The 196,562-nt window shown below is 47.3% G+C and carries 177 protein-coding genes, 4 tRNA genes, 2 rRNA genes, 2 pseudogenes and 1 riboswitch (1 of these 186 only partly in view); of the genes and pseudogenes, 82 read left to right on the top strand and 103 right to left on the bottom strand.

Annotation, left to right across the window (positions count from 1 at the left end; translation table 11 throughout):
• Nucleotides 1-272: the end of an IclR family transcriptional regulator gene (locus AKN87_RS07815; protein ID WP_053103057.1), read on the top strand. It extends 529 nt beyond the left edge of the window; only the last 272 of its 801 coding nucleotides appear in the window; its start codon lies beyond the left edge, outside the window; it ends in the stop codon at nt 270-272.
• 105 nt (nt 273-377) lie between these two features.
• Here the strand turns inward: AKN87_RS07815 and AKN87_RS07820 are convergent, their stop codons facing one another.
• A complete protein-coding gene (locus AKN87_RS07820) occupies nt 378-965 on the bottom strand; it encodes a class I SAM-dependent methyltransferase (protein ID WP_053103058.1) in 588 nt (195 codons plus the stop codon).
• A gap of 170 nt (nt 966-1,135) precedes the next feature.
• On the opposite strand from AKN87_RS07820, the gene AKN87_RS07825 reads away from it, so the two are divergent.
• Nucleotides 1,136-3,118: a ligand-gated channel protein gene (locus AKN87_RS07825; protein WP_053103059.1), complete on the top strand. Its 1,983-nt coding sequence runs from the start codon at nt 1,136-1,138 to the stop codon at nt 3,116-3,118.
• A 68-nt stretch (nt 3,119-3,186) separates the two neighbouring features.
• Here the strand turns inward: AKN87_RS07825 and AKN87_RS07830 are convergent, their stop codons facing one another.
• Nucleotides 3,187-4,095, bottom strand: a complete 909-nt coding sequence (locus AKN87_RS07830) for a LysR family transcriptional regulator (protein WP_053103060.1) — start codon at nt 4,093-4,095, stop codon at nt 3,187-3,189.
• Nucleotides 4,096-4,360: 265 nt separating this feature from the next.
• Between AKN87_RS07830 and AKN87_RS07835 the strand changes: the two genes are divergently transcribed.
• The 5 genes from AKN87_RS07835 to AKN87_RS07855 all read left to right on the top strand — a co-directional run bounded on the left by AKN87_RS07835 (nt 4,361) and on the right by AKN87_RS07855 (nt 10,304).
• A complete protein-coding gene (locus AKN87_RS07835; protein WP_053103061.1) occupies nt 4,361-5,620 on the top strand; it encodes a D-amino acid dehydrogenase in 1,260 nt (419 codons plus the stop codon).
• Between the two features lie 26 nt (nt 5,621-5,646).
• Nucleotides 5,647-6,033 carry a Rid family detoxifying hydrolase gene (locus tag AKN87_RS07840; RefSeq protein ID WP_053103062.1) on the top strand — a complete coding sequence of 129 codons (387 nt, stop codon included), beginning with the start codon at nt 5,647-5,649 and terminating at the stop codon, nt 6,031-6,033.
• A gap of 9 nt (nt 6,034-6,042) precedes the next feature.
• Nucleotides 6,043-7,128 (top strand): alanine racemase, encoded by a 1,086-nt coding sequence (gene alr, locus AKN87_RS07845; RefSeq protein WP_053103063.1) that lies wholly within the window; start codon nt 6,043-6,045, stop codon nt 7,126-7,128.
• 299 nt (nt 7,129-7,427) lie between these two features.
• Complete coding sequence (locus AKN87_RS07850) at nt 7,428-8,771, top strand: aspartate aminotransferase family protein (RefSeq protein ID WP_053103653.1); 1,344 nt, start codon at nt 7,428-7,430, stop codon at nt 8,769-8,771.
• Between the two features lie 42 nt (nt 8,772-8,813).
• On the top strand, nt 8,814-10,304 hold the full coding sequence (locus AKN87_RS07855; protein WP_053103064.1) for a CoA-acylating methylmalonate-semialdehyde dehydrogenase: 1,491 nt from the start codon (nt 8,814-8,816) through the stop codon (nt 10,302-10,304).
• A 911-nt stretch (nt 10,305-11,215) separates the two neighbouring features.
• Here the strand turns inward: AKN87_RS07855 and AKN87_RS07860 are convergent.
• The 3 genes from AKN87_RS07860 to dctP form a co-directional block, all read right to left on the bottom strand.
• Nucleotides 11,216-12,523 (bottom strand): TRAP transporter large permease, encoded by a 1,308-nt coding sequence (locus AKN87_RS07860; RefSeq protein ID WP_053103065.1) that lies wholly within the window; start codon nt 12,521-12,523, stop codon nt 11,216-11,218.
• Nucleotides 12,520-13,224: a TRAP transporter small permease gene (locus tag AKN87_RS07865; protein WP_080995536.1), complete on the bottom strand. Its 705-nt coding sequence runs from the start codon at nt 13,222-13,224 to the stop codon at nt 12,520-12,522. Before AKN87_RS07865 ends, AKN87_RS07860 begins: the two co-directional genes overlap by 4 nt.
• Nucleotides 13,225-13,311: 87 nt before the next feature.
• Nucleotides 13,312-14,331: a TRAP transporter substrate-binding protein DctP gene (gene dctP, locus AKN87_RS07870; protein WP_053103066.1), complete on the bottom strand. Its 1,020-nt coding sequence runs from the start codon at nt 14,329-14,331 to the stop codon at nt 13,312-13,314.
• Between the two features lie 449 nt (nt 14,332-14,780).
• Between dctP and AKN87_RS07875 the strand changes: the two genes are divergently transcribed.
• Nucleotides 14,781-15,443, top strand: a complete 663-nt coding sequence (locus AKN87_RS07875; RefSeq protein WP_053103067.1) for a YdcF family protein — start codon at nt 14,781-14,783, stop codon at nt 15,441-15,443.
• A gap of 1 nt (nt 15,444) precedes the next feature.
• On the opposite strand, the gene AKN87_RS07880 is transcribed toward AKN87_RS07875, so the two are convergent.
• The 3 genes from AKN87_RS07880 to AKN87_RS07890 are packed head-to-tail and all read right to left on the bottom strand — an operon-like array spanning nt 15,445 to nt 19,675.
• The gene (locus AKN87_RS07880; RefSeq protein WP_053103068.1) at nt 15,445-16,605 is read right to left on the bottom strand and encodes an iron-containing alcohol dehydrogenase; all 1,161 of its coding nucleotides are present in this window, start codon (nt 16,603-16,605) and stop codon (nt 15,445-15,447) included.
• Between the two features lie 43 nt (nt 16,606-16,648).
• Nucleotides 16,649-18,721, bottom strand: coding sequence for an ATP-dependent DNA helicase RecG (recG, locus tag AKN87_RS07885; protein ID WP_408033280.1), 2,073 nt, complete (start codon nt 18,719-18,721; stop codon nt 16,649-16,651).
• 30 nt (nt 18,722-18,751) lie between these two features.
• A complete protein-coding gene (locus tag AKN87_RS07890) occupies nt 18,752-19,675 on the bottom strand; it encodes a hydrogen peroxide-inducible genes activator (RefSeq protein WP_053103070.1) in 924 nt (307 codons plus the stop codon).
• A gap of 73 nt (nt 19,676-19,748) precedes the next feature.
• Here AKN87_RS07890 and AKN87_RS07895 point away from each other — a divergent pair, with 73 nt between their 5' ends.
• Nucleotides 19,749-20,606: an NAD-dependent epimerase/dehydratase family protein gene (locus AKN87_RS07895; protein ID WP_053103071.1), complete on the top strand. Its 858-nt coding sequence runs from the start codon at nt 19,749-19,751 to the stop codon at nt 20,604-20,606.
• Nucleotides 20,607-21,145: 539 nt separating this feature from the next.
• On the opposite strand, the gene AKN87_RS07900 is transcribed toward AKN87_RS07895, so the two are convergent.
• Complete coding sequence (locus tag AKN87_RS07900; RefSeq protein WP_053100607.1) at nt 21,146-21,688, bottom strand: rhodanese-like domain-containing protein; 543 nt, start codon at nt 21,686-21,688, stop codon at nt 21,146-21,148.
• Between the two features lie 70 nt (nt 21,689-21,758).
• On the bottom strand, nt 21,759-23,033 hold the full coding sequence (locus tag AKN87_RS07905) for an aromatic amino acid transporter (RefSeq protein ID WP_053103072.1): 1,275 nt from the start codon (nt 23,031-23,033) through the stop codon (nt 21,759-21,761).
• A gap of 216 nt (nt 23,034-23,249) precedes the next feature.
• On the opposite strand from AKN87_RS07905, the gene AKN87_RS07910 reads away from it, so the two are divergent.
• From AKN87_RS07910 to AKN87_RS07930, 5 genes are all read left to right on the top strand, one after another.
• Nucleotides 23,250-25,277, top strand: a complete 2,028-nt coding sequence (locus AKN87_RS07910) for an LTA synthase family protein (protein ID WP_053103073.1) — start codon at nt 23,250-23,252, stop codon at nt 25,275-25,277.
• Between the two features lie 76 nt (nt 25,278-25,353).
• On the top strand, nt 25,354-26,346 hold the full coding sequence (gene moaA / locus AKN87_RS07915; protein WP_053103074.1) for a GTP 3',8-cyclase MoaA: 993 nt from the start codon (nt 25,354-25,356) through the stop codon (nt 26,344-26,346).
• 167 nt (nt 26,347-26,513) lie between these two features.
• Complete coding sequence (gene modA / locus AKN87_RS07920; protein ID WP_053103075.1) at nt 26,514-27,272, top strand: molybdate ABC transporter substrate-binding protein; 759 nt, start codon at nt 26,514-26,516, stop codon at nt 27,270-27,272.
• Between the two features lie 2 nt (nt 27,273-27,274).
• A complete protein-coding gene (modB, locus tag AKN87_RS07925) occupies nt 27,275-27,946 on the top strand; it encodes a molybdate ABC transporter permease subunit (protein ID WP_053103076.1) in 672 nt (223 codons plus the stop codon).
• 1 nt (nt 27,947) lies between these two features.
• On the top strand, nt 27,948-28,649 hold the full coding sequence (locus AKN87_RS07930; RefSeq protein ID WP_053103077.1) for an ABC transporter ATP-binding protein: 702 nt from the start codon (nt 27,948-27,950) through the stop codon (nt 28,647-28,649).
• Between the two features lie 34 nt (nt 28,650-28,683).
• Here AKN87_RS07930 and AKN87_RS07935 read toward each other — a convergent pair whose 3' ends face one another.
• The 7 genes from AKN87_RS07935 to AKN87_RS07965 all read right to left on the bottom strand — a co-directional run bounded on the left by AKN87_RS07935 (nt 28,684) and on the right by AKN87_RS07965 (nt 34,793).
• Nucleotides 28,684-28,875 (bottom strand): YgaP family membrane protein, encoded by a 192-nt coding sequence (locus AKN87_RS07935; protein ID WP_053103078.1) that lies wholly within the window; start codon nt 28,873-28,875, stop codon nt 28,684-28,686.
• Between the two features lie 142 nt (nt 28,876-29,017).
• Nucleotides 29,018-29,320 carry a hypothetical protein gene (locus AKN87_RS07940; protein ID WP_053103079.1) on the bottom strand — a complete coding sequence of 101 codons (303 nt, stop codon included), beginning with the start codon at nt 29,318-29,320 and terminating at the stop codon, nt 29,018-29,020.
• A gap of 217 nt (nt 29,321-29,537) precedes the next feature.
• Nucleotides 29,538-30,371: an ABC transporter permease subunit gene (locus AKN87_RS07945; protein ID WP_053103080.1), complete on the bottom strand. Its 834-nt coding sequence runs from the start codon at nt 30,369-30,371 to the stop codon at nt 29,538-29,540.
• Nucleotides 30,368-31,279, bottom strand: coding sequence for an ABC transporter permease subunit (locus tag AKN87_RS07950; protein ID WP_373332115.1), 912 nt, complete (start codon nt 31,277-31,279; stop codon nt 30,368-30,370). The genes AKN87_RS07945 and AKN87_RS07950 overlap by 4 nt, the downstream gene beginning before the upstream one ends.
• Nucleotides 31,276-32,430, bottom strand: coding sequence for an ABC transporter ATP-binding protein (locus AKN87_RS07955; protein ID WP_053100613.1), 1,155 nt, complete (start codon nt 32,428-32,430; stop codon nt 31,276-31,278). The genes AKN87_RS07950 and AKN87_RS07955 overlap by 4 nt, the downstream gene beginning before the upstream one ends.
• A gap of 53 nt (nt 32,431-32,483) precedes the next feature.
• Nucleotides 32,484-33,569, bottom strand: a complete 1,086-nt coding sequence (locus tag AKN87_RS07960; protein WP_053103654.1) for a polyamine ABC transporter substrate-binding protein — start codon at nt 33,567-33,569, stop codon at nt 32,484-32,486.
• A gap of 108 nt (nt 33,570-33,677) precedes the next feature.
• The gene (locus AKN87_RS07965) at nt 33,678-34,793 is read right to left on the bottom strand and encodes a polyamine ABC transporter substrate-binding protein (RefSeq protein ID WP_053103081.1); all 1,116 of its coding nucleotides are present in this window, start codon (nt 34,791-34,793) and stop codon (nt 33,678-33,680) included.
• 412 nt (nt 34,794-35,205) lie between these two features.
• On the opposite strand from AKN87_RS07965, the gene AKN87_RS07970 reads away from it, so the two are divergent.
• Nucleotides 35,206-35,670 (top strand): c-type cytochrome, encoded by a 465-nt coding sequence (locus tag AKN87_RS07970; protein WP_053103082.1) that lies wholly within the window; start codon nt 35,206-35,208, stop codon nt 35,668-35,670.
• Between the two features lie 68 nt (nt 35,671-35,738).
• Here the strand turns inward: AKN87_RS07970 and lysM are convergent, their stop codons facing one another.
• The 4 genes from lysM to AKN87_RS07990 form a co-directional block, all read right to left on the bottom strand.
• Nucleotides 35,739-36,188 (bottom strand): peptidoglycan-binding protein LysM, encoded by a 450-nt coding sequence (gene lysM / locus AKN87_RS07975; protein ID WP_053100616.1) that lies wholly within the window; start codon nt 36,186-36,188, stop codon nt 35,739-35,741.
• A gap of 133 nt (nt 36,189-36,321) precedes the next feature.
• On the bottom strand, nt 36,322-37,914 hold the full coding sequence (locus AKN87_RS07980) for a GMC family oxidoreductase (protein WP_053103083.1): 1,593 nt from the start codon (nt 37,912-37,914) through the stop codon (nt 36,322-36,324).
• Nucleotides 37,915-37,917: 3 nt separating this feature from the next.
• Nucleotides 37,918-38,460 (bottom strand): twin-arginine translocation signal domain-containing protein, encoded by a 543-nt coding sequence (locus AKN87_RS07985; RefSeq protein ID WP_053103084.1) that lies wholly within the window; start codon nt 38,458-38,460, stop codon nt 37,918-37,920.
• Nucleotides 38,461-38,468: 8 nt separating this feature from the next.
• On the bottom strand, nt 38,469-39,902 hold the full coding sequence (locus AKN87_RS07990; protein WP_053103085.1) for a coniferyl aldehyde dehydrogenase: 1,434 nt from the start codon (nt 39,900-39,902) through the stop codon (nt 38,469-38,471).
• Nucleotides 39,903-40,050: 148 nt separating this feature from the next.
• Here AKN87_RS07990 and AKN87_RS07995 point away from each other — a divergent pair, with 148 nt between their 5' ends.
• The 3 genes from AKN87_RS07995 to AKN87_RS08005 all read left to right on the top strand — a co-directional run bounded on the left by AKN87_RS07995 (nt 40,051) and on the right by AKN87_RS08005 (nt 42,688).
• On the top strand, nt 40,051-41,031 hold the full coding sequence (locus AKN87_RS07995; protein WP_053103086.1) for an ArsR/SmtB family transcription factor: 981 nt from the start codon (nt 40,051-40,053) through the stop codon (nt 41,029-41,031).
• Nucleotides 41,032-41,068: 37 nt separating this feature from the next.
• Nucleotides 41,069-42,259, top strand: a complete 1,191-nt coding sequence (gene metK, locus AKN87_RS08000) for a methionine adenosyltransferase (RefSeq protein WP_053100621.1) — start codon at nt 41,069-41,071, stop codon at nt 42,257-42,259.
• 234 nt (nt 42,260-42,493) lie between these two features.
• The gene (locus AKN87_RS08005; RefSeq protein ID WP_053103087.1) at nt 42,494-42,688 is read left to right on the top strand and encodes a hypothetical protein; all 195 of its coding nucleotides are present in this window, start codon (nt 42,494-42,496) and stop codon (nt 42,686-42,688) included.
• Between the two features lie 12 nt (nt 42,689-42,700).
• Here AKN87_RS08005 and hslR read toward each other — a convergent pair whose 3' ends face one another.
• The 4 genes from hslR to AKN87_RS08025 form a co-directional block, all read right to left on the bottom strand.
• Complete coding sequence (gene hslR, locus AKN87_RS08010) at nt 42,701-43,087, bottom strand: ribosome-associated heat shock protein Hsp15 (protein ID WP_053100623.1); 387 nt, start codon at nt 43,085-43,087, stop codon at nt 42,701-42,703.
• A gap of 206 nt (nt 43,088-43,293) precedes the next feature.
• Nucleotides 43,294-43,776, bottom strand: coding sequence for a protein-export chaperone SecB (secB, locus tag AKN87_RS08015; protein ID WP_053100624.1), 483 nt, complete (start codon nt 43,774-43,776; stop codon nt 43,294-43,296).
• A gap of 52 nt (nt 43,777-43,828) precedes the next feature.
• Nucleotides 43,829-44,083 carry a glutaredoxin 3 gene (gene grxC / locus AKN87_RS08020; protein WP_053103088.1) on the bottom strand — a complete coding sequence of 85 codons (255 nt, stop codon included), beginning with the start codon at nt 44,081-44,083 and terminating at the stop codon, nt 43,829-43,831.
• Nucleotide 44,084: 1 nt separating this feature from the next.
• Nucleotides 44,085-44,498 (bottom strand): rhodanese-like domain-containing protein, encoded by a 414-nt coding sequence (locus AKN87_RS08025; protein WP_053101922.1) that lies wholly within the window; start codon nt 44,496-44,498, stop codon nt 44,085-44,087.
• 144 nt (nt 44,499-44,642) lie between these two features.
• Between AKN87_RS08025 and gpmI the strand changes: the two genes are divergently transcribed.
• The 4 genes from gpmI (at nt 44,643) to AKN87_RS08045 (ending at nt 49,676) form a co-directional block, all read left to right on the top strand.
• A complete protein-coding gene (gpmI, locus tag AKN87_RS08030; protein WP_053103089.1) occupies nt 44,643-46,178 on the top strand; it encodes a 2,3-bisphosphoglycerate-independent phosphoglycerate mutase in 1,536 nt (511 codons plus the stop codon).
• An 82-nt stretch (nt 46,179-46,260) separates the two neighbouring features.
• Nucleotides 46,261-47,679, top strand: a complete 1,419-nt coding sequence (locus tag AKN87_RS08035; protein WP_080995585.1) for a murein hydrolase activator EnvC family protein — start codon at nt 46,261-46,263, stop codon at nt 47,677-47,679.
• 29 nt (nt 47,680-47,708) lie between these two features.
• Nucleotides 47,709-49,055, top strand: a complete 1,347-nt coding sequence (locus tag AKN87_RS08040) for a S41 family peptidase (protein ID WP_053103091.1) — start codon at nt 47,709-47,711, stop codon at nt 49,053-49,055.
• Nucleotides 49,056-49,220: 165 nt separating this feature from the next.
• Nucleotides 49,221-49,676: a hypothetical protein gene (locus AKN87_RS08045; RefSeq protein ID WP_053103092.1), complete on the top strand. Its 456-nt coding sequence runs from the start codon at nt 49,221-49,223 to the stop codon at nt 49,674-49,676.
• A 92-nt stretch (nt 49,677-49,768) separates the two neighbouring features.
• On the opposite strand, the gene hisF is transcribed toward AKN87_RS08045, so the two are convergent.
• The 4 genes from hisF to hisB form a co-directional block, all read right to left on the bottom strand.
• Nucleotides 49,769-50,548, bottom strand: coding sequence for an imidazole glycerol phosphate synthase subunit HisF (gene hisF, locus AKN87_RS08050; RefSeq protein WP_053103093.1), 780 nt, complete (start codon nt 50,546-50,548; stop codon nt 49,769-49,771).
• Nucleotides 50,549-50,612: 64 nt separating this feature from the next.
• Nucleotides 50,613-51,347 (bottom strand): 1-(5-phosphoribosyl)-5-[(5-phosphoribosylamino)methylideneamino]imidazole-4-carboxamide isomerase, encoded by a 735-nt coding sequence (hisA, locus tag AKN87_RS08055; protein ID WP_053100631.1) that lies wholly within the window; start codon nt 51,345-51,347, stop codon nt 50,613-50,615.
• A gap of 22 nt (nt 51,348-51,369) precedes the next feature.
• On the bottom strand, nt 51,370-52,005 hold the full coding sequence (hisH, locus tag AKN87_RS08060; RefSeq protein ID WP_053103094.1) for an imidazole glycerol phosphate synthase subunit HisH: 636 nt from the start codon (nt 52,003-52,005) through the stop codon (nt 51,370-51,372).
• Nucleotides 52,005-52,598 carry an imidazoleglycerol-phosphate dehydratase HisB gene (gene hisB, locus AKN87_RS08065; protein ID WP_053100633.1) on the bottom strand — a complete coding sequence of 198 codons (594 nt, stop codon included), beginning with the start codon at nt 52,596-52,598 and terminating at the stop codon, nt 52,005-52,007. Before hisB ends, hisH begins: the two co-directional genes overlap by 1 nt.
• Nucleotides 52,599-52,788: 190 nt before the next feature.
• On the opposite strand from hisB, the gene AKN87_RS08070 reads away from it, so the two are divergent.
• The 6 genes from AKN87_RS08070 (at nt 52,789) to AKN87_RS08095 (ending at nt 57,097) form a co-directional block, all read left to right on the top strand.
• On the top strand, nt 52,789-53,190 hold the full coding sequence (locus AKN87_RS08070; RefSeq protein WP_053100634.1) for an acetyl-CoA sensor PanZ family protein: 402 nt from the start codon (nt 52,789-52,791) through the stop codon (nt 53,188-53,190).
• Between the two features lie 25 nt (nt 53,191-53,215).
• Nucleotides 53,216-55,480, top strand: coding sequence for an AsmA family protein (locus AKN87_RS08075; protein WP_053103095.1), 2,265 nt, complete (start codon nt 53,216-53,218; stop codon nt 55,478-55,480).
• Entirely contained in the window at nt 55,477-56,541 is a 1,065-nt protein-coding gene (gene mutY / locus AKN87_RS08080; protein ID WP_053103096.1) for an A/G-specific adenine glycosylase, read from the top strand. Before AKN87_RS08075 ends, mutY begins: the two co-directional genes overlap by 4 nt.
• Complete coding sequence (locus AKN87_RS08085) at nt 56,538-56,810, top strand: oxidative damage protection protein (protein ID WP_053100637.1); 273 nt, start codon at nt 56,538-56,540, stop codon at nt 56,808-56,810. Before mutY ends, AKN87_RS08085 begins: the two co-directional genes overlap by 4 nt.
• A gap of 91 nt (nt 56,811-56,901) precedes the next feature.
• Nucleotides 56,902-56,977, top strand: a tRNA-Phe gene (locus AKN87_RS08090).
• 45 nt (nt 56,978-57,022) lie between these two features.
• Nucleotides 57,023-57,097: transfer RNA gene (locus tag AKN87_RS08095), tRNA-Gln, on the top strand.
• A gap of 161 nt (nt 57,098-57,258) precedes the next feature.
• On the opposite strand, the gene AKN87_RS08100 is transcribed toward AKN87_RS08095, so the two are convergent.
• The 12 genes from AKN87_RS08100 to AKN87_RS08155 all read right to left on the bottom strand — a co-directional run bounded on the left by AKN87_RS08100 (nt 57,259) and on the right by AKN87_RS08155 (nt 69,458).
• Nucleotides 57,259-58,254: a cytochrome-c peroxidase gene (locus AKN87_RS08100; protein ID WP_053103097.1), complete on the bottom strand. Its 996-nt coding sequence runs from the start codon at nt 58,252-58,254 to the stop codon at nt 57,259-57,261.
• 101 nt (nt 58,255-58,355) lie between these two features.
• A complete protein-coding gene (locus AKN87_RS08105; RefSeq protein ID WP_053103098.1) occupies nt 58,356-59,534 on the bottom strand; it encodes a YbfB/YjiJ family MFS transporter in 1,179 nt (392 codons plus the stop codon).
• Between the two features lie 91 nt (nt 59,535-59,625).
• On the bottom strand, nt 59,626-60,684 hold the full coding sequence (locus tag AKN87_RS08110) for an NAD(P)H-dependent flavin oxidoreductase (protein ID WP_053103099.1): 1,059 nt from the start codon (nt 60,682-60,684) through the stop codon (nt 59,626-59,628).
• 42 nt (nt 60,685-60,726) lie between these two features.
• The gene (locus tag AKN87_RS08115; RefSeq protein ID WP_053103100.1) at nt 60,727-61,305 is read right to left on the bottom strand and encodes a YceI family protein; all 579 of its coding nucleotides are present in this window, start codon (nt 61,303-61,305) and stop codon (nt 60,727-60,729) included.
• An 11-nt stretch (nt 61,306-61,316) separates the two neighbouring features.
• Nucleotides 61,317-61,868, bottom strand: coding sequence for a cytochrome b (locus AKN87_RS08120; RefSeq protein ID WP_053100642.1), 552 nt, complete (start codon nt 61,866-61,868; stop codon nt 61,317-61,319).
• A 143-nt stretch (nt 61,869-62,011) separates the two neighbouring features.
• Nucleotides 62,012-62,461: an azurin gene (gene azu / locus AKN87_RS08125; protein WP_053103101.1), complete on the bottom strand. Its 450-nt coding sequence runs from the start codon at nt 62,459-62,461 to the stop codon at nt 62,012-62,014.
• 120 nt (nt 62,462-62,581) lie between these two features.
• Nucleotides 62,582-63,046, bottom strand: a complete 465-nt coding sequence (gene bfr / locus AKN87_RS08130; RefSeq protein WP_053100644.1) for a bacterioferritin — start codon at nt 63,044-63,046, stop codon at nt 62,582-62,584.
• A 117-nt stretch (nt 63,047-63,163) separates the two neighbouring features.
• Entirely contained in the window at nt 63,164-64,228 is a 1,065-nt protein-coding gene (gene fba, locus AKN87_RS08135) for a class II fructose-bisphosphate aldolase (protein WP_053100645.1), read from the bottom strand.
• A gap of 67 nt (nt 64,229-64,295) precedes the next feature.
• Nucleotides 64,296-65,459: a phosphoglycerate kinase gene (locus tag AKN87_RS08140; protein WP_053100646.1), complete on the bottom strand. Its 1,164-nt coding sequence runs from the start codon at nt 65,457-65,459 to the stop codon at nt 64,296-64,298.
• 2 nt (nt 65,460-65,461) lie between these two features.
• Nucleotides 65,462-66,523, bottom strand: a complete 1,062-nt coding sequence (gene epd / locus AKN87_RS08145; protein ID WP_053103102.1) for an erythrose-4-phosphate dehydrogenase — start codon at nt 66,521-66,523, stop codon at nt 65,462-65,464.
• A 55-nt stretch (nt 66,524-66,578) separates the two neighbouring features.
• Nucleotides 66,579-68,576, bottom strand: coding sequence for a transketolase (tkt, locus tag AKN87_RS08150; RefSeq protein WP_053103103.1), 1,998 nt, complete (start codon nt 68,574-68,576; stop codon nt 66,579-66,581).
• A gap of 132 nt (nt 68,577-68,708) precedes the next feature.
• Nucleotides 68,709-69,458, bottom strand: a complete 750-nt coding sequence (locus AKN87_RS08155) for a ComF family protein (RefSeq protein WP_053103104.1) — start codon at nt 69,456-69,458, stop codon at nt 68,709-68,711.
• 182 nt (nt 69,459-69,640) lie between these two features.
• Here AKN87_RS08155 and bioB point away from each other — a divergent pair, with 182 nt between their 5' ends.
• The 6 genes from bioB to AKN87_RS08185 all read left to right on the top strand — a co-directional run bounded on the left by bioB (nt 69,641) and on the right by AKN87_RS08185 (nt 74,710).
• Nucleotides 69,641-70,702: a biotin synthase BioB gene (bioB, locus tag AKN87_RS08160; RefSeq protein ID WP_053103105.1), complete on the top strand. Its 1,062-nt coding sequence runs from the start codon at nt 69,641-69,643 to the stop codon at nt 70,700-70,702.
• 108 nt (nt 70,703-70,810) lie between these two features.
• Entirely contained in the window at nt 70,811-71,977 is a 1,167-nt protein-coding gene (bioF, locus tag AKN87_RS08165) for an 8-amino-7-oxononanoate synthase (RefSeq protein ID WP_053103106.1), read from the top strand.
• Nucleotides 71,970-72,686 carry an alpha/beta fold hydrolase gene (locus AKN87_RS08170; protein ID WP_053103107.1) on the top strand — a complete coding sequence of 239 codons (717 nt, stop codon included), beginning with the start codon at nt 71,970-71,972 and terminating at the stop codon, nt 72,684-72,686. The genes bioF and AKN87_RS08170 overlap by 8 nt, the downstream gene beginning before the upstream one ends.
• Entirely contained in the window at nt 72,673-73,494 is an 822-nt protein-coding gene (bioC, locus tag AKN87_RS08175; RefSeq protein ID WP_231692598.1) for a malonyl-ACP O-methyltransferase BioC, read from the top strand. Before AKN87_RS08170 ends, bioC begins: the two co-directional genes overlap by 14 nt.
• 2 nt (nt 73,495-73,496) lie before the next feature.
• Nucleotides 73,497-74,174 (top strand): dethiobiotin synthase, encoded by a 678-nt coding sequence (gene bioD / locus AKN87_RS08180; protein WP_053103109.1) that lies wholly within the window; start codon nt 73,497-73,499, stop codon nt 74,172-74,174.
• 104 nt (nt 74,175-74,278) lie between these two features.
• Complete coding sequence (locus AKN87_RS08185) at nt 74,279-74,710, top strand: ATP-binding protein (RefSeq protein ID WP_053103110.1); 432 nt, start codon at nt 74,279-74,281, stop codon at nt 74,708-74,710.
• Here the strand turns inward: AKN87_RS08185 and AKN87_RS08190 are convergent.
• Both AKN87_RS08190 and moaB read right to left on the bottom strand, forming a co-directional pair.
• Entirely contained in the window at nt 74,707-75,903 is a 1,197-nt protein-coding gene (locus tag AKN87_RS08190) for a molybdopterin molybdotransferase MoeA (RefSeq protein WP_053103111.1), read from the bottom strand. The two genes, AKN87_RS08185 and AKN87_RS08190, sit on opposite strands and share 4 nt — an antisense overlap.
• A 2-nt stretch (nt 75,904-75,905) precedes the next feature.
• A complete protein-coding gene (gene moaB / locus AKN87_RS08195) occupies nt 75,906-76,445 on the bottom strand; it encodes a molybdenum cofactor biosynthesis protein B (RefSeq protein ID WP_053103112.1) in 540 nt (179 codons plus the stop codon).
• 72 nt (nt 76,446-76,517) lie between these two features.
• Here moaB and mobA point away from each other — a divergent pair, with 72 nt between their 5' ends.
• Together mobA and moaC are read left to right on the top strand one after the other, a co-directional pair.
• Complete coding sequence (gene mobA, locus AKN87_RS08200) at nt 76,518-77,093, top strand: molybdenum cofactor guanylyltransferase MobA (RefSeq protein ID WP_053103113.1); 576 nt, start codon at nt 76,518-76,520, stop codon at nt 77,091-77,093.
• A 45-nt stretch (nt 77,094-77,138) separates the two neighbouring features.
• On the top strand, nt 77,139-77,615 hold the full coding sequence (gene moaC / locus AKN87_RS08205; protein WP_053103114.1) for a cyclic pyranopterin monophosphate synthase MoaC: 477 nt from the start codon (nt 77,139-77,141) through the stop codon (nt 77,613-77,615).
• A 119-nt stretch (nt 77,616-77,734) separates the two neighbouring features.
• Here the strand turns inward: moaC and AKN87_RS08210 are convergent, their stop codons facing one another.
• A complete protein-coding gene (locus AKN87_RS08210) occupies nt 77,735-78,514 on the bottom strand; it encodes an exodeoxyribonuclease III (protein WP_053103115.1) in 780 nt (259 codons plus the stop codon).
• A gap of 82 nt (nt 78,515-78,596) precedes the next feature.
• Between AKN87_RS08210 and pyrE the strand changes: the two genes are divergently transcribed.
• Nucleotides 78,597-79,238 (top strand): orotate phosphoribosyltransferase, encoded by a 642-nt coding sequence (gene pyrE / locus AKN87_RS08215; protein WP_053103116.1) that lies wholly within the window; start codon nt 78,597-78,599, stop codon nt 79,236-79,238.
• A gap of 75 nt (nt 79,239-79,313) precedes the next feature.
• On the opposite strand, the gene AKN87_RS08220 is transcribed toward pyrE, so the two are convergent.
• From AKN87_RS08220 to AKN87_RS08230, 3 genes are all read right to left on the bottom strand, one after another.
• Nucleotides 79,314-79,511, bottom strand: a complete 198-nt coding sequence (locus AKN87_RS08220) for a heavy-metal-associated domain-containing protein (protein WP_053103117.1) — start codon at nt 79,509-79,511, stop codon at nt 79,314-79,316.
• 499 nt (nt 79,512-80,010) lie between these two features.
• The gene (locus tag AKN87_RS08225; RefSeq protein WP_053103118.1) at nt 80,011-80,874 is read right to left on the bottom strand and encodes a YicC/YloC family endoribonuclease; all 864 of its coding nucleotides are present in this window, start codon (nt 80,872-80,874) and stop codon (nt 80,011-80,013) included.
• A gap of 93 nt (nt 80,875-80,967) precedes the next feature.
• Complete coding sequence (locus AKN87_RS08230; protein ID WP_053100677.1) at nt 80,968-81,183, bottom strand: VF530 family protein; 216 nt, start codon at nt 81,181-81,183, stop codon at nt 80,968-80,970.
• Nucleotides 81,184-81,342: 159 nt separating this feature from the next.
• Here AKN87_RS08230 and rph point away from each other — a divergent pair, with 159 nt between their 5' ends.
• The gene (gene rph, locus AKN87_RS08235) at nt 81,343-82,065 is read left to right on the top strand and encodes a ribonuclease PH (RefSeq protein WP_053100678.1); all 723 of its coding nucleotides are present in this window, start codon (nt 81,343-81,345) and stop codon (nt 82,063-82,065) included.
• Between the two features lie 55 nt (nt 82,066-82,120).
• Here the strand turns inward: rph and AKN87_RS08240 are convergent, their stop codons facing one another.
• The 4 genes from AKN87_RS08240 to AKN87_RS08255 are packed head-to-tail and all read right to left on the bottom strand — an operon-like array spanning nt 82,121 to nt 85,216.
• Nucleotides 82,121-82,543: a hypothetical protein gene (locus tag AKN87_RS08240; protein WP_053103119.1), complete on the bottom strand. Its 423-nt coding sequence runs from the start codon at nt 82,541-82,543 to the stop codon at nt 82,121-82,123.
• A gap of 28 nt (nt 82,544-82,571) precedes the next feature.
• The gene (locus tag AKN87_RS08245) at nt 82,572-83,117 is read right to left on the bottom strand and encodes a GDYXXLXY domain-containing protein (RefSeq protein ID WP_053103120.1); all 546 of its coding nucleotides are present in this window, start codon (nt 83,115-83,117) and stop codon (nt 82,572-82,574) included.
• On the bottom strand, nt 83,110-84,216 hold the full coding sequence (locus tag AKN87_RS08250) for a DUF4401 domain-containing protein (RefSeq protein ID WP_053103121.1): 1,107 nt from the start codon (nt 84,214-84,216) through the stop codon (nt 83,110-83,112). Before AKN87_RS08250 ends, AKN87_RS08245 begins: the two co-directional genes overlap by 8 nt.
• Entirely contained in the window at nt 84,209-85,216 is a 1,008-nt protein-coding gene (locus AKN87_RS08255) for a DUF2157 domain-containing protein (protein WP_053103122.1), read from the bottom strand. Before AKN87_RS08255 ends, AKN87_RS08250 begins: the two co-directional genes overlap by 8 nt.
• Nucleotides 85,217-85,474: 258 nt before the next feature.
• On the opposite strand from AKN87_RS08255, the gene AKN87_RS08265 reads away from it, so the two are divergent.
• Nucleotides 85,475-86,566 (top strand): TRAP transporter substrate-binding protein, encoded by a 1,092-nt coding sequence (locus AKN87_RS08265; protein ID WP_053103123.1) that lies wholly within the window; start codon nt 85,475-85,477, stop codon nt 86,564-86,566.
• An 82-nt stretch (nt 86,567-86,648) separates the two neighbouring features.
• Here AKN87_RS08265 and uvrD read toward each other — a convergent pair whose 3' ends face one another.
• Both uvrD and trhP read right to left on the bottom strand, forming a co-directional pair.
• Nucleotides 86,649-88,940: a DNA helicase II gene (gene uvrD / locus AKN87_RS08270; protein WP_053103655.1), complete on the bottom strand. Its 2,292-nt coding sequence runs from the start codon at nt 88,938-88,940 to the stop codon at nt 86,649-86,651.
• 72 nt (nt 88,941-89,012) lie between these two features.
• Nucleotides 89,013-90,374, bottom strand: a complete 1,362-nt coding sequence (gene trhP / locus AKN87_RS08275; protein WP_053103124.1) for a prephenate-dependent tRNA uridine(34) hydroxylase TrhP — start codon at nt 90,372-90,374, stop codon at nt 89,013-89,015.
• A gap of 220 nt (nt 90,375-90,594) precedes the next feature.
• Here trhP and AKN87_RS08280 point away from each other — a divergent pair, with 220 nt between their 5' ends.
• The 3 genes from AKN87_RS08280 to AKN87_RS12125 all read left to right on the top strand — a co-directional run bounded on the left by AKN87_RS08280 (nt 90,595) and on the right by AKN87_RS12125 (nt 93,262).
• Nucleotides 90,595-91,287, top strand: a complete 693-nt coding sequence (locus tag AKN87_RS08280; protein ID WP_053103125.1) for a lysoplasmalogenase — start codon at nt 90,595-90,597, stop codon at nt 91,285-91,287.
• A gap of 112 nt (nt 91,288-91,399) precedes the next feature.
• Complete coding sequence (locus AKN87_RS08285) at nt 91,400-93,037, top strand: fatty acid--CoA ligase (protein WP_053103656.1); 1,638 nt, start codon at nt 91,400-91,402, stop codon at nt 93,035-93,037.
• A gap of 75 nt (nt 93,038-93,112) precedes the next feature.
• On the top strand, nt 93,113-93,262 hold the full coding sequence (locus AKN87_RS12125) for an oxidoreductase-like domain-containing protein (protein ID WP_080995537.1): 150 nt from the start codon (nt 93,113-93,115) through the stop codon (nt 93,260-93,262).
• A 328-nt stretch (nt 93,263-93,590) separates the two neighbouring features.
• On the opposite strand, the gene AKN87_RS08290 is transcribed toward AKN87_RS12125, so the two are convergent.
• The 8 genes from AKN87_RS08290 to def all read right to left on the bottom strand — a co-directional run bounded on the left by AKN87_RS08290 (nt 93,591) and on the right by def (nt 104,489).
• Nucleotides 93,591-96,680: a molybdopterin dinucleotide binding domain-containing protein gene (locus AKN87_RS08290; protein ID WP_053103126.1), complete on the bottom strand. Its 3,090-nt coding sequence runs from the start codon at nt 96,678-96,680 to the stop codon at nt 93,591-93,593.
• A complete protein-coding gene (nrfD, locus tag AKN87_RS08295; protein ID WP_053103127.1) occupies nt 96,673-97,818 on the bottom strand; it encodes an NrfD/PsrC family molybdoenzyme membrane anchor subunit in 1,146 nt (381 codons plus the stop codon). Before nrfD ends, AKN87_RS08290 begins: the two co-directional genes overlap by 8 nt.
• Nucleotides 97,799-98,578 carry a sulfate reduction electron transfer complex DsrMKJOP subunit DsrO gene (gene dsrO, locus AKN87_RS08300; RefSeq protein ID WP_053103128.1) on the bottom strand — a complete coding sequence of 260 codons (780 nt, stop codon included), beginning with the start codon at nt 98,576-98,578 and terminating at the stop codon, nt 97,799-97,801. The genes nrfD and dsrO overlap by 20 nt, the downstream gene beginning before the upstream one ends.
• Before the next feature lie 161 nt (nt 98,579-98,739).
• The gene (locus AKN87_RS08305) at nt 98,740-100,191 is read right to left on the bottom strand and encodes a TrkH family potassium uptake protein (RefSeq protein ID WP_053100686.1); all 1,452 of its coding nucleotides are present in this window, start codon (nt 100,189-100,191) and stop codon (nt 98,740-98,742) included.
• A 43-nt stretch (nt 100,192-100,234) separates the two neighbouring features.
• A complete protein-coding gene (gene trkA, locus AKN87_RS08310) occupies nt 100,235-101,608 on the bottom strand; it encodes a Trk system potassium transporter TrkA (protein ID WP_053103129.1) in 1,374 nt (457 codons plus the stop codon).
• 12 nt (nt 101,609-101,620) lie between these two features.
• Nucleotides 101,621-102,922 carry a 16S rRNA (cytosine(967)-C(5))-methyltransferase RsmB gene (gene rsmB / locus AKN87_RS08315; RefSeq protein ID WP_053103130.1) on the bottom strand — a complete coding sequence of 434 codons (1,302 nt, stop codon included), beginning with the start codon at nt 102,920-102,922 and terminating at the stop codon, nt 101,621-101,623.
• Entirely contained in the window at nt 102,919-103,875 is a 957-nt protein-coding gene (gene fmt / locus AKN87_RS08320) for a methionyl-tRNA formyltransferase (protein WP_053103131.1), read from the bottom strand. The genes rsmB and fmt overlap by 4 nt, the downstream gene beginning before the upstream one ends.
• A 104-nt stretch (nt 103,876-103,979) precedes the next feature.
• Nucleotides 103,980-104,489: a peptide deformylase gene (gene def, locus AKN87_RS08325; protein ID WP_053100690.1), complete on the bottom strand. Its 510-nt coding sequence runs from the start codon at nt 104,487-104,489 to the stop codon at nt 103,980-103,982.
• A 407-nt stretch (nt 104,490-104,896) separates the two neighbouring features.
• Between def and dprA the strand changes: the two genes are divergently transcribed.
• The 6 genes from dprA (at nt 104,897) to AKN87_RS08360 (ending at nt 111,046) form a co-directional block, all read left to right on the top strand.
• Entirely contained in the window at nt 104,897-106,018 is a 1,122-nt protein-coding gene (gene dprA / locus AKN87_RS08335) for a DNA-processing protein DprA (protein ID WP_053103132.1), read from the top strand.
• A 26-nt stretch (nt 106,019-106,044) separates the two neighbouring features.
• Nucleotides 106,045-106,602: an L-threonylcarbamoyladenylate synthase gene (locus AKN87_RS08340; RefSeq protein ID WP_053103133.1), complete on the top strand. Its 558-nt coding sequence runs from the start codon at nt 106,045-106,047 to the stop codon at nt 106,600-106,602.
• A 91-nt stretch (nt 106,603-106,693) separates the two neighbouring features.
• Complete coding sequence (hemF, locus tag AKN87_RS08345; RefSeq protein WP_053103134.1) at nt 106,694-107,614, top strand: oxygen-dependent coproporphyrinogen oxidase; 921 nt, start codon at nt 106,694-106,696, stop codon at nt 107,612-107,614.
• Nucleotides 107,614-108,429 carry a shikimate dehydrogenase gene (gene aroE / locus AKN87_RS08350; RefSeq protein ID WP_053100695.1) on the top strand — a complete coding sequence of 272 codons (816 nt, stop codon included), beginning with the start codon at nt 107,614-107,616 and terminating at the stop codon, nt 108,427-108,429. Before hemF ends, aroE begins: the two co-directional genes overlap by 1 nt.
• 424 nt (nt 108,430-108,853) lie before the next feature.
• Nucleotides 108,854-110,200, top strand: a complete 1,347-nt coding sequence (gene mgtE, locus AKN87_RS08355; RefSeq protein ID WP_053103135.1) for a magnesium transporter — start codon at nt 108,854-108,856, stop codon at nt 110,198-110,200.
• Between the two features lie 138 nt (nt 110,201-110,338).
• Nucleotides 110,339-111,046, top strand: a complete 708-nt coding sequence (locus AKN87_RS08360; RefSeq protein WP_053103136.1) for an MgtC family protein — start codon at nt 110,339-110,341, stop codon at nt 111,044-111,046.
• 27 nt (nt 111,047-111,073) lie between these two features.
• Here the strand turns inward: AKN87_RS08360 and AKN87_RS08365 are convergent, their stop codons facing one another.
• The 5 genes from AKN87_RS08365 to AKN87_RS08385 all read right to left on the bottom strand — a co-directional run bounded on the left by AKN87_RS08365 (nt 111,074) and on the right by AKN87_RS08385 (nt 117,173).
• Nucleotides 111,074-112,081: an ArsA family ATPase gene (locus AKN87_RS08365; RefSeq protein ID WP_053103137.1), complete on the bottom strand. Its 1,008-nt coding sequence runs from the start codon at nt 112,079-112,081 to the stop codon at nt 111,074-111,076.
• Between the two features lie 10 nt (nt 112,082-112,091).
• Nucleotides 112,092-112,370, bottom strand: coding sequence for a cory-CC-star protein (locus AKN87_RS08370; RefSeq protein ID WP_173568165.1), 279 nt, complete (start codon nt 112,368-112,370; stop codon nt 112,092-112,094).
• Between the two features lie 14 nt (nt 112,371-112,384).
• Nucleotides 112,385-114,055 carry a carbon starvation CstA family protein gene (locus AKN87_RS08375; protein ID WP_053103138.1) on the bottom strand — a complete coding sequence of 557 codons (1,671 nt, stop codon included), beginning with the start codon at nt 114,053-114,055 and terminating at the stop codon, nt 112,385-112,387.
• Between the two features lie 147 nt (nt 114,056-114,202).
• Nucleotides 114,203-115,255 (bottom strand): Lnb N-terminal periplasmic domain-containing protein, encoded by a 1,053-nt coding sequence (locus AKN87_RS08380; protein WP_080995538.1) that lies wholly within the window; start codon nt 115,253-115,255, stop codon nt 114,203-114,205.
• The gene (locus AKN87_RS08385; RefSeq protein ID WP_053103139.1) at nt 115,239-117,173 is read right to left on the bottom strand and encodes an esterase/lipase family protein; all 1,935 of its coding nucleotides are present in this window, start codon (nt 117,171-117,173) and stop codon (nt 115,239-115,241) included. Before AKN87_RS08385 ends, AKN87_RS08380 begins: the two co-directional genes overlap by 17 nt.
• A gap of 174 nt (nt 117,174-117,347) precedes the next feature.
• Between AKN87_RS08385 and AKN87_RS08390 the strand changes: the two genes are divergently transcribed.
• Entirely contained in the window at nt 117,348-118,886 is a 1,539-nt protein-coding gene (locus AKN87_RS08390) for a YdgA family protein (RefSeq protein WP_053103140.1), read from the top strand.
• A gap of 59 nt (nt 118,887-118,945) precedes the next feature.
• Here the strand turns inward: AKN87_RS08390 and AKN87_RS08395 are convergent, their stop codons facing one another.
• The gene (locus AKN87_RS08395; RefSeq protein WP_080995539.1) at nt 118,946-120,298 is read right to left on the bottom strand and encodes an adenosylmethionine--8-amino-7-oxononanoate transaminase; all 1,353 of its coding nucleotides are present in this window, start codon (nt 120,296-120,298) and stop codon (nt 118,946-118,948) included.
• Between the two features lie 148 nt (nt 120,299-120,446).
• Here AKN87_RS08395 and mutM point away from each other — a divergent pair, with 148 nt between their 5' ends.
• The 4 genes from mutM to AKN87_RS08415 are packed head-to-tail and all read left to right on the top strand — an operon-like array spanning nt 120,447 to nt 123,693.
• The gene (gene mutM, locus AKN87_RS08400; RefSeq protein WP_053103141.1) at nt 120,447-121,259 is read left to right on the top strand and encodes a bifunctional DNA-formamidopyrimidine glycosylase/DNA-(apurinic or apyrimidinic site) lyase; all 813 of its coding nucleotides are present in this window, start codon (nt 120,447-120,449) and stop codon (nt 121,257-121,259) included.
• A gap of 15 nt (nt 121,260-121,274) precedes the next feature.
• Nucleotides 121,275-122,060, top strand: a complete 786-nt coding sequence (locus AKN87_RS08405) for a sulfite exporter TauE/SafE family protein (protein ID WP_053103142.1) — start codon at nt 121,275-121,277, stop codon at nt 122,058-122,060.
• A 14-nt stretch (nt 122,061-122,074) separates the two neighbouring features.
• Nucleotides 122,075-122,893, top strand: a complete 819-nt coding sequence (gene lgt / locus AKN87_RS08410) for a prolipoprotein diacylglyceryl transferase (protein WP_053103658.1) — start codon at nt 122,075-122,077, stop codon at nt 122,891-122,893.
• Between the two features lie 5 nt (nt 122,894-122,898).
• Nucleotides 122,899-123,693, top strand: a complete 795-nt coding sequence (locus AKN87_RS08415; protein ID WP_053103143.1) for a thymidylate synthase — start codon at nt 122,899-122,901, stop codon at nt 123,691-123,693.
• Nucleotides 123,694-123,766: 73 nt separating this feature from the next.
• Here AKN87_RS08415 and AKN87_RS08420 read toward each other — a convergent pair whose 3' ends face one another.
• A complete protein-coding gene (locus AKN87_RS08420) occupies nt 123,767-124,051 on the bottom strand; it encodes a DUF4282 domain-containing protein (protein ID WP_053103144.1) in 285 nt (94 codons plus the stop codon).
• A 316-nt stretch (nt 124,052-124,367) separates the two neighbouring features.
• On the opposite strand from AKN87_RS08420, the pseudogene AKN87_RS08425 reads away from it, so the two are divergent.
• The 3 genes and pseudogenes from AKN87_RS08425 to AKN87_RS08430 form a co-directional block, all read left to right on the top strand.
• A pseudogene (locus tag AKN87_RS08425) lies at nt 124,368-126,107 on the top strand (ribonucleoside triphosphate reductase); the annotation flags it as partial.
• Complete coding sequence (gene nrdD / locus AKN87_RS12515; RefSeq protein WP_080995540.1) at nt 126,100-126,261, top strand: anaerobic ribonucleoside-triphosphate reductase; 162 nt, start codon at nt 126,100-126,102, stop codon at nt 126,259-126,261. The pseudogene AKN87_RS08425 and the gene nrdD, both read left to right, overlap by 8 nt.
• Nucleotides 126,254-126,940, top strand: coding sequence for an anaerobic ribonucleoside-triphosphate reductase activating protein (locus AKN87_RS08430; protein WP_053103659.1), 687 nt, complete (start codon nt 126,254-126,256; stop codon nt 126,938-126,940). The genes nrdD and AKN87_RS08430 overlap by 8 nt, the downstream gene beginning before the upstream one ends.
• A 55-nt stretch (nt 126,941-126,995) precedes the next feature.
• On the opposite strand, the gene ubiT is transcribed toward AKN87_RS08430, so the two are convergent.
• The 3 genes from ubiT to ubiU are packed head-to-tail and all read right to left on the bottom strand — an operon-like array spanning nt 126,996 to nt 129,395.
• Nucleotides 126,996-127,505, bottom strand: coding sequence for a ubiquinone anaerobic biosynthesis accessory factor UbiT (gene ubiT, locus AKN87_RS08435; RefSeq protein WP_080995541.1), 510 nt, complete (start codon nt 127,503-127,505; stop codon nt 126,996-126,998).
• Nucleotides 127,499-128,389 carry a U32 family peptidase gene (locus tag AKN87_RS08440; RefSeq protein WP_053100707.1) on the bottom strand — a complete coding sequence of 297 codons (891 nt, stop codon included), beginning with the start codon at nt 128,387-128,389 and terminating at the stop codon, nt 127,499-127,501. Before AKN87_RS08440 ends, ubiT begins: the two co-directional genes overlap by 7 nt.
• Nucleotides 128,390-128,399: 10 nt before the next feature.
• Entirely contained in the window at nt 128,400-129,395 is a 996-nt protein-coding gene (gene ubiU / locus AKN87_RS08445; RefSeq protein ID WP_053103145.1) for a ubiquinone anaerobic biosynthesis protein UbiU, read from the bottom strand.
• A gap of 307 nt (nt 129,396-129,702) precedes the next feature.
• Between ubiU and AKN87_RS08450 the strand changes: the two genes are divergently transcribed.
• Nucleotides 129,703-130,653, top strand: coding sequence for an adenosine deaminase (locus AKN87_RS08450; protein WP_053103146.1), 951 nt, complete (start codon nt 129,703-129,705; stop codon nt 130,651-130,653).
• 7 nt (nt 130,654-130,660) lie between these two features.
• Here the strand turns inward: AKN87_RS08450 and AKN87_RS08455 are convergent, their stop codons facing one another.
• The gene (locus AKN87_RS08455) at nt 130,661-131,668 is read right to left on the bottom strand and encodes an alpha/beta hydrolase (RefSeq protein WP_064503185.1); all 1,008 of its coding nucleotides are present in this window, start codon (nt 131,666-131,668) and stop codon (nt 130,661-130,663) included.
• Between the two features lie 77 nt (nt 131,669-131,745).
• Here AKN87_RS08455 and AKN87_RS08460 point away from each other — a divergent pair, with 77 nt between their 5' ends.
• The 3 genes from AKN87_RS08460 (at nt 131,746) to AKN87_RS08470 (ending at nt 135,778) form a co-directional block, all read left to right on the top strand.
• On the top strand, nt 131,746-132,321 hold the full coding sequence (locus tag AKN87_RS08460; RefSeq protein ID WP_053103661.1) for a DUF6436 domain-containing protein: 576 nt from the start codon (nt 131,746-131,748) through the stop codon (nt 132,319-132,321).
• An 82-nt stretch (nt 132,322-132,403) separates the two neighbouring features.
• Nucleotides 132,404-134,083 carry an NAD-dependent DNA ligase LigB gene (ligB, locus tag AKN87_RS08465; protein ID WP_053103147.1) on the top strand — a complete coding sequence of 560 codons (1,680 nt, stop codon included), beginning with the start codon at nt 132,404-132,406 and terminating at the stop codon, nt 134,081-134,083.
• A 219-nt stretch (nt 134,084-134,302) separates the two neighbouring features.
• Complete coding sequence (locus AKN87_RS08470; protein ID WP_080995543.1) at nt 134,303-135,778, top strand: DUF3360 family protein; 1,476 nt, start codon at nt 134,303-134,305, stop codon at nt 135,776-135,778.
• 74 nt (nt 135,779-135,852) lie between these two features.
• On the opposite strand, the gene AKN87_RS08475 is transcribed toward AKN87_RS08470, so the two are convergent.
• Nucleotides 135,853-136,329: a hypothetical protein gene (locus AKN87_RS08475; RefSeq protein WP_053100711.1), complete on the bottom strand. Its 477-nt coding sequence runs from the start codon at nt 136,327-136,329 to the stop codon at nt 135,853-135,855.
• A gap of 15 nt (nt 136,330-136,344) precedes the next feature.
• A complete protein-coding gene (gene ilvA / locus AKN87_RS08480; RefSeq protein ID WP_053103148.1) occupies nt 136,345-137,865 on the bottom strand; it encodes a threonine ammonia-lyase, biosynthetic in 1,521 nt (506 codons plus the stop codon).
• Nucleotides 137,866-138,000: 135 nt separating this feature from the next.
• On the opposite strand from ilvA, the gene rpiA reads away from it, so the two are divergent.
• Together rpiA and AKN87_RS08490 are read left to right on the top strand one after the other, a co-directional pair.
• Complete coding sequence (rpiA, locus tag AKN87_RS08485) at nt 138,001-138,675, top strand: ribose-5-phosphate isomerase RpiA (protein WP_053100713.1); 675 nt, start codon at nt 138,001-138,003, stop codon at nt 138,673-138,675.
• A 69-nt stretch (nt 138,676-138,744) separates the two neighbouring features.
• The gene (locus AKN87_RS08490; protein ID WP_053103149.1) at nt 138,745-139,755 is read left to right on the top strand and encodes an asparaginase; all 1,011 of its coding nucleotides are present in this window, start codon (nt 138,745-138,747) and stop codon (nt 139,753-139,755) included.
• Here the strand turns inward: AKN87_RS08490 and AKN87_RS08495 are convergent.
• Nucleotides 139,700-140,584 (bottom strand): EamA family transporter, encoded by an 885-nt coding sequence (locus AKN87_RS08495; RefSeq protein ID WP_053100715.1) that lies wholly within the window; start codon nt 140,582-140,584, stop codon nt 139,700-139,702. The genes AKN87_RS08490 and AKN87_RS08495 overlap by 56 nt on opposite strands.
• A gap of 89 nt (nt 140,585-140,673) precedes the next feature.
• Here AKN87_RS08495 and AKN87_RS08500 point away from each other — a divergent pair, with 89 nt between their 5' ends.
• The 3 genes from AKN87_RS08500 to AKN87_RS08510 all read left to right on the top strand — a co-directional run bounded on the left by AKN87_RS08500 (nt 140,674) and on the right by AKN87_RS08510 (nt 142,241).
• Complete coding sequence (locus AKN87_RS08500; protein WP_053100716.1) at nt 140,674-141,090, top strand: hypothetical protein; 417 nt, start codon at nt 140,674-140,676, stop codon at nt 141,088-141,090.
• A 76-nt stretch (nt 141,091-141,166) separates the two neighbouring features.
• Nucleotides 141,167-141,562 (top strand): DUF4878 domain-containing protein, encoded by a 396-nt coding sequence (locus AKN87_RS08505; protein ID WP_053103150.1) that lies wholly within the window; start codon nt 141,167-141,169, stop codon nt 141,560-141,562.
• Between the two features lie 40 nt (nt 141,563-141,602).
• Nucleotides 141,603-142,241: a YiiX/YebB-like N1pC/P60 family cysteine hydrolase gene (locus AKN87_RS08510; RefSeq protein WP_053103151.1), complete on the top strand. Its 639-nt coding sequence runs from the start codon at nt 141,603-141,605 to the stop codon at nt 142,239-142,241.
• Here AKN87_RS08510 and AKN87_RS08515 read toward each other — a convergent pair.
• Together AKN87_RS08515 and AKN87_RS08520 are read right to left on the bottom strand one after the other, a co-directional pair.
• On the bottom strand, nt 142,211-142,840 hold the full coding sequence (locus AKN87_RS08515) for a LysE family translocator (protein ID WP_053103152.1): 630 nt from the start codon (nt 142,838-142,840) through the stop codon (nt 142,211-142,213). The two genes, AKN87_RS08510 and AKN87_RS08515, sit on opposite strands and share 31 nt — an antisense overlap.
• Before the next feature lie 83 nt (nt 142,841-142,923).
• Entirely contained in the window at nt 142,924-144,762 is a 1,839-nt protein-coding gene (locus AKN87_RS08520; RefSeq protein WP_053103153.1) for an ABC transporter ATP-binding protein, read from the bottom strand.
• A gap of 205 nt (nt 144,763-144,967) precedes the next feature.
• Here AKN87_RS08520 and AKN87_RS08525 point away from each other — a divergent pair, with 205 nt between their 5' ends.
• Entirely contained in the window at nt 144,968-146,098 is a 1,131-nt protein-coding gene (locus AKN87_RS08525) for an HPP family protein (RefSeq protein WP_053103154.1), read from the top strand.
• Here the strand turns inward: AKN87_RS08525 and AKN87_RS08530 are convergent.
• Together AKN87_RS08530 and AKN87_RS08535 are read right to left on the bottom strand one after the other, a co-directional pair.
• Entirely contained in the window at nt 146,095-147,285 is a 1,191-nt protein-coding gene (locus tag AKN87_RS08530) for an NnrS family protein (RefSeq protein ID WP_053103155.1), read from the bottom strand. The genes AKN87_RS08525 and AKN87_RS08530 overlap by 4 nt on opposite strands.
• Before the next feature lie 19 nt (nt 147,286-147,304).
• On the bottom strand, nt 147,305-147,670 hold the full coding sequence (locus AKN87_RS08535) for a MerR family transcriptional regulator (RefSeq protein WP_053100723.1): 366 nt from the start codon (nt 147,668-147,670) through the stop codon (nt 147,305-147,307).
• Between the two features lie 94 nt (nt 147,671-147,764).
• Between AKN87_RS08535 and AKN87_RS08540 the strand changes: the two genes are divergently transcribed.
• On the top strand, nt 147,765-148,625 hold the full coding sequence (locus AKN87_RS08540; protein WP_053103156.1) for an alpha/beta hydrolase family protein: 861 nt from the start codon (nt 147,765-147,767) through the stop codon (nt 148,623-148,625).
• On the opposite strand, the gene AKN87_RS08545 is transcribed toward AKN87_RS08540, so the two are convergent.
• Together AKN87_RS08545 and AKN87_RS08550 are read right to left on the bottom strand one after the other, a co-directional pair.
• Nucleotides 148,622-149,071, bottom strand: a complete 450-nt coding sequence (locus tag AKN87_RS08545) for a PACE efflux transporter (RefSeq protein ID WP_231692535.1) — start codon at nt 149,069-149,071, stop codon at nt 148,622-148,624. The genes AKN87_RS08540 and AKN87_RS08545 overlap by 4 nt on opposite strands.
• A gap of 349 nt (nt 149,072-149,420) precedes the next feature.
• Nucleotides 149,421-150,263 (bottom strand): LysR family transcriptional regulator, encoded by an 843-nt coding sequence (locus AKN87_RS08550; RefSeq protein ID WP_053103157.1) that lies wholly within the window; start codon nt 150,261-150,263, stop codon nt 149,421-149,423.
• 107 nt (nt 150,264-150,370) lie between these two features.
• Between AKN87_RS08550 and AKN87_RS08555 the strand changes: the two genes are divergently transcribed.
• A complete protein-coding gene (locus AKN87_RS08555) occupies nt 150,371-151,441 on the top strand; it encodes an NAD(P)H-dependent flavin oxidoreductase (RefSeq protein WP_053103158.1) in 1,071 nt (356 codons plus the stop codon).
• Nucleotides 151,442-151,490: 49 nt separating this feature from the next.
• Nucleotides 151,491-152,690, top strand: a complete 1,200-nt coding sequence (locus tag AKN87_RS08560; protein ID WP_173568166.1) for a YbfB/YjiJ family MFS transporter — start codon at nt 151,491-151,493, stop codon at nt 152,688-152,690.
• A gap of 406 nt (nt 152,691-153,096) precedes the next feature.
• Here the strand turns inward: AKN87_RS08560 and AKN87_RS08565 are convergent, their stop codons facing one another.
• Both AKN87_RS08565 and glmS read right to left on the bottom strand, forming a co-directional pair.
• A complete protein-coding gene (locus AKN87_RS08565) occupies nt 153,097-153,420 on the bottom strand; it encodes a PDDEXK family nuclease (protein WP_199533064.1) in 324 nt (107 codons plus the stop codon).
• Nucleotides 153,421-153,513: 93 nt separating this feature from the next.
• Entirely contained in the window at nt 153,514-155,358 is a 1,845-nt protein-coding gene (glmS, locus tag AKN87_RS08570; protein WP_053103160.1) for a glutamine--fructose-6-phosphate transaminase (isomerizing), read from the bottom strand.
• A 290-nt stretch (nt 155,359-155,648) separates the two neighbouring features.
• Here glmS and ilvD point away from each other — a divergent pair, with 290 nt between their 5' ends.
• The 7 genes from ilvD (at nt 155,649) to gcvH (ending at nt 165,931) form a co-directional block, all read left to right on the top strand.
• Nucleotides 155,649-157,493 carry a dihydroxy-acid dehydratase gene (gene ilvD, locus AKN87_RS08575; protein WP_053103161.1) on the top strand — a complete coding sequence of 615 codons (1,845 nt, stop codon included), beginning with the start codon at nt 155,649-155,651 and terminating at the stop codon, nt 157,491-157,493.
• 135 nt (nt 157,494-157,628) lie between these two features.
• Nucleotides 157,629-160,166 carry a TonB-dependent receptor plug domain-containing protein gene (locus AKN87_RS08580; protein WP_053103162.1) on the top strand — a complete coding sequence of 846 codons (2,538 nt, stop codon included), beginning with the start codon at nt 157,629-157,631 and terminating at the stop codon, nt 160,164-160,166.
• A 2-nt stretch (nt 160,167-160,168) separates the two neighbouring features.
• Nucleotides 160,169-161,242, top strand: a complete 1,074-nt coding sequence (locus AKN87_RS08585) for a cytochrome-c peroxidase (protein ID WP_053100733.1) — start codon at nt 160,169-160,171, stop codon at nt 161,240-161,242.
• A 53-nt stretch (nt 161,243-161,295) separates the two neighbouring features.
• Nucleotides 161,296-162,471 carry a benzoate/H(+) symporter BenE family transporter gene (locus AKN87_RS08590; protein WP_053103163.1) on the top strand — a complete coding sequence of 392 codons (1,176 nt, stop codon included), beginning with the start codon at nt 161,296-161,298 and terminating at the stop codon, nt 162,469-162,471.
• Nucleotides 162,472-162,578: 107 nt separating this feature from the next.
• Entirely contained in the window at nt 162,579-164,195 is a 1,617-nt protein-coding gene (locus AKN87_RS08595; RefSeq protein WP_053103664.1) for an ABC transporter permease, read from the top strand.
• 187 nt (nt 164,196-164,382) lie between these two features.
• Nucleotides 164,383-165,465 (top strand): glycine cleavage system aminomethyltransferase GcvT, encoded by a 1,083-nt coding sequence (gene gcvT, locus AKN87_RS08600; protein WP_053100735.1) that lies wholly within the window; start codon nt 164,383-164,385, stop codon nt 165,463-165,465.
• Between the two features lie 88 nt (nt 165,466-165,553).
• Nucleotides 165,554-165,931: a glycine cleavage system protein GcvH gene (gene gcvH, locus AKN87_RS08605; RefSeq protein ID WP_053100736.1), complete on the top strand. Its 378-nt coding sequence runs from the start codon at nt 165,554-165,556 to the stop codon at nt 165,929-165,931.
• Between the two features lie 110 nt (nt 165,932-166,041).
• On the opposite strand, the gene AKN87_RS08610 is transcribed toward gcvH, so the two are convergent.
• The 8 genes from AKN87_RS08610 to AKN87_RS08645 all read right to left on the bottom strand — a co-directional run bounded on the left by AKN87_RS08610 (nt 166,042) and on the right by AKN87_RS08645 (nt 174,136).
• Nucleotides 166,042-167,346 carry a TRAP transporter large permease gene (locus tag AKN87_RS08610; RefSeq protein ID WP_053103164.1) on the bottom strand — a complete coding sequence of 435 codons (1,305 nt, stop codon included), beginning with the start codon at nt 167,344-167,346 and terminating at the stop codon, nt 166,042-166,044.
• Nucleotides 167,343-167,843, bottom strand: a complete 501-nt coding sequence (locus AKN87_RS08615; RefSeq protein ID WP_053103165.1) for a TRAP transporter small permease — start codon at nt 167,841-167,843, stop codon at nt 167,343-167,345. Before AKN87_RS08615 ends, AKN87_RS08610 begins: the two co-directional genes overlap by 4 nt.
• A gap of 52 nt (nt 167,844-167,895) precedes the next feature.
• Nucleotides 167,896-168,897 (bottom strand): DctP family TRAP transporter solute-binding subunit, encoded by a 1,002-nt coding sequence (locus tag AKN87_RS08620; protein WP_053103166.1) that lies wholly within the window; start codon nt 168,895-168,897, stop codon nt 167,896-167,898.
• Between the two features lie 252 nt (nt 168,898-169,149).
• Nucleotides 169,150-170,181 carry an amidohydrolase family protein gene (locus AKN87_RS08625; RefSeq protein WP_053103167.1) on the bottom strand — a complete coding sequence of 344 codons (1,032 nt, stop codon included), beginning with the start codon at nt 170,179-170,181 and terminating at the stop codon, nt 169,150-169,152.
• A 70-nt stretch (nt 170,182-170,251) separates the two neighbouring features.
• Nucleotides 170,252-170,701, bottom strand: a complete 450-nt coding sequence (locus AKN87_RS08630) for a c-type cytochrome (protein WP_053103168.1) — start codon at nt 170,699-170,701, stop codon at nt 170,252-170,254.
• Nucleotides 170,698-171,324 (bottom strand): 16S rRNA (guanine(966)-N(2))-methyltransferase RsmD, encoded by a 627-nt coding sequence (gene rsmD / locus AKN87_RS08635; RefSeq protein WP_053103169.1) that lies wholly within the window; start codon nt 171,322-171,324, stop codon nt 170,698-170,700. The genes AKN87_RS08630 and rsmD overlap by 4 nt, the downstream gene beginning before the upstream one ends.
• On the bottom strand, nt 171,324-172,769 hold the full coding sequence (locus tag AKN87_RS08640; protein WP_053103170.1) for a M16 family metallopeptidase: 1,446 nt from the start codon (nt 172,767-172,769) through the stop codon (nt 171,324-171,326). The genes rsmD and AKN87_RS08640 overlap by 1 nt, the downstream gene beginning before the upstream one ends.
• A gap of 8 nt (nt 172,770-172,777) precedes the next feature.
• Entirely contained in the window at nt 172,778-174,136 is a 1,359-nt protein-coding gene (locus tag AKN87_RS08645; protein WP_053103171.1) for a M16 family metallopeptidase, read from the bottom strand.
• Between the two features lie 207 nt (nt 174,137-174,343).
• On the opposite strand from AKN87_RS08645, the pseudogene ftsY reads away from it, so the two are divergent.
• From ftsY to rpoH, 4 genes and pseudogenes are all read left to right on the top strand, one after another.
• A pseudogene (gene ftsY, locus AKN87_RS12135) lies at nt 174,344-175,722 on the top strand (signal recognition particle-docking protein FtsY).
• Nucleotides 175,719-176,384, top strand: coding sequence for a cell division ATP-binding protein FtsE (ftsE, locus tag AKN87_RS08660; RefSeq protein WP_053103174.1), 666 nt, complete (start codon nt 175,719-175,721; stop codon nt 176,382-176,384). Before ftsY ends, ftsE begins: the two are co-directional and overlap by 4 nt.
• The gene (gene ftsX, locus AKN87_RS08665) at nt 176,381-177,400 is read left to right on the top strand and encodes a permease-like cell division protein FtsX (RefSeq protein ID WP_053103175.1); all 1,020 of its coding nucleotides are present in this window, start codon (nt 176,381-176,383) and stop codon (nt 177,398-177,400) included. The genes ftsE and ftsX overlap by 4 nt, the downstream gene beginning before the upstream one ends.
• Nucleotides 177,401-177,556: 156 nt before the next feature.
• Entirely contained in the window at nt 177,557-178,420 is an 864-nt protein-coding gene (gene rpoH / locus AKN87_RS08670) for an RNA polymerase sigma factor RpoH (RefSeq protein WP_053100747.1), read from the top strand.
• Nucleotides 178,421-178,513: 93 nt separating this feature from the next.
• On the opposite strand, the gene AKN87_RS08675 is transcribed toward rpoH, so the two are convergent.
• The 7 genes from AKN87_RS08675 to ahcY all read right to left on the bottom strand — a co-directional run bounded on the left by AKN87_RS08675 (nt 178,514) and on the right by ahcY (nt 189,735).
• A complete protein-coding gene (locus AKN87_RS08675; protein WP_053103176.1) occupies nt 178,514-179,440 on the bottom strand; it encodes a lysine exporter LysO family protein in 927 nt (308 codons plus the stop codon).
• Nucleotides 179,441-179,520: 80 nt separating this feature from the next.
• A complete protein-coding gene (locus tag AKN87_RS08680) occupies nt 179,521-181,020 on the bottom strand; it encodes an amino acid permease (protein WP_053103177.1) in 1,500 nt (499 codons plus the stop codon).
• A gap of 14 nt (nt 181,021-181,034) precedes the next feature.
• The gene (gene rep, locus AKN87_RS08685) at nt 181,035-183,044 is read right to left on the bottom strand and encodes a DNA helicase Rep (RefSeq protein WP_053103178.1); all 2,010 of its coding nucleotides are present in this window, start codon (nt 183,042-183,044) and stop codon (nt 181,035-181,037) included.
• A gap of 87 nt (nt 183,045-183,131) precedes the next feature.
• Nucleotides 183,132-185,096 (bottom strand): BCCT family transporter, encoded by a 1,965-nt coding sequence (locus AKN87_RS08690; protein ID WP_053103179.1) that lies wholly within the window; start codon nt 185,094-185,096, stop codon nt 183,132-183,134.
• 155 nt (nt 185,097-185,251) lie between these two features.
• Nucleotides 185,252-187,234: a DEAD/DEAH box helicase gene (locus AKN87_RS08695; protein WP_053103180.1), complete on the bottom strand. Its 1,983-nt coding sequence runs from the start codon at nt 187,232-187,234 to the stop codon at nt 185,252-185,254.
• Nucleotides 187,235-187,373: 139 nt separating this feature from the next.
• Nucleotides 187,374-188,225: a methylenetetrahydrofolate reductase [NAD(P)H] gene (gene metF, locus AKN87_RS08700; protein WP_053103181.1), complete on the bottom strand. Its 852-nt coding sequence runs from the start codon at nt 188,223-188,225 to the stop codon at nt 187,374-187,376.
• Between the two features lie 103 nt (nt 188,226-188,328).
• Nucleotides 188,329-189,735: an adenosylhomocysteinase gene (gene ahcY, locus AKN87_RS08705; protein ID WP_053103182.1), complete on the bottom strand. Its 1,407-nt coding sequence runs from the start codon at nt 189,733-189,735 to the stop codon at nt 188,329-188,331.
• 33 nt (nt 189,736-189,768) lie between these two features.
• Nucleotides 189,769-189,859: riboswitch (S-adenosyl-L-homocysteine riboswitch) on the bottom strand.
• Nucleotides 189,860-189,971: 112 nt separating this feature from the next.
• Here ahcY and AKN87_RS08710 point away from each other — a divergent pair.
• Nucleotides 189,972-190,355 carry an MAPEG family protein gene (locus AKN87_RS08710; protein ID WP_053103183.1) on the top strand — a complete coding sequence of 128 codons (384 nt, stop codon included), beginning with the start codon at nt 189,972-189,974 and terminating at the stop codon, nt 190,353-190,355.
• 46 nt (nt 190,356-190,401) lie between these two features.
• On the opposite strand, the gene AKN87_RS08715 is transcribed toward AKN87_RS08710, so the two are convergent.
• Nucleotides 190,402-191,220, bottom strand: a complete 819-nt coding sequence (locus AKN87_RS08715) for a hypothetical protein (protein ID WP_199533065.1) — start codon at nt 191,218-191,220, stop codon at nt 190,402-190,404.
• Between the two features lie 75 nt (nt 191,221-191,295).
• Here AKN87_RS08715 and AKN87_RS08725 point away from each other — a divergent pair.
• Nucleotides 191,296-192,458, top strand: a protein-coding gene (locus tag AKN87_RS08725; protein WP_096334862.1) for an IS3 family transposase whose coding sequence is annotated in 2 segments (ribosomal slippage) — nt 191,296-191,551 and nt 191,551-192,458 — 1,164 coding nt in all. Because the reading frame shifts where the segments join, the coding sequence is not laid out codon by codon here.
• A gap of 342 nt (nt 192,459-192,800) precedes the next feature.
• On the opposite strand, the gene rrf is transcribed toward AKN87_RS08725, so the two are convergent.
• The 4 genes from rrf to AKN87_RS08745 all read right to left on the bottom strand — a co-directional run bounded on the left by rrf (nt 192,801) and on the right by AKN87_RS08745 (nt 196,522).
• Nucleotides 192,801-192,916 (bottom strand): 5S ribosomal RNA (gene rrf, locus AKN87_RS08730).
• A 156-nt stretch (nt 192,917-193,072) separates the two neighbouring features.
• A 23S ribosomal RNA gene (locus AKN87_RS08735) occupies nt 193,073-195,964 on the bottom strand.
• A 265-nt stretch (nt 195,965-196,229) separates the two neighbouring features.
• A tRNA-Ala gene (locus AKN87_RS08740) sits at nt 196,230-196,305 on the bottom strand.
• A 140-nt stretch (nt 196,306-196,445) separates the two neighbouring features.
• Nucleotides 196,446-196,522: transfer RNA gene (locus tag AKN87_RS08745), tRNA-Ile, on the bottom strand.
• Between the last annotated feature and the right edge of the window lie 40 nt (nt 196,523-196,562).

Below are 196,562 nucleotides of genomic sequence, written 5' to 3' on the forward strand. Positions count from 1 at the left end.
ATACCTTGACTGACCATCAGGCATTAGAGCAAGAAATCGAAACAGTTAAACAACAAGGCTATGCTTTTGATGATGAGGAATTTTTGCCAGGCCTGCTCTGCATTGCTGTGCTAGCAACTAACCCCAATGGCGTCTCTAATATTGGCGTTGCGATGCAAGCACCCATTATGCGTGTAAACCGCGAACAAGCACTGAGTTTCTTACCTGCACTCCAACGGGCAGCCGATGCTATCGCAGCCATCTGCCAAGAAGGCATGCCCAGCGATAAATAATGGCAACTCGATCGATACTCATAACGCTGCATAGTATCGATCGAAAATGATTGTTTAGAGGGTAAGGCGAGGTTAAACATTGTGTTAAAACGCCAAACCTACGGCCTACTTGGGCTTTTGTAAAATGAGCTGTACCACCTCTGCCAAGCCAGTATGCCCAGTACCTTCAATCACCTCACGCTGTATTTCTTGCCCTAAAATCACTTTAAAGCCTGGGAAGTCTTGTAATAACTCATCCAAACTAAACAGCATATCTAAGTTATTAGGACCACCAGTGCCACGCCCTAGCTGCTGCTTACTGTAGCCCTCTAGTAACAACACGCCACCAGGGCGCAAAGCCTTAGCTAATCGATGATGCAAGGTACGTCGCAACTGACTGGGTAAATGAGCAAAAATAGATACCACACTGGCAAAGTAATTAACCGCAGGCTGATACTCTGCTAAATCGGCCTGTACTGTAGTAATGATCACCTTTTTGCTCTTGGCTAAACGCTGCGCTTTAGCTAAACCTACCGCCGAACTATCAATACCCACTACCTCTAAGCCGTGCTGAGCTAAAAAAACTGCATTACGCCCTTCACCCTCTGCCACGCTTAATACCGGTCCAGTTAAATCAGTAATGTGCTGCTGCAAAAAAGTATTAGCCGTTTGCCCATATACATAAGCCTCGCCAGCATAGCGTTGATCCCACATAGCGCACCCCTATTGAGAATAAAAACTATTGACTAGGTTAATTGGAAAATTTTATAGCTGCAAAAAATAGCCCCTGAACAAAAAAAGAGTGTAAAAAACCTTTACATGGAAACGATAACGATTATCATTACCAGGGATTTTCTCCCACTTTTCGTGTAAAAAGGTTAGCTATGCACCCGCCCTATGTTCGCTTTTCGTTACTTACCCTCGCAATTACCGCCAACAGCTATGCCCTCGCGGCAAGCTCAGAACCTGAAACTTTGCAACTCAAAGAAACCGTAGTTACCGCTGCGGGATTTGAGCAACAAGTCAAAAATGCACCGGCCTCCATCAGTGTGATTAGTCAGCAAGACTTAGCTAAAAAATCTTATAAAGACGTTACTGATGCACTGAAGGATGTACCAGGCGTAGTGGTAACTGGCGGTGGCAGTAGCAGTGATATCAGTGTCCGTGGCATGGGAGCAAAGTACACCTTAATTTTAGTCGATGGACGTCGTCAGGATTCACGTTCAACCCGTCCCAACAGTGATGGCCCAGGAATTGAGCAAGGCTGGATTCCACCGATTGAAGCCATTGAGCGTATTGAAGTGGTACGCGGCCCCATGTCATCCCTGTATGGCTCAGATGCAATGGGTGGGGTTGTTAATATCATCACCAAGAAAACCAACCAAGAGTGGCGTGGCTCGCTACGCTCTGAATACACCGCCCAAGATACTTCGCGCTCTGGCAACTATCACCAAACCAACGCCTACCTGTCTGGCCCACTGGTTGATGGGGTACTGGGACTACAAGCCTATGCGCAAACTTCGCGCCGAGCAGAAGACAAGTTTAGCAACGGCTACAATCAGCAAAAAAACGATAGTTTAACCACCAAACTATCTTTTACCCCTAACGAGGCCCATCAGTTTGCCCTAGAAGTGGGCAAATCAGAGCAAGAACGTAATGCTCGCCTAGGCCGCAGCGCCACCCGCTCTAACTCACAAAATGACTATGATCGAAAACACCTAGCCATTACCCACCAAGGCAACTGGGAGGGCGGAGTCGCCAATACCTATTTGCAACAAGAAAAAATTGAAAACCCCAGTCGGGATATGGAAGTAAAAAATACCTTATTAGATAACCAAACCACGTTATTTTTTGATCAAAACATCACCACACTCGGTGCGCAATACAAGTACGAAGATCTACACGACGACGGCAATCAACTGGAAATGGCCCTAGATAAAAATCGTTTAACCCGCTGGTCTTGGGCACTCTTCGCCGAAAATGAATGGCAACTCCATGAGGATTTTGCTCTGACCACTGGCCTGCGTTTAGATCGCGACCAAAATTACGGCTCACACTGGTCTCCCCGAGTCTACGGCGTCTGGAACCCTGCTTCTCTTGAACAGTGGACCTTTAAAGGTGGGGTCTCTACCGGCTACCGCTCGCCAGATTTACGCTCGGCAGTTGATAACTGGGGACAAATTACCGGCGGCGGCGGTGATCCAGCCATTATTGTGGGTAACTCCAACTTAAAACCTGAAAAATCAGTAAGCACCGAGTTTGGTGCAGTGTGGGATAATTTAGACAATCTGAGTATTGGTGCGACGATTTTCCAAACTGACTTTAAAGACAAAATCACTGAAGAGCGACGCTGTACCGATGGTGATGGCTCAAAAGCCACTGGCGCCTGCAAAATAGGCAACACGTCTTATAAGTTTATTAGCGATCGAATGAACGTTGATAAAGCGCAAATGCGCGGCTTAGAAGCAACCCTTGATTGGTCAATCACCTCAGACTTAGCCTTAAGCTCAAGCTATACCTTTACCCACTCGAAACAAAAAAGTGGCAAATTTAAAGGTAAACCCTTAAACAAAATGCCCAAGCATATGATTAACTCCACCCTCGACTGGACTATGTCTGACCAACTCAATAGTTGGGCTAGAGTTAATTACCGCGGCAAAAGCTCTGAATATCAAGGCCGTACCACAATGAGTAAAGGCTCTCCTTCCTACACTTTTGTTGATTTTGGCGGCAACTATAAAATCAATAAAAATCTCACCTTAATGGCAGGTGTCTACAACGTCTTTAATAAGGTGGTGGACTATGAACGCTACGATGCCGTGTTAGATGGCCGCCGTTATACCGTTGGAGCTACTCTTTCGTTCTAAGCCTTGAATAAAAACCTTAAAACTGGCCCTGTTAACTCAGGGCCATTACACAGGAGACAACTTGCAGCTTAATGCTCATACTCAATAAAGCTTAAAAAGCGTTCCAATACTGAATTTGCTCGCCTACCTTGACGAGTAACTACCGCTAATGGCGTACTAAAATGCTTAGAACCTACATCTAATGCAGTTAAATCACCCCGCGCCACCCATTGCGAGGCGTAGTGGTCTGGCAAAAAACCAATATAAGTGCCAGTTAAGATTAAAAAAGCAATACCTTCACGATCAGTTGCAGTCGCAGTACAGGTAAGCATTTTATGCATAGCAATCGCATGCTCAGTCATTGGGTAACGTGGTACGACTGCATCAGCTTCTAGCAAATCCTTTTTAGTAATCTGTTTTTTGTGCGCCAGAGGGTGGTCTTTACTGCAGTACAGACTGGACTTTTCCTCATACAACTCATTGTATTCTAGCCCAGACAAAGTCGTGGTCCATGGAATCACTCCCACATGTAAGCGCCCATCAAACAGGCCTTTAGCAATTGCGCCGGGTGTACTCATGCTGACATTAATTTTAACTCCATCACTTTGCTCCTGCAGCTGGCTCAATGCTTTACTGATGATCATTTGAGGCTGAGTGACTAAGTTATTCACCATTCCAATATTCAGCTCACCTTTCAATTTTTTATTCAGCTGATTAATTTCAGAGCGAAAATCCTCAATTGAAGACAATAATGAACGCGTAGCTAATAACACCTCTGCCCCCTCATCCGTAAGGGCAAAACCGCTTCTCCCTCTTTGGCACAGCCGCAAGCCTAAACGCTTTTCTAAATCACTCATGTGTTGACTAATAGCTGACTTAGTAATGCCTAACGCACTTTCAGCAGCAGAAAATCCACCACTTTCTACAACCACCTTAAAGACACGCAGTAATCGCAGCTCAAAATCCGATACCTGATTAAGTACTTTTATTGTTTTCATTGTTTAGCCTTAACAAAACTATTGGTTAGTAAATCAGTATTTAACTCAACATTGATTCTGGGGCAACCTATCCTTTATACGGCTTTATGCACGCCTCCTACTGTGGAGGGATAGCTGATAACAATAAATCAACCGTTCAGAGCAACCATTTTTAACTCTACAGCCCATGGTTCTGCTTAAGCTACCTGAACTAAGTAACTAATATTCACGGTAACTGCCGTCTCAACAGCTGAGTTACGCTTAACACTATCTGGAGATCAAGCAAATGAAAATTCTGGTTCTTGGGGGAGGTGTCGCAGGTGTTTCAACTGCTTGGTATCTAGCCAAAACAGGGCATGAAGTCACTGTCATCGAACGTAATTCCTCAGTTGCCGATGAAGCAAGCTTTGGCAATGCTGGCATGCTGTCTTATGGCTATACCAACCCTTGGGCAGCACCTGGCATTCCACTTAAAGCCGTGAAATGGATGATGCAGGATTTAGCACCTATCTTAGTGAGCAGCAGCGCATTTAATCTGCGCACTGCCGCTTGGTTTTATCAAATGCTAGGCCAATGCACAGAGGCAGCCTATAGTCTTAATAAACGCCGCATGTTGAGAATTTCCGAATATAGCCGCCTCTGCTTAAATCAACTTACTGCCGACTTACAGCTAGATTTCGACCACCGTAATCAAGGCACTATCGAATTATTTCGCAGCCAAGAAAAGATGGATTCCATCGCCCCAGATTTGCGCTCATTAGAGGAGTGCGGTGTCGAGCATGAAGTAATTAGTCACGCTGAGTGCATTCAGCATGAACCTGCTCTAGCCAATGTCAGTGAAAAGTTTATTGGCGGCTTACGTTTCCCGATGGATGCCACCGGTGATTGCAAAAAGTTCACTGAAGCGCTTGCCCGGCACTGTACGGAAGCGGGGGTTGTGTTTGAACTAAATACTGACATTTTGTCTCTTGAGACTTCAGGACACAAAATCACAGGCGTACACACTTCAAAAGGTCTGTTTACCGCAGATAACTATGTGGTTTGTCTTGGCAGTTATTCACCACTCCTAGTGAATGCTTTGGGCTTTAAACTACCGGTTTATCCAATTAAGGGTTACTCACTGACCTTGCCGATATTAGATGAAACTAAAGCACCGCAATCCACTGTAATGGATGAAGACTACAAAGTAGCTGTTACCCGGTTTGATGATCGGATTCGCGTGGGAGGCACTGCAGAAATTGCCGATTTTGATCTCACATTACAGGAGAAGCGCCGTAAACCAGCTGAATTTGTGGTGAATGATTTGTTCCCTGGCGCAGGCGATTTAGCAAATGCCACTTTCTGGTGCGGTTTGCGCCCCATGACTCCTGATAGCGTGCCTGTAATCGGTGAAACTCCAATTAATAATCTGTTTATGAACACTGGCCATGGCACCTTAGGTTGGACGATGTCCCAAGGTTCTGCACGTTTAGTAGCCGACCTGATAAACCAACAAGCGCCCGAAATTGATAACGAAGGATTATCGATTTATCGCTATATAAAATAACTCTAATAATTTTTAAGGCTTCGCGTATGTCACTTAATATCATCCATTCAGATCAAGCACCTACAGCTATTGGCCCTTACTCACAAGCTATAAAAGTAGGGCAGTTGGTCTATTTGTCAGGGCAAACTCCACTCAACCCTATCACTATGCAAATGGTGACCGATTCATTTACTGCCCAAGCTATTCAAGTGTTTGAAAACGTCAAAGCAGTAACAGAAGCTGCAGGCGGCACACTCAGTCAAATCGCAAACTTAACGGTTTTACTCAGTGACACTGCACATATGTCATCCCTAAACCAAGTGATGGATGAGTATTTTACAGCACCATTTCCAACTCGTGCAGCCTACGCAGTTAAAGCCCTACCAATGAATGCCGACATCGAAGTAATTGCTGTATTGGCACTGGATAAGTGAGTACAATTTATGGCACGCCCTGCTATTGCTGAAATTAATTTAAACCATATTCAAGCCAATTTTGCACTGGCCTCCTCACTGGCTCCACAAGATCAAACGGTAGCTGTTATCAAAGCTGATGCCTATGGCCATGGGGCGATTGCAGTCGCTAAAGCGCTAGCTGATCAAGCGCCTATGTTTGCCGTGGCATGCATTGAAGAAGCATTAGAACTAAGAGCGGGGGGAATTACTCACCCTATCTTATTACTAGAGGGCTTTTTTGATTCCTGTGAGCTAGAAACAATAGCTAACCAAGGCTTTTCTACAGCCATCCATTGCTTGGAACAAGTTCAAGCATTAGCTAAGAGCCGCCTTGCTACTCCGTTAGAGGTATGGCTAAAAATTGATACAGGTATGCACCGCTTGGGCTTTTCTCCCCAGCAAGCGCTTGTTGCCTACCAGCAACTCGTATCCCTGCCGCAGGTTAAAAAAGTAGTAGTAATGTCACACTTTGCTAATGCTGATAATCATTTGGCCGAGTCTGTCACAGTGATAGATCAATTTGCGGCTTTACCCGCTGAACTATTACAGCCAGAGATTGAACTTAGCCTCGCCAACTCAGCAGGTATTTTAGCCCACGCAAACACCCGCAAAAACTGGCAACGCTCAGGCATTATGCTGTACGGTGCTTCGCCACTTAGTCAAGAAACCCCAGAGAGTGTGCAGCTGCAAGCTGCCATGACGTTAAAAAGCCAAATCATTGCAACGCGCTGGATTGAAGTAGGTGAGCAAGTGGGATATGGCGGGCGCTTTACTGCTAATCAGCGCACCAAAGTGGGCACAGTTGCCATGGGCTATGCTGATGGCTATCCGCGCCATGCGGCAACAGGCACCCCAGTATTGGTCAATGGCCAGCGTTCACAGATCATCGGACGGGTTTCAATGGACATGCTTACGATTGATCTAACTGACATAACTGATGCAGAAATAGGCAGCAAGGTGATCTTATGGGGCGAAGGCTTACCGGCTAACGAAGTCGCCACACACTGCAATACCATAGCTTACGATTTATTTACCGGTGTCAGCCGTAGAGTGCCACGACTCTACAAAAACTAAGAGCGGCTATTCGCTGTTCTTACCATCGGTTGTGGATACTTAGTTATCTGCAATCGATGGTTTTATGTCTTATTTAAACTGCTTTCGTAGTTGTATTCTGCCTATATTCCTACACGCACCTCATCGCGATGCTATGTAATTTGCGTCTTGCTCGCCCATGGACAGCAGTAACTCAATAGTTAAGAAAACCCTTACCTATAGATAACAACAGATGTATTTAACTTAACTTTCAATCTGTTAAAAATACCTTCGCTAACAATAAATATTAATAGAGGTGCCCTATGTCTGTATTTACTCCACTGTCTGTATTAGATCCCAGCAAAACAGCTGGACTCAGCCCAGAGCAGCTTGACGCATTCTGGATGCCTTATACCGCCAACCGTCAGTTTAAAGCTGACCCTCGTATGATTGTGGGCGCAGATGGCGCTTACTATACAAGTGCTGATGGACGTAAAATTTTTGATGGTCTATCCGGTATGTGGACCTGTGGTGCCGGTCATAATCGCCCAGAAATTACTGAGGCCGTAACCAAACAGTTACGCCAACTCGACTATGCCCCAGCCTTTCAACACGGGCACCCTAAAGCTTTTGAACTCGCTCACCGCATCCGTGAGCTGATGCCAAACGATTTAGATTATGTATTTTTTACTGGCTCCGGCTCCGAAAGTGCTGATACCTCCTTAAAAATTGCTCGCGCTTACTGGCGTAAAAAAGGCTTGCCCTCTAAAACTAAGCTAATTGGCCGTGCCAAAAGTTATCATGGTGTTAACTTTGGTGGCTTAAGTGTTGGTGGAATTGGCGGTAACCGTGCAATCTTTGGTTTAGGAGTTGACGCTGACCATTTGCGTCACACGCTCTTACCAGAAAATCAGTTTACTCGTGGTATGCCGGAAAAAGGTGTGGAGTGTGCTGAAGATTTATTAGAGCTAATTGCTTTACATGATGCCTCAAACATTGCCGCAGTTATTATTGAGCCCATGGCAGGCTCAGCCGGTGTATTGCCTCCCCCGGTAGGCTACTTAAAACGTTTACGCGAGATTTGTGATCAACACAATATTTTGCTGATTTTTGATGAAGTAATTACTGCTTTTGGCCGAGTTGGCTCTATGACTGCTGCCGAAGAGTTTGGCGTTGTGCCTGACATGATGAACGTTGCTAAGCAGCTAACCAACGGCGCTATTCCTATGGGTGCGGTCATTTCAAGCGCAGAAATTTATCAAACACTTATGGATCAAGGTGGCCCTAAATACATGGTCGAAATACCCCATGGTTACACCTACTCTGGGCATCCCGTCGCCTGCGCCGCTGCCTTAGCATCATTAGATATTTTAGAAAATGACCAGCTTATTCAGCGCTCAAAAGCCATGAGCCCTATTTTTGAGAATGCCTTACATAGCTTAAAGGGCACGCGCTACATCAGTGATATTCGTAACTACGGTTTAGCTGGAGCATTGCAAATTGAAAGCTACCCAGGAGAGCCCGCTCGTCGTCCCCATGAAATTGCCATGAAATGCTGGGAGAAAGGTTTCTACGTGCGTTATGGCGGTGACACCATCCAGCTTGGTTTGCCATTTACCGTTGAAGCAGAGGAAATTGATCGCGTTATCAATGCGATTGCTGACTCCATCAACGAACTTGATTAATTACCTAACGATAACCATAACAATAAAATTAAGAGGCGTAACATGACTACTATTGGGCATTTAATTAATGGCGTGATGATAGAAGATCACGCTCGGACCCAGGACGTTTATAACCCTTCCACAGGGCAAGTAAGTAAGCAAGTTGCACTGGCAAGTAAAGATACAGTTGAGCAAGCAATTGCGGCAGCAGCAGCAGCTTTCCCAGCTTGGCGCAATACTCCACCTTTAAAGCGAGCCCGTGTCATGTTTCGCTTTAAAGAATTACTTGAGCAAAATGCTGAGAAAATTACTGCCCTAATTGGCGAAGAGCATGGAAAAATTTCCCATGATGCAATGGGCGAATTACAACGTGGGATTGAAAACGTCGAATATGCCTGCGGTGTACCTGAATTACTTAAAGGTGAACATAGCCGTAACGTAGGGCCTGATGTTGACTCGTGGAGCGAGTTTCAACCTTTGGGCGTAGTGGCAGGCATTACTCCTTTCAACTTCCCGGCCATGGTTCCTTTATGGATGTTTCCCATGGCCATCGCCTGCGGCAACTGCTTTGTGTTAAAACCGTCTGAGCGTAATCCAACCTCAGCTCTTTTTATCGCTCAGTTATTACATGAAGCTGGCCTACCTGAAGGCGTACTAAACGTGGTCAACGGGGATAAAGAAGCTGTTGATACACTATTAGAAGATAAACGGGTCCAAGCGGTAAGCTTTGTTGGCTCAACACCTATTGCTGAGTACATCTACAAAACCGCAAGTGCGAATGGCAAGCGCTGCCAAGCATTAGGGGGCGCTAAAAACCACGCCATTATCATGCCCGATGCTGACATGGACAATGCAGTGAACCATTTATTGGGTGCCGCTTTTGGCTCTTCAGGTGAGCGCTGCATGGCCTTATCTGTCGCAGTTGCAGTTGGGCAAGAAACGGCAGATACATTAGTTGCTAAAATGCAGCAAGCTATGCAGCCACTCAAAGTCGGTGCTTACTCAGACAGTAGCAATGATTTTGGACCGCTGATCACTAAAGCTCATCAACAAAAAGTAATTGGCTACATTGATAGCGCTGAGCAACAAGGCGCCACCATCGTAGTTGATGGACGTCAGCCAAAGGTAGCAGGCTATGAAAATGGCTTCTTTGTTGGCGGTACCCTAATCGACAACGTCACGCCAGACATGACCAGTTATCAAGAAGAAATCTTTGGCCCAGTATTGCAAGTTGTGCGTGTCAACAGCATGCAAGAAGCTATGCAGCTGATCAATGATCATGAATACGGCAATGGAACCTGTATCTTTACCCGTGATGGTGAGGCTGCTCGTTACTTCTCGGATAACATTCAAGTGGGTATGGTTGGCATTAACGTGCCACTGCCAGTACCGGTTGCCTATCATAGTTTCGGAGGGTGGAAGCGCTCGTTATTTGGTGATTTATCGGCATATGGTCCTGATTCTGTACGTTTCTACACTCGCCGTAAAACCATTACCCAACGCTGGCCTTCAGCGAGCGTACGCGAAGGGGCGCAGTTCGCCTTTCCTTCTTAATTACGCCTTCAACTCCTCAGTTTGATTACTAAGGAGCTTTCCAACACTCAGGCGCAGCATTCAGCTGCGCCTGAGTCGTTTTAGGGACTAGTAATTTCCCATCAGCACTCTCAAGACACAGCTTCACAGGCTTTGAGCTCACAGACTCTTTATTACTCGACTTAATTTCACCTGCTACAGCAAAACTCGTCACCTACTTACCTATTAGCGACACTCTTTTCCAACTGCAAAAATTAGCGCTGAGGCAACCGCCAAGTTAAGTAACCGCTGAGCTACACAGATCAATTTAGAAAAAAACAACCTAAAGAATTCACCCATACCAAGACACAAGCAAAGCCCAAGTTGTAATTAATAGTTTTTTACCTTCATTCCCTCTAACAGCATCAGTATCCATAGCACTGCCCCTTATGGGTGAGTTTAATAAACATAGTTAATAAACCTATACGTTGATCCTGCTGTCTATCATTCAGGCGTAAAACAGTATCCAGCGCTAGACTTTATCAGTACCACAGTAGAATATTATTGTGGTACTAATCAATCCTGTAGAGATATATCTTGCAAGCTCTCTTTGAGAGCTTCAATAATCGCTCATATAATTAGTATGTCGTTCTTGTAATCTCTATAGTTATCTTATAGCGCTATTGTCAGCCGCAAACTTAAAACTAGTATTACTTCATAAATTTTATAGGAGCGAGGCAAAATATACGTTCAGCTTATTGAACCAATCCTCCACCGAACAAAAATAAAGTTCCCAAGAGCACCAAATATCTAAAAGAGTAAACTCTTATTAACATCACAGCTAGCGCTTAATGCTGAGACCAAAATCAGTCAACATGAAAAACTTTAAATATAAAAAAGCAGCACCAACTTACCGTCGGCGCTGCTTTTAGCTATAGCCAGTATTTAATTAATCAGCCTGTATAGCCCATTAATAGCTTAGGTAAGTATAAGGAAAGCTCAGGTACAAAGGTCACTAAAAACACCATAGGTAAGTGTCCCAAGCAAATAAACTTTAAAGTAGGCTTAATATACTTATCTAATGAAAGCTTACTTACCCCTCCTGCCATATACAGCATAGGCGCACAAGGAGGTGATATATTACCTAAACCTAAGTTCACACCGACCACTGCAGCAAAATGAATAGGATCAATTCCTAATTCATTAATAATGGGCAAGAAAATAATCGCTGCCAGCACACTGCCAGATATATCATCCACGATCATACCTATCACTAATAGCAGCAAGTTAATTAGCAGTAAGATGACGTATTTATTATCTGAAATTTGCAGTAATGCTTGAGCCAAGTCACGAGGTACTTGTTCTAAAATCATGGTACGACTCATGATAAACAAGAAGAACAAAACCGCCATAATTGACCCGGTCATTGTCACCGCACGAATGGTTACCTTGCCTAAGCTTTTACAGGTCATACCTTTATAAATAAATAACCCTACAGGTATTGAGTAAATCACTGCAATAGCCGCTGCTTCAGTGGGTGTAGCTACACCACTGTAAATGGCGCCTAAAATAATAATTGGCATTAATAAGGCAAAGCCTGCGTGATAGCCACTTACCACTACTTCTTTGGCTACCGCTTTAAAAGGTAACGGTGGATCAACCTTAATTTCAGTATTATTCCTTAAAAACCACATATTGAGTAAGCAATAAATGATTGTTAAGAGAACACCTGGAATAATAGTAGATAGAAAAGCAGCCCCAACCGAAATTCCACCAGTAATAGAAAATACAATCATTGGAATACTAGGTGGAATTAACAGAGCCAATACTGAAGAGCACGCAACCAAAGCGGTAGCATGGCCAGGCGGATAGCCCTCTTTAATCATCCGCGGAATCATGATTTGCCCTACCGCAGCAATGGCTGCAGAAGAACTCCCAGAAATCGCCCCAAATAATGCACAGGTCAGAACTGTAACGGCACCTAAACCACCCTTAATGCGTCCTACAAAGGCATTAACAAACTTGAGTAAGCGCTCAGAAATTCCGCCTTCTGCCATTAATAGTCCTGCATAGATAAACAATGGCAAGGCAATCAGGGCAAATCCACTGGCAGTTTTAAAGCCGTGGGGAATTAAAAATGAAATATCATTGCCGGTAGTAAAGGCAAACAGCATAGCCCCTATCCCAAAGGCAAATGCCACGGGCACCTCTAATAAAACCAGCGTGATAATCACAGCCATCGCAATTAGAAATAAAATCATTGCCCACCCTCCTGCACAGCCCCTACATGCGCCGCAGAAGAGCGTTTTTGCTCTAGCCTGAACTTACGTATTGTTAATCGTCGACTCAGATCACGAAACTCGTTAATAGCCTCCAATAAAAAATACCCAACCATCATGGCAAATCCTGCAATCATGCTGGCACTCCAAATCCCTCTAGGCCAACGCAGGCTTGGACTCACACGCCCTTTTACAATCTCATTCATGGCATAACTATAAGCAAAATAGCCAAAAATACAGGCGGCAAGCATGCAGATAATAGAACCAAAGAAACGGATATAAGCGACGTTTTGTGGATCTTTAATCACTAAGCTAACAATACCACCTCGAATATGTTCTCCCTCTCGAGTGGCATAGCCCATACCTAAAAAATAGATCCAAACAGCTAATAAAATCGAAGTTTCTTCGATACCATTAAACGAAGAGTCCATAAAGTAGCGCATAATCACTTGAGCAAAAACTAACCCTGCTAAGGATAAGCCTGCTAAGATCATTAAGCTGCAAAACAAGGCATTCAATACCTTTTCAAAGCGCATTAAATATTTATCTAACTTATTACGCGCTTGCTCAGGAATAGCATGAAGATGAGGAGGAATAGGATAAGCGCTTAAGTCTGGATCGTAATCATATATCTTAATTACACTTAGCGGTTTTTTTACAGGAATTGAATGACTATTACTCATGTCACTAACCTTACTTCTAGATACTAGGATAGATAACCGCTATAGCCAAATATAGCGGTTATACTGCACAGCAAATCAACGATGAAACTAATCTTCTAGCTCTGCTATTTCTCGCAAAACACCCATGATTTTTGATCCAAGGGCTTTTTCCATGAAAGGCCATTCGTGGGCATAGACTAGTTTTTTCGCTTGCGCATCCTGTTCAGGAGTCAGTTTTACAATCTTAACCCCTGATTTTTCCACTTTCTCTAAGAAGTTTGCATCTACTGCTTGAGCTTCATCCCAAACTTTAATCATGGTTTTTTCTGCTGCTGCAAATAACTTTTCTCGATCCTCATTAGAGAGCTTATTTAGCCAAGATTTATTAACCACCCAAAATGCGTGCTCAAAATAATCTTTAGTTAAAATATAAGATTCCACTACATCACGTATTAACCAAATATCCGATGGTGTTTGAATACCCGTAGCATCAATTGTACCTAGCTGTAAAGCGGTATAGAGTTCAGACAATGGAATAGGTACTGGATTAAATCCTAAGCTTTTAAAGCGCTCGATACCCACTTGAATTGCAGGCACACGGATTTTGATCCCTTTAGCATCTTGTGGAAAATTAACCGGCTCAGCTTTATTGCCTTTACGCATCGCAATAGAGCCAAATCCCGTAGGGATAATGCCGAGCACTGCTAAATCCATCTCCCCTAAGATCTCATTGTAAATATCAGTCATTTTTCCATTGGGGCCATAAGCCTTAAAAGCTTGATCCCAATCACTGACAATGTAGCTCATAAAGGTAAGGTCGAGTCTCGGATCAAACTCTGAAGAGCCAAAGCTCATAGTCATGTGCACTACGCCTTCCATGCTTTGCTCAAAAATCGAAGCCCAGTCGCCTAATGAACCTCCGGGGTGATAATCCACATTAATTTTTGCCCCATTATTTTTTAACTCATCCATAAAGGTAGCTGAGGTTAAGTGAAAAATGTGCTCCGAGGGAAAGGCATGTCCAAGCATTAGCTTTTCAGCAGCTTGCGTACTTTGTAAAGTGGGCAACATCAGCGAAGCCGCGAGTAGACAGGAACCAATCAATGGCTTGATCTTGAAATTCATCATTTGCAGAAACTCCGACATTATTATATTTGTGGTCAGTCCGCTTCTACAGTAAAGCCCATAGAGAGTTTGCTGTAGAGCCAATCTCAGTCTGTACGGTTGGTTACAACGATTAAACTTAAATTAAATTAAGTTAAGTTAAGCCCCTACTTAACAGTTCCAACCTAATATTTCCTTTCCGCCAAACCTTTAGCCCTAGTCCTATGGGCTTGAGCGCTATTGCTTGCTGCTACTGAATCTTCCACAAAGCCTACGCACCCTATACTATTTGCTAAGCGACTCACTGTTAGCAATACAGCTAATAGCGCTAATCCATTAAAAACAAATACCAATTTTTGACAGCACGCTCCCTTTTCTCTCAGCAGTATTTGCTCTACTCCTTCTTGTATGAAAACCTTAGAAAACGTACTCTAAGGCCTGACTATTTTCTAATCCAAGGCTTGCCCAGCACCATGGCTGTGACTTCCCATCCTCTCATTCGCTTAATCAAATTATTGCTGATTCTCACCTTAGTTGGTGGATTGGGGATGGCGAGTTTGGTCGGCTATGTTTGGTATTGTGCTCAAGAACGTAGTGTGCAACCGGCGCCCGCCACTATTGTGCTCGGCGCTGCGGCTTGGGGCGATAATCCATCGCCGGTGTTTAAAGAACGTATTCGCCATGCGGTGAACTTGTACCAAGCCGGTACCACGCAAAAATTGATCTTCACCGGCGGTACCTTACGCGCGGATATGGCCAGTGAAGGTGAAGTGGGCGCGCGCTGGGCGATTAAACAAGGTGTGGCAGCCAAAGATATCGCTTACGAAAAAACCTCCCGCGACACCTGGTATAACTTAAAAAATGCCCATGTTTTATTGCAACAAGAGCAGATTCACTCGGTGATTCTAGTCAGTGATTACTTTCATTTAGCCCGCGCAGGCATTATGGCCCGGGATCTTGGTTTAACAGTACAGCTTTCCCCCACCCCTAGCTCAAAATTTAATAGCTATTCCAAGGCTGATAAACTGAAGCTGTATCTAAAAGAAAGCTATTTAATTATTGGACATTTTGCGCGCAAATTAATCGAGCCAGACTTCTATCAAGCAGAATTACGCCCAATAGAAGTCCCCCGATAAGCTAGAGACTTAAGCGCAGCACATTCTGGCTATCCACAGGCGTAAGATCACGGTGCTCACCCAAGTTCAGCATGCCATGCTGCCGTAATTGCTCAGTCACAGACTCAATTACTGTCTCATCTAGGCCATAGTCACGCAAACGGGTCGCCACTCCTAAGGACTCAAAGAAATCACGGGTGTTAGCAATCGCTTGACTGATTCGTTGCTCAGGCGCGCCGTCTGTAATTCCCCACACTCGTTCAGCATACTGCAGCAACTTGCCCTGCTTTTGCTCACGACGATACTCCAACATGCTTGGCAATATGATGGCTAAGGTTTGCGCATGATCCAGTCCATATAGAGCCGTTAATTCATGCCCAATCATGTGGGTTGACCAGTCTTGTGGCACGCCTGCTCCAATCAGCCCATTCAGCGCTAAGGTAGCAGTCCACATCAGATTCGCCCGTAACTCATAATTCTCACGCTGTTGAATCGCTGGCAAGCCAATTTCGATCAGAGTTTGCAGCAGCCCTTCAGCAAAACGATCCTGTACTTTCGCTTGGGTTGGATAGGTTAAGTACTGCTCCATTACATGCACAAAAGCATCAACGACACCATTAGCTACCTGCTTATCCGGCAAGCTATAGGTTTTCGTTGGATCTAAAATCGAAAACTGGGGATACAGTAAATTGTTGCTAAATGAGCGCTTACTTTTCGTTTCTAGGTTAGTAATCACTCCGCCTCGATTCATTTCTGACCCCGTTGCAGGCAAAGTCAGCACGCTGGCAAAGGGCAATGCTTGAGTAATATTTTTACCGCCTTGCTGCAAAATATCCCATGGATTATCGCCAGCAAAACACGCAGCAGCGGCAACAAATTTTGTACCATCAATTACCGAGCCACCACCTACCGCCAGTAAGAAATCAATCTGCAATTGCTGTACTTGTGCTACTGCACGCATCAACGTTTGATAACTGGGATTGGGCTCAATGCCGCCAAATAAATGCAGCTCGTGCTGACTTAATGCTGCTTCGACTTCATCTAAGGTGCCATGTTGGCGGGCGCTATTTCCGCCATAGAGCACCATCACTTTAGCCCCAGTAGGCACTAAATGCGCCAGCTCACTGACCCGCCCTGCACCAAATACAATATGCGTCGGATTATAAAAGTTAAAGCTTTGCATCGGCGTGATGCCTCCATTATCTGGTTCGAGAATCTAGAATTATCTACACTTGGCCATACTGCTGACCATCTTTTAGCCAGCGATCCAGCAGCGGCTGAATAATCTCAGGATGGTGCTGTACCACCTGCTCGGCAGCAGCACGAGCTGAAGGCAATAAATAGTTATCACGCATTAAATCGGCAATTTTAAATTGCAGCAAGCCTGTTTGCCGAGTACCCAACATTTCGCCTGGTCCACGCAATTCAAGGTCTCGCTCAGCAATAACAAATCCATCATTGGTTTCTCGCATAATAGCTAACCGTTCACGCCCAATCTGCGACAAAGGCGTGTGATACAACAGCAAACAATGACTCGCCGTACTCCCACGCCCGACTCGTCCGCGTAACTGATGGAGCTGGGCTAAACCTAAACGCTCGGGATTTTCAATGATCATAAGGCTGGCATTTGGCACATCTACGCCCACTTCAATCACCGTAGTTGCCACTAACAATTGCAGCTCGCCGTCCTTAAATAGCTGCATGATCTCGGCTTTCTCGGCGGGTTTCATACGCCCATGAATAAGTCCCACACGCAGTCCAGCCAGTGCTAGGGTTAACTCTTCATAGGTAGTCTGTGCTGCTTGGCAAGTCAGCTCTTCTGACTCTTCAATCAAGGTACAAACCCAATAGGCTTGCCGCCCTGAGGTACAGGCCGCGCGCACTCGCTCGATAATTTCAGGCCGCCTACTCTCGCTAATCACCACCGTATTGACTGGGGTACGTCCAGGCGGCAATTCATCTAAGATTGAAGTATCTAAATCAGCATAAGCGCTCATCGCTAAAGTTCGTGGAATCGGAGTCGCCGTCATAATCAATTGGTGCGGACTGAGGCGGCCTTCTACTCCTTTTTCACGCAAGGCTAAGCGTTGCTGAACGCCAAAGCGATGCTGCTCATCAATAATGACTAATGCCAGATTTTTAAACTGCACTTCCGCTTGAAATAACGCATGAGTACCCACCACCATCGGGGCACCTTGGGCGATTTGCTGTAACGCACTACTGCGCGCTTTGCCTTTTAACTTACCCGCTAACCAAGCCACCTCAATTCCTAACGGCGTTAACCAACGGCTAAAATTAAGAAAATGCTGCTCCGCCAAAATCTCGGTCGGTGCCATCAATGCCACTTGGTAACCAGCTTCTAATGCTTGCAAAGCAGCCAAGGCGGCGACCACGGTTTTGCCTGCACCCACATCGCCTTGCACTAAACGCAGCATCGGTAACGGCTGCGATAAATCATAGGCAATTTCTTGTCCTACTCGCTGCTGCGCCGCCGTAGGTGCAAAACCTAGATTTGCTAAAAATTGCTGGGGCAGTTGCCGCGCCAAGAGCAACGCAGGCGCTGCCTGAGCACGCATCTGTTCACGCAGTTTTTGTAGTGATAATTGATGGGTCAAAATCTCCTCAAAGGCCAAGCGCTGCTGTGACCAATGCGCGCCTTCGGCTAGCTGCTCTAAATCGGCATCTGGTGGAGGCTGATGTAGATAGCGAATCGCCTCAACTAATCCGCCAAGTTTCAGCGTTTGCCGTAAGGCAACAGGCAACCAGTCAGGTAAATTATGCTCACTTAATAAGCCCAGTGCCTGCTCAGCAAACCCACGTAATCTAGCTTGAGTTAAACCTTCGGTGGCTGGATAAATTGCAGTTAACGTTTGCTCAATAGGTGGTGCTAGCCCTGTTGTTTGAGTGCGATATTCAGGATGATAAAGCTCTAGTCCTGAAGCCCCGGGGCGCACTTCACCATAACAGCGCACTAAGCTGCCAGCTTTAAAACTTTCTTTTTGGGCAAAACTAAAATGAAAAAAACGCAAACTAATGGCGCCACTGCCATCTTGTAAACGTACAATCAAACTACGCCGCCGGCCCATAACAACATCAGCCGCCATTACTTGCCCTTCAATCACCGCATCCTGACCTGGGCGCAAAGCCCCTATTGGAGTGATTCGGGTACGATCCTGATAACGTAACGGCAAATGAAATAGCACATCTTGGATGCTTTCAATGCCGACTTTTTTTAACTTTTCGGCCATGGCTGCCCCCACACCCTTTAAGGTGGTAACGGGGGTATGGGTTAATAACATCGTCATGGGCGCAGTCTCTAATAGCTACCTTTAACTCAGGATTTCGCTAGCTAAACTTTGAGTACAGTTTTCAATCGCATTGGCTAGCATGTCAATTGCTTTGGGTCGTGGGAAACTGGCACGCCATGCAATCGCCACGGTACGAGTTGGCGCAGGGTCAGCTAAAGGACGCACAGCCAACACGCCTGGCGCATAGTGATGACTTTTCACTGCAGACTGCGGCAATACCGAAACCCCCAAACCAGAGGCCACCATATGGCGAATGGTCTCTAAGGAGTTTGCTTCAACCGTAGTGTACTTATTCAGATCGGCCTCTTGCATTACCGTTGGGCATGCCTCTAACACCTGATCGCGAAAACAATGCCCTTCACCTAACAGCAATAAACTTTTACTGTTCAACAGCTCGCTGGGAATCGTCTGCTTTTTAGTCCAGGCATGGTCCGCTGGCATCAGCACATAAAAAGGTTCTTCATACAGAGCCTTGGTCAAAATATCCGCATCTTGAAATGGCAACGCAATAATAATCGCATCAAGTTCACCATTACGCAGCTTGTCACGCAGCACATGGGTAAAGTTCTCTTCTATATATAACGGCATCTCTGGTGCTTCTTGATGCAAACTAGGCACCAGTCGCGGAAACAAATAAGGGCCAATAGTATAAATTGCCCCTACCCGCAGAGGCGCAGCCAACTGATTTTTTCCTGCTTGCGCCAGCTCCTTAACCATTTGCGCTTGCTCTAATACTTTTTGCGCTTGGGTTACGATGCCTTCACCGACTGGAGTGACCCGCACCGCGTTTTTGCTGCGCTCAAAGATTAAAACACCCAACTCACTCTCTAACTTTTTCACCCCTACCGATAAGGTTGGCTGGCTCACATGGCAACGTTCTGCAGCGCGACCAAAATGCTGCTCTTGCGCCAAGGTTACAATGTAGCGGAGTTCAGTTAGAGTCATTAGCGCGTTTCCTGTGAAATAAGTATCTGCATAATTTTACTGGTTTTTTTCCTACATATTAAATGAGTTAACTATGAGCACTCACCCAAGCATCATTATTGTCGGCTGTGGCGATATTGGTTCGCGTGTGGCCAAGCGATTATTAGCCGAGCAGTGGACTGTCTATGGTTTACGACAAACAATCGATCAACTGCCAACTGGCGTGATTCCAATTCAAGCTGATTTAACCCAAGCCCAGTGTCCCAGCCAATGGCCAGATCAGGCTATAGACTACGTGCTTTACAGCGCTGCTGCCAAACAACACACCGAGTCTGGCTATCAAGCGGCTTATCTAACCGGTTTGCAGCATGTCTGTCAGTGGTTAACTGCACACCAACAACAGCCCAAACGGTTACTCTTTACTTCAAGTACTGCAGTATATGCTCAACAAGATCATCAATGGCTAGATGAGGACTCGCCAACCGAACCCACGCGCTGGAGTGGAAAAATCATGCTCCAAGCCGAGCAGTTAGTATTGAACAGCCCCTTTGCTGCTACTTGCATTAGGCTAGCCGGTATTTACGGACCTGGTCGACAGCGTTTAATCCAACAAGTACAGCAAGGCGCTACCGCTGCCCCTACTCAAGTGTTCACTAATCGAATTCATGCTGAAGATGCCGCCCAGCTCATTACTCATTTACTCAAAACCCAACACGCTGGTACAACCTTAGCCCATTGTTACCTAGGCGTGGATAACGCGCCCAGCGAGTTAGTTGAGGTGATTAACTGGTTACGCCAACAGCTGCAAATTAACCGACAGTCATCGGAGCTTATCCTACGCCGCGCAGGTAGTAAGCGTTGTAGTAATGCACGAGCACGGGCCTTGGGCTGGCAGCCAATCTATCCCAGCTACCAAGAAGGCTATCGTGCACTGCTAAAGGCAGGAAATTAAACCGCTGTATCGCATGCTTAGCAGTCACCTCAATGTGGTTCCACCACTACCCAGCACGCGGTAACAGTTATGGTGTAGAAAAGTAACACTTTTTAGCCGCAGTCACTCACGCTACTTTCAATAAAAACATAAGCCATTGTTTATTAACGATTTATTTTTTATGGCACGTTAACTGCTTTAGTATTTGTACAACAATAACAACAAGCACTACCCCTAATAACAATAAAACGTAACGACTCGAACACAACAACAATAATAAGTAAGAGCCGCAGCTAACTGATTTTTTTGGAGAAGGTTAAATAATAATACAACAAGCAAACAGTCCGATTTGATGAAGAGAACAACAAAAACTGCTAAAGCAGCTGCCAACATCAATGACTACCTGTTGCTGACCCGCTTCCAAAGCAATCCGTTTGCTATTCGCTTGAGATTTTCAAGCACCCTAACAGCAAAATAACAACAACAAAGCTGCAATAAAAATAACAAACAACCAGAACCTAAAAGGGGAAGCTTAAGCTTCCCTTTTGTTCATTAGGCTGTTACTTACTTGGCTTAAATATTTTCTCTGGGCTCATTTTACTCCAAGGTAACCCCGAGTTCTGCCAACCATTTTTGAGACGAAAACCTTTCTGTTCACCTTGTTTAATCGCATCCCCCTGAAAGCCATGCTCAACAAAGCGCGCATTACTTAAGCCAGCCTCTTGCAATAACTTCGCGCTAGGCTCACCCCGTTCACTGCCTGAACGGCACATGGTGATCACCTCAGTGGTTTCCGGTAAGCCCCGCTGTTTAAGCGCAGCCTTTACTTGCTCGACAAATTGCTCATTGCGCGACATTTTAAAAATCCCACGCTCTGCATTCCACTGGTTACGATCTACCAATAGAAAAGGAATATTAATGTCTGCAGCATCAGTGGCGCCAACAAACATAATCTCTACCGGATCACGCACATCAACCAATAAGACTGGGCGCTCTGTTTGCTGAGTTTTGGCGTAAGCATCTACCGCAGAAATGGCCAGCTCACTGGCCATCGCACCTACTGAAGCAAAGCTGATCAAGGTGGCTAATACTAGTTTTTTCATGGTCATTCCTTATTTTCAAAGACAGTACAGCACGAAGTATAGCAGCTTAGCCAGATACCCCCATGGGTAGCTACTCACCCGTGAAGACGGGTAACCACTCTAATTGCATTAAAGTTTGTGCCGAGAATACCAAGACCGCAAATAGCAAAATAAAACCAATCATCCACTGGCCGCCAAATACTCGGTAGTTAGCTTCGCTAAATCTTTTACGACTCGCCCGTACTAATAATGCCGGCACCAAAGCCGCCCAAATTGCAGCCATTAAACCAGCATAACCAATCACTTTGACAAAACCGGTTGGAAATAATAAACAGGCTAATAATGGAGGTAAGAAAGTAACTGCTGCGGCTTTTAAGCGGCCACTGGCATCATCACTAAATTTAAACAGGTCTCGAATATAATCAAATAAACCCAAAGTCACGCCTAAAAATGAGCTAGCAATCGCCATGTAGGCAAATGCATTGAGTACTTGGCTAATGTGCTCAGTAGCGATATAGCGCGACAAGGCTTTGAGCAGCACGGTAACATCACCGCCTTCTGCAATCACCGGCGCAAACGCCGCACGGGGTAAATTGCCCTGGACTGCAACCTGCCATAATAAATACATAGCTAAAGCCAAAAAAGTGCCCACTAGTAGACTGCGAGTGACTTTCTTAGCATCTTTTTTATAGTAACTGACCAAGCTCGGCACATTACCATGGTAGCCAAATGAAGCTAGACAAACTGGGAGTGCGCTCCATGCATACAGCCAAAAATTACCTGACTGTATACTGCTTGCATCAAATAGCACCTCTGGTTTTGCGCTGCCTAGCATCGAGCCTGTAGACCAGAAAAAACTGATCAACATACCGCCCAATAAGATGGTAGAAAAACGATCAACCACCTTGGTCGATAGCCAAACCGAAGTGGCTAGTACCACTAAAAAAAGAACCGAGCCCCATTCTCTAGCCACACTTAAAGACGGCTGTCCTGCGACACTGAGCAATGAGTTAATAGAGTCTTGGGTTAATCCACCACCGACAAAAATATAAGCATAGGTCAAAATATACAAAACAAATGCAACCGACAGCCCGGTGATAATATTCCACGCAGGTCCCAGCAAATCTTTAACAATAGTATGGAAGCTGGCTCCAACAGGGTAATGTAAGTTGGCCTCAAGCAGCATCAAACCCGAGACATACATACAAAACCAGGTGTAGATTAAAATAGCAATTGAACCTAAAAACCATACGCCCGACATCGCCGTCGGATTTGCCAACATGCCAGCACCAATTGCGGTGCCAGCAATAATCATCGCTCCCCCTACAATCGAAGGCGCACGCTGGGGCGCTACTGTATTACTCATAGTATTTACTCTGTAATCAAGACTGCCTGCATCATACAGCAATCTCACAAAAGCCCTAGATTTCACCCCCGCTTCGAAACAAATTTATAAAGTCTTAGTCTTAGTCTTAGGCCCACTGCAACTACTAAAAACAACATTTTTTTCACATCCACTAGGTTACGCTGACCAGCGTTTTACTCGTTGCTCCATTTTTTCTTAACCACTCCAGGATCTTGTATGCCCACTACAGAAAAACCGCTGATTAGCTTGCTCTCCCATCTACGCTTTTTAGTCGGCAGTCTTATTCTTTTACTGTTACTTTTCACTGCGCTACGCGGTCTGTTACTAGCTTACAACCATGAAATGATGGGTAACACGGAAGCTACACACTTTCTTGAAGCTTTTTTCAACGGTTTACGTTTTGATTTACGGGTGAGCATCTATTTATTGTTGCCGTTATTTTTAGCGCTACTCTATGCCCCCTGGCGTAACTTTAGGCACTTGATGCTTGCCTGGCTGGTTGCTAGTAGTAGCCTAAGCGGTTTACTGGGCATTATTGAGTTGGATTTTTATCGCGAATTTCACCAGCGGCTCAATAGCATTGTTTTTCAGTACTTAAACGAAGACCCGAGCACGGTAATTAGCATGCTCTGGCATGGTTTCCCTGTGATTAAGCTGCTCTTAGCTTGGCTACTGCTCAGTGGGCTGTGTTATCTGGCATTTTCCAGTCTCGAGCAGCGCACTCGTCAGTTTAGTGCTCACCCTACAGCAACGGGAATCACCGAGTACGCAGTATTTGGCTTATGCTTGATATTGGCGGTAGTAGCTGCGCGCGGCACCTTGCGCCAAGGCCCGCCGCTACGCTGGGGCGATGCTTATACCACGCCGGCTATGTTTGCTAATCACCTTGGACTTAATCCAGTACTTAGCCTCTATACTGCAGCCAAAACCACTTACTCGGCACACCGAGAAAATATTTGGCCAAATAGCCTCGATTCACAGCAGGCCACCGAAATCACCCGTCAGCTGATCTTAACTGCCAATGATCAGTTGATCGATGCCGACTCAGCAGCCCTGCGCCGGGTCTTTACTCCAGCGCCTAACACCCAGCTGCCGATCAAAAATGTCGTGGTGATTCTGATGGAAAGTTTTGCTGGGCGCTATGTTGGAGCCTTAGGCAGCGCTGAGCAAATCACCCCCTATTTCGATCAACTGAGCCAAGAAGGTTTGCTATTTACCCAGTTTTTCTCCAACGGCACCCATACCCACCAAGGGATGTTTGCCAGCATGGCTTGTTTTCCAAACCTGCCAGCGTTTGAGTATTTGATGCAAAGCCCTGAGGGCGGCCATGATTTTTCAGGCCTACCACAGTTACTTAGCAGCCAAGGTTACCAAGATACTTATGTCTATAACGGTGATTTTGCTTGGGATAATCAGCAAGGATTTTTTAGCAACCAAGGCATGACTCATTTTATTGGCCGCAATGACTATATCAATCCAGTGGTATCTGACCCGACCTGGGGTGTATCTGATCAAGATATGTTCCAACGCGCAGTACAAGAATTGAACCAGCTGCAAGGCCCTAAACCTTTTTATGCTCTCTTACAAACGCTTTCCAACCACACGCCTTACGCGTTACCAGAGCAACTGCCAATTACCCCTGTGACCGGTCATGGCAGCTTAGATCAACACCTAACCGCCATGCGCTATTCTGACTGGGCATTAGGACAATTTTTTGAGCAAGCCAAACAACAGCCGTGGTATCAAGACACCTTATTTGTGGTGCTAGGTGACCATGGTTTTGGTACGCCAGAATCACTCACCGATATGGACCTCTATCGCTTTCACGTGCCGATGCTACTGCTCGCCCCAGGAATTCAAGAAAAATTTGGCACAACTAATGCAATTACTGCCACCCAAGTTGATATGGTACCGACCATCATCGGCCGCTTCGGGCAATCGGTGCAGCATCAGTGCTGGGGCCGAGACTTACTCAGTCTGCCCAAAGATGATCCAGGCATTGGCATGATCAAACCCTCTGGCAGTGATCAAACCGTGGCGCTGATCCAAGGCGATAAAATCTTAGTACAAGCCAAAGGCGTGCCCGCTAGGCCTTGGTCATTTACCTTAGGTGCTCAAGCCCAGCAACAATTACTTGAGTCAAGCGCCGAAGATGCCGCCATGGGCCAAGCGTTATCTGCCTATATTCAAACCGCAACCCAAAGCCTGCTGGAAAACACCACTGGCGTTCGACATAAAGACTAAACATTGTTCGGCCGTTCTCTGCAGGCGGCTATGCTAAACTGGCCGCCTGCACTTTATCTTGTCTTATGAGTTTGTTATGTCGACGCCTTGGATTGACGGCCACGGCCGCACCATCAGTTACTTACGTTTATCGCTGACCGATCGCTGTGATCTGCGCTGCGTCTACTGTATGGCCGAAGATATGCAATTTATACCCCGCCATCAAACCCTTTCACTGGATGAAATTTATCGCCTCTGCCAGATTTTTGTTAGCCAAGGTACCCGTAAAATACGCTTCACCGGTGGCGAACCATTAATTTACCCCTCACTGCTTGAGCTCTGTAAAAAAGTCAGCGCGCTACCTGGCTTGTCTGAATTAGTACTCACTACCAATGGTGCACGGCTAGCAGCACTAGCTAAGCCGTTACAACAAGCCGGTGTTAAACGCCTGAATATCAGTTTAGATACCCTTAAGCCCGAGCGTTTTCGAAAAATGACCCGAATTGGTAAGCTCGATCACACCTTGGCCGGAATCAAAGCGGCCCAAGCCGCTGGCTTTACTCAAATCAAACTCAATAGTGTGATTTTACACGGGCAAAATGATGATGAAATCATTGATTTAGTTAGTTTTGCCACTGAACAACAGGTAGATATTACCTTTATTGAAGAAATGCCTTTAGGCGATGTCGGGCGTGATCGGAGCCTAAACTTATTTACCAACGATCAAGTTCACGACTTGATCAAACAACACTGGTCGATCGCGCCTTGCACTGCGAACTCAGGTGGACCTGCCCGTTATTTTGAACTGCCAGATCACCCTGCTACTCGCGTAGGCTTTATTTCCCCGCACAGCCATAATTTCTGCACCACCTGTAATCGTGTCCGTCTCACCGCAGAAGGCCAACTGTTGCTGTGCCTTGGCCATGAAAATGCTATTGATCTACGCCACCTACTACGCACCCACCCAACAGATAATCAACCCATTATTGATGCAATCCAACACGGCTTACTTAATAAGCCGTTAAAGCATGACTTTAAAACAGACGGCGACATTGCTGTCATTCGTTTTATGAATGCCAGCGGCGGTTAGTCCAATCTTTTCTTACTGTTTTTGCTGCAAATAAGTGCTCATTTATTGGCCTAGCTCAGTGTTTTCTGCTTGTTTATCGATCATCGTTATAGCCTAATAGTTATAACGCTTTTGCCAAGATATTCTAAAGCCATTATTTCTACAGCCTTTAAAACCAGGTGCTTAATATGTTAAATAAACGCATAACTTCATTACTGGCTGCGGCTATTTTTGCAGCCTCAGGCAGTGCAGCTGTTGCCGGTGAAATTACAGTTTCTGCTGCTGCCAGCTTAACCAACGCATTTAAAGAGTTAGCTGAACAGTTTGAAGCGCAGCACCCCGACACCAAAGTACAGCTTAACTTTGCTGGCTCAGGCGCCCTGCTGCAGCAAATGGCTAAAGGTGCACCAGTAGATGTATTTGCTTCCGCTGACCAAGAAACCATGGATCAAGCTGAGCAACAAAATCTATTGGCCAAAGAAACTCGACAAGACTTTGTACGCAACAGTTTAGTCGTGATTACCCCTGCCGACAGTCCGCTTACCCTGAACACGCTGGCTGATTTAGAAGCCAGTACGGTGCAACGGATCGCCATCAGCAACCCTGCAAGTGTTCCGGTCGGTCGTTATACCCAGCAAGCGTTAAGCAAAAGCCAACAGTGGGACGCTTTACAAACCAAAGTTATTAACACCCAAAACGTTCGTCAATCACTGGATTATGTGGCGCGCGATGAAGTAGATACTGGCTTTGTTTACGCCACCGACGCGGCCATTATGGCGGATAAAGTAAAAGTGCAATTTGAAGTGCCGCTGGATGTAGTCATTAGCTACCCAATTGCCGTTACCAAAGAAGGGGCCGAAAAAACTGAAAGTCAGCAATTTGTTGATTTTATCTTTACCCCGGAAAGCCAGAAAGTTTTAAGCAAATACGGCTTTAGCCAACCTTAAGCATGGACGCTGTTTGGATTGCGCTCAGCCTGTCGCTAAAGGTCGCTGGCTGGGCTACTGCCTTAAATCTAATGTTAGGCATTGCCGTGGGATTTTTTTTGGCTCGAGTTAGATTTCCTGGCCGTGACTTAATCGACACGCTGCTAACCCTTCCTATGGTCATGCCACCCACGGTGCTGGGCTATTATTTACTGGTGCTGATTGGCCGCAAAAGTACTTTCGGCGCTTGGCTATACGATAGTTTTGGAGTCAATTTAATTTTCACTTGGCAAGGAGCCGTTATTGCCGCCACCATCGTCTCCTTCCCCTTGGTATTTAAACCTGCGCGAGCGGCCTTTGAGGCAGTGGATCCGCAATTAGAGCAAGCTGCTCGGGTATTAGGTGTATCTGAGTGGGCGGTATTTTTCCGCGTTACCCTACCGCTTGCTTGGCGCGGCATTATGGCCGGATTACTGCTAGCCTTTGCTAGAGCTTTAGGTGAGTTTGGCGCCACGCTTATGGTCGCTGGCAGCATTCCAGGTAAGACCCAAACTTTATCCATTGCCATTTATGAAGCCGTGCAAGCCGGACAAGATGCTACCGCTAATCTATTAGTACTGATCACTTCAATCGTTTGCATCTGCATTTTGCTGGGTGCTGGACGCTTAGCCCCAGGACGAGTATCGAGCCGCTAATATGCTAGATTTATCACTACACAAAACAATGCGTTCTGGTAAGCGGCAGTTTCAACTAGCGCTCGACTACCAAAGCCACAGTAATCGCTTAGTGATTTTTGGTCCCTCAGGCTCTGGCAAAAGCTTAACTCTTCGAATGATCGCCGGTTTACTGCAGCCAGATCATGGGTATATTCGAGTCAATCAGCGCACTTTATTTTCCAGTGCTGAGGCAATTAATTTAACCCCCCAGCAGCGGCAAATGGCTTTTTTATTTCAGGATTATGCACTCTTTCCACACTTAACCGTGCGGCAAAATATCGGCTTTGGGTTGCGCTCGGGGTGGCTTAACCCTAGGCGGCACATCGCTGATCCGGCGATTGATTACTGGCTCAACTCCTTTGCTTTAGTGGATTTGCAGCATCAACTACCAAGCGAGTTATCAGGTGGTCAACGGCAACGCACAGCACTGGCTCGGGCGTTAGTGGCTCAACCAAAAGCGTTATTGCTGGATGAGCCTTTTGCCGCGCTTGATCCTGGGTTGCGGGTGCATATGCGTCAAGAACTTGATGAGTTACAACAACGCTTACAGGTACCAATGATTTTAATTACCCATGACGAGGCAGACGTTAAGGTCTTTGGGCAAGAGGTGCTGTATTTAAAAGAAGGGGCTATTGATCAGCCTCTGATGCTAAACAATAGCCCCAAACCCACGTCCTTGTGACTGATGAAATCAATCAACAATCAGTGTCTAAAACTTAGTTTTTTGCTTTGCAGGTATTAATTTTTAATAAGGTGTACAACGGGCAATTACCAATCAGCCCCATAATTAACGGAATCACACCTAAATAGCCCCACGCGCCAATCGTACTGCTAATACTCAAACCTATCAGTACCAGCCCTAAAATAATCCGCGCGGCACGATCTAAAAACCCCATATTGCACTTCATAGCTGTCTCTCCTAACGCCTAGTGGCGAACAACTTTGCTTAAAAATATACCCCCTATAGTATTCAAAGATTAATAAAAAAGCCAGCTCAATTGAGCTGGCTTTACTAATCCTAACGCAATCGATCCGATTGCTGAGTGCTAATTAATAGCTACTATCGACTTCCTGTACCTTACCGCCACGCGATAAAAACTCTTCCATAGCCAATGCTAAGGCGTCACGCTCTTTCTTTTTAGTTTCTACAGAAGGTAAGGCATCCTCACTTACCGCTGCAGTTTTTTTAGCGCGTTTTGGTGTGACCACTTCATCGGCATCATCTTCGCCTAGATCGCCCAAGTCATCCCCATCATCTACTGAGTCGTCTAGGTCATCTAGCGGCTCAATTTCATCGCTTTCTTCTACTTCGTCTACTTCTAAATCATCTTGATCTAATTCATCATCAAGCATGCCTACAACCTCGAACCGTTATTACAAAAAATAGCTAGAAATTACTTACCAGCCCTAGGCCAAAGCGACTTCACTGATAAATAATTTGGCGCATTCTAGTACCTGTTTCAAAAAATAACCACGCTTAAATTCAGGAAAAAATTTATTCGCTTTTTTCCCAAGAAAAAGCCCATTTAGTGAGCAACTAAATGGGCTGTTGTAAAGCGCTATTCTAGATTTAAGCCGCTTTTTTACTCAGAGCAATCGCTTTATTGCGCCGCTCTTCAGCGCGCCGAGTAAAGAACCAAGCAATAAAGGTCGCCATCGAAACAAACAGCAAAATTAAGCTAGCAATTGCGTTAATCTCTGGCTTAACTCCCATGCGTACCGCTGAATAAATCTCCATTGGCAAGGTGGTTGAACCCGGACCTGCCACAAAGCTGGCTAATACCAAGTCATCTAGCGATAAAGCAAACGACATCATCGCCCCAGCCGCTAATGAAGGCGCAATCATCGGCACAGTAATCAAAAAGAATACTTTCCAAGGACGAGCACCTAAGTCCATCGCTGCTTCTTCTAGAGAATGATCCACTTCACGCAAACGCGTTGAGACAATAATCGCCACATACGCTGTACAGAAAGTGGTGTGAGCAATCCAGATGGTTACGACACCGCGCTCTGCTGGCCAACCAATCAGTTGCGCCATAGCGACAAATAGCAATAACAGCGATAAACCAGTAATCACTTCAGGCATTACCAAAGGGGCTGTCACCATGCCACCAAATAGCGTACGGCCTTTAAAGTGCTTAATCCGAGTTAAAACTAAGGCTGCCAAAGTACCTAAAGCGGTTGCTGCAATCGCTGTATAGCTCGCCACTTCCAGTGAGCGCCCTACGGCACTCATCAGCTGAGTATTATCTAATAAGCCTTCATACCACTTGGTTGACCAACCACCCCACACCGTGACTAAACGTGAAGCGTTAAAGGAGTAGATCACCAATACGATCATCGGCACATAGATAAACATTAAGCCGAAAAATAGCATCATGCTGGAGAAGCTAAAACGTCTCATGCTTTACCCTCCATTTCCCGTGCTTGGTTTCGGTTAAACAAGATAATTGGCACAATTAATAGCAATAGCATAATCACCGCTAGCGCTGAAGCTACCGGCCAGTCGCGGTTATTAAAGAACTCTTGCCAGAGCACTTTACCAATCATCAGGGTTTCAGGGCCGCCCAGTAATTCGGGGATCACAAACTCACCCACCACTGGAATAAATACCAACATACAGCCAGCAATAATCCCACTCTTAGATAAAGGTACGGTAATTCGCCAAAAGCGCGTCAAGCGGCCAGCCCCTAAGTCGGCTGCTGCTTCAAGTAGCGAGTTATCGTGCTTCACTAAGTTGGCATATAACGGCAACACCATAAAGGGTAGATAGGAATACACAATCCCGATATACACCGCGATATTGGTGTTAAGAATAGTTAAAGGCTCGTTAATCAGACCCAACCAGAGCAAAAAATTATTCAGCAAGCCATTTTTGCCCAAGATTCCCATCCAGGCATACACCCGAATCAGCAAAGCAGTCCAGGTCGGCATCATCACCAATAACAGCAACACCGCTTGGGTTGAGGGTTTGGTTTTCGTAATGGCATGCGCCATCGGGTAACCCACCAACAAGCACAGCAAGGTGCTAACCAAGGCAATTTTTAACGAGCCCAAATACGCCGCAATGTACATTTTGTCTTCGCTAAGCAAGGTGTAGTTAGCAAAGTTGAGCATAATCGTCAGTTGCTCATCCGCCCATTCCAGCAAGCTGGTATAGGGTGGAATCGCCACATCAGCTTCGGCAAAACTAATTTTGAAGACAATAACAAAGGGCAAAAGAAAAAATAACAGCATCCAGAAAAAGGGAACGCCGATTACCAGATGCTGACCTTTAGGCTTAAAACGCCCAAAAAAGTCACGCATAGTCATGATTGAAATACCACGCCGCTGTCATCAACCCAATGGACATAAACCTGATCGTCCCAAGTAGGACGCTTCACGTTTCGCTCAGAGTTTGCCATAAAGGCTTGGGCAATCATGCCCGATGGCAACTCAACGTAATACACCGAGTGTCCACCCAAATAAGCAATATCGTGTACCGTTGCCTTGGACCAGTTGTAGTCTGCGTGCTCTAAATCTTCAGGAAACTCATGACTTAACAGCAGTTTTTCTGGTCGTAAGGCAAAGGTTACCCGTTTGTTTTCTGCCCGCGAGGAAATACCACGACCAATATAGATCGGCCGCTCAAGTTGTGGGCAGACCACGATGGCGTGGTCTGCATCATCCGCCACAATCTCACCATCAAACAGGTTCACACTACCAATAAATTCGCATACAAAACGACTGTTAGGCGTTTCGTAAATATCCATGGGCGAGCCCACTTGCTCAATCCAGCCCTGACTCATGATGGCAATACGCTCAGCCATAGTCATGGCTTCTTCTTGATCGTGAGTCACCATCACACAAGTCACACCCACTCGCTCAATGATCTCAACTAACTCCAGTTGCATTTGCGAGCGTAGTTTTTTATCCAACGCGCCCATCGGCTCATCGAGTAATAGCAGTTTAGGCCGCTTGGCCAAAGAGCGAGCTAACGCCACTCGTTGCCGTTGCCCACCGGATAACTGATGCGGCTTACGTTTCGCATATTGAGTCATATGCACCAGACGCAACATCTCGTCGACGCGCTCGGCAATCTCTTCTTTAGGCAACTTATCTTGCTTCAGGCCGAAGGCAATATTTTGCTCCACCGTCATATGCGGAAATAACGCATAGGATTGAAACATCATATTAATTGGACGTTCGTGGGGCGGCATGTCGGTAATGTCTTCACCGTCAAGAAAAATGCGACCCTCAGATGGCGTTTCAAATCCGGCCAACATGCGTAATAAGGTCGATTTACCCGAGCCAGATCCACCGAGCAAGGCAAAGATCTCGCCTTTATTAATTTTCAACGAAACGGTATCTACCGCAAGGGTATCGCCAAAGTACTTGCTGACTTTTTCAACATTAACTAATACATCTTTGGGCTTTTGTAAGTTAGCGAGGGCCTTTTTGTAAGCCCCAGAAGGAATCGCCATAGCTCACTCCTGAACAAGAGTAGGCGCCCCACAGAACGCGGGGCTAGAGAAGATTATTTACCAGACTTAAAACGAGTCCAGTGACGAGTTTTAACCCGCTGCACTTTAGCAGGCAATTGTTGCGAGACGTACATACGATCTAAGACTTCTTGCGGCGGATAAATACTTTTATCCTCTAAAATCTCTTGCTCCATGTACTGCTTAGCTTCGGTATTGGGGTTAGCATAACCGACAAATTCCGTAATCCCCGCAATGACTTCAGGATCTAACACATAGTTAATAAACTGGTGCGCTTCATCCACATTGGTCGCATCCGCAGGAATAGCCAGCATATCAAACCACAGGTTGCCGCCTTCTTTTGGAATAGCATAGGCCACCTTCACGCCATTATTGGCTTCAACTGCACGATCTGCAGCTTGCATCACATCGCCAGAGAAACCAGCTGCAACACAAATATTGCCATTAGCTAGGTCTGAAACGTAGCGTGAGGAGTGAAAGTAAGTCACGTAAGGACGTACTTCTAACAGTTTATCCACAGCTTTCTCATAGTCTGCAGCTTTATGGCTGTTAGGATCTAAACCTAAGTATTGCAACATCGGAGGCAGCATTTCATCGGCTGAATCAAGGAAAGACACGCCACAGGTGGCCAGTTTTTCCATATTTTCCGGTTCAAATAGTACTGCCCACGAATCAATTTTATCGACGCCTAAAACTTCTTTCACTTTATCGACGTTATAGCCAATTCCATTGGTGCCCCATAAATAAGGAACCGCATGGAGATTGTCAGGATCATTCACCGATACTTGCTTGAGCAGTGCCGTATCTAAGTTTTTCCAATTAGGTAACTTAGAACGATCTAAGGCCTGAAACGCACCAGCCTTAATTTGCTGACCTAAGAAATGATCTGATGGTCCTACCACATCGTAACCTGATCGACCCGCTAACAACTTACCCTCAAGGGCTTCGTTGGAATCGAACACGTCATAAACAACGTTAACTCCCGTTTGTTCTGTAAAGCTGCTTAAAGCTTCCTTAGAAATATAGTCAGACCAGTTGTAAACCCGCACCTCCGCAGCTGAAGCTGCACCCGCTAGTGTTACAACACCCGTTACTACAGCGCTAAGTGCTGCGCGATACATCATTTTTTGCAATACCTGAGTCCTCGCTGTTACTCACTTGGCAATTTTTTGCCTACTAATAAAAAAGCTGTCGCCCCGAAAGAAGCGACAGCCTTGGGAGCACTGTAATTACTTACCCGATTTAATTTTCGTCCAGCTACGCGTCATCGCACGTTGCACTTTTGACGGTAAATCAGGGAAAGTGTACAGTTTTTTCATCACTTCGTCTGAGGGATAAATGCCCGGATCTTGACGAATTTTATCATTAACTAACTCTGTTGCAGGTACGTTCGCATTAGGAAACTGCAAATAGTTGGTTAAATCTGCGGTTACTTGTGGCTCTAATAAATAGTTAATAAAAGCATGGGCTTCATCAACATTATGCGCATCGGCTGGAATACCAATCATGTCAAAGAAAGTACCCGCCCCCTCTTTAGGAATTTTATAACCTAAGTGCGTACCGTTATTTGCCTCTTCTGCACGCGACTTACTCTGATATAAGTCACCTGAGTAACCCATGGCCACACAAATATTGCCACTGGCTAAGTCGGAAATGTACTTAGATGAGTGGAAATAGGTAACGTAAGGACGAATGCTCAGCATTAACTCTTCAGCTTGCTTTAAATCTTCAGCCTTTTGGCTATCAGGTGGTAAGCCTAGGTAATACAAAGCAGCCGGTAAAATTTCAGTTGGCGAGTCTAAAATAGCCACCCCGCACTCTTTTAATTTGCTGATATTTTCTGGCTTAAAGATGGCATCCCAAGAGCCAATAATCTCTTCGGAATTATCGCCTAACGCTACTTTTACCTTATCAATGTTGTAGCCAAGCCCAATGGTGCCCCATAAATAAGGGATCGAATATTGGTTACCTGGGTCATTCAACTCTAAAGTTTTCAGCAAGTCTTTGTTCAGGTTGTCCCAATTTGGCAGCTTACTCTTATCAAGCTTTTGATAAGCACCAGCTTTGATTTGCTTAGATAGAAATGGGTTAGACGGAGCCACGATATCGTAGCCTGAGCCGCCAGCTAATAACTTAGCTTCTAATACTTCGTTGGTGTCATACACATCAAACACTACCTTGATTCCGCTTTGCTTTTCAAAGTTTGGAATAGTGGTTGGTGCGGTGTAATCAGACCATTGGTACACGTGTAATACACGTCCGTCCTGTGCCGCTTGCGCTGCTGCCGAAATGGCCATGCCTAAAGCGGCAACAAGCAAGCTTTTATTCATTTTTTTCACGCGCATAGCTCCTATTTGATTAGGGTTTATAAGGCTTGCAGGGGCATAAAAATCAAGCAATCCCCCTGTAATAAGGTGCGCAGTCTCGCAGCGTCTGCGCCTACACTCAAGATGCAAAATAGTTATTTCTGCAAACAACCTAAAATAAATCCAAATAAGGCTTAAGATGACTATAAAAATGCGAAATTGTTTAAAAAATTAGCAGCTTCCATTAAATTACTGCTAAAAAAACAACGCTATTTAACCTTCCAACAAAACGAACTCTAAACAAAAAAGTAACTCTAATTTTCCGTTAAAACACACAAAATGATACTATGGCGGGTATTGCTAGCTTTACTTAATAAAAGAGTAATGAAAGCCTAGGCACACTAGAAGCATACCAACTTGCTTCCAGCTCTAAAAATAGAAAGGAGATAACATGAAAAAGTTACTGACAGGCAGTTTAGCCGCTATTGCATTAGCCGTGAGTGTTCAGGCCGCAGCCCAAGTAGACCCTGAAGATCAAATTTACTACCGTAAAGCCGGCTATGCATTTATGGCATGGAACGTAGGTAAAATTAAAGGCATGCTGGAAAATGAATCCACATGGAATCTTGAGCAAGTTCAAGCCGCTGCTAACAGCATCGCTGCCACTGCCAACTCAGGCATGGGCGCCTTATTTAGCCCAGGCACAGAAAAAAGCATTGGCGATACCAAAACCCGCGTTAAACCTGAAATGTTCCAAGATGCTGAAGGCGTAAACAAAGTAGGGATGGCGTTCCATAAAGCAGCCACCGAATTAAAAGTGGCGGCAGATGCCGGCGATAAAGTGCAAATCACTACCGCGTTTTCTGATCTTGGCGCTAGCTGCAAAGGTTGCCACGATAACTACCGCATGAAATAAGCGCGCTTAGTCTGCAGCACTAGCGACAAAAAACCGAGCCTAGGCTCGGTTTTTTAGTCTCACAAGTCTTACTCTTGGGGAATACGTAATACTTGGCCTGGATAAATTTTATCCGGATGTGACAACATAGGTTTGTTGGCCTCAAAAATTTTCATATACGCATTAGCATTGCCGTATTCAGCTTTAGCAATTGCACTGAGCGTATCCCCGGCTTTTACCGTAACAAAACGCGCCTCTGGCTCAGTATTAGGCACGCTGATGTGATCTTCGACTTCACTCACGCCTGCTACGTTACCTAAGGCTAACAGCACCTTTTCTTTCTCTTCTTGGCTGACCGCATTACCGCTAACGATCACTTTCTCGCCTTCAACCTTGATCTGAATATCTGGATTACCTAAGCCTACTTTTGCGACGTGCTCACGTAATGAGGTCTCAGCTTCTGCGGCGTGGGCTTCAGAACCTACTACTGATTCCCAAAGTTTAGTACCTGCATCTTTGACGAATGAAAAAAGTCCCATTGTGTTCTCCCATACAGAGTTTAAGGTGTTTACTGCCGACCAGTTTGGTCTAGCCGTAACTATTTTACCTATTTTATATTGCAGTTATTGGAGCACTGCACTACTCGGCTAGTTCCCGTTACTCGCTGTGCATTTATGCGCTTAAGCGCTGCGCTAAGCCAGCCGCTAGCTTGGCGCTAATGGCATATACCGACAACTGTGGATTAGCACCAATACTGGTTGGAAATAGCGATCCATCATGTACTGATAGATTAGCCAACTGATGATGTTGACCCAAACTATTCACCACACCTTTACGCGGATCATCGCTCATATTACAGCCTCCCATCACATGGGCACTGCCTAGACGCATTTTGTAACGCTGCAAAGCTAAGCCTTTAATATGCTCTTGTACCGCGCGCCAACTCCTTTGCAAACGGCCATCGGTATGCAAAGGCATAACCTGCTTGGCACCTGCAGCGAACTGAATTTCAGCCATACTCAACAGTGCTCGTTGTAATCCATCCCATAGATAATCGGTTACCGGATAATCCAGTACTGGACTTCCGTCTCGATTCAGCTGCACCGTGCCACCTGGACTTTCTGGATGAAAACCATCACGCAGCAAGGACAGCATGACGTTGGTTTGTGGTAATTGCGCCATCAGTTCAGCATGGGCTTGGCCATATGCAGTTAATAGCGAGCCTAAAAAAGCAGGCTGTAATGGAGGCACCTCAAGTTTATAACCCACAGGCCCCGTAACGCCCGCCTGCCATTGAAACTGATCGGAGTAAACCGATTGCGGTGCACCGTAAAATGGATTAATTGTTCGTGTAAATTGCGCCAGCGAGAAATTTACTAAATGCAAAAATGTGCGCTTACCACAACGCTGATAAGGGTCTGGCGCTTTCGAGCGCATTAATAAAGCCGGGGTGTTAATGCTGCCACCCGCTAGCACATAATGTTTTGCCACTACTTTGAACGGCTGTCCCTGCGCCTGCAATGCTTGCTCGTCCAAAGGCTGACAGATAAGTCCCGTGACTCGTTGCTGTTGGATGTCTAAACGCTCAGCTCGGGCGCGATAAATTAATCGCCCTTGTTGTTTTAACATCGCTGGCAAACTAGTGACCAACATGGATTGCTTAGCATTAGCCGGACAGCCCATACCGCAATAACCCAGATTCAAACAATGGGTTACATTTCGTGGAATCACGGCCCAGTCCCAGCCTAATGCCTCGCAGCCCTGTTGAATCACCGCATTATTTGCATTAGCTGGTACAGCCCAAGGCGCGATATTTAAGCGCTGCTCTAAACGTTCGAACCAAGGCGCTAACTCGGCTTGGCTAAATCCACTGACCTGCCACTCATCCTGCCAGTGCTGTAACGTAGCCTCCGGTGTTCTAAAGCTAGAAGTCCAATTAATTAAAGTTGTTCCACCAACCGCACGTCCCTGCAAAATAGTGATTGCACCATCTTTACTGACTCGACCTAAACCCTCTTGATACAACTCAGAATAAGCTTGCTGCTCAAGCATCTTAAAGTCGCTACTGGTTTTTAAAGGGCCTTCCTCAATCACTAAAACTGAATAACCCGCCTCGGCTAAATACTCTGCCGTGGTGGCCCCGCCCGCACCCGAGCCGACAACCACCACATCAACCTGCACTGGCTGCAGCGGATCAACCTCTGTACCCGGCTGTACATTCCAACCTGCGGCTATACCTTGCAAAAACATATCTGGAAAACTCATCGCCTACCCCAAAATATCGGGTGGGCCTGGGTACCCACAATGCGCCCAACTATCTAACTGGCTATAACGGGTTAATAACAGCAGCTGAGTCAGCGCCGCTTGTCCCATAACCAATACACTTAGCGAGCTGTGTTGCCAGCGCTGTAAAAACGCTTGGATTTGCTCAGGACTAATTTCTGACCAATCTTGCCAAATGCCGGTTAATGGCCAACGACTCCAACGCTGACTAAGCAGCGTAAACAGCTGGCGCAATTGCTCGGCCTTATCCCGAGATAAGTGCAGCAGCTTATAATCCAGCGCGGTTAAGTAGTCCTGCAGTTGCTTGGAATTCTGTGGTCGATTACCTGCTAACACTACCGGCACGAGATAGCTCAATAGCTGCACCTCCGAGGCTCGCAACCATTGATAACTCTCAGCCACCGGCTCAGTCGGCGCCCATGCCAGATAAGCACTGCCACCGCCCACGGCTAAAGCACCGCCAACTAAGCTTGCTTGCAGCAAACGGCGGCGCGTTATAAGCGTTTTATGCTGGGTTTTAGCTGGCATAGCATCACCTAACGGACAAAAAATTTATTCACCATCTTTTGTAACCAACCGCCATAAGGTGGATAAATCACTTTGGCGGCATTAAAGCGCTGCTTAATAAAAACACTCTTGGCATGGCTAAAGGTTAAAAACCCTTCATGCCCGTGGTAACACCCCATTCCAGAGGGCCCAATGCCACCAAACGGTAGATCCTCTTGGGCAACATGCATCAAGGTGTCATTCAGGCACACACCACCTGAATGACTTTGTTCAAGTACCTGCTGTTGCTGATCTTGGTTATAACCAAAGTAATAAAGTGCCAAAGGCCTGGGCCGCTGCTCAATATAAGCTAGAGCTTGCTCTAAGGTTTGATAAGGCACTACTGGCAGAATCGGGCCAAAAATCTCATCTTGCATCAGCCGCATCTGATCGGTAACCCCGGTCACCACCGAGGGCACCAAGCGCCGTTCAGTACTGCTGGCCGTTGGTAACGGATGGCTATACAGCACCGTAGCACCGAGCTGTTCAGCCTCATCTAGATAACCTTGTAAGCGCTGTAAATGGCGCTGATTAATAATTGCGCTGTAGTCTGGATTATCACTAATCGCTGGATAAAACTGTTGAACTTGCGCCAGATAGGCCTCAATAAATTCTTGCTGACGAGCTTCAGGTACTAACACGTAATCAGGCGCCACACAGGTTTGCCCAGCATTTAATAGCTTGCCAAACGCGATGCGCTCTACCGCATCGAGCATCGGAACCTCGGCACTAATAATCGCTGGTGACTTGCCCCCCAACTCTAAGGTCACTGGGGTTAAGTGATTAGCCGCGGCGCGCATTACCTGCTTGCCGACCGAAGTGGCGCCAGTAAATAGCAAATGATCAAACGCCAGTGCGGAAAATGCCGCGCCCACTTGCGCCTCGCCTAACACCACCGAGACTAACTCTTCAGGGAAACAATCTTCTAATAACTGTTTCAATAGGGCTGAGGTAGCAGGGGTGAATTCGCTCAGTTTAAGCATCACCCGATTACCAGCAGCTAAGGCTGCAGTTAAAGGTCCAATCGCCAAAAACAGCGGGTAGTTCCACGGCACAATAATGCCTACACACCCTAAGGGCTGATAATGCACCTCTGCTTTAGCTGGCTGAAAGGCTAAGCCTACCTTGCGTTTACTTGGTTTTAGCCAATGCTTTAAATGACGCCTAGCGTAGTTAATGCCATGTAAGCTTGGCATTAACTCAGCAAGCTGCGTTTCATCAGCTGAGCGATGGCTAAAGTCTTGGCTAATGGCATTAATCAAAGCGCTTTGATGTTCAAACAACAGCTGATAGAGCTGATCTAACCATTGATAGCGCTGCTCATAGGTTGGCATTTTATCGGCATTAAAGGCTTTTTTTTGCTGACTGAATAAACTGTCCAGTTCCTGCAGCTGCACTTCAAGCTGTTGTTCTGACAATGGCATAGAACCACCTGTGTAAAATCGTCTTATCTATGACCGTTTTACGCTAGTTGGCCCTGTTTTTTTAGCCGACCAAAGTCACACAGATCTATATCGATTTTTTTCGATATTAATCTTGCGTTGCGATTTAAGGCACCTTAGACTGTGCGTCATGAACCCAACCAATGAACGCTCTCTTAGTCTAATGCCCGACAGCCTTGCCGCTTTCTGTAAAGCCGCAGGCGATGAGTTGCGTTTACTGATTTTACGGGTACTGAGTAATGATTCTTTTGGGGTATTAGAGTTAGCCCATATTTTTGCCATGGGGCAATCTAGTATCAGCCATCATTTAAAGGTACTGGCTACCGCTGGCTTAGTTGCAACGCGCCGCGAAGGCAATGCGATCTTTTATCGCCGTGCGCTCACGGTACCTCAGCAACCCTTATTTGAACTCCACAGTGCGTTGTTACAAGAAATTGATGCCTTAAGCATTGAACAGCCACTGCAACAACGAATTCATGCGGTACACCAGCACCGCGCAATGACCAGCCAAGAGTTTTTTGCCAAAGTAGGCCAAGAGTTTGCAGGTCGCCAAGATTTAATTGCCAGCCTGCCCCAGTTTAGTGACAGCCTGCTAACCCTGCTCGACACCCTAAACTTTCCTGCTACTGCCGAAGTATTAGAAGTTGGCCCTGGCGACGGTGGATTACTGCCTGCACTCGCTCAACGCTTCCATCGGGTACGGGCGATTGATAACAGTCCGCCCATGCTGGAGTTAGCTCAATCACTCTGCCAAGCGCAACAACTAAAAAATGTCGAACTGATTTTGGCCGATGCGTTAAAAGATCCTATTGCTCCAGCACATTGTGTGATCGTCAATATGGTCTTGCACCACTTTGCAGCGCCTGCCGAAGCCCTTAAACAACTGGCGCGTTTAGTCAAACCTCAGGGCAGCTTGATTATTAGTGAACTTTGTAGCCACGACCAAGATTGGGCCAAGCAGGCCTGCGGCGATCTTTGGTTAGGCTTTGACCAGGAAGAACTGGCCACTTGGGCCAACGCCGCAGGACTTATTCCCAGTGACAGTGTTTATCTGGGCTTAAAAAATGGCTTTCAGATTCAGCTCCGGCATTTTGCCAAGCCAGACTCCTGAAGCACAGTTTTCTCTCCGGTATGAATAAGGAACCGATATGAGCGAATATTCTATTTTTACGTCTGAGTCTGTCTCTGAAGGCCATCCAGACAAAATTGCTGACCGTATTTCTGATGCTATTTTAGATGCGATTATCAGTGAAGATAAGCAAGCCCGCGTAGCCTGTGAAACGCTAGTAAAAACCGGCGTGGCAATTATTGCCGGTGAAATCACCACCTCAGCTTGGGTCGACCTTGAACAGCTGGTGCGGGATGTGATTGTTGATATTGGCTATAACAGCTCTGATGTTGGCTACGATGGCGCCACCTGCGGCATCGTGAATATCATTGGTAAACAATCGGTAGACATCGCCCAAGGCGTCGACCGCAGCCGTCCAGAAGATCAAGGCGCCGGTGACCAAGGCTTAATGTTTGGTTATGCCAGCAACGAAACGGATGTTTTGATGCCAGCTCCTATTACCTTTGCTCACCGTTTAGTTGAGCGCCAAGCCGAAGCCCGTAAAAGTGGTTTATTGCCTTGGTTACGTCCCGATGCGAAAAGCCAAGTAACCTGCCGTTATGAAGATGGCAAGGTAGTGGGAATTGACGCAATTGTACTTTCAACCCAGCACAATCCTGAGGTCTCACTTAAAGACTTACGCGAAGCAGTGATGGAGCTGATTGTTAAGCACACTATCCCTGCACACTTACTGCACAAAGACACCCAGTTCCATATCAACCCAACCGGTAACTTTGTAATTGGTGGTCCTGTAGGTGACTGCGGTTTAACGGGACGTAAAATTATCGTTGATACCTATGGCGGCATGGCGCGTCACGGTGGCGGCGCGTTCTCTGGTAAGGATCCATCCAAAGTGGACCGCAGTGCAGCCTATGCTGGCCGTTATGTGGCTAAAAATATTGTCGCCGCAGGTTTAGCCGAGCGCTGTGAAATTCAGGTGTCCTACGCCATTGGTGTCGCTGAACCGACCTCAATCTCGCTGAATACCTTTGGTACTGGCAAAATCAGTGATGAGCAAATTATTAAGCTGGTGCGTGACACCTTTGATTTACGCCCTTACGCCATCACCACGATGCTGGATTTACTCCACCCGATGTACGAAGCCACCGCAGCTTACGGTCACTTTGGTCGCAACCCTTATGAAATGACGGTTGGTAACGACACCTTTACCGCCTTCCCATGGGAGCGCGTTGATCGTGCGGATGCTTTACGCATTGCCGCTGGCCTCTAAGTAATAGCGAATCAACCAGTCACCAAACACTGGTGGCTGGTTGATGGCTAGATAACAATTAAGTCCTATTGCCCACAGCAAGAGACCTGATTAGGCTACAGGCACTCAGTCACAGTAACTGCAAAGGTTAAGCGCGCACAGGAACCTTTTCATCATTTTGTAACCCAAAGCGCGTATAAAAGTTGAGTCACTTAACTCACTTCATATTTATTACAGGACGTTGGAACTCGCGGTATGTCTACACTCTTTGAACTAGCAGAACAAATCAATCTACTCTATCCATTACAGGATAAATCCTTAGGTAAACGCTACCGAATCGTTGATCAAATGGCCGGCACCACCGAGCTGGAAGAAGCCAATGGCAAGCCACGCTATATTCCAACGAAGGCCTTAAGTAATCCCGAGCTATGGCAGCTAAGTCGCGCCTAAGTCTCTTTAGCGTTAGTCAAAAAAGTCTTTAAACTGCTGAATCTGGCGCCGCTGCTTTTTAGTTGGTCGGCCATCGGTTTGCAAGCCCAGTGCGCCAGCTTTACGTAAATTTGCCGCTTGCTCGCGTTTGGCGATGCTCTCGGCAGTTTCCTGATATAACAGTTGTGCTTCAGGTGCGCCGCGCCGCACGCCAGATAAGGCTTTTACTACGACAGTGCGCTCATCGTAGCCGGTGCGCACCACATACTCTTCACCGACACTAGGCGTTTTTGCAGGTTTACAGCGCTGACCTTGATGATGCACCTTGCCACCCTCAATCGCTTCTTTGGCTAGGTTACGTGTTTTATAAAAACGTGCCGCCCACAACCACTTATCTAAACGGACTTTTTCTTCTGCCACTCTCCACCTCTAAACCACGCACAGTTATCTAGCAGTGCATGCTAGCAATCGACACTATCAATTCAAAGGACAGCTGTGCAGCACACTTAATCACTTGCGCTGAATAGGTGCAAGAGACAACAAACTATTAAGCTGCACAATAAAAAGCCGCGCATCACTTAAAAGCAATACGCGGCTTATTAACACTCTATTGCAGCCTTGAGTGCTTACTGTAACTCGCTACTGGTCTGTTGCGCCTGCATGCGCTCTAACTCTTGGGCGTACAGGGCATCAAAGTTGACTGGCGCTAACATTAGGGCCGGGAAGGATCCCTTAATCACCACGCTATCTAAAGCTTCACGGGCATAAGGGAATAAAATTGAAGGACAGAACGAGCCCAAAGTATGACTCATTGCAGCTTCTTCTAAGCCTTGAATTAAGAAAATACCCGCTTGCTGCACTTCAGCAATAAAGGCCACTTCTTCACCGGTTTTAACCGTTGCCGTCAGGGTTAACACTACCTCGTAGAAGTCATCGCCAATATTACTCTGACTAGTGTTTAGCTCTAAACCGACCGCTGGCTCCCAAGCGGCACGAAAAATCTCTGGGCTTTTCGGTGCTTCAAAGGATAAGTCTTTGACATAAACCCGTTGCAGGGAAAACTGTGGTGCTTGCTGCTCAGCTGCTGCCTGATTATTCTCTTCACTCATTATTATTTTCCTTAAATCGTTAAATTAAATCATTCACTCGCAGGCTAACCCACTAGCCTTGCAATAAAGCATCGAGTTTACCCGCCTGCTGCAATGCATATAAGTCATCGCAACCACCCACATGGGTCTCACCAATCCAGATCTGTGGCACGCTGGTGCGCCCTGCTTTTTCTGCCATTTCTTTCCGTGAGCCACGTACTTTATCGACGTTAATTTCTTCATAAACCACGCCTTTTTGCTCAAGTAGCTGTTTTGCCCGACGGCAAAATGGGCAAAAATCGCTGGAGTAAATCAAAACCTGTTGCATATCACTTCACCACTGGCAAATTATCGTTACGCCATGTTGTCATACCACCGGCTAAACGCGCTACCTGATAACCTGCTTTTTGCAATTCGGCCGCAGCGCTTCCCGCGTTGACCCCAGAAGCACACACAATCACTAATAATTTATCTTGATATTTCTGCAGCTCCCCCATACGCGTTTTCAAAGCGTCAGTGGGAATATTGATCGCATCCACAATATGGCCGCTCTCAAAATCTTTCTTCGCACGAATATCAAGCACCACCGCCTGATCACGGTTAACCAGTGCTGTTAACTGGCTGCTGGTTAGGTTTTTCCCCGAACGTCGCGAACTTTGCACGATTAACAAGATTAATAATAAGAGAAACGTACCACTCAGAATGTAGTGATTTGCTAGAAACTCTAAAATTTGCGTAAACATCGCCATAATAAAATGTACACCTAGGAGTAAGATTCAGCGCATTATATACAATCCTCCACGCTGTCTGTACCTAGAAGCATGACGATTAGCCATAAGCGCGTTAAACTGCAGCATTATTTATATGCATTTTGGTGAGTTATTTCCATGTCCACAACACCTAAACCTTTAGCACTGATTATTTTAGATGGCTTTGGTCACAGTGAATCTCCAGATTCTAATGCGATTTACCATGCCAATACGCCCTTTTATGATCACTTACGTGCCACCTACCCACATGGCTTAATTTCAGGAAGTGGTATGGATGTGGGTTTGCCTGATGGACAAATGGGTAACTCCGAAGTAGGTCATATGAACCTTGGCGCTGGCCGCGTGGTATATCAAGAATTAACGCGAATTGCTAAAGCCATTCAAGACGGTGACTTCTTTAGCAATCCGGCCCTCACCCAAGCGGTTGATAAAGCCGTGGCGGCCAATAAAGCCGTGCATATTATGGGCTTACTGTCTGATGGTGGTGTACACAGCCACCAAGACCATATCATGGCGATGATTGACTTAGCCGCCCAGCGCGGAGCCGAAAGCATTTATCTGCACGCCTTTTTAGATGGTCGCGACACCCCACCACGTAGCGCCGAAAGCTATATCAACACCTTAGAGCAACACTTCGCCAAAGTAGGTAAAGGCCGTTTTGCCAGTTTGATTGGTCGTTACTATGCAATGGATCGTGATAATCGCTGGGATCGCGTCGCACAAGCTTGGCGTTTAATTGTGGATGCCGAGCCTCAGTTCACTGCTGCAAGCGCGGCCGAAGGATTAACTCAAGCCTATGCCCGTGATGAAAATGATGAGTTCGTTAAAGCCACTCAAATTGGGCAGCCGGCCCCGGTAAACGATGGCGATGCGGTGATTTTCATGAACTTTCGCGCCGACCGTGCTCGCGAGTTAACCCGTTGCTTTACCGAGGCTAACTTTGCTGAGTTTGAGCGTCAGCGTGTACCGGCTTTAGCCGACTTTGTGATGCTGACCCAGTATGCAGCCAGCATCCAAACCAGCTGCGCCTTTGCGCCATCAGCACTGACTAACGTACTCGGTGAGTACCTTGCCAACCAAGGTAAAACCCAATTACGAATTGCCGAAACTGAAAAATATGCTCACGTAACCTTCTTTTTCTCCGGCGGTCGTGAAGAGCCGTTTGCAGGTGAAGAGCGGGTGCTGATTCAATCGCCAGCGGTTGCCACCTATGATCTACAACCAGAAATGAGCGCTCCAGAAGTCACCGATCGTATTGTCGAGGCTATTGAGCAACAGCAATATGACGTGATCATCGCAAACTACGCTAACGGCGATATGGTCGGCCATACGGGTGTTTTCTCAGCTGCAGTTAAGGCCGTAGAGTGCTTAGATGAGTGCCTAAAACGCATTGTCACAGCACTGGAAAAAGTAGGCGGTGAAGCGCTAATTACCGCAGACCACGGTAACGTTGAGCAAATGCAAGATGAGCATACCGGGCAAGCCCACACGGCCCACACCTGCGAGCCAGTACCCTTTATCTATGTTGGTCAGCGCCCAGCACAGATTCGCGAGCATGGCGTGCTAGCCGACGTGGCACCAACAATGCTGAACTTAATGGGATTGCCAATTCCTGAAGAAATGACCGGAACTCCAATCGTTGAACTTAAGTAATTAGTCGCTCTGGCCAAGGCTGCTGAAACCACTGCAACCTTGGCCTGGGTTTCACTCACCGATGCACAGGGCATTTAACATGATGTTGCGTATTGCTTTAGCCGCGTTAATCGTTTTCACCACAAGCTTTGCCCAAGCCGATGAGCGCCAACAAACACAGCGACGTGTTAATCAGGTACAGCAAGACATTGCCCAATTTAAAAAACTGCTCAATCAGGTACAAGCCCAGCGTACCGCCGAGCAAAAAGCCTTAAAGGAAACTGAAACGCAAATTGGCCAACTGGAAAAAGAACTCAAAACCCTCGAGCAACAAAAACGCGAAAGTGAGCAAGAGTTACGCAAGCTCGCAGCAGAAAAACAGCAGCTGCAACAACAGCAACAAGCACAACAGCAATTAATTGCCAAGCAGGCCCGCGCCGCGCAACAAGCCGGACGCCATGAGCCGCTTAAGCTACTGCTTAACCAAGAGTCACCTGAGCGGGTGATGCGTCATCTGACTTATTACCAATACTTGACCCAAGCTCGTCAACAACAAATTCAAGCCTTTCAAGCCTTAACCCAGCAGCTGCAAGAAGTTGAAGTAGGCATTTTAAATCAATCCCAATTATTAGCCCAGCAAGAACAATCCTTAGCTGAGCAGCATAAAAAACTCGCCACGGTACGCCAGCAACGGCAACAAAAAGTAGCTGCACTAACCGCCGAGCAAAAAAAACATCAATCAGCAATTACCCGCAAGCAACGTGACCAACAAGAACTAGAGCAAGTCTTGGTCAAAATTGAGGCAGAAATTGCCCGTCAAGAACGGGCCCGACTGTTAGCAGAGCAAAAGCGCTTAGAAGAGCAACAGCGACTAGCCCGCGAACGTTTAGCCCAGCAAGCCGCCGAACGTCAGGAGCAAGCACGCCAGCAACGTTTAGCTCAACAGCAAGCTGCACAAACGACTCAGCTTGCCGAGTCGCCTAAACCAGCCACTGTGATTGTCGAGCCAGAAAAAAAACACTCCACTCCACCTGTTGTTACTGCCAAGGCCACCCCGCCCGCAACCACCGCACCAGTAGCGGTAGCCAAGCCACAGTCGTTTAGCGTGCCTAAAGGTGCGCCTTTTGCAACGCGACGTGGTCAGTTACCTTGGCCAGTGCAAGGCACTGTCGCAGCGCGCTTTGGTAGCCCCCGCAATGATACCCGTAGCAAATGGGATGGCCTCTTAATTAGTGCCCAAGCTGGCACCCCAGTGCGGGCAGTGCACTCTGGTCGAGTGGTATTTGCTGACTGGTTACGGGGAGCGGGACTACTGGTAATTGTTGACCATGGCGACGGTTATTTGTCTTTGTATGGTCATAACCAAAGCTTAATGAGCCACGTTGGCGATACTGTGCAAGCTGGACAAACCCTTGCAACTGTCGGCAACAGTGGTGGTCACACCACTAGCGCATTATACTTTGCCATCCGCCAACAAGGTCGTGCTACGGACCCTGCACAATGGTTCAAACGTCAAGGCTAAGCCTTCTGTTAACTTTAGGAATTGATAATATGCTGCATAAACGTCCTTTACTTTCGCTCAGCTTAAGCCTGTCGCTAACTGTAGCTGCAGGTTTCCCCGCGGCGTTTGCAGCTCAACCTCCTAACGCTCAATCATCTAAGCCAGCCACAGCAGCGCCAATGCAACAGGTGCCCGCGTCTGTACCGCTTGATGAGCTACGCACCTTTGCCGAGGTTTTTGAGCGAATCAAAACCGCTTACGTTGAACCCATTGATGACAAAACCCTATTAGAAAATGCCATCAAAGGCATGCTCAGCAACCTTGATCCCCATTCAGCCTATTTAGAACCAGAAGCTTTTCGAGATGTCACCGAAAGCACCAGTGGCGAGTTTGGTGGACTAGGTATTGAGGTAGGTACTGAAGACGGCTTACTCAAGGTTGTCACCCCAATTGATGACACCCCTGCGGCCAAAGCCGGAATTGAAGCCGGCGACCTGATTATTAAGATTGATGGGCAGCCTACCAAAGGCCTATCGATTATGGATGCCGTCAATAAAATGCGCGGCAAACCTAACAGCAAAATCACCCTGACCATTGTTCGTGAAGGCGGCACTCCTTTTGATCTCACCCTTGAGCGGGCAGTAATCAAAACACGCAGTGTACGCCATCAGTTACTGGATCAAGGCTACGGCTTAATTCGTATTAGCCAGTTCCAGGTTAATACCGGTAAAGAAGTAGAAAAAGCCTTAATGCAACTACGCAGCGAAAACAAAGCCCAGGCATTAAAAGGTTTAGTATTAGATCTCCGCAATAACCCGGGCGGGGTGTTACAAGCGGCGGTTGAGGTAACTGACTTATTTATTGATAGTGGTCTTATTGTGTACACCAAGGGGCGCTTCCCTAACAGTGACCTGAGCTTTAGCGCTACGCAAAAGCAATACAGCCACCGAGTACCAATTGTGGTGTTAATTAACGGTGGCAGTGCTTCTGCATCAGAAATTGTGGCAGGTGCTTTACAAGATCATAAACGAGCAGTGGTGATGGGAACCGACAGCTTTGGTAAGGGTTCGGTGCAGACGGTGCTGCCACTCAATAATGAGCGCGGTTTAAAGCTCACTACCGCCCTCTACTACACTCCGAACGGGCGCTCGATCCAAGCTCAAGGAATTATTCCAGATATTGAAGTTGAGCGCGCTAAAGTCACCCTCGAACAAAGCCCTCAAGGCTTACGTGAGGCTGACCTTGCTCGTCACCTAGGCAATGCTAGCGGTGCTGAGGAACGCTCTTCGAGCTCAGTTAAAGCTCGTGAAGCACGCCCACAGGATGAAGACTACCAACTGGCGCAAGCTTTAAACTTGCTCAAAGGCTTAAATCTAACCTCACACATCAAAAAATAGTGACAACGCTATTTAGCTAACACTAGCGTCTTACTCAGCCAAGGCTCTTCACCTTGGCTGCTGCTATTGAAACCTAGCGAACTATTGACCACTTAAGCACTCAGACCAAAGGCCCTAAGTCACTCAACGTTCGCTACTAAATAGCAGCTATAGAAAGGTAATGTGATGTTAGAAACTATTAGCCTAGTATTGGTCTGGGTGAGTACCCGTGCTTTTTTATGGATTGCGCTCGGCATTGCTTGGTTTGCTTGGCGACAGCTGCGCCAAGCGCCACCCACGCTACTGGGTAGCTTACTGCTCCCTACATTATTTATTGGCAGTTTGGCCATCCATTTTTTGATTTCTAAGCCCCTGTTTATTGATCTGCCAAAGCAGCAGCAATACCTAGCCGAACACGGTATCCCTACCAAAGGCTGCATTTACTCCGTGCAAGATACATCGGTTTATGTCAACCGTATGCCGATGCTAAAAATTACGCTGGATTATCATTTTAAAGGTCAAGACTATCGAACCGAGCTCAAACAAATTACTCCGCATTCCGCGTTAGCTGAGATCAAAAGAGGCGAGTGTTTTTTACTGTTAGTCGATCCAAAAGATCCAACCAGTATTCGCTTTCACTAAAAGCCTCACTTTAACTGGAGTCTCCAGCACAGTTATCCAATAAAAAACCGAGGATTACCCTCGGTTTTTTATTGTTGTTTTAACTTTGAGAGCTAATCGTTCTCACGTACGGTAATGCCACGACTTTTCAAATAAGCTTTGGCTTCAGGAATTGTGTGCTCACCAAAGTGGAAAATACTAGCCGCTAACACTGCATCGGCTTTGCCTTCCAAAATACCTTCGGCAAGGTGCTCAAGATTACCTACGCCACCTGAAGCAATCACCGGAATATTGACGGCTTCGCTAACAGCACGGGTCACGCCTAGATCAAAGCCATTTTTCATACCATCTTGGTCCATGCTAGTGAGTAAGATCTCGCCTGCACCGTAGCTTTCCATCTTTTGCGCCCACTCCACGGCATCTAAACCAGTAGGTTTACGTCCACCGTGAGTGAATATTTCCCAGCGTGGGATTTCGCCCTCAGCTGAAACCTTCTTGGCATCAATCGCCACCACAATCGACTGCGAACCAAAGTGTTCAGCAGCTTCTTTGACAAACTCTGGATTAAATACCGCAGCTGAATTAATTGAAACCTTATCCGCTCCCGCATTCAGCAGCTTACGAATATCTTCAACCGTGCGCACGCCACCGCCTACAGTCAGCGGAATAAAAACCTGGCTAGCCATGCGCTCAACGGTTTGCAGCATGGTGTCACGGCCTTCAACGGTCGCAGTAATATCCAAAAAGGTGATTTCATCAGCACCTTGCTCGTTATAACGGCGGGCAATTTCTACTGGATCACCCGCATCACGGATGTTCTCAAATTTTACGCCTTTCACTACTCGGCCATTTTCTACGTCTAAACACGGAATAATTCGTTTAGCCAACGCCATGCTTGCGCTCCTCGGCAATTTTTAACGATAAAAAAGCCCTCACTTAACGAGGGCTTAAACTACTTTACTTAAACTGATCGCACAGTTGTTGTGCTTCGGCAACATCTAAGGTGCCTTCATAGATCGCCCGGCCCGTAATCGCGCCCATAATACCCGGAGCACGCGCATCTAATAGTGCTTGAATATCACCCAAATTATGAATGCCACCCGAGGCAATCACTGGAATTTTGGTGGCATTAGCTAAGGCCGCCGTGGCCTCAACATTACAACCTTGCATCATGCCATCTTTGGCAATATCAGTATAAACAATGGATGACACGCCATCGCTTTCAAACTTTTTGGCCAGATCAATCACTTGTAATTCACTGACCTCCGCCCAGCCATCAGTGGCAACAAAACCGTCTTTAGCATCCAAGCCAACAATCACTTTACCCGGGAACGCTTTACAGGCTTCGGCCACAAATTCTGGCTCTTTCACCGCTTTAGTGCCGATAATCACATAACTCACCCCGGCGCGCACATAGTGCTCAATGGTCTCAAGGGTACGAATCCCGCCACCAATTTGAATCGGCAAGTTGGGATAACGCTGAGCAATCGCAGTAACCACTTCACCATTAACCGGCTCGCCTTCAAAGGCACCATTTAAGTCGACTAAATGCAGACGACGGCACCCTGCATCAACCCATTTCGCGGCCATGCTCACCGGATCATCAGAAAACACCGTAGAGTCTTCCATACGACCCTGACGCAAACGCACACAAGCGCCATCTTTTAAATCAATTGCCGGAATAATTAACATCTTAAGTACTCAATAAATAAATTTAATAGCGGCCATCCCAACGGATGAAATTCTGTAATAGCTGTAAACCTGGCTGCTGGCTTTTTTCTGGATGAAACTGCACCGCAAATCGCGAGCCAGCAGCGACTGCTGCAGCAAAGTCTACGCCATAGTGAGTTCGGCCAGCGACTTGCTTAGGCTGTGCGGCTTGCACATGAAAGCTATGCACAAAATAAAAACGTGCCTGATCAGGAATTAAATGCCACAGGGGATGGGCAAGGGTTTGCTCAACTTGGCTCCAGCCCATATGTGGTACTTTTAAGCGCTCACCTAGCTCTTCAATGGGCTGAAACTGTTCAACTGTGCCTTGAAATAGCGCCAAGCCCTCGACCCCTTGATTCTCTGCACTGCGCTCGAACAACGCCTGCATGCCAACACAAATCCCCAAAAAAGGACGGTCTTGGCTCACTTCATGAATCAATTGATCAAAGCCTAAACGCTTAATTTCCGCCATGCAGTCACGAATTGCCCCCACACCGGGAAACACTACCCGATCCGCCTCACGGATGACTTGGCTATCGCTGCTCACAAGCACTCGATGGGCGCCAACGTTTTCTAGCGCCTTAGCCACCGAGTGCAAGTTGCCCATGCCGTAATCAATTACGGCAACGGTTTGCATCAAAGGCTACCTTTAGTTGACGGCATACGACCTTCCATCCGCGGATCTAACTCAATTGCCATCCGCAGGGCACGACCAAAAGCCTTAAACACAGTTTCAATCTGGTGGTGAGTGTTGGCGCCGCGTAGGTTATCAATATGCAAAGTCACCTGGGCATGATTGACGAAACCTTGAAAGAACTCTTGGAATAAATCCACATCAAAACCACCCACTAGCGCACGGGTGTAAGGTACATTCATGTATAAACCTGGACGACCAGAAAAATCTAGCGCCACGCGGGATAATGACTCATCCATGGGCACATAGGAGTGGCCATAACGGGTAATCCCTTTTTTATCACCAATCGCTTTAGCAAAAGCTTGGCCTAGGGTAATCCCCACATCCTCAACGGTATGGTGATCGTCAATATGTAAGTCACCATTACAATGAATATCTAAGTCGATAAGGCCATGACGAGCAATCTGATCGAGCATGTGCTCCATAAAAGGCACACCAATGTCAAAACGTCCTTCACCGGTTCCATCAAGGTTAATAGTTACCTTAACCTGAGTTTCTAAGGTATTACGTTCAACTGAAACTTTACGCTCGGTCATTTTTTGCTCCATCACCAAGGCTTTTAACTAAAGCCATTTCGTTGAAAACGCTTTTTTTAAGCGTAATGCGTCGTTATCGCTCAAAGCTTAACGTTTTTAATTAAGCTCGCATTATAAGCAGCAATCCATGCTACGGCTACCGCTGTGCAGCGTTGAGGTTTACACTAGCCTGAGTTTTTAAGGAGCACCCATGCCTGTTTACATTGAAACCCTAACCCAACCCAGTGCCCAAGACCTGCAAGATCTAACCGATCTGTACCAAGAGCAAGCCACCACACTGCTGCAGCCCTTTACCAGTGTTAAGCAGCTAATTGAACACGCTCTGCAGCAGCAACAACTAAGGGTCTGCCGTTTTAATGGTCGCCTATTAGGTGCGGGGATTGTGCAACAGCAAGCGCAGCGCTGGTTAGTGTCACACCTGTGCGTACGCCAACTGACTTGGCGCCGTGGCGTAGCGAAGCGTTTACTGGAAGTTCTACAACAACAAAGTGAACAGCAGGCGGTTAAATTGGTATTTATAGTGCCAAAAGATGAGCAGATTATGCGTAACTATGCCTTGCGCCATCAATTAGACATCCTTGAGAATGATTAACTAAGGCTAACTCTGAGGTTAAAACGTGAAATCCATCGGTAAGTTTATTGCTGCATTTTTATTATTTTTACTGCTCTTACTGATCGCAGCGGGTTTTGCGTTAACCCACTTTGTCGACCCCAATAGTTACAAAGCACAACTGCAACAACTGGCGCGGGATAAGGGCAAAGTTGAGCTTGAGCTCAATGGTGATATTGGCTGGAGCCTTTTTCCATGGTTAGGGTTAGAACTCACTGACACCCGCATTGCCTCATTGGACACACCAGACAAACCCTTTGCCGATGTTAAACTGTTAGCGCTCTCGGTACGGGTATTACCGCTGCTAAAAAAAGAAGTACAAATGAGCGATGTGCGCCTGGATGGACTCAATCTTGAGCTCTACCGCGACGCCGATGGCATTGGTAACTGGGAATACATTGGTAAAACTCTAGAAGAAATTGCCACCCATAAAGCCCAGCATAAACAGCGCTTACTAGCCAAACAGCAGCCAGAGCACGCCTCTGATAATACAACAGCTGCCGTTGAATCACGCCTCAAACCACTACGACTGGATATTGATAGCTTGATTATCAATAGCGCGCGAATTAGCTATCAAGATCAGCAAACAGGCCAACAGTTTGTCACTGAAAACCTACAAATTACTACCGGAGCTATTCGCGAAGACACTCAATTTCCAGTCAAGTTTTCTGGTTTTACCAGTGTCCAGCAGCCTAATTTACGCACCCGCTTTGCTGGTACTGCCGATGCTACTATTGATCGCTCGAATCAGCGCTACCTAGTGGAAAACCTGCAACTAGAAAGTGACCTAACCGGTGAGCTGCTACTAGATAAACCTCTGACAGTATTGGCCCGAGGTAATTTAAGCTATCAGGCTGATCAAGCCGCCGCTAGCTGGGAGCAACTACGCCTCACTCTCAACCAACTAAAAGTTTCTGGAGAACTGGCGCTTACCCAGCTCAAAACAGCGCCTACGCTTAATGGCTCGCTAAATATTCCAACCTTTAATGCCCAAGATTTTTTACGCAGTATTGGTCGCCCCTTACCGACCACCCTTGCACCTACGGCTTTTAGCCAAGTGAGTTTGTTCGGCAAGCTACAAGGAACCTATCCTGAGTTTAGCGCCACGGATTTAACCTTAGCGCTAGATAACACCCAGCTTACTGGCAGTATCAGCTATTTACCAAGTAGCGAGCAGCCCAACTTAACTCTCTCACTCCAAGGCGATCAGCTTAATCTTGATCAGTACTTACTAAGCCAAACTAATCCAGCTAATGCCGAGCGCCAACAAGCAATTCAACAGCAACTAGAAAACACTCCTAGCGCTGCTGCTATCAATTCAACAGCGGCACCTGCGACTGCCGCGGCTTATCACTGGGACTCCCAGAGTGTACTGCCCATCCATAGTTTAGCGGCATTGGATTTAAAGGCAGATCTGCAACTGGGTAGCCTGACTTACCAACAGTTGCCATTGAAAAATCTCAATCTGCAAGCAACGGCTAAACACAACATTGTTAACCTTGAGCAATTTTATGCGCAACTTTTTGGTGGCAGCTTAACCGCCAGTGCTAGCCTCAACCAGCAAGCAGAAATCCCACAACTTAAGCTGCAATCCAAAATTGTTCACCTGCCGTTAGAGCCTGTATTAACTGCCCTCAATAAACCAGTGACGCTGACCGGTAATTTAGATAACTCGGCCACCTTGAGCACCCAAGGCAGTAGCCAGCAACAGTGGATCAAACAGTTACAAGGTCAGTACAGCTTCGAGCTGCATAATGGCCAGTTACGCGATACCAACCTCGATCAGCAGCTGTGCTTAGGCATTGCCGCGCTTAATCGCAAAACCCCCAGCAAATTGGCTTCTACCCAGCAACACACCGCATTTAATCAGATCAGCGGTAGCCTGCAAATTAAACAGGGCATTGCCCATAGCCAAAATGTAGTCGTTAGCCTGCCCGGCTTAAAAGCCAACGGCAAAGGCGATGTGGATTTAAATCAGCTCACATTGAACTATCAACTAGGCCTTAAGCTGTTAGGCGATCAACGCCCTATGCCGGATCCAGCTTGCCAGGTTAATCCACGAATTGCTGCAATTGAGTGGCCATTTCATTGTCAAGGCCCGCTCGAGTTAGCAGCCAAATCCTGTCGCTTTGATCAAGAACGACTCGGCCATTTGCTGAAACAATCAGCCAGCCAGGAGCTAAGTCACAAACTACAACAGCAGCTAGATAAAAAATTAAAAGATAAAGCGCCACCCGAGCTGCAAGAGGCGCTTAAAGGGTTATTTAAGTGAGTAAAGGCTTCGACTTTGCCCAAGCTGTTTTGGCTTGGTATGACCTGCATGGACGCAAGCATTTACCTTGGCAGCAAGAGGTAACCCCTTATCGGGTCTGGGTATCTGAGGTCATGCTGCAGCAGACCCAGGTCAGTACAGTGCTTGGCTACTTTAGCCGTTTTATGCAGCAGTTTCCCAATGTAGAAGCGCTGGCAGCAGCCGATGAGGATGAGGTGCTACACCTGTGGACGGGATTAGGTTACTACTCGCGCGCGCGCAACTTACACAAAACCGCTCAATTAATTGTTACTAACTATGCTGGAGTTTTTCCACAAACACTGGCGGAACTAGAGGCTTTACCCGGCATTGGCCGCTCCACCGCTGGCGCTATTTTAAGTTTAAGCATGCAAATTCGTGCACCCATTTTAGATGGCAATGTAAAACGGGTATTAGCCCGCTTTAGTGCACAATCTGGTTATCCTGGCCAAGCCAGCGTCGCCAAGCAACTGTGGGCACTGGCCGAACAGCTAACCCCACAGCAGCGGGTGCATCACTATACCCAAGCCATGATGGATCTAGGCGCTACGCTCTGCACTCGCAGCCAGCCTGATTGCTTAGCCTGCCCACTACATAGCCATTGTTTAGCTTACCAACGGGGTACGCCCACAGCGTTTCCTGAGCCCAAGCCGAAAAAACAAAATCCCAGTAAGCACACCCATATGCTGCTCTTTGTTAATCCGCAGCAACAAGTCTTGCTTTATCGCCGCCCTTCAACAGGGTTATGGGGCGGGCTATGGAGCCTGCCAGAATTAGAGCAGTTATCCCAGCTAAGTAGCTTTGCTCAACGGCAGCAACTGACCCTGTTAGATCAAGGCACAGCCTTGCCTCCTATTAAACATGTGTTTAGCCATTTTCAGCTGCTAATTCAGCCGCAGTTGATTCATGTGCAACAGCATCCAGCAGTAGCCGAAGCAGACTGGCTTTGGTATAACCCCAAGCAAGCAGCTCGTCTTGGCTTTGCTGCACCGGTTAAAAAATTGTTAAAACAAACCTTTAAACAGCTTGGAGAAACTCAATGACTCGCATGGTTCAATGCCGTAAGCACCACAAACAATTACCAGGTCTAGCCCGAGCGCCTTTTCCAGGTGCAAAAGGCGAGGATTTATTCAATAATATTTCTCAGCAAGCTTGGGATGAATGGCAAGCCCATCAAACCATGATTATTAACGAGCGCCACCTGAACATGATGAATGCCGAAGACCGAAAATTCTTAATGGCAGAAATGGATAAGTTCTTCTCTGGTGAAGAGTTTGCTCAGGCAGAAGGCTATGTTCCACCTACTGCTTAAGCTAAAAACAGCGGTATTTTGCAATTATTTAAGATTTTCTTAAATAAAGGGTTGACAGCCAAAAGGTTTTACTATTAAATACCGCTCCATTGCCTTGGTAGCTCAGTCGGTAGAGCAGAGGATTGAAAATCCTCGTGTCGGCGGTTCGATTCCGTCCCAAGGCACCATATTTCAAAGCCCGCATTTAGTTTCGCGGGTTTTTAGTTTTACACAGGGGCGTCGCCAAGCGGTAAGGCAGCAGGTTTTGATCCTGCCATGCGTTGGTTCGAATCCAGCCGCCCCTGCCATTATTAAATTTTTAGCCAGCATTTTAGCTGGCTTTTTTTTGCCTTAAATTTGACCTGAATAAAACCTCCTCGATCGAACAACCAGTCAAAAAAAGTAACCTCTCTAACTTTTCATGCTAGAAAGGCTACCTATCCATTAACTTGGTAAAGATAAACCTTATCTACGGCTTAAAGGGCTGTGGACGTGGAGTATCGGCATTTGAGGGTGGTAAAATAGGTAATTGTAACTGCGGCTGCTCACCAGTTAAGGTTTTCAAAAAAGCTGTAATATCTGCAATTTCTGGCTCTTCAAGTTTACGTCCCAACTGCAAACGCGCCATTACATCCACTGCTTCCTCTAATGTCCAATAAGCCCCATCATGAAAGTAAGGATACGTTAACTCCACATTACGCAGTGTCGGTACTTTAAACTTGAATCGATCTAAATCATTTCCAGTTAGCCCTGCAACCCCCTCAGCAGGGTTCTTAGTCTGATATTCCTCTACTAAGCCCATCTTCTGAAAAGATGTCCCCCCTACAGCAGGTCCACTATGGCAAGCAATACAACCAACACTTTTGAATAATTCATAGCCACTTTTCTCTTGCGCTGTAATGGCCTGATCGTCTCCTTTCAACCACAGATCAAAACGTGAATTAGGCGTAACCAAGGTCTCTTCAAAAGCAGCAATTGCATCTGTCACATAGTCAATTGTAACTTTTTTATCTTGATACACCTTTTCAAAGTTAGCCACATACTGTGGAATCGATTGCAATACCTCAACGGCTAATTCATGTGTAAACCCCATCTCAATAGGGTTAGCGATTGGTCCGCCAGCTTGCTCTTTCAAAGTTTTAGCACGCCCATCCCAAAACTGAGCCACATTCATACTTGAGTTTAAAACTGTGGGGGAGTTAATTGGCCCTTGCTGCCAATTATGACCAATTGAAGAAGGTAAATTATCACTACCGCCCATACTAAGATTGTGACAAGAATTACAGGAGATAAACCCTGACTTAGATAAGCGCGGATCAAAAAACAACTGCTTACCTAAAGCTACTTTATCTGGATTTTCTATAACTACCGGCTCAATAGGTTGAATTGGCTCATTATTACGCGCTGATGCTAGGGAACTAGCACTAAAAGCAATACTGATCGCTAGCAATGTAAGACGAAACATAGTTAACCTTTCCTCAACAATTAATACACATCCATTGTCGAGAACAAAACTAACGATGCATTGCTCAATATCAATTGACCCTTATTTTTATAAGGTTAAATCTATGCGCATGGTCTAGGCACTAATAACGACCACAGCAAACCCCACGCCAACGCCGCTGCACCAAACCAGAACGCACTTTGCAAAGTCCCCCCTGCATCCAACCATAACCGAGTTAACCAAGGACCAGTCAACTGAGTAAAGCCATACAGGGCGACTAACGCTGCAGATAGTTTGGGCCCTTGATGGGGGTGTAAGCTGCGGGCTAAGCGTTGGGTTAAGAGTACTGTGCCTAAGAATGTATTACCCACCAGTAGCGCACAAAGCACAATGCCAACTGGACCTGGCAATAAAATCACCGCTAACACCCCTAGCAGCTGCACAGCGTAGTTTAAGCGCAAGGCAGGCTCATCGCCAAGACTTGCTCCTAAACGGTTCCACAACCACGCTGCAGGCAAGGTAGACAAGGCCACCAATAACCAGCTGCCATCAATCAGTAAGTGATTCTGCTCTAACAATAAGCGCGCCAGCATCGGTAAAAAGGTCATGGGCAAGATATAACCTAATCCAGCACCGGCATACGATAAAAATAGCGGAATACTAGCGCGGTCAAACAGCACCACCTTACCTTGCTTATTTTTTGGCGCACTGGCAACAGGAATCTCCTGCACCTCAATTAAGCTCAGCTGCCGCCAGCCCCAAACCGCCATCGGCAGCGCCAATAACGCCGCTGGCCACCAGCGCTCAGCGCCCTGCAACCAAGGTGCTGGCAAGCTTACTGCAAGGCTCGAAATAATCAGCCCAGCACCTACCCCTAAATACACTAAGCCGCTTAACGCCGCCTTGCCGCGGCTGTTTAGCCATTCAAGGATCAGTGAAGGCACCTGCACAAACACAATGCCATTGGTGATGCCATTAATTAAGCGCAGTAGCGTTAACCAACCCACTGTTTCGGCTTGGGTTTGCGCGAACGTAGATAACACACTAAAGCCCACTGCCCACGGCAGAAACAGCTTAATTTTATCTAGGCTATACCAGCGCATCGCAATTAAGGCGCCCAGTAAATAACCGACATAATTCCAAGTGGCGATATTAGCCCCCTGCTGCAAAGTCAGCAGCCCATCATCCACTAAACGCGGCAACATTGGGGTATAAATAAAGCGCCCTAAGGTGTGCACCACCAGCAACAGTAAAGCACCAGCAAGCAATGTGCGGCCCAAGGTTAATTTAGCGGAGAACATAGCGTTCCTTAGAAAAATAGATCGAGCGCACAGTCTGCTACGGTTTATTCCTGCATGGTATAGCGATTAGTCGTAGAACTATCTTTTTAAACTAGCACCCAAGGTCTCGTCTAATCTGCTGCAGTAACTCAGCTGCAGGCAAGGCTTGAGCTAAGCTGGCCGCTTGCCCTGCCCAAAAGGCTGAAAACTCATAGTTACTAGCAGCACTGGCAGCGGCCTGCAATGCTTTAGCCGCGCTATAGGCAATGGGATAATCAGGCAGATCAGTTGCATCCTGTAAAGCGAGTTCAGTATGCCAGCGATTAACCAAACCACGCGCTGGCCGCCCAGAAATTAGCGCACTGACCTCAGTTGGCACTTCGGCGGCATTGGTTAACGCGGCACGATAGGCTGCGCTGGCCGATGACTCGGGACATAAAACAAAGGCGGTACCCATTTGTACCGCTACTGCACCCAGCTGCAAAGCGGCTCGGATACCTTGCGCATTCATCACGCCACCGGCTGCAATTAAGGGTAACTGCGTCACCTCGGCTAATCGCTGCACTAAAGCAAAGGTGCCTAAGCGCTGATCCTTGGTCGGCTCAAATACCCCGCGATGCCCACCGGCTTCAAAGCCTTGTGCGACAATAAAATCAATGCCGGCTCGCTCAATTAGCTGCGCTTCTGCAACACAGGTTGCTGTGGCCAACAGCTGGGTGCCCTGCTGCTTAAGCGCATCAATAAAAGCCTGACTAGGCAAGCCAAAATGAAAGCTCACCACTTCAGGGCGCTCATCTAGCAGCATTTCAAGCATCGCTTGATGACCAAAAAAACTTTGATAGCCCGCACTTATATGAGTCGGTACAGGTGCAGCAAACTCAGCAAAGTAAGGCGCTAACCGCTGTAACCAACGCTGCTCACGCGCAGCCGCAGGTTGCTCTGGCTGATGACAAAAAAAGTTATAGTTAACTGGCTTAGTGGTTAGTTCGCGGGTTGCCTGAATTAATTGACGTGCCTGCGCAACCGTACTACCGCCTAGGCCCAAAGAGCCCAAACCACCGGCATTACACACTGCTGCGGCAAGTTGTGGGGTAGAAGTCCCTACCATAGGTGCTTGAATAATGGGCAGTTCAGCCCCTAAAGCGGCTAAGCCCTGAGCTTTAAATCCCATAGTAGTGACTCCTCTTGCACTGACTCAAGGTTGATGACTCTGTTACTGACGCACACCTTCAACAGACAAAGTCAGATAAACTGTTTCAGCGGCTGGGCCCAATTGCGCCTTGATGCCAAAATCAGCCAGCTTTAACTCGGTAGTTCCTTCAAAACCAGCACGATAGCCACCCCAAGGGTCATCACCAGCGCCAATAAACTGCGCCTTAATCGTCACTGGCTGCGTTACTCCATTGAGAGTTAAATCACCCACAATATCCGCCGTACCTTCACCGGTTTCCAGCACTTGTGTTGACACAAAGCTTGCTTCAGGGTGTTTGCTGGTGTTTAAAAAATCAGCGGCCCGTAAGTGCTTATCACGCTCGGCATGATTAGAGTCGATACTGGCCGTTTTGATTTTAACCTGTACTTGACTGGCTTCTGGCTGTGCCGGATCGTAACTAAAACTGCCATCAAAATCTTTAAAAGTACCGTAAAGCCAGCTATAACCTAGATGGCTGATTTTAAAATTAATAAAGGCATGTTGACCTTCTTTATCAATTTGATAATCGGCTGCGCTGGCTTGCTGTGCAACCAGCAAACTAGACGCAAGCAAAGTGGTGGCAAAAAGCTTTTTAAGCATGGTCGTTCCTCTTAGTTAGATTTGCCTAGCATGCGGCTAAGCGTTGCATCGCGATCAATCAGATGATGTTTAATCGCCGCCAGTGCGTGCAATGCTGCTAATACAATCACACTCCAAGCTGCGTATAAATGTACAGTTCCGGCAATATCTGCCTGATTAGGCAAACCGCTGATTAATACCGGCCAATCAAAGAGCCCAAAAAAACTAATCGGGCGCCCATCAGCAGTCGAAATTAAATAGCCAGAAATTAACACCGTAAATAGCCCTAGATATAAAAGCCCCTGCACTGCTTTGGCAAGGATCAACTCCCAACGTTGGTGGGTTGCTATCGGGGCGGTTCGCGGTTGACGAACTCGCCAAATCAGCCGCAGTAGCATCAGTAATAACAGTAAACTGCCAAAGCTTTTATGAAGATCAGGTGCCGTGCGATACCAGCTGTCGTAATAGCTCAGTCCTGTCATCCACAGCCCCAAGGCAAAGAGCCCAATTACCATCAGCGCGACCAGCCAATGTAAGGTAATGGTTAACCTATCGTAACCCGCCGCCTGTTTTGTATGCGCCATATTTAATCCTTCAGTGCTTTATTAGGGTTCAAGCGTTAATCAACAGCCATAAAAAATCCGAGCGTAGACTCGGATTTTTTTATTAAGAGCAATGGTTGCTTAGCAGTGCTCAAACAAACCACTTTGACTAACGCTTTAAACGATTAGTCGACCAGTTTTAAGGTGCCATTCATCATGGCAAAGTGGCCTGGGAACGAGCAGAAATAAGAGTACTCTTCATCTGCTGCTAACTTACTCACATCAAAGGTTACGCTGGTTTCTTCACCGCCACCTACAACTTCAGTGTGAGCCAGAACCCGCTCATCAGCATCATTTACGTAGTTTTTCTCAGCACCCTGTGCCATACCTTCTTGGGCAACGGCTTGATAATCAGCAGTTTTTGATAATACCCAGTTATGGCCCATGGTTGAGGCAGGTAATTTACCTACGTGCTTGAGGTTAACAGTAAACTTCTCACAGCTTTTTTTAACATCAATATGAGAAGTATCCCAAGTCATAGCGTCAGTGGCTTCAATTGTTACTGCACAGTCATCGGCAAATGCAGGCACAGCTAGAGCAGTGAATACAGTTGCCACAGCTAGTTTACGGATCATAATAATCTCCTTGCCTCGTATAGTACTTTATATAAAAGATAGCGCATCAATTAAGAATGCATATCGTTATTGTAACAGACTCTAGAACCAGTAAATTTATCCGTACCCTTTTGAAACATTTTAGATCTGAGCTTGCAAGTAATTCTGTAATCCGATTTTTTCAATCAAACCTAACTGCTTTTCTAGCCAATAGGTGTGGTCTTCTTCAGTATCGCGCAATTGTGCTAACAACATATCCCGTGACACAAAATCACCATGCTGCTCACACAGTTGCATAGCCGCTGTTAGGTTTTTTTGCACTTCATATTCCAATGCCAAATCTTTACGCAGCATTTCTGGGACATCAGCCCCAGGAGTAAAGGCATGGGGACGCATATCAGGCGTGCCCTCTAAAAATAAAATACGGCGCAAAATAGCATCTGCGTGCTGGGTTTCTTCTTCCATTTCATGGTTAATCCGCTCATACAGCTTAGATAAACCAAAATCTTCGTAATAACGTGAATGAATAAAATACTGATCACGTGCCGCTAGCTCGCCACGCAATAATTCGACGAGACACGCCACTACTTCTGGATGTCCTTGCATAATAGCTACCCTCTCATGTTGTATCACTGTCTAGACTCAAGCATTGACTATCGGTTCAGCTTGATTGACCGCTTGCTAAAAGTAAACAGCCCGCATCATGGCGGGCTGTTTGCAGCATTACTTGGTTTTAGCGTAAAGCTCACCACTGGCGTAGCGCTGGTACATTTTTTCTAAAGAGATCGGCTTAATTTTATCCGCCTGTCCTGCTGCACCAAAGGCTTCGTAGCGAGCAATACAGATATCGCGCATGGCCGTTACGGTTTCGCCAAAGAACTTACGTGGGTCAAACTCGCTAGGGTTGTGCGCCATGTAACGACGCATCGCCCCGGTCGAGGCTAAACGTAAGTCCGTATCAATATTGACTTTACGCACACCGTGCTTGATTCCTTCAACGATTTCTTCAACCGGTACACCGTAGGTTTCTTTAATATCGCCACCGTATTCGTTGATAATCGCTAACCACTCTTGTGGCACTGAGCTCGAACCGTGCATCACTAAGTGAGTATCTGGAATACGCTTATGGATTTCTTTAATCCGCTCGATGGCTAAAGTGTCGCCGGTAGGTGGTTTAGTAAACTTGTACGCCCCATGGCTCGTACCAATGGCAATAGCCAAGGCATCAACCTGGGTTTTACGCACAAAGTCAGCGGCTTCTTCAGGGTCAGTTAGCATTTGCTCAAGATCCAGCACACCTTCTGCGCCGATGCCATCTTCTTCACCGGCCATACCGGTTTCTAAACTGCCTAAGCAACCCAGCTCACCTTCCACTGAAACACCACAGGCATGCGCCATTTCTACTGTGCGGCGAGTAACTTCAACGTTGTACTCGTAGGTGGTCGGGGTTTTACCGTCTTCACCTAAAGAGCCATCCATCATCACTGAAGAGAAGCCCAGCTGAATGGAACGCTGGCACACATCAGGACTGGTACCGTGGTCTTGGTGCATACATACCGGAATATGCGGAAACTCTTCAATGGCAGCCAAAATTAAGTGACGTAAAAACGGAGCACCCGCATACTTACGCGCCCCAGCTGAGGCCTGCACAATCACGGGTGAGTTTGTTTTATCAGCCGCTTCCATGATGGCGCGCATCTGCTCTAAGTTGTTAACGTTGAATGCTGGTAGGCCGTAACTAAATTCGGCAGCATGATCCAGCAATTGACGCATGCTGATAAGAGCCATAATGTTCTCCCATTGGGTCGTTAATTCTTAAATCCTGCGTCAGTATAACTGACGCAGTTAATCTGTTTTACGCCTTAGCGCGTTGTTCTAAAATTTCTACTGCCGGTAAGACTTTGCCTTCAACAAATTCTAAGAACGCGCCACCACCGGTTGAAATATACGAAATATTTTGTGCGACATTATACTTATCAATCGCGGCTAAGGTGTCACCGCCACCAGCAATTGAGAATGCTGAACTCTGGGCAATGGCTTCTGCTAGCACCTTAGTACCGTTACCAAACTGATCAAACTCAAATACGCCAACCGGGCCGTTCCATAAAATGGTACCGGAGCTTTTGAGCAGCTCAGCAAAGCTGGCTGCAGTTTCTGGACCAATATCTAAGATCATATCGTCAGCTGCCACATCAGCTACCGCTTTAACCGTAGCCTCTGCATCTGCAGCAAAAGCTTTCGCTACCACTACGTCTACCGGCAAGGGCACGCTGACCTTCGCAGCAATCGCTTTGGCAGTTTCTACTAGCTCAGCTTCATATAACGACTTGCCTACCGGATAACCCGCAGCCGCTAAGAAAGTGTTGGCAATACCACCACCCACAATCAATTGATCACAGATTTCCGCCAAACTATTGAGCACATCTAACTTAGTAGATACTTTTGAGCCAGCTACAATCGCTGCCATCGGCTGCGCCGGTTGATCTAAAGCCTTACCTAATGCCTCAAGTTCAGCAGCTAACAAAGGACCGGCACAGGCCACTTTCGCGAACTTTGCCACTCCGTGGGTTGAACCTTGAGCACGATGCGCCGTGCCAAATGCATCCATCACAAAAACATCACACAGGGCGGCATATTGCTGAGCCAACTCATCAGTATTTTTCTTTTCACCGAGGTTAAAACGCACGTTTTCTAGCAAAACAATTTCGCCGGGCTTAACTTCCACACCCTCTAAATAGTCACGCACTAAGGGGACTTCACGACCTAACGCCGTGGATAAGTACTCAGCCACCGGGGCTAAGCTATTTTCTTGACTAAACTGTCCTTCTTCAGGACGACCTAAGTGTGAGCAGACCAGAACCGCAGCACCCTGCTCAAGGGCTAAACGAATGGTCGGCAATGAAGCTAAAATCCGTGCATCACTTTGTACTTTGCCGTCTTTTACTGGCACGTTTAAGTCTTCACGAATCAATACTCGCTGACCTTTTAGATCAACGTCAGTCATTTTTAAAACAGTCATAGTCAGTCCTTGTATGGGCTGGAAGTAGAGGGTGAAAGTGCTAATAAATACTCGGCAACATCGAGCATACGGTTGGCAAAGCCCCATTCATTATCAAACCACACCAGCAAGTTCACCAAATGTCCGCCAGACACCTGAGTTTGGCTGGCATCAATAATGGCTGAATGGGGGTCATGATTAAAATCACAACTGGCGTGGGGTAATTCGGTATAACCCAGCAGCCCTTGCAGCGGGCCTTGTTGGGAAGCAGCAAACAGCAACTGATTAAGCTGCTGCACGCTTGTGGCCTGTTTCACCTGCAAAGTAATATCTAGGCAAGAAACGTTGACCGTGGGCACACGCAATGCTTTGCATTGCACGCGACCGGTTAAACTTGGGAGCAATCGCTCAATGCCACGGGCTAATCCGGTGGATACTGGAATAATCGACTGAAACGCTGAGCGAGTGCGGCGTAAATCTTCATGGTGATAGGCATCGATAACCGGCTGATCATTCATCGCCGAATGAATCGTGGTAATAATTGCCTGCTCGATACCTAGCTGCTGCTCCAGCAATTGCAATACAGGTACGCTGCAATTGGTGGTGCAAGAAGCATTAGAAATCAGGGTTTCCGCCCCAGTTAACTGCTGGTGATTAACCCCATACACAATGGTGGCATCCACATCGGCGGCGCTTTGCATCGGTTGTGAAAACAATACCTTAGGCGCGCCAGCCGTAATAAAACGCTGGCCTTGCTCGCGGGTAGTGTATTGGCCAGAACACTCCAGCAATAAATCAATGCCTAATCCAGCCCAGTCAATCGCTTCCGGCTGCGCTTGACGCAATACCTGGGTGCAGACCCCATTGATATGCAAGCAATCACCTTCAACTCGCACTTCGCCAGGAAAACGGCCGTGGGTTGAATCAAAGCGAGTCAGATACTCAATACTGGCTTGGTCTGCGAGATCATTGATCGCAACAATCTCAATCGCCCGACCCTGCGCCTGTTCATAGAGCGCACGTAAGGTGCAGCGACCAATTCGACCGTACCCATTGATGGCAACTTTGAATAGATTGTTGTGCATTTGATCTCTACTTAAAGCAGTAGACCTAGCGCTGGGCTAGGTCTACAAAACGGATTTAGTCTTCCAGCAATTCAGCAGCCGTGCTTAGCACATTATCTAAGGTGAAACCAAACACCTCAAATAACTGCCCTGCCGGTGCGGACTCACCGTAAGAGTGCATACCAATTACGCGGCCATCAAGGCCCACATATTTGTACCAGTAGTCTGCATGAGCGGCTTCAATGGCAATTCGTGCGCCCACTTCAATCGGTAATACCGACTGCTTGTACTCAGCACTTTGCGCATCAAACACGCTGGTGCACGGCATGGATACCACTCGCACCTTGCGCCCTTGCTCAGTCAGAGCTTGATAAGCCTGGACTGCTAAGCCCACCTCAGAACCAGTGGCAATTAAAATAAGCTCAGGCTCACCTTGGCAATCCCGCAGAATATAACCACCTTGCTCAATCGCAGCAATTTGCTGCTCGCTACGTGCTTGATGATCTAAGTTCTGGCGACTAAAAATCAGTGCACTTGGGCCATGCTGACGCTCTAATGCATATTTCCACGCCACCGCAGACTCAACTGCATCAGCTGGACGCCAAGTGTCTAAGTTAGGCGTCGTACGTAAGCTAGCTAACTGCTCAATTGGCTGGTGAGTTGGACCATCCTCACCTAGACCGATAGAGTCGTGGGTGAATACGTACAACACCCGCTGCTTCATTAATGCTGACATACGCACCGCATTGCGCGCGTACTCCATAAACATTAAGAAGGTCGCACCGTAAGGAATTAAGCCACCATGTAGGGCAATACCGTTCATAATGGCGCTCATACCAAACTCACGCACGCCATAGAACACGTAGTTGCCCGTAGCATCGTCCGCAGTAACCCCTTTACAGCCAGACCATAACGTTAGGTTAGAACCCGCTAAGTCGGCTGAGCCGCCAAGCAACTCAGGTAATAACGGGCCATAGGCATTTAAACTATTTTGGCTGGCTTTACGGCTAGCAATGCTTTCACCTTTGGCTACCACTTCGGCAATGTAAGCGGCGGCTTTATCAGCAAAATCAGCTGGCAGATCACCAGCCATGCGGCGCTTAAATTCAGCGGCTAACTCAGGGTATTCCACCGCATAAGCTGCGAAACGCTGATTCCACTCATCTTCTGCGGCTTGACCTTTGGCTTTGGCGTCCCACTCTTCGTAAAGGCGAGTGGGTACTTCAAACGGGCCATATTCCCAGCCCAATTCTTTTTTGGTCAGCTCAATTTCTTCTAAACCAAGGGGTGCACCATGGCTGCTTTCTGAGCCCGCTTTATTTGGCGAGCCGAAACCAATGGTGGTTTTACAGCAAATTAAGGTCGGTTTATCGCTTTCGCGCGCGGCTTCTAAGGCCACTTCGAGCTCATCGGCGTTGTGACCATCCACATTGCGGATCACATGCCAGCCGTAGGATTCAAAGCGACGCGGCGTATCATCACTAAACCAACCAGTCACCTGGCCATCAATCGAGATGCCGTTATCGTCATAGAAAGCGGTCAGTTTGTTTAAACCTAAAGTACCTGCCAGTGAACACACTTCATGGGAAATACCTTCCATCATGCAGCCATCACCTAAAAACACGTAGGTTTGGTGATCAACGATGTCATGGCCGTCACGGTTAAACTGCGCCGCCATAATTTTTTCTGCCAGCGCAAAACCTACGGCATTGGCAATTCCTTGCCCCAGCGGTCCCGTAGTGGTTTCAACGCCTGGGGTGTAACCCAATTCAGGGTGACCTGGGGTGCGGCTGTTAAGCTGGCGGAAGTTTTTCAAATCATCCAGGGTCACGTCGTACCCGGTGAGATGCAATAAAGAGTAAATCAGCATAGAGCCATGTCCATTGGACAGGACAAAACGATCACGATCGACCCAGTGTGGGTTGTTCGGATTATGTTTTAACTGGCCATGCCATAACACCTCGGCAATGTCCGCCATGCCCATTGGGGCACCCGGATGGCCGCTGTTGGCTTTTTGCACGGCATCCATACTCAGTGCACGAATGGCATTGGCTCGCTCGCGACGGCTAGGCATCGGTGAATCTCCTGGAATCTAAATACGGTAAAGCGCCTATTTTCGCCCACCCAGCCCTTCTGGGCAATGGCTAAATACGTTCTGCGGGTTTTCTCGCCAGTTATCCCAGCCGCTACCTTAATTTAAAGTCGCTCAATCGCTAGTTAGCGGCCTTGCCTTAGGCGTCCGCGCTAAGCAATAAACATCTACTCTGGTAGCGCCTGCCGCCAATAATAGGCGGGCCAGTTTTTGCACACTGGCGCCCGTTGTCATGACATCATCCAAAACCGCAATATGCCGCTGCTGAATACTAGGCGCTCGGGCTGACATAATACTAAAGCTACCCGCCACATTCATTTTACGTTGCGCTGCAGATAACTGTTGCTGAGCTGTTTTATCCGTGCGCTGAATAAAACGCGCCGCATACAACGGCAACTGTAAACTAGCGGCTAACCACTGAGCCATTAACTGTGCCTGATTAAATCCTCGTTTGCGTAACCGTGCTCTAGACAGTGGCATGGCCAGCAACAGATCCGGTGGCGTTAACCCCAAATCATAACGATAGGCTAACTCCCTCGCTAATAACTGGGTTAATAATTGCCCCAATGGCCATGCCCGCTGGTGTTTAAAACGTGCAATAGCGGTATCTATTGGAAAATCAAATACTAGCGGCGCCACCACCTGCTGAAATACAAAACCTTCGGTGACACAATCTGGACAGGCCGCATCAAGTGCCACATAGGGCAAGCCACACACAGTGCACGCTACGGTATTCCATGGCAGCTCTTCTTCACAGGGTTCGCACAGGGCATACCTATTGTGGCTACTAGCTAAACACAAGCTACAGGTTTGCCGAGCGGCACAGTAAGCCAAAACCTTGGTTAACCACGAATTAAACTGCATGTTTAAGTCCTTTTATCACCAGTAACCGCCATTCCTAGCGGCTTAGATCAGGGATTAACAACCGCCAACCACCCAACTAGTAAACCTTTAGCATTACCTATAGTTGACAACTTTCAGCTTCTAGTTGAGTATTTAGCCATTCGCCCACTTTTTCTAGGGCCACTTAATAAGAAGGAAAGCCCATGAGCGCCGTACACTCTTCCGTGACTCGCCACGACTGGCAACATGATCAAGTTAAAGCCTTATTTGAACTACCGTTCAATGATTTACTGTTTAAAGCCCAGAGCGTGCATCGCCAGCATTTTGATCCCAATCGAGTGCAAGTTTCTACCCTGCTTTCGATTAAGACTGGGGCCTGCCCTGAAGACTGCAAGTACTGCCCACAATCAGGTCATTACAACACCGGTCTCGATAAAGAAAAGCTGATGGAAGTACAGAAGGTACTAGAAGAGGCGAAGCGTGCCAAAGAGTTAGGCTCAACCCGCTTTTGCATGGGCGCGGCATGGAAACATCCATCGGCTAAAGACATGCCCTATGTTCTAGAAATGGTCAAAGGCGTAAAAGCCATGGGCCTTGAAACCTGTATGACCCTGGGTAAGTTAACCAAAGAGCAAACTGCCGAGCTGGCCCAAGCAGGGTTGGATTATTACAACCATAACCTTGATACCTCGCCCGAGTTTTACGGCAATATTATTACCACCCGCACTTACTCTGATCGTTTAGAGACCCTCAGTTATGTACGCGATGCGGGAATGAAAATCTGTTCTGGCGGTATTTTAGGACTAGGTGAAACCCTCAATGATCGCATTGGCTTACTGTTGCAGCTAGCTAACTTACCTGAGCACCCTGAAAGTGTGCCGATTAATATGTTAGTTAAGGTAGAAGGCACACCTCTAGCGGATGAAAAAGAAGTGGATCCTTTTGATTTTATTCGTATGTTGGCGGTCGCCCGAATCATGATGCCAAAATCTCACGTACGTCTTTCAGCTGGCCGTGAGCAAATGAACGAGCAAACTCAAGCCCTAGCATTTTTTGCCGGTGCTAACTCGATTTTCTATGGTGAGAAACTGCTCACCACCGGTAACCCCCAAGCCGATAAAGACATGCTGTTATTTAAGCGCTTAGGTATTCAACCAGAAGCCCGTGAAGAGCATGACGATGAAGTCCATCAAGCAGCTATTGAGCAAGCCTTAATCGAGCAGCGAGACTCACAGTTCTTCTATGACGCAGCCCAAACCCACTAGCAGCAACCCTTAGCTGTAGTGTTTTAAGGTAGAGCGTAGCCAGTACGCTCTACCGCCTGCCTTATTTTTCGCATACCGCAGGTTGTCACCTTGTTTCGGTAACCACCCATGAGTTTTAATTTATCCGCGCGCCTCGCTGTCCGTCGCGCTGAGCACCTGTATCGCAGCCGTCCTTTACTGCAAAGCCCACAAGCGCCTGAAGTCATTGTCGATGGCCAAGCCTGCTTAGCCTTTTGTTCCAATGATTACTTGGGGCTGGCCAATCATCCTGAAGTGATTGCCGCCATGCAACAAGGTGCGGCGCGCTGGGGCGTAGGCGGTGGCGCCTCCCATTTAGTCATTGGCCACAGTGAACCCCACCATCAATTAGAGCTAGCACTGGCGAAATTTACTGGCCGTGAACGGGCACTGTTAATGTCTACCGGCTACATGGCTAACTTAGCAGCAGTCACCGCCTTAGTCGGACAAGGGGATACGGTATTACATGATCGCCTCAATCATGCCTCATTGTTAGATGCTGGTATGTTGTCGGGCGCTCGTTTTACTCGCTATTTACATAATGATTTAGCCAGCCTCGAACAACGCTTAAGCAAAGCCACAGGCAATCGACTGATTGTGACCGATGGCGTATTCAGTATGGATGGTGATCTGGCGCCGCTGCCTGAAATCTGCCAACTCGCCCAGCAACATAATGCTTGGGTGATGGTCGATGATGCCCACGGCTTTGGCCCACTCGGTGCTAGCGGCGGTGGCTGCGTAGAGCAAATGGGCTTAACCCAAACACAAGTGCCAGTGCTAGTCGGCACGCTAGGTAAGGCCTTTGGTAGTTCAGGTGCTTTTATTGCCGGCAGCGAAGAACTAATTGAAACCCTGATTCAGTTTGCTAGGCCCTATATTTACACCACCAGTCAGCCACCGGCGGTGGCTTGCGCCAGCCTCAAAAGCTTGGAATTAATTCAAACCGAAGGCTGGCGGCGCGAGCATTTAAACCAACTCATTGCGCAATTTCGTGCAACTTTAATTGCAGCAAATATCCCGTTGATGAACAGCCACACGCCAATTCAGCCGGTAGTGGTAGGCGATAGCGCGCAAGCGATGCAACTCTCGGCAAAACTACGCGAACAAGGAATTATTGTTGGAGCAATTCGACCGCCTACGGTTCCGGCCGGCAGCGCCCGCTTACGCATTACCTTGACCGCTGCCCACACCACAGAACAGGTGCAACGCGTGACTGATGCGCTAATTAAAGCCTGGCACGAGGTGATGCATGCTTAATCTGGTTTTATTGCCAGGCTGGGGTATTAGCGCAGACTGCTTACAGCCACTAGCCGAAGCACTACAGCAACGGCTCCCCAAAGCACAGCTACAGATTTTACCGTTGCCGCGGTTCACTCAGCCTAATCTCGCTCACGCACTGACCGAGTTGCAGGAGCAACTTCCCAGTACACCTTGGCTGATTGGATGGTCACTCGGCGGCATGCTGGCGTTACAGCTCACCCAACAGCTGCCGATAGCGGGAGTAATCACCATCGCCAGTAATGCGTGCTTTACTCAACGCCCAGACTGGCCATGGGCGATGGCGCAAGAAGATTTTGCTGCCTTTCAGCAAGGCTGCGCAGCGCAACTTACCAGCACCCTCAAGCGCTTTAGCTTACTGTGCAGCCAAGGCGCTGATAACCCACGCCAACTGGCTAAACAGTTACTGCCATTTAAGCAAACCCCCGAGCAAGCCAGCCATGGCTTAGGCCTGTTGCAGCAACTTGATAACCGTCAATTATTGGCGCAATTAGCCGTACCACAGCTACACATCTTGGCCCAACAGGATGCCCTAGTGCCCTTGGCTTGCAGTAGCGCTCTGCAACAACTCGCTCATCAGGCGCACATCGCTACTTTTAATGGCAGCCATGCCTTAGTGATGGAGCAGCCAGCAGCCTTAGCCACACGCATGGCACATTTTATACGGGAGGCAGATGATGCTGAGTAAGCCTTTACCTCTGAGCCAACCTGCTACTCGGCCCGATAAGCGCTTAGTCGCAGAGTCTTTTTCCAATGCGGCGGCCACCTACGACAGCGTGGCTACCTTGCAACGCCAAGTCGGTGAATACCTGTTAAAACTGCTACCAAATCCACTCCCAACTGCTCACCAAATCACCGACCTTGGCTGCGGTACCGGCTACTTTACCCGCCTCCTGCGCCAGCAATATCAACCACAACAACTGCAAGCGGTCGATCTGGCCCAAGGCATGCTGCACTTTGCTAAGCAGCAACAGAGTGCTGACTTTTACATTGCGGGTGATGCCGAACAATTGCCTTTGGCCAATGCAAGCCAACAGCTGATTTTTAGTAGTTTGGCACTACAGTGGTGCGATGATTTTGCCCAGGTGCTCAGTGAAGCCAAGCGTGTACTGCAACCGGGTGGATTATTCGCCTTTAGCAGTTTGGCTGAAGGGACTCTACACGAGCTTAAACACAGCTGGCGGGCGGTAGATGATGCAGTACATGTGAATAACTTTCGTTGTTTTAGTCAGTACCAAGCACTTTGTAATCACAGTGGTTTTAAAATTCAAAGTTTGCAGTGCCTGCCCACGGTGCAGTATTACGCTAAATTATCGGAACTGACCCACGAGCTTAAGCACCTTGGGGCTAATAATCTGAATGCCGGACGCAATAACGGACTAACTGGCCGAAAACAGCTACACACACTCATTCACGCCTACGAAACTTTTCGTCAAGCCCAAGGCTTACCTGCTACTTGGCAAGTGGTGTACGGCGTTTTAGAAAAAGAAGGTTAACCATGCAACAGGCTTATTTTATTGCCGGCACCGATACTGATGTCGGTAAAACCAGTATCGCTGCAGGTCTACTGGCTGCCGCGCGACAACAAGGCAAATCGACCTTAGCCATTAAACCGGTCGCCTCGGGCTGCGAGCTCACAGCAGAAGGATTACGCAACAGTGATGCCCTTGCTTTACAAGCTGAATCCAGCCTGCAACTACCCTACTCAGCAATTAATCCCTTTGCCTTTGCCCCTGCGATTGCACCGCATATTGCAGCAGTCGAAGCGGGGGTAAAGTTGTCGGTAGCCGCTTTAGTACCACCAATTCAACAGGTATTAGCCCACTCTGCTGACTTTACCCTGGTTGAGGGTGCAGGCGGCTGGCGTGTGCCCTTATCTGAGCAAGAACTGTTGTCAGATTTAGCGAAAGCACTACAGATTCCAGTGATCTTAGTAGTCGGTGTACGCTTAGGCTGCATCAGCCACGCTTTACTCACGGCCGAAGCAATCGAGGCCGATAGTTTACCCTTGGCCGGCTGGGTGGCCAATGTGATTGATCCTCACACCTCACGCTTAACGCAAAACCTTGAGACCCTTAAACAACTCATGCCAGCTCCCTGCTTAGGGATAGTGCCCTTTACCCAGCCTTATTCAGCCGCGGCCGTTGCTCCCTATTTGCAATTGCCGCCAATTTAATTAGCTGCTTACTAAGAGGATTAGGCTGATAGTCAAACTTACACTGACTAATCAGCGCATTTGCTCTATATTTTGCATTGCGGTTAATTGGCTATGAGTTTGCTATGCGTATTATTCCCTATCACGAATCCCTCACCTGCGAGTTTAAAAGTGACCGCTGGTTGCTGCCGCTCAATACTTTGATTGAGGCGGTGATCTGCATGGCTAATGGTTCGGGTGGAGCCATTTATTTGGGCGTGGAAGATAATGGTCTGATCAGTGGTTTGCATCCACAGCATCGCGATTTGCAGCAATTAGAACGCCTGGTTTGCCAGTACACCTTGCCGCACTTGGTAGTTAAGATTGAGCCGCTGTTACAAGACAGTTTAGTGATCGCGCAGATTCAGATTCCGATTAGCTCTGTGCCCATTGCCACCATTGATGGCCGCTACAAACGTCGCCAATTACAACCCAATGGCGAGCCAGAATGCGTTAAATACCGCCCGACCCCAGCCGAATTACAGCGTGCACCTGCACGCTGTGTGCTCGACTATTAAGCCAATAGCTCACTGAGCGGATAAAAGGCCAATAGATCATTGACCTCACAGACACTGTGCTCAGGTAATACCACCAAACCCTCAGCCCAGACCATACTACTGAGCACTCCCGAGCACTGATTGCTAAATAACTCAGCTTTACCATTCACTAAACGCGCGCGCAAAAATTCACGGCGATTACCTGCCTGCTTAATCGAAAAATTTACTGGTACATAAAACGCCTGCGGCATGACCTGCTGCACGCCTAAGCGACGCAAAATATAAGGACGGGTTAGCAGCGCAAAGGTGACTGCACTAGAGGTTGGATTACCTGGCAGCCCAATTACAGGCACCTTTCGATAATGGCCAAAGGTAAAAGGTTTACCTGGCTTCAGCGCCAGCTTCCACATGACCAACTCGCCTTCTTCACGCAGCACCTTGCCTAAAAAGTCGGCATCACCAACCGATACGCCGCCTGTGGTTAAGATTAAATCGACGTTGGTAAGTTGCTCGAGTTGTTGCCGCGTGCGCACTAAATCATCGGGGATCACCCCCAGATCCTGGACCAAGCAACCTAAACGCTCAAGCCAAGGCTTTAATAGATAGCGATTACTATTGTAAATCTGCCCTGGTTGCAGTGCCTGTCCCGGCTCGGCTAATTCATCGCCGGTGGATAACAGTGCTACCTGCAATGGCCGATACACGCACACTTGCTCCGCCCCTAAGCTAGCAATTTGCCCAAGCGCTAAGGCAGTTAAACGCTCACCCGCAGCTAACATCACTTGTCCTGTTTGACACTCTTGCCCTTGCGGGCGCACAAACTGCTGGAGCGGCACAGCCTTGGTAAACTCGGCCTGCTGCCCATCAGCTTGCACATTTTCTTGCATCTCTACTGCATCCGCCCCTTCAGGCAAGGGCGCACCAGTAAAGATTCGGGCACAGCTTCCCGCAGCAAGTGGCTCTGGCATCCGCCCGGCATAAATCACTTGGCTTATGGGTAAACGCGTACCGGCTTGCACCTCAGCTGAGCGCACCGCATAGCCATCCATCGAACTATTAGGCCAAGGCGGTAAACACATCGGCGCCAGCACCGGCTCAGCTAATACACGGCCTAGGGCTTCTGTTGCCGCCAGCCACTCAGTAGCCAAGCGTGGCGCTTGATCGGCCCAAGCAATCAGCTGCTCTAAAGCAGAATCAACAGCTAATAAGCCCATGATTAATTACGCCCTTCGCAAGCTGGCGCTCGATTAAGGTGCGGCACAAAATTACAGGGCTTATGCCGTGCATCCAATTGCTGGTGCAAAATTTTATCCCATGCAGTACGGCAAGCATTAGTGGAGCCAGGCATACAACAAATCAGCGTACCGTTTGCCATACCGGCTAATGCCCGCGACTGCACCGTAGACGTACCAATTTCAGTGTAGGAAATCTGCCGAAATAACTCGCCAAAGCCCTCGACTTGTTTATCAAACAAACAACGAACCGCCTCAGGTGTACTATCACGCTCGGTAAAACCCGTGCCACCAGTAATTAGCACCACTTGCACCTGTGGGCCAGCAATCCAATTCGCCACCAAGGCACGTATTTGGTACAAATTATCTTGCAGTATTTCCCGCGCCACTAACTGATGCCCGGCCTCAGTTAAGCGATCTACCAACACCTGCCCTGAGGTATCCGTTTCCAGTGTGCGGGTATCACTCACGGTTAATACCGCAATATTGAGTGCGACAAATTCTGGCTTAGCTAAATGGCTCATAACTTTTCCTACTTGAGTCAACCGTGGGTTTGCCTAATCATATACCACTGATTTTTTTGTATTGGGCGTCTTATGTCAATTAAGCCTCTGTTTCCACAATGTTCAATCGTAATCTTAGCCGGAGGGAAAGGCTCACGTATGGGCGGGCAAGATAAAGGCTGGGTTAACTGGCGTGGTAAGCCGATGATTGAGCATATCCAGCAAGTAGTACGCCCGTTAACCGATGATTTGATTATCTCCTGCAATCGTAATCAGTCGCGTTACTCGGCGCTGGCAGATCAAATCATAAGCGACGCTACGTTAGATTTTTCTGGTCCTATGGCAGGTATCAGCCAAGCCCTACAGATCGCTAAACATCCGCTGTTGTTAATAGTGCCCTGTGATTCCCCAGCTATCACCATTGATCTGCTTGCCCCCTTATACCAAACTGGGCTAACCCAAGCGGTATTTATTCAGCAAGGCGAACAGTTTGAACCACTCTTTTCAGCAATCCCTGCCACTGCTAAATCCAGAGTGTTACAGCTCTGGCAACAAGGCCTAAGCAGCCCTATTAAAATGTGGCTTACACTCAATGCCAAAGTGCTGCATTGCCCTGCACAGGACCCACGCTTAGTTAACTTTAATTGTCCGGAATTATTAGAGGCTTGATGCCTGCTGATTGACTACTTTATTTATTAGCCCACGAGATTTTTTATGCTGACTCATTTAGATGCCCAAGGCCATGCCAACATGGTGGATGTTACCGATAAAGCCACCACACAACGTGAAGCCACCGCCGAAGCCTGGGTTAGCATGACCGCAGAAACCTTAAACATGATCCAAGCTGGCGGTCACCCTAAAGGCGATGTATTTGCCGTGGCGCGGATTGCCGGAATTCAAGCAGCCAAGAAAACCCACGAGCTAATCCCGCTTTGCCATCCCTTGTTACTCACCAGTATTAAAGTGTATTTAACCGCAGTCGAGCCAAACCAAGTGCATATCACTGCTACTTGTAAACTGGCTGGACAAACCGGGGTAGAAATGGAGGCCCTTACCGCTGCCAGCGTAGCGGCACTGACGTTATACGATATGTGTAAAGCGGTTGATAAAGCCATGGTTATCGGGCCTATACAATTAATTGAAAAGATTGGCGGTAAGTCTGGGCACTATCAAATTAATAATTTTTCTTAAACATTTATGTGTAAATTTTACTGCGTATCTATTTAGCTCAATAGCAAAGTAAAGTTGTTAACTGGTAATAAAAATGCCCGATTTTAATCGGGCATTTTTGATGGTAAGTATTGAGCGCATTACACACTTAACGTCCAGTCATAATCCACTACCAAGGGCGCATGCTGTGAAAAGCGCGGATTGCGGAACAAACGGGCATTACGTGCGGTGCGGCGTAAACCTGGAGTTAAAAGCTGATAATCAAAGCGCCAGCCTAGATTAAGTAGCTCGGCTTGTTCACTATCGGCCCACCAACTGTATTGCTCACCCTCACGGCTCACATCGCGCAAGGCATCGACATAGCCCATCTCACCAATAACGGCATCTAACCAAGCTCGCTCGGCAGGTAAAAAGCCGGGGATCTGCTGGCAATCACGCCAATGTTTAACATCCAGCTTTTGGTGCGCGACAAATAACGAACCGCAATAAATGTAATCACGACGCTTACGGCGTTGCTTATCTAGGTAGCGAGAAAACTGGTCCATAAAGCGAAACTTCTGATTTAGCTGCTCATCGCCACCGTGGCCAGAAGGTAACAACAGGCTCGCAATACTGATTTTGTCAAAATCCGCCTGTAAAAAGCGCCCATAATGATCGGACTCTTCAAAACCTAAGCCCATAATTACCGCTTTGGGCTGCAGCCGCGAGTAAATGGCAACCCCGCCCTGCTCTGGCAACATGGCATCAACGCTATAACAATAATAGCCCTCAAGCTGTAAGCTAGGGTCTTCCATCTCGTAGGCGCTAATACCAATGTGTTGCAAGCAAATAACATCGGCATTTTGACCTTTCAGCCAGTCAAATAATCCTTGTTCAATTGCAGTGTGAATACCATTCACATTGACACTAATAACGCGCATGAGTAACCCCTAGAAAAAAACTGCGTGTATGATACCCAAGCTTAGTAAAATTGGCTAAAACCCGATGCAAAAAAGGTGAATTATGCAAGACTACCAACGCGAATTTATTAAATTCGCCATTGACCAAGGTGTTTTACGCTTTGGCAACTTTACCCTCAAATCAGGACGTACCAGCCCGTATTTTTTTAATGCGGGATTATTTAACGATGGGTTAGCCCTCGCTAAGCTCGGGCAATTCTACGCCCAAGCTCTGCTCGACAGTAAAATTAATTGCGATGTGCTGTTTGGCCCAGCTTACAAAGGAATTCCACTCGCCTCGTCTACCGCAGTGGCGTTAGCGGATCATCACCAGATTAATATGCCTTGGTGTTTTAACCGCAAAGAAGCCAAAACCCATGGCGAAGGCGGCACCTTAGTCGGTTCTGCCCTACAAGGTAATGTGGTTATCGTCGATGATGTGATTACCGCGGGCACAGCGATTCGTGAAGTGATGGAAATTATCCAGCAACAAGGTGCAAGCGCTGCAGGCGTGTTAATTGCCCTAAATCGCCAAGAGCGTGGTAAAGGCGAGCTATCAGCGATTCAAGAAGTAGAGCGCGACTTTAAGATGCCAGTGGTCAGTATTGTCTCATTGGATCAAGTGCTGCAGTACTTAGCGGAAAACGAAGAGCTAAAACAGCATTTACCTGCAGTAGAAGCCTACCGTGCAGAATACGGGATCTAAACCCTCGCTGTCTGCTGGTTACTTGCTACACGCAAACAAAAGCCGCTGCCTTCAGCGGCTTTTGCTAAGCCTGGGCTAAACCGCCAGTTCTGGCGTGTAGCCCTCTTCTTTAATTACCGCCTGCGCTTGCTCGGCGGTGACGCCCTCAACCGTCACTTGATGCTTCGCCAAATCAATAGTTACCACTGCTTGCGGTAACTGTGTGGCAAAGGCTTGGCTAATCACTTTCTGACAATGCCCGCAGGTCATATCGTTGACGTTAAATGTAGTCATTACTGCTCTCCTCTGGGTGGTAAAACAACGGCCTATCATAACGCTCTGGCAACACTGCCACCGACAAGTTTAGTTAAACCGATACAAGGCTAGCCTATACCTAGTGCGACAAACTGGGTCGCCCATTACTGCTAAGCTTCAGCCGTGTATACTTTGCCACGCTGCAGCTACACCATTAAATACGAACAGCCAGATAAGTTACCAACCCGGTCAATCGTCATTTTTCTGCGTTTTTATTAGATATAAAAGCGGCGTTCAATGCGCACGACCTACTTTGGGCACTACAAGATAAAGCCCACCACCATCAGAAAAGTGTCCCGGCTCCCCCTTAATTTTTTCATTTACTAACTTGCTTGTAAGACTGCCCATTACACATCCCAAAAGTACCCACCACTTAATCGTAGATATTGGTGGGTAAGCGTAGACTTGTATAGATTAGGATTTTCTCTTAAGCCTTGATTTTATTGGCTTGTAGGACGGGAATAGACTGGCATGGACATTATTCGATATTTTGCACCTGTTCGCGCATTTGCTCGATTAATACTTTTAAGTTCACCGCTGCTTGGGTAGAGCGGGGATCAAAGGCTTTCGAGCCTAAGGTATTGGCTTCGCGGTTGAGCTCTTGCATTAAAAAATCTAACCGCCGACCAATCGCACCACCCTCTGTTAATACCCGGCGCACTTCAATGATATGGGTGTTTAAACGATCCAACTCTTCTGCTACATCTGAGCGCTGGGCGAGTAACACCATTTCTTGCTCAAGGCGCTGAGGATCTAACTCGACACTCATCTCAGTAAAGCGGGCGAGAATTTTGGCGCGCTGATTGTCTAGCATCTCTGGTACCAGTTCGCGCAGCGTATCAATATCAGCCTGCATTGCATCTAAGCGCTCACTGATCAACTTGGCTAACTCGCTACCTTCGCGCTCACGGCGTTCTTTTAGCTGCTGCAACGCCTGCTTAAACAACGCCAGTGCAGCTTGAGTGAGTTGTTGCGTATCAATTTTGTCGGCAGCCATCACGCCCTGCCAAGCTAAAATCTCTAATGGATTTAACTTAGCTGGCTTTTTCATTAGCTCTGCTAAATGCTCAGCTGCCTGAATCAGCTGCTCGGCTCGCTGATAATCAATGCTGATATTTTGCTCGCTATTGGCTTCGGTAAACTTCAGCGTGCATTCTAATTTGCCCCGTGAAATACCCTTGCGCAGTGCTTCACGCACCCCGCCTTCTAACTCGCGTAAGTTTTCTGGCAAACGCAAATGCGGCTCTAAATAACGGTGATTCACTGAGCGAATTTCCCAGCTCAATGTACCGAAGGATTCGGCCTGCTCGACCCGAGCAAAAGCAGTCATACTGTGCACCATACAGTGGTGTCTCCATTTAATAAAATAATCAATAATTGCCAGATAGCCTAAAGGGCTGGCGCCACTGATGCAATCAGCAAAATCCGCGGCAAACTAACTCTGTAACTGAATATAAAGCGCTTCTACTTTACTGCGCGCCCAAGGTGTTTTACGCAAAAACTTGAGCGATGATTTAATCGATGGGTCTTGTTTAAAGCAATTAATCGCTACCTGCTCGGCTAACGCAGGCCAGCCGTAGTGCTCAACGAGCTGAGTTAATAATTGCTCGAGCGTAACGCCATGTAAGGGATCGCGGCTTGAAGTAGTCATGAAGGCACTGCACCTAAGATCAAATCATTATTAATGCCCAGCATTATTGCTTAATCTTTGCCTTAGAGACAATTTTAAAAAAATCCGCCGTGACTCAGCCCTTTATCCCCCAAGCCTTTATACTAGGGGCGAATTTTTAGACTAATTAGGTGTTTGTAGATGATTCGTCCAAGTGGTCGTGCTAATGATCAACTGCGTGAAGTGCGCATTACCCGTCAATATACCTGCCATGCTGAAGGCTCAGTATTGGTTGAGTTTGGTAATACCAAAGTCATTTGTACGGTGAGTGTGGAAGGCGGAGTACCGCGTTTTCTTAAGGGCCAAGGTCAGGGTTGGTTAACCGCTGAATACGGCATGTTACCGCGCTCTACGGGCAATCGCATGGCCCGTGAAGCCTCTCGGGGCAAGCAAGGCGGCCGTACCTTAGAAATTCAACGCTTAATTGGCCGCTCACTACGTGCAGCATTAGATATGAGCAAGCTGGGTGAAAACACCCTGTACGTTGACTGCGATGTGATTCAAGCCGATGGCGGTACCCGCACCGCATCGATCACCGGTGCAATGGTGGCCTTAGTGGATGCGCTAAACGTGATGGAGGAGCGTGGCGCACTGAAAAAAGGCAGCCCTCTTAAACAAATGATTGCTGCTGTTTCTGTGGGTGTATATGAAGGTGAGCCGGTACTGGATTTAGATTATCCGGAAGACTCGAGCGCCGAAACCGACTTAAACGTAGTCATGACCGATCAAGGCGGCTTTATCGAAGTACAAGGCACCGCCGAAGGCGCACCGTTTAGCGCCGAACAACTCAGCGCTATGTTGGCCTTAGCCAATAAAGGTATGCAGGAGTTATTTGCTGCACAACAGCAGGCACTAGCTAACTAAAGCAAATAAGTAGTACTGCATCATTTAGTCTCTGCCAAGCAGAGGCTAAATGGCTTTAACAAGTCAGCCGTTTAATCTCAGCGCCTTGCAGTAAATGACTGCAGCCAAGGGCTAACGCATGTTGCTCAGCCAAAGACTTTGTCGATAAATACACCCGCGGCTTATTCTGCTCGGCAAACGCTTCAATTAACGCTACACAACCTGCGCTAGCTACTGCTTCTTGCTCAGCGACAACACCTTGATAAATCACCAAGGCACTGTGTAACTCGTTAGGTAAACCTGTAGTGCTCGGTGTTGAGGAAAAGCACTGATAAAACAAATCAAGCTCAGCAATGATGACCAGCGTGGAATAATAATCTACACAAATCTCCTGCCACGGCAGATCCATCACCCATTGCGCGGGCGGCTGTTTAATCCATTCAGGAAAATAGTTTCCACAGTTAGCTTGCGCCATTAGTACTCGTTGCTGCTCGCTCATGTGTTTACCCCACTTGTTAGCCTTGTGGTTAATCCTGTAATAAACGATTAACCCCTAATGGTTGTAACTGTGCATCTAACATACGCGCGAGCAACATTTCGCCCTTAGCATTTACTTTAAATAAGCCATACTTGGCCTGCTCATAAATACTGGCCGTACCTTCTTGGAAGAAAAAAGCATTGGTTGCAAACTGAATCTGGCCATGACGCTGGCGGTACTGCACACGCACCTGATTATCAGCTAATGGTTGTGTAGCCTCTAAGCTGACCAACGTAGCTAACTGCTGCTGATCTAGCGCTAACGTGGCCAAACCCGTATACGCCACTTGTTGCGCTAAAGGCTCAGCACGTTGCTGTGCAGCTATCTGCTCGGCTAGGGCAAAACGTAGCGCCATATAATCACCCTGCATTAGCGAACGTGGATCCACCGGAGCCAGTTCCAAAATGACTGTTTGTCCTTGGCTAAGGGTGCGCTCATGTTGCCAGATGCTGTAATTTATCAGTCCTAATAGTAGCAGTGCCAACACGAGCACCCAGCCAGTAATAGGAGATTTTGGCTTGGCTAGATTAGTCATGGTTAAGCTCCTGCGATGTTTGGCTGCAAGTCTGTAAGTAACGAATCAAGATAAAGGCAGTAATCAAACAAACGCCTGATCCCATTAACCACCAGGATTTCTGTAACAAGCTTAAGTGCAACGAATAGTAATACCACACCAGCAACACCAGTAAACTCAGCAATAATTTCAACGCTAAGCGCTGATAACCGATGCGCACCGCCAAAGCGAGTAATAAAACGCTGCCTGACACACCCACCAACCACTGATTCGCAACGCTCAGCAATAGCACCAAACCAATGATCACCGCCTGCAGCGCACTGAACCGAGCTGAGTCAGCCATGTTGCGGACTAAATACAGCCCAGCACCTGCACTAATCACACTACAGGCAATATTTGCAGGATTAAACCAGCGCCAAAAATTTTCACCACTGATCTGGATTAAACCCCAACCAGTGCTGCTAGCCGCATAGCTGTAGTAAAACAAGCCTATGCCGAGGATAAAAAATAAACTGGCCGACTGCGCAATCGGTTCTAACCAGCGACCCCAACGAGCCCAGCGAAATAAGTTTAACCAAATCAGCGCTGCCACCAGCAAACATACCGGCCACACTAAATACAGATAACTATCCCACACCAACCAACAAATACTGGCCAACCACAAATGGCAGCTAAGCCTTCGTAATACCAGCGCTTGAAATAGCCAAAACAGCACTGCATTCACCAATAACAGCACACCCGCCGCCCATTGATTGTTGTCCAACAGCAGCACTAAACCCAGCACCAATAGCCCTTGGGAAACCAAATAACAGGCACGGCTCCAATGCACTAAAAATAAATGCCCAGGCGCCAGTAAACTTAAACCCAACGCCAAGCCTCCGTATAATGCAGCCATCACTAAGCTCACACTGCCTTCTAACGACGATGAGGGTGCAGCAAATAGCTCTAATACTAGGCTACTGATGCTGTAAATTAGCGCTAGTGAAAATAATACCGACACCCATCCAGCAAAACCGGCTAAGAGACGCAAATACAAAGGGTTAGCGCTGCTTGCAACAAGCGGTTGGGTACCCGTGACTAGCTGCGCCTTGTGTAAGCGCTGCCACAAGACATTACTCATGCTCTGCTCCTGATTCAGCCTGCTGATACAACCGCTGCAAGTACTTACCTGCGAGCAAACTTAGCCCCATAAAAAATCCACCCAGCAACAGCAAATTCAACTCACCCCACCAGCTATTGCCTAATACATTCGCCGCTTGTGCAGTCAGATAGGCAATCACCGATAAAGCTAGCAAGGCTAAGTGCAATACATGTAGCTGACGGTAACGATAGAAATAACCCGCTCCCAGCACTAACAACACCCAAACCCCTAAACTGATCAGCTCAAAACGATTGTGTAACCCAAGGTTACTCAGCACCAATATACTGGCCAGCAACACACTCCAGCTAAACACTGCCGTAATCAACCAAGGTAAAAAGGCTTGGGGTTTAACGCGCTGATACAGCTCCAACAACAACCAGCTGCTTAGATTAAGTGCCACCGCACTCAATAAAAAGTAGTCATTACCCAAGATGAACAACCAATTAAATAAACTGCTGTAAAGCCACAATGCAAGGTTGGCTAAAACTAATATCAAAGCCATTAAAAATAGTTGCTGAGTTAACAACAACCATGGCACTAATAATCCCGCCCACACTAAAAACAATTGATAACTGTCGGCACCGGTTTGATAGGTTTGCCCAACCAACGCTAAACAAGCGCCCACCATTAATGCTGCAGCCCCTAAGCAGAGTTGCCCCACGGGATGACTAACGGGGTATTTAAATAGTGGCAATAAACACATCGCCAATGCTCCCTGAACCACGGCAAATTTGCTGTAGCGATGTAATACATCCCAGTTAAAGGCAAAGAAAAAAATCACCCCACTGACCAATAACAACACACCGCTAATCAGTAATAAATAACTAAAAAACCGGCCTTGTTGCTGGGGGCTGGGAAGGGCCTGGGTTAATGCTAGTGCTTGGGGCAGATCTTCGGGCTTTAATGCACCTTGGGCTACCCACTGCATCAGTTGCTTACTGTTGTTCAATTGAACATCCTCATCTTTCACTTGGGTCATACACCTGTGGCTATCTTAGGCAGTATTGGCAGTTTTTTCTGCGATTTGTTTTTCTCAGGCTTTAGTCTGCTTGACCTGAATAATTAGCCCTTCGGCCAAGCAATTGCGGTTACAAAAATCCCCCCCATCAATGCCGCCCTTTTTTAACAGAATGTCGCGAAAAAACTGTGCAAAGTGCGTGTTTAATGCGTTTTTTTTGACTGCACTATTTTCGGCTAAAAATTGCGTATCATAGTGAAAACTATTAAAGGAGCTGACATGAAACGTCGTCAATTATTTGGATTAACCGCGGCTTTATTAGCAGCCATCGGTTTAGCTGGCTGTAAGGAAGAAGCAGCGTCTTCAAGCGCAGCGGCAGCCCCAGCAGAAAAATTTGAGTGGAAAATGGTCACCTCATGGCCAAAAAACTACCCCGGCCTTGGTACCTCAGTGGAGCGTCTGTCTGAGCGAGTCAACGCCATGACTGACGGTCGGCTAAAAATTAAAGTGTACTCTGCTGGTGAACTGGTACCTGCACTTGAAGTATTTGACGCCGTATCCAATGGCACGGCAGAAATTGGTCACAGCGCTTCTTACTACTGGAAAGGTAAAACCAGCACCTCACAATTCTTTACCTCTGTTCCTTTTGGTTTATCCACCATTGAAATGAATGCTTGGGTCAATAAAGGTGACGGCTTAAAACTATGGGAAGAAGCCTACGCGCCCTTTGGTGTGAAACCGTTCTTAGCGGGTAACACCGCGATGCAAATGGGCGGCTGGTTTAACAAAGAAATTAATTCCTTAGATGATATTAAGGGCTTAAAAATTCGTATGCCGGGTCTTGGCGGCGAGGTTTTAAACCGCTTAGGTGCCACTACCGTTAACTTGCCAGGTAGCGAGGTATTTACCGCGCTGCAAACCAACGCCATTGATGCCAGTGACTGGGTTAACCCCTACAATGACCTAGCCTTTGGTTTACATAAAGCAGCTAAGTACTACTACTATCCAGGCTGGCAAGAGCCACAAGCGACTTTAGAAATTATCATCAACCAAAAGGCTTGGGATAAGCTACCTAAAGACCTACAGGCCATTGTTACTGAAGCCATTCGTGCTGCTAACCAAGATATGTTAGATGACTACGTATGGAACAACGCCCGCGCCCTAGAAGAGTTAATCAGCTCGGGCACGCAACTGCGCCGCTTTCCTGATTCTGTACTTGAAGCAATGAAGCAAGAGTCAGCCAATGTACTGGCGGCCTTGGCAGCCGAAAGTGATCTTAACCAGCGGATTTGGGACTCTATGCAGGATTTCCAAAAGAAAACCACTAAGATGCACGAGTTATCAGAAAAAGAGCTGTATAACTGGCGTTAAGCCTCAGTTAACCAGCTAAGAAAAAAATCCCCGTTGATTACTTATCTTCGGGGATTTTTTTATTCGACAATGGATGAAAACCTTAACCAATCACTTCAAGCTTAGCAAAGGATGCCATCAGCCACTTACTGCCTTCACTGGCAAACTGCACCTGCACTCGTGCCTGAGCACCTGAGCCTTCAAAGTTTAAAATGACTCCATCACCAAACACACTGTGGCGCACAATTTGCCCAAGTTTGTATTGGGTGTTAGGCACTTCCGCATTAGCAAAGCCCGCACTGCTGCTTTTGCTGAGGCTAGCGTTATCAAAGAAGGTAGGCCGTGACACACTGTTGCCCATACGTACTTCTTGCAGCACGGCTGAGGGAATTTCCCGGACAAAGCGTGACATTTTATTGTAGGTTTCTTTGCCATACAGGCGGCGGGTTTCAGCGTAGGTGATCACCAGTTTTTGCATCGCCCGGGTAATGCCAACATAGGCTAAACGCCGCTCTTCTTCTAAGCGCCCCGGTTCTTCTAAGCTCATTTTATGGGGAAATAGACCTTCTTCCATACCCACCAAAAACACTAAAGAAAACTCTAGCCCCTTGGCACTGTGCAAGGTCATTAGCTGTACGCAGTCGGTATTCTCTTCCGCTTGTTTTTCACCCGCTTCAAGCACCGCATGATCTAAAAACGCCTGTAATGGCGGCAAGTCCTGATTAAAGGGATCAATCTCATCGTACTCAGCAAGATAGCTGAACTCGTTTTCAACTACCAAGTTTTCTTCGGCGCCCGGTTCAACCTGTATTTCTATCTCATCAAAAGCACTGGCGGCGCTAATCAACTCTTCTAAGTTTTCTACCCGTGCCTGGGCTTTTTCGCCTCGCTCAGCGCGGTGATACTCTAATAACCCTGACTGCTCAATCACCACCCGCATTGCATCTGATACCAGCACTTGAGCATCCACTTTGTTTGCCAGCTCATCAATCAGTAGTAGAAACTGCTGCACTGCATTTAATGCGCGCCCAGGTAGCCCTTTATTCGCCACGAGATGCTGCATGGTTTGCCATAGTGACAATTGCTGATCGCGGGCTAACTCGCGAATCGTTTCAAGGGTTTTCTCACCAATACCGCGCGTGGGGACATTCACAATCCGCTCTAAAGCAGCGTTATCATCGCGATACTGGGTCAGGCGTAAATAAGCTAAGGCATTTTTAATTTCTAAACGCTCGAAGAAACGCTGACCACCGTAAATACGGTAGGGAATATTTTCCCGCAATAAGGCTTCTTCCAGCACCCGAGACTGGGCGTTAGAGCGATAGAGCACCGCAATATCTTGATAATTTAAGCGCTTCTGCTTACGCGCTTGCAGAATGCTTTCGACCATATAACGCGCTTCGTCATGCTCGTTATACGCCGAGAACAAGCTAATCGGCTCGCCGGCGCCATCATCGGTCCACAGCTTTTTACCTAAACGCTCCGTGTTGTTTTCAATCACAGCGTTAGCTGCCTGCAAAATATTGGCAGTGGAGCGGTAGTTTTGCTCCAGACGAATGGTTTGGGTGTCGGGATAATCGCGGGTGAGCTGCTGAATATTTTCCACCTGCGCGCCGCGCCAGCCGTAAATCGACTGATCATCATCGCCCACCACCATAAAGCTACGGCTATTTTGGGTTAAAAAGCGTAACCACGCATATTGCACAGCGTTGGTGTCTTGAAATTCATCGACCAATATATGCTGAAAACGGCGCTGATAATGTTCCAATAAACTGGGATTATCACGAAATAGCTCAAGCGAGCGCAGCAGCATTTCATTAAAATCAATGCTGCCTGCGGCCTCACAGGCTTGCTCGTAACTAAAGTACAGCCGCACCATGACCTTTAAAAAGAAGTCATCGCTGATTTGAATATGTTGCGGGCGTAAACCCTGATCTTTATGGCTATTAATAAAGCCTTGCACTTGGCGCGCGGGCCAGCGATCTTCATCGATTTCTTGCTCGCGCATAATCCGTTTAATTAAGCGCAGCTGATCATCACTGTCTAAAATTTGAAACTGCTCGGGCAATTTGGCTTCTTGCCAGTGCGCACGCAATAAACGATGGGCTAAGCCGTGGAAAGTCCCCACCCACATGCCCCTGAGCTGATCGCCCATTAACGACTCAATTCGCCCACGCATTTCGGCTGCCGCTTTATTGGTAAAGGTTACCGCTAAAATACTGTGCGGCGCTGCCTGCTCCACTTTCATTAACCAAGCAATACGATGCACCAACACCCGTGTTTTACCTGAGCCCGCCCCAGCAAGAACACGCTGCGTGCCTAAGGGTGCAGTTACCGCTTGGCGTTGGGCATCATTTAAATCATTCAATAGGTAGGAAATATCGTCGTCTTGCATGATCACTTCAGTCATTGGGGAGATAAAAGCAAACAGGCCACTAAAAAGCGGCCTGTTACTCGAAGTTAAGGATTAACCGCGGGTTGTACCACTGGGTAAATTGCGCATCAGTAACGCATGCTCTAGGTTTACATTTTCTGGGACCGGCAGATAAAGAGTATGGCCATCACCTGGCGCAACATCAACCGCCGCCCCTTTTTTGTTCTCCAAGTGCTTCAGATCAAAGGTCAGGTTACCTTGGGGCGTCATCAGCTCGATGCTATCACCAACAAAGAAGCGGTTTTTAATAATCACCTCAGCTAACTCGCCACGGCGCTCACCAGTTAACTCACCAACAAACTGCTGGCGATCAGAAATCGAGTAGCCATATTCGTAGTTCTGGTATTCATCATGCACGTGACGACGCAAAAAGCCTTCGGTGTAACCACGGTGCGCCAGTGACTCCAGCGTATCCATCAACGACTTATCAAACGGGCGACCAGCCACCGCATCATCAATGGCTTTGCGGTAGACCTGCGCCGTACGCGCCACATAGTAGTGCGACTTAGTGCGACCTTCAATTTTTAGCGAGTGCACCCCGGCCTTAACCAAACGCTCTACGTGCTGCACCGCCCGCAGATCTTTGGAGTTCATAATGTAAGTACCGTGCTCATCTTCATAGGCAGACATATATTCGCCCGGACGATTAGCCTCTTCTAACAAAAACACTTCATTGGTCGGCGCGCCCACGCCTAAGGTGGGTTCTTGCTGCTGCACGACGGCAATTGGCTCGTACTTATGCACAATATCGCCGACTTCGTTTTCTTTGGCTTCGTGGGTTTTGTATTCCCAGCGACAGGCGTTGGTGCAAGTCCCTTGGTTTGGATCGCGCTTATTAATGTAACCCGACAGTAAGCAGCGGCCAGAATAGGCCATACACAAGGCACCATGGACAAAGACTTCCAGCTCCATTTCTGGCACTTGGTGGCGAATTTCTTCAATCTCATCGAGCGACAACTCGCGCGATAAAATCGCTCGGGTTAAACCCTGACGGCGCCAAAATTCTACACTGGCCCAGTTCACGGCATTAGCTTGCACTGATAAGTGAATAGTTTGTTCAGGGAAATGCTCACGCACCAACATGATTAAACCGGGATCCGACATAATCAGCGCATCGGGCTGCATATCAATCACCGGTTGCAAATCCTTGACAAAGGTTTTGAGCTTGGCGTTATGTGGGGCAATATTCACCACCACATAAAACTGCTTACCCAGCGCATGGGCTTCTTGAATACCCAAGGCTAAGTTGGCATGGTCGAATTCGTTATTGCGCACCCGCAAGCTGTAACGTGGCTGACCGGCATAAACCGCATCAGCGCCATAAGCAAAGGCGTAGCGCATATTTTTTAAGGTGCCGGCGGGCGATAGCAGCTCAGGACGAAACGGGGTAGACATAACAACACTCAGAAAAAGTCAAACAAAGGTGCAATTCTATCAGTCCTTGATGGTTTTTTCGCCATTAAAACGCCATAACCAAGTTTTTTAGTCGGATATTTTTCTTCTCGCCCCACCATGCTCAGCTCTCTACGACTGAGCGCCAACTGTCTACTCCGATAAAAGGCGCTAAGCTGCCAATTCGGTCGGTCTCCCCAAATCACTGAATTAAGGATCTGTTATGCCTAGCCATCGTCTGCAGCTGTATTTCATTTTTAGCCTCATCTTTATTACCCACTTAAGCGCAATTCACTTCGGCTTAGAGGCTCTGCGGTTGGGCACTAAGCCTTTAATTGGCTTTAGTTTACTGCTCTGGCTGTTATTTGATCAGGCCAATCAAGCGCCCTTTCGTTACTGGCTAGCACTTGCCATAGGCTTTGGCATGCTGGGGGATATTTTCCTGATGCTGCCCGATACGGAAGCCACCTTTATCGCAGGCTTGGGCAGCTTTCTAATCGGCCACCTGTTGTACGTAGTGATTTTTTTACGCCAACAACAATTTAGCTACACAGACTTTAAACAAAATGCCAACGCACGCCTGCTCAAACAAACAAGCTCGGTAATGGCCATCATTGGCTTAGCAATTTATGGCTGCCTGTGGAGCGATCTAGGTACACTCAAATTACCCGTGGCGCTGTATATTTTGGTGATCGCCTTGATGGTGATTAGCGCCATGGGCCGTTATCGGGCAGTGAGCCAACTATCTTTTATTACGGTTCTGATTGGCGCAATTTTATTTGCCGTATCTGACAGTATTTTAGCAATTGATCGCTTTGCCCACCCATTCGCCCAAGCCAATTTCTACATCATGCTGACCTATATGGCTGCCCAGTTTTTGATTGTTAGCCAAACCTTAGTTCGCCGCCCCAACTAATTCGGCACTAAGCTTAGAAGCTAGCCAGTAGACTGACTAAACGTCTAGTAGCCACACAGCAGTGGACGTTTTAGCGTGCAAAGTCCAAGGACTATTGATGGAGCGCTTAGCTATGCAGACTCAACTAGCAGCACCTGCGTTTAATTTCCCTTTATTGCTGGGTTCTTTGCTTAACAGTGGCGTACAAACTGCGCCCTTACAGCAAATTGTGTATCAGGATCAGCAGTATAGTTACCAAGACCTACAGCAACGGGTGCATCAATTAGCCAATGCTTTGCAGCAAGTAGGGCTAAAGTCGGGACAAACCGTTGGCGTGATGGATTGGGATAGCCATCGCTACTTGGAATGTTTTTTTGCCATCCCTATGCTTGGCGCGGTCTTACACACGATTAATGTGCGTTTATCTGCCGAGCAAATTCTCTATACCATTAATCACGCCGAAGACGATGTGCTGCTAATCAATAGCGAGTTTTTGCCCTTGCTCGCCAGCATTGCTGAGCGCATAGAAACGGTTAAAACTCTGATCGTGCTCAATGATCAAGCGCCCTTACCCGAGGCGGTGACGCAAATTGCGCAGTATGTCGGCGAATATGAGCAATTACTCAAAAATGCTCCCACTGGGCCTTGCCCATTTCCTGAGCTAGATGAAAACACCCGCGCCACCACCTTTTACACCACCGGAACCACAGGTTTACCCAAAGGCGTCTATTTCAGCCATAAACAGCTGGTGATGCATACCCTAGCACTACGCAGTGCCACGGCTGGCACTGGCCATGGCCGTTTTAACCAAGACGATGTGTATATGCCAATGACGCCGATGTTTCATGTGCATGCCTGGGGAGTACCGCTGCTGGCCACGCTATTGGGAGTCAAGCAGGTGTATCCAGGGCGCTATGAGCCGGCTAAATTATTACAGCTGATCGAACAGCATCAAGTTAGCTTTACCCATTGCGTGCCTACTATTTTACAAATGCTACTCAAACAAGCCGGCACGAATTATCAGTTTAATGCTTTAAAAATGATTATTGGTGGCGCGGCCTTTCCAGAACCTTTGGCACTACAAGCACTGCGCCAAGGCATTGATGCCTTTACTGGTTATGGCATGAGTGAAACCTGCCCGGTGCTGACCCTGGCTTATTTAACCCCAGCGCAACAGCAACTACCGCTCGAGCAACAAACAGCGATTCGCTGTAAAACCGGTAAACCCATTCCGTTCGTTGAATTACGGATTGTCGACCAAGCCATGCAAGACGTAGCCCATGATGGTCAAGCCCAAGGAGAAATTGTAGTGCGCACCCCTTGGCTTACCCAAGGTTATCTAAAAGATGCTGCAGGTTCAGCCGAGCTATGGGCTGGTGGCTGGCTGCATACAGGTGATATCGCCACTTTAGACGCAGAAGGCCAAGTAAAAATTACCGACCGCATTAAAGATGTGATTAAAACCGGTGGGGAATGGGTTTCGTCATTAGCCATTGAAAACTTTCTGTTACAGCATCCGGCAATTCAAGAGTGTGCAGTGATTGGTGTAACCGATAGCAAATGGGGCGAACGTCCTGTCGCCCTAGTGGTACTCAACACCAAGCTACAGGCCATTGCTAGCGAGCAGTTACAAGCCCACTTACAACAGTTTGTTGATCAAGGTTTACTGTCTAAATTTGGTGTGCCAGATCGTTTTATTAGCCTGGCCGAACTACCAAAAACCAGTGTTGGCAAGCTCAATAAACGACTGCTACGGGAGCAATACCACTAACTCATCCCTCGGCTTTGACTTAACCCGACCACAGAGCTCAGGTATACTGGCAAAAAATTTGCTAAGAGGCAGGTCATGCTAGAAAAACCTATTCCACCCGGTGACTATGATTGCTGTGAAAGTGCCTGCGAGCCTTGTGTTTGGGATATTTATTATGATGAATTGCGCCAGTGGCAAGCGGAGCAAAAGGCTGCAACAGAGCAAACCAAAGAAACTCAGAACTAGAGGCTGGTTCACCAGTATTCTGCTCCGCCGCCACATGCGTGCTAATGCATAAACTCGCTATGCAAAGTGTAGGCAGTATAGGCTGAGACATAGGGTTCGGCCCCAAAAAATTGTCGAACAATAGTTTGGAGCCACAATTCTGACCACAGGACATAATGACGCAAGGCCTTACCGACTTAACCAATACCTGATAATCCCTAGCATTGCGCTAGGTAAGCAACACCTTAGTGAGACAATCCGCCGCGATAAAAAAATGCTCTATGAGCTGATTGCATGTAAGCCAATCCTCCCATAGAGCACCTTGTGTAACGGCAAAGCCTGACCGAGCTTAGCTATCTAAACGCATCACTTTTACCGGTAAGCCTTGACGAATACTGGCTCCGCTAACGTGTTCTAACCATGTAGCAGGCACTTTACGCGTCGGATCGGCAAAGCCTAGATCATTTAAGTTAACCCCAGCTCCCACCCAATCTAATGATGGCTTAGCTTCTCCATCAATTAGATGCTCGCTGGCACCTAGCTCGCGATGGCCAAAACCATGCTCAATACCGATCGCGCCTTGCTTTACCCCCGCACTGACTAACGCCAAACCAATCACTTGACCACCTGGGCTTTCAATCACAATCGTATCGCCATGCTGCACACCAAATCGCTTAGCATCGGCCTCATGCAGCAACACTGGATTGTAAGGTTTAACCATACGCAAACGCTCTAACCCAACCGAATAAGAGTTCATCACGTTGGACTTAAAGGAAAATGCTAATAGCGGCCACTCCTCTAAGGTATAAATCTCACGCATTGGCGTACCATCATAGAAAATCGGTGGCTGAAACTGTGGGTTACCCACATAACGCTCACCGGTACGGCTATCAATTGCAGTCCCTACGTCCTCGTTATACACACACATAGGCCGCAACCACGCATGGCGATGTTGTCCATCTTTAAAGCCTTGGTCATAGTCTTCAAAACGTCCGCCACGGGCATACATATAAGCCACCGGTAACTGTTCATCGTGCTTGAGAGTGCGAGCAATCATCGGCACCAAGCGCTCAATGCCGCCATGCAGCACATCACTTTCAGTGGCATCGGGTAATGGCTGGCCTTGAAAGGCAACGTTAGCCGCAGCGCGTAGATAAAAGTCTTCGGCCTTGTTCAGCGGATGCAAATTACCCTCAGCATCAGGAATGGCGTTATCGCCAAACCCAGGCAAACCTAAACGCTTAGAGACGGCAATTAAAAAGCTATCCATACTTACCGGTTCACCTTCTGCCGTTTTTTGCTGCTTCGGCTCAACCACCGGCCAGCAGGCAGTGGTCATGCGGGTATTGGTTCCACCCCAAGAACCAGTAAAGCCCCACACTTCATACATGACCGAGTCAGGAACTAGATAATCAGCATAACGGTTGGTTTCGTTAATAAAGCCATCCACCCCGATATATAAGCCGATTTTGCTTGGATCTTTAATTGATTCACCAATCAACTTTTCTAGCCCCGCCTGACCATAAATAGGGTTAGCCATGTGTCCAATTACCGCTTTTAACGGATAAGGGTAACCATGCAAGCCCGAGGTAATATGCTCGGTAATCAGCGGTGGAGCTAACGGACGCCAAGGTCCATCGGCAGGATAAGGTGATTGTCCGGCGGCTACCTTGCGCTTAAATTCGGAGGATTTTTGATAGGGAAAGCGTGAGCGCGACAAAAATACGCCTTTAGGCGCTCGTTTACCTGGAAAATCTTCCATGTTGTAGCGCGGACCGGGCCCCACGCCATTAAACTGGCCAGCCGCTTTAATCGCTCCGCCACGCAAGTTAAAACTACCGGCTAAGACGTTAAGCATAGTGACGCCAAAGGAGGCATAAAAGCCATTCGAGGACATCATACCGCCATGGCAATCAGCCACCGATTTTCGTCCATGTTCGATGAATTTATCTGCTATTTCGATAATTTTATCTGCAGGAATCCCACACTCTTTGGCATAGTGCTGCATGCTGTACTGATCAGCAGACTCTTTTAGCTTGGTTAAACTACTCTTAACCGCTACTGGCCCATTAGGCGTAGCAATGGTTTGATCAACAAATAACTGAGCCCGATCCACCGTCATCGAATCGACCAGCTCTCCTTGCTCGCTAAGCACCATAAAGGAGTTATCGTCTGCTTCTAACTCCGTTAAACCTAAATCAGAGCGACGCAAGAAGTGACCCACGCGAGGATGATCTTTAGACTCAATCACTAAATGGGTAGCGTTACTGTGCCCCGGTTCATTAGCCAATTGCGCCGCTTTAGGTGACGGAATGGCCAGATAATCAGCGGCATATCCTTGGGTGTTCAACATATGCTGAATTAAGCCCATAACAAATGCACTATCTGAACCAGGTAAAATTGGCACCCAACGATTACGCTCAGCTGCCGCGTGTGAAGCAGTCGCATTGAGTGCGGGATCTACCACCATATACTCCATTTGACCATGGGCCCGCGCTTCAGCTAATAAACGCCCCTGACGCTTAAAGGGGTTACCGGCTTGGCTAGGAGCTGTACCAATAAATAAGCCAAAGCGGGTATGGGTGTAATCGGGCTTGGCGTGGGCGTTTTTATCCATATCATTCATCGCTGCGCCTGAACCTAAGCGAAACGCTAATCCGCAATAAGGTCCGTGGGCACCAAAATTACGCGTGCCAAAGGCATTAAAGGCAAACCGCCGTAAAATTGCGGTACGCCCATAGTCGGTGGCATCCATCACTAATAACTGATTAGCGATCGGCCCATACTCTGGATTGTCTGGATCAATCAGCGTGTCGTGATCATGCAGTTCACGCAAGCCTTGTACGTGGCCCTCGTCAAATAGATCACCACCTTCACACACTTCTTGTACCAGCTGCTCAAAGGAAATTTTTTGCCACTTCCGCTCACCTCGCTTGCCTACGCGCTTTAAACAATGAGTCAAGCGAAAGGGGCTAGTAATTTGCGCCATCATTGCGTTACCGCGCGCGCAAGCAGTAGAGCGACCCGCTAATCCTTGTTCCTCAAAGCCACTGACACTTTTTAAAGCATCTAATACTGGAGTGGCCTGCGGCAAATGGGGATCACCCGATAGCGGATGATAAGGGTTGCCAATCACACGCAGCACTTCATCAGTCTGATTATCCACCCGTACCCGCACGCCGCATAAGGTGGTGCAGCCGTAACATACTGTAAATGCGGTGCGCTGATTAGGATTCAGGGTTAACTCACCAGTAGCGCTATCAATCGAATACTCGGGCTCTAACGAATTGCCGTGAATCCGATCCTTGGCTTTTTCACCTGAAGTGCCTTTAATTCCGTGTAGCATTTTCTCCAGCGGGCCGGAGTAACCAGCAACAAACGTGGCAACCCCAGCACCAGCGGCAGCGCCTTTTAATAAATTTCGACGTGACTTATCCATGACTCGCAACTCCCCCTACAGCAGTGGATGATGGGTTAGATTGGCGTTGTTCAATGCCACGCCAAGGCACAAAGATTTCAATCAATAAAATAGCGGCCAGCCATAAACCAAAGGTTCCAACAATACCTAAAATGCCTGATGAGCCGAGCGCTACGGTGTAATCATTAAAACCCGCACTGTTACGGGCAATGGTTTGCACATCCATCAGTACCGACCAGCGGAACATCCAGGCCACGTGCAGCGCTAATAAGCCTGCCAACCAGCCATAAGCTTGTAAGCGATAGTTACGACTAATCAGCCAAGCTAATACGGTGAGCACAACACCAGCAACTGCAGCCCATAACGCCATGTTGCGCCAGGTCGCACTGACCTTAACCGAAGCAATGGCAGCCGCTACTGAACTATCAATATCGTTCATGCCGTCTAAATACCAAGTGATAGCGATCAGACCGCATGCAAAGCAGGCAATAAACATCACCGAGAACATTTGCTTATACACGCTGGATTTATTCACGCCAGAGATACGATTCAGCAACGCAATTAAACCGCACGCCCCAACAAGCCCAGTGACTACAAACATCGGTGGTAGCCAAACGGTATTCCATAACGGACGACCTTTCACTACCGCTACCTCAGCACCGGTATAGAGCATGATGCCCAAAGACATAAACAGCGCACCGAGTGTCAATAACGGCACACTAAGTGCTGGCTCGCGCCAGGTACCCAAGGTGACAATTCGTGCTACCCAGCCCTGTAACCCAGGCTCTGTGCGCTGTTCAAACATCTGCGGACGCCAAACCAGCCAGCCTAGTAACACCACTGCGCCCACGTATAACGGCAGCATAAAACTGCCCACACTCATCCACGACCACGGCGTTGGGTGAGCATAAAAATGCCAGAAGCGCAGCGGCTGGTGTAAGTCAGCTAGTAACGCCACAGGCGCAACCAAGGTGGTGCTAACGCAGGCTAGCAAACCTACTTTGGTGGTGGCTTTCCAGTTTTTGGCGCCGAGTAACCCCGGCGCGCTCAACCACAGTGCGCCATAAGAAAGCGCAATTAAGAAGAAATACTGCACCGCCCAGGGATACCAAGCCAAACCATAACGTGGAACTAAAACCTCAGTGACCAGCGAATTCATAACCAATCTCCTTACCTTCTGCGTCGCGCACATCCCAAATACCTGGCGTGGCAACGGGGCGAGAAACAAACTGCTCATCCATGCCGAGGTAAAACACTTGCGGCAGGGTATTTTTTTCAGGTTGTAGCACCATTAATTGCTCACGATGTTCGGCAATTAAGCGGCTAATTTGGCTATTCGGATCACGCATATCGCCAATAATCCGCGCTCCTCCCACGCACGACTCAACACAAGCTGGCAACAAGTTAGCTTCTAAGCGGTGGGCACAGAAGGTGCATTTATCTGCCGTTTGCGTGGTTTCATTAATAAAGCGCGCATCGTAAGGGCAAGCATTAACGCAATAAGCACAGCCAACGCAGCGATCGTTATCTACTACAACAATGCCATCCTCACGCTGAAAGGTAGCTTGCACTGGGCAAACGGGTACACAGGGCGGGTTATCACAGTGATTACATAAACGCGGCAACATAAAGGTAGCGCAGTCACCACTGACTGCATCTTCGACTTCAAACTGGGAGACAATGGTACGGAAATTGCCCATCGGTGCTTGGTTTTCAATATGACACGATACCGTACAGGCTTGGCAGCCTATACAGCGGCGCAAATCAATCAGCATGCCGTAACGCTTTTCAGGGTTACCCTCACGTCGTGGTGGCTGATCATTGATACCCGCTTGAGCTATGCTCGCCAAGGGGACTAGCGCTGCTCCCGCTGTCAGCCGGGCTAACTGCCCTAACAGCGAGCGACGTATAAAATCCATGTCGGCCTCCTCAGGCTCTTCTCATACTTATGACTGAGGAAGATACAAGACTCCAAATCACGCAATACTGATGGGCATCAATGTATTGCTTAGCCAATTATGCGCTATATTTTTTAAGATATAGCGCAGACCCGTGGGTCAATAGGGCGCACTGTGCACACTTAATAGCGCCAGAAGGCAGGAGATAACAAAATCACTAAAGAAAAAATTTCTAAGCGCCCCAGCACCATGGCCAAACTTAAGACCAATTTGGCACCACTAGGCAATAACGCATAGTGTGCTGCTGCTTCACCAAAGGCTGGCCCTAAGTTGTTCATACTGGAGGCTAAACTAGAAAACGCGGTAACTGGGTCAACGCCCAAGGCCAACAACACCAGCAGCAATACAATAAAGGTCACCACATACATTGCGCAAAACCCCCAGACCGACTCAATCACTCGATCAGGCACCTTGCGCTTGCCCAGCTTAACGGTAAAGACCCCACTGGGATGCAATAGACGATGAATTTCACGCTGACCTTGGCGATACACCAACATAACGCGCATCACCTTCATTCCCCCACCGGTTGAGCCAGCACAAGCGCCAATAAAGGCGGTAAATAACAGTAAATACGGCAAGAATGTGGGCCAGCTACTAAAGTCGTCGACACCAAAGCCAGTTGTGGTAGCCACCGAAACCACCTGAAAGGCTGCAAAACGTAAGCTATGGGTCCAGTCATCGTGGGTGCTATACAGCAACAGCACCACCAAAGTTAAAGCAAAAGTGCCAGCTAAAATTTTCAAAAAGGTCATGCACTCGGCATCTTTCAAATAAGTAAAGATTGAGCCACTGCGCAAGGCCGCAAAGTGCAAGCCAAAGTTAATCCCAGAGAACGCCATAAAGAAAATACAAATAGCTTCAATTAATGGGCTATCAAAATAGCCAATACTGGCGTCGTGGGTAGAAAAACCGCCAATCGCAATCGTCGAAAAACTATGGCCAACGGCATCAAATAAACTCATGCCCGCCGCCCAATAAGCCAAAGCACAGAGCACCGTTAAACCGCAATAAATCATCCACAGGGTTTTGGCCGTATCGGCAATGCGTGGTGAAAGCTTATTTTCTTTTAATGGGCCAGGCATTTCGGTGCGATATAACTGCATACCGCCCACTCCTAACATCGGCATAATCGCTACTGCTAATACCACAATTCCCATACCCCCTAACCACTGCAATTGTTGGCGGTAATATAGAATTGCGCGCGGCAATTGATCGATACCCGTTAGCACAGTCGCGCCGGTGGTGCTTAAACCCGAAAAAGCTTCAAATAACGAGTCAGTAATCCCCATCAAGGGACTGTTCGATAGTAAAAAAGGAATCGACCCGAAGGTGCCCAGTACCACCCAGAATAACGCTGTAATTAAATACCCGTCACGTACCCGCATTTCGGCTCTGGCTTTACGGGTCGGTAACCAAGCAAAAAAACCAGTCAGTAGGGTAATTAAAAACGCGCCGGTAAAGCTTAACCAAGTGCCTTCGGCATAATAAATATCCATGATAATGGGCGGCACATGACTGAGGCTAAAGGTCATGAGCAAGATTCCCACAATTCGGCAAATGGCAGCAAAGTGCATAAAAAACTCGTCGTTAAATCAGCTGATTAGCGGTAATAGTGGCTTAAAAAAAGGTGAGTCCCGGCTGGAATAAGAGCTCAACGTCACGAATATACTTTTTATCCATGACAAAGATAATCACATGGTCTTCGGCTTGAATCACCGCCTGATCATCACTAATTAATACCTCTTCATCACGAATAATCGCACCAATGGTTGCCCCCGGTGGCAAGCGAATATCTTTCACTTTACGCCCAATGACCTTGCTCGAGCGCTTATCACCATGGGCAATCGCCTCGATCGCTTCAGCAGCGCCACGGCGCAATGAGTGCACGCTTACAATATCGCCCCGCCGCACATGGGTTAATAAGGTGCCTAAGGTCGCTAACTGCGGACTAATTGCAATATCAATCGCACCACCTTGGACCAAATCAGCATAGGCGGGGTTATTAATAATCGCCATCACCTTACGCGCACCCAAGCGTTTAGCCAGCAAGGACGCCATAATATTGGCCTCATCATCATTGGTTAAGGCCAAAAAGATATCAGCCTCATCAATATTTTCTTCAACCAGTAAGTCTCGATCTGAAGCACTGCCCTGCAACACCACCGTGGTATCTAAGCTGTCTGACAGATACCTACAGCGTGAGGGATTAATTTCAATAATTTTTACCTGATAGCGGCTTTCAATTGCTTCGGCTAAGCGCTCACCAATGTGTCCGCCGCCAGCAATAATGACTTTGCGATAGCTGTCTTCAAGGCGCCGCATTTCACTCATTACATCGCGAATATGATTCCGTGCAGCAATAAAGAACACTTCATCATCTACCTCAATCACGGTATCGCCTTTCGGTAAAATCGGTCGATCACGGCGAAAAATGGCTGCCACTCGGGTATTAATATTCGGCATATGGGCGTGCAGTTGACGTAACTCTTGCCCCACTAATGGCCCGCCATAATAGGCTTTGACGCAGACTAACTGCGCTTTACCTTCAGCAAAGTCCAGTACCTGTAAAGCACCCGGGTACTCAATTAAGCGCTTAATGTAGTTAGTGACTGCTTGTTCGGGACTGATCAGTACATCAATCGGAATCGCATCGTTATCAAATAGTCCGGTACGGGTGAGATACGCCGACTCCCGTACACGCGCAATTTTCGTTGGGGTACGAAACAGAGTATGCGCCACCTGACAGGCAATCATGTTGGTTTCATCACTGCTAGTTACCGCCACCAGCATATCGGCATCATCGGCGCCGGCTTGGCGTAACACCGTTGGGTAAGAACAGTGACCAACCACCGTACCAATATCTAGGCGATCACCCAGATCGCGCAAACGCTCAACGTTGGTATCGACAATCGTAATATCGTTGGCTTCACTGGCGAGCAATTCTGCTAAGGTTCCGCCCACTTGCCCTGCACCTAGAATAATAATTTTCATTGCCTTGCTACTCTACTCAGCGGCCTTAACTAAGCGCGCATAATAAAAACCATCGTGTCCTTGGGCTTGGGGAAACAACTGACGCCCCGCTGGCTGTTCAAGACCAAACTCCGCTTTAATCGACCACTGCTCGGCCCCTGGGGTTCGCGCTAAAAAGGCCTCAACCACCTGAGTGTTTTCTTCAGGCAAAATTGAGCAGGTCGCATACAGCAGCACACCGCCTGGTTTTAGGGTCTGCCATAACACATCCAATAATTCCCCTTGCAGCGTAGCTAAGGCTGGAATATCAGCCGCCTGACGGGTGATTTTAATATCAGGATTGCGCCGAATCACCCCAGTTGCTGAGCAAGGGGCATCTAATAAAATCCGATCAAATAACTGGCCGTCCCACCACTGCTCAAGCTGGCGCGCATCTCCAGCTTTTAGTTGAGCAGTTAACTGTAACCGCGCTAGGTTTTCTGCTACCCGTTTGAGGCGATGGGGCTCTAGATCAATAGCTATCAGTTCCTGCAAATTAGCTTCAGTTTCCAGAATATGGCAGGTTTTACCCCCGGGGGCGCAGCAGGCATCTAATACCCGTTGCCCAGCGTGTAAATCGAGCAAACCCGCTGATAATTGCGCCGCCTCATCTTGCACACTGACCCAGCCTTCAGCAAAGTGCGGCAACTCATACACCGAACACGGCTTATCTAAGGTAATTCCTACATCGCTGTACGCAGTTGCTTTGGCTGCAATCCCCTGCTCAGCCAATAAGGCTAGGTAATCAGCTTGATTGATACGCTGCTGGTTCACCCGCAAGGTAAACGGCGGATACTGATTTGCCTGCTCGCAAATTGCCAACCAGTGTTCTGGCCACACCGCTTTTAGCTGCTTTTGTAGCCAGCGAGGATGGGCAGTGACCACTACTGGATCTTTTTGTAACTGTTGTAACTGCTCTGCCCCTTCAGCTTGCGCTTTACGCAACACCGCATTTAATAAGCCTTTAGCCCATTTTTTCTTCAGTCCAGCAGCGGCATTGACTGTTTCGCTAATCGCCGCATGCTCTGGAATGCGCATATACAGCAACTGATACAAACCAATAAATAATAATGCCTGCACATCACTATCGGCACGGCGAAATGGCTTTTCCAGCCACTGATTGGCCAACACCTCTAACTGGGGAAACCAGCGCGCCGTACCTAAGGCCAATTCTTGGACCAGTGCTCGATCCTGCTCGGCAACCCGATCTAGCTGTGCTGGCAAGCTGCCATTCAGTGAGGCTTTTCCAGCAATCACCGCGCCTAATGCTTGGGCCGCTGCTAAACGCGCACTCATAAATCAAACACCGCGCCTACGGGAAATAGCTCCTGCTTACTATTGAGCACATCAGTCACACTCATGGCTCTGGCGTTGGGTAGCTGAATCCGAGTTAAACGCAGTGCCCCCTCGCCACAGGCCACCACTAAGCCCTCACGTTCCGCAGCCAGAATAGTACCCGGAGCTGCAGATGTATTATTTTCTAAAACGGGTTCCGCAGCATGCACCTTAATCACTTGGCCATTAAGTTGTGAGTGGCTCACTGGCCAAGGGTTAAATGCCCGAATTTGCTGATCCAACTCAGTCGCTGACTGCTGCCAGTTTAGTTTTGCTTCCGCTTTGCTGAGCTTGTGAGCGTAATTGGCAAGGCTGTCATCCTGCTTTTCTGCCTGCATTGTTCCTTCAGCTAGCTGCTGTAACACCTCAAGCACGGCGGCCGAACCCAGCTCAGCAAGACGATCATGCAAGCTGCCACCGGTATCTTGGGCAGTAATCGGCGTGCTGACTTTATGCAACATCGGTCCAGTATCTAGCCCCGCTTCCATCTGCATCACAGTCACGCCTGTGACATCATCACCGGCTTCAATCGCTCGCTGAATCGGCGCTGCTCCACGCCAACGGGGCAATAGCGATGCATGGCTATTAATGCAGCCTAGACGCGGCATATCCAGCACTGCTTGCGGTAAAATTAAACCGTAGGCCACCACTACCATTAGGTCTGGCTTAAGCTCAGCTAACTCTGCTTGAGCAGCAGCATCACGTAAAGTTAAGGGTTGAAAAACGGGGATATTATGCGCCAATGCTAATTGCTTAACCGGACTCGCTACCAATTTCTGCCCACGACCTGCTGGGCGATCAGGCTGACTGTAAACACCTATCACCTCATGGACTCCCTGCTGCAAAATAGCCTGTAAATGGCTGGCAGCAAACTCTGGCGTACCGGCAAACACAATGCGTAACGATTTAGACATAACACCCTCACAATTCAATGGCAAAGACCAATAGATTCAGTCTTGCCTAAACAAAATTAGCCTTTATGCGCGAACATAAAGGCTAATTTTTAATCACCTACCACTCAGCGCGACTGGGCGCGATGTTGTTTTTCGAGTTTTTTCTTGATTCGATCACGCTTTAGATTCGACAAATAATCAACAAATAACTTGCCATTCAAGTGATCACACTCATGCTGAATGCACACGGCTAACAAACCTTCGGCAATCAGTTCAAAGGGCTTACCCTCTCTATCTAAGGCGTTTACCTTAACTTTTAACGGACGATCAACATCTTCATAAAAACCAGGCACTGATAAACAGCCCTCTTGGTACTTATCAGTTTCATCACACAGCACTTCTAGCTCTGGATTAATAAATACCATCGGCTCGGACTTATCTTCCGATAAATCCATCACCACCACACGTTTATGCACGTTGACTTGGGTGGCTGCCAAGCCAATACCCGGTGCTTCATACATGGTTTCGAACATATCGTCGATCAGGGTACGTAACTCATCATCCACCTGATCTACAGGTTGCGCGATAGTTCTCAACCTAGGATCGGGAAACTCTAAAATTGTTAAAATGGCCATAAACCTACATCAAATAAATAGTATGTGAACTAAAGTCACAGTTGCGATGAGACAGGATACGTCATCAATAAAAACATAAACTCTATTATAATAAACTTTATGTTAGCCGCCTGACGTTTTAGTTTCTGACATATGATAAAGGGATTCATTATATGAGATATGAGAAAAACTTCATTCAACTCGATATTTTCTAAATGCTGGCTTCTTCTAGGAAAACCATCATTTACAGCAAGCTGACTGTCGCCCCTAGGGTGCAGTGCTTGTAAACAAGTTTTCATGAGCTTCGAGAGTCAAAAACTTATGCTCACAATGAAGTATATTTCAGACCAGCAATCGAGACTGATTATAGTACAACTACTGTTACTCTGAATTAACACAAGAAAACAGCTAACGAGCAAGGATCTGCTATGTCTTTATCCCAAACTGAAATTGCGGCACGGATTTTACTGCAGTCTCTGCCTGAGATTGGGGTAAAGCGTTACCAAGGCTTACTCCAACACTTTACCAGCGCCCATGCAGCTTTAACTGCTGATGCTGAAGAATGGCGTCAACTACGCTTACCTGCCAAAAGTATCGCCGCGCGTAAACACTCAGATTACCTGCAACTTACTGATCGAACCTTAGCCTGGTTAGCCCAGCCAAATCATCATGTATTTTTTATTGATCAAGCTGATTATCCGTTTTTATTAAAAAATACTGCTGGTGCACCGAATCTGCTGTTTGCCATGGGTGATCATTCGATTATTGAACAGCCGCAACTGGCCATCGTTGGCAGTCGTAATGCCAGCGTAAGTAGCAAACAGACTGCTTTTCAATTTAGTAAAGCCCTCAGTAGTGCCGGCTTTGTGGTCACCAGTGGCTTAGCCCAAGGCATTGATGCGGCCGCCCATGAAGGCGCCGTTGCCGTTAACCAACCGACCATCGCCGTAGTGGGTACTGGTTTAAATCAAGTCTATCCTGCGCGCCATCGGCCTTTGCAAGAAGCTATTTTGCAACATGGTGGACTGATTTTGTCTGAGTTACCACTCGACAGCCAACCACTGGCGGCGCACTTTCCTAGGCGCAATCGAATTATTAGTGGCCTCGCGTTAGGCGTGTTAGTGGTAGAAGCCAGCCCCAATAGCGGCTCTTTAATTACGGCGCGCCTTGCCGCTGAACAAGGACGTGAGGTCTATGCCATTCCCGGCTCAATTCATTACCCAGGAGCACGAGGCTGCCACCAATTAATTCGTGAAGGAGCCACCTTAGTTGAAACCGTTGAGCATACTTTAGAAGAGCTGCAAAGCTGGAAGTCGCTTCCAGAATCATCAGCAGCGGCCCTAGATAGCCATAGCGAACTGCCCGTGCAGCAACAACAGCTGTTGCAGTTGATTCAGGCCGAACGTTATCAAACCGAAGAGCTGGCAGCCCTTAGTCAACTCACTATTCCAGACCTATTACCCCTACTGACTGACCTAGAAATCTTGGGCTTAATTAGCAATGAGAATGGCCTCTGGCTGTATCACTCACGAAAAAACAGTTTAATATAACGGCTCTTTTTAACGCGAGAGTAGCTATGGCCAGTCAGTGGCAGATTCAACATGCAGCGCAGCTTATTCAGCAAGGCGGCGTTATTGCTTACCCCACCGAAGCGGTCTGGGGCTTAGGCTGTGACCCTTATAATGAGCAAGCGGTGCGCCGGATTCTGGCAATTAAACAACGCCCCATGCATAAAGGCTTAATCGTAATTGCCGGCGCCATCGAGCAGTTTGCCGAACTGTTACAAGACCTTAACCCTGAACAGCTGCAACAACTGCAAGCTTCCTGGCCTGGCCCTAACACTTGGCTGGTGCCCCATAAACAGCGCCTGCCCCACTGGGTTACCGGAGAACACCGTACTGTAGCCTTAAGAGTGTCTGATCATCCACTGGTGCAACAATTATGTGCGCTGACTGGACCGATTATTTCCACCTCTGCCAATCCTGCGGGCTTACCGGCTGCAACTTCAAGGCTTCGGATCGAGCAATATTTCCATCAACAACTCGATGCCATACTGGATGCCCCCTTAGGTGGCTACCGCTCACCTAGCTTAATTCGTGATCTAAGCACAGGGGCCGTCATCCGTCCTATGTAGCATGGGTTAGATAGCTCGCTTACAGCCTGGCAATGGTATGCTTGCAGGCCTATTTATTTTTTAATTGACGATCTTGGTCTGGGAGTTAATCGTGACTAATTCATTTGAGGCTGTAAAAGCCTATATGCTTGATCTACAAGACCGCATTTGCGCTGCCTTTGAAGAAGCCGATGGACAAGCAACCTTTTTTGAAGATAAATGGGAGCGAGAAGCAGGAGGCGGCGGCCGTACTCGAGTGATTGCCGATGGCGCCCTGATCGAAAAAGGCGGCGTGAACTTTTCCCACGTGTATGGTGGTCAACTACCCGCTTCAGCCAGCGCCATTCGACCAGAACTAGCTGGGCGCTCATTTCAAGCAATGGGCGTATCCTTAGTGATTCACCCAGAAAATCCACATATCCCCACCTCTCACGCTAATATTCGTCTATTTGTTGCTGAAAAAGAGGGTGAAGAACCTATTTGGTGGTTTGGCGGCGGCTTTGACCTAACGCCTTACTATGGTGTTGAAGAAGATTGCGTCCATTGGCACCAAGTTGCTCACGATGCCTGCGCGCCCTTTGGCGAAGAGATCTACCCTGAGTTTAAGCAATGGTGTGATGAGTATTTTTATCTAAAATATCGCGATGAGCCACGGGGCATTGGTGGGCTATTTTTTGATGACCTAAATCGCTGGGATTTTGCCACCTGTTTTGCTTTCACCCAAGCTGTGGGCGAGGCCTATTTACACGCTTACCTGCCCATTGTTGAACGTCGCCGTAACATTCCCTTCACTGAACAACAACGCGCCTTCCAAGCCCATCGCCGTGGCCGTTATGTCGAGTTTAACTTAGTATTTGACCGCGGCACCTTATTTGGCCTGCAGTCGGGTGGCCGCACTGAATCAATCTTAATGTCTTTACCACCGGTAGTTCGCTGGAGTTATGACTGGCAAGCCGAGCCTGGCTCTGCCGAAGCACAACTGACTAAGTTTTACCTGAAAAACCGTGACTGGTTAGGCGAGGCCTATCAATAATGGATCGCTACGCAGTTTTTGGAAATCCTATTGCCCATAGTAAGTCGCCCTTTATTCATCAGGAGTTTGCTGCTTTTCATGCCCAAAGCATGCAATATAGCCGTGTATTAGCGCCTCTTGATAATTTTGCCGAGACACTGAAACAGTTTTTTAACACAGGGCAAGGGGCTAATATTACGGTGCCTTTTAAAGAGCAAGCTTTTGCTCTAGCCGACCAGCTAACAGAGCGAGCGCAACAAGCAGGCGCAGTAAATACCTTAAAAAAACTTAGTGATGGTCGCTTACTGGGTGATAACACCGATGGTGCAGGATTGGTTAATGATTTATTAATCAATCAAGTCCCTTTACAAGGGCAAAAGATTTTACTGGTTGGTGCCGGTGGCGCTGCCCGTGGAGTTATTGAGCCATTGCTGGCCCACCAGCCAGCGGAGCTAACCATTGCTAACCGAACGGTCAGCAAAGCCGAGCAGCTAGCCACTGAGTTTGCGCACCTTGGCCCCGTCAGTGCCTGCGGTTTTGATTGGATCAGCGCCCCAGTTGATCTTATTATCAATGCGACTTCAGCCAGCCTTACTGGCGAGTTACCACCCCTCCACGCTAATTTGATCAGCCGCGACCACACAGTAAGCTATGACATGATGTATGGCGCTGAAACCACCGTCTTTAGTCAGTGGGCGCAGCAGCTAGGTGCAGCCAAAAGCTTAGATGGCTTAGGTATGCTGGTGGGCCAAGCAGCAGAATCATTTAAACTATGGCGTGGCATTTATCCGGCTAACACCCAAGCCGTAATTGAAAAACTACGCCAACAACTCTAACGGTATCACTCCTAGCTCTCAGCCTGAGCGGCTAGGAGTGATTTCTTAGTCATTCTCAACATCTCAGCAACTTCCTGTCTTTTAAACGAATTTAGCCGATTTTAAACCACACATAACGCTGTAATATTCTGTGTTTTTTTTAGACTAAATAGCCAAATTTATACTTGCTTTTTTATTTTTATTTAAACTTAAGCTTGCTATTCAGTTTTAGCTCCCCTAGTATGCGCCCGCCGCATAAGCGGTTTTTACATGAGAAAGATACCACTAATGGACACCCCTTGTTGTTGTAGCCCTTTATGGGCAATTACAAATAATAAGCACATCAGCTTCCCTGCTGACGGCCGCCTGCAAGCTAGAAACAGTTCTTTCTGATTTTCTGCTGACTCGGGCTGCCGTATAGATTTGGGCAGCTTGGAGAATCAGCATGAGCAACACCAATTCCAATCTCGCGCTCGTTTTAAACGATGCCATCAAAAATGATCAGTTCGAAAACGCACTCATTGCGGTCAAGGGCATTCGTCCCGTTGATCTAGCTGACGTTTTATCCCAAATTGAAGCCTCTCTCGCTTGGCGCCTGCTTGAGCGCTTACCTAATCGCGCTACGGTATTTTCCTACCTAGAGCCTGAAACCCAAGTGCGCTTAGCCCGTGAGTTTCCACGTGCCAGTTTAGCTAAGCTGGTAGGTGAAATGCCCGCGGATGAACGTACTGACTTGTTCAAGCACTTTGATCAAAGCCAACGTGATGCCTTACTGCCTGCCTTAGCTCAAGCCGAGCGCGAAGATATTCGCAAGCTCTCAGCTTATGTGGAAGGTACCGCCGGTGCTCTAATGACCTCGGACTACGCCACCCTAGGCAAGGATATGAGCGTAGCTGAGGCCTTAGCTGCACTACGGGTGGAAGCGCCCGATGCCGAAACCATTTATCATGCCTATGTGATTGATCAGCAGCGCAAACTGCTGGGTGTGGTCTCGCTCCGTGAGCTCATCCTGTCTAACCCAGAGGCCTTAATTAAAGACCTCATGGTGCGTGACCCAATTCATAGCAAAGTCACCGATGATCAAGAAGAAGTAGCGAAAAAAATCGCTCGCTATGACCTGATTGCCCTACCTATCACCGATGAAAAAGGGGCTATGGTGGGGATTGTCACCCACGATGACGCAATGGATGTAGCCAGTGATGAAGCCACTGAAGACTTCCACCGCGCAGGTGGGGTAGTCAGTACCGTAGGCAATTTAAAAGACGCCACCATTGGTCTGCTCTATCGTAAGCGGGTGTTCTGGCTGGTGCTATTAGTGTTCGGTAACTTATTCTCTGGTGCCGGGATTGCCCACTTTGAAGACATTATCGCCGCCAACCTCGTGCTGGTGTTCTTCCTCCCCTTGCTGGTAGACAGTGGCGGTAACGCCGGTTCGCAATCAGCCACCTTGATGGTCCGAGCTCTCGCTACCGGTGAAGTGGTGATGCGTGACTGGATGTCATTACTAGGCCGTGAAACCTTAGTTGCGCTCTGCCTTGGCGGTACGATGGCCTTAGCGGTATCGATCCTCGGTTATATCCGTGGTGATGAAGTAGTGGCTTTAGTGCTAGCGCTCAGCATGGTATCGATTGTTTTAATCGGCTGTATTATCGGCATGAGCTTACCCTTTGTCTTAAGCAAAATGGGCTTTGACCCAGCCAGTGCCAGTGCACCTTTAATTACTTCGGTGTGTGATGCCGCAGGTGTCGTAATTTACCTATTTATTGCCTCACAATTTTTAACCTTAGGTTAATCATTAAAGCGTCATTAAAAGTAAGCTTTGCTGTCACTTTTCTTTGCTTCAATGTTCTCTAGGCGGCTGTCACCAGCCGCCCATTGAAGCCACTTATTCTACTGTCCACTAGGACCTCAGTTTCAAAGGAGGCACAACATGGTTTGGGAAAACTTCATGTTGCGAGTCACCGTGGCCATGGTACTAGGCGCTGTTATCGGTGCCGAGCGTCAGTTACGCCAACGCATGGCTGGTTTACGCACTAACGCACTCGTTGCTTCAGGCGCCTGTTTATTTGTTTTAGTCTCTGCCTATACTGGCGATATCAGCAGCGCTGGCCGTATCTCTGGACAAGTTGTTTCAGGCATTGGCTTTTTAGGCGCTGGCGTCATTATGCGCGAAGGTTTAAATGTCCGCGGCCTCAATACCGCGGCCACGCTCTGGTGTTCGGCAGCCATTGGCGTACTATCGGGAATTGGTTTATTAGTTGAGGCTGCAGTCGGCACCTTAGTGATTTTATGTGCCAATATTTTATTGCGTGAAGCAGCACAACGCATCAATCGCCTCAATCTGGTGCCCGATGCGGTTGAGCAGCATTATGCAATTACGATTGTCTGTCACGCCGACGATGAAGTGCATGTGCGTACCTTATTACTCCATGCCCTAGGCAGCACTCAATTCGCTTTACAATCTTTACTAAGCGAAGACTTAGAGCACCGCCCAAATACCTTAAAGGTCATTGCTGAAGTGATTGCGCCTTCGGGTAACCAGTCGCAACTGGAACAAATCGTTAGCCGCATTAGCCTTGAAAAAAGCGTATCTTCGGTACGCTGGACGCTCACGGCAGAGCACGAAGAACTATCTTAAATAGCACACTCTGCAATCAGTAAGTCACTACAGCAGCTGCTCAGCTAGCTGCTGTAGTCCGCTTAACCCCTGAATATCTTGTGCCTGTAAGGCAATCTGCTGCTGGGGCAACGTTCCTAAACGCTGTTGGATGGCCACTAAGTAACTGGCTTGCTGTTCAAGCCGCGCGCGCCAAAAACTATTATCCGCTGCAGCCGCTGGCATTACCCGATTGATCAATAATCCTGCCACTGGAATATGACTGTGCTGCAGGGAGTCGACGGCACGCTCGGTTTCCAGTAATGGCAATTTTTCTGGGGTTAAGACAAATATAAAAGCACTTTGCTCAGCATCCGATAAACAGCGACGGGTGCGCTGAAATAATGACTGCCGTGCGTGTAAAGTACTTAACAGTTGTTGCTGCTTAGAATCTAAGCCCTCAACCGCATGCTGACTAGGATCAGCCAAAGGATTATCCACACTGCGCCCAGGCGTTAGATGCGATAGCACAGAACTAAGGTGTTCTGAGCGCTTATTATGTTTGAGCAAACCTTCAGTCCATACTGCCATCACCTCCGGCAGGCTCAATAAACGTAAGGTATGGCCAGTAGGTGCAGTGTCAAACACAATTAAGTCAAAACGCTGCAAACCTTCATCTAATAACTGCGCCACTCGCTCTAATAACGCAGCTTCTTGAGCACCGGGCGAATGCCGAGTTAACCGTAGCTGACGCTCAAGCTCACCTACTTTATCAGGGCCTACGTATTGGCGCATTTGCCCCAACACTCGCTGTAAATAAGCCTTTACCTCAGTATCTGGATCTAACTCCAATACCGTTAAATTAGGCTGAACTGAGGTTTCCTTAGCTCCAATTGTTAAGCCAAAGGCATCAGCTAAACTGTGGGCGGGGTCAGTTGATACCAACAAAGTGTTGCGGCCAAGGGTTGCCGCTTTAATAGCAAGCGCACACGACAATGTGGTTTTACCCACACCGCCCTTACCCCCGCACATTAAAACGCGTTTAGTCATTAATAACGGAATTAGCTGTAGTTTCATCAAGCATCCATTAACAGCAACGAAATTGATCTAACGGCGAACGTGGCATACCCATGCGCACATGCCAGTCGTGAAAACGCTCAAGCAATAAAGGCTGTAATTCTAAAGTGTACCAAGAGGCCGGGTTCGGAATACCCATCATTTCAGAGAACACCAGCAGCATAAACAAGTCATCTTCATCGCGTTTGGCTCTGGCAATCGCTGCGCGATACGGAGCGTTGTAGTACAACGCTCCTGCCTCGCTGACTTTTTTATACCATTGCTTAAAGGCAGCTACTTTAAGCTGCATAAGATTTGGCTGCTTCAAGAAGCTTGCACCTGTTTCTTTTCTCGACGTAAAGCCGACACACACTCTAAAGTCACCAGCACGGCAGCCACCAATACCACTAGATCAAGACCAAATAAAAACCAGTCGGCCTTCTCATAGAAGCCACGCAACTGAATTAACAGCGCTAACAGCCCCATAGTCAGAATAAAGATCAACGGAATAACCACATAGATTGCCGGAGTTTTACGGCGTACCAGCATTACCGCAATAATCAGCAAGGTTAATCCGGCTAATAATTGGTTGGTGGTACCAAATAATGGCCAAATCAGTAAACCACCACTGCCATCAGCCCCGCCGGCACCAAAGGCTAAAACCAAGCAAGAACCCACCGATAAAGCAGTCGCTGGAAGGGCTTTGCTCATCCATTTTACTTGATAGATTTCGCCCCACTCTTGGAAGATATAACGCTGCAAACGCAAACCCGTATCCATGGTGGTGCCGGCAAAGAGTGCTGCCATCACCGTAAGCATCGTGGCTGAAACCTCTGCACTAATTCCTGTGCCATTTTCTAAAATAGTCGCTCCACCCTGCACAAAGGCTTCAATACCGCCCTGACCAAAGGTTGAATACACCGCCTGCCAGTCGGCTAAGCTGGCAAAACCAGCACAAGCCGCAATGATTGCGGCCAAAGCTAATGCGCCTTCACCTACAGCACCAAAGTAGCCAACAAAGCGGCCATCGGTTTCTTTGTTTAATTGCTTAGAAGAGGTACCTGAAGCGACTAATCCATGGAAGCCGGAAATAGCGCCACAAGCAATGGTGACAAACAATAGGGGCACCAGCGATGGCGTACTCATAGGCAGTTCGGTATTGATCGCAGGCGCCACAACGGTTGGATTACCAATCAATACAGCGGCATACAATAAGATCAAGCCAACAAATAACTGTAAACCGTTAATATAATCACGAGGTTGTAATAACACCCAAACAGGCAGTAATGAAGCAATCGCCGCATAAGCAAACAATAACAAAATCCAGTTAGCACTGGCAGAAAGCCCCATAAACTTATCTGGTAGGGTAACTGGCATCTGCGGCCCCATATAGATCAAGCCATAGAGCGCAATCACTCCAAGCAGCGAAACTAAGGGTAAGTTCCACTTAAAGCGATAAATGGCTTGACCAATCACGATGGCTACCGCAATCGCACCCCATACCGGCACTACTGAGCCTGGATTATTAATCAGCAGCTTGGCGATAACTACGCCAAATACGCCGTTCACCATTAATAAGACGAGGAAAATCACTACCATAAACAATAAGCGTGCCCGCTTACCTACGACATCCCCGGTTAAGGCCCCGACCGATTTAGCCCGATTACGTACACTGGCCCAGATTGCCCCCATATCGTGCACACCGGCAAAGAAAATGGTGCCAAATACCACCCATAAAAACGCCGGCAACCAGCCCCAAATCACAGCAATAGCAGGCCCCACAATCGGCGCTGCTCCTGCTACTGAAGTAAAGTGGTGACCCCACAGCACGTATTTATTGGTCGGGACATAATCCACACCATCTTCCATGGTGTGGGCAGGAGTTTGAAAATTTTTATCAAGTTTAAAGATTTTCTCAGCAATAAACTTTGAATACACAAAGTATCCAAGGCTCATTGCGATTAATCCAAATAACATTAGATAAATCGCGCTCATAGTGAAATTCCTTCTGCGTAATTACAAGAGAATCGCATTTAGAAAACTCTTGTAACGAATAGCTAAACGCAGTGTCAATCACGACTTAAGTAACACCTCGAGCTTTACTGTTAATTCAACCAAGCAATTTACATTGCCTCAAAACACTTAATCTTGAGACAAACGCTGACTCCATCCTGGCACGCCATCACGTATTTGCTGTGAATAGTTACTTGCCTCTGCAGCTTGTTTGGAGCGCTCGGTAATGCGTCCACGCTCGGTCAGCACAGGTAAGGGATAATCAGGTACTAAGCCGCCTTGCTCTTGCACATAACTTGGCAAATACCCCGTAAGTAATAAGCGAGGATCTAACGGCAAACTACGACCGGTGATATGGCGCATCATGTCAAAGACGATGGTGGTGCAGTTGGCAGTGATGGTGTTATAAAAACGAGGCTGTTCAACTAAATCATTAGCCTGTTTGATATAGGCTAAAAACAGTTGCTGCATGAGCTCTTGCGGCATTTCTAAGCGATAAAGATAGCTGTCCTCGCCTCGCACATTGGGCCGTACGCCAATTGCATCGCGCTCATCGGTAGCCATAATACTCAGCTCAAAGTCTTTAAAAAAACCACCAATTTCAGAAAAGCTCTGGCCTTGTTTCTTACGGATCTCCACAGTAAAGGTCACAAATTGACCATCACTAAAGCCAAAGGACACCAGTACATGAGCTATCGACTGCATCCCCCAGTGCGAGGTAATCATATCGACCGATTGCAGTTGGGTTAAATCATACTGCCGCGTTTCCCAACGGGGTTCATACTCGGTTTCGCTCTTCCAGTTAAAGTTACGCACGTTATGCAGGGTAACCCGACTACCCTGCACCTCACCGTGGGTCATCTGGGCCAAATCATCGGCCCAAATATGTTCATTTGATGGCTCCAGCGTATTCCACCACACCAGTAAACAACCATGTAAGACGAGATACGCTATGACGCCCTGCGTTGCCCCTCTAACCCAAAGCAGCACCGCGCAGCTTAAGGCTAATAAACTCCACACTGCCATCCACAACACAGGTTTCGGTGCCTGATAATACAGCGCTAAATTGCCCCACAGAGTCGCTACCAATAAGCACAGGGTAAGCATGCTTAGGCCAAGCTTAGCCCACGCCGAACGTGCCGGTCGTTGATCTGAATGAATACTATTAAGGAGTTGCTGCATGGGATGCTCGACTTATTTCTGCTAAATGCTGATGTAAAATTCGGCGAATTTCGACAATTGCCTCGGGAGTCTCTTGCACACTATGCCACGAAGGAATAATCAGCTCGGATACAGCCCCAGGAAGATGGGCACTCTTATAAGGCACTACCCCATCACTGGACTCATCAAGAGAAACTTTGGGCGTGTCATTGCCCATAATTGAGTGATACTTCACCTTGGGACTAATGGGTAAGTCTGCGGCTAAGCGCACAAAAGGATCCTGATCACTTAGATTAGCAATGCTATTCAGCGGTCGGGTTAACGCCTCACCAGAAGCTGAGCTGGGATCTAACAATAGCTGCGCCACCTCACCAAATCGGGCCAACATACTAGCTGGCAGCTCAATAATATTAGCTGCCCAACGTGCTACTCGGTTTTCCGCAAAGGGGGTGCCGCGATGGGGCGCCGCGACAAAGATCGCCCGACTAACGCCGGGTAACGGTTCAAACCAAGCATAAGGTTTTAATTGCTCACGCACCTTACGCTGGCGGGCCGAACTCATCTTAAAACGCTCGGTAAAGGCCTGCCAAAATAAGTCACCGGAGCTGGAAACCATTAATCGGGATAACACCCCGCCCATGCTGTGCCCTAATAACACCACTTCATTAGAGGCAATCGCAGTGCCCGTAGGGTCAAAATGTTTTAGCGTTGTTTTAAGGGCTTCGGCAATAGTGGCATTGTTGTAAGCAATCGGCGCATTGGTTGGGTAGTACACCTGCCAAATTTGATAGTTTTGCCGCAACTGCTCATCGCCTAATACTTCATTGGCCACGTTAATCCAGGCTTCAGGGCTACTGGCTAAGCCATGCAGCATAATTACAATCCGTCGATTAGGATCATAGGGCTGCATTAAGTACACGTGGGGCCGCTCTAAAACCTCACCGCGACCAAATAAGGTTAATAACGACTGACTGGCAAAACCTGAGCGCGCTAACCAGAGGCCATAGCCCGAGGTAAAGTTGGCAGCCAAAGGCACCTGATCACCCGCCAACTGCAAATCTTCCTTTTTGTAAGGGTCAAACCCCAACATCTGTACCCGCTGGGTTTTTAGCACCTGCTCTAAGTTTTCACCGCCAAAATCCAACATTACTGTCAATGCTGGAAAAGGTGTTTCACTAAATACCTCGTCAGCGGTAGCTTTAGTCACCACACGTTTGGCTGTAACCGCTACCAACTCTGCCCCCAGCCCATCTCGCCGGTATTGGCTGCGAATACCTTTAAAGGTTAAAGCCGCAGCTGGAATGACTTCATTAGGTACCTGCTCACCAGAAGCTAAACGTACCTCCGCTAAATTGCCTTGAATCTCCCAGTTGGCCAAGCGTATGACAAACACGCCATTTGCTTCTTGAATATCAATATCGGCTTGATCTTGATGCTTAAAGAGCAAGGTCACTGCTTGCTGAGTAGCATAATTATAATAATCGCGGACTTGTGCTTGACGGTCCTCGAGTGCACGCTGACTGGGTTTTCTTGGGGTAAAAAATAAATAGGCATAGGCATAACGGGCGCTCTCAATATAAGCCGCAATACGCTCTGCCAGCTGTGTATTTTTGTTTTTCTCTTGATCGATAGCTGTTTGTAACCACAGCTCTGACAAAGCCGCTAGCCGTTGCTCGCTATGCAAAGCCTCAGTTGCCACTAATGAATCGCGACAACGGGCATTTTCTTTACTACACAGACTTTCATCAATTCCAACCACCTGTAGCACACTGCCTGTGGCTGGACTTAAGGTACCTGTGGTTAAAATATCTCCCCGGCGCGCTGCCATGTAGTCACTGGTACTGACCGAGGCCACTTTTACCCCAGCACAACCAGTGAGATACAGCGTTAATCCCAGCAATATTAGCTGGACTAACCGATAACCCGACACTTGCCCCATGCTATTTCGCTCACCTAAATATGTATCGGCTATCGCCGCCATGAATACCAAGAAAATAGCGCATAGCTTACACAGTCGCCGCCCGCGATTAAATATCCATGCCCAGATTCAATTTTTCCCAGTGACTAAATCAATTTGTTTTATACTGCACGCCATTCTTAATGAGGCAGAACGATGAGTAAAAAATTAGTAGCGGTAATAGCCGCAGTAGGCTTGGCTTACACTGGCGCTTCTTGGTACTTCGGTAAAAGTTACGAAGACAACACCTACGCCATTGTGCAAAATGCGAATCAGGATTTACGCCAATTTTTTGGAGTTGAAGCACCACAGATCGCAATTGCTGACTATCAACGCGGCATCTTTAGCTCAACCGCTAGCTACAGTATTAACTTTGAGCAAGCAGGCAGTGGTGAATCGCTACGCTTACATGACCAAATTCAGCATGGGCCAATACCGGGTTTATTACAGGGCAAACCACAATTTGGCTTAGCTCACTCCTCTATTACTCTACCGAAAACCGACGACTACCAAGAGCTATTTGCGATCACCCAACAACAATCGCCATTTCAGCTAGACACCTTGCTTAGCTTTAATTTAAATGCCGACAGCACTCTAAATGTCATAGCCATGAATCACACCAGCGCCAAAGGCGATAAGGTTGATTTTGCCGGTGCCCAGCTGCAGCTTAAAAGCAGCAATAATCTGCGTGACTTCACCCTAAGTGGCGAAATTCAGCCCTTAACCATTGAGTCACAGACAGATGAAACACAAGCGTTTCGCCTTGCTAAACAAAGCCTAAAAGGCCATCTATCCGACTTTAATGGCGCAACTCAGTCGAGTGCTTTCGAGTACCTACTAGAAGGGGCGGATATTGTGCAGCGCGATCAGTCAAGCGTGCAGCTCAAGCAATTTAGCCTAAAGCAATCCGACGCTGCCACTGATCATCTGCTGAGCTTTAATGGCCAATACCAACTGCATGAGTTACTCATTGATGGTCAGTCCATTGGCCAGTTTACCCTTGGCTTTAATGGTAAAAACTTTGACCAAAAAATTTATCGCGAGCTATTAGATCTCGCCAAAGTCGGATTACAAGACTCACCTGATGCACAAATGGCTGCCCAGGCTAAGGTTGGCTTTTTAGTGCTAGAACTGCTAAATAAAAACCCCGAGCTCAAACTAACCCCTATTAGCTGGCGCAATGCGGCGGGTGAGTCAAACCTAAACTTTAATTTAACCCTAGCCACTCCCCAAGGATTAGATGTGCTAGGTAACCCTCAGCAAGCTGCCAGCGAAATTTTACAAGACATCGGTTTAAGCATGGATTTATCCCTGCCAATGTTGCAACAAGCGGCCGAGACCTTGATGGAAACTGAAGACTTTGCCGAGTTTCAGCAGCAACTTCCCCTATTAATTGAGCAGGCCAGTGCTGAAGGACTTATTACCCAAGAAGCCGAACGGGTAAAGCTAGCGCTGAGTTTTAAACAGGGCATCACCCAACTCAATGGTCAAACCATTGCTCCAGAAGAGTTAGCCTTGTTATTCCAATTACTCGGCTCTCAATTCTCAGCGCATGAGATAGAGTACGATGAGTCTGAGTGGGAGCTTGAAGATGAGGATTACCCTGAGGATGAGCAAGACGCTGAGGAGTATGACTCTGAAGAGCAAGAAGAATACGCCCCAGCCTTAGAAACTGAGGCGTTAGAGCAAAAATAACCGCTGTTGATCGCCTGTTACTGCACTTAAAGTAACAAGCGATCGACTTGAGTGATGCTTTAGTCTTTTACTGCTAGCTCAATGCCGGCAGTAGCCACTTCAGCCAACCAGTCAATTTGCTCTGGGGTAATGATATAGGGAGGTAAAAAGTACACCACATTACCCAGTGGACGTAATAACGCCCCTTGCTGCATCGCGTACTCAAACACCTTCATGCCACGGCGTTCTTGCCAAGCAAACGGCGTTTTATTGGCTTTATCTTTTACCATTTCAATCGCCAACACCATACCGGTTTGACGCACTTCTGCGACATGGGGATGATCCTGTAAGTGCGCAGTAGCTTGTGCCATGTGCTGAGCCAGCTGCTGGTTCTTAGCAATCACATTGTCTTGCGCAAAAATATCCAACGTAGCTAACGCTGCAGCACAGGCCAGAGGGTTACCAGTGTAAGTATGCGAATGTAAGAACGCCTTGAGCGAGTCGTAATTATCATAAAACGCATCATAAATTTGATTGGTCGTCATCACTGCCGCAAGCGGTAAGTAACCACCGGTTAGCGCTTTAGATAACACCATAAAGTCTGGGGTAATACCTGCTTGCTCACAGGCAAACATACTGCCGGTACGGCCAAAGCCCATGGCAATTTCATCGACAATTAAATGTACACCGTACTCATCACAGGCTTGACGTAACAGAGTCAAATAAATCGGATGGTACATGCGCATGCCGCCAGCACCTTGCACTAACGGCTCTAAAATCACTGCCGATAGTTCATGATGATGCTGCTCCAAGGTTTGACGCATAGCTTCAAACATAAAGCGACTGTGCTCTTCCCAGCTAACGCCCGGCGCCCGATGATAACAATCAGGACTGGGCACTTTAATCGCATCAAATAACAAAGCTTTGTAAGTCTCGGTATACAAGGCCACGTCACTGACCGACATGGTGCCTAAGGTTTCGCCATGATAACCATTGGTAATGGTAGCAAAACGTTTTTTCTCCGGTTTACCCAGATTTAGCCAGTAGTGATGGCTCATTTTCAGCGCCACTTCAATACTGGCCGAACCATTATCGGCATAAAATACTTTGTCTAAACCGGCTGGCGTGATCTGCACTAAACGCTCTGATAGCTCGATCACCGGTTGATGGGTAAAACCTGCCAACATCAGATGCTCTAATTGATCAACCTGATCTTTAATGCGCTGATTAATCCGTGGATTGGCATGCCCAAAAATATTCGTCCACCAAGAGCTCACTGCATCCAGATAACGGTTACCGTCAAAGTCCTCAAGCCAAATCCCCTGGGCTTTTTTAATCGGAACTAAGGGCAAGGTTTCGTGATCTTTCATTTGTGTGCAAGGATGCCAAACTACGGCTAGATCGCGCTGCATCCAATGATTATTTGAACTCACTGCGGTACTCCAAAAGGAACAAAAAAACCTGAACAGCCTAGCAGATGTCACCGAGACAACAAGCAATCAGTCCACCAAAGAAGGATCGAGCGCTATACTGAGCCTTCACTCTGCAGTCACTTTTTATTCAATGAATTGATCAACTTTTATGCCTGAATTACCCGAAGTAGAAACCACCCGCCGTGGCATTGAGCCGCACCTGCTGAACCAACGTGTAATCCAAGTGATTGTGCGTCATCCTCGCTTGCGCTGGCCGATTCCTGAAGACTTGGATATTCGTTTGTCGGGGCAAAGCATCCTAGCGGTCGAGCGCCGCGCCAAGTACTTAATGATCCACGCAGAAGTGGGCACTTTATTATGCCATCTCGGCATGTCAGGGAGCTTGCGTTTGGTGCCGGCAAATACCTCAGCTGAAAAACATGACCATGTGGATATTGTGCTGGAATCAGGGCAAGCTCTGCGTTATACCGACCCACGTCGTTTTGGTGCGATGCTCTGGACCCATGATCCACTCAATCATCAGTTACTTAGTAAACTAGGCCCTGAACCTCTGTCACCGGAGTTTGATGGTAAACGTTTATTTGACTGCTCGCGCAAGCGCAGTATGGCAGTCAAACCCTTTATTATGGATAACGCCGTAGTGGTGGGCGTGGGTAATATTTATGCCAGCGAAGCGTTATTTAAAGCAGGGATTGATCCTCGCCGCGAAGCCAAATCTATCTCCAGGGCGCGCTACGATAAACTTGCCGACGAGATTAAAAAGGTACTGGCCTACGCCATTGAGCGCGGTGGCACCACCTTACGCGACTTTGTCGGTGGCGATGGTAAGCCAGGGTACTTTCAGCAAGAGCTATTTGTCTATGGCCGCACTGATCAACCCTGTAAAGTCTGCGGTAGCCTATTAAAAGACATTAAATTGGGCCAACGTGCTAGTGTGTACTGCCCTCGCTGCCAACGTTAAGACTAGGAACCTGCTATGGAGTTTGCGTTATATCTACTGCTGGGTGCAGCCGCTGGGGTATTAGCCGGCTTGTTTGGGGTCGGTGGTGGCTTAATTATTGTTCCTGCTCTGGTATTTAGCTTTACTGCCCAAGGCATTGCCACTGAAGTACTGACTCATTTGGCAGTTGGCACTTCCTTAGCCAGCATTATTTTTACCTCAATTAATTCAGTGATTGCTCACCATAAAAAAGGCGCCGTGCGTTGGCAATTATTTAAATGGCTGGCGCTAGGTATTATTGGCGGCTCGGCCTTAGGTGCGATTACCGCGGCTTATATTCAAGGCCCAACTTTACAGAAGATTATTGGTGGATTTGCCATTATTATTGCTCTGCAGATGGCCTTAGAACTCAAACCCAAAGCCTCTGGCAGTATGCCTACTAGCCCCGAATTAGCTACCGCCGGTGGTGTCATTGGTTGGGCTTCAGCAATTTTTGGCATTGGCGGAGGTTCTTTAACTGTGCCTTACTTAGTTTGGCGCAGTGTCCCTATGCAACAAGCGGTGGCCACTTCCGCTGCGTGCGGACTACCCACTGCCACTGCCGGAGCCTTTATGTTTGCCGCCACCGGCTGGCATAATCCCAGCTTGCCTGACTGGAGTTTAGGCTTTATTTATTTACCTGCTTTAGTTGGAATTGCCGCCACCTCTATGTTTTTTGCCCGCGTTGGCGCCCAGCTGGCACACCGCTTATCGCCGGTGTTACTCAAACGCTTATTCGCAGTGTTTTTACTCGGCGTTGGCGTTAGCTTTTTTACTTTATAAAGGATGCAATGATTGTGCTGACTTTCCCCAATATTGACCCAGTCGCCATTGCCATTGGCCCCCTAAGTATCCACTGGTATGGCTTAATGTATTTAATTGGAATTGGCGCTGCCTGGTTTTTAGCCGGTCGCCGCTTGCACCAATTTGAACCTAGCTGGACTAAAGAAACACTCTCCGATTTAGTCTTCGCCTGCGCATTGGGGGTTATTCTTGGCGGCAGATTAGGCTATGTGCTGTTTTATGATTTAGCCAGTTATATCAATGAGCCAATGCGGGTACTACAAATCTGGAAAGGCGGCATGTCCTTTCATGGCGGATTAATTGGTGTGCTCTTAGCGGTGATTTGGTTTAGCCGCAAACACCATAAAACGTTTTTCCAAGTGACTGACTTTATTGCCCCTGTGGTACCACTTGGTCTTGGTACAGGACGGATTGGTAACTTTATTAACGCCGAACTCTGGGGCAAGCCAACCGATGCTTGGTACGGCATGATCTTTCCTACTGACCCCAGTCAGCTGGCACGCCATCCTTCGCAGCTGTATCAATTTGCCTTAGAGGGCGTGGCGCTGTTCTTAATTTTATGGATCTTCTCCCGTAAACCTCGGCCAACCATGGCTGTGTCTGGCATGTTCTTACTGTTTTACGGTATCTTCCGCTTTGCAGTGGAGTTTGTTCGGGTGCCCGATGAGCAGCTGGGTTACCTTGCTTTTGACTGGCTGACTATGGGCCAAGTGCTATGCTTGCCAATGATTCTAGGCGGCCTTGCACTGATCACCTGGGCCTATAATAAACGCCCCAATACCACTACTTTTGCTAACACACAGATTAACTGAGTCCGATGAAACAATATTTAGATTTAATGCGTCATGTACGCGAGCACGGCACCTTTAAAGCAGACCGCACAGGCACAGGGACTTACAGTGTGTTTGGCTATCAAATGCGCTTTAACCTGGCTGAAGGTTTCCCCCTTGTCACCACCAAAAAATGCCATCTCAAATCAATCATTCATGAGTTGCTATGGTTTTTGCAGGGCGATACCAACATTCGCTATTTAAAAGAAAATGGCGTGCGGATTTGGGACGAATGGGCCGATGAGCAAGGCAATTTAGGCCCTGTGTATGGCTATCAATGGCGCAGTTGGCCAGCGCCCAATGGTGAGTCAATTGATCAAATCAGTAAACTGATTGAAATGATCAAAACTAACCCCGACTCACGCCGTTTAATCGTCAGCGCTTGGAATCCGGCCCTAGTCGATGAAATGGCTTTGCCACCTTGCCACGCGCTGTTTCAGTTCTATGTCGCCGATGGCAAGCTAAGTTGTCAGTTGTATCAGCGCTCAGCCGATATCTTCTTAGGCGTGCCCTTTAATATTGCCAGCTACGCCCTACTCACCATGATGATCGCTCAAGTGTGTAACCTACAACTGGGCGATTTTATTTGGACTGGCGGTGACTGCCACCTTTACAGCAACCACTTAGAACAAGCCGACGAACAACTGACCCGCGCGCCTTATGCCTTGCCACAGATGCAAATCAACCCTGAAGTAACGGATATTTTTGAGTTTAAGTTTGAAGATTTTGAACTGCAAAACTATCAAGCGCATCCACATATTAAGGCAACCGTAGCGGTTTAACTCATTACCTTGCAGACAAAACAATGCCCGATCAGCGTCGGGCATTGTTGTTTTAATGCAGCTTAACGGCCAATTAGTCGTTGCGCTTACCTTGCTCTACTAGCTTTTCTAAGTTTTGATTAATCTTAAAAAACACCAGCATCAGCTCAAACACTAAGCGCACATAGAGTAACGCTAAAGGTAAACCAATCAACAGCATCATCAACCCTGAAAAAAATGATGAGGCAAACATTACCGCAAAGCTAGCGCCAATCATGGCGAAGGTCACTACCAATAAAACAAACCAATACAGATAAGTACTGATTTTTAATGTAATTAGCTGATTAAAGAAAAAGATATCTTTTAGATTAAACTTCATGAAATTCCCTTTAATAAGAGTAAGTGAATGAGAAGTAGCTTATCTTAACTGATTAGGTGAGCAAAAAACTGCTGCAATCCACCCAATCAGTAGCCTTAGCACAATAATTCACTGCCCTAGTACCTTAGCTTAAGTTTTACACCCTCCTTATGGCACACTACTCACCCTGCAATTTCTTGATACGGATCAAGCCCACTTTTTACCCTTCAGCTCTAATGCACACCACATATAGTTAATTTTAAAATAAAAACACCATATATTGTGTATCGAGGCGTATATGACCGTTCAACCCCTAGCTGCTGAAGCTCCTTTGAGTATTCCGGTAGCTGCCACCCTTGATGAATACTTACAGCAGCAAGACTGGCGCGTGAAAGCCAATGCGAACCAAGGTTACTCTCTTGGCGGGATGATTTTGAATGTGGCCGGCAAAGTGACTGCCAACTACTGGTTGAATGAAATCTACAGCCCAGAAATTGGTGCAGCGCACCGTAATGCAGATTTACATATCCATGACTTGGATATGCTGGCTGGCTATTGCGCTGGCTGGTCGTTACGCAACTTACTGCATGAAGGCTTTAATGGCATTGCCGGACGCATTGAAGCCGGCCCACCCAAGCACCTCAGCAGTGCACTGGGGCAAATGGTTAACTTTCTAGGCACCTTGCAAAATGAATGGGCCGGCGCTCAAGCCTTTAGTTCGTTCGATACCTATTTGGCGCCCTTTGTCCGTAAGGATCAATTGAGGTATGCCCAAGTTAAACAACTGCTGCAAGAGTTTATTTACAACCTCAATGTACCCTCACGCTGGGGCACCCAAACGCCCTTTACCAACCTGACCTTTGATTGGGTCTGCCCTGAGGATTTACGGCAGCAAATTCCGGTAATCGCTGGTGAGGAAATGCCCTTTAGTTACGGCGAACTGCAAACAGAAATGGATCTGCTCAACCGTGCTTATATTGAAGTGATGCAAGCTGGCGATGGTCTAGGACGAGTATTTACCTTCCCAATTCCCACCTACAACATCACCAAAGACTTTGTCTGGGATAGCCCCAATGCCGAGCGCTTGTTTGCCATGACCGCCCGCTATGGCTTGCCGTATTTCCAAAATTTTATTAACTCTGAGCTAGAACCTAATCAAGTGCGTTCGATGTGCTGCCGCTTGCAACTGGATTTGCGTGAACTACTGCAGCGGGGTGGCGGTTTATTTGGCTCGGCGGAACAAACCGGATCCATTGGTGTGGTAACCCTTAACTGTGCCCGCCTAGGTTACCAATATGCCCAGGATTTGCCGGGGCTCTACCAGCGCTTAGATCAGCTACTTGAGCTGGCAAAAGACAGCCTAGAAATTAAACGCCAAGTAATCCAAGGTTACCTTGATCAAGGGTTATACCCCTACACTCGGCGTTACCTCGGCACCTTACGCAATCACTTTTCAACGATTGGGGTTAACGGTCTACATGAAATGCTGCGTAACTTTAATCAAGATCAGCTAGGCATCCATACTGCTACTGGACGGCAAATGGCGCTGGATGTACTAGAACACATTCGCCAGCGTCTCCGCCAGTTTCAAGAACAAACCGGACACCTGTATAACCTTGAAGCCACTCCGGCCGAGGGCACCACCTATCGTTTTGCCAAAGAAGACCAACAACGTTTTGCCGATATCTTACAGGCCGGCACTCCCGACTCGCCTTATTACACCAACAGCTCCCAGCTACCGGTCGGCTACACCGATGACGCCTTTGAGGCTCTGTTGCTGCAAGATGAGCTGCAATGCAAATACACTGGCGGCACCGTGCTGCACCTGTATATGAGTGAACAACTCAGCTCCGCTCAAGCCTGTAAACAATTAATAAAAACTGCGCTGACCCGCTTTAAATTGCCCTACTTAACCATTACCCCAACCTTTTCGATTTGCCCAGTACATGGTTATCTAGCTGGGGAGCATGAATTTTGCCCACGCTGTGATGCGCTACTGGCCGCTGAGCTTAGCCAATCAAGCCCTGCGACAACTTCTTCGTTCAATAATACGCTTGAGGTACCCACCCATGACTAAACTTACTCTCCCCCAAGAACGCCGCCAACCCTGTGAAATCTGGACCCGAGTAATGGGCTATCACCGTCCAGTACATGCCTTTAATCGCGGAAAACAAGCTGAATACCGAGAGCGCCAGCCCTTTACTGAGCCTAAGCCCACAGCCCATGCTTAAAATTGGTGGCTGGCTGCCCTTTACCACGCTCGACTATCCACAACATTTAGCCTGCGTGGTGTTTTGCCAAGGTTGCGCTTGGCGCTGCGACTATTGCCATAACCCTGAACTAATCAGTCCCAGCGCCACTAGCCAATTTTCTTGGTCAGACATTTTGGCATTTCTACAAAAGCGCCAAGGGCTATTACAGGCGGTAGTGTTTAGCGGCGGAGAAGCCACGTTGCAACCCAAGTTAGCCCAAGCCATGCAACAAGTTGCCGCCCTAGGCTTTAAAGTGGGTTTACATACCGCAGGGATTAAACCCAAGGCGCTGGCTAAAGTGCTGCCTTGGTGTAACTGGGTGGGATTAGATATTAAAGCGCCTTACGGACAAGCTGCAGCTATCACCGGTGTCGCTCACAGCGATCAGCCAAACTGGGAAAGCTTAGCCTTAGTCTTGGCCAGCCAAGTGGCCTATGAATGCCGCACCACAGTGCATTGGAGCCAGCTCTCACCTACTGCGGTGCTGCAACTGGCGCAGCAGCTCAAGGCCCAAGGGGTACAGAACTTTTGCCTGCAACTGGCGCGGACTACATCGGCTCTGCCGTTAGAGGCTCAGACTACACCTAGTCAGTCGGAATTAGCCCAGCTCAAGCAACACTTAGCTACGCTGTTTAAACAGTTTGAATTAAGAGCTTAAACTGCCTTATAGCGGTTTCACGCAACCGCCATAAGGCACTGTTTAACGACCCCTATTAGCTACTTGGAGAGGGCATCACCTGAGCTTGTTGCTCAGCCACAGTGCGGCCAAGCAGCTCTAGTAACTGCCATAACCATTGGGGTAGGCTGTCTGGATCGAGGCTATCAATTAAGTTTTTAACTGCGAGTCCTAGCTCTGTATCGCCATCAATCTGTAGTCGTCGTCTAAAAAATAAACTATCGGGATCTTCTTGGCGGCTAGCCAGCAGTAAAAAATCACGCCACTGCCCACTAATGCATACCTCTACCGGCGCCTGCTGGGCAATCACTAACTGCTGATCTAACCCGTGCTGACTGATACACCAACGTAATCCTAAATCTTGAATCTCTAGCGCCAGCCAGCGATCGGTCAACACCTCAAATAGCCCATCGGCTAAGGCTTCGGCCAATAAGTGATTCAAGCTCCGCTCAAGTACTCGCTGCTGCACGAAGGCTGGGGTCAAGCGAGCCAAAGGCAGTAAGCGCTCACTGGCCGCTAATAGCCACGGCATACTACGCTTCAACATAAGCCGGCCTCCTTTACACTCAACATGCCCGGACGGCCATGCCAATAACCATTACAGCCTTGCACCGCCAAAGGCGGCAGCTGTCCTTGACGTACCTGCTGCCAACCCTCAATCACCTGTGGCATCTGCTGCGCACGGGGGCTCAGCCGAGCAATATCCACGCCGTGGCTGGCTAAACTGGAGTAATCTGGCAATAAATTGTGCACTTCAGCCGATAGGGTTTGAATGCCATTGATAGTGAATAACGGCTGGCCTTCTTGGCTCGCCAAACTGATACCTTCGGGATACTGCACACAGCAAAACTCGCATTGATCTTTCGGCCGATTTTCGGCTCGTGCGGTAAAACACCGGGCAGAATAGGCTAAAGGTAAATGCCCATAAGCAAATACTTCTACTTCAGGGCGGGCTCTGCCTAAGCTGTCTAGCTGAGTTAAGGTTTGCTGTAGCATTTGGGCTGAATACTCAACCGGCGGTACCCAGCGCTGCAAACCGCAGTCAATAAATTCACGCAGCGCCCTGGCACTGTAAATATTTAATGCCGGCCCGCCCACAAACCCCAATTTACGCTCAGCTAAAAATTGCACGGCCGCCATATCGTTGGCTTCCACCATAAACTCGCCGTTATCACACAGGCGCTTTAAGCTTGAAAGTTCAGAGTTGGCTTCAATTAAACTTAAACTAGAAAGCACCACCTGTGCTTGCGTGCTTTGCTGCAGTTCACGGGCGAGCCCAAGCCACGCACTAAAATTCAGTTCACGCCGTTTAGCGCACACTGTTTCGCCTAAATAAATAATATCCAATGGCTGCTCAGCCATCTGCTGATAGAACTTGATCAGCTGTTCGCGGGGCCAAAAAAACAACACCGGACCTAAAGACAGTTTCATACCTACTCTCCTATTGCCACGCGCGATGATAAGCACCCAAGGTAGTTTGGCTGCCTTCAGAAACACCTGCTAAGGTCTGTCGCCAACTGGCCTCCACCTGAAACTGTTCTGGGTTGCGTTGATAGCTATCTAAAGCAGCGCGCCAGACCCGTGTTACCTGCTCGGTATACGCAGGGCTCCGCTGTCGGCCTTCAATTTTAACCGCGCTCACCCCCATGCTGGCTAATGCGGGTATTAAATCCATGGTATCCAAACTGGTTGGCTCTTCTAAGGCATGAAAGCGATGACCTTGAACCAAAAAGCGGCCTTTACATAAGGTTGGATAACCGGCTGGCTCTTGCTGCTCATAGCGATCAATTAATACCTCATTTAGCCGGGCACTTAACTGCCCTTGTTCGGTGCTCCAACGCACTGCTTTGGCCGGTGAGCAAACGCCACATAAGTTAGGCGAATCACCCGTTAAATAAGACGATAGATGACAGCGCCCTTCGGCCATAATGCACAGACTACCAAAGGCAAAAACTTCAATGGGTACGCTACTATTGGCCGCCACTTGCTTTACTTGCGCCAACGATAAGACCCGCGGCAGCACCGCTCGCTGAATATTGTAGCGCTGCTGATAAAAGGCCAAGGCGGCAGCATTAGTGGCTGAGCCTTGTACCGATAAGTGCAAAGGCAAATCTGGATAGGTCTGGCTGGCATAGGCTAAAACAGCAGGATCAGCTGCAATCAAGGCATCCACCCCCAGTGCGGCCGCTTGATCGACCGCTCGTTGCCAGCGCGACCAAGCACTGGATTGAGCATAGGTATTAACCGCGATATAGAGCTTTTTTTGCTGCTGCCGAATCAGTGCTAGACCTTGCTCAAGTTGCTTTTCACTAAAATTAAGGCCGGCAAAGTGGCGGGCATTTGTATCATCTTTAAAACCGACATACACCGCATCGGCCCCTTGGCGTACGGCGGCTTTGAGAGCAGGCAAACTTCCTGCGGGACAAACCAACTGCATACAGACTCCCTCGAACACTCAGGATAGAAGAGGTCTTGAGCAGGTTTAGCCAACTGCACTCAACACTGCCGACCTCAAAAACAGCTAACTGCTGGGCAACTAATTGCTACTCGCCAGCTAACTGTGCTCTGGTTACGGCTGATTAATCTAGGAGGTTTAGCTAAGCCGCTTGTTGACAGAAATCAACCGCGCTCCGATGAGGTTTTAACCCGCAGCTAGCAACAATTACCGCCTCTTGCGCTTATCTATCGCAGTAAAGACTTTATAATCTGCCATCCATTGACTCTCTGAGCGGGATAAAGACCCTATGAAAACTTGGTTAAACAGCACACCTAAGGCCGAGCTGCACTTGCATCTCGAGGGCTCGCTGGAGCCTGAATTACTGTTTCAGCTAGCCCAGCGCAATAAAGTACAACTGCCATGGGATTCGGTAGACGCGCTAAAGCAGGCCTATGACTTTAATAACCTGCAAGAATTTTTAGATATCTACTATCAAGGCGCCAATGTCTTACAAACCGAGCAAGACTTTTACGATTTAACCTGGGCCTATTTACTGAAATGTAAAGAGCAAGGCGTCACCCACGTTGAGCCATTTTTTGACCCACAAACCCATACTGATCGTGGTCTAGCTATCGCCATTCCGTTTGCTGGTATTAGCCAAGCACTTAGCGATGCCAAAACTCAGTTAGGTATCAGTGGCGGTTTGATTCTGTGTTTTTTACGCCATTTATCTGAAGCAGCAGCCTTTGATACCCTAGAGCAAGCGATGCCATTTCGTGATCAATTTTTTGCCGTAGGTTTAGATAGTTCTGAAGTTGGTCATCCGCCTAGCAAGTTTGAGCGAGTATTTGCTAAAGCACGGGCAGAAGGCTTATTAGCCGTAGCCCATGCCGGTGAAGAAGGCCCACCTGAATATATTTGGCAAGCTCTAGATTTACTCAAAGTCAGCCGAATTGACCACGGTGTACGCGCGATTGAAGATCCGCGCTTAATGCAGCGTTTAATCGACGAACAAATTGCCCTAACCGTGTGCCCACTCTCTAACACCAAACTCAAAGTCTTTGAGCACATGGGCCAGCACAGTATTTTGCAAATGCTTGAACAAGGGGTAAAAGTAACCGTTAACTCCGATGATCCTGCGTATTTTGGCGGCTATATGACAGAAAACTTTATGGCCTTGCATAACGATTTAGGCATGACCCAAGCCCAAGCGCAGCAACTGATTGATAACAGTTTAAGTGCGCGGTTAGCACCTTAAGTGCTGACTAGCTTACTGCTTCAGTCGGCGTTGTCGACTGCGGCGGTAGCTGATCCAGTAATGGGTTATGCGCTAAAGCCGATACGCTTAAACACTCATCAATAAAGCTCAACATCTGTTGTCGTAAATCCACCGCTTCATTGACCAAATGGTGGCGCGCTTCAGGCAAATACAACACCCGTAAACTGATGAACTTTTTACTTAAAAAACTTAGGTTATAGCGCCAGTCGACCGTTTTATCTTGCTGCCCCTGTATCACAATTGGCCGAAATCCGGCTTTCTTTGCTTTATGAATGAGAGCGATCCAATTGCGCATCGCAGTTACCCACGCCACCGGTAAGGTAGTGGCTTGCAAGGGATCATGCTTAATAAACTCTAAAAATGCCGCATCGGTTGAGTTATCCGAAGGGGCGCGCTTAATCGAGGCCACAAAGGGTTTTAACAAATGATACAAGGCCTGGCCTTGGGCCCAAGCCCAAGGTCGAACCAAGGGTGCTAATAAAATAATCTCGCCCAAAGGCAAGTGCTTAGGGCGACGACGTAACAGATAATCGGTAATAATTGCACCACCAGTACTTTGGCCCAGTAAGTGAATCGGCGCTGGTAACTGCAACTGCTGAGCTTGTTCAAGGAGACTCAGTAAAACCGCAGTGTAATCAGAAAAATCATCGATGCTGGCGCGAGGGCCTGTGGATAACCCATGTCCCGGCAAATCACAGCTAAGCACCGCAAAGTCTTTAGCTAACGCCCAGCGATAAATATGCCCATACAACCCCATATGATCATAGTAGCCATGCAGCACAATTAAGGTTGCCTTAGGCGTATTTTCTGGTAATAACAACTGCGTCGCCACCTGAAACTGCCCCACTTCTAGCCTTCCTAAATGCGCCGTGCCAGGTAACACCAAGCCATAATACTGGCGCCATTTTTGCTCTTCTGCAGAAAGTTGGCTGGCCGCTGTGCTAAAAGGTCGCAACTGTTGTTGTAAGCGTTCTAACTCAGTTTGATTTAGCATGGCGATTCGCCCTTAACGTGATGTTTTCCACTACACTAACGCCTTTGATTAGTTCTCTAACTGTTGCCTATACTGCTATGACTCGCCCACGCCGTAAAACCTTAGTTATTGCCAGCATTATTGTGCTGTGGATTATTGCCATGTTAATTGCGCTTTGGTGGTACCAAGCGCGCTTTATTCGTCCCTTTAGTGAATCCACGGCTATTTTTAGTGGGCAAGAGCTGCAATTGCCGCCTAGTTTAGCAGGCGCTGGAGCAGTTCGTTTAGTGCATTTTTGGGAGCCTGCCTGTCCATGTAACGTCGGTAATCAGCAGCACTTAGCCGAAATGATGGAAGAATTTAAAGGCAAAGTTGAGTTTTATCACTTACAAAAACCCAACACCAAAGGCCAACTCCCACCTATTTTAAATCAAATGAATCATTTAGCTGGTTTACCTGGAGCCGAGCAGTTACCCGCCAGTCCGGCCGTAGCCATTTGGGATCAATCCGGCCAGATGGCATATTTTGGCCCCTACAGTGAGGGCGCCGTCTGTAACTCCAGTAACAGTTTTATTGAGCCGATTCTCAATGCCTTGCTTGAAGGACGCTCAGTGGCTGCCAGCAATACGCTCGCTGTAGGCTGTTTTTGTGATTGGCAAACACCAGATACCTAATCGGTAACGCACCCAGTAAACCAAGAAATTAGCCGATCAGCACCTAAGCTTAAGATGTCATTCACCACTGCCAGGAGGCATGATGAACTACTTATTAAGCTACCTACTGCGACTGGGCCTATTGCTGTTGGCACCAACAATTTACGCTACAGCCTCTTGCCCCAACTGGCAGCCTCAGCAAGCAGCAGAAAATATCCAGCACTTACGGCAACGTCTTCAAGCGCTGGATGCTAGTTATCAACAACAGCAGTCACTCATCAGTGATGAGCTTTATGATCAGCTACTTGAAAAAGAACAGCGCTGGAGCCAGTGTTTTCCATCTATTACTGCCAAGCCTGTAACCACAACAGCAGCTACGCCGCAACTGACCACTACGCGACATAGTTTTCCACAAGCTGGATTAACTAAGCTAAAAGAGCCCCAACTTAAACAATGGCTACAAGGTAAAACTAATCTCTGGGTTCAGCCTAAAGTGGATGGAGTGGCCGTTAGCTTGCATTATCACAACGGCCAACTGGTACAAATTTTAAGCCGTGGCGATGGTACTTTTGGCAGCAGTTGGCTGCATCATCAACAACAATTAGTCGCCATCCCTAAACAATTAACTCAACCGCTATCACTCACAGTTCAAGGGGAGTTGTATTGGCATGTGGATAACTTTATTCAAGCGAAACAAAATAACAGTCAAGCTCGCCATCAAGTCGCAGCACTGCTGAATCGCGCCCAGTTATCCACTGCACAAGGCCAACAAATTGGATTATTTGTTTGGGAATGGCCCGACGGCCCCGAAACTATTGAACAACGCTACGCCCAGCTAGCAGCTCTAGGCTTTGTCATTGATCCCTCCCTAACTCAACCGGTTAGTGATTGGCCGCAAATATCTAAATGGCGCCAGCACTGGTATCACTCGCCCTTAACTTTTGCCTCAGACGGCATTGTGCTTAAACAAAGTCGGCGGCAAGTAATCACTAGCGGCAATTATCCGCCTCTTTGGGCTGTGGCGTGGAAGTACCCTTATCAACGCACACTCGCCACGGTGCAAGGGATTCAATTTAATATCGGTCGCACTGGTAAAATCACGCCGATTGTTTTACTTGAGCCCACCGAGCTCGATGGCAAAACGATACGTCGTGTGAGTGTAAGCTCGCTCAAAAAACTGCAAGCACTGCAACTGGCCAAAGATGCTCAAGTGGCGTTGCAATTATCTGGTCACAGCATTCCACAAATTACCGAAGTGACCTGGCAAGCTGCCCAAGCTGAGCCCGTTTCTTTGCCCAATCCTAAAGATTATCATCGCTTATCCTGCTGGACGGATAATCCCCAATGCCGCACACAACTGCTGTCACGTTTAGAATGGACTAAAAAATCTCCAGGCTTTGCTCTGCATGGCTTAGGTAAAGCCAGTTGGCTACAGTTGCTCAATAGTCAGACCATTCAGCATTGGAGCGATTGGCTCACCTTAAGCCCTGAACAAATTAAACAGGCGGGATTTTCCACCAAACAGGCCGAGCAGCTCTATCAAGCACTTCAGCCACCGCTGCAAGCTTCAGCCTCAGCTTGGCTGACGGCCTTAAGTGCTCCCCATGCCACGCAACTGCCTAAAACACTGAGCTGGCAGCAGCTAGCGAACAATACGCCAAACGACTGGGAAGCGCTGTTATTCAGTCCGAAAAAAGCCCAACAACTCGCTGAGTTTATTCAGCATCCTGATATTCAACTCATTTTTCAACGACTCGCACAGCGCAAAATAGCCACTAACTAATAGTCTCATAGCCAAAAGATGGATTGTTTCAGGCTCGTCACACAAGCAGCATGTACCCCACTTAAGTGCTTAGCACTGTCTCTTTAACGATAGATTCTTGAACCTATCGTCCCTCATAAAAATAAAAAAAGTTAACCGAGACCCTTAGCCCATCCTTTGCGAACTCCACCAAAGGATGCGGCCTGTCTCTGCCTGTTTAACTAAAACTAGAAACGAATAATGAACCAACAACAATCCAGCAGTTATCAACAACTGCATAAGCCTCGTGCTGATTTTGCAAGCCGTGCAGACTACCTAGAACATGAACTGAGCATTATGTCGCCCAAACGCTGGAAGCCTAATCTGCCGTTTCGCGACTACCGTATTGAATACGAAGATTGGGTGCCCGCAATGGCCGCCACCATTGGTAAAATTGTGATGGTTGCAGCAATTGTGGCAGCCTTTGCTGCGCCCTTAGGCTTATCTAATGCCTTTGTGATTGAAAACGCCCGTTTTGAAATGATTATCGCCGCGGTATTGTTTGTGGTGCTATTTTCTGGCTTTTTTAACCCAAGGGCTAACCTGGCAGGTACCCATGGCCCATTAATTCCTTTGATTCCGTTGATTGTTGCTTCAGGCGGCCATCCCATGGCCTTAGGCTTGATGGTGGGTTTACTGGGCTTTACCTTAGGCATCTTTCGGGGCGGCAGTCTACTGGCACGACTCACCAGTGATGGAGTCTGTGGCGGCTTATTACTGTTTTTAGGCTTTGTCGGTGTGACTTCACAAATCAAAAACCTGTTTGCTTGGGCGAATGGCTTTGATATGGGATATATCGCCTTTGTGGTGATTTTCGCCACCATTATTATGTATGCCTACCTCGAGCATTTAGGTAAGCGCTGGCTGGCGATTCCTTTGGGGTCTGCGCTGGCGGCAATCATTGCTTTTGTTCTAGGTGCGCCCTTTGAGTTCACTACTGAGCCCGGTATTCCCAATATGAACCCTGCATACTGGTGGGGCGAAGACACCGGCTGGCAGCTGGGTTTGCCCAAGCTTGAGCACTTTATTGCGGTGGCCCCTTTTGCGGTGCTAGCCGTAGCCATGTGGTCGCCCGACTTTTTAGGCCACCGGATTTTCCAGCAGTTAAACTATCCCAAAAACGCTAAAAATGTGCTAATGGATATTGATGACACCATGTGCATTGCCTCCGCAAGACAAGTGGTGGGCACGGCTTTAGGTGGCGGTAACTTAGCCTCTTCATGGGGTACCTATATGGTGCCAGCATCAATTGCCAAGCGTCCGATTCCAGGTGGCGCTATCTTAACCGGCTTACTCTGTGTGGTCGCAGCAATCTGGGGTTATCCCATGGACCTAGCGATTTGGCCACCAGTTTTAAGCGTGGCGTTAATCGTTGGAGTATTTATGCCGCTCTTGGAGGCAGGCATGCAGATGACTCGTGAAGGAAAAACCTCACAATCAGCTGCAATCGTGATTTTTACCTCAGCCCTAGTGAATCCGGTATTTGGCTGGTCGCTGACAGTGCTGCTGGATAACATTGGCATTATCGGCGATAAAGAGCGCTGCACCCACCTCAGTCGCACCGATCGCTGGATTATTCCAGCCATTGTGTTTGCAGTTCTATCCTTAGTAATGGCTGCGATTGGCATGTTCCCTGGCATTCCTGCGTTAATGGAATCCTTCCGAGCATTACATTAATACGGCTCTAAGCCCAGGCTCTGATAGATTAAACAATCCGCTGAATCCACCATGATCCAGCGGATTGTTTAGCTTTAAGAGCTAGCTGGCAACTTAATTTGGCTTAAAGATTTCACCACCGCTTGTTCATCTTCCGTACCGAGCACCCCGTCACGGACCACAAATACCTTAGCAATACCTGTATTTTTAGTCGTTTCTAAGACATACAGTACGTGTGCTTGCTGATTCGTAAAGCGGCACTCAAAGTACTCAATCTCTGCTACTTGCTTGGCCTGAATAGTGCAGTCTTGCTGGCGATAGGCCTGCTCCTTGAGAAGCCAACCCACAATAAAGGTATCCGTTTGATTACTGGGTAAACGCTGCTGCTCAACAAATAAATTATGCTGCAACTGTTTAGCGTTCTGGTACCTGGTTAAGCTGCGATTAGCCGAGAGTTCACTGGCTTGGGCTTTATAGGTCAGGCCATTAATTTTTTGGCTCGGGGTGCCAGCACATGCGCTTAATAATGCTGCACCAGCAAGTAGTAAACCAGTAAGTGTTAAAGGTTTCATCGTTTGATCCTTTAGTTAGCAATTACCTAAGAACAGCTGAAATGCTGGATTATCCGTTTCATCCCAATACGGATAGCCAATTTTATCGAAGGCTTCAGGTAGTAGATGGCGCTCATTTTCTGGCACCTGCAACGCAGTTAATACCCGACCTTCGGCCGCACCATGGTTACGGTAATGAAACATCGAGATATTCCAACGTCCGCCAAGCTTATGTAAAAAATTAAATAATGCTCCGGGGCGTTCGGGGAATTCAAAGCGATACACACATTCACTACCCGCTTCCGCCGCATGACCGCCGACCATGTGACGAATATGCAGCTTCGCTAGCTCATCTTCAGTTAAATCCAGTACCGGAAACCCTTGCTCACGTAGGGTGGCAATTAATTCTGAACGCGGATCTAACTCGGGATGAGTTTGTACCCCAACAAAAATATGTGCTTCATCGGCGGTGTGGTAACGATAGTTAAATTCAGTAATTTGCCGCTTACCAATCGCCTCACAAAAGCGCTTGAAGCTACCTGGCGTCTCCGGAATAGTTACCGCAATAATAGCTTCGCGCTGCTCACCTAATTCAGCCCGCTCAGCCACATGCCGTAAACGGTCAAAGTTCACATTAGCACCCGAGTCAATTGCTACTAAGGCTTGATCTTGCACACCGGTACGCGCCACATATTTTTTAATCCCAGCCACCGCTAATGCCCCAGATGGCTCAGTAATTGAACGGGTATCATCATAAATATCCTTCATTGCTGCGCACACCTCATCATTACTTACGGTAATGACTTCATCCACATAATGCTGACAAACAGCAAAGGTGTGCTCACCAATTTGCGACACCGCTACCCCATCCGAAAACAAACCCACTTGCGCTAGTTCGACCCGCTCACCTGCGGCCAACGCAGCTTGCAAGCAATTAGAATCTTCTGGCTCCACCCCTATCACTTTAATTTCTGGACGCACGTACTTGATATAAGCCGCAACGCCGGCAATTAGCCCACCGCCACCACAAGGTACAAAGATGGCATGAATGGGGGCTTGGTGTTGACGCAGAATTTCCATCGCCACCGTGCCCTGACCGGCAATCACATCGGGATCATCGTAAGGATGGATATACACCAAGCCCTTCTCTTCCACTAAACGCAGCGAGTGCGCCAGCGACTCAGGGAAGGCATCGCCATGCAGTACAACCCGCGCCCCGCGGGCACGCACTGCTTTAACTTTAATTTCAGGGGTGGTTTTGGGCATCACAATAGTGGCCTTAATCCCCAAGAATTTCGCCGCCAAGGCAACGCCTTGCGCATGGTTACCCGCCGAGGCTGTGACCACACCACGGGCACGTTCAGCTTCGCTTAGCTGAGCAATCTTGTTATATGCGCCACGAATCTTAAAAGAAAATACCGGCTGCAAGTCTTCGCGCTTGAGTAAAATACGGTTGTTAAGGCGCTGAGATAATTGATAGGCAGATTGCAGTGGTGTTTCTTCCGCCACGTCATAAACGCGGGCGGTTAAGATTTTCTTTATGTATTGTTCAAGCATGGCGGGATTCACTAGAAAGTTGTGCAAAAATAGTGAGTCTACTCTAGCTGACGCAACTCAACCACAAGAAGCCCCGCAATCTGCGCTAGAAAACCGTATAATTACGCCCATATATTCACTTTTGGAAATCCAGCCATGACCCAAGATCAGTTAAAACAAGCAGTAGCCCAAGCTGCTATTGATATCATTCGTCCACAACTCGAAAAAAACAGCATCATCGGTGTGGGCACTGGCTCTACCGCTAATTTCTTTATTGATTTACTGGCTGATTTGCGCATGGATTTTGCTGGGGCAGTGGCCAGCTCTGAAGCTACCGCAGAGCGTTTAAAACAACATGGCATTGAAGTATTTGATTTAAATTCCGTCGGACAAATGGAATTTTATGTGGATGGTGCCGATGAAACTAATGAGCACCTCGAACTGATTAAAGGCGGTGGCGCAGCCTTAACCCGTGAAAAAATCGTAGCCGCAGTAGCGAAAACCTTTATTTGTATTGCAGATGAAAGTAAGCAAGTCAAAATTTTAGGTAACTTCCCGCTACCAGTTGAAGTGATTCCAATGGCGCGCAGTTATGTAGCACGAGAAATTCTCAAGCTTGGCGGTGATCCGGTGTATCGCCAAGGGGTTGTGACCGATAACGGTAATGTGATTTTGGATGTATATAACCTGCAAATCACCACGCCAGTCTTACTTGAGCAACAGCTCAATAACATTGTTGGCGTCGTGACCAATGGACTGTTTGCCAGTCGCCCAGCAGATATTTTATTACTCGGCACTAAAGATGGCGTAAAAACCTTTAACCGCCAGTAATTAGCCAAGCGCTGTACCTCTGTGGGCAGCGCAGGCCTAGCTCAGGATGAATCGTCCCAATACGCCGCCATGTCTTATACACCATCTATTTGTTTAATCGGCCTTGGTGGCACAATTTCTGCCCACCATGCTGATCCTTTAGAGCTATGCGATTATCAGTCAGGGCATTATGAGTTAGCCGATATTTTGGCCAAACTGCCAGCGCTTACTGAGCTGGCAACCATCTATCCCCATCAGCTAAGCAATGTTAGTAGTACCGCAATCAGTCTTTGTCACTGGTTTAACCTCAAGCACTTGCTTGAGCAACAATTGGCCAAGCCACATATTAAAGGGGCGGTGATAACCCACGGCACTAACACCCTAGAAGAAACCGCTTACTTTTTGCAGCTTACGCTAACCACTGATAAACCCGTCATTCTAACGGGCTCCCAGCGACCATTTTCTGCGCTAGGCAGCGATGCAGACTTTAATTTAATTAATAGCGTGCGGGTGGCGATTGCTGATAGTGCACAAGGTAAAGGCGTGTTAGTTGTAGCCAACGATAAAATTTACAGCGCTAGCGATGTTAGTAAAACCCATAGCTATCACTTAGAAACCTTTCAAGCACGCAATGGCGGCCCCTTGGGTTCAATTGATGCTGACCGTCAAGTACGCTTTTGGCAGCAACCCGTGCAGCAGCCCTTAGCTAAACCTGAGTTTAGGCAGCTGACCGCCCCCGATAACTCACCTTTTGTGCCAATCATTTATTCCCATGCTGGGGCTGATCAGCAAGTCATTGAAGCTTTACTGACACACACAGCCCTTGATGGTTTAGTGATTGCCGGCACTGGCGCAGGACGTTGCTCGCCACTTGAAGAAGCGGCCATTGCTAAGGCTCGGGCAAACCATATTCCGGTAGTGATGAGCTCTCGCACCGGAGCTGGCGTGGTGCTACCGATTGCCTGCTATCAAACCTTAGGCTTAATCACCTTGGAGCATTTGTCACCTCAACAGGCGCGGATTTGGTTAATTCTTGAGTTATTACTCAAGGCGCAGTCTGGGTCTTTAACCGTTTCATCCAGTGCGGCCAGCGCTGATTAATCCATAGCGACAATAAAATCACCGCGCCTCCGATCAGTAAACGAGTTAGGTCTGCTTGGCGGTTCCAAATCACTAAATTGACGATTAAACCTGCAGGAATCAGCGCATTATTCATAATGCCTAAGGTGCCAGCATCTACTTTACTGGCGCCCAGATTCCAAAAATAAAACCCTAAACCCGAAGCCACCAAGCCTAGCCAAGCCAGCACGCCCCAGTGCAGACTGGTACTGGGTAAGCGTTCGCTGTTGCCGAGCAATAAAAACGCCGGCAAAGCGATTAAAAACGCGCCAATAAAGAAAAAGCCAAAACCCTCGGTGAGTTTTCCACCCTGAGGATAATAGCGCCGCACCAAGTGCGCATAACCGACTTGTCCAGCGGCAAAGGCTAAGTTAGCAAGCTGCAGCAGTAAAAAGCCTTGAATAAAGGCTTGGCTTACTCCGTCATAGCGAATAATAGCTGCACCCATGACAGCAATTAAGGTAGAAACAATCGGCGCCCAACTAAAACGGCGTGATAGGGCATTATCAATTAACGCCACGTACAACGGAGTAAAAATGGTAAACAGCAAGACTTCAGGAACGGTTAAATATTCAAACGATAAATATAAGCCAATATAGGTCACACCAAACTGCAATGCGCCGGTTAAGGTTACACCTGCCATAAAGCCTTTAGCTAAACGCTGAGGTCGCAGCAAGGGTAAAAAAATTAGCCCAGCCAATACAATGCGCGTCAGCACCGCAAAATAGCTATCCACCTGACCAGATAAATACTCGCCAATCAAACTAAACGAAACCGCCCATAACAAGGTAACGGCAATTAAATACGACATGTTGCTAGACTCTTAATGAAAAATCACTAAGCATACGTGGCTAATAATCTAGGCTCTAGTCTTACTTATTCAATTGCTGGAAGAGTGCTATGCAGGTCATCATTCAACAAGAAGCAACCGGCTGCGGCATTGCCTCAGTAGCCAATATCGTGCAGCACTCCTACGCTGAGGTAAAAGCTATTGCCAATCAGATAGGCATTTATGCCACCGATACTGCCCTGTTTTCAGACACCCATTATGTACGGCGCCTATTAACGCATTTTGACTGGCGCGCAGCCCCCACTGAAACACCATTTACCCACTGGGATGCTCTGCCTGATACCGCATTACTCGCCATTAAATGGCACCAACAACAAGGCGTGCCGTTTTGGCATTGGTGTGTGTTTAAACGAGTTGATGGACACCGTATGGTGCTCGACTCTGCCGCTTATCTTGAAAAAAACTGCATCACTGATTTATCTAAACTGCAGCCAAAGTGGTTTATTGCGGTCACAAAAGCTAACTAAGCCTTGCTGATCACTTGCACCTCGTAATCAATCCACTTAACGTGACTACTCTTTACCCTATATAAGGATTAACACCATGCAGCTAGTAAGAAACTGGATACTTATTGCTCTGAGCACACTATTTTTAATGGCCTGCTCAGCCACGGGTTCCCCAGATAAAGTAGCGGAAGCGTTTATTAAAGCCGCGGCTAAGGGCGATGTGGAAAAGGTAATGCAATTAATCGATATCCCCAACGCCAACCAAAATGAACTACAAATGATTAAGGGTAAAGTCACCATGATTGTGGCTGAAGGCTCAGCTAAATTTGAGGAGCAAGGAGGTTTAAAGTCGGTTAAAACACTGAGTACAGAATATAGTGAGAATAAAACAACTGCCGTAGTACGCGTTGAGGTCACTATGAATAACAAGCAAGTTGATACCGATAATGTTCGTACCATCAAAACCGATGATGGCTGGAAAGTAAAACTATAGCTTCACAGCCCTACTCATTAATCAGTGGGTAGGGCTTTTTATGCTTATGCGCGTGTTTCCTTTATTCATTTTACTTATCGGGCTAGCCATTAGCTGGAGCCTTGAACAGGATCGGCAAGCTGCTGCTATAACAACAGGTGCAATCGTTGAATTACACCAACTCCCCGCTCTAAAAATTGGTGATTGGGTGTTTCGCCAAGGCACATCAGTGGAAAGTGAACTGATTGCCAATATAGGCCAGAGCCGCTTTTCACATATAGGGGTGGTGACGGCAATAGAACCTGAAGTTATTATCACCCATGCCACAACAAATGATGATCCCAACTACTCCAATCAAGTGATTAACTCACGGTTAATCGATTTTAGTTCTAATCAATTAGCTCGCCGTATCGCCATTGCTCGTCCACAGTTTTTATCCACAGAACAACAGCAACGTATTAGCCTGCATATAACCGCTAAAATCAGCCAGCCTTTTGTACTTAGTCAGCGCCAGCACCCGCATTTGTACTGCACTACCTTAATTGCCGACGCCATTACTGAACAGCAGCCTGATTTTTCACTGCCTTGGTTGAGTATAGATCAGCCCGTTTTTCGTGGTGAATACCTGCATCCCCAAGCATTTGCAGAGCGCACTGATATTGAGTGGCTTTATCCGCCAACTAATTCCAGCACTGAATAAACCCCACCAATCAGGGCAATAAGCAGTAAAAATCCCGAGGATAACAGCGAAATTTTACGTTTTTGTCTTTGAAAAAAGTCATTGCGAACCAGCGTGATATAGCTAAATAGAATTAGAAAATCTACCGCAATCCAGCACAGCGTCAGCACACTTAAACTCAGCTTAAAGCTTGCAGTGATGCCGATAAACTGTGGAAAAAACGCGACGAAAAAGACAATATCTTTGGGGTTAGAAATCCCCATCAAAAATCCATGCACAAAACCTGTTCCTGACTGAGTAGGGTTTAATTCAGGTGGTTTTGCAACCGGCTCAGTAAGTTCATGGCGTAATCCATCAATCGCCATCCAGCCAATAAAGACACACCCCAGCAGACTAATCCAGCTTAGGTAATGCGGCTCTAACTGAATCACCCCAGCAATAATCAGTGCCGCAATCGACAGTAATACTAATGAGGCTAAATTAGTCCCCAATACCGTCACCACGGCCCGTTTAAAGCCATAACGTGCGGCACTATTCAGTACCAGCGCAACAATCGGGCCAGGGGTAGCTATCAGTAAAAAAATAGTCGCTAAATAACTTAATAACAGGGGATAATTCATTGTGTGCTCTGGTAGCAATCAAAAGAGTGCCCACTCTCCTAAGGATGGGCGTAAACCCGGCTCACGCCATCTGCGGCTAAGTTTTAGCTCTCATCGTCACCTAAAAACCCACCCGATTGGCGATTCCAGAGGCGGGCGTAAAGTCCATTGGCTGCTAATAATTGCTGATGGCTGCCCACTTCGACAATTTGCCCCTGATCCATCACCACCAAACGATCCATTTCAGCAATGGTAGATAAACGGTGGGCAATGGCGATCACGGTTTTATCTTGCATCAGCTCATTTAAGCTGTCTTGAATGGCCACTTCCACTTCAGAGTCCAGCGCACTGGTGGCTTCGTCTAGTAGCAAAATTGGCGCATCTTTGAGCATTACCCGAGCAATCGCAATACGTTGCCGCTGACCGCCAGATAGCTTAACGCCGCGATCGCCTACATGGGCCTCTAAACCTCTACGTCCTTGGGCATCGCTGAGCGACGGAATAAATTCTGCCGCTTGGGCTCGCTCAATCGCCTGTTGCAGCTGTTGCTCAGTGGCATCAGGGCGGCCATAAATAATATTGTCCCGCACCGAACGGTGCAGCAGCGAGGTATCTTGGGTCACCATGCCAATTTGTTGTCGCAGTGATTGCTGGGTAACCTTGGCAATATCTTGCCCATCAATCAAAACCTGCCCTGCATTCACTTCATAAAAGCGCAGCAAAATATTTACTAAGGTCGATTTACCAGCCCCTGAGCGCCCGACCAAGCCTATTTTTTCGCCTGGCTTGATTTGCAGATTAAAGTTATTTAGTAACGGTTTACCTTCCATGTATTGAAAGTCGACCTGCTTAAACTCGATCGCTCCTTGAGTCACTTTTAGCGGCTTAGCGTCCGCCGCATCTTGCAGCTTCACCGGCTGGCTAATGGTGTTCATACCATCTTGCACGGTACCTAGATTTTCAAACAGCATGGTGGCTTCCCACATAATCCAGTGTGATAAACCCACTAAACGCAGGGCCATAGCAATCGCTGCTGCGACTGCGCCCACACCAATTAGATCATGCTGCCAGAGATATAGACTCAGTGCTGCGGTACCACCCACTAACAACATATTAAGGCTATGATTGAGCAACTCTAAGTAGCTGACCCAGCGCATTTGGGCATGCACGGTGCCCATAAACTCTTGCATTGCTTGCTTGGCGTAGCTGGCCTCGCGGCCACCGTGGGAAAACAATTTTACTGTGGCAATATTTGAGTAGGCATCGGTAATGCGCCCGGTCATTAACGAGCGGGCATCGGCTTGATTGCGTGCTAGTTCAGCCATTTTCGGCACAAATACCCGCAGCACAATGCCAAATACAATTAACCAAGCTACAAAAGGTACCAATAACCAAGCATCAAAACTGAGCAAAATCACGCCAGTGGTTAAAAAGTAAATCACCACATACACCAGCATTTCGGCGCAAATCATAATGGTATCGCGCACCGCTAAGGCTGTTTGCATCACCTTGGCCGAGATCCGCCCTGCAAACTCTTCTTGATAAAACTGAATACTCTGGCTTAACAGTAGCTGGTGAAATTGCCAGCGCAAGCGCATCGGCAATACGCCCTGCAAAGTTTGAAAACGCACATTACTGGCAATTAATACCCAAAATGGGCTGAGGCAAATTAGCAATAGCATGGCCATCAGCGGACCACTTTTTTCAGCCCACAACTGCGTAGCGCCGTACTGATTCATCCAATCAACGACAACCCCCATCATCTGAAACAACACCGCTTCAAAGATGCCAAGGCCTGCGTTAAATAGTACTAACACCAACAGCCAAGGGCCTGCGCCTTTGGCGCACGCCTGAATAAAGTGGAAAATCGTTATTTGTTTAAGCCCAAAGGGTTCCTGTGGATAAGGATTAATCCGTCGCTCAAACCAGTCAAACCACGCCATAATTCACCTAGCTTATTTAGTTGGCAAAAATTATAACACTGCAGGTATGAGTGCTAGATGAATTCCTATCGCTTCAGTGCTTATAACCTAGTGTGTGCGCTTAACTGCGCCTAGCAATAAAGCTAAGCCGATGCTGTAGCCCGCATTAGTGCTCATGCTAAGCTGAGCACTGTTTCAAGTTATTGGTTATCTTCTAGGATCACACGTGCCCTTTATTGCCTGGCTGAAAGCCTTTCGTCCGTTGCACTTTGCCATAACCCCCAAACATGCCCTACGCGCCAGCTGTGGCGCCTTACTGGGCGTTAGTTGGGTCGTTGCAGTCAGCCAGTGGCTATTTGGCGCCGACGTTGCACTGCGTTTAGCCGCTCCAATTGGCGCCTCATCGGTTTTATTGTTTGTTACCGCCAACACACCTTTGGCTCATCCTTGGTCATTAATTGGCGGTAACTTAATCGCTGGTAGCATTGGATTAATTTGCGCTGTATTAATTGCAGATCCCGCCTTACGTGCCGGGCTCAGCATTGCCTTAGCCATCCTTGGCATGCTGTGTTTGCGGTGCTTGCATCCACCTAGTTGCGCTGTCGCTTTGGTCTTAGCCCTCAGCCCTAATCTGGTGGCGCAGTGGGGCTTCAGCATTCTTTGGGTGGTGCTCTGTAACTCGCTATTACTGTTGGCCTGTGCGCTGCTGTTTAATAATCTGACAGGACAGCCTTATCCCAAACTGGCAGCGCCAGCGGCGCCTGATCCCAATCGCTCGTTACCGAGCTGGCAACGCACTCAGTTACAACAGCAAGATTTAACCCAAGCACTGCAACAGCTAGGACACTACGTGGATGTGCGCATTGAAGATTTAGTCAATTTACTGCAACTCACTGAACAACAAGCTTTTAAACGGATGACCCAACAATTAACCGCAGCGGATTTAATGTCTTACCCTGTGCTGAGTATTACTGCAGAATCGAGCTTAGATCAGGCCTGGGAACTGATGCAGCCCCAGCAACTACAAGCCTTACCGGTCGTGCAGCAACAGCGGGTGGTGGGGATTATTACCCGCTATGACTTACTTAAGACTTTACTGCAACAACCCAAAACACCTAAGCGCTGGCTGAGTAAAACGCCGAAGACCTGTAGCGTGCAGCAAATTATGACTACCGAGGTCCTGTTTGCTAGGCCTGATACCCCTATTTTGCAGCTAGTAAAACAGATGACTGAACAACCACTGCATAGCCTGCCAATTGTCGATGCTGAGCAGCAACTGGTGGGTATACTCAGCCAAACAGATCTAATTGCGGGCCTCTATCGCTTGGTATTACAGCGGTGCCATATTGCCGCTTAACCCGGATGCCCATCAACTCTGGCACGGGTTAAAATCGGCAAGTACTGGATAAACCATAGACCCAATGCCAACAGCCATAATGCGCTGGCCAGCCACAGACCGATGGCGTAGTCCCAGTGAATCACTAGCACTCGGGCAATCACTGCTAGATTAAATAACACTAGGCTAACTAGAGTTAAGCGCCCGAGCTGCAAGGGACGTCCGGTATGACCTAAGCTAACCCGGGCCACCATCGCCAAAATCATATTGCTCATTGCGCCCACGGTAAAGGCATGCACCGCACTGCTGGGCGAGGCCATCCAACCCACTTGCCACAGCGCAAATAAACCACAGGCAATCACCAACCAGCCATAAGCCAGCTGCAGCGACCAGAGTAATGGCACGCGCCAAATTGCGCTGCGATACCAGCGGGCTAAACGGTAGCCATGACCCACTGCCAGCAGCAGCCAAATCAGTGCCAAATACCGCCCCAGCACGGCTGCAATTCCTGATAAATACAGCAAGCCTAAACCTAGGGTCAGTATTAATAAGGCATTATCGAGCCCAGCTGAACGGGGTAAAGCCTGAGTCAGTGCCAAGCCGCGCTGGGTGAAAAAAGGAATCACTCGCCCACCAATTAAGGTAATCATCGCCGCAATCAGCCACAGCCCGGCATAACTTGATTGCTGCACTAGCGCGGGTTGATCGTGGCTAATACCCCACATAAAGCTGCTATTTGCCGCTAATAACAGCAATAAGATCAATAACACTGGATAATTGCGTTGTTGTTTAGCGCTGATCAGTAACAGGCTCATCTGTAACAGCAAAGCCAACATAAACAAACTATCTAGCGCCACTAACCAGACTAAGGGTGCATTCAATAACCAGGCACCACGCGCCACCAACCAAATGGCAAATAAGCTTAATAGCGGCTGCCCCGATAAACTAGGCTGCCCGGTCCACGCTTGCACTGCGGTGAGTAAAAAGCCGCTAATAATTGCCACGGCAAACCCAAAAATCAGCTCGTGCTGATGCCAATTAAGCCACCCGCTAGCAGGTGTAAAATCGGCTAAATAACCATTGAGTGCTAACACCCATAAAGGTACGGCTAATGCGGCAAAGCCCATGCCAAATAGAAAAAATGGCCGAAAGGCTAAACGCCAAATAGGGGTAATAGTTAATCCTTGCTGACGATCGGTGATCTGCATGGGGCATCCTATAAGGCAATTACGCCTTTAACTGTTCGCGATACTTACATAAACCGGCTAAGGCCAAATCAATTTGCTGACGAATATTTTCCAGCTCACTGAGTTTACGATTAATTTCCTCACGTTTTATTTTCAATTGCCGCTGCATCTGCGTTTGGGTGAGTTCACGTGAATACAACAGCTGAACTAACTGCTTGATCTCTTTTAAAGTAAAACCTAAATCTTTGGCCTGATTGATCATATTTAAATGCAAAATCACCGACTCATCATACTGTCGATAGCCATTCTCGGTGCGTTTAGGCTCAGCAATTAAGCCTTGCTGCTCATAGAAACGAATGGTATCGCGGCTTAAGCCAGTTTTTTCAACAACTTGTTTAATTTGCATAAAATTCCTCTTGCGCTTGACCTTGGAGTACGCTCCAAGGTTTAGCATAGTAAGACTAGATGCATTTGAATAGTCACTTTTTGAGCAAAACACCATGAAAATACAATTTACAACAACCGATCAGGTGTCTTTAGCTGGGCAGCTGATTGAGGCTAAAGCAGCTAAAGCTGTTGTCCTCATTAACCCTGGTACCGCGACTAAGACCTCATTTTATCTGCCTTTTGCGCGGTTTTTAGCCGAGCAGGGCTACCATGTGTTGCTGTGGAATTACCGAGGTTGCTGCGAATCACGCACCGGCAGCATCAAACATAGCTCCTATCGTTATGCTGATATTGGTAACTACGATATTCCAGCGGCGATTAATCAGGCGAAGGCTCTATTTCCTGAGCTACCGCTATATTGCATTGGCCACAGCGCAGGCGGTCAGCAAATTGGCTTTACCGAAGCCAGCCAACAATTAGCTGGATTAGTTGCGGTAGCGGTCTCAGCGGGTCATATGCCGCATATGCCCTTAGGTTATCGCTTGCAAGCCAACTTATTCTTTAGAGTCATCGTACCGCTTAGCGTCCGCTTATGTGGCTATGTTCCGGCGAAAAAACTCAAGTTAATGGAAGATTTGCCCAGCCAGATGGCAATTGAGTGGGGCAACTGGTGCAAAGAAGACAGTATGTTTTTTTCGCCTAAATACTACGCTGAGGCGGTGCCTAATAGTATTTATCAACAACTGGGATTTCCGGTGCATGTTATTACCGCTTCGGATGATGAAATCTCCACCCCGAAAAACACCGAAAACCTCTGGAAACATATCCACAGTCAACACGGTATTAGCTTTAAAAACTACGATGCAGCCAGCAGCCCCAAACGGGCAATCGGTCATTTTGGCTACTTTAGAAAGGCCAATCAGCATATTTGGCAGGATATTTTTCAGCAGCTACAAGAGTTTCAGCAGCGCTAGCTTTCTAGCGCTTGCTCCTCTTGTCTTTCTGGCAGTGCAAATACTAAATCAAAGCCCCAGGTGAAGATAAAAGTATAGAACAAGAAGAAAATTAGAATGGTGGCTTCCATAACTAACGCACGCAGCGGCCCTACCTGATACCACCACATGTACAACGGAATGGTCAGCAGCATCAGTCCCAACTCAAATAAGCTGGCATGGGCAATACGAATTGCCACGGTGCGTTCGGGATAATTACGGGTGCTCTCCCACCATTCAAACAAACTGTTAAAAATGTAGTTCCACACCACTGCTATCACCGATACTGCCACCGCAACCGGCAATGACTCTTGGGCATCGCCGCCGCTTAACAGCATCAGTAACAATGTGGATAACAGAATCGCGAAGGCTTCAAATAACGCCACATACACTATGCGGCGAGTCACAGGACGTAAATAAATCATCATTCACTCGGCTCAAAGAATAAGTTCCAAGAACCGGCCCGCCCCGGCTAATTTGCAACGCCCCACACAGGGCAAAACTAGGCCACGGTTTCCGCCTAGGTGGGGGATTGTAACACTACTAAGCCTTTGCTCATCACAACACTGACTTTTCTAGCGAGTGGTTAAGTGTCTGAGAAAATCAGGCCTTATCATTGCTCAATGGTTTTGGTATCGGCTCAACTGACTCATGGTCGTCAGTTCCGCAAGTTAAATATTTCAGATGATTATAGCTGCTAGGTCATTGAACAGCTTGTACCCCTATCGAACTCTGGCCATACGCACATCCAATATGTTCTATTCCATCTACTGTTATCTAGCTACCAAACAACTGAGTAAATTCTTTTAATGCGTAACTATTGTTGTTTTTTCGCCATACCAAAACAGTATTTAGTATTTCTAGATCAATCACACTAAGACCCATCCTCTGCGGCTGTAGATCAAGTACCGATTTAGGTAAAATTCCTACACAAGAACCAGCTGCAACACTAGCAATAATTCCATGGTAAGAGCCAAGCTCCTGTACCATTAAGGACTGGTTAGCAAAAACCTTGGTCTGAGCATAGTCTCGATAACTACAACCCTCACCAAAGCATGCTAAACGCAATTTAGTTAACTCACGTACTTCCAGATGTCTATATCGTTCCGGAACTATCAACAGAAGCTGTTCAGAAAATGCTTGTTTAACCATTAAGTTACTTGGCAATTTCTCCTCACTCCCTAATGCAATAAACGCACAATCCAAGCTATAGTCACAAATACGCTCCAGCAATCGTCGACTGGGTGCAGTACTGACCCTAAGTGATACCTTATCCCAACGCCGCTGAAATCCTGCTAACAATGCAGGTAAACGACTGGCAGCTGTTGCTTCCATTGAGCCTATATGCAACTCGCCACAAGGCTCTACTGGATGAAGTGCTTGCTTTGCTTCTTTAGCCAAAGCCAGCATTTGTTCACAGTAACCTAGAAAAGACTTTCCCTCGCGAGTTAAGCGTATTTGCTTACTATCACGCAGTAATAATGTAACACCTAGCTGTCTCTCCAACTGTTGAATGCGTGTACTAACATTTGACTGAGCACGATTTAACCGCTTAGCAGCCCCAGTAATACTTAACTCATAAGCAACAGTACAAAATATTTCAAGATTTAGTAAATCCATACCTCAGAACCCCCCATCTCAAAAACAGAATACTCTTGATTAAAAAATCTTTAATCAAGATGATCATACTGATTTTTTAATCAATTACTCAATATTGGAGATAAATCATGAGTACTAACCCGTTAATCAAAGCATTAGCTATTGAACTGCCTATTATCCAAGCACCAATGGCTGGGGTTGGAACAACGGCATTAGCAGTAGCTGTATCTGAAGCGGGTGGTTTAGGCTCGTTAGCTCTAGGTAACGCAAGTGTAGATACTGCTCGAAAAAAAATTAGACAAATAAAAGCTGCAACCCAAAAAAAATTTAATGTGAACTTCTTCTGCCATCAACCTGCGGTAGCTAATCCAGCAAAAGAGCAACGCTGGATTGAGCACTTTACTCCCCACTTCACCGATTTTTCTAGCACTCCTCCTCAACGCTTAGAATGCGATTATCAATCGTTTATTGAAAACTCAAAAATGCTAGCTATGCTACTCGAAGAACGCCCACCCGTTGTTAGCTTTCACTTTGGTTTACCCAGTAAGACCACTATTAATGCCTTAAAAGAAGCTGGTATTTACTTATTAGCCTGTGCAACATCTTTAAAAGAAGCGCTCATGATTGAACAAGCTGGGTTAGATGCAATTATTGCTCAAGGCTATGAGGCTGGCGGACATCGTGGGATTTTTGATGCGAATCAAGATTTGCAACTTGGCTTACCCTGTTTGCTACAAATTTTAAAGCAACACTGCAAATTACCTATAGTCGCTACTGGTGGCATTATGAACGGTTCTTCTATTGCAAGCACCATGCTGCTAGGCGCTAGTGCAGCACAATTAGGTACAGCTTTTCTGCTATGCCCAGAATCAGCCACTAATGCCTCATATCGCGCCAACTTGAAAAGTAATCAAACCTACACCACAAAAATTACGTCTTATATTTCGGGCAGACCCGCACGCGGATTAGCAAATCGGTTCTATACTCTGCCAGAGCAACTAGCAACTGATTTACCTGATTACCCTATAGCTTATAGTTTAGGAAAGGCCTTAGGTGCTGCCGCAAATACGGTTGACTGTATTGATTTTTCAGCTCACTGGGCTGGGCAAGCCGTTCCTTTGATTCGTGAAATGCCAGCAGCATTACTAGTAAAAACGCTTGAGCAAGAACGTCTGATAGCACTACAAAACAGATCTTAATATAACCCAGCTAAAGAGACTAATAACCTGTTCTCTTTAGCTGTTTTTCTTGCCAAGAAGAATATCGATTATGCCTAAACCTTCAATGTTTCGAGTAATTTTTGCCTGTGCTACCTTATTACTTGTAGTCCATACACTGGGACGATTTATTTACACTCCACTCATGCCTTGGCTGATAAAAGATAATCTATTCAGTTTGCAACAAGGGTCAATTATCGTCACATGGAACTACTTAGGTTACCTGCTAGGTGCTATAGCAGCGATTTACTGGAGCTCTCTAAGTCATATCCAAAGAATTTTACCTTGGGCTATCACTATTAGTGTTCTCTCGACTTTGTTGCAAACGCAAGCTGATAACACAACAAAACTTACAGTCCTCCGCTTAATAAATGGCATTACCAATGGGTTGGTTTTTGTACAAGCCCCTTCACTGGTTTTAGAATGGTTAAGTCATCATAAACGCCCACATTTAAGTGGATTGGTTTACTTAGGCGTGAGCATAGGGTTAATACTTTCAAGTTTATTAGTCTTTTTAACATCTAGTTTTTTAAATGGTGCCGAACGCTGGTGGCCAGCAGCCATTATCGCAATACCATTAGCCAGTTGGGGATATATTCAGTTATCCAGGATAGATATCCAGAGCATTAAAAAAGGAGATACCAATAAACTAATTAAGCCCAGCCAAACACCTTTAATCGATTATGCTAGCGCGCCACTTTTTTTATCCTATGCAGGAGCGGGTTTAGGCTATATTTTACCTATGACCTACCTCCCAACACTTGCGTCAACAGGACTGTCTGAACATAGTTTATTAACAAACGGCAGCTGGCTAATTTTGGCTTTAGCTACTCTTCCATCCCCTTGGATATGGAATAAAGCTGGCAACTATTTGGGAGATGTACAAGCTTTACGCCTAAACTATTTAGTGCAGTTTTTGGGTGTAATCGCAGTTTTATACTTACCACTCCCAATAGGCCTAACAGTGTGTGCTCTTTTAGTGGGTAATACTTTTCTTGGGACAGTACTGCTTACACAACGTCTAGCACGCACTCTACACCCTCACCAAGCACCGAGACTTTCAGCGGCTTTAGTGGCTCTTTATAGCCTAACTCAACTAGTAGGTCCTTGGATAACTAGCCTTTGGTTAAAAAATAATGGTTCTTTATTATTAGCCTTCAATCTAAGTGCTGCCTCGTTATTTTGGGGGTTGATCACTTCTTTATTAATTACTCAAAAAACCAGTAGCTAAATTAGTGTCTAGTACTAAAACAGAGTTACACTATTTTAATTAAGAGCTAGATCATGCGGCTTACCAATAAGACTTTCATGTTTAAGCACTCCGTTAATCCACTCAGTTAGCGCATTTTGGTAACAATCATAGTCTTAAATCATAAGGCATCGTACGCCATATTTTGTATACAATGCATAATAAACTTTAGAGTATACACCCCACGATCAGAGCGTTGAATCAGAAGTTGACTGCTACGTTTATTTTTTAACACCTTAGCGGAGTTCAGGTTTGATGCATCTCATAACCAACAGCTTTGCTCGAATAAACATTAGTGGACACGCTAAAATAGGCCTCTCCCTAACAGGCAGGAAGGTAAATAATATTAGCTACCCATATCTACTCAGGCTTACTGGACTACATCTTTTCAGTAAATTAGGATGTTTATAAAAGCAAGATGACGAATACCTGCTTGTTCTGCAAGCTCAAGGGGGTCTTCTAACCTGAGAGGATATTGCTCACGTATATCGGTAGCGAATGGGTTCCAGTCAAACAAAAAGAAAGCTGCTAACTCTAAATCTGAAAGCAGGTGGTGGGTACGCTGCGTTTGAAATCCCCAGATACGATGGGAGCGGCCAGAAGAGGGGAAATCTCTGACCGTTAGCCAAGGTTGATAGTCTTTACCGGAGCCAGCTCCACGCCCTTGTTTTATCCATTTCAAAGAACGTGAGTCAAGTGTGCTGCTTGTCATGCTCCACACCTCAATTTTGAGCATTAAATGTATGGAGCAAAGTTACCAACTTTATTGTCACGCCACAACACCACAAAACAGCATAAAAATCTCCTACTCCACCGTGACACTTTTGGCCAAGTTTCTTGGCTGGTCGACATCAGTGCCTTTAATCACGGCAACGTGGTACGACAGTAATTGCAAAGGAATAGTGTAGAGAATAGGCGCCAGTACTGGATGAATGCTGGGCATATTGATCTGCAGGGTGTTGGGTTCATTAGCGAGTTGGGTGCTGGCGTCGGCGAAAATCACCAGCTCACCGCCCCGAGCGCGAACTTCTTGCAGGTTGGACTTTAGCTTTTCTAACAGCTGATTATTGGGCGCTACCGTAACGACGGGCATAGTGCTATCGACCAGCGCCAGTGGGCCATGCTTTAACTCACCCGCTGGATAAGCTTCGGCATGGATATAAGAAATCTCTTTTAATTTCAGCGCTCCCTCTAAAGCAATCGGAAACTGCTCACCACGCCCTAAGAACAAACAGTGCTGTTTATCGGCAAACAGCGCTGATAATTGCTCAATTTCACCATTTAAGGCCAACGCTTCGTACAGCTTACTGGGTAGTTGGTGCAGCTCTTCGACGATTTCCTGCTCTTGCTCAGACAATAAACTGCCACGCGCACGGCCAATGGCTAAGGTAAGCAACAATAAGCCAACTAACTGCGTGGTAAAGGCTTTAGTGGAAGCCACACCAATTTCCGGACCGGCTTTTGTCAGTAAGGCCAAATCTGACTCACGCACTAAGGAGCTGCTCGCGACGTTACAAATCGTTAAGCTAGCCAAATAATGGGCTGAATCTAAATGGCGCAGGGCGGCCAAAGTATCCGCCGTTTCGCCCGACTGCGAAATACTCACAAATAAGGTATCCGGCTGTACCGCTACCTTACGATATCTAAACTCGCTGGCCACCTCGACTTGGCACGGGGTATTGGTTAATTCTTCTAACCAATACTTAGCCACTAATCCCGCGTGGTAACTGGTACCACAGGCGACAATTTGAATGTTTTTCACCCTAGAGAAAATCTGCTCCGCCCTTGCGCCAAAGCATCCTGTCTGCACCTGGGTTGCGCTGATTCGCTCAGCCAATGCTTGCTGCACCACCTTGGGCTGCTCATCTATTTCTTTTAGCATAAAGTGCCGATAACTGCCCTTTTCTGCTGCTTCCGCCGTCTCTTGTGCCTGCTCAATTGGGCGCTGTACTGAGCTAAAACTTTCATCCCAAATTTGATAGGACTCTTGCCTAATTTCGGCGATATCGCCTTCTGCCAAGTAAACAAAGCGATCAGTGACTTGGCGCAGCGCCAGCGGATCAGAGGCAATAAAGTGCTCGCCAATTCCCACCCCAATCACCAACGGACTGCCGCTGCGGGTGGCTAAAATTCGATCCGGTTGATCACTACTAATCACAGCTAAACCATAGGCGCCATGCAAACGTGGCAAGGCCTGTTGCAGTGCACTACGTAAATCAGGGGTGGACTGGCTTAAATAGTGCAATAAATGAGCGATGGTTTCAGTATCGGTCTCAGAACTAAAAACATAGCCCAAAGCTTCTAGCTCGGAGCGCAACTGAGCATGATTTTCAATAATCCCGTTATGTACCACCGCAATACTGGGCTGCGAGGAGGCTCTTGAAGTGTGGGGATGAGCATTAGCTTCACTAGGAATCCCGTGCGTGGCCCAACGTGTGTGGGCAATGCCCAGCTGGCCAATTAAAGGCTCGGTATCTAGGGCATGGGCTAATTCCGCCACCTTGCCCACACGCCGACAACGTTCAAGCCCGCGCTCTGTTATCAGCGCCACACCTGCACTGTCATAGCCGCGGTACTCTAGTCGTTTTAAACCTTCAATTAAAATTGCAGCAACTGGACGCTGTGCAATAGCTCCAACAATTCCACACATATTGGCCCCATTAGGTATTGATTCGATACGCGATTTGCGCCGCATAATTATGCGGTAAAAGAGTGAAATTTCGCTTTTTCAGTTCAAAAAAAATGTAAAAAAATTAGATAACGGCAAACTCTGTGCCCGAAGCCCGGCAGCCTTTGCCGTGACTGCTAAGCTGGCGTATGATCAAGGCATTATTCGCCACTACCCAAGGCGGCCTTAGCAGCTTTATGCTGTCGCGGACATCCCGCCCACAGCCATAACTGTGCTTAATCCTGTTTGAATTATTTTTGCTGGAAACCGTCATGCCTAATTATCGCTCTAAAACTTCTACGTTCGGCCGCAATATGGCCGGTGCCCGTGCTCTGTGGCGCGCCACCGGAATGAAAGATGAAGACTTTCAAAAACCAATTATTGCTGTTGCCAACTCCTTTACCCAGTTTGTACCAGGACACGTGCACCTAAAAGATATGGGCCAATTAGTCGCACGTGAAATCGAACGGGCCGGCGGTGTTGCTAAAGAATTCAACACCATTGCGGTGGATGATGGAATTGCCATGGGTCACGATGGCATGCTGTACTCGCTTCCCAGCCGGGAAATCATCGCAGACTCAGTGGAATACATGGTCAATGCCCACTGCGCCGATGCTTTAGTCTGTATTTCTAACTGCGATAAAATCACCCCCGGTATGCTAATGGCTGCCCTGCGCCTGAATATTCCTGTGGTGTTTGTTTCAGGCGGCCCCATGGAAGCGGGTAAAACCAAACTAGCTAATCACGGCTTAGATCTAGTAGATGCCATGGTGGCAGCCGCAGATGATAGTTTCTCTGATGAGAAAGTTGCCGAGTACGAGCGTAGCGCCTGCCCAACCTGCGGCTCTTGCTCGGGTATGTTTACCGCTAACTCAATGAACTGCCTCACTGAAGCCTTGGGTTTATCACTACCGGGCAATGGTTCGATGCTCGCCACCCACGCTGACCGCGAGCAGCTATTTTTACAAGCGGGCCGCACCATTGTGGAACTGTGCAAACAGTATTACGAGCACAATAACGAAGCAGTACTACCACGCAGCATTGCTAACTTTAAAGCCTTCGAAAATGCCATGACGCTCGACATTGCCATGGGTGGTTCTACTAATACCATTTTGCACTTATTAGCTGCAGCCCAAGAAGCAGGCGTTGATTTTGATTTGCGTGATATTGATCGTCTGTCACGCCATGTACCACAGTTGTGTAAAGTAGCGCCGAATATTCAGAAATATCACATGGAAGACGTGCACCGTGCGGGTGGTATCTTCAGTATTTTAGGTTCCCTCGCCCGTGGTGGTTTGTTACATACCGATGTTTCAACCGTACATGCCCCTACCATGGCTGATGCGATTGCCCAGTGGGATATTACCCAAACCACTGATCCAGCAGTGCACACCTTCTTTAAGGCAGGCCCTGCGGGTATTCCAACCCAAACCGCCTTTAGCCAAGCTACTCGCTGGGACTCTTTAGACGATGACCGCGAGCAAGGCTGTATTCGTAGCGTAGAACATGCTTACTCCAGTGAAGGCGGTTTAGCCGTGTTATACGGCAATATCGCCGAAGATGGCTGCGTAGTTAAAACCGCTGGAGTTGATGAATCAATCCATGTCTTTGAGGGCAGCGCGAAAATCTTTGAAAGCCAAGATTCTGCAGTAAAAGGCATTTTGGCCGATGAAGTAAAAGCCGGCGATATCGTGATTATTCGCTACGAAGGCCCTAAAGGTGGCCCGGGCATGCAAGAGATGCTTTACCCAACCTCTTACCTAAAATCTAAAGGCTTAGGTAAGGAATGCGCTCTGTTAACCGATGGCCGTTTCTCTGGCGGTACTTCAGGTTTATCCATTGGCCACGCCTCACCTGAAGCAGCTTCAGGCGGTGCGATTGGTTTAGTGCAAGAAGGCGATAAAATCCTGATTGATATCCCTAACCGCAGCATCAACCTGCTGATCAGCGATGAAGAGTTGGCCGCGCGCCGCGTGGAGCAAGATAAAAAAGGCTGGAAACCGGTCGAGCAGCGCACCCGTAAAGTCACCTCAGCGCTCAAAGCCTACGCCATGCTCGCCACTAGCGCCGACAAAGGTGCCGTGCGTGATACCAAGCTGTTAGATGAGTTGATGTAAAACTAATAAGGGGTTCCTTTCACCCGAAAAACCGGTAGCTCATCAGCTGCCGGTTTTTATTTCACTAAATTCTTATTTGAGAATAATTATTATTTACATTATATTTCACGCGCCCAAAGTCCTCTGTGAATTATAATGAAATACTTTTATCTGCCCTTCAGTTTACTTGCTGGTCTCAGTCCACTCTATGCACAAGCTGATCAGCTTACCGATTCGAACCAATCCACCACGGCTATTACCTTAAACAAGGAAACCGTTATTGCTGCGCCCGAGCCAGTTGGTGTTGTAACTTTTGATCGGAAAATGCTAGAGCACTTACCCGCAGGCAACGGTGACCTCACTAGCGTGCTAAAGCTACACCCCAATGTGCAGTTTGATAATGCACACCTCAGCAGCAAAACACCTGGAGAAATAGCTCCAGCCAATATCAGTATTAATGGGGCACAGTTTTATCAAAACTCATTTTTACTTGATGGCATCAGTATGAATAATGATTTAGATCCTGCTGAGCAAAATTCTAACCGCGCTAATACTGCACCAGGGCGTAGTCAAGGTTTAGCCGTAGATACTGATTTAATTGAGCAAATCACTGTTTATGACTCTAACGTGCCCGCCTCTTATGGTCATTTTACCGGGGGAGTAATCGAGGCAAAAACTCGGGCTCCTAGCCAAGACTTTCAAGGAAAAATTTCTGCACAGATGAGCCGCTCTTCTTGGACTCAATATCATATTCACGCTGCTGAGAAAGAGTCTTTTGCTCTATCAAGTAGTGCAGATAATCAGCCTGAGTTTGTTAAATACACTCTACGTGCCACACTTGAAGGACATCTCACTGATAACTTTGGGTTGCTTGCAAGCTTTAATCAAAAAAACTCTAAAATTCCGTTAGGTTTATACTCACCACATCATGTCGAAACCATGGGCTATCAGAAACAAACTCAACGTCGGCAAATAGATAACTACTTTCTTAAAGGTCTTTGGCAAGTACAAGATAACTTAAGCCTTGAGTTTAGCAGCGCCTATGCTCCTGAAGAAAACAGCTATTTTGCAGCCAATACCTATCACTCTGGGGTTAAAACCAAAGCCGGCGGTTATCAGCATGCAATTAAAGCTCTGTTAGATACAGACTCAGCGCAGATTGAACAAAATTTTGCTTATGGTCGCTTAGAGCAATCTCGGGACTCCGACCAAGATGACTTTTTTAACTGGCGCAAGTCCACCAGTAAGTTTTGGGGTACCGGTTCTAGCGCCAGTGCCATGTCCCTAGAAGGTGGCTTCGGTGACATTAAACAGCAGCAAGAAAGCTATCAGTATAATCTTGCCATCAATTGGCATCCTCTAGATCTAGGGCAATGGAGCCATAGCCTGAGCCTAGGTCTTGATACCAGCTGGAAAAAGAATAACTACCAGCGGCTCACTGAAAATAGTACCTATGTTTCTCCTAAAGCAACCAATAGCTGCCACAAAACAGATGGCTCTATGGATCATGCTTGCGCCCTAGGCGCTACGGTTAATGGTTGGCAAGGACAATACGCCAGCACGCGCACTCGCTTTATTGAAGGTGAATTTAGTTTTAATCAGTATGAACTCGGTGCGTTTATTGAAAACACAATGCAATACCAACAATTTAGCGCTCGAGCAGGCATTCGCTTCGATCATGACAACTACATGAAAAAAACAACCGTTGCTCCACGCTTGTTACTTAGCTATGACCTGCTTGGTAATAATCAAACTATTATTTCAACGGGGGCCAACCGTTATTATGGCCGCAACATCACCAGCTGGCGGCTACGTGACGGCCTGAATCGATTACGTTTTACTGATACACGTAAAGATCTTAATACGCCATGGACCACCATCGCTCAAGGACTTAATAGCACTCAATTTAATCAGCTCGATATTCCCTATGATGATGAGCTGACCCTTGGTTTAACTCACCACTACTCAGGTATTAAATGGGCTTTTAATTACGTCTATCGTGAAGGCAAAGATCAGGTCATCGAAGTAAAAGGAAAAACGTTAGGACAAACTAATGCGCAAGACCCAACCTTGTCGAATAACTTCACCACCTATACCAATGGCGGGCACAGTCGCACTGAAACCTATACCTTAACTGCTCAACCAGAACAGGCTTGGCAATTAGGCGCAACCCAGACACAGTTTTTACTGGCATTAGATTGGAGTAAAAGCAAATCCTCGGCGCCGGCTTACAACGAATCAGGGATTACTGATAGCTACATTGAAAATCCTTATATTCAATATGATGGAAAATTTATCCGTTATGCTGATCGACCCGCTGATAACTATCACCGCCCATGGACTGCGCGTTTAAATACGCTAACTCAGATTGAACCTTACCATCTCTCGATTAACAATTTTTTTAGATACCGTGCCGGTTATAGCAAAACTGAAAACAGCGGCAAAAAAACCGAGTATCAAGGAAAAACCGTCAATATCTGGGAGAGAACGCGTTATGCCAATGCGTGGTCTTGGGATATGCGCCTAAGTTGGGAGCTACCCTTAACTAATAATCAAGCTCCCTTTATTAATCTAGATATTTTTAATGTGTTAAATCGAAAAATTGCCACTACCACCAGTAACGTATTAGGAGAATCCATCCCCACTTACGAAGCCGGGAGACAATTTTGGCTAGAAGTAGGGTATAAGTTTTAAATATGCGTATTCTCTTACTCTGTGGCTACTTGCTGAGCTTTTCCCACTGGGCCTTAGCTTTAACGCCTGAACAATTACAACAAGCTGACCAATATCTTGCGTCTATTAATAGCTGGCCTGCTCCCCATACTGATCCAGCAGTGCAATGGCAAGAGCTATCAGCACTCAACTCCCCACTGCCAAAAGTTTCGGCGCAAGAAAAAGCACGAATTGCACTAGGTAAACAACTATTTTTTGACCCCTTACTTTCCAAAAATAAAGATATTTCATGCGCCAACTGTCATCTGCCTGAACACGCATTTAGTGATGGGAAAAAAGTTTCAACTGGTCATTTGAATCGTCAAGGTCATCGCAACTCCCCAAGCATTTTAACCAGTGGATTAAGCCAACAGTTGTTTTGGGATGGTCGTAGTCCCAACCTAACAGATCAAGCTCTGCACCCTATTCAAGACCCAGTAGAAATGGGTTTTTCAATTAATCAGTTAATCCAACGCTTAAACCAACACCCAACATATCCTCAACAATTTAAACGTGTCCTCCAACAAGAAACTATTAATCAACAACAACTAGCTAATCTATTAGCCAGCTTTCAAGCAAGTCTTTTAACCACTATCAATACGCCATTTGAACGCTTTATGCGTGGTGATCACACCGCTCTAACAGTCTCTGAGCGGTATGGCTTACATCTTTTTAGGACTAAAGCTCGCTGCATGAATTGTCACTTTGGCCCAGCTCTTTCTGATCAGCAGTTTCACAACTTAGGTTTGACCTATTACCAACGCTACTATGAAGATTTAGGTCGCTTTCATGTGACAAATAACCCACAAGACATCGGTAAATTCAAAACGCCGTCGCTGCGTTTAGTCAGTCATACCGGGCCTTGGATGCATAACGGTTTATTTCCTAAACTTGAGGGTGTTATCAATATGTACAACGCAGGCATGTTTCACCCCCAGCCTAAAAATGCGCGTCAAGCTGCTGATCCTTTTTTTCCGACAACCGATCCATTACTGCAACCGTTAGAGCTAACTTTGGCAGAGAAAGATTACCTCTTACAGTTTTTAAAAACGCTATAGCTCACGGCCTAAATTTGTTATAACTCTTGCTCTTTATTAGCCCGTGACCTGCCATGCAAGCTCTTCGCCGCCTCCAACAAGACTTTAGCTTTTCTAGCCTAGTGGCTGGGTTTATTGCGGTGCTAACCGGTTATAGCAGCGCGGCGGTGATTGTGTTTCAGGCGGCGGAAGCAGCGGGCGCGAGTAATAGTCAAATTAGCTCATGGATGTGGGCCTTAGGTATTAGCATGGGGCTGACGACCCTTGGCTTATCTTTGCGTTACAAGATGCCCATTATCACCGCTTGGTCAACACCAGGTGCGGCGCTGTTGGTCACTAGCCTGCCTGGCCTCAGTATGTCGCAAGCCATTGGGGCATTTTTGTTTTCTGCATTGCTAATTACCCTTTTCGGCGTTACCGGGTTATTTGCACGCTTAATGCATAAGATTCCGGCGTCACTGGCGGCAGCGATGCTCGCTGGAATTTTACTGCAATTTGGCCTCAACTTATTTATCAGTCTTGAGCAACAACTCCTGCTTCCGTTGGCCATGATGGCGACCTACTTAATCAGTAAACGCTACCTACCGCGCTACGCCATCGCGTTAAGTTTAGTACTCGGAATCGTACTAGCTGCCGCGCAACAACAAGTGCAGCTAGCGCAATTAACTCTCACCTGGGGCAAGCCGGAATGGATAACGCCTGAGCTACACTGGGCCAGCTTATTAAGCGTAGGACTGCCACTATTTATCGTCACTATGGCCTCGCAAAACTTACCAGGAGTTGCAGTGCTACAGTCTGCCGGCTATCGCCCACCCGTTTCAGCGATTGTAAGCTGGACCGGCTTAAGCAATCTATTACTGGCGCCCTTTGGTGCTTATGCTCTTAACTTAGCCGCTATTAGTGCTGCAGTTTGCACCAGCCAAGAAGCCCACGATGACCCTAGTAAACGTTATATGGCCGGCGTATTTGCTGGCTTATTTTATTTAACGCTAGGCATTTTAGGCGGCACGGTGGCCGGACTTTTCGCTGCCTTGCCTAAAGTACTGGTGATGGTAATTGCCGGCTTAGCTCTGCTCAATACCATTGCTAACGGCTTAGTCACTGCGCTACAACAAACCAGCGAGCGCGAAGCGGCAGCCGTTACTTTTTTACTCACTGCCTCAGGGATCACCTTATTTGGCATCGGCGCCGCCTTTTGGGGGTTAATCGCGGGAGTGATTACTTTGATCTGCCTTAAAGCAAAGGATTAACATTTACATTGACTGCTGTAACCTAAGCCGCTGCCCGTTATACTGTGTCACTCGTGCTAGCGCACCTCTCGCTGGCAGCTTTATTGAATCCTGATCCCGAGGTTGCTGTGGCTCATCCTGCTCAACGCCGCTGGTATCCTATTACCAGTTTTTTTGCCATTTTAGTGTTACTGCCGATTACTGTTCTGCTGCTTAGCTGGCATCAGGTTGACACTGAAATTTGGACGCACCTATGGGATACCCAAATGCTTCGCCTGCTCGGCAATACCGCCACCCTGATGTTAGGCGTGGGACTAGGCGTTACCCTATTAGGCGTGAGCTTGGCTTGGCTGACCAGTTTGTGTGAATTTCCTGGCCGCAAATGGTTAGACTGGGCTTTAATGTTGCCGTTTGCAATTCCCGCTTATGTGCTGGCCTTTGTATTTGTAGGACTATTGGATTTTTCAGGGCCAGTACAAAGTTTCTTACGTAACACCTTAGAGTTAAATCTCAACTTTCCTCGCATTCGCTCAACGGGCGGGGTGATTACCGTCTTTGTCCTAGTGTTTTATCCCTATGTTTACCTACTCGCCCGTACAGCCTTTATGGCCCAAGGCAAAGGCTTAATGGAAGCCTCGCGAGTACTCGGCTGCTCTCCTTGGCAAGCTTTTTGGCGGGTAGCACTACCGGTGGCACGGCCCGCGATTGGCGCCGGTGTCGCCTTAGCATTAATGGAGTCCTTAGCTGATTTTGGCGCGGTATCCGTATTTAATTTTGATACCTTTACCACTGCAATTTACAAAACTTGGTATGGTTTTTTTAGTCTATCCAGCGCAACCCAACTCGCTAGTTTGTTGCTGTTATTTGTTGCTTTACTCATTTTTGCCGAGCACAAAGCCAGAGGCGCGATCCGCCCTGCTAATGAACGAGCTCGGCGCACAGCCTTGTATCGCTTACGTGGCTGGAAAGCATGGGCAGCCAGCTGTTGGTGCCTGTTAGTCTTTGCCTGTGCCTTTGTGATACCAGTGTTACAGCTACTGGCTTGGCTCTGGCAGCGAGGACGTTTTGATCTAGATGAGCGCTACGCTGCCTTAATTACCCATACCCTATACCTAGGCTTAGCTGCCGCAGCACTCACAGTCAGCGGCGCTTTATTACTGGCCTTTGCTAAGCGCTTAGCAGCTAATCGCTTTAACCGCGCCACTGTCGGTTTAGCTAATCTCGGCTATGCTCTGCCCGGCTCAGTGTTAGCGGTCGCGATCATGCTGGCTTTTAGTTACCTAGATAATGAGTGGGTAGTACCACTTTCCAAGTGGCTCGGTGGAGCTGGTAAACCACTGCTGCTCGGTAGCTTAGGTGCCTTATTATTAGCCTATGTGATACGTTTTATGGCGGTCGCTTTTGGCCCACTCGAAACCGCTTTAGCTCGAATCAAACCATCGCTGCCAGAAGCAGCGCGCAGCTTAGGTGTTAGCGGCAGTGGCTTATTTCGTCGCATTTATCTGCCATTATTGATTCCTGGCACACTCACTGCTGCCTTATTAGTATTTGTGGATGTGCTAAAAGAAATGCCGGCTACGTTAATTATGCGTCCCTTTGGCTGGGATACCTTAGCCGTACGTATTTTTGAAATGACCAGTGAAGGCGAATGGGCCCGAGCTTCATTACCCGCACTCACCTTAGTATTGGTTGGCCTACTGCCGGTTATTTTACTAATTAGACGATCCGCCAAAACGACTTATTAATTGTTTAAGCTAGGTATAATTCACAGCCTGAGACAGTTCTAATCTGCTTTTTAGTTAAAAATCGTTTATTTTATTAGCGTTTTTGTAGCATCACCGACAACTTATCTGCGGTGGTTTACGTTTTTCAGCAAGCTGCGTCCTTGCTGCCTAGTCCAAGCTAACGCTCGTTAGCCTGTGAGGAGATCCTATGGGATTGCGCACTCCAATGTATGACATACATCTGGCTTTAGGTGCCAAGATGGTTGATTTTCGCGGTTGGGATATGCCGCTACATTACGGTTCTCAAGTTGAAGAACACCATCAAGTTCGTAATGATTGCGGTGTTTTCGATATCTCCCATGTGGCGGTTACCGATATTACAGGTGCCGATGCCAGCACCCTACTACGCACTGTACTGTGCAATGATGTTGCTCAACTAGCAACCGTCGGCAATGGTCACTACAGCGCCCTACTCAATGAACAAGGCGGAATTATTGATGAAGTGCTGGTATTTAAAAGTGCTAACGGCTTTCGCTGTCTAACCAATGCCGCTACTCGAGATCGGGTGCAAGATTGGCTGCAAAACCACGCCCAGTCGCTGGCAGTTGAGCTAAATTTTCACCGCGATCTGTGTGTGTTAGCGATCCAAGGCCCGCAGACCTTTGAACATCTTGCCCGTATTTTTAGCTCTAGCCGTATGGCCCAGTTGCAGCAATTAGACGCTAACTGTAGTTTTTTTGAAGAGCAGTGGTTCTTTTCGCGCACCGGTTATACCGGCGAAGAAGGCATTGAAATTATTCTGCCCCATGAACAAGCAGTCGCGTTATTTAATGAAATTGTGGGTGCTGGCATTGCGCCAATCGGCTTAGGCGCCCGCGACACGCTACGCCTAGAGGCAGGATTTTGCTTACAAGGTAATGACATGGATGAAACCACCACGCCATTAGTTTGTGGCCTTGCTTCACGCGTATGCTTTGCTGATCAGCAACGCCAATTTATTGGCAAGGCCGCCTTACAAGCCCAACAAGCGGCTGGTAATTTGGATCGTATGGTGGGCTTGGTCTTAGAAGAGCGCGGCGTCTTACGGGCCCAACAACCGGTGCGAATTAGCGGTTACCCCGATGGCATCATTACCAGTGGTAGCTTTTCCCCCACCTTAGGTAAAGCCATTGCCTTAGCTAGGGTGGCAGCCTGTGCAGATGAGCGTGGCGAAGTTGAAATTCGTAATAAATGGCACCCGGTACGGGTAGTTAAACCCTGCTTTGTAAAACACGGCGAAATTCTTATTTAACTCTCAGCATTCGATGCTATGTTATTAATCATCGAATGCTTATCGACCATCACTGATTAGCCTGTCCAGCTGCTGAGGAACTCATAATATGAATAACACCCCTGATCACCTGCGCTATGCCACCAGCCATGAATGGGCACTATTAAATGCAGACGGTACGGTTTCTGTCGGGATTACTGATCATGCCCAAGAAGCTCTAGGAGACATTGTTTACCTAGAACTGCCAGCACTTAATAGTCGCTTAGAGCGTGGTCAACAAGCCGGCATTGTTGAGTCAGTAAAAGCCGCGTCAGATATTTATGCCCCTATCAGCGGTACCGTCATCGAGGTGAATGATACCCTCACCGAGGCCCCAGAAGGCATTAACAGCCATCCTTACGACAGCTGGTTTTACAAACTACAGCCTACAGACGTAAAAGAGCTAGACCTGCTGCTTGATGCCGCCGGTTATCAAGCCAGCGTCTAGTTTCCTGCCTCTTCGAGGGTGCCAGGCTTAACGCTATTTACAATCTTGCACAAGCAAGCCTCGCTTCCCCAATCACTGCCCCTAGCCAATCAGGGGCAGTACAGCCTGTATTAGTCCAGCGCAAAGCCAAGATAACGCGGTAACCACAGCGCAATTTCCGGGAAAATCATAACTAAAAGCAAGGCACTAAACATAGTTACCATAAATAACATGGCCCAACCGAAGGTGTGTTCTAAACGAATATTAGCCACCTTAGTAGTCACCATCAGGTTTACCGCCACCGGTGGCGTAAACTGACCAATAGCAATATTCATTGCCAATAAGATCCCAAACCACACAGGATTCCAGCCAAAGTGTTGAATCAGTGGCACCAATACTGGAGTTAAAATCAGATAGATAGACACCGCATCCAACAACATGCCGGCCAATAACACCAGCAGCATGACTAATAACAACAAGGTAACTGGGTTATCTGAAATCGACAGCATAGCTTCGGCAAGACTGGTGAAAGTGCCTAAGGTAGTGCCTGCCCAAGCAAAAATTCCGGCTAAAGAGATAATTAATAAGACAATGCCTGAGATTTTGGTGGCTTCGACAAACATATCCACTAACCCAGACCAGGTCAGCTGGCGATAGACTAAACTCCCAATCAGCAAACCATAGGTCACCGCAACCACAGCCGCTTCAGTTGGAGTAAACAATCCAGAACGTAAGCCACCCAAAATTAATACCGGAGCAAATAACGCCGGCAGTGCTTCAATAAAGCTTTTACGAATCGAGGGACGTTGCTCATCATCCTCTTGTGGATTTTCCCAGTTATTTTTCTTGGCTAAAAAGTATGCTGGCACTAAGAGTGAACAACCAGCCAAAATACCGGGAAATAATCCTGCTGCAAATAATGCCCGTAAATCAACGCCTGGCATCATGACGGAGTACAAAATCAGCGCAATCGACGGTGGAATCAGAATCGCTGTTGATGAAGCAGCAGCTATCAAAGATGCAGAAAAAGGTCGTGGATAACCTGCTTTAGTCATACTGGGCAACATCACCATCGCTACCGCGGCCGCATCAGCTGGGCCGGAGCCACTCATACCGCCCATAATTAAGCAGACTAAAACCGCCACTAAGGCTAAACCACCATGGCGCCGTCCAATTAAGGACTGGGCAAACTTAACTAAGCTGGCTGCCACTCCTGCCCGCTCAAAAATAATGCCGGTTAAAATAAACAGCGGAATCGCGATCAAGGGATATTTAGCAATGCTGTTATAGGTATTACTACCTAAGGTCGCCAACATATCCGGCGATAACCCTAAAATAATCCCAGCGGCGCCGCCTAAACCTAAGGCAAAGGCCACCGGCATACCAATCAATAAACAAATGCCGAAGATAATCAGCATCCACAAATCAGGACTCATGCTGATTTTTCCTCAGTTGTGCTAGCAGGGGTTAAACGATTATCACGAATCCTTTCCACTAAGTTTTGGGTGCTGCGCCAAACAATAAATAGGCTTAAAAGAGGCAACCAAATCTGATAAATCCAGGTGGGATAGCCCAGACCAGCAGAGGTCGACTCCCACTCGTATTCCTCATAGGTCAACACTCCGCCATACCAAATAATCAATCCTAAAACGACTAAACCACCCAACCACTGCGCCACATATAAAATGGGCCGTAAGCGTGGGCTGAGTTTTTCTTCAAGTAAGGTAATCCGAATATGCTCATTGCTACGTGCAGCAACTGCAGCACCAGAAAAAGCTAAAATTACCATAAACACCACAGAAAATTCTTCAGTAAAGGCAAAAGAGGCATTGGTGGTATAACGTACAATGACGTTCCCTAAACTGATCAAACAGATTCCAGCTAAGGCGGCAACCCCCAACCAAGACTCAAAACGTGCTTTAGGCTTAGACATAACACTCTCTGACCTAGCCCAGAATAGGGCTAGGTATTACGGGCAGAATAAATTAACGGTTTTTGATCGCTGACTGCGCTTTTTCAACTAGGTCAGCACCAATTTTTGGAGTCCATTTTTTGTATACGCTCTGGGTCGCCTCAACAAAAGCTGCCCGTTGTTCTTCGCTCAGCTCGGTAATCTCTACATCACGCTCACGAATGCGAGCCAAGGTATCGGTCAATTCAGCACGTGACTTTTTCACCTCCCACTGACCCGCTTCAATCGCAGTTTCAGTCAGTAACTGCTGATCTTCTTTGGATAACGTACGCCATAGACGTTGGTTAACACCAAAAATTAGTGGGTCATTCATATAGTGCCACAGAGTTAAATGGCTCTGACTGGCACGATCTGCGCGGGCTGCATCAAACACCGATAATGGGTTTTCTTGACCATCAACGGCACCAGTGGTTAATGCTGGCTGAGCATCGGTCCAGCTCATTTGTGTTGGATTAGCGCCTAGTGCATTAAAGGTATCTAAAAATAAAGGCGAACCTACTACTCGAATCTTTAAACCTTTGAGGTCTTCTGGCTGCGTAATGGGTTTACGCGAGTTAGAAATTTCCCGAAAACCATTTTCTCCCCACGCCAATGGCATCACGCCACGCTTTTCAATCGCTGAAAATACTTGTTTACCCGCTTCACCTTGGGTAATTGCATCAACCGCTGCATCATCAGGCATTAAAAAAGGTAAAGAAAACAAGTTAAGTTCAGGCACCTGAGTTGACCAGTTAATGGTAGAACCGACAGCCATATCAATCAGGCCGCTACGCATCGCAGAAAACTCACGAGTTTGGTCACCAGACACCAGTTGCGCATTGGGGTAAATTTTAAGTTTGATCTTACCTTCTGAACGCTCTTCAACCAGCTCCGCCCACTTCACCGCAGCCTGCCCCCAAGGATAGGCATCTGAGAGTACGGTCGATACTGAATACTCTTTGACTTCAGCAAAGCTCGTCGCTGCACCCATTGCCACAGTCGCTAAGCCAGCTAAGAACAGGTTCTTTAACTTCATGTAATAAACCTCAAAACATTTAATAATTATTGTGCACGTTACCCCTTTATTAACAGCCTTAGGCAAACGTGTGTGCTAAACAGAAGAGATGAGCGAATGAAAACAGCTCGCTTAAGCTCACTATTTTAGCCCAGCAAACCCAATAGTTATTGCTAATATTATTAGCAAGCTTTTTATATTTAGCGTTTTTAGCTGTTTAAACGATGATAAATGGCGATAGTTAATCGCCATTTGCAAATAATTACCCTGTTTTTAGTGTTTTTTTGCTTGACTGACCCACTGCGGCAATAAGTTTAAAAAGTTATCAGTCGCTACTTTCTGCGCAGTTTCTTCGCTTAAGGCATCAAGAAAGGGGGTAAAACTCGCAAGGGTTTTCTCTAGGCTGCCAAACTTACCCACCAAATCGCTGCCCAGCACAAAGCGCTCAGGATATTGCTCAACTAGCTGTACCCACTGTTCATTAGGCAACCCTGTTGACTGATCAATTAAATAAGGGTCAACCAAGCTCCACGACAGATCCAAGGTAAGATTTGGGTAGTTAGCTAACAGCTTACTTAAGGTTTCAGGCAAAAACTCTAGCTGTTGTTGACGTCGATGAATTTCTAAACTCGTACCTGCATGAGCCCAAATAAAACGCACCCGCGGATGATCCTTTAAGACTTGCTCCATTTCCGTTAAATAAATAGGTTCTGGCTCTCGCTTAGAGGTGATATTGGAGTGCAACAACACAGGCAGATCATACTCTTCAGCCACTCGATACACTTTATACATGGCCTCATTATTGGCCCGTGGGGTACGCCCAAGGGTCAGTGCAGTCACATCATCATGGCGTAAAAATACCTCGCCAATGCCTTGCCAAAACTTAGGATGAGTATCTAGTAAATTACGAATATGCTGAGCAGCATTTTTATCGCTAGGATTAAAGCCTGATAAAAAAGGATGTAACCGCTGTTGTTGCTTAGGCGGCAACTGCTGGATCGCTTCGGCTAGGATAAAATCAGTAGCACTGTACCAATACACATCGCCATCATCGCCAGCATAGTAACGCGGCTGTTTGGGCTCATCCTCATCCCACTTTTTAGCAACTGGAATGCCCGATAACATGGCTTGCTGCACCTTGGCTTGATCCATGGCGCTAAATAATTTGGCCACACCCTCGGTTTCTTGAAAAAAATCGAGATAATGCAAATGAGCATCGGTAAATTGATAGTCTCGGGCCCAGCTTTGGCCGCTTAACAACAAGCTACAGGTTAAAACTAGGGTACTTAGACTCGATTTGCGCATGGTCACTCCTACTGATTTCTGAAGTAGAGGTGACCATTAATTGCCGTAAAAGTTGGCCTTGAATAGCGACTTAGTAAGCGCGGAATGCCTGATGGCAAGATTCGCAGCTATCTTCTACCGCTTGCATCCGTTGCTTTAACGCACTGCTGATAATAGGCGTGGCTTGGGTTGATGCGACTAAGTTCGCAGTGGCCTGTTCCATTTCACGCGCCAGCTGTTTAAACTTTTCTTGCTGCTCCCAAACATCGGCTTTAGCTGAGCTTTTATCCGCTTCAGGCAATTCGGGAAAGTACTGCCAAGGCGTGCGTCCAAGCTGGTCTAAATGCGCAGCTTGCTCAATAAACAGCGCTTCATCGTAGGGAACTCGGCCGCGTAACATCCCCCCTAAGTCTTCACTGACATTCAACATTTCTTTGAAAATCGCTTTACGCTTACCAACCGGCGAGTTCGGGTCAATGCCACTATCGCAGGCGACTAACGCCGATACGCTAAGAGCCAATAGCCCTAACTTTAACTTCATGATTGCTCCCCATCTATTGGCTGACGTTGCCAAAGTGCGTAATAAACTTGTCCTGTATGTTTTTCTCGATGTAAGCGCCAGTGACTCGGCAGCCCTGCTTGCGAAGGCGCTTGCTCACTTTCGGTATACACCCAAGCAGCAGCCGTTACCCATTGCTGCTCTTCTAGTAAATGACAGGCATCAGCCAACAGGTTTTGATGAAATGGCGGATCTAGCAGCACAATATCAAACGGCTGCGCAGGTGACTGCTGCAGCAATTGTAATGCATTCCCTAGGCGAACGGCAGCCTGGGTGCAACCTAAAACCTGTAAGTTTTGCTGCACATTAGTCACCGCTGGCGGATGCAAATCAAAGGCTAGACCACTGGCAGCCCCACGAGAAAGCCCCTCAAGAAATAACGCGCCACTGCCCACAAAAGGATCAAGTAAACGTGCACCTTCAATATAAGGCGCTAGCCAGTTATACAGCGTTTCCCGCACCCGATCAGGGGTAGGTCTTAAGCCCTGCGCCTCCGGAAAAGTTAAACGCCGTGAACGCCATTGCCCGCCAATAATTCTTAACTGTCCAGTCCCCACAAAGACCTTAGCTTTGGCTTTGCCAGCTGGTTTTATTGTCCGCGCCATCAGTGCTGACGCTCACTGCTGCTTGGTATTGCCCGCTCAACCGCGGGTGGTAATGGCTTTTGCGCCACCTTAGGACCTGCAGTAACAATCACCCACTGCTCTGGTTGTAAATGACGTTGCATTGCCTCGGTCACCTGTTCTACGGTCAATGCTTGTACCTCTTGGGTAAAGTCTTGCAACCAGGTTAGAGGTAAATCATAAAAACCAATGGCTCCCAACTGCCCTACGACGGCTGCATTATTAGCTGCAGTTAGGGGAAAACTGCCTACAATCTCTTGCTTAGCGTCCGCCAGTTCTTGTTCAGTAGGCCCATCCTGAACAAACGTTTGCACTATTTTTTGTACTAGCGTTTGTGTCGCCTCACTTAATTCAGCACGAGTTTGCACGTTAATTAAAAAAGGTCCTGCTGCTTGCATCGGAGTAAAGCCCGAGTAAATGCCATAGGTCAGCCCACGCTTTTCACGCACCTCTTCCATTAGCCGAGAACCAAATCCACCGCCACCTAAAATCTGATTCCCCACATATAAGGCTGCATAATCTGGATGTCCGCGTTCAATACCAAGTTGTGCCATTAAAATATGGGTTTGACTGGATGGATAAGTGATTTCTGTTTTACTCGCCACAGGTTTTATCGCAGATGCCGTTTTTTCTGCAGCGCGCCCCACTGGCAAGGCACTGGATACTTGCTCGGCAATGGTCTCTGCTTCCGCGCGGGTTAAATCACCCACCAAGGCAATCTGTAAGTTTTTTGCGCTATAAAACTGCTGGTGAAATTGTTGTAACTGTTGGCGTGTCAAAGCGGCCACACTTTGCTCAGTACCTTCACTGGGGTGCCCATAGGGATGATCAGCATAGAGTTTTTGATACAGTGCCTTACTGGCTAAAGCCCCAGGATTTTGCTTTTGATAATCAAAGTTGGCCTGCATTTGATTCTTTAAACGCTGCAACTCAGCCTGTGGAAAACTTGGTTTACTTAAAACCTCGGTAAACAAATCCAAAGCCGGCTGCCTGATACTGGGCTGACTTAAGCTGCGCAAGCTCAAAACCGCCATATCGCGATAAGCCCCTTTACTGAAGCTGGCTCCCAAATCCTCAAAGCCGGCAGCAATTTGATCAACGCTTTTGCTTTGTGTCCCCTCATCAAGCATGGCACTGGTCATTGCGGCCAATCCATACTGAGCACCATCTTTACTACTTCCAGCGGCGAATGTCAGGCGTAAATCAAACATCGGTAACTCTGGCGCCGCCATAAACAACACCTGACTGCCTGAACGAGTGGTCCATTGTTCAATTGCTAACTCCCGCGGCTGGGCAGCGGGCTGCTCCAACAACGCCAAGCTTTTAATCGCGCTATTACGGCTCATGGTCGAACTCTGAGCTTCGCTTGATGCGGTATGCTGACAGCCGCTGAGCATGACACTCATACTGAGCATTGCAAGTAACATTTTCCCCTTCACTGTGCTGCCTCCTGTGGATAAACATACGCCACGACCATGCGTGAGGGTTTAAAGAATTGTTTAGCTGCTTGCTGAATATCTGCTGGGGTGACTTGCTCTAACGCAGCCAAATCTTGATCCATCAAACGCCATGACAAACCCACTGTTTCTAGCTGGCCAATGGTCGTGGCCTGACTCGTAATTGAATCGCGCTCAAATACTTCACTGGCAATCACCTGAGCTCTTACTCGAGCTAATTCTTCAGCACTGGGCGGCGTTGTTTGTAGACGCTGCAGCTGTTGCCAGAATCCCTGCTCTAGTTGCTCCAAAGTAACCCCCTTCTGGGTATTAGGTGTGCCCGATAGCGTAAATAAACTACTGCCACGAGTAAAAGGGTTATACCAGGCCGCCGCGCCAGCCACTAATTGCTGTTTACGCTCTAACTCTGTTGCCAAACGTGCACTGCTGCCGCCATCTAGTAGCGCAGCTAATAAGCGCAGAGCATGGGCTTGTTTAGCATCTTTGGCGGTGGCTAAACTGGGCACGTTAAAGCCCATCAGCAAGTTGGGTAACTGTGTTTTAAGCTGTAATGTCAAACGGCGCTCGCCAGGCTCATCTAACTCTAAGGGTAATTTAGCCGGTGGAATCTCCCGTGCCGGAATCGCTGCAAAATGCTTAGTCACTAAACGCTTAACCTCTGCTAGCTGCACATCACCAACAATCACCAAAGTGGCATTGTTAGGCGCATACCAACGGTCATGCCAATCGCGCATATCAGCAATGGTCATCCGGTTTAAGTCATGCATCCAACCAATCGTCGGAATACTGTAGCCACTGGCGGGATAAGCTAAGGCTTTAAAACGCTCATAAGCTAAGGATAACGGCCGATCATCAGTACGCATTCGCCGCTCTTCTTTGACTACCTCAATCTCGCGTACAAACTCATCCTCTGGCAACGTTAAACTGGCTAAACGATCAGCTTCTAGTTCAAGGGCAATCTCTAAACGATCACTCGCTAACACTTGGTAATAAGCTGTGTAATCATCACTGGTAAAGGCATTTTCTTCAGCTCCGATCTCACGCAAAATACGCGATGACTCACCCGGCCCAAGCTTAGCACTGCCCTTAAACATCATGTGTTCTAAGGCATGGGCCAAACCGGTGCTGCCGGGAGTTTCATAACTAGAGCCCACCTTGTACCATAGCTGGCTTACCACTACTGGCGCTCGATGATCCTCGCGCACTATCACTTTGAGCCCATTGTCTAGGGCAAACTCATGGGTTGGTTGACTAGTCGCTGCGCTGACCATTAATGGCCAACTAAAACTACAGAGCGTTAGAACCGCAAGCTGCAGCTGTCGAAACACTTTTTTCATGGATAATCCTTATGCGTTCAGGGTTTTGCTTTAGCGTTCAAGCCTTAGAAAATGCTAACATAGCCGCCTTACAGACGATTGATTATGACTGAAGCACGCAGTTTTTCATCCAACTACGCAATAGCAGCTTGAGATAACGTAAACTTACGCTTAGTTCCAGCCTCTACTTACCGCTTGCTCAGTTACTTTGCTTTAATTTAGGAGCTTATTCACGTGGAAAAAAAGCCTGAAAAAAAAGGTTGGTTTAGAAGTTTATTCTCCAAAAAGAAGCCTGAAGTTGCTCCTGAAGCCGATCATATCAAATCCAATGAGGCGCAAGAAAACTCTGTTGCTGCAGACAAAGCAGAGTTAGTGCCTGACCCTGCACCAACAGAAGTAGCACCTATCTTAGCTGAACAGCGCCTAGAGCCAGAGCCAGAGCCAGAGCCAGAGCCAGAGCCAGAGCCAGAGCCAGAGCCAGAGCCAGAGCCAGAGCCAGAGAGCCAGAGCCAGAGCCAGAGCCAGAGCCAGAGCCAGAGCCAGAGCCAGAGCCAGAGCCAGAGCCAGAGCCAGAGCCAATCAGTGTGCCGGCGGTGGCCGCGGCTGAGTCAAGCCCTGAAACCCCAGAACTTGATAAAAATCTGGCCGGCCAAGATAAGCCAGGAGTTAAAAAAGCAGGCTGGTTTGCTCGCCTGCGTGCCGGTTTATCCAAAACCAGCTCCAGTATCGGCGAAGGTATGGCCAGCCTATTTTTAGGCAAAAAGGTTATTGATGATGATTTACTCGATGAGCTAGAAACACGTTTACTGATGGCCGATGTGGGGGTTGAAGCAACTACCACAATTATGCAAAACCTAACCCAACGGGTCAGTCGTAAAGAGCTCGCAGACAGCGAAGCCTTATATAAAGCCCTGCAGCAAGAGCTGGCGAGCTTATTGCAGCCCGTCAGCAAGCCTTTAGTCATCGATAATCAAGCCGCTAACCCCTATGTGATTTTAGTGGTTGGGGTAAATGGCGTTGGTAAAACAACCACCATTGGTAAACTCGCTTCACGTCTACAAAAAGAAGGCAAAAAGGTGATGTTAGCCGCTGGCGATACCTTCCGTGCGGCTGCGGTTGAGCAATTACAAGTATGGGGCGAACGTAACCAAATTCCGGTCATTGCACAGCACACTGGTGCCGATTCTGCCTCGGTTATTTTTGACGCCGTACAAGCAGCAAAAGCCCGAGGCGCTGATGTACTGATTGCTGACACTGCCGGACGTTTACACACCAAAGACAACCTAATGGAAGAGCTCCGCAAAGTACACCGAGTGATCGGTAAACTCGATGCCAGTGCCCCCCATGAAGTTTTACTGGTGCTGGATGCGGGAACTGGCCAGAATGCCATCAATCAAACCAAGCAATTCCATGAGGCGGTCCCCCTCACCGGCTTAGCCTTAACCAAGCTAGACGGCACAGCCAAAGGGGGCGTAATTTTCGGACTCGCCAAACAATTTGAGATTCCCGTACGCTTTATCGGTGTTGGTGAGGGCATTGATGACCTCCGCGACTTTGTCGCCGATGACTTTGTACAGGCACTATTCGCTGAAAAAGAGGTGTCATGATTCGTTTTGAGCAAGTGGGGAAAAAGTATCCCAATGGACATATTGGCTTACATGAGCTGACCTTTCGCGTTCGCAAAGGTGAGTTCGTGTTTGTGACAGGGCACTCAGGCGCAGGTAAAAGCACCATGTTGCGCCTATTACTCGCGATGGAACGCCCCACTAGCGGCAAGTTATTGCTAGCTGGCCAAAACTTAGGGCAAATCACCCGATCTCAAATCCCTTTTTTACGCCGCCAAATTGGCGTGGTGTTTCAAAATCACCAATTATTATTTGATCGCAGTGTGTTTGATAACGTGGCCTTGCCGCTTCGTACCCTAGGATTAAGCCAAGCAGAAATTAATCAACGAGTCAGCCTAGCCTTAGAAAGAGTTAGCTTAAAAGAGAAGGCCTTGCAAGCACCAGCAGACTTATCCACAGGCCAGCAACAACGGGTGGGGATTGCCCGGGCTATTGTGCATCAACCGGCATTATTGCTCGCTGATGAACCAACCGGAAACCTTGATCCACGCTTAGCAGCTGAAATCATGAGTGTTTTTGAAGATATTAATAAGCTAGGAACTACTGTGGTTATTGCCAGCCATGACTTAGCTCTAATTGCCCGCATGCGGCATCGCATGCTGACCTTACAACGTGGCCGTATTATTGGCGATGGAGAGGCATAATGAGCAGCCAAATCCCCCCTGATCAACCAGGCGTACGGATTGGCGCCACCGCCAAACATGCGCAGCACTTTGAACCTGCCCAAGGCCCTCAAGGCTTTCGGCAACGCCTGGGCGCTTGGTTAATTACCCATAAAGCCAGCATTGCCGATAGCTTCAGCCGCTTAATTAAGCAGCCGATTGGTAGTTTTTTTACCTGTTTAGTCATGGCTATTACACTTAGCCTGCCTACCGGTTTAGCTTTATTGCTCGAAGGTATCAGTGAGTTAGGCGGCTCTTGGCAGAAAGCCGCGCAAATTTCTTTATTTTTAGACTTAGACATTACCTCCCAACAAACCCAACAATTGCTACAAGATATCCAGCAACTACCTAGTGTCACCGAAGCCTTAGTTATTAATCGTGAACAAGCCTTAACAGAACTGCAAAATTTGGCAGGACTGGGCGATGCCCTCAAAGAATTACCAAGCAACCCTTTACCCGATAGCATTTTAGTTACGCCCCATGCTCTTGATAAACAAGCCCTCGCTCAACTAGTTGAACTGTTGCAAAACATGCCCCACGTGCAACTTGCCCAGCTAGATCTGGAATGGGTAGAACGCTTAAGTGCAATTTTAAGCTTAGGTCAGCACTTTATTTTTGGCTTAGCGTTACTTCTGGTATTAGCTTTGCTGCTGATTATTGGTAACACCATCCGCTTGCATATTGAAAATCGCCGTGCTGAGATCGAAGTGATCAATCTGGTAGGGGGTACTGATGGCTATGTGCGCCGCCCATTTTTATACATGGGAGCTTTTTATGGCTTATTTGGCGGAGTACTGGCGTGGTTAATTTTGCGCCTAGGTTTTTCTAAGCTCAACCAACCTGTGATTGAATTAGCTCAGCTATATGGCAGCGATTTTAGCTTTCCAGGCCTTGGTTGGACTGATGCAGGTTTATTAGTGATGCTAGCTATTATGCTTGGTTATCTAGGCTCTTGGTTAGCTGTAGCCCGTCACTTGCGTGACTTACGCCCGCAATAAAGGCAGGCTAAACTGCTTATTGCTAGGCGTAAATCAACAATTAATACTTGAGTGATTTACTCTGAAATAAGTTGCAAAACACGGAACTTATCCACAGGCATAACTTCTAATAAGTTATGCTAAACTGCGTGCTGCAGTAATCACTGGAGGATCTGAATGAACACTACAACATCACTACAACCGGTGAATATTTTAAGCCCAGGCGCCAACCTAGAGGCTTACGTACATTCTGTAAACAGTATCCCGCTCTTAACCCTTGAGCAAGAACGTGATTTAGGCGAGCGCCTGTATTACCACGAAGATTTAGAAGCCGCGCGTCAACTGGTTATGTCGCACTTACGCTTTGTGGTGCACATTGCCCGTAGTTACTCAGGTTATGGCTTAGCTCAAAGCGATTTAATCCAGGAAGGTAACGTCGGCTTAATGAAAGCGGTCAAACGCTTTAATCCAGAAAAGGGTGTGCGTCTGGTGTCATTTGCGGTGCACTGGATTCGTGCGGAAATTCATGAGTTTGTGCTGCGTAACTGGCGCATTGTTAAAGTAGCCACCACTAAAGCGCAACGTAAGTTATTTTTTAATTTACGCAGCCAAAAGAAACGTTTGTCTTGGCTAAATAATGATGAAGTGAATGGCATCGCTGAGTCTTTAGGCGTTGAAGCCCGAGAAGTACGCGAAATGGAAAGCCGCTTAACTGGGGCGGATATGTCATTTGATCCTGCAGTGGATGAATCAGATGATGATCACACTTTCTATGCACCAGCCACTTATCTAGAAGACGATCGCTATGATCCAGCTCGCCAGCTGGAAATGTCTGACGCCACTGATAATGCCAATAACGCACTCTATGATGCTTTAGAAAGCTTAGATGAGCGTAGCCGTGACATTGTACAGCAGCGCTGGTTAGCCGAAGAAAAAGCCACTTTGCATCAGCTAGCTGATCAGTATGGCGTTTCTGCAGAACGGATTCGTCAACTAGAAAAAAATGCCATGAACAAAATCAAAGCAGCCATTGCCGCCTAAGCGTTGCTGTTTTGAACAGCACGTTAGGTTTTGTTCAAGCCAATACAGCAACGCCCGATACTCATCGGGCGTTTTTTATTGTCTAACCACCAACTAACCTAAACTTAAGAAGAACAACATAAAGAAAGGCGCCAGTACGGTTAAAATTAAACCACTGATAATCGCTGTAGGCACATAATGGTAATCACAGGCTTTACGTACAAAAGGCAAAGTAGTATCCATCGCCGTAGCTCCGCAGACGCCAATACTGCTGTTGGCATAGTTACGTCCTAGTAAAAACACTACCGTTAGCCCAATCAGCTCACGCATTAAGTCATTTAACAACGCTACGCTGCCATAGGCCTCGCCTAAATACTGCCCAGCTAAAGCGCCCGATAAACTAAACCAACCAAACCCTGTGCTTAAGGCAAGAGCCGTGGTTAAGCGTTCACCCGTTAACCAACTCAGTAGCACCCCGGCCAATAATGAGCCAACAATCACCAATAAGGGAATGACTAACACGCGTGGCGCTAGCCATGCACGACTGATGCTGACTTGGGCTAAATCCATACCAATCAATAACAATAATAGGTACAGCCAATAACTGATATTAAATACCAGCTGTCCGATTGGACCACTGTGCCACTGTAAACGATAAAAAAACGCCCCACAAAGCACGAGGCCAAAGGCGATTAAACACTCCTTAATCGGATACCACAGCGCTTGCCAAGTGTTATCAATTGCTCCAACTCCCGCTCGCTTACGATTGAGTGGCCAAATTAAAATAAACACTACCAAACTAATGGTGAAAGCATAAATAGCAGCATGCTTTAACGTACTTAAGCCGCTTTTGAGCGAACTAAAAGCTTCGCCCGACTCAAGTCCAATCACAAATAAAATACCCCATACCACTGGGGTAATACCTTGGCTCAGCCAAGTAATCTGGGCTTTGTTTAAATACTTACCTAAACCATAACCAAGCACTAAGGCCAGCAAAATAGGTAAGACCGAAGAACTAATATTGGATAAAACACTGAGCACAATAAACCTTCATCAAATAACCTGCCCCTGCTCCAACAGAAAAAGGCTCTTACGAGCCTTGTTCTACTACCTATTTACCTTTACGAGCGCGGTGATTTTACCGCCTCTGGAAACTGCATCTCTTGATAGGCTACAAAGCGGGTTTTTTTGCTCAGCTTATAACCTGCCCAAATCACTAAGAAAATAATGATGCCAATATAGGTCGCAATAAACTCACCCCAGACAATATTGCCTTGACGAAAGTTATCGTAATACTGGCCAAGAGTAATAATTAAACACAAGCCAAAGGCAAAAATAGGACCATAAGGGAAAAAGCTCGACTGATACGGCAAATCGTTTAAATTACGACCTTGGGCAACATAACCTTTACGAAAGCGATAATGACTAACCGCAATCCCTAACCAGGCAATAAAGCCAGTCATCCCCGAGGCATTCAATAGCCATAAATACACGGTATTTTCACCGTAGATGTAGCTTAAAAAGCACAGCGCTGCAATCAGCGTTGTTGCATACAAGGCATTACGGGGTACGCCTGAGTTCGAAAGTTTGGCAAACATTTTAGGCGCCTTACCTTCTTTGGCCAGCGCAAATAGCATACGGGTTGATGCATACATCCCTGAGCTACCCGCCGATAACACCGCTGTTAAAATCACCGCATTCATTAACGCGGCAGCAAAGGCTAAGCCTGCATTCTCAAATACTAAGGTAAAAGGACTAACGCTAATATCACTGATTTCATTGCTTAATAAGCGGGGCGAGTTATAGGGAATAATTAAGCTGATAACCAAAATTGCAAAGATATAGAACAGCAAAATTCGCCAAAACACTTTGCGCACTGCGCTTGGAATATTTTTAGCTGGATCCGCTGACTCACCTGCAGCAATACCTATCAGCTCAGTTCCCTGAAATGAAAAGCCCACATACATCGCAACCCCAATCATCGCAGGCAAACCACCAACAAAAGGCGCATCACCAATAAACCAGTTCCCCCAACCCTTAGACTGGGCTAAGGCTTCGCCCCCATTGAGAATGCCAAAAATCATCAATGTACCGGTAATGATAAAGATAATTACCGTGGCCACTTTGATTAGTGAGAACCAATACTCAGCCTCACCAAAGCCTTTAACCGACACATAGTTAAGTAAGAAAATAATACTTAAAAAAATGGCACTCCAAATCCAACCAGACACATCGGGAAACCAGTAACTCATCACCAGCTGTGCAGCCACTAAGTCAACAGCCACCGTTACTGCCCAGTTGTACCAATAGTTCCAACCTAAAGCGAAACCAAATCCTGGCTCAACATAGCGTGCACCATAGGTGGCGAAGGAGCCCGATACTGGCATATACGCCGCTAACTCGCCTAAGCTGGTCATCAAGAAGTACACCATTAATCCAATTAAGGCGTAGGACAGCAAGGCTCCGCCTGGGCCTGCTTCGGCAATGGTCGCGCCCGATGCAACAAATAACCCAGTTCCAATCGACCCCCCAATGGCAATCATCGCCAAATGGCGAGATTTAAGGTCTCGACGTAATTCGGGCTGTTTTGCCGCCGTCGAAGATGTATGTGTGTTTGACATAAAGCTCTCAGTAATTATCGTTTCAGCTGGGCGAAGATATTAGCCATAGCGGCATCTCCACGTGCTGTGTTTTCTTCTGCTGTGATCTCTTTGGTTCCTTCCCAGTCGAGATCTTCTTCTGGTAGTTCATATAAAAAACGGCTAGGTTGGCACTCAACCACCTCACCATACTGCTTGCGCTTACTGGCGTAAGTGAAACTTAGCTGCTCCCTTGCCCGAGTAATTCCGACGTATGCTAAACGTCTTTCTTCCTCAATAGTATCGGCCTCGATACTGTTTTTATGGGGCAGTAACTCTTCTTCCATGCCCATAATATAAACAAAGGGGAATTCTAACCCTTTCGAAGCATGTAAAGTCATCATTTGTACACCATCTGCGCCATCTTGCTCTTCTTCTTGGCGTTCTAACATGTCTCTTAAGACTAGTTTTGCAATCGCCTCTTCAAAGGTGGTTTGTCCTTCTTCATCACGCTCTAAAGTGGTTTGAATCGAGTCAATTAAAAACCACACATTACTCATACGATAGGCGGCAGCTTTTTCACTGGAGCTGTTTTGGTTAATCCAGCCTTCGTAATCAATATCAGCTACTAACTCTTTTAAAGCAGTGATCGGATCTTCAGCATAACAACGCTCCCGCACCCGATCCATGTACTGCTTAAAGCGACTTAAACGCTCGACATAACGAGGGGCTAAATGCGCCTCTAAGCCCATTTCATCGCAGACACTGTACAAAGGCTTATCACGCTGCGCGGCATAATGACTGAGTTTTTCTAAAGTGCTAGAGCCAATTTCGCGGCGCGGTACATTAATCACCCGTAAAAATGCGTTATCGTCATCAGGATTAATTAATAGCCGAAAATAAGACATCAAATCCCGCACTTCTTGACGGGCAAAAAAACTGGTGCCACCGGATAAACGATAAGGGATTTTGTGGACTTGAAGCTTTAGCTCCATCAATTTAGCTTGATGATTGCCACGATACAAAATGGCAAACTTATTGTAGGCATGGCCAAAGCGTAAATGTTGCGACAGAATCTCCATCGCAATCCGTTCGGCTTCTGCATCTTCATTACGGCACTTGAGTACCCGAATTTTTTCACCAAAGCCCATGTCGCTCCATAGTTGCTTAGTGAACACATGGGGATTATTGCTAATAATCTGGTTGGCGGCTTTAAGAATGCGCCCTGTCGAGCGATAATTTTGCTCCAACATAATAACTTTAAGCGCTGGAAAATCTTCCTTTAACAACATTAAGTTTTCTGGTCGGGCTCCACGCCAGGCATAGATCGACTGGTCATCATCGCCTACAACCGTAAACTGTCCCCGTTCTTGCACCAGTAATTTAACCAGTAAATACTGACTGGCGTTGGTGTCTTGGTATTCATCCACCAGCATATAACGCACCCTAGCGCGCCATTTTTCTAAAATTTCTGGATGCTGCTGAAATAACTTAACTGGCTGTAAAATTAAGTCATCAAAATCTACCGCGTTATAGGCTTTTAAAGTCCGCTGGTAATGCGTATAGATCGTGGCTGCCGTCATTTCTTGAGGGTTACACGCATTCAATAATGCCTGATCTGGCAGAACAAGATCATTTTTCCACTGGCTAATCTGTGCCTTTACCGTATCTACGCCATCATCGCCTGAGTACTCTTTGTGCATGATGTCAGTTAACAACCCTTTCACATCAGCATCATCAAAAATCGAGAAGCCCGATTTATAGCCGAGCACCTGATGCTCACGTCGAATAATGTTTAAGCCTAGATTATGAAAGGTCGATACCGTTAAGCCCGCACCTTCTCGTCCACGCAATAAACTGCTGACCCGCTCTTTCATTTCACGGGCAGCTTTATTGGTAAAGGTGACAGCTACAATATGGCGTGCCGAATAGCCGCACTGCTGAATTAAATAAGCAATTTTTCGGGTGATTACACTGGTTTTACCTGATCCGGCGCCAGCCAATACTAATAACGGGCCACCAATGTAATGCACCGCCTCTTGCTGACGGGGATTAAGTTTGGCCATAGGTCTAAACACTCTCTGTAAGCACTGACTCAACTAGAAATAATTAAGCGCTCCGTAGAGCGCTTAATATTAACAAGCGATTATAGGTTATCGAACCACATGTAAGAAGTGCATATGCTGTTCGTACTGATCAATGATGTCGTCAATCACTTCATCTTTCGACCACCCCATCACATCATAGTCTTGTCCACCTTCACGTAGATGCACCTCAGCCCGGAAGTATTTTTTCTCTTCCTGCTCCTCATCGGTTTCTACCACAAAGCTTGGCTGTAAGTACGCCCGCGGACGTACAATATACACAAAGTTCACTTCACCGCCGTGCTGTACTTCAAACAGGACTTTTTTATCCTCTCGGCACTCCACCGATACTTCTAACCCTTGTTTGCGTAGTTCCACGGCCACTTCTTCACACGCCGGCACCACCACTTCATCAATAAAGCGATTCACATGGGCCCGTCGTGGAAACATGGCCATACTACGAATCCGTCGCTGCCAATCACCGGCATGTTTTACTTGGCGGGAAGAACCACTTTGATGACGCAATTCACGCTTAGTGGAGTCCAATCGCACAGCTTTAAACAAACCCCACATCGAAACCAGCAAAATCACCGAAAAGGGTAAAGCACTGGCAATTGTGGCCGTTTGAAGTGCCTCTAATCCTCCACTCATTAGCAGAGTAATCGCCACTACCCCTGTGGAAGATGCCCAGAAGATACGCTGCCACAGAGGAGTAATACTTTTGCCGCCCGAGGCCAACATATCAATCACTAACGAACCCGAGTCCGCTGAAGTGACAAAGAATAGCACCACCATCAGTACCGCAATTAAGGACAATAGAGTAGAAAATGGGAAATGCTCTAAAAAGGCAAAGAGCGCAATTGAGGTGTCTTGATTAACGGCATCAGCCAAGCTACGCAATCCATCTTGCATAATCATATGAATTGCAGTGTCACCGAAAACGGTCATCCACAATAAAGTAAAGCCCGTCGGTACAAATAAAACCCCTGTTACAAACTCACGAATGGTTCGACCACGAGATACACGGGCAATAAACATGCCGACAAAAGGTGACCAAGATAACCACCAGCCCCAGTACAACAATGTCCAACCACCAATCCAGTCGGTCGGCTCGTAGGCAAATAGGTTAAAGGTTTTATTCACAATATCGGATAAATAAGCACCGGTATTTTGCACAAAGGTCTTTAGCAAAAAGACTGTGGGCCCTAACACCAATATCAGTAACAGCAAAATCACCGCCAAGGAAAGGTTTAGCTCAGACAGGCGACGAATTCCTTTATCCAATCCCGTAGCAACTGATAAAGTCGCCAGCGCAGTAATTGAGATAATCAAAATCACTTGGGTGGTCACGCCAACTGGTAAACCAAACAGGTAGTTAAACCCAGTATTAATTTGCAAAACACCGTAGCCTAAAGAGGTAGCGACCCCAAATACGGTTCCTAAGATGGCAAAGATATCCACTGCATGCCCAATCGGGCCATAAATACGATCACCAATCAATGGATACAACGCTGAGCGTAAAGTGAGGGGTAAATTATGGCGATAACAGAAAAATGCCAAAATTAACGCCACAATTGCGTAAATTCCCCAGGCATGTAAACCCCAGTGGAAAAACGTTAACTTCAGCGCTTCTTTCGCTGCTTCAACGGTTTGCGGATCACCGACAGGGGGCGCAATAAAGTGCATCACCGGCTCAGCAACCCCAAAGAACATCAAACCAATCCCCATACCAGCGGAAAACAGCATGGCGAACCATGTAGTGTTTTTGTATTCCGGCTGACTATGATCTGGGCCCAGTTTTAAATCGCCATAGCGACTCACGGCCAAAAATACGGTACCAATCAAAATAATCGCCACGGCTAATACATAAAACCAGCTGGCGTTATCCATAATCCACGTTTGCACCACCCCAAAAAAGGCTTTGGCCTGTTCTGGCAATACGCTGGCAAATACCACTAACAAGGCAATTAATAAGGCTGAGCCAAAAAATACCGGTGGATTAATCGTGGATTTAGCTCGCTGAGAACTGTCCATAAATGCTCCAGAGTTTGCTGAAAAAATCGATTCTAGCATAGGCCGATTTGATTCAATAAATCACACTTTTGCGTAGATTGACTGCTATCAAGTGAATTTTAAGCATAAAAAAAGCAGGTGGTTAAACCTGCTTTTAGTCTGGCTGGCTTTAGCCCTTATTCATCGCGCTTAAAAATCGCAGGCTTTTCACGACGATTACGTCGATCCAGTTGCTCTAGTTGTTCTAAACTCGGTAAGCGCTCGCCTTTACGAATAATTAAAGGTTTTGGCGTCACCGGCTCTGCCGCTGGGTAATTACGTGGCTCTGAGCGGGAATAACCGCTAGCCGGATAGCTTGGCGTATGTAACCCACGCTGCGCATTACGGCCTTTATAACCAGTAGCTCTGGGCTTTTGGGCGCGAGGGGCGGCAATTGGGGTACCGCCTACCGTGGTTTTTACTGCCGCCGGCGTATTACGTCCTTTAGAGTTACGCTTAGCCGGCGTTTTTTTACCAGCCTCACCGCGTCCACCGGCAGTCGCTGCTTGGTATCCACGTGTATTGCGCTGACTGGCTGTCGTTCGGCCTTGATAAGGACTGACGTAATCGACACGGTTACCAAAGTTATCAATCTCATCATCGAGAAATACTTCTGGATCACGATTTGCCGGTACTTGTGGCGCAGCAGTGCGGCGATTATTACGCGGCTGTGAGCCACGTGCGGTACGTGGTGCTTGGCGCTCATTCGAAGTACGTGCCGATTTACGTGGAGTATTCACTTCACTGGCTGATTCAGTGGTGGCAGGTACGGCTTTTTGCGTATCGGCTAAGCCTTTGGCTTCGGCAATCGCAGAAGCTTTAGGTCGACCACGGCGCGCTGCTCCAGTTGCTGTTTTTTCATTACGCTCATTTTGCTGCCTGCGTCCACGTGCCGTTGGATGGTTAGAACGCCGACCACGGGCTTTACGCTCGTCATCGTTGCTTTCGGCCACTTCTTCTGCTGGTAACTGCTCAGGACTAAAGCCCATTAAATCGCCCTCAGCAATCGTTTGCGCAGTGATCCGCTCAATGTTTTTCAGTAACCGCACCTCATTGGGCGCCACTAAAGATACGGCATGCCCTGCTCGACCCGCACGACCAGTACGCCCAATTCGATGAACATAGTCTTCTTCAACGTTGGGTAACTCAAAGTTAACCACATAAGGAAGCTGATCAATATCTAAACCACGGGCAGCAATATCGGTAGCCACTAATACGCGTAGATTATTGTCTTTAAAGTCGGCCAAGGCACGGGTTCGGGCATTTTGACTTTTATTACCGTGAATGGCGGCGGCGGGTAAACCATTTTTGCTTAAGTATTCAGCTAAACGGTTAGCCCCGTGTTTAGTACGAGTAAATACTAATACTTGCTCCCACGCGCCTAAGGTAATTAAATGGGCCAGCAACGCACGTTTTTGTTGCGCAGGAATGCGATAAACAAACTGCTCAATCCGCTCCACCGTGGTATTGGGTGGTGTGACCTCAATGCGCTCTGGGTTATGTAATAAGCGAGATGCTAGATCAGTAATATCTTTCGAGAAGGTCGCAGAAAATAGCAGATTTTGCCGCTGCTTGGGTAACTTGGCTAAAACCTTTTTCACATCATGGATAAAGCCCATATCCAACATTCTGTCAGCTTCATCTAAGACTAAGATTTCAACAGCGGATAAATCAATTTTCTGCTGATTTTCCAAATCCAATAAGCGGCCAGGGCACGCCACTAATACATCGACCCCACGTGCTACTGCTTTAATCTGCGGAGCCATACCGACTCCACCAAAAATACAGGCGCTAACAAAGGGTAATTCGGTGGCATACAGTTTAAAACTATCATGCACCTGAGCAGCTAACTCACGAGTAGGAGCTAACACTAAGACCCGTGGCTGTTTACGCACATGGCGCTGCTCACGATCAGGTTGACCGTTAGGGAACAGCTGCTCTAATACTGGCAAAGCAAAGCCACCCGTTTTCCCGGTACCAGTCTGTGCAGCTACCATTAAATCGCGGCCATTAAGTACAGCGGGAATTGCTTTTTGCTGTACGGGAGTTGGCTGGCTATAACCGGCTGCATGCACAGCCTTAACCAGCGCCTCAGATAATCCGAGGGTTGCAAATGACATGGAGTCTTCCTGTGGTCGGCGACCCGCCGACTTTGGGGCGCGAAGTTCTAAGGTAAAACATAAACTAAAGTTTTCTCACCAACAGTGCCCTGCGCTAGGCACTGTTCTGAGTGACGATGTTTTACAAATAAATACTAAGTTATGACTTAGTTGAAAGATTTAAATTATCCCAAATTGCCAAACTTGGCTCGGCTTGGTTAAGCGTATAGAAGTGTAGGCTAGGCGCCCCACCGGCTAACAATTGCTCACACATTGAAGTAATGACTTCAGTACCGAATGCTTGGATACTTTGAGAATCATCCCCGTAAGCTTCGAGTTGCTTACGAATCCAACGTGGTAACTCTGCACCACAAGCATCAGAGAATCGCGCAAGCTTACTATAGTTAGTAATAGGCATGATGCCGGGGATAATAGGAATTTCGACCCCCAGTTTACGCACTCGCTCAACAAAATAAAAGTAGCAATCCGCGTTAAAGAAATATTGAGTGATGGCGCTGTTCGCTCCGGCCTCTACTTTTCGCACAAAGTTCTGTAAATCTTCTTCAAAATTACGTGCCTGTGGATGCATTTCAGGATAGGCAGCCACTTCTAAAATAAACTGCTCACCGGTTTCTTGGCGAATAAATTCAATCAGCTCATTGGCATAACGTAATTCACCACTAGCCATCCCCATCCCTGAAGGTAAGTCACCACGTAAGGCAACAATTCGCTCAATGCCTTGGGTTTGATAGAAGGCTAATAGCTCTTTAAGCTCGGCTTTCGTATCACCTACACAAGATAAGTGCGGAGCCGTCGAAACCTGGGTGGTTTGCTTGAGCCCTAACACAGTTTCAATGGTGCGATCACGTGTAGAACCACCGGCTCCATAAGTACAAGAGAAAAAATGCGGATTACGGCTAGCCAATTGCTCTGCAGCAGCCATTAATTTTAAGTGCCCCGCTTCAGTTTTAGTTGGAAAAAATTCAAAGCTGCATCTTGGCGTTGTATTCATTGGATATCCTTATAGAAGGCTTATGCCTTTACGCTATCAATTTTAAAAATTTAGGAATATAGAAAGTAAAACGCCATTACTAGGTAATGGCGTTTTGTGGCACTTAATAACGATAAGTATCAGGTTTAAAGGGTCCCGCCACCGGTACCCCAATATAATCGGCTTGGGTTTTGGTCAATTGTGTAATCACTCCACCAAAACCTTTAACCATTTCTAGCGCTACCTCTTCGTCGAGTTTTTTCGGTAACACTTCAACGGTCAACAAAGCGGCTTGTTGCTCTGCACTTAAATCAGCGTACTTTTGCTCAAATAAGTGAATTTGTCCCAGCACCTGGTTAGCAAATGAACCATCCATAATCCGGCTTGGGTGACCAGTGGCATTACCCAAGTTAACTAAGCGGCCTTCAGCTAAGAGGATTAGATAATCATCGTTCTGTGGATCAAAGCCATCTTTACCGGTACGGTGAATTTTGTGTACCTGCGGTTTAACTTCTTCCCAAGCCCAGTTTGCACGCATGAAAGCAGTGTCAATTTCGTTGTCAAAGTGACCAATATTACAAACGATTGCACGTTTTTTTAGTGCTTTTAACATACCGGCATCACATACATTGACGTTACCGGTAGTAGTTACGATTAAATCAATTTTGCCCAGCAGAGCCTGATCAATTGAAGCATCAGTGCCATCATTAATGCCATCTAGGTACGGAGAAACCAACTCAAAACCATCCATACAGGCTTGCATTGCACAAATAGGATCAACTTCAGTGACTTTAACAATCATGCCTTCTTGGCGTAAAGATTGCGCCGAGCCTTTACCCACATCACCATAACCAATAACTAAGGCTTGTTTACCTGATAATAAATGGTCGGTACCGCGCTTGATCGCATCATTTAAGCTATGACGGCAACCATATTTGTTGTCGTTCTTACTTTTAGTCACCGCATCATTAACGTTAATGGCTGGAACTTTTAACGTACCTTTTTTCAGCATCTCTAATAAACGATGCACGCCAGTGGTGGTTTCCTCTGTAATACCATGAACGTTAGCCAGCACTTCTGGGTATTTTTCATGCAAAATCGCGGTTAAATCACCACCATCATCCAACACCATATTGGCATCCCAAGGCTGCCCAGCTTTATTAATGGTTTGCTCAATGCACCAAACGTACTCTTCTTCAGTTTCACCTTTCCAGGCAAAGACCGGAATGCCTGCCGCTGCAATAGCAGCCGCTGCTTGATCTTGAGTAGAGAAAATATTGCAGCTGGACCAACGTACTTCAGCACCTAAGGCTACCAGCGTTTCGATTAACACTGCCGTTTGGATGGTCATATGGATACAGCCAAGAATTTTTGCACCTTTTAGTGGCTGAGAAGTAGCATATTTATTACGTAAGCCCATTAAAGCTGGCATCTCTGACTCAGCAATAATAATTTCTTTACGGCCCCACTCAGCAAGGGAAATATCGGCCACTTTAAAATCGGTAAAACCATTAGGAGCAACAGCGCTCATAGGAGAGTCTCCATTCGTCATTTAATTAATCTTCGCGAATGGGCGCCGTTTGAACGAGGCTGTAGCGTTACAGCGTGCCATTACGAGCCTGACAGAAACTTCTGCTGCAGCGCCCCTCGTAATAGGAAAATAGCTAATAGCTGTAAGAGATTATACCTCATCAAAGCGCTTTGTTAATCTGCTTATGGTTACATATAGCCGAACCATGCTTTTACTGCCCTTCAATGGAGGTATTTATGACCCTTGCTTACTGGTGTGTGCTAATCGTTATGCTGTTGCCCTTAGTTGCAGCAACCTCAGCTAAACTTCTAGGTAAAATGCCCGCAAGTGATAATCACGATCCTCGTGCTTTTTTAGATCAAGTTACGGGTAAAGCCAAACGTGCCAATAATGCGCAGCTAAATAGCCATGAAATTGCGCCCTTTTTTGCAGCGGCCATCATTATTGCGCAGCAAATTGGCCAGATAGCGCAAAGCACAATTGATGTGCTTGCTATTAGTTTTGTGATTAGCCGAGTTTTATATTTAATTGCCTATATTGCTGACTGGGCAAGCCTTCGCTCATTAATTTGGCTAGCAGGATTAGGCCTATTAATTAGCCTATTTATGCTCAGCGCTTAAAGCAAAACGCCCAGCGCAATGATTACGCTGGGCGTTTGCCTTGCACTTAGTTAATCACGCTATAGAACCAAGGTAAACCTAAGGCTAGCAATACACTAATCGCCAGTCCTAACCCTGCCTTAGCCGCATCACTACGTACAATTTTAGCCGTGTCATGCACTGAAGGATTAAACATGTGCATAGCAATCGCAAACTCTCGACCTGCCAGCAAGCCTAGGAATACCCAAGTAGTACTCATTGGCATATTGCTCCACTCTTTAAATACCAATAAAACTAAGGCATAGATAAAGTCGATAATAGTCGCTGCACGGATATCACGGGTACCGGTTTTACTAGTAACAATTCTTTGAATCGCTCCCCCGCTATGATAAAAAATCACTCCTAACAGAGCGACAAAGGTCACCACAGCAAAAATCATCCAATCAGCAGTCACTTGGCGAGGTGCATAAACAAAAATATTGGCTAAGTCTTGAATTAACCACTGGCTCCATAAAAAAGCGGTAGCAAGCCACTGTAAAATGATCCAATAACCAGGAGCAGGTTGTCCTGCGGTACGATCAAAGTGCTCAGTTAAGCCTCGAATAACAAAACGAAATAACAAAATAGCCACTACAAAAGCAACCGCATAGCCCATTAATGACTTAACTAACATTGAACCTAGATTACTTGGTGCAAAAATGGTGAGTACTAAAAAAGTGGTACTCACTGGAATTGAAAAACGAGTCAGAATCAAAATAACGATCGGTGGGACGATGTACAGCCAGGTTAATCCTTCTTCTGGAAAAGGAATTTTCTCTAAACGTCCATAGGAAGCATCACCCGTAGTTGAGCTATACCAACCGTAGAGCAGTACTACCACCAGCACTGAACTGGCAATGTAGTGGTCTAATGAAACCAGACATCTACTTAGGCGATAATGTTCGCCATAAAGAGGTGCTCTATGATAAACAAACAACGTACTTTTACTCCAGAATTCAAACAAGAAGCCGCTAGCTTGGTGCTTGATCAAGGCTACAGTCTTGCCCAAGCCTGCACATCATTAGGTGTGAGTAAGTCGGCCTTGCACCGATGGGTTAAACAGCTCTCAGAAGAGCGTCAAGGTATCACTCCAAAAGGTAAAGCAATAACCCAAGAACAACAGCGCATTCAAGAGCTTGAAGAGCGCTGCAGACGGCTTGAGATGGAGAAATCCATATTAAAAAAGGCTACAGCTCTCTTAATGTCGGACGATTGGAAACATACACGCTAATTGAGAAGTTAAGAGAGTATGCCCCTGTTGAAATCGTGTGTGCGACCTTTGAGGTTAATCGCTCTTGTTACTATGAGTATCGAAAAAGATCGCGACGAGTAGATGTCGAGCACATCAAGCTAAGAGCGCTGGTAAGTCAATTATTTAACAAGAGTCGCTACTCAGCGGGCAGTCGCACTTTGCAATGTATGCTGAGTAAACAAGGTGTCACTATAGGTCGTTTTAAGGTGCGTAAGATGATGAACGAACTCGGTCTATCATGTAAGCAGCCAGGCTCGCACGTGTACAAACAAGCCACGCTTGAACGACTTGATATACCGAACCGTTTAGACAGGAAGTTTGCTGTAACACGACCTAATCAAGTTTGGTGCGGGGATATTACTTACATCTGGACAGGTCAGCGCTGGAGTTACCTAGCAGTTGTTTTGGATCTTTATGCTCGACGGGTAGTTGGTTGGTCTATGTCTGAAACAGCTGATGCCAGCTTAATCGTAAAATCGTTAGAGCATGCATGGGAGCAGCGCGGTCGTCCGCAAGGTGTGTTATTTCACTCAGATCAAGGCTCACAGTACGCTAGCTATCAGTTTCGTCAGCGTCTATGGCAATATCGCATGGTTCAAAGTATGAGTCGCCGAGGTAACTGCTGGGATAATGCACCGGTGGAGCGACTATTTCGTAGCTTAAAAACAGAGTGGGTACCAATGTTTGGGTATAACAGTTTTATGGCTGCTCAAAAAGATATCAGTGGTTACCTGATGAAATATTATAATCAGCAACGACCACATACATTTAATCGTGGCTTGACTCCGCTAGCAGCGGAAGAAATTCTTAACAAAGTGTCTGGAATTATTTGACCACTACACAAACAACCAAAGAATCCACCAGGGCCTATTGCTATTAGAAGAAATAAAGGTTCCTAGGGTTTGAATCGCATCGTTGGCAATAATTGAATAGGCCGCCAGCATGAAGCCTACAACCATGTAAATCTCAAGCATCGTTTCACCTAATAGTCGATAGTTAATAGAACTGCAGCTATTAAGGCAAATTCAGATGACAGCTTGATGTCACTACAAACCAATACAGCTTAGATAAGAAGCAACGACTATCACAGCAACTAGCGTTTAGTGGTTAAAGAAGGAAAAACAGGCAAAAAAAATCCCCTGTCGCGATGTGCGTACAGGGGATTTTTGTTTGGCGCTTGACGATGACCTACTCTCACATGGGGAAACCCCACACTACCATCGGCGATACATCGTTTCACTACTGAGTTCGGGAAGGGATCAGGTGGTTCCAACGCTCTATGGTCGTCAAGCAATTCTTTAGAAGGTCCGTTGTGGGCTGGGCAGGTGTGCCTCGGCTTTGTCGTGCCTTCGAATTAGGTATGTAATAGTAGTTGATTCGGTGTTTTGAGTTCAACTAAATTTTCGTTTGTTTGGTATCAACCAGACCCAAATTGTTTGGGTGTTATATGGTCAAGCCTCACGGGCAATTAGTATTGGTTAGCTCAACGCCTCACAGCGCTTACACACCCAACCTATCAACGTCGTAGTCTTCGACGGCCCTTTAGGGGATTCAAGATCCCAGTGAGATCTCATCTTGAGGCACGCTTCCCGCTTAGATGCTTTCAGCGGTTATCGTTTCCGAACATAGCTACCCGGCAATGCCACTGGCGTGACAACCGGAACACCAGAGGTTCGTCCACTCCGGTCCTCTCGTACTAGGAGCAGCCCCTCTCAAATCTCAAACGTCCACGGCAGATAGGGACCGAACTGTCTCACGACGTTCTAAACCCAGCTCGCGTACCACTTTAAATGGCGAACAGCCATACCCTTGGGACCGGCTTCAGCCCCAGGATGTGATGAGCCGACATCGAGGTGCCAAACACCGCCGTCGATATGAACTCTTGGGCGGTATCAGCCTGTTATCCCCGGAGTACCTTTTATCCGTTGAGCGATGGCCCTTCCATACAGAACCACCGGATCACTAAGACCTACTTTCGTACCTGCTCGACTTGTTGGTCTCGCAGTTAAGCGCGCTTTTGCCTTTATACTCTTAGACCGATTTCCGACCGGCCCGAGCGCACCTTCGTACTCCTCCGTTACTCTTTAGGAGGAGACCGCCCCAGTCAAACTACCCACCATACACTGTCTTCGATCCGGCTTACGGACCTGAGTTAGAACCTCAAAGTTGCCAGGGTGGTATTTCAAGGTTGGCTCCACTGCAACTGGCGTCACAGTTTCAAAGCCTCCCACCTATCCTACACAAACAACTTCAAAGTCCAGTGCAAAGCTATAGTAAAGGTTCACGGGGTCTTTCCGTCTTGCCGCGGATACACTGCATCTTCACAGCGATTTCAATTTCACTGAGTCTCGGGTGGAGACAGCGCCGCCATCGTTACGCCATTCGTGCAGGTCGGAACTTACCCGACAAGGAATTTCGCTACCTTAGGACCGTTATAGTTACGGCCGCCGTTTACCGGGGCTTCGATCAAGAGCTTCGCTTGCGCTAACCCCATCAATTAACCTTCCGGCACCGGGCAGGCGTCAGACCCTATACGTCCACTTTCGTGTTTGCAGAGTCCTGTGTTTTTAATAAACAGTCGCAGCGGCCTGGTATCTTCGACCAGCCAGAGCTTACGGAGCAAGTCCTTCACCCTAGCCGGCGCACCTTCTCCCGAAGTTACGGTGCCATTTTGCCTAGTTCCTTCACCCGAGTTCTCTCAAGCGCCTTGGTATTCTCTACCCGACCACCTGTGTCGGTTTGGGGTACGGTTCCTAACTATCTGAAGCTTAGAAGATTTTCTTGGAAGCATGGCATCAACCACTTCATCCTCATAAGAGGACTCGTCATCAGCTCTCGGCCTTAAGATCCCGGATTTGCCTAAGATCTCAGCCTACTGCCTTAAACACGGACAACCAACGCCGCGCTGGCCTAGCCTTCTCCGTCTCTCCATCGCAATAGTTAGAAGTACAGGAATATTAACCTGTTTCCCATCGATTACACTTCTCAGTCTCACCTTAGGGGCCGACTCACCCTGCGTCGATTAACGTGGCGCAGGAAACCTTGGTCTTTCGGCGTGGAAGTTTTTCACTCCCATTATCGTTACTCATGTCAGCATTCGCACTTCTGATACCTCCAGCAAGCTTCTCAACTCACCTTCACAGGCTTACAGAACGCTCCTCTACCGCACACTCAAAAGAGTGCACCCGTAGCTTCGGTGTATGGTTTGAGCCCCGTTACATCTTCCGCGCAGGCCGACTCGACTAGTGAGCTATTACGCTTTCTTTAAAGGGTGGCTGCTTCTAAGCCAACCTCCTAGCTGTCTAAGCCTTCCCACATCGTTTCCCACTTAACCATAACTTTGGGACCTTAGCTGACGGTCTGGGTTGTTTCCCTTTCCACGACGGACGTTAGCACCCGCCGTGTGTCTCCCATGCTCGCACTTGCTGGTATTCGGAGTTTGCATCGGGTTGGTAAGTCGAGATGACCCCCTAGCCGAAACAGTGCTCTACCCCCAGCAGTGATACATGAGGCGCTACCTAAATAGCTTTCGAGGAGAACCAGCTATCTCCGGACTTGATTAGCCTTTCACTCCGATCCACAGGTCATCCCCTAATTTTTCAACATTAGTGGGTTCGGTCCTCCAGTTAGTGTTACCCAACCTTCAACCTGCCCATGGATAGATCGTCCGGTTTCGGGTCTATACCCAGCGACTATTCGCCCTATTAAGACTCGCTTTCGCTACGCCTTCCCTATTCGGTTAAGCTTGCCACTGAATATAAGTCGCTGACCCATTATACAAAAGGTACGCAGTCACAGAACAAAGTCTGCTCCTACTGCTTGTACGCATACGGTTTCAGGTTCTATTTCACTCCCCTCTCCGGGGTTCTTTTCGCCTTTCCCTCACGGTACTGGTTCACTATCGGTCAGTCAGTAGTATTTAGCCTTGGAGGATGGTCCCCCCATATTCAGACAAAGTTTCTCGTGCTCCGTCCTACTCGATTTCACTTCTATAACGTTTTCGTATACAGGACTATCACCTACTATGGTCACGTTTCCCACCGTGTTTTACTAACGTTAAAGAAGCTTAAGGGCTGGTCCCCGTTCGCTCGCCACTACTAAGGGAATCTCAATTGATTTCTTTTCCTCCGGGTACTTAGATGTTTCAGTTCCCCGGGTTCGCCTCTTGCACCTATGTATTCAGTACAAGATACCTAACTTATGTTAGGTGGGTTTCCCCATTCAGAGATCTCCGGATCAAAGGTTATTTGCCACCTCCCCGAAGCTTATCGCAGGCTATCACGTCTTTCATCGCCTCTGACTGCCAAGGCATCCGCCGTATGCGCTTATTCACTTGACCATATAACCCCAAACAATCTGCTTCACAGCGATTATTCAAAGTCAGTCGTGAATGGTTTGATACTTTCGCCGAAAATTCGCTTGAACTCGCAAATTTTACCTTAGCCTAATCATTACCAGTGAAAGTAATGAATTAGTCTTTTTTACTTCTATCACATACCTAAATTTTTAAAGAACAGTTCTGATTAAAAAATCAGAAATCAATATTTCAATCAAGCAAAGAAATACTCATTTCTGATCTCTCGTCACAGTTACATGTAATGTATTGGTGGAGCCATGCGGGATCGAACCGCAGACCTCCTGCGTGCAAGGCAGGCGCTCTCCCAGCTGAGCTATGGCCCCAATACAACGTATTGAAGAACCGTTACCCCATCTGATAACTGACAGTGTTTATACACTGAATTTTATGTTAACCAAGGCATTTAAAGGCGAAGTTTAGTCAAACTAAACGAGGCTTTAAATAACGCAGGGTAAGATAAAATTGGTGGGTCTGGGCAGAGTTGAACTGCCGACCTCACCCTTATCAGGGGTGCGCTCTAACCAACTGAGCTACAGACCCAATTATCACTTGGGTGTAGACCCAATCGCATTACATATAT

The organism is Thiopseudomonas alkaliphila, assembly GCF_001267175.1.
Lineage (GTDB): Bacteria > Pseudomonadota > Gammaproteobacteria > Pseudomonadales > Pseudomonadaceae > Oblitimonas > Oblitimonas alkaliphila.

Bases quoted from the DNA above. Each gene is read 5' to 3' on its own strand.
- AKN87_RS07820 (WP_053103058.1), bottom strand. From the start codon at position 965: ATGTGGGATCAACGCTATGCTGGCGAGGCTTATGTATATGGGCAAACG.
- AKN87_RS07825 (WP_053103059.1), top strand. From the start codon at position 1,136: ATGCACCCGCCCTATGTTCGCTTTTCGTTACTTACCCTCGCAATTACC.
- AKN87_RS07830 (WP_053103060.1), bottom strand. From the start codon at position 4,095: ATGAAAACAATAAAAGTACTTAATCAGGTATCGGATTTTGAGCTGCGA.
- AKN87_RS07835 (WP_053103061.1), top strand. From the start codon at position 4,361: ATGAAAATTCTGGTTCTTGGGGGAGGTGTCGCAGGTGTTTCAACTGCT.
- AKN87_RS07840 (WP_053103062.1), top strand. From the start codon at position 5,647: ATGTCACTTAATATCATCCATTCAGATCAAGCACCTACAGCTATTGGC.
- alr (WP_053103063.1), top strand. From the start codon at position 6,043: ATGGCACGCCCTGCTATTGCTGAAATTAATTTAAACCATATTCAAGCC.
- AKN87_RS07855 (WP_053103064.1), top strand. From the start codon at position 8,814: ATGACTACTATTGGGCATTTAATTAATGGCGTGATGATAGAAGATCAC.
- AKN87_RS07860 (WP_053103065.1), bottom strand. From the start codon at position 12,523: ATGATTTTATTTCTAATTGCGATGGCTGTGATTATCACGCTGGTTTTA.
- AKN87_RS07865 (WP_080995536.1), bottom strand. From the start codon at position 13,224: ATGAGTAATAGTCATTCAATTCCTGTAAAAAAACCGCTAAGTGTAATT.
- dctP (WP_053103066.1), bottom strand. From the start codon at position 14,331: ATGATGAATTTCAAGATCAAGCCATTGATTGGTTCCTGTCTACTCGCG.
- AKN87_RS07875 (WP_053103067.1), top strand. From the start codon at position 14,781: ATGGCTGTGACTTCCCATCCTCTCATTCGCTTAATCAAATTATTGCTG.
- AKN87_RS07880 (WP_053103068.1), bottom strand. From the start codon at position 16,605: ATGCAAAGCTTTAACTTTTATAATCCGACGCATATTGTATTTGGTGCA.
- recG (WP_408033280.1), bottom strand. From the start codon at position 18,721: ATGTTATTAACCCATACCCCCGTTACCACCTTAAAGGGTGTGGGGGCA.
- AKN87_RS07890 (WP_053103070.1), bottom strand. From the start codon at position 19,675: ATGACTCTAACTGAACTCCGCTACATTGTAACCTTGGCGCAAGAGCAG.
- AKN87_RS07895 (WP_053103071.1), top strand. From the start codon at position 19,749: ATGAGCACTCACCCAAGCATCATTATTGTCGGCTGTGGCGATATTGGT.
- AKN87_RS07900 (WP_053100607.1), bottom strand. From the start codon at position 21,688: ATGAAAAAACTAGTATTAGCCACCTTGATCAGCTTTGCTTCAGTAGGT.
- AKN87_RS07905 (WP_053103072.1), bottom strand. From the start codon at position 23,033: ATGAGTAATACAGTAGCGCCCCAGCGTGCGCCTTCGATTGTAGGGGGA.
- AKN87_RS07910 (WP_053103073.1), top strand. From the start codon at position 23,250: ATGCCCACTACAGAAAAACCGCTGATTAGCTTGCTCTCCCATCTACGC.
- moaA (WP_053103074.1), top strand. From the start codon at position 25,354: ATGTCGACGCCTTGGATTGACGGCCACGGCCGCACCATCAGTTACTTA.
- modA (WP_053103075.1), top strand. From the start codon at position 26,514: ATGTTAAATAAACGCATAACTTCATTACTGGCTGCGGCTATTTTTGCA.
- modB (WP_053103076.1), top strand. From the start codon at position 27,275: ATGGACGCTGTTTGGATTGCGCTCAGCCTGTCGCTAAAGGTCGCTGGC.
- AKN87_RS07930 (WP_053103077.1), top strand. From the start codon at position 27,948: ATGCTAGATTTATCACTACACAAAACAATGCGTTCTGGTAAGCGGCAG.
- AKN87_RS07935 (WP_053103078.1), bottom strand. From the start codon at position 28,875: ATGAAGTGCAATATGGGGTTTTTAGATCGTGCCGCGCGGATTATTTTA.
- AKN87_RS07940 (WP_053103079.1), bottom strand. From the start codon at position 29,320: ATGCTTGATGATGAATTAGATCAAGATGATTTAGAAGTAGACGAAGTA.
- AKN87_RS07945 (WP_053103080.1), bottom strand. From the start codon at position 30,371: ATGAGACGTTTTAGCTTCTCCAGCATGATGCTATTTTTCGGCTTAATG.
- AKN87_RS07950 (WP_373332115.1), bottom strand. From the start codon at position 31,279: ATGACTATGCGTGACTTTTTTGGGCGTTTTAAGCCTAAAGGTCAGCAT.
- AKN87_RS07955 (WP_053100613.1), bottom strand. From the start codon at position 32,430: ATGGCGATTCCTTCTGGGGCTTACAAAAAGGCCCTCGCTAACTTACAA.
- AKN87_RS07960 (WP_053103654.1), bottom strand. From the start codon at position 33,569: ATGTATCGCGCAGCACTTAGCGCTGTAGTAACGGGTGTTGTAACACTA.
- AKN87_RS07965 (WP_053103081.1), bottom strand. From the start codon at position 34,793: ATGCGCGTGAAAAAAATGAATAAAAGCTTGCTTGTTGCCGCTTTAGGC.
- AKN87_RS07970 (WP_053103082.1), top strand. From the start codon at position 35,206: ATGAAAAAGTTACTGACAGGCAGTTTAGCCGCTATTGCATTAGCCGTG.
- lysM (WP_053100616.1), bottom strand. From the start codon at position 36,188: ATGGGACTTTTTTCATTCGTCAAAGATGCAGGTACTAAACTTTGGGAA.
- AKN87_RS07980 (WP_053103083.1), bottom strand. From the start codon at position 37,914: ATGAGTTTTCCAGATATGTTTTTGCAAGGTATAGCCGCAGGTTGGAAT.
- AKN87_RS07985 (WP_053103084.1), bottom strand. From the start codon at position 38,460: ATGCCAGCTAAAACCCAGCATAAAACGCTTATAACGCGCCGCCGTTTG.
- AKN87_RS07990 (WP_053103085.1), bottom strand. From the start codon at position 39,902: ATGCCATTGTCAGAACAACAGCTTGAAGTGCAGCTGCAGGAACTGGAC.
- AKN87_RS07995 (WP_053103086.1), top strand. From the start codon at position 40,051: ATGAACCCAACCAATGAACGCTCTCTTAGTCTAATGCCCGACAGCCTT.
- metK (WP_053100621.1), top strand. From the start codon at position 41,069: ATGAGCGAATATTCTATTTTTACGTCTGAGTCTGTCTCTGAAGGCCAT.
- AKN87_RS08005 (WP_053103087.1), top strand. From the start codon at position 42,494: ATGTCTACACTCTTTGAACTAGCAGAACAAATCAATCTACTCTATCCA.
- secB (WP_053100624.1), bottom strand. From the start codon at position 43,776: ATGAGTGAAGAGAATAATCAGGCAGCAGCTGAGCAGCAAGCACCACAG.
- grxC (WP_053103088.1), bottom strand. From the start codon at position 44,083: ATGCAACAGGTTTTGATTTACTCCAGCGATTTTTGCCCATTTTGCCGT.
- AKN87_RS08025 (WP_053101922.1), bottom strand. From the start codon at position 44,498: ATGTTTACGCAAATTTTAGAGTTTCTAGCAAATCACTACATTCTGAGT.
- gpmI (WP_053103089.1), top strand. From the start codon at position 44,643: ATGTCCACAACACCTAAACCTTTAGCACTGATTATTTTAGATGGCTTT.
- AKN87_RS08035 (WP_080995585.1), top strand. From the start codon at position 46,261: ATGTTGCGTATTGCTTTAGCCGCGTTAATCGTTTTCACCACAAGCTTT.
- AKN87_RS08040 (WP_053103091.1), top strand. From the start codon at position 47,709: ATGCTGCATAAACGTCCTTTACTTTCGCTCAGCTTAAGCCTGTCGCTA.
- AKN87_RS08045 (WP_053103092.1), top strand. From the start codon at position 49,221: ATGTTAGAAACTATTAGCCTAGTATTGGTCTGGGTGAGTACCCGTGCT.
- hisF (WP_053103093.1), bottom strand. From the start codon at position 50,548: ATGGCGTTGGCTAAACGAATTATTCCGTGTTTAGACGTAGAAAATGGC.
- hisA (WP_053100631.1), bottom strand. From the start codon at position 51,347: ATGTTAATTATTCCGGCAATTGATTTAAAAGATGGCGCTTGTGTGCGT.
- hisH (WP_053103094.1), bottom strand. From the start codon at position 52,005: ATGCAAACCGTTGCCGTAATTGATTACGGCATGGGCAACTTGCACTCG.
- hisB (WP_053100633.1), bottom strand. From the start codon at position 52,598: ATGACCGAGCGTAAAGTTTCAGTTGAACGTAATACCTTAGAAACTCAG.
- AKN87_RS08070 (WP_053100634.1), top strand. From the start codon at position 52,789: ATGCCTGTTTACATTGAAACCCTAACCCAACCCAGTGCCCAAGACCTG.
- AKN87_RS08085 (WP_053100637.1), top strand. From the start codon at position 56,538: ATGACTCGCATGGTTCAATGCCGTAAGCACCACAAACAATTACCAGGT.
- AKN87_RS08100 (WP_053103097.1), bottom strand. From the start codon at position 58,254: ATGTTTCGTCTTACATTGCTAGCGATCAGTATTGCTTTTAGTGCTAGT.
- AKN87_RS08105 (WP_053103098.1), bottom strand. From the start codon at position 59,534: ATGTTCTCCGCTAAATTAACCTTGGGCCGCACATTGCTTGCTGGTGCT.
- AKN87_RS08110 (WP_053103099.1), bottom strand. From the start codon at position 60,684: ATGGGATTTAAAGCTCAGGGCTTAGCCGCTTTAGGGGCTGAACTGCCC.
- AKN87_RS08115 (WP_053103100.1), bottom strand. From the start codon at position 61,305: ATGCTTAAAAAGCTTTTTGCCACCACTTTGCTTGCGTCTAGTTTGCTG.
- AKN87_RS08120 (WP_053100642.1), bottom strand. From the start codon at position 61,868: ATGGCGCATACAAAACAGGCGGCGGGTTACGATAGGTTAACCATTACC.
- azu (WP_053103101.1), bottom strand. From the start codon at position 62,461: ATGATCCGTAAACTAGCTGTGGCAACTGTATTCACTGCTCTAGCTGTG.
- bfr (WP_053100644.1), bottom strand. From the start codon at position 63,046: ATGCAAGGACATCCAGAAGTAGTGGCGTGTCTCGTCGAATTATTGCGT.
- fba (WP_053100645.1), bottom strand. From the start codon at position 64,228: ATGGCTCTTATCAGCATGCGTCAATTGCTGGATCATGCTGCCGAATTT.
- AKN87_RS08140 (WP_053100646.1), bottom strand. From the start codon at position 65,459: ATGACTGTTTTAAAAATGACTGACGTTGATCTAAAAGGTCAGCGAGTA.
- epd (WP_053103102.1), bottom strand. From the start codon at position 66,523: ATGCACAACAATCTATTCAAAGTTGCCATCAATGGGTACGGTCGAATT.
- tkt (WP_053103103.1), bottom strand. From the start codon at position 68,576: ATGCCTAGCCGTCGCGAGCGAGCCAATGCCATTCGTGCACTGAGTATG.
- AKN87_RS08155 (WP_053103104.1), bottom strand. From the start codon at position 69,458: ATGCAGTTTAATTCGTGGTTAACCAAGGTTTTGGCTTACTGTGCCGCT.
- bioB (WP_053103105.1), top strand. From the start codon at position 69,641: ATGAGCGCCGTACACTCTTCCGTGACTCGCCACGACTGGCAACATGAT.
- bioF (WP_053103106.1), top strand. From the start codon at position 70,811: ATGAGTTTTAATTTATCCGCGCGCCTCGCTGTCCGTCGCGCTGAGCAC.
- AKN87_RS08170 (WP_053103107.1), top strand. From the start codon at position 71,970: ATGCTTAATCTGGTTTTATTGCCAGGCTGGGGTATTAGCGCAGACTGC.
- bioC (WP_231692598.1), top strand. From the start codon at position 72,673: ATGATGCTGAGTAAGCCTTTACCTCTGAGCCAACCTGCTACTCGGCCC.
- bioD (WP_053103109.1), top strand. From the start codon at position 73,497: ATGCAACAGGCTTATTTTATTGCCGGCACCGATACTGATGTCGGTAAA.
- AKN87_RS08185 (WP_053103110.1), top strand. From the start codon at position 74,279: ATGCGTATTATTCCCTATCACGAATCCCTCACCTGCGAGTTTAAAAGT.
- AKN87_RS08190 (WP_053103111.1), bottom strand. From the start codon at position 75,903: ATGGGCTTATTAGCTGTTGATTCTGCTTTAGAGCAGCTGATTGCTTGG.
- moaB (WP_053103112.1), bottom strand. From the start codon at position 76,445: ATGAGCCATTTAGCTAAGCCAGAATTTGTCGCACTCAATATTGCGGTA.
- mobA (WP_053103113.1), top strand. From the start codon at position 76,518: ATGTCAATTAAGCCTCTGTTTCCACAATGTTCAATCGTAATCTTAGCC.
- moaC (WP_053103114.1), top strand. From the start codon at position 77,139: ATGCTGACTCATTTAGATGCCCAAGGCCATGCCAACATGGTGGATGTT.
- AKN87_RS08210 (WP_053103115.1), bottom strand. From the start codon at position 78,514: ATGCGCGTTATTAGTGTCAATGTGAATGGTATTCACACTGCAATTGAA.
- pyrE (WP_053103116.1), top strand. From the start codon at position 78,597: ATGCAAGACTACCAACGCGAATTTATTAAATTCGCCATTGACCAAGGT.
- AKN87_RS08220 (WP_053103117.1), bottom strand. From the start codon at position 79,511: ATGACTACATTTAACGTCAACGATATGACCTGCGGGCATTGTCAGAAA.
- AKN87_RS08225 (WP_053103118.1), bottom strand. From the start codon at position 80,874: ATGGTGCACAGTATGACTGCTTTTGCTCGGGTCGAGCAGGCCGAATCC.
- AKN87_RS08230 (WP_053100677.1), bottom strand. From the start codon at position 81,183: ATGACTACTTCAAGCCGCGATCCCTTACATGGCGTTACGCTCGAGCAA.
- rph (WP_053100678.1), top strand. From the start codon at position 81,343: ATGATTCGTCCAAGTGGTCGTGCTAATGATCAACTGCGTGAAGTGCGC.
- AKN87_RS08240 (WP_053103119.1), bottom strand. From the start codon at position 82,543: ATGAGCGAGCAGCAACGAGTACTAATGGCGCAAGCTAACTGTGGAAAC.
- AKN87_RS08245 (WP_053103120.1), bottom strand. From the start codon at position 83,117: ATGACTAATCTAGCCAAGCCAAAATCTCCTATTACTGGCTGGGTGCTC.
- AKN87_RS08250 (WP_053103121.1), bottom strand. From the start codon at position 84,216: ATGAGTAATGTCTTGTGGCAGCGCTTACACAAGGCGCAGCTAGTCACG.
- AKN87_RS08255 (WP_053103122.1), bottom strand. From the start codon at position 85,216: ATGACCCAAGTGAAAGATGAGGATGTTCAATTGAACAACAGTAAGCAA.
- AKN87_RS08265 (WP_053103123.1), top strand. From the start codon at position 85,475: ATGAAACGTCGTCAATTATTTGGATTAACCGCGGCTTTATTAGCAGCC.
- uvrD (WP_053103655.1), bottom strand. From the start codon at position 88,940: ATGCAAGACGACGATATTTCCTACCTATTGAATGATTTAAATGATGCC.
- trhP (WP_053103124.1), bottom strand. From the start codon at position 90,374: ATGTCTACCCCGTTTCGTCCTGAGCTGCTATCGCCCGCCGGCACCTTA.
- AKN87_RS08280 (WP_053103125.1), top strand. From the start codon at position 90,595: ATGCCTAGCCATCGTCTGCAGCTGTATTTCATTTTTAGCCTCATCTTT.
- AKN87_RS08285 (WP_053103656.1), top strand. From the start codon at position 91,400: ATGCAGACTCAACTAGCAGCACCTGCGTTTAATTTCCCTTTATTGCTG.
- AKN87_RS12125 (WP_080995537.1), top strand. From the start codon at position 93,113: ATGCTAGAAAAACCTATTCCACCCGGTGACTATGATTGCTGTGAAAGT.
- AKN87_RS08290 (WP_053103126.1), bottom strand. From the start codon at position 96,680: ATGGATAAGTCACGTCGAAATTTATTAAAAGGCGCTGCCGCTGGTGCT.
- nrfD (WP_053103127.1), bottom strand. From the start codon at position 97,818: ATGAATTCGCTGGTCACTGAGGTTTTAGTTCCACGTTATGGTTTGGCT.
- dsrO (WP_053103128.1), bottom strand. From the start codon at position 98,578: ATGGATTTTATACGTCGCTCGCTGTTAGGGCAGTTAGCCCGGCTGACA.
- AKN87_RS08305 (WP_053100686.1), bottom strand. From the start codon at position 100,191: ATGCACTTTGCTGCCATTTGCCGAATTGTGGGAATCTTGCTCATGACC.
- trkA (WP_053103129.1), bottom strand. From the start codon at position 101,608: ATGAAAATTATTATTCTAGGTGCAGGGCAAGTGGGCGGAACCTTAGCA.
- rsmB (WP_053103130.1), bottom strand. From the start codon at position 102,922: ATGAGTGCGCGTTTAGCAGCGGCCCAAGCATTAGGCGCGGTGATTGCT.
- fmt (WP_053103131.1), bottom strand. From the start codon at position 103,875: ATGTCTAAATCGTTACGCATTGTGTTTGCCGGTACGCCAGAGTTTGCT.
- def (WP_053100690.1), bottom strand. From the start codon at position 104,489: ATGGCCATTTTAACAATTTTAGAGTTTCCCGATCCTAGGTTGAGAACT.
- dprA (WP_053103132.1), top strand. From the start codon at position 104,897: ATGTCTTTATCCCAAACTGAAATTGCGGCACGGATTTTACTGCAGTCT.
- AKN87_RS08340 (WP_053103133.1), top strand. From the start codon at position 106,045: ATGGCCAGTCAGTGGCAGATTCAACATGCAGCGCAGCTTATTCAGCAA.
- aroE (WP_053100695.1), top strand. From the start codon at position 107,614: ATGGATCGCTACGCAGTTTTTGGAAATCCTATTGCCCATAGTAAGTCG.
- mgtE (WP_053103135.1), top strand. From the start codon at position 108,854: ATGAGCAACACCAATTCCAATCTCGCGCTCGTTTTAAACGATGCCATC.
- AKN87_RS08360 (WP_053103136.1), top strand. From the start codon at position 110,339: ATGGTTTGGGAAAACTTCATGTTGCGAGTCACCGTGGCCATGGTACTA.
- AKN87_RS08365 (WP_053103137.1), bottom strand. From the start codon at position 112,081: ATGAAACTACAGCTAATTCCGTTATTAATGACTAAACGCGTTTTAATG.
- AKN87_RS08370 (WP_173568165.1), bottom strand. From the start codon at position 112,370: ATGCAGCTTAAAGTAGCTGCCTTTAAGCAATGGTATAAAAAAGTCAGC.
- AKN87_RS08375 (WP_053103138.1), bottom strand. From the start codon at position 114,055: ATGAGCGCGATTTATCTAATGTTATTTGGATTAATCGCAATGAGCCTT.
- AKN87_RS08380 (WP_080995538.1), bottom strand. From the start codon at position 115,255: ATGCAGCAACTCCTTAATAGTATTCATTCAGATCAACGACCGGCACGT.
- AKN87_RS08385 (WP_053103139.1), bottom strand. From the start codon at position 117,173: ATGGGGCAAGTGTCGGGTTATCGGTTAGTCCAGCTAATATTGCTGGGA.
- AKN87_RS08390 (WP_053103140.1), top strand. From the start codon at position 117,348: ATGAGTAAAAAATTAGTAGCGGTAATAGCCGCAGTAGGCTTGGCTTAC.
- mutM (WP_053103141.1), top strand. From the start codon at position 120,447: ATGCCTGAATTACCCGAAGTAGAAACCACCCGCCGTGGCATTGAGCCG.
- AKN87_RS08405 (WP_053103142.1), top strand. From the start codon at position 121,275: ATGGAGTTTGCGTTATATCTACTGCTGGGTGCAGCCGCTGGGGTATTA.
- AKN87_RS08415 (WP_053103143.1), top strand. From the start codon at position 122,899: ATGAAACAATATTTAGATTTAATGCGTCATGTACGCGAGCACGGCACC.
- AKN87_RS08420 (WP_053103144.1), bottom strand. From the start codon at position 124,051: ATGAAGTTTAATCTAAAAGATATCTTTTTCTTTAATCAGCTAATTACA.
- nrdD (WP_080995540.1), top strand. From the start codon at position 126,100: ATGACTAAACTTACTCTCCCCCAAGAACGCCGCCAACCCTGTGAAATC.
- AKN87_RS08430 (WP_053103659.1), top strand. From the start codon at position 126,254: ATGCTTAAAATTGGTGGCTGGCTGCCCTTTACCACGCTCGACTATCCA.
- ubiT (WP_080995541.1), bottom strand. From the start codon at position 127,505: ATGTTGAAGCGTAGTATGCCGTGGCTATTAGCGGCCAGTGAGCGCTTA.
- AKN87_RS08440 (WP_053100707.1), bottom strand. From the start codon at position 128,389: ATGAAACTGTCTTTAGGTCCGGTGTTGTTTTTTTGGCCCCGCGAACAG.
- ubiU (WP_053103145.1), bottom strand. From the start codon at position 129,395: ATGCAGTTGGTTTGTCCCGCAGGAAGTTTGCCTGCTCTCAAAGCCGCC.
- AKN87_RS08450 (WP_053103146.1), top strand. From the start codon at position 129,703: ATGAAAACTTGGTTAAACAGCACACCTAAGGCCGAGCTGCACTTGCAT.
- AKN87_RS08455 (WP_064503185.1), bottom strand. From the start codon at position 131,668: ATGCTAAATCAAACTGAGTTAGAACGCTTACAACAACAGTTGCGACCT.
- AKN87_RS08460 (WP_053103661.1), top strand. From the start codon at position 131,746: ATGACTCGCCCACGCCGTAAAACCTTAGTTATTGCCAGCATTATTGTG.
- ligB (WP_053103147.1), top strand. From the start codon at position 132,404: ATGAACTACTTATTAAGCTACCTACTGCGACTGGGCCTATTGCTGTTG.
- AKN87_RS08470 (WP_080995543.1), top strand. From the start codon at position 134,303: ATGAACCAACAACAATCCAGCAGTTATCAACAACTGCATAAGCCTCGT.
- AKN87_RS08475 (WP_053100711.1), bottom strand. From the start codon at position 136,329: ATGAAACCTTTAACACTTACTGGTTTACTACTTGCTGGTGCAGCATTA.
- ilvA (WP_053103148.1), bottom strand. From the start codon at position 137,865: ATGCTTGAACAATACATAAAGAAAATCTTAACCGCCCGCGTTTATGAC.
- rpiA (WP_053100713.1), top strand. From the start codon at position 138,001: ATGACCCAAGATCAGTTAAAACAAGCAGTAGCCCAAGCTGCTATTGAT.
- AKN87_RS08490 (WP_053103149.1), top strand. From the start codon at position 138,745: ATGTCTTATACACCATCTATTTGTTTAATCGGCCTTGGTGGCACAATT.
- AKN87_RS08495 (WP_053100715.1), bottom strand. From the start codon at position 140,584: ATGTCGTATTTAATTGCCGTTACCTTGTTATGGGCGGTTTCGTTTAGT.
- AKN87_RS08500 (WP_053100716.1), top strand. From the start codon at position 140,674: ATGCAGGTCATCATTCAACAAGAAGCAACCGGCTGCGGCATTGCCTCA.
- AKN87_RS08505 (WP_053103150.1), top strand. From the start codon at position 141,167: ATGCAGCTAGTAAGAAACTGGATACTTATTGCTCTGAGCACACTATTT.
- AKN87_RS08510 (WP_053103151.1), top strand. From the start codon at position 141,603: ATGCTTATGCGCGTGTTTCCTTTATTCATTTTACTTATCGGGCTAGCC.
- AKN87_RS08515 (WP_053103152.1), bottom strand. From the start codon at position 142,840: ATGAATTATCCCCTGTTATTAAGTTATTTAGCGACTATTTTTTTACTG.
- AKN87_RS08520 (WP_053103153.1), bottom strand. From the start codon at position 144,762: ATGGCGTGGTTTGACTGGTTTGAGCGACGGATTAATCCTTATCCACAG.
- AKN87_RS08530 (WP_053103155.1), bottom strand. From the start codon at position 147,285: ATGCAGATCACCGATCGTCAGCAAGGATTAACTATTACCCCTATTTGG.
- AKN87_RS08535 (WP_053100723.1), bottom strand. From the start codon at position 147,670: ATGCAAATTAAACAAGTTGTTGAAAAAACTGGCTTAAGCCGCGATACC.
- AKN87_RS08540 (WP_053103156.1), top strand. From the start codon at position 147,765: ATGAAAATACAATTTACAACAACCGATCAGGTGTCTTTAGCTGGGCAG.
- AKN87_RS08545 (WP_231692535.1), bottom strand. From the start codon at position 149,071: ATGATGATTTATTTACGTCCTGTGACTCGCCGCATAGTGTATGTGGCG.
- AKN87_RS08550 (WP_053103157.1), bottom strand. From the start codon at position 150,263: ATGGATTTACTAAATCTTGAAATATTTTGTACTGTTGCTTATGAGTTA.
- AKN87_RS08555 (WP_053103158.1), top strand. From the start codon at position 150,371: ATGAGTACTAACCCGTTAATCAAAGCATTAGCTATTGAACTGCCTATT.
- AKN87_RS08565 (WP_199533064.1), bottom strand. From the start codon at position 153,420: ATGACAAGCAGCACACTTGACTCACGTTCTTTGAAATGGATAAAACAA.
- glmS (WP_053103160.1), bottom strand. From the start codon at position 155,358: ATGTGTGGAATTGTTGGAGCTATTGCACAGCGTCCAGTTGCTGCAATT.
- ilvD (WP_053103161.1), top strand. From the start codon at position 155,649: ATGCCTAATTATCGCTCTAAAACTTCTACGTTCGGCCGCAATATGGCC.
- AKN87_RS08580 (WP_053103162.1), top strand. From the start codon at position 157,629: ATGAAATACTTTTATCTGCCCTTCAGTTTACTTGCTGGTCTCAGTCCA.
- AKN87_RS08585 (WP_053100733.1), top strand. From the start codon at position 160,169: ATGCGTATTCTCTTACTCTGTGGCTACTTGCTGAGCTTTTCCCACTGG.
- AKN87_RS08590 (WP_053103163.1), top strand. From the start codon at position 161,296: ATGCAAGCTCTTCGCCGCCTCCAACAAGACTTTAGCTTTTCTAGCCTA.
- gcvT (WP_053100735.1), top strand. From the start codon at position 164,383: ATGGGATTGCGCACTCCAATGTATGACATACATCTGGCTTTAGGTGCC.
- gcvH (WP_053100736.1), top strand. From the start codon at position 165,554: ATGAATAACACCCCTGATCACCTGCGCTATGCCACCAGCCATGAATGG.
- AKN87_RS08610 (WP_053103164.1), bottom strand. From the start codon at position 167,346: ATGAGTCCTGATTTGTGGATGCTGATTATCTTCGGCATTTGTTTATTG.
- AKN87_RS08615 (WP_053103165.1), bottom strand. From the start codon at position 167,843: ATGTCTAAGCCTAAAGCACGTTTTGAGTCTTGGTTGGGGGTTGCCGCC.
- AKN87_RS08620 (WP_053103166.1), bottom strand. From the start codon at position 168,897: ATGAAGTTAAAGAACCTGTTCTTAGCTGGCTTAGCGACTGTGGCAATG.
- AKN87_RS08625 (WP_053103167.1), bottom strand. From the start codon at position 170,181: ATGCGCAAATCGAGTCTAAGTACCCTAGTTTTAACCTGTAGCTTGTTG.
- AKN87_RS08630 (WP_053103168.1), bottom strand. From the start codon at position 170,701: ATGAAGTTAAAGTTAGGGCTATTGGCTCTTAGCGTATCGGCGTTAGTC.
- rsmD (WP_053103169.1), bottom strand. From the start codon at position 171,324: ATGGCGCGGACAATAAAACCAGCTGGCAAAGCCAAAGCTAAGGTCTTT.
- AKN87_RS08640 (WP_053103170.1), bottom strand. From the start codon at position 172,769: ATGTTACTTGCAATGCTCAGTATGAGTGTCATGCTCAGCGGCTGTCAG.
- AKN87_RS08645 (WP_053103171.1), bottom strand. From the start codon at position 174,136: ATGAAAAAAGTGTTTCGACAGCTGCAGCTTGCGGTTCTAACGCTCTGT.
- ftsE (WP_053103174.1), top strand. From the start codon at position 175,719: ATGATTCGTTTTGAGCAAGTGGGGAAAAAGTATCCCAATGGACATATT.
- rpoH (WP_053100747.1), top strand. From the start codon at position 177,557: ATGAACACTACAACATCACTACAACCGGTGAATATTTTAAGCCCAGGC.
- AKN87_RS08680 (WP_053103177.1), bottom strand. From the start codon at position 181,020: ATGTCAAACACACATACATCTTCGACGGCGGCAAAACAGCCCGAATTA.
- rep (WP_053103178.1), bottom strand. From the start codon at position 183,044: ATGGCCAAACTTAATCCCCGTCAGCAAGAGGCGGTGCATTACATTGGT.
- AKN87_RS08690 (WP_053103179.1), bottom strand. From the start codon at position 185,096: ATGGACAGTTCTCAGCGAGCTAAATCCACGATTAATCCACCGGTATTT.
- AKN87_RS08695 (WP_053103180.1), bottom strand. From the start codon at position 187,234: ATGTCATTTGCAACCCTCGGATTATCTGAGGCGCTGGTTAAGGCTGTG.
- metF (WP_053103181.1), bottom strand. From the start codon at position 188,225: ATGAATACAACGCCAAGATGCAGCTTTGAATTTTTTCCAACTAAAACT.
- ahcY (WP_053103182.1), bottom strand. From the start codon at position 189,735: ATGAGCGCTGTTGCTCCTAATGGTTTTACCGATTTTAAAGTGGCCGAT.
- AKN87_RS08710 (WP_053103183.1), top strand. From the start codon at position 189,972: ATGACCCTTGCTTACTGGTGTGTGCTAATCGTTATGCTGTTGCCCTTA.